Source organism: Pseudomonas sp. SWI44, assembly GCF_002947915.1.
Taxonomy (GTDB): Bacteria; Pseudomonadota; Gammaproteobacteria; order Pseudomonadales; family Pseudomonadaceae; genus Aquipseudomonas; species Aquipseudomonas taiwanensis.
Genome location: NZ_CP026674.1, coordinates 2,916,628 through 3,143,658, shown reverse-complemented (window position 1 = coordinate 3,143,658; position 227,031 = coordinate 2,916,628). Strand labels below are relative to the sequence as shown.

The window sequence follows — 227,031 nt, the reverse complement described above, 5'->3', positions numbered from 1 at the left end:
GAAAAAAGATTTACCGGATATACATCCCTAATATATTCATCAGTTTTACCGGCCCACTGCATCTTGAGCCACATAATAGTTTCGTCACGCCTAGACCACATTAACGGATGTTCTTCATCTGGAACATGTCGCCCAAACGCGTAACCAAAACCAAACGCGTGGCTTTCTGTATAGGCGTATGCATAATCAAAATCGACATACCATTCTGGACAGCTTAGAAAAGACTCAACCAACGATTTCAAACTGAGCTTTTCCGAAAACGCTGTTAGCAAGAGCCCTTCATCCGCAGACAAAACTGACGAAAAATCGCAATTAAGTGTCTCACTCCCCTCCCCTTTCTCCCATATCCTTTCTGAGTAAAGCTCAATTACATCAACCTTCCCCTCATTAAGTTCCTTTAGATACTTCTCCCGACCAAACTTAATTACCCTCCCGTTTTTACCACCACAACGTTCAATTTTTCCACCCACATTTTGCATCCATTGCTCGAACGCAGAGTAGTTCTTAACGAAGTCTAATTTCTCTCCTGCCACCGAATGAGCGACAAGAAAATTATAGTAGTCCACCATCTAAATTCTCCGACGAGTTCTCTCTGTCTCTGTGTAACCACCAGCACGATCACCCAAGCCTTTCAAGGTACTTCTTCCTTTCGACTGCAACTCCTTCAGGTTATCGGTTGGTGAAGGTACTTCAACAATATCTACTTTCCCATCTTTCCTTAGCCCAGTAACATCCGGACGAGTAATCGGGTCTGTAGGTACCCCTGTCACGGTCTTGACTGCTACGTTAACGCCAATTTTTTCATATTGGCCGCTGTTGGCCATCTGCTCCGCCATACCCTCGGATATTTGAGCATGACCATCACCACCAGTCCTCTGCCCAGTACCGATAATTGGACAGCCATTAACGACTCTTACTGGCTGCTTTTTCGCTAATCCAAAAGGATCAATCCAGAATATCGGGTTCGGCGCATAGGCAAACAGGTTTAAACCGCCGCCGTAGCTAATCGGGTCCTGACTCACGAACCGCCCAACCCTCGGATCATAGTACCGATACCGGTTGTAATGCAGCCCGGTCTCATGATCGTGGTACTGCCCCTGGAAGCGAATCGGGTTGCTCATCCCAACCTGCTTGGCCCAGTCCGAACGCTCCTCGCGCACGTCACCCCACGCCTTGTACTGCCCCGCCCACGCCACCTCTCCGTGGTGGTCGGTCAGTTCCATCGGCGTACCGAGGTGATCGCACTGGTACCAGGCAATCGCATCGATCGGCTGCGGTTTCACTTCGTGCTGCCACAGCGGGTCCTGGTCGATGTCGTATTCGCGTCCACGCCAGTCCGGCTGCCGTAACAAGCGAATCGGTGCCTTGCGCAGCGCCTGCGCGACGGGCACGAAGCTGTCCGGTTCGTACAGGTAATGCACCGTCCGCCCGGTCTCGCCTTCGTCCTGCGGCGGCGAGCTTTCCCAGGCGAGGTTGTCGCCATCCCAGCCGTACAGGGTGTAACCGCAACCCAGTTCGCGCTGGCGCCTGGCGCGTTGCATCTGGTTCCAGCCGCTGCCCGCACGGGGATCGTCGTAGTGATGCGCGGTCGAGTGTTTGTGCAGGCGACGGCCCAGCGCGTCGTAGCTGTACGCGACGCTGAGCTTGCCATCGTCGAAGCGGACCAGACGGTCGAACAGGTCCCAGGTCAGCCGGGCTTTGTCGCCGTTGTGCAGGCGGTGGATGAGGTTGCCGCGTTCGTCGTACTGGTAATGCGTGCCGGCGTACTCGCGCAGCAGGTTGTCCATCAGCTTGTTGCGACGCGGGTCGCTTTCCAGCGGGCGGTTGAGTTCCTGGGTCTTCTGGTCCAGCAGGTTGCCAGCCGGGTCGAAGGCGAAGGTCTCGACACCCAGGCGACTGGTGGCTTGCAGCAGGCGGCCCACCGGGTCGTACTGATAGGCCAGGTGACCACGGCGGGTGTCGTGGATGTCGGTCAGCTGGCCGACGGCATCGTATTGATACTGGCGCTTGAGCAACGTGGACTTGCCGTCGTGGCTACCCAGCCATTGCGCCTGCAGGCGACCCGCCGGGTCCCACGCCTGGGTCTGCATCAGCTGGTTGCCCTGATGCCGGACCACCTCACGGTGCAGAGCATCGCGCTCATAGGCCAGCAGCTCATGCTGGTCAAGGGTCATGCCCAGCACATGACCGCTGCCGTAGGTGAGCGTGCTGACCTTATGGCCATCGGGACGAATCGTCGCCGTGCGCAGGTTCAGCGCGTCGTACTCGTGCTTCCACACCGCGACCATCGGCACAGCGGTCTTGAGGTAGTACTGATGCTCGCGAGTGAGGTTGCCCGCTTCGTCATGGAACCATTGCAACTTGCTGTCGGCATTGATGGCCTGGATCAGCTTGCCGTTGCCGTCGTAGGCAAAGGTTTCTTCCTGGCGCTGGTCACCCTGGCGGGCCGTGCGCGAGGCCAGACGCCCCACGGCATCGAAGGTGATGTCGATCCGGCGTTGACCGACCTGGGTGCTGGCCAGTCGACCGCTGTCCGGGTCGTACTGGTAGCGGGTGACCAAACCATCGAAGCCCTTTTCTTCCAGCAGGCGACCGACCGGGTCGTACAGGAACGTGGCCTTGCTGTCGTTCTCGTTCTCCAGCCCGATCAGGCGGCCCAGCTTGTCCCAGCGATAGCGCAAGCTGTGCTCGTTGGCGTCGACCCGTTCGACCAGTTTGCCGGCCGCGTCGTAGGACCAGGTGGTGCAGCGGTCCAGCGCGTCGACGTGGGCCAACAGGCGGCCTTCGGCATCGCGTTCGAATCGCTCTTCGGTGTTGTCGGGGTGGGTGACTTTCGCCAGCTGACCGACCTTGTACGCGTAGGTGGTCTTGTTGCCCGCCGCATCGGTGAACAGCACCAGACGACCGACGTCGTCGTACTCCCATTGACTGGTCTTGCCCGAGCAGTCGGTGTACTCGATCAGCTGGTCCGCCGCGTTGTACGCCAGCTTCTTCTCGTTGCCGCTGGCATCCTTGATCGCCTTCACCAGGCCCGAAGGCGTGTAGGCGAATTCGGTCTTGTTGCCCAGCGGGTCGGTGGTTTCGACCAGGTTGCCTTTCCGGTCGTAATCACGCAGCCACAGGCCGCCTTCTGCGTCGCGGATCTTGATCGGGTGACGACGGTCGTCGTAGGCAAAGTGCGTCTTGCTGTGGTCGGCACGGATATGGCGAATGACGCTGCCTTGATCGTCGTAGTCGTAGCGGTCTTCGCTGCCATCGGCGTGCACGTGGCGCAGGAGCTTCTTGCGCTCATCGCGGAACAGCCACTCGGAGCGTTCGTCCGGGTAGCGGATGCGATACAGGTGGCCCTGGATATCGTAGTAGTACCAGGTCTCCTGGCCGTGAGCGTCGGTGACGTAGGTCAGGCGGATGTTCTCGTCCCACGCCAGACGCGTGTCGTAGCTGCCGTCGTCGGCCCATTCATGGATGGCCTTGGCCTGGGCGCTGCTGCCCTCCCATTCCAGGTTCATGCCGCGCCCGGTGCGGTCGGTGTAGCGGGTAACCAGGTGGTGCTGATACTGGTAATGCCAGGCGGCGCCGTTCTCGTCCTGGGCGGCGATCAGGTCGCCCTGTTCGTCATAGTGATAGGCGCAGAGCTGGCGTAGCGGCTGACCGTCGCGCATTTCCCACAGGCCTTTGATATGGCCGTGATCATCGATCAGGGTGCCGAGGTGACGTAGGACGTTCTTCGCATCACCCTGGAAGGTGATGATGTCGGACAGCACCGGGCGGCCGTCGTGGCGATGCTCGTAATGCAGCATGCAGCCGGCGTCATTCTCCAGCAGGATCTTGCGCAGGTAATAACGTTCGCCCACGCGCAGGTAGTATTCCTTGCGCACGAACCCACGGCAGATCACCAGTTCGCTGTCGGTGCTGCGCACCAGCAGCAAGTCTTCGATGGCGTTGAACAGCGCCTTGCCGACCTTGGGCAGCTCGAATGCGTGGCTGCGGCCGTCGAAGTCGTGGAACAGCACGCCTTTGCCGACGATGTCGATGCGGGTAGTGAACTCGGTTACCCAACGAGCGCCCAGACTGCCCTGGTCGTACTCGGCCAGGCGCGAGTGGTAGATCCGCTCCCACTCGATGGGAAATGGGCCTGGCAAGCTGAAATCGGTGTGCTGAATGAATTCCGAGCCCAGCGAGAAGCTGATGCTGTGGCCGGTACGGGCCTTCGGTTCAGCGGGGCACGGTGGACGCTTGGGGCTTGGGGTCTGCTCGGCTGGGGCCTGTTTACCCACGACAGCAAGCTCACCCTTGCTCTGCTCCCGCTCCACCTTGGTCACGGTATCCGGCTTGGCCACCCCTGGCTGGCCGTTCTTGTTGCGGCTGCGGAAGCCTGCCACCGCCCCACCCAGCACCGTCAGCATCCAGCCGATGCTCATCTGCGTCGCAGGATCGGACAGCTTGTTCAGCTGCGTGGCCATTTCCCCGCCCAGCGCTCGCAGCTGCCCGGTATTGGCCAGCACGCTGTTCTTGATGTCATCGGGCAACAGCTTGCTGGTAGCGCTGTTGGCCATGCCTTTACCAGCCGCCTTGCAGGCGCTGTGCACCGCCCCGAAGAAGTTGCTGATCGCCGCCTTGGGGTCGTTGAGCAACTGGTCGCTGGCGGCCGCCATCTGCTTGCTCGCCGCCGCCTTGTCGCCCTGGGCGTCGAGTTGGCCGAGCACGACTTTCTCCAGGCCCGTGGCAATTTCGCCAGTCACCTTGGTACCCAGATCGCCCGCGTCCTTGAGAATGCCGGCGATCTTTGGCTGTGCCTGGGTCACAAAGTCGTCGAGGGTCCCGGCGATGGTGGCGTTGAGGTGGCCCATCAGCACCGTGATCAGCGAGTCGCCCAGCAGCATCTTGGCGCTGTTGCGCAGCTCCTGGCGGACCAGGAACAAGGTCGGGCGCAAGCTCATGCGGGCGGCTGCCATGGTCGGCGGCGCCGGCAATACGCCGATCAGGTTGATGCCCAGGCTGACCCAATCGAGCACCTGGCGGTGCTTGCTCTTGACCAGGGTGACCACATCGCCCAGGGCGTCGACCAGGGCCATGATGTTGCCCACCACCGGCAAGGCACCGGCCACGGTCTTGATCCGTTCGAGGGTGACGTAGCCGCTGCTGACCGACTGCAACCAGGCGTCGAAGGCGGCGGCGCCGCGGCCCACGTCCTTGGCGTCGATGGTGTTGAGTGGGGCGACCGCGACTTGCGCTTCGCGTTGCTTGGTTTCGCCGCTCATGCCAGCACCTCACTGCCCAGCGGCCGCTTGGCCGGGTTGGCGGGAGGGCTCAGCGTCGGCAGCGCGGGCAGTTGCTTGAGAGTGTCGGCGGCCTTGAGGGCCGAGGCGGCGCCGGGCACCACCGTGCTGGCGAGCTGGGTCATGGCGCTGGTGTCGCCGCCGACGGCGGCCTTGACCTGTTGCACCTGCTGCAACGCGGCCTGGCCACTCTGGGCCAGTTTCATGCCGGTGCTGGCCAGGGACTTGCCCTGCTCCAGCAGGCCGCCGCCGCTCGAACCCAGCATGCCCTGGGCCACGGTTTTTCCTTGTGCCATCGCGTCCTGTACCAATGCCTTGCCTTTGTCCATGCCTTGCTGGGCCAGCGCCAAGCCCTGGCCCAGCAGCCCGTCCGCGCCCTTGGTGCCACTCGCGACTTCGCCGACCACGGCCTGCTGGCCGGGGGCGATGTCGTCGAACTGGCCTTTCACCGGCCAGGCGTTCGCGCCGAAGAAGCTGGCATCGGACCAGGTGTCGGCCGGGTCTAGGCCGAAGTCGACCCACAGCGGGCCAGCGGCAGCGCCGGATGCCTGATTGAAGCCCTTGCCGTCGAGGCTGCCCTTGATCGAGGCGCCCAACGCGTCGATCACCCCGTAGTCGCCGGTCTTCACACCCGCGCTGTTGACGTACTGGTAGAGCAGTTCGAGGTTGCCCTTGCCCGGCTTCGGCGGTTCGGGGAACGTACCCGCCTTGCTCGCGGCGCCGATGTGGGCGAACTGCGCCGCGTGGGCGGTGTAGTTGCCACTGGTGACATGGGTGATACCCGCCGCGTTGTACGTGGTGGCGCTGCCGCCGCCTTGCACGACCAATTCGGTCTTGGCGGTTAGCACGATGCGGTCGGCATTGGCGGTGATGTCGAGCTTGGCCAGCAGGTTGATGTTGTCTTTCAGCGCGCGGATATCGATGTCGCCCGCAGCCGCCACCAGTCTCCAGCCCAGGCTCTGCACGAACAGGCGCATGCCCTGGCTGGCACTGGCCAGCAGGCGTTTGCCGATCGACAGGCTGGTGTGCCCGGTACTGCTCAGGGCCAGGTGCTCACCGGTCGACACGTGCGTCGGCCCTGGCGTGGTCAGGGCGATGCCGGCAGGGCTGGCGAGCACCAGGTGCGGCTGGGTGAGTTCGGGAAACTCATTGGCGCTCTGGTTGGCCGGGCCGCTGCCGAGAATGCCCTGATGCTGCTCGTGCAGTCGCTTGGCCACCTCGTCCTGATCGCCTGGCTCCTGTGCCTGCATCTGCTTGGCCAGTTCAGCCAGGCTGTCCTGCTGCTCGCTGGCGGTGGCCAGGCGCTCGGCCGTCTCGGGCAGGTCCTTGTGGTGCCTGGCTTCGTTCGGCCGGGGCTCGGTGGTGATCAGCAGGCCACCAGCGGCGCGCACGGCGCCGTGGCGGTCGGTGCGCAACTCGAAGCCTTCACCGCGCGGGGCGCCGCCGCTCGGCCGGGGGTGGGTCAGGTAGCCGAGGTTCAGCGCACTGGCGCCGTGGTCGCTGCGCAGGGCGATGCTGATTTCACCGGTGGTGTCGTCGATGCGCAGTTCGTTGCCGCGGCTGCCCTTGTATTCCTTGCTCTTGATCGTGGCCAGGGTCTTGAGGTCGGGCAGCTTGTAGTGCGGCATGTTCACGCCGTGGTACAGGCAGCCGGTCACCAGCGGCTGGTCGGGGTCGCCTTCAAGGAAGCTGACCAGCACTTCCATGCCCACGCGGGGCAACTGCAGGCCGGCGATGCCCTGGCCGGCCCAGCCGGAGGCGACGCGCAGCCACACGCTGGACTTGTCGTCGGCCTGGCCTTCGCGGTCCCAGAAGAACTGCACCTTGATGCGGCCGTATTCGTCGCAGTAGATCTCTTCGCCGGCCGGGCCGCTGACCACGGCGCGCTGGTCGCCCAGCACCCGGGGCTTGGGGTGGCGCAGCGGCGGGCGGTACGGGGCGTCCCACGGCGTGGCGGTGAAGGTGTTGCGGTAACCCTGCTGGAAACCGTCGTACTTCGCGTCGATATCGCTGGTGATGACTTCTTCCAGCACCTGCGGCTGGCGGCCTTGGTGGTGCACGGCGAGCAGCAGCCAGAGGTCGTTCCAGGCCGCGTTGGGGTGGCTGGCCAGGGCCAGGAAGTGCCCGCTGGCCAGCAGCGGTTGGTCACTGCGGCCCTCGGCCTGGCGGAAGTCGCTGCGGTGGCGCTCCAGGGCGCGGGTGGCCAGGTGCTTGCCACGGGCGCGGTCGAGGAAGCGGCCGGGGTAGTCGTAGTCTTCAAGGTCCGGCTCGGCGTGGCTGACGGCCTCGCCTTCGAGCTGGATCAGCGGCTTCTTGAAGTCGTAGTCGCGGCGCGTGACGCTGCTGGTGCGGGTTTCCAGGCGCAGGGCGAAGCCCTTGATCATCGGCGTGTCGGCGACCAGCCCGGCGTCGTGCTGGAAGCTGACCGGGGCCAGTTTGGGAAACACCGTCTGGTCGTCGCCGAACACCAGCAGGTGGCCGTCGGCGCGGTGACGAAAGTGATAGTGGATGCCTTCTTCTTCGCACAAGCGCTGGATGAAGTGCAGGTTGGACTCGTCGTACTGCACGCAGTATTCGCGTTGCGGGTACTGCGCGCCCAACTGGAACTGGTAGGCATTGGCGAGGATGCCATGCTCCTCCAGGACCAGGGCGATGATCTGCGGCACGGTCTTGTGCTGGAACATGCGCTGGTTGATGCGGTGGTCCAGGTACGCCAGCTGCGGGCGCAGGGTGACCTGGTAGCGGGTCAGGCGCTTGCCCGACTCGCCCTGGGCGGCGCGATAGATCAGGCCGTGCAGGCCACGGCCGGCATCGTCGAGCTGGAGGAAGGCGGGTTTGTGCAGCAGGCGTTCCAGGTCCAGCGAAGGGCGTTCGCTGACCAGCTCGAGGTCAATGGCATAGGCGTGGCTGATGGCTTCCCTGCCGTTGAAGGCGAGGACCTGGAAATCGTGCTCCAGGCCGTCGATGTGCAAGCTGAAATGGGTCTGGTTCGCGGCGGCAAACATCCCTGTCCTCCTTTAGGAAAACGTAGTGAAAACGACCGCAGCCCGCCGCGCGAACGCGGCAGGCAGCGGTGTGATCCAGGTTTAGCCTGCGACCGGAACGCGCCAGTCGTCGGAACCGGAAGTCCCGGAGACCTCGTGGGTCCAGGTGATCTTGCGGTAGGTGAAGTACACGTCTTCCAGGTGGGTGAAGTGGGCGTTGGCCGGGTCCTGGCAGTTGTGCATGTAGTCCTTCATGTCGACGATGATCGCGTCTTCCAGGACGGTGGTGTAGTAGTGCTCCTGGGTGCCGGCGGCCGAGGTGCGGTACCACTTGATCTCGACCTTGGTCATGCGCTCACCGGAGGTCAGGGCCGCCAGCAGCAGTGGCGAGGCCTTGTCGAAGACCTTGGTGATCTTCACCGGTTTGTGCACGCGCTGGCCGGTCGGTTGGCCGGACTGCGGATCACGGGGGATGATCACCTGGTGGTCGAAGCCCTGGACCATCACCTGGTCTTCGTGGCCTTCCTGGTAGGTGTTGCCCACCGAATCGGCGGTGAACGCGCCAGCGGTGATCAGGCCTTGTTTTTCGCCGGTGACGGACATGTACGCGGGTGTTGCCATGGTGCTGCTCTCCTTGCTGTGGATAAGTGCCTTTTTCGGCAGCTAATTGCCGGTCAATCGGGTCTTGATGTGACAAAAGTCGTGCCAACTTGAGGAAAAGCCTTATAGATCAAGGCCTGCAGCGACCCACACTGAAAATCGGGGAGCTTTTTCGGAAAAAACCACGGGAAAAGTGCGCAACTTCTTGCGCAGTGGTGTGCAAAAAGTTGCGCAGTTGCCTGTACGCCATATTTCTCAAGGCCTACAGGAATGTATGCACAGGCTTATCCACATTTGAGTGCGCAACTTCTTGCGCAGTTGACTAAAAAGTCAGGAGAGTGCGCCGAAGCTGTAAAAAACATCGCAAAGTGCAGCACGCCGGCCACAAACTTAAGCTCGGGTTGCCATGGACTGGCTGTAGGCAAACACGAGGTAGGCGACCCAGCTACTGCTTGGTGGGGTACTGTCAGGAAGTGCCGGATGATGGCCTTTCCGAACCACCGCTGCGTGCGCTTCAAACTGGCAGCCAAGCCACCCTGCAAAAGCTGACGCAAACGTCATGCGCCACTCAGTTTCCTGACAGGCTCAGGTCCCTAAATTGCCTCTGGACAGAGCGCCGATCGGCGCCAACGAAAAACCAGAGGAAACACCCATGAACAGCGTCAAGGCAGTTGTGATGGCAGCAACCTTCGGCATGGCAAACCTGGCCCATGCAGAAGGCGGTGGGGACCGCACCTTCATGAGGATGGAAGCCGCTCGGCAATCCTCCCAGCAGGCTTATCAGCTTACCCAGGAGAACAATGACCAGACACCCGTCGCCGCTCAGCAAGACCAGCACACAGGGCACAAGCACTGCTGAAGCAAGCTTACAGAAATGTAATCACCCTCGAACCCGAACTATGGCAGTTTCAAGTGACCTCCTCCGGCAAATCGGGTGCTTCGTCGAAAACCTGCGAAGCTTGCGAGGACCGAACTGAAACCGAGGGCTGCGACATTCGGCGGCCTGGATATCAGCTATTTCTCTGACTGGACGCAACGGCATGCAAAGCAAAACCACACGACGATCCTTCGTCAAAGGCCTGGCTGCTACCGGACTACTGGGCGGGTTGGGCATGTGGCGCGCGCCGGTGTGGGCGGTGACCAGCCCTGGCCAGCCCAATGTGCTGACAGGCACAGAATTTGACCTTTACATCGGTGAGCTGCCGGTCAATATCACCGGCGCCCCGCGCACCGCCATGGCAATCAACGGTTCTCTGCCAGGCCCCACGCTCCGTTGGCGCGAAGGCGATACCGTCACGCTTCGGGTGCGCAACCGTTTGAAGCAGGACACGTCCATCCACTGGCACGGCATCATCCTGCCGGCGAACATGGACGGTGTCCCAGGCCTGAGTTTCCATGGCATCGCCCCTGATGGCATGTACGAGTACAGGTTCAAGGTCCATCAGAACGGCACCTACTGGTACCACAGCCATTCTGGCTTCCAGGAGCAGGTCGGGGTGTATGGCGCACTGGTCATCGATGCGAAAGAGCCCGAGCCGTTCAGTTATGACCGGGACTATGTGGTGATGCTCAGCGACTGGACGGACGAAGACCCTGCCCGGGTGCTCTCCAAGCTCAAGAAGCAGTCTGACTACTACAACTTCCACAAGCGAACGGTGGGTGATTTCGTCAACGACGTCGGCGAAATGGGCTGGTCCGCCGCGGTCGCTGACCGCAAGATGTGGGCCGAGATGAAGATGAGCCCCACCGATCTTGCCGACGTCAGCGGGTACACCTACACCTACCTCATGAATGGCCAGGCGCCAGACGGAAACTGGACCGGCGTTTTCAAGCCCGGTGAGAAAATCCGGCTGCGCTTCATCAACGGCTCGGCCATGACGTACTTCGATGTGCGCATTCCTGGCCTGAAGATGACCGTGGTCGCGGCGGATGGGCAACATGTCAATCCCGTTTCGGTCGACGAGTTCCGTATCGCCGTTGCTGAAACCTACGATGTCATCGTTGAGCCACAGGATGAACAGGCATACACCATTTTCGCTCAATCCATGGATCGCTCGGGGTACTCCAGGGGCACCTTGGCTATCCGCGAAGGCTTGCAAGCACCGGTTCCAGCCGTCGACCCTCGCCCCGTCATCTCCATGGGTGACATGGGCATGGACCACGGCAGCATGGCGGGGATGAATCACGGCAGCATGGCCGGCATGGACCACGGCGACATGGCCGGTATGGATCACGGCAACATGGCAGATACCGGTGGGGCCATGCAAAGCCATCCCGCCTCAGAGACCAACAACCCGTTGGTCGACATGCAGACGATGACTCCAACCGCAAAGCTGAGCGACCCGGGGGTTGGGCTGCGCGACAACGGCCGTCGGGTTCTGACCTACTCGGATCTGCGAAGCACCTTCATCGATCCGGACGGTCGGGAACCTGGCCGAACCATCGAACTGCATCTGACCGGCCACATGGAGAAGTTCGCCTGGTCCTTCGACGGCATCAAGTTCTCCGATGCCGCCCCCCTGCGCCTGAAGTACGGCGAGCGCCTTCGCATCACCCTGGTCAACGACACCATGATGACCCACCCCATCCACCTCCATGGCATGTGGAGCGACCTGGAGGATGAGCACGGCAACTTTATGGTTCGAAAACACACGATTGACATGCCCCCCGGCTCGAAACGGAGTTATCGCGTGACCGCAGATGCCCTGGGACGCTGGGCCTATCACTGTCACCTGCTGTTCCACATGGAAATGGGCATGTTCCGAGAAGTCCGCGTGGACGAATGAACTGGAGATCCGAAATGAGCAAACCCCTGAAACGAAACACCTTTGTCCTTTGCGCTGCGATGGCGGGCCTGTTCACCGTTTATGCCCCATCGTCGTGGTCGAGCGACACCCATGAACAACATACCCAGACGTCTGCCGATTCCGCGAAGGCCAAGGGCGCTCAAGGCATGGATCACGGCGCCATGAAAGGTATGGATCATGGCTCGATGCAGGGCATGGATCACGATGCGATGAAAGGCATGGATCATGGCTCGATGCAGGGCATGGATCACAGCAAAATGATGCAATCGCATGGCAGCGACGACGCTAAGGCAGGGAAAGATGACCAGTAGCCTGGCGCGACCCTCGCTGCTGGCCCTGACCGTTTCGCTTGGCGTGCTGGGCGTTGCGCCCAGCTTCGCCGCTGAAGAGGTGGACCACTCGGCGATGGATCATTCGTCCATGGGGCACGACTCGATGCCAGGCATGGACCACAGCCAGATGGGCGCAAGCGAGCCTCGGAAAAAAACCGCGCCCGCCGATCACAGCAAGATGGATCATACGAGCATGCAGGGGATGGACCATGGCGCCATGGATCACTCAACGATGAACCACGGTTCCGCGGCGCCTGCCACTACCAGCCGTACCCCGATTCCCGTACTCACGGATGCAGACCGCCAGGCGGCGTTCCCGCCGTTGGGCGGACATCGGATGCACGACAGCGCAATCAACAGCTTCTTCTTGCTGGACCAACTCGAGTACCAGGATGCTGACGAAGGCAGCGCGCTGGCCTGGGATGCTACTGGATGGATAGGCGGTGATATCAACCGGCTCTGGATACGCTCCGAGGGTGAACGGACCAACGGTGTCACCGAAGATGCCGAACTACAGCTGCTCTACGGCCGCTCGGTCAGCCCTTGGTGGGATGTGGTTGCCGGGGTTCGCCAGGACTTCAAGCCGCAATCTCCTCAGACCTGGGCTGCGTTCGGCATCCAGGGCATGGCACTGTACGGTTTCGAAGCCGAAGCCACTGCATTCCTCGGCGAAAACGGCCAGACCGCCGCCCGCCTGGAGGGCGACTACGACATACTCCTGACCAATCGCCTGATCCTGCAGCCAACCGCTGAAGTCAATTTCTACGGCAAGAACGATCCTGAGCGTGGCGTGGGTTCCGGTCTTGCCAATACCGAAGTCGGCGTGCGGCTGCGGTATGAAATCGTTCGCCAGTTCGCACCTTACATAGGCGTCACCTGGAACCGCTCCTATGGCAAAACCGCCGACTTCATCCGTGATGAAGGTGGGGATGTGGATGAAGCACGTTTCGTCGCCGGCATCCGCATGTGGTTTTGAGAGCCAGACATGAAAAGAACGATAACAACGCTGGTTGCAGCAGGCGCCGTCACCAGCGCGAGCGTTCTGGCAGCCGCGTACTTTGGCGTGGTGAACGTCGCGGCCGATGATCCTCACTTCCCGGCAGTACATGCCTTTCTGGCCATGGTTCGGGATCGTTCCATCGAGGTGCGCGCCAGGGATATCGAGGTACCAGACCTCAAGGACGAAAACCTGATTCGCATGGGCGCTGGTAACTACAACGCCATGTGCATCGGTTGCCATCTTGCCCCCGGCGTTGAGAAGACAGAGCTCAGCCAGGCGCTGTACCCCTCTCCTCCCGACCTGACCAAACTCGGGGTCAGCGGTGATCCCGCTGTCGCGTTCTGGACCATCAAACACGGCATCAAGGCCACAGGCATGCCAGCTTGGGGCAAGAGCATGGGTGACCCGTACATCTGGGGAATTGTCGCCTTCCTCGATCAGCTACCCCGAATGAACGCTCAGCAGTACAACGCGATGGTCGCGATCAGCGGCGGTCACCAGCATGGGGGTGGCGAAAGCGAAATGCACAATCATGAAGGCCAACACGGCGACAACGTGCCAGGTCGCTACGAAGAGGCAGCCTCGGGAAGTGGCCACCATGACAAGGGGCAATCCAAGGCGCATCATCCGGCTTCGCCAAGCGCACCCACCGCGCCTGGCCATCACGGGCATGGCGAGGCCGACAGCGCCCAACACTCGAAGCCCGCTCCGAAGTCGCATCTTCACCGCGATGGAAAGGAGCACACCCATGAGCACTGAAAGTCATCGGCATCGCCATGGCATGCCCAGGGGCTGAGAAAGTTTACCGTGAATATCCCCCTCGACGCGCGCACCTCGAGGGGGAGCTCCATCAACCAGCGACCCCGCTTCCGGAGCTCGTCAGCGGGTTGGCGCCGCCCTGCTCCACACGCCGGCGACGTCGTGTCACCAGCAGGCCCGAGCACACCACCAGTATCGCCAGCGCCATGGTCGATACCACTTCGAGCCGGTGGTCGGGGCGCAGCAACATCAGCACCAGCACGGCGCTGATGAACAAGATCACACCCCATGTCAGCCAAGGGAACAGCCACATCCTGTAGCTCAGGGTCTTACCTTCGGCGATCAGGCGTTTACGCAGGCGCAGCTGGGAAATGGCAATCACCAGATAGACCAGCAGAGCAATCGCACCCGAGCTGGCCATGAGGAAACCGAACACCTTCGAGGGCACCAGGTAGTTGGCGATCACCGTCAGGAACGCGGCACCGGTAGACAGCATTACGGCATAGATCGGCGTACCGCTGCGGGCGGTCACCTGGGCACAAGCGGGCGCATCGCCCCGGCGGCTCAGCGAATAGAGCATGCGCGAAGCGGTGTACAGCGAGGAGTTCAGGCAACTGGTCACCGAGGTCAGCACCACGAAGTCGATGATGGCCTTGGCATGGGGCACGTTGAGAATATTCAGCACCGCCACATAGGACCCTTCGCTCGCCAGCCTTGGATCGTTCCACGGCACCAGCGCCACGACGATGAAGATCGACAGGATGTAGAACAACGTGATCCGCCAGATCACCGAGTTGGTGGCCTTGGAGATCTGCTTGCCAGCGGCATCGGACTCCGCCGCGGCAATGGTCACCACCTCGGCACCGAGGAACGAGAACATAGTGATCAGCATCGCGCTGAGCACTGCGCCAAAGCCGTTGGGCATGAAGCCGCCGTTATCCCACAAGCGTGAAACCCCGCTCACGCCGGTGCTGGGGAACAGGCCAAGGATGGCGCAGGCACCGAGGATGATGAAGCCGACGATAGCGGCCACCTTCACCAACGCCAACCAGAACTCGAACTCGCCGTAGTGCTTGACGCTGAACAGGTTGGTGGCGGTCAGCAGCAAGGTGATGACCAACGACAGCACCCAGATTTCCATCTGCGGCACATACGTGTTGATGATGGTTGCGGCGATATTGGCTTCGATGGGAATGATCAGCACCCAGAACCACCAGTAGAGCCAGCCGATGGTATAGCCCGCCCACTTGCCGATGGCCTGGTCGGCATAGGTGGAGAACGAACCGGTGTCTGGCGACGCGACGGCCATTTCCGCCAGCATGCGCATCACCAGCACGACCAGCACGCCGGCGAAGATGTAAGCAAGGATGGTGGCCGGGCCGGCCTCTGCAATGGCCCGTCCTGAACCTACGAACAAGCCGGCGCCAATGACACCGGCAATGGAAAGCATGGTCACATGACGGGACTTGAGCCCGTGACTGAGATTGTTCTTATCGTTCTGCATGGCATTACCTTTGTTCTTGTACTGCCTCTGAGGGCATTTTCGGTGTCCGCGCTCACCAGCATCGGACGAAAAAGCCCGCCCTGTCCGAGAGGGTGAGTCGGACAGATGCGGGTGAGCACAGACCAGGGTGACGCTGACTCAAGAAAGCGCCGACGGCCGTCGAGCGACCGTCAGGCATGAGTGTCAGGCGAGCTCGTCGAAGCACTCGCCGATCAAGGCCAGACCGCGCTGCAAGTCCGCGTCGCTGACGGTCAGCGGAACCAAAATGCGCAAGACGTTGTAATAGGTGCCGCACGACAGCAGGATCAGCCCTTTGTCACGGGCCTTGGCCACCACCTTGGCGGTCAGATCGGCCGCAGGCTTGCTCAGGTCACCGCCCTCGAACAACTCTACGGCGACCATGGCACCCAGGTTGCGCACATCCACCAGGCTGTTGTGACGCTCGCCGATGGCGCGCAGGCCGCTGGTGAGGATTTCACCGACCGCCTGGGCCCGCTCCAGCAGTTTCTCGTCGTCGAAGGCTTCCAGCACGGCCAGGGCAGCGGCGCAGGAGACTGGGCTACCGGCGTAGGTCCCGCCCAGGCCACCGGGAGCCACCGCATCCATGATCTCGGCACGGCCGCACACACCAGCCAGCGGGAAACCACCGGCGATGGACTTGGCGAAGGTGGTCAGGTCGGCGGCGACGCCCAGTTGCTCCATGGCGAAGAAGGTACCGGTACGACCAGCACCGGTCTGCACTTCGTCGGCGATCAGCACGATGCCGTGCTCGTCACACAGGGCGCGCAGACGGGCCAGGAAGTCTTTCGGCGCGACGTTGAAACCACCTTCGCCCTGGACCGGTTCGAGAATGATCGCGGCGATGTCAGTCGGCGCGGCGTCGTTCTTGAAGATGCGTTCGACGCTGGCGATGGCGTCATCGCTGCTCACGCCATGCACCGCGTTCGGGTACTGGGCACGGTAGATGCCACCTGGCATCAGGCCCATGCCCGCAGAGTACGGCACGACCTTGCCGGTCAGGCTCAGGGTGTAGTGCGTACGCCCATGGTAGGCGCCGGTGAAGGCGATCACACCCTGGCGGCCAGTGGCGGCACGGGCGATCTTGATGGCGTTCTCCACCGCTTCGGCGCCGGTGGTCACCAGCAAGGTCTTTTTCTCGAAGTCGCCCGGCACGCGCTGGTTGATCTTCTCGGCCAGGGCCACGTAGGGCTCGTAGCCAAAGACGTGGAAGCAGGTGTGGGTCAGCTTGGCCAGCTGCGCCTGGACGGCTGCCATGACTTTCGGGTGCAGGTGGCCGGTATTGAGCACCGCGATACCGCCGGCGAAGTCCAGGTACTCTCGGCCCTCGACGTCCCACACGGTGGCGTTCTCGGCACGCTCGGCGTAGATCTGGTGGATTTGCCCGACGCCACGTGGAATGGCGGCCAGGCGGCGTTGTTGCAGGCTCTGGTTGGTGTTCATGTTCGCTCCGTTCAAGACTCGATCAACGACGGTCGTGGTTACACGCCGATGCACAGGTATTTGATTTCCAGGTAGTCATCGATGCCGTACTTGGACCCTTCGCGGCCCAGGCCAGAGGCTTTAACACCGCCGAATGGCGCGACTTCGTTGGAGATGATCCCGGTGTTGATACCGACGATGCCGTACTCCAGCGCCTCACCCACACGGAACACCCGGCTCAGGTCGCGGGCATAGAAATAGGCCGCCAGGCCGTATTCGGTGTCGTTGGACATGGCGATGACTTCGTCTTCGTCCTTGAAGCGGAACAGCGGCGCCAGCGGGCCGAAGGTCTCTTCCTTGGCCACGGCAGCATGCTGGGGCACGTCGACCAGAATGGTCGGCTCGAAGAAGGTGCCGCCCAGCGAATGCGGTTTGCCACCCGCCACCACACGGGCGCCCTTGGCAACGGCATCCTCGATGTGCTCCTGGACCTTGGCCACGGCCTTGGCGTCGATCAGCGGGCCGGTGGTGATGCCGGCTTCCAGGCCGTTGCCGATGTTCAGGCGCGCGACTGCCGCCTTGAGCTTGTCGACGAAGGCGTCGTAGACGCCGTCCTGCACATACAGGCGGTTGGCGCAAACGCAGGTCTGGCCGTTGTTGCGGTACTTGGAAACCAGGGCACCTTCGACGGCTGCATCCAGATCGGCATCGTCGAACACGATGAACGGGGCATTGCCGCCCAGTTCCAGGGACACTTTCTTGATGTCCTTGGCGCATTCGGCCATCAGTTGGCGACCGATTTCGGTAGAGCCGGTGAAGGTCAGCTTGCGTACGATCGGGTTGTGAGTGAGTTCGCCGCCCACTTCACCGGCACTGCCGGTGACCACGCTGAGTACCCCCTTGGGAATGCCGGCACGCTCAGCCAACTCAGCCAGGGCCAGGGCCGAGTACGGCGTCTGCGAAGCAGGCTTGAGCACCATGGTGCAGCCGGCGGCCAACGCCGGCCCGGCCTTGCGGGTGATCATCGCCGAGGGGAAGTTCCACGGGGTGATCGCCGCGGTGACGCCAATCGGCTGCTTGATCACCATCAGGCGCTTGTCTGGCTGGTGGCCGGGGATCATGTCGCCATAGACACGCTTGGCTTCTTCGCCGAACCACTCCAGGAACGAAGCGGCATAGGCGATTTCGCCTCGGGACTCGACCAGCGGCTTGCCCTGCTCGAGGGTCATCAGGCGCGCCAGGTCTTCCTGGTTCTGCATCATCAGTTCGAACCAGCGGCGCAGGCGATTGGCGCGGTCCTTGGCAGTCAGGGCGCGCCAGGCCGGCAAGGCCCGTTCGGCGGCTTCGATGGCGCGGCGGGTCTCGGCAGCGCCCATCTTCGGCACATGGCCGATCAGTTCGCCGGTGGCCGGGTTGTTCACCCTGAGGGTCTGGCCGCTGTCGGCATCGACCCAGGCGCCATCGATGTAGGCCTGCTGGCGGAACAGGCTGGAGTCTTGCAATTGCACGCTAGTCTTCCTCTGCTGGGATGGCGGTGGCGGCACTTCAGCCGGCGGCCCGCTGCGGGTTATCGGGGATACGGGCCGTCAGCCGGGTGCCGGTGGCGGCGAGCTGTTCGCGTACCTTGTCGACGATGTGCGCGCCAATCGGGATCGCCGACGTGGCCGCTGGCGACGGGGCGTTGCACACGTTCACGCTGCGTCGGGTGTTGACGAACAGGAAGTCATCGATGAGCTTGCCGTCGCGGGATACCGCCTGGGCGCGGACACCCGCCGGATAGTCGGTCAGGTCGGCCTTGGTGATGCTTGGGCAGTACTTCTGCACCTGCTTGAGGTAGCCGCCCTTGAACAGCGAGTTCTTCAGCTCGATCAGCCCCGGACGCAGGTTCTTCGCCAGCACCTTGAGAATGCCTGGCGTGGTGAGCGTCTCGAACAGGTCGGGCAGCGAGATATCGGACTTGCGATAGCCCTCGCGCTTGGTGGCCAGCACCGCGTTGGGGCCGACGGTGACGGTGCCGTCGATCATCCGGGTCAGATGGACGCCGAGAAATGGCATCGACGGGTCCGGGATCGGGTAGATCAGGTGGTTGACGATCTGGTTGTGCTGCTTGGGCAGCAGGTAGTACTCGCCACGGAACGGGCAGATGATGAAGCTGGGTTCGATGCCCAGCATGCGCACCACACGGTCGGCCATCAGCCCGGAACAGGTAATGAGGAAGCGCCCACGGAACTCGTCGGCCCCCGCACGCACCACGACCTGGTCGGCATGTTCCTGGAGGCCCTGTACCTGCGCGCTGTAGCGGATCTCGCCGCCTGCCGCCTGGAACTCGCGGGCCATCGCGGCAGTGACTTCGGCATAGCTGACGATGCCGCTGGAGGGCACGAAGATACCGCCGATGCCGACGATATTCGGTTCACGTTCACGCAGTTCGGCCGCCGACAGCCACGAGCGTTCCAGGCCATTGGCAGCGGTACGCTCCCACAATGCCTTCATGCGCTCCATTTCCAGGGCATTGGTGGCCACCAGCAACTTGCCGCACTCGTCGTAGCGGATGGCGTGCTTGTCGCAGAAGGCCTTGGTGGCTTTGTTGCCCTCCAGGCAGAAACGTGCCTTGAGGCTGCCGGGGGTGTAGTACACACCGGCATGGATCACGCCGCTGTTATGGCCAGTCTGGTGACGGGCAGGCCCGGACTCTTTCTCCAGCAGGAGCATCTTGGCGTCCGGGTAGAGCTGAATCAGCTGCATGGCTGTGGACATGCCCACGATACCGCCGCCGATGATGATGAAATCGTACACAGCCATTACCTCTTTACCGGTGGCGCGCGGCGCCAGCCGGTGGTTTTGTTTCGGGCACGACGAAGGGCCGCCCCCTGGGCAGCCCTGCAGCGTTGGAAGGGTTACTGGCCGCGCTGGTACAGCGGCTTTTCGTAGCTGATGTAGCCTCGCTGGCGCATCAGCTCACGGCGCAGGCCGTCATGCGGCGTGAAGCGGTCGCGGCCGTGCAGCCAGAACAGGTTGTTGATCAGCAGGAAGCTGCCGACCGGCACTGGCACCGACAGCTTGCGCTCGCTGCCTTCCAGCGACTCGGAAAGCGCATTCAGCCAGATGCCTTCCTCGAAGTTTTCGGGCTGCACGAACTGGTCGATGTAGCGCATGGTCGGGCGGCCCACGGCGTCGGTGTCGAACACGGCGTGGAACACGTCCTCGCTGACCTTCTTGCTGGGCGGCGCGGTCCAGCGCATTTCGCGGCGAGCCATAGGGTGACGGAAGAACGACTCGCACTGCTCCCAATCATCCAGGTGCAGCAGCAGCGAGTTGCCGCCTTCCATGTTCTTTTCATCGATCTTGAGCATCAGCACGTAATCGGTGATCTGGTTCACGAAGGTGCCGTCGTTGTGCAATTCCATCACCCGGTGCGGCTGGCGCAGGTAGCTGTCGGAGTTGTCCGTGTTGACCACCACGAAGCGGGCATAGAACTGACCGCTCATGGCGTCGTAGTTGGAACGACCCACCAGGTGCGCGCAGGCGGTGGTGAACTTGACCATGTCCTCGGCCTGGCTCACATCGTCCAGCCCCTGCGGTGTGATCAGCATGCCACCGGTGGCACGGTCGAGCAGGCCGTTCAGCAAGACCGGGCGCAGGGTGCCTTCGCACAGCTCATCGAGAATCTGGCCAACGCGAAAACGCAGGAAGGACTTGTACTCCAGCGCCTGCACGGGCCATTCGGCCACGGCCTTGACGAACGCTTCCACCGTTTCGCGGGCAAACACCACTTCCAGCAGGCGTGGCGACTGTTCGGACGGTTTGACGGAGAAGCCCCGGGTTTCCAGAGGCATCGGCAGCACGGGTTCCTCGATCTTGGTGAAGGCGTTCATGGCGGTTTCCTGGCAGAGAGGTTCGAAGGCAGTGCCCGGATCAGGTGGGCACGGCAAAAATATCGCCACAAAAGCAAAATGTCTACATTTTTATAAAACGATAACAAAACGCTCGTTTGTCCATTGTTTCTATCTGAAAAGACGTTTCGGTATGATTTGCAAAACGTTTTGAGGACAGCACCTTGGAAGCACACGCCCCACGGCAGAACTCGGCCTTCAGTGGGTATGAGTGGCTCAAGCAAGACATCATCCGCGGCCTGTTCAAACCGGGCGAAAAGCTGCTGATGAGCACGCTCAAGGAGCGCTACGACCTGGGCGTCGGCCCACTGCGCGAGGCCCTGTCGCAATTGGTGGCGGAAAAGCTGGTGGTTGCCATCAGCCAGAAGGGCTACCGGGTGGCGCCGATGTCGCTGGACGAGATGGAAGATATCTACGATGCCCGCGCCAACCTCGAAGCCATGATCGTTGGGCTGGCCATCGAGCGTGGCGATGACGCCTGGGAGGCTTCGGTGCTGGCGCAGTCGCATACCCTGGCCAAGGTCATGGAAGTGAAGACCCGTGAACAGCGTCTGGACGTCTGGGACCAGCGCCACAAGGCGTTCCATACCGCCATCGCGTCAGGCTGTGGCTCGAAGCACCTGCTGCAGGCGCGCACCTACCTGTTCGACCAGGCCGAACGTTACCGTCATCTGTGGCTGACCCATACGGTGTTTTCCGAGCAGGCTCTGGAAACCAAGCGCCAGGAGCACGCGGCACTGGTCGAGGCGATTCTCGCCCGTGATGCCGCCCGTGCCAGCACGATGATGCATGCGCACTTGATGACCCCGGTGCCAATCATCGCCCAGATCATGCGCGAGCAAGGCTGAGGAAGAAGCGACGCCCGGGCATCGCCCCTAGACGCCGCGTCGGTCCGCAGCGTGGCCTGAAGCTGCGTTTGGGGCCGGTGTCGTCACCCTTTCACGCACACCACCTGACGCAAAGTGTGCACCACCTCCACCAGCTCCCGCTGGGCCAGCATCACCGCGTCGATGTCCTTGTAGGCCATGGGGATCTCATCGATCACCTCCTTGTCCTTGCGGCACTCCACATGCGCGGTCGCTCGCCGCTGGTCTTCGACGCTGAAACGACGCTTGGCCTGGGTGCGGCTCATGACCCGCCCAGCACCGTGGCTACAGGAGCAGAACGACTCCTCATTGCCCAGGCCACGTACGATGAAACTCTTGGCGCCCATCGAGCCGGGGATGATGCCCAACTGCCCCTTCTGCGCCGAAACCGCCCCCTTGCGCGTCACCAGCACCTCGCGGCCGAAATGGTGTTCGCGCTGCACATAGTTGTGGTGACAGTTGACGGCTTCCAGGCGGGCCTCGAAGGGCCGCCCCAATACCTGCCGTGCGGCGGCGACCACTGCGTGCATCATCAATTCGCGATTGCGCCGGGCGTAGTCCTGGGCCCACTCGACCGCCTCGACGTAATCGGCAAAATGCCGGCTCCCCTCCTCGAAGTAGGCCAGGTCCTTGTCCGGCAGATTGGCCAAGTGCTGACGCATGTCGGCCTGGGCCAGTTCGATGAACAGGTTGCCGATGGCATTACCGACGCCGCGTGAACCGCTGTGCAGCATGAACCAGACCTGGTCGGCCTCGTCCAGGCACACCTCGATGAAATGATTGCCGCCGCCCAGCGTCCCCAGGTGATGGCGGTTGTTGGTCTTCTCCAGGCGAGGGTACTTGTCGGTGATCGCCTTGAAGCGACCTGCCAACCCACGCCACTGCTGGTCCGCAGAAGTGGGAACATCATCCCAGGCGCCTTGGTCGCGACGACCGAAGGTCTTGCCGTGGGGCACCGCTTTCTCGATGGCGCTGCGCAGACCGTGCAGGTTGTCCGGCAGGTCCCGGGCGTGCAGCGAGGTACGGGCAGCGATCATGCCGCAGCCGATATCCACACCTACCGCAGCCGGGATGATCGCACCGACGGTAGGAATCACACTGCCAATGGTCGAGCCTTTGCCCAGGTGCACATCGGGCATCACCGCCAGATGCTTGAAAATGAACGGCATCTTCGCCGTGTTCAGCAATTGCTGGCGGGCTTCGTCTTCGACCGGCACGCCGTCGGTCCACACCTTGATCGGCTTGCCGCCAGCGACTTGGAGAATGTCCATGATGTCGTTTTCCAAAAGACCCTGGCCGCATGATACCGCCGAAGGTCGTAGCCTGCCGGGTTGCCAGCGGGGTGGCACGGTGCTGTATGCTTGGGCGGTCTTCAGGGCGGGGTGAAAGTCCCCACCGGCGGTAAATCGAAAGATGAGCCCGCGAGCGCCCCGGCCATGCCGGGGGTCAGCAGATCTGGTGCGACTCCAGAGCCGACGGTCATAGTCCGGATGAAAGAAGGCGTCAGGCAGGGGCCGTTCGGGCGCCCCCGTGCACGCGTTTTGTTCGCCCCGAGACGTTCATCGATCATTCACGAGGAGCGTTTCATGTCCCCTATGCTGCAACAGCAATTCCCCAACGTATCCGCCGCCATCGCTGCCTTCCAGGCCGGTCGCCCCGTTTTGCTGCTTGACGATGACGACCGCGAGGACGAAGCCGACATCGTCGCCGCTGCCGAGAACCTGTCGTTACAGACCATGGCCATGATGATTCGCGACTGCAGCGGCATCGTCTGCCTGTGCCTGGACGAAACTACCGTCGACGCCCTGCAGCTGGCACCGATGGTGCAGAACAACCAGGCACGCCACGGTACCGGTTTCACCGTCAGCATCGAAGCCGCCGAAGGCGTGAGCACCGGGGTTTCGGCCCAGGACCGCATCACCACCATCGAAGCGTGCTTGCGCTCGAGCGCCGAACAGCGCCACATCGTCAGCCCCGGCCATGTGTTCCCGCTGCGCGCACGCAATGGCGGGGTGCTGACCCGCCGTGGGCACACCGAAGGCTCGGTGGACCTTGCGCGTCTGGCCGGGTTGCGCCCGGCAGCAGTGCTGTGCGAGCTGATGAACCCTGATGGCAGCATGGCCAGGGGCGAACAGGTGGCGGTGTATGCGCGGCAATACAATCTACCCGTGCTGACTATTGAAGAGCTGGCGCGGTACCGCGAGGCGATGCTGGTGCGGGAAGCGGAAATGGTGTGATTGCCTGCAGGCGCTCGCCTTGAGCGCAGTGGCGCAGCGGATCGCGAGCTAGGCTCGCTCCTACCGGTTGGGTTACCCCCTCCCTGGACTGAATCGACCGTAGGGGCGAGCCTTGCTCGCGATGCGCCGCGCACGCGGCGCTCGATTTCACAGACACCACAGAAATCATGCCTACCCCAAAGAACCTGGCCCGCCACACAAGTTTGCTCCCCCCGCCCTGCTCTGCTAGTGTCGCGCCGTTCTGAACACCACCGAGACAGTCGCCATGGCCCGCAAAAAAGCCTCCATCGATTTCGAACAATCCCTCGCAGACCTGCAAGCGCTGGTCGAGCGCCTGGAGAACGGCGAATTGTCGCTGGAAGAGTCGCTGGCCGCCTTTGAACAAGGCATTGCCCTGACCCGTGATTGCCAGGGGGCGCTGGCCCAGGCCGAGCAGAAAGTACAGATCCTCCTGGAGCGGGACGGCGAGCTGGCCGCCCAGCCCTTCGATGCGGAGCCAGAAGCATGATCAGCGCTTACCAGGCCAGCAGCCAGGCCCGTGTCGACGCCGCGCTCGAACCCCTGTTCGAGGCCCCGTCCAAAGAGCTCGAACGCCTCTACGCAGCCATGCGCTATAGCGTCATGAACGGCGGCAAGCGGGTACGCCCACTGCTCGCCTATGCTGCCTGCGAAGCCCTGGGTGCCCCGGCCGAACAAGCCAATGGCGCGGCCTGTGCGGTGGAACTGATCCATGCCTATTCGCTGGTGCACGATGACCTGCCGGCGATGGACGACGATGACCTGCGCCGTGGCCAGCCAACTACCCACAAGGCCTTCGACGAAGCCTGCGCCATCCTTGCGGGCGACGGCCTGCAGAGCCTGGCCTTCAGCGCTCTGCTCGACCCGCGTCTGAGCCCCCAGCCAGACAGCATCCGCCTGGCGATGGTGCAAACCCTGGCCAAGGCAGCCGGGCCGGCTGGCATGGTCGGCGGCCAGGCCATCGACCTGGGGTCGGTGGGCCTGAAGCTTGACCAACAGGCGCTCGAATTCATGCACCGGCACAAGACCGGCGCGTTGATCGAAGCCAGCGTACACCTAGGCGCCCTGGCCAGCGCCCGCGCCGAGCAAGCACAGCTCGATGCCTTGAAAACCTATGCACGAGCCATCGGCCTGGCATTCCAGGTGCAGGACGACATCCTCGACGTGGAAAGCGATACCGCCACCCTCGGCAAACGCCAGGGCGCCGACATAGCCCGTGACAAACCGACCTATCCGGCCTTGCTCGGCCTGGACGCGGCCAAGGCCTACGCGCTGGAGCTGCGTGACCAGGCGCTGGCCGCGCTCGATGGTTTTGGCGAGAACGCCGAGCCACTCCGGGCGCTGGCACGCTATATCGTCGAGCGCCGCCATTGATCGGGGCCGCTTCGCGGTCCATCACCGGCACGTTTCACCGCAGCATTCGTAGGCGCCGGCTTGCCGGCGATGGGCTGTAAAGCAGCCCGAAGCGACCCCGACCCAATGGGCAGCTTTTCCCACAATGGGGTAAACTGCCGCGTCTTCACACCTATAACGACTCGCCTGATGCCCACGACGTTTCAAGAGATCCCCCGCGAACGCCCGGTCACGCCGTTGCTCGACCGCGCTGACACGCCTGCTGGCCTGCGCCGGTTGGCCGAAGCCGACCTGGAGACCCTGGCCGACGAGTTGCGCCAGGAGCTTCTGTACACCGTTGGTCAGACCGGTGGGCATTTTGGCGCCGGTCTGGGCGTCATCGAACTGACGATTGCCCTGCACTACGTCTTCGATACCCCGGATGACCGCCTGGTGTGGGACGTCGGCCACCAGGCCTACCCGCACAAGATTCTCACCGGCCGTCGCAACCGCATGCTGACGCTGCGCCAGAAAGATGGCATCGCCGCCTTCCCGCGCCGCAGCGAGAGCGAATACGACACCTTCGGCGTCGGCCACTCCAGCACCTCGATCAGCGCCGCCCTGGGCATGGCCATTGCCGCACGCCTGCAGAACGACCCACGCAAGTCGATCGCGGTGATCGGCGACGGCGCACTGACTGCCGGCATGGCCTTCGAAGCGTTGAACCACGCCCAGGAAGTCGACGCCGACATGCTGGTGATCCTCAACGACAACGACATGTCGATCTCGCGCAATGTCGGCGGCCTGTCCAACTACCTGGCCAAGATCCTCTCCAGCCGCACCTATTCGAGCATGCGCGAAGGCAGCAAGAAGGTGCTGTCGCGCCTCCCAGGCGCCTGGGAAATCGCCCGCCGCACCGAGGAATACGCCAAGGGCATGCTGGCCCCCGGCACCCTCTTCGAGGAATTGGGTTGGAACTACATCGGCCCGATCGACGGCCATGACCTGCCGACCATGATCGCCACCCTGCGCAACATGCGTGACCTCAAGGGTCCACAGTTCCTGCACGTGGTGACCAAGAAAGGCAAAGGCTTCGCCCCTGCCGAAGCCGACCCGATCGGCTACCACGCCATCACCAAGCTGGAACCGGCCGACAAGCCGGCCGCACCGAAGAAAGCCAGCGGCCCGAAATACTCCGCGGTGTTCGGCCAGTGGCTGTGCGACATGGCCGCCGCCGACAATCGCCTGGTAGGCATCACCCCAGCGATGAAGGAAGGCTCGGACCTGGTCGCCTTCAGCGAACGCTACCCGGAGCGCTACTTCGACGTAGCCATCGCCGAGCAGCATGCCGTCACCCTGGCGGCGGGCATGGCCTGCGAAGGCGCCAAACCGGTCGTTGCCATCTACTCGACCTTCCTGCAGCGCGCCTACGACCAGTTGATTCACGATGTCGCCGTGCAGAACCTCGACGTACTGTTCGCCATCGACCGCGCCGGCCTGGTCGGCGAAGACGGCCCCACCCACGCAGGCAGCTACGACCTTTCGTACCTGCGCTGCATCCCCGGCATCGTGGTGATGACCCCAAGCGACGAGAACGAGCTGCGCAAGATGCTCAGCACAGGCCATCACTACAACGGCCCGGCTGCCGTGCGCTACCCGCGTGGCACAGGACCGAACGCACCGATCAGCGGCGATCTCGAGCCCCTGGAAATTGGTAAGGGCGTGGTTCGCCGCCAGGGCGAGAACGTCGCACTGCTGGTATTCGGCGTGCAGTTGGCCGAAGCCCTGCAAGTGGCCGAGCAGATCAACGCGACTGTGGTCGACATGCGCTTCGTCAAACCCCTGGACGAAGCCTTGGTCCGCACGCTGGCTGACAGCCATGAACTGCTGGTGACCATTGAGGAAAACGCCATCATGGGCGGGGCCGGTGCTGCCGTGGGCGAGTTCCTCGCTCGCGAGGGCGTGGTGAAGCCGCTGCTGCACCTTGGCCTGCCCGACCTCTATGTCGAGCACGCCAAGCCCGCCCAAATGCTGGCCGAGTGCGGCTTGGATGCTGCCGGCATCGCAGCGTCGGTCAAAGCGCGGATGAACAAGCTCGGCCTGTAAAGCGCGTCGCTCCGAGCGCCAGGTTTCAATCTGGCGCTCGGGCCTCCAGCAGTGCACACAGACGCTTGGTGGCGTCGATCATCTGCCCGCTGGGCCGCTCCAGGCCCTTGTCCGGCACTACCAGCAAGCGCTTCCCCGCCACGGCACGCAGTCGCGGCCAGGCTTTCCAACGGGCCAATTGTGCCCAATCGCCGGCCAGAATCACCTGAGGATCACGTTGAAGCACCGCTTCCACGCTTATCTGCGGAGCAGGCAGGTTAATATCGTCGAACACGTTCCGGGCCCCGCATACGGCCAATGCGTCACTGATGATCTGCGTTGCACCCACTGTATAGAGCGGCGTGTCCCACACCTGGTAGAACACGCTTACCGGTTGCTCGCGCCGGTAGCGCTGGCGCAACTGCTGTAAACGATCACGAAGCAGCGCCCCATATCGCAGCCCTTGCTCGCCACGGCCAATACGTTCGGCTATCGCCTCGATCTGCTCGATAAGCTGGTCAAGGCTGTGGGGTTCGGCACTGAAGGTCTCGATGCCCAATCGCTTGAGCTGGGCTTGTTGGGCTGGCGACACGCCTGAGGGCCATACCAGCACCAGGTCGGGCCTGAGGCTGAGCAAACGCTCCATGTCCAGTTGCCCGTGGCGCCCCACCGAGGGCAAGGCACGTAGACCCGCTGGCCGCTCGCCGCCATCCAGTACGCCAACCAGCAGGTCATCGGCCTGCAGTTCGAGCATGATGTCGGTCATCGAGGGTGCCAGGCTGATCACCCGCAGCGGTTCCTGCGCCCGGGCACTGCACGCCAGCAGTACCAACAGGCAGAGGAAAATGCGCATCAGCCCAACTGACGCGGAATACGGTAGAGGTAGAGCAGCACCACGGTCGACAGCGCCAGGAGCACCTGCGGCACGGCTTCCAGGCCCACCAGTACCGACAGCGCCGCGACCCAGGCAGGAAAACAGGCGTACAGCATGGCCCACCGTCGCACACGGGCCAGCTCGATCCAGGCCGCAGGCTCTTCAGCCGTGCCCAGCGCCTTGGAAGTGGCGATCAGGGAGCGCTTGTAGGCGCCAAAGCGCGGTAGGCTCAGGAACATGGAAGCAGCACCGGCGATGAACAGCGGCATCGCCAGTACCGGGATCAACGCATCGCCGCCGCCGAAGGCCCAGGCCATGACCGGCAGCGGCACGAGGCCCACCGCCAGGTATTGCCACCAGGCCAACGCCAGACGCCGCTTCACCTCGCCACGTGTCACGCCTGAGGCACCTCACCCTGGTGCTTGTTGCCCATCATGTGGCCGAGTTTATCGGCCTTGGTCGCCAGATAAAGACGGTTGTGCGGGTTGTGGCCGGTGTGCAGCGGCACGCGCTCGGCGACCTTGATGTTCATGTCGGTCAACGCCTTGACCTTGCGCGGGTTGTTGGTCATCAGACGCAGCGATTTCACGCCCAAGTGCTCAAGCATCGGCAGACAGATACCGTAGTCGCGCTGGTCGGCGGCGAAGCCCAGACGCTCGTTGGCCTCAACGGTATCGGCGCCGCCATCTTGCAGCTCATAGGCGCGGATCTTGTTGAGCAGGCCAATGCCACGGCCTTCCTGGCGCAGGTACAGCAGCACCCCGCGCCCCTCACGGGCGATAGCTTGAAGTGCGGCCTCCAGTTGCGAGCCGCAATCACAGCGCTGGCTGAACAGGGCATCACCGGTCAGGCACTCGGAGTGCAAGCGCCCCAGCACCGGCTCGCCATCGGCAATGTCACCCAGGCTGAGCACGACGTGCTCTCGGCCAGTGGCTTCATCGAGGAAGCCATGCATGGTGAAGATTGCAAAAGGAGTCGGGAGTTTCGAGGCGGCAACAAAGACGACGGGCACGTTGTGCTCCTGGATAAGTTTGAAATTTCACGTGAGCCGATTGTATCAGCAGGTTGGCGGCTGTGCGCTGGCTGAATATCGTGGCTTAAGATCGAAAAGTTCGATGCTTGAAATGCTCACGGGCGGGTCGCTCTCCAGTGGCGACAGCCGCGCTATTGCGGCTTGCTGTCCGGGGTGAATGGATACGGCTGCTTCCAGTGCTCGAAGATGGGCTTGAGTTCGCCACTTCGCACCAGCTCCGCCATTCGCCTGTCGAATACCCTGATCAGCGCCTTGGCCTCATCGCTGCGGCCAAAGGCCAGGTACAGCGGCAGTTCGGCCACATGGGTACGGCGGAAGCGCTCAGGCTGCGGCGCCTGCTCCAGCACATAGTCCACTTCGGTCAGGGCATCGATGTAGAAATCCACACGGTCGTGCTCGAGCATGGGCAAAATGCCTTCGCGCCGCTGGATCTCGCGGAATCTGCGCACATTTGGCAGGTAGTTGCCGTAGTCGTAGCCACGGACCCAGGCCAGGCGATACTGGCCGACGGTGTCCAGCGTCGGCGTGGGCTTGCTGGTCAAGCCAAGGGCATAGATATGGTCCATATCAAAATGCCAGCTCGGGTACAGGTTGTCGTCGTTCTCCTGCTTGTAGGAGCCGACCCAGGCGTCGGCTGCGCCGCGCTTGACCAGCCCAACCGCCCGGCTGTAGGGCGCACTTTGCACCTGGACCTTGATGCCGGCGGGCTCGAACACCTTGCGCAGTACATCCCATGCCACGCCGGTGCCGTCGGCATTGGTGTAGTCGAGCCACTGCTCGCTCACCAGCCGGATCTGCCTGGGCAATTGTTCGGCCACCGCGTTGCCCGCCCACGTGGCGAGAGTCAGCATCATTGCCAGCAGCATCGTCCTAATGGCCATTCGCGTACTCCCTGTCAGGCCACCACCCACACCAGAACCTGCATGCCCAGCCAGGCGAATACGCCAGCCAGGATATCGTCGAGCATGATCCCCACACCGCCGTGCACATGACGGTCGATCCAGCGGATCGGCCACGGCTTGAGGATGTCGAAGAAGCGGAACATCAAGAACCCCGCCAGCAGCCACTGCCATCCTTCAGGCACCAGCCACAGGGTGATCCACATGCCGACCATCTCATCCCAAACAATGCCCTCATGGTCATGCACACGCAAGTCATTGGCGACTTTGCCGCACAACCAGAAGCCAAACAGCATGGTAATGCCCAGCAGCAGCCAGTAGCCCCAGTCCGGTAGCATTTGCCACAACGGAATGAACGGCAAGGCCACCAGCGAACCCCAGGTACCCGGTGCCTTGGGCAGCGTGCCGGAACCGAAGCCGAAGGCGATGAAGTGCCACGGGTTGCGCCAGACCGATGGCGGAACGAACTCCGCTGGCACCTGGTTGGGGTGGTCGGTCACGGTGTCTCCCTAAAATGTTGATAACCCCGCTGCACGGGGGTGATGTCTCGGCCCTGCGGATCACGCAGCGTCACGCCTTCGCCCTCGAGCACCCGGCCGATGATGTGCACCGCTACACGGCCCTGCAGGGATGAAAGCGCCTCGGGCGGCAAGGTGAACGCCAGCACATAGTCGTCGCCACCGGTGAGCGCCGCTCGCCGCGCTGCGTCCTGGCCAAGGAAGGCCTGCAAAGCAGAAGACATGGGGACCTGCTCCAGGTTCACCTCGATCGCGACACCGGAGGCCTTGGCGATATGCCCGCAATCGGCGAGCAGGCCATCGGAAATGTCCAATGCCGCCGTCGCGTGCCCCCGCAGCAACTGCCCCAGTTCGAGCTGCGGCATCGGCGACCAGTAATGGCCCAGCAACGGCGCTGCCAGCTCGACCGGCGCCACACGCTCGCCCAGTACCAGCGGCAAGGCACCTGCAGCGTTACCCAACGCTGCGCCGACGCACAGCACATCACCCGGCCTTGCGCCACTGCGGCGCAGGGCCTGGCCAGCAGGCACACTACCAAACACGGTCACGGTGACGCTCAAGGGGCCTCGTGTGGTATCGCCGCCGATCAGGCTCATGCCGCAACGATGGGCCATGCGGCTGAGGCCTTCGGCAAACGCCGCGAGCCAATCAGGGCCTACATCGGGCAAGGTCAGGGCAAGGGTGAAGCCGATCGGCTTTGCCCCCATGGCCGCCAGGTCGCTGGCTGCCACCGCCAGCGAACGCTGGCCGAGCAGGCAAGGATCGCAGACAGCGGGAAAATGCACCCCGGCGACCAGCGTGTCGGTGGACACCGCCATTTGCTCGCCTGGGAAAAGGCTAAGCAGTGCGCAGTCGTCGCCAATGCCCAACACCACACCTTCGCCGCCTTGCGCACAGGACGCAGCAGCGAAGAAGCGGTTGATCAGCTCGAACTCACCCATGGCCCGACAGCGCCAGGATCAGCGCTTGTTCGCCTTGACTTCTGCTTCACGCAGGATCGGAGCGAGCTTGTCCAGCACGCCGTTGACGAACTTGTGGCCGTCAGTGGCGCCAAAGACCTTGGCCAGTTCCACGCCTTCGTTGATCACCACGCGGTACGGTACGTCGACGCGCTTGATGAACTCCCAGGTGGACAGGCGCAGCACGGCCAGCTCGACCGGGTCGAGCTCTTCCAGTGCCAGGTCCAGGCAAGGTGCTAGGGCGTTGTCGATCTCGCCCTTGATCGCCGGAACCCCGTGCAGGATTTCGCGGAAGTAGGCGCCGTCGACATCGGAGAAATCGTTATCGACCCGGAACTGTGCCTCGATCTCGTTCAGCGAATGCTGAGCCATGTGCCACTGGTACAGGGCCTGGGTCGCGAGCTTGCGGGCTTCGCGGCGCTTGGCGCTCTTCGATGGCTTGCCGGCATCCGCAGGTTTTGGATCGCGCGGGTTGAAACGATCGCTTTCGTCGCTAATCACTTGGCCTCCAACTGCGCCAGCAGGCTGACCATTTCCAGTGCGGACAGGGCAGCTTCAGCACCTTTGTTACCGGCCTTGGTGCCGGAACGCTCGATGGCTTGCTCGATGGAATCGACGGTCAGGACGCCGAAGGCGACCGGTACACCGAACTCCATGGACACCTGGGCCAGGCCCTTGGTGCATTCGCCCGCCACGTATTCGAAGTGCGGGGTACCGCCACGGATCACTGCGCCCAGGGCGATGATCGCGTCGTATTCCCCTTGCTGGGCAACTTTCTGAGCCACCAGCGGGATTTCGAACGCGCCCGGGGCACGGATGATGGTGATGTCGCTTTCGCTGACGCCATGGCGAACCAGGGCATCGACTGCACCGCTTACCAGGCTTTCGACGACGAAGCTGTTGAAGCGGCCAACCACCAAAGCATAGCGACCTTTGGGGGCGATGAAGGTACCTTCGATGGTCTTCAGGGTCATTCCGATGTTCTCATCTTCAAGAGCGAGGCCGCGCGCAGGCGGCCTCGGGAGGGTTTGGACTCGAGCAGAAGGGCGTCAATGCCGCTTCAAGTCACTCGGAGGGCACGTATTCTACAACTTCCAGATCGAATCCGGATATCGCATTGAACTTCATCGGCGAACTCATCAGGCGCATCTTGCGCACGCCCAGATCGCGCAGGATCTGCGAACCGGCACCCACGGTGCTGTAGGTGGTCGGCGCCTTGGCCGGCACATCGCCTGCACTTTCGCGGATGTGGGCCAGCAGCACATCGCCGTCCAGCGGGTGGCCCAGCAGCAGCACCACGCCACTGCCCGCCTCGGCCACCGCGGCCATGGCCGCACGCAGGCTCCAGCGGCCCGGCTGCTTGACCATCAGCAGGTCGCGCAGCGGATCCATGTTGTGGACCCGCACCAGGGTCGGCTCTTCGGCGCAGATCTTGCCCAGGGTCAGGGCCATGTGCACGTCACCTTCCACCGCGTCGCGGTAGGTGACCAGGTTGAACTGGCCCAGCTCGCTCTCGATTGGCTGCTCGGACACACGCTGCACGGTGCGTTCATGGATCATGCGGTAGTGGATCAGGTCGGCGATGGTGCCGATCTTCAGGCCGTGCTCGGCGGCGAACACTTCCAGCTCGGCGCGACGCGACATGGTGCCGTCGTCGTTCATCACTTCGCAGATCACACCGCTAGGCTCGAAACCGGCCATGCGCGCCAGGTCGCAGGCCGCTTCAGTGTGGCCAGCACGGGCCAGGGTGCCGCCCGGCTGGGCCATCAGCGGGAAGATGTGGCCAGGGCTGACGATGTCTTCGGCCTTGGCGTCCTTGGCGGCGGCAGCCTGCACGGTACGCGCGCGGTCGGCGGCGGAGATGCCGGTGGTGACACCTTCGGCGGCCTCGATCGACACGGTGAACTTGGTGCCGAAGCCCGAGCCGTTGCGCGGCGCCATCAGCGGCAGCTTGAGCGTTTCGCAGCGCTCGCGGGTCATCGGCATGCAGATCAGGCCACGGGCGTGCTTGGCCATGAAGTTGATGTGCTCGGGTTGGCAGCACTCGGCGGCCATGATGATGTCGCCTTCGTTCTCACGGTCTTCGTCGTCCATGAGGATGACCATTTTTCCCTGGCGGATGTCTTCTACCAGTTCTTCGATGCTGTTGAGCGCCACTCGGCACCCCCTTCTCAATCAGGATTTCAAGAAGCCGTTGGCGGCCAGGAAGCTTTCGGTAATGCCACTGCCCTTGCTCGGCTCGGCAGCCTTGTCACCCAGCAGCAGACGCTCCAGGTAACGGGCCAGCAGGTCGACCTCAAGGTTGACCCGACGACCTGCACGGTAGTCGGCCATGATGGTTTCGGACAGGGTGTGCGGGACGATGGTCAGCTCGAATTCGGCGCCATTGACCTCGTTGACCGTCAGGCTGGTGCCGTCGACGGTGATCGAACCCTTGTGGGCGATGTACTTGGCCAGCTCCTTCGGTGCACGCACGCGGAACTGGATAGCGCGGGCGTTATCGCTGCGCGAAATGATCTCGCCGACGCCGTCGACGTGGCCACTGACCAGGTGCCCGCCTAGGCGGGTGGTCGGGGTCAGGGCTTTCTCCAGGTTGACCTTGCTGCCGCTCTTGAGGTCGATGAACGCGGTGCGCTTGAGCGTCTCGACGCTGACGTCGGCCCAGAAACCGTCGCCCGGAAGCTCGACGGCGGTCAGGCACACGCCGTTGACGGCAATGCTGTCACCGAGCTTGACGTCACCCAGGTCGAGCTTGCCGGTCTCGACGTAGACGCGCACGTCGCCGCCTTTCGGGGTCAAGCTGCGGATGGTGCCGATGGATTCGATGATACCGGTGAACATGGGGTCTTCCTCAGGAACGGGTTGCGCAGGGCAAGCCCGGCATTATACGCCGGGCGGCGGCAAGGGGATGGCCGTGACCCGCCAGTCATCGCCCACAGCACGCATTTCAGTGATCTTCAGTCGTGGCGCCTCGCTCATTTTCGCCAATGGCCAGTCCAGCAGAGGGCGGGCCTGGGAGCCGAGGAAGGTACCGGCGACAAACAATTGGTACTCGTCGATCAGTCGTTGCCGGGCGAAGGCGCCAACCAGGCCGGCGCCCGCCTCCAGCAGGATCTCATTGACGCCGCGGGCAGCCAAGGTGCGCAGCAGTTCGGGCAGGTCGACCTGGCCATTCTCGCCTGGCAGGCACAGCAGCTCATGGCCGGCAGCGGCATAACGCGGGTCTTCAGCGACAGCGGTCACCACCAGCGCGGGGCCGGCCTGGAAGAATGGAGCGCTCAGCGGCAGGCGCAGGCGGCCATCGATGAGTACACGCAGGGGTGGCCGGCTCAGGGCCAGGGCGGTGGTTTCGGCATCCAGTCCCAGCTCTTCGCCGCGCACGGTCATGCGGGCATTGTCGGCCAGCACACTGGCGGCGCTGGTCAACACCACGCTGGAGCGGGCGCGCAGGCGCTGTACCGCCGAGCGGGCGGCCGGGCCAGTGATCCATTGGCTCTCGCCACTGGCCATGGCGGTGCGACCATCCAGGCTCATAGCCAGCTTGACCCTGACGAACGGGAGCCCATGTTCCATGCGCTTGAGAAAACCGGGGTTGAGCGCCCGCGCTTCGCCTTCAAGCACACCGCTGGCGACCTCGATACCCGCCTCGGCCAGACGGCGCAGGCCTTGTCCAGCCACTTGCGGGTTCGGGTCCTGCATGGCCGCCACCACCCGGGCGACGCCTGCATTGACCAAGGCCTCGGCGCACGGCGGGGTGCGGCCATGGTGGCTGCAGGGTTCGAGGGTCACATAGGCACAGGCACCACGGGCACGTTCGCCAGCCTGGCGCAGGGCATGCACCTCGGCATGCGGTTCGCCGGCGCGCACATGCCAGCCCTCACCCACCACCTCGCCGTCACGCACGATGACGCAGCCCACCCGTGGGTTGGGGTGCGTGGTGTAGGCGCCCTTGCGGGCCAGTTCCAGGGCACGGGCCATGTAATGGGCGTCGAGGATCGCGGTCTGGCTGGGCATGCTTACTCTTTAGCTGGCTCGCGGGCCAGTCGGTCGATTTCTTCGCGGAATTCGTCGAGATCCTGGAACCGCCGGTAGACCGAGGCGAAACGGATGTAGGCGACTTCGTCGAGCTTGCGCAGCTCGGCCATCACCAACTCACCCACGACCAGTGACTTGACCTCACGCTCGCCGGTAGCGCGCAAACGGCTCTTGATGTGCGCCAGCGCAGCTTCCAGGCGCTCGACGCTGACCGGACGCTTTTCCAGCGCGCGCTGCATGCCGGCCCGCAGCTTCTCTTCATCGAAGGGCTGGCGCGTGCCATCCTGCTTGATCAGCCGAGGCAGCACGAGTTCGGCGGTTTCGAAGGTGGTGAAACGCTCGCCGCAAGCGACGCATTCGCGCCGGCGACGCACCTGTTCGCCCTCGGCGACCAGGCGCGAGTCGATGACCTTGGTGTCGTTGGCACCGCAAAAGGGACAGTGCATGGTGGCAGGCAACAAAAAAAGGGAGGGCCATGGTAGCGCATTGCACTGGCAAGACAAGCCAAAGGGGTTAACATCCATTCAATTCTGCCCGTGAAGGACGACCCCATGCATCTTCGAGCGCTCGCCGTGCTGTGCTGCGCCGCCCTGCTCGCCGCCTGCAGCAGCGAACGGCCCAAGACCGAACAGCCCCCCGCGCCCACACCGGCCAAGGTGACGAAAAAGGCCGAACCACTGGGTCCGTTGCCGGCCTACCAGCGTGAATTGAGCGGCACCTTGCTGGACATTCCTGCCGGCGCCGACGTCGAACTGGCCTTACTGGTGATCGACGAACGTGACCGTCCACAACAGTTGTTGGCCAGCAGCACCCTGACAGGCACCGGCCAGGCCCTGCCTTATCAACTGCGCTTCAACCCCGAAGTCTTTCCCACCGGCGCGCGGGTCGAGCTGCGCGGTCGAGCCAGTCAGTCCGGGCAACTGATCCTGCACCTGCCGCCGGTGCGCATCACCCAGGCGCAAACCCAGGCCACCGGCCCACTGCGTTTCAAGAAGGCGCCGTAGATGGCGCCGCAACACCTGCAACAGGCCCTGAGCGGCCTGATCGGCGAAGCGCGCCTGATCGTCAGCGAACTGCCGGGTTGCGAGCTCAAGCTCTGGCTGATCGACGAGCAGAACATGGACCGCGCCTTCAGCAGCGAGGAAACCCGGCGGATCCTCGAAGACCCGCCCTATTGGAGCTTCTGCTGGGCCAGCGGCCTGGCCATGGCCCGCTACCTGGCCGAGCGGCCTGAGTGGGTGGCAGGCAAGCGCGTGCTGGACTTCGGCGCAGGTTCAGGCATTGCCGGGATCGCTGCCGCCCGTGCCGGCGCCCTGGAAGTGGTCGCCTGCGACCTCGACCCATTGGCACTGGACGCTTGCCGCGCCAATGCCGCACTCAATGGCGTCGAGCTGGGCTACAGCAGCGATTTCTTCGGCGAAGACGACCGCTTCGACCTGATTCTGGTCGCCGACGTGCTCTACGACCGCGCCAACTTGCCTCTGCTGGACGCCTTTCTGGGGCGGGGCCGACAGGCGCTGGTGGCCGACTCGCGCGTGCGCGACTTCAGCCACCCGCTGTATCGCCAGTTGGGCGTACTCGAAGCCCTGACACTGCCAGACCTGGCCGAGCCGCACGAATTCCGCAGGGTCAGCCTGTACCACGCCAGTCGCGAGCCTTTATAGTGAGCCCATTGACCGATTTGCGAGAGTTACGATGAGCCAGGAAACGCCGTATATCTTCGATGCCACCGATGCCACCTTCCAGCAACTGGTCATCGAAAATTCCTTCCACAAGCCGGTGCTGGTCGATTTCTGGGCTGAATGGTGCGCGCCCTGCAAGGCACTGATGCCGTTGCTGGCGAAGATCGCCGAGGGTTACCAGGGCGAGCTGCTGCTGGCCAAGATCAACTGCGATGTCGAACAGCAGATCGTTGCCCAGTTCGGCATCCGCAGTTTGCCGACCGTGGTGCTGTTCAAGGACGGCCAGCCGGTCGACGGCTTTGCCGGTGCCCAGCCAGAATCGGCGATCCGCGCCATGCTCGAACCGCACGTGCAAATGCCCGCCGCACCGACGGCCTCCCCGCTGGAACTGGCCAAGGCGCTGTTTGCCGAGAGCCGCTTCGCCGAAGCCGAAGCGCAGCTCAAGCAACTGCTGGGTGAAGACAACAGCAATGCCCAAGCGCTGATCCTCTATGCCCGCTGCCTGGCCGAGCGCTGCGAGTTGGGCGAAGCCGAAGTGGTGCTTGACGCGGTCAAGACCGACGAGCACAAGGCCGCACTGGCCGGCGCCAAGGCCCAGCTGACCTTCCTGCGCCAAGCGACCAGCCTGCCAGAAGTCGCCGAGCTCAAGAGCCGACTGGCGCAGAACCCGCAGGATGACGAAGCCGCCTACCAGCTGAGCATTCAGCAACTGGCACGTCAGCAGTACGAAGCCGCCCTGGACGGGCTGTTGAAGCTGTTCCAGCGCAACCGTGGTTACGAGAACGGGTTGCCGCAGAAGGCGATGCTTCAGGTGTTCGAGTTGCTGGGGAGTGACCATCCATTGGTTGGCGTTTATCGTCGCAAGTTGTCGGCGGCGATGTTCTGACCTGCACCGCACCCGAAAGGCAGGGGCAGATAGCGCAGCAGCTACCTGCCCTTCACTTTTTTGACATCAGCCACCATTGCGCATGGCCACGAATTCAGCGGCTGTCAGCATCGGCACGGGAATGATGATCACCGCGAACTGCATGTAGATCGGATCACGGTGAATTGCCTGTACCACGCTAAACCTGTTGATGACGCCAGGCGTGAAAATGCCGTCCGACACTTTCCCGTCCCCTGCCAGCACTTTCCAGTCGGTAAGTTCCGGCGCTACCACGGTTTCTCCGCCCCCCCACGGCTCATAACAGAACGTCATCTGCAGTTTGCCGCCGACAATGGCGAGCTTGAAGTAATGAGTCGGTTTGGCATTGAGCACGACAATGGTCGAGTAATAGGGAAGTAGCGTGAAGCCCGTTATAATTCGGACAATATCAACGGGATTTCTTTTCAACGAAGTATGCAACGCTGCATCCTTACGGGTGAGCGGACTTTCCCCGTAGATCACATCGCCATCGCCCTGCGGGACGTAAGTGCACGTGCGGCCGTCAGGAACAAGCTGCCCTATAGTTTCCGAAGCAAACTGCCAGACCGGTGTGCCAAGGTTGACTGTGTTTAGCACCAATCGCTGGCCGACACTCCCCGCAGGGACGATACGGACCAAAGGATTCACATGCGAAGAATAAGCGGCATTCTCTGTCGCGAATGCATCAGCACCCTTGACCTGCAAGTCAACCAATCTGGCTTCAGCAACCGTATTGCCCGGAGCCCCCCAAATCATCCCGGCAAACTTCACATATCCACGAGGGAATAGTATTTGGGCAAAGTGCTCGAAATCTAGCCCGTAGTAACCTGCCTCGGGAATGTTTCTGACATCCAGGTAGCACTGACCTAATAGACTCTCGTCCGTAACCGATACTTCGTCGCGCCCGGTGTTCCTACTGCCAGGAAATGACCCGTTGGCCTCATCAGAACTGGCGATATACATTACAAGCTGGCCTTCAACGCTTCGCAGATGGAAACGTAGATCCTGCATCAACCATCGCCCGTAGCTAACATCCGCGGTCTTGGGCAGCACAACATTTTTTTCACCCGCAGGAAGGTTGGCGAAACGAATCTTGAATGGCAGGCCCGCCTCTGTGTCGCGCCCTTGCCCTCCCAATAATCCGACAGAAAAGTCGGAACCCTCCGTCAGCGTAAAGACGGCGTTATCGTTGTATTTATAGGTCCCGACGCACTGGTCCAGCTTGAAGGTCTGAAACAGCGCCATGCGCTCATTCCGGCTGCCGGCAACGACCTCAAACAGCTCAGCCTGATTCGCCCCCGACGCTCTCTGAAACTCGTAGCTGGTGTAGGACACAAAACGCCTTGTCACATTGATCGAATCACCATTGCCGGTTGGAAACTCCAGCAGTGGACTGCCCAACACACAGCATATCCTCAGCCAGCCACTGGGGCGCTGATGGACAAAATCCAGGGCGTCATTGTTGGCACTGTCAGGCCGACTCTCGTAGTAGCGCAGCAGGAGGGCGTTTAGTTTTTCAACATTGAAAACAAAGTGCATGCGCCAACCGCGCAAGTCGTAATGTTGTCCCGCTTCGTCGATTCCGGTGTCCATGGCAGGCCCTCCTGTTCGAAGACCTACCCATTCGACACCTTCGGACACTCAACATAAACTGGTAATAATGTCAGTTGATATCAGACCGGATAGTGCTCAAAGCTGCTCGCTTGCATCTTCCTGCCAACAGTACAGTGGCGCATCTTCTCCCGCCAACACGCGTACCTGAGCAGAGTGCCTCAACCGCACCAGCAGCTTCTTGCCTGCTGCGGCACTGCCGGCCAACCCCGTGAGGCTCTCCAACAAATCAGGCCCGGACATCTGCCCAGCCTGGCGCAATACATCAAGCGCCACAGCCCACTGGCCGTCATCCTGACGCGGTGTCGACATTGTCGGCGCAGGCGAGGCTGTGCCCTGTACCTGCGCCTCGACCTGCCCCCCCAACTGCGCCCATTCTGCCGGATCCAACTCGATAGTCAGGTCCACCGGCCAGTCGCCGATCTGTCCGCGAATTCTCATGATGCATTCCTTGAACCCAAGTCAATGCCCCATGCTACCGCAACATGAAACCTGCGCCACGCAGGCTGGCGACTCGCAGAGAACTTGTTATAACATAACTTAAATTTCAACCCGCTCCCGGAGTCGTCCATGCGTCGCCTGCTGCTTGCCCTGCCCTTCGCCCTGCTGCCCCTGGCCGTGGTCCATGCCCACGATGACCATGATCATGACCACGATCACGCCCACGGCACCCTCGGCGCCCACGAGCATGGGGTGGCCAAGCTCAACGCCGTGCTCGACGGCAACACCCTTGAGCTGGAACTGGACAGCCCGGCGATGAACCTGGTCGGCTTCGAGCACACCGCCAACACCGACGCCGACAAAGCCAAGGTCGCCGCCGCTCGCCAGCAGCTCGAACAGCCCCTGAAGCTGTTCGGCCTGGCGCAAGCCGCCGGCTGCAAGGAAGAAGCGCAGGAACTGGAGAGCCCGCTGTTCGGCGATGCCGCCCATGCCGATGACGAGGGCGATGCCCATGAACACGCGCACCAGCACGCCGACGTCAACGCCCACTATCAACTGAGCTGCGCGAACCCCGACAAGCTTTCCCAGATTGACCTGAGCCCTTTGTTCAAGGCCTTCCCGCAAACCCAGAAGATCAGCGTGCAACTGATCGGCCCTGATGGCCAGAAAGGCCTGGAAACCACTCCCGCCAAGGCCGTGGTTGCATTCTGAATGAGCCAGGCGCTGATCGAACTGCATGACCTGGTGTTCGCCTGGCCAGGGCAGCCGCCCTTGCTGGATATCCCGGCATTGCGCCTGGATACCGGCGAGGCGTTGTTCCTCAAAGGCCCCAGCGGCAGTGGCAAGACCACCCTGCTGGGGCTGCTGGGTGGCGTCAACCAACCCGGCCAAGGCAGCATCCGCCTACTCGGGCAAGACCTCTCCGGCCTGGGCCAAGGGGCCCGCGATCGGTTCCGGGTCGACCACACCGGTTATATCTTCCAGCAGTTCAACCTGCTGCCGTTTCTCTCGGTGCGCGAAAACGTCGAACTGCCCTGTCGCTTCTCGCAAAGCCGCGCCAAACGTGCGATGGAGCGCCACGGTAGCGTGAGCCAAGCCGCCGCCTCACTGCTGGCCCACCTGGGCCTGGACGACCCGGCCTTGCTCGCTCGCCGCGCGGGCAGCCTGTCGATCGGCCAGCAACAACGGGTCGCCGCAGCCCGGGCATTGATCGGCCAACCTGAACTGGTGATCGCCGACGAACCCACTTCGGCGCTTGACGCCGATACCCGTGAGGCGTTCATTCGCCTGCTGTTCGACGAATGTCGGGCAGCGGGTTCCAGCCTGCTGTTCGTCAGCCACGACCAAAGCCTGGCCCCCCTGTTCGACCGACACCTGTCGCTGACCGAACTCAACCGCGCCGCCAAGCCCCGGGAGGCCTGATGTACCTGCTTCGCCTTGCCCTGGCCAGCCTGGCCAACCGTCGTTTCACCGCCTTCCTGACGGCCTTTGCCATTGCCCTGTCAGTGTGCCTGTTACTGGCCGTCGAACGAGTGCGCACCGAAGCCCGCGCCAGTTTCGCCAGCACCATAAGCGGCACCGACCTGATCGTCGGTGCCCGTTCGGGCTCGGTGAACCTGTTGCTGTATTCGGTGTTCCGCATTGGCAACGCCACCAACAACATTCGCTGGGACAGCTTCGAGCACTACGCCAAGGACCCTCGGGTGAAATGGGCCATCCCCATCTCACTGGGCGACTCGCACCGAGGCTACCGGGTGATGGGCACCACCGGCGACTACTTCAGCCACTACCAATATGGCCGCCGCCAACATCTGGAACTGAGCCAGGGTCGGGCGTTCGCCGACGACCCGTTCGAAGTGGTGCTCGGAGCCGAAGTCGCCGAGGCCCTGCAGTACAAGCTGGGTGACAAGCTGGTGCTGGCCCACGGGGTGGCCGCGATCAGCCTGGTCAAGCATGACGACAAGCCCTTCACTGTGGTGGGTGTGCTCAAACGCACCGGCACTCCCGTGGACCGAACGCTGCACATCAGCCTCGGCGGCATGGAAGCTATCCACATCGACTGGCACAACGGTGTCCCTGCCAGGGGCGCCGGACGCATCAGCGCCGAGCAGGCACGTGGTATGGACCTGCAGCCCACCGCAATCACCGCCTTCATGCTGGGCCTGAACAACAAGATCGCCACCTTCAGCCTGCAACGCGAAATCAACGAGTACCGCAATGAGCCGCTACTGGCGATTCTGCCTGGGGTGGCGCTGCAAGAGCTGTGGAGCCTCATGGGCACGGCCGAGCAGGCCTTGTTCGTGGTGTCGCTGTTCGTCGTGCTGACCGGGCTGATTGGCATGCTCACCGCCATTCTCACCAGCCTCAACGAACGGCGCCGGGAGATGGCGATTCTGCGCTCGGTTGGCGCGCGCCCTTGGCACATTGCCGGCTTGCTGGTGCTCGAAGCATTCGCCCTCGCCGTGGCGGGCATCGCTGCTGGGCTTGGTCTGCTCTATGCCGGTATAGCCCTGGCCCAGGGTTATGTGCAGGCCAACTACGGCCTCTACCTGCCGCTGGCCTGGCCAAGTGCGCATGAGTGGACGTTGCTGGCTATCATCCTCGTTGCCGCGCTGCTGATGGGCAGTGTGCCCGCCTGGCGCGCCTACCGGCAGTCGCTCGCCGACGGTCTGTCGATTCACCTCTGAGTGCCTACCATGACCAGGAACCTCACCGCCTTCTTCGCGGGTAAACCCGCGAACAGGCCGGCCAGAGCAGCACAACTTCTACTGGTTGTGCTGCTCTGGCTGGCATCGCCTGCCTGGGCCTCGGAACCTCGCGAGCTGGATTGGCCCGCGCTCATCCCCGAGGGCGCACCGGTCATCCCGCCACAACTCGCCCCGCTGCACGACATGTCGCAGCTCAGCGATGCACTGTCCGCCGAATCTGCCCCGGCAGCGCGCCAGCAAGCGCCCAATGCTCCCGTGGTCAAGAAACTGGACGGCCAGTTGATCAAACTGCCCGGCTATATCGTGCCGCTGGAAGTCAGCGAAGAAGGCCGCACCACCGAATTCCTGCTGGTGCCTTACTACGGCGCCTGCATACACGTGCCGCCTCCGCCCTCGAACCAGATCGTGCATATTTTCAGTGAGATGGGCGTACGCGTCGAAGACCTCTACCAGCCCTACTGGATCGAGGGAAAGATGCAAGTTAGAGCCTCCAGCAGCGAGCTGGCCGATGCCGGATACCAGATGGAAGCCGAGAAAATCTACGCTTATGAGCTGAAGTGAGAACTGTTTCGAAGTCGTACACACGCTTCGTTGAGCTGGGTCAAACTTTCTGTTTATGCGTCTTCGTACCATTGGACTTCACAAAATTTTCACGTCCTTTGGGAGCTTCCATGAACAAGTCCTTGCTCGGCGCCGCACTCGTTGCCTTGGCGCTCGCAGCCCCTGTTGCCAACGCCCACCAGGCGGGTGATTTCATCATCCGCGCCGGTGCCGCCACGGTAGATCCGAACGAAGACAGCGGCGCACTCAAGCTCGATGGCGCAAAGGTTTCGGGCACCAAGGCTACCCTGGACAGCGACACCCAGTTGGGCCTGACCTTCGCCTACATGCTCACCGACCACATCGGCGTCGAGCTGCTGGCCGCCACCCCGTTCAACCACACCGTGGCCGTCAAAGGCCTTGGCCCGGGCCTGGACGGCAAACTGGCCGACATCAAGCACCTGCCACCGACCCTGTCGTTGCAGTACTACCCGATGGCGCCTACTTCGAAGTTCCAGCCGTACGCCGGTATCGGTATCAACTACACCATGTTCTTCGACGAAGACCTCAGCGGTGCACGCAAACAGCAGGGCTTCAGCAACCTGAAGCTGCAGGATTCGGTGGGCCTGGCCGGCCAGTTGGGCATGGACTACATGCTGACCGATAACTTGCTGTTCAACGCCTCGGTCTGGTACATCGACCTCGACACCAAGGCGACCGTCGATGGCCCCAACGCCCTGGGCGTTGGCAAGACCAAGGTCGACGTGGACGTAGACCCTTGGGTGTACATGGTCGGTCTCGGCTACAAGTTCTGATTCAGGTCGCGATACTGGCGGGGGCCTTGCGCCCCCGCTGTGCTGTGGGCTTATTGCCGGCAAACCGGCTTTCTGCAGGTGACGGGCGATAACCCTTGGATTATCTCAGCCTTTACCCAGAAGCTGGGCCAAGCCCTCGACCATCGAGGTCGGCTGTGGGAATTGGAACCGCGCCAGCAACCGCTGGTTATCCGCCCGAGAATGGCGAATGTCACCCGACCGCGCCGGCCCGTAACTGATAGCTGGCAAGCTGCCCACCACCGTCTCCAGCGCCTTCAACAGCTGGTTCAGCGAAGTCGCCTGGTTCAGGCCGATATTCACAGCCCCCTCTTCCGCTTGCGGCTTTTCCAGTGCCTGCACCATGACCTGTACCAGGTCCGCCACATAGAGAAAATCGCGAGTCTGCTCACCATCACCGAACACAGTGATCGGCAGGCCCTGGGTCGCTCGTTCGCAGAAAATGCTGATCACACCGGAGTAGGGCGAGGACGGATCCTGCCGTGGCCCGAAAATATTGAAGAAGCGGAACACCACTGGCTCCAGGCCATGCTGACGACGGTAGAAGTCCAGGTACTGCTCACTGGCCAGTTTATCCACGGCGTAGGGCGTCAGCGGCGCCTTGGGCGTGTCTTCGGCGATCGACTCGCCCTCACCGTTGTTGCCATAAACCGCCGCACTGGAAGCGAACAGCACACGACGCACACCTTGCACACGCATCGCCTCGCATACATTGAGGGTGCCAATGAAGTTGCTCTGGTGGGTTTTCACCGGGTCTTCGACCGACGCCTGCACCGAAGCCACCGCCGCCAGGTGCACCACGCCAGCACAGTCGGCAACGGCGCGGTTGACCAGCTCGGCGTCTGCCACGTCGCCTTCGATCAGTTCGAGCTTTGGGTGGCCCAGCTGCAGGTTGTCCCGCTTGCCTGTGGACAGGTCGTCGAGGATACGTACGGCGTAGCCTTTGCCTAGCAAAGCATCACACAGATGGGAGCCAATGAAGCCGGCGCCGCCGGTGATGAGGATGGGGGCATCAGCCATGTCGGTAGAATCGGTCCAGAAGGGGCGGCAAACCGGCGCGCCAGGCACGCGGCTTGATGCCGAAGGTGTGAAGGATTTTCTTACAGGCCAGCACCGCATGCTGGGGTTCCTCGCTGGCATCCGGGCGCGCAGCGTGTGCCTGCGGGGTGGGTGCCTGCACGGCCAGCTTGCGGTACTGCCCGGCCTCGCCGAGGATGGCCTGGCCCAGCGCCAGCGGCGTAGTCGCCTCGTTACCAGCGTAGTGGTAGGTGCCCCACAGCGGCGCGTTGCAGTCGAGCTGCTTGAGCACCGAGAGAATGACCCGGGCCGCATCGTCGACAGGCGTTGGGTTACCACGGCGATCGTCCGCCAGCAGCAACTCCTGTGGCTGCTCGGCGCGGGTCAGGAAGCGCCCCAGGGTGCCGTCGATGCTCTCGTCCAGCAGCCAGCCGAACCGCAGCAGCACATGGTGAGGGCACGCTGCCCGCACGCTCTGCTCGATCCGCCACAGCGCCTGGCCACGCAGGCCGAGCGGCAGCGGCTCGTCCTTTTCGCTGTAGGCCGTGGCCCGCGAGCCGTCGAAAACCCGGTAGCTAGACGGTTGCACCAAGGTGATCTGGTGGTGCTGGCACAGTTCCGCCAGCCGCTCCACCGCCCGCTCCTGCAGGGCCAGACGCTGTTCGCTGACCGACTCGGCCTGGAACCAGTCGAAGTAATAGGCCAGGTTGACCAGGGCGTCGGGGCGATGATCGTCCAGCAACTGGGTGAGACTGGCAGGGGTCCAGCCGTCTTCAGGCGGACGCGGCGCCAGGAATGCGATGTCCTCCTCGGCCCCGAGACGAATCAGCGCTTGCCCGAGGGCATTGCCACCACCCAACAGCATCAGGCGCATACGCATAGAGTCAGCAGATCCGAACAGGTTGATTTGAGGAAAGGAGTCATTTTGCGGTTTCCGGGCGGGGAAGTCCAACTCTAGGCACGGCGTAACTTATTCAACCCAATCACACCCCTACACGAGAAATGCCCGACACGCGGAACGAGCTCGGCCCTGCATCAGACGCGAAAAAAATCTGGCTCAATCGTCAGTGTTTTCCCAAAAACTCCCGCCAAGCCCTACATACAAAGAAAAGAACAATGACAGGACGTTATTGCGAAACACGGTCTACAGCACTTCGCGTTGCAGATAAGGCACGAAAGAGGCTGAGCATCACTCAATCTCGAACAAACTGTTCTTCAGCGGCCCCACGCTCAACCGCTCACGCACATCATCATCGATGCGCGGATCGTCCGGCCGGTACAGTTTGACCTGCCGGTAGGCATTGATGCGGTTGATTTCCTCCCCCAGGTATTCCCAGACCACACGGGTGCAGGCCGGGTTGCGCCGGTCGCCGCTAGAGACGCCGGTCTTGAGCCCATTGAGGCGGGTGATGCGGCTCTTGAAACTGGGGATGAGAATGGTCTGGCTCATTTCGTTGAGGGTCAGCGACTCGTAGTCGATCAGGAACACGCGGTCCTGCAGCTGGAATGCCGCCCCCAGATAACGGCAGCGTACTTCGGCATGCAGGTCGGTCGCAGTGGATCGCTCCTGACGCTCCTGACGCTCGAACAGAAACTGGCCGCGCTCCTCCCGCAAATGCACCAGCGAGACCAGGATCGTGCCGGGCACCGACATGCAGTTGGAATATTCAAAGTAGTACCCGCAATAGCGCGACAGGTTGCCAGCGTGTGCATGCAGCGGCCGGAACAATTCACTGATCGGGTCGCTGGCCTGGTCGGCCACGGTGGAAACCCGGGCGCCTATCAACCGCGCGAACTGTTCGGGTGGCAGGTTCAGCTCGTAATCCTCGACGCCGAAGAAATCGCCGATGCGCTTGAGGTTGTAGGCCGTCGGACGGCTCTGCCCACTCAGGTACTTGTTGAACTGAGCGCGGTTGATCGACAACTGCCGGCAAACTTCGGAAATAGAGCGGTAGTGGCTGCAAGCCAGTTTCAGATTGGTAGCGAAATGATCGCTCATGTGCGGAATCCAAGGTGACGCGAATGGCGCCATTGTAGCATCAAGTCGCATCAACTCAGAGCAACCCGCGAAATTGTAACGACTCTTGTCATAGCCAAACATGCGCCCCAACGCATAGCGGTGCGCCTGCCGCCCGCTGTTCTATTCACACGAACAATAAGAATCGAGGTCATTTTCCAATGCTCGAAGCACTCAACGATTTCCTTTCGGGGAAACTCCTCATCGTGCTGATCGTCGGACTCGGCAGCTACTTCACCATCCGCTCGCGGTTCGTGCAGTTCCGCCATTTCGGCCATATGTTCAGTGTCTTCAAGGAATCCCTTCGCGGCCAGGCAGGCCAACTGAGCTCGTTCCAGGCCTTGATGCTGAGCCTCGCCGGCCGTGTCGGTGCCGGTAACATCGCAGGCGTCGGCATCGCCGTGACCCTGGGCGGCCCAGGTGCCGTGTTCTGGATGTGGGTTACCGCACTGGTGGGCATGTCCAGCAGCTTCTTCGAATGTACCCTGGCCCAGGTCTACAAGCGCGCCGATGGCGATGGCCTGTACCGTGGCGGCCCAGCCTACTACATCCAGCATGGTCTGAAGCTCAAGAGCATGGCCGTGGTGTTCTCGGTCCTGCTGCTGGTCACCTATGGCTTCGCCTTCAACGGGCTGCAGTCGTACACCGTGACCCACTCGCTGCAAAACGCCTTCGGCTTCGACCCACAGCACACCGGTATTGCCCTGGCCGTGCTGCTGGCCATCGTGTTCCTCGGCGGCATCAAGCGCATCGCAGCTGTGTCCGACCTGCTGGTTCCGGTCAAGACCCTGGCCTACATCGGCGTAACCCTGTACGTGATCGGCAGCCAGATCGAGCACGTACCCGCCATGCTGGAAACCATCTTCAAGAGCGCCTTCGGCCTTGACCCAGCGTTCGGCGGCCTGCTCGGCAGTGCCATCGTCATGGGCGTGAAGCGTGGCGTGTTCGCCAACGAAGCCGGCCTGGGCAGCGCGCCTAACGTCGCTGCGGTCGCCGCTGTGAAGCACCCAGGCGCCCAAGGCGTGGTCCAGGCGTTCAGCGTGTTCCTCGACACCTTCGTCATCTGCACCTGCACCGCACTGCTGATTCTGTTGTCGGGCTTCTACACCCCTGGTTTCGAGGGTGACGGTATTGTCCTGACCCAGAACTCCCTGGCTGCCGTGGTCGGTGACTGGGGTCGTCTGTTCGTCAGCGTCGCGCTGTCGCTGTTCGTGTTCACCTGCATCCTCTACAACTACTACCTGGGCGAGAACAGCCTGCAGTTCCTGAGCCGCAATCGTGCTGTGCTGATGGGCTACCGCGCACTGGTCCTGGCGCTGATCGTATGGGGTTCGGTGCAGAACCTGTCGACCGTGTTCGCCTTCGCCGACATCACCATGACCTGCCTGGCGTTCGTCAACCTGATCGCCCTGGCCCTGCTGTTCAAGGTCGGACTGCGTGTGATGCGCGACTACGACGCCCAGCGCAAGGCCGGCGTGAAGCAACCGGTATTCGACTCGTCCAAGTTCACCGACCTGGACCTGGACCGCGATGCCTGGCCTGCCAATCCTCAGGTTGAAACAGCCGCTGACAAGATCACCGGTCACGCTCAACCTCAGCGCTGATATCCTGCCGTACCCAGCCGCCCCTTCCGTGGGCGGCTGTTCTTTCTCCGCTCACCGCTACGGATGCTTTCCATGCGTGCAGTCAAGAATCTCCTCGTCCTCTACACCGGAGGCACCATCGGCATGCTCGAAACCCCAGAAGGCCTGGCCCCGGCCGGTGGTTTCGAGGCGCGGATGCGCGAACACTTTGCCCAGCAGGCCGACGCGCCGCAGGTGCAGTGGTCGCTGATGGAAATGAACCCGCTGCTCGACAGCGCCAACATGCAGCAAGCCAACTGGCTGGCAATGCGTGATGCCATCGTCGAGGCTGTCGAGGTTGGCGGCCACGACGGCGTGTTGCTGCTGCATGGCACCGATACGTTGGCCTACAGCGCCGCCGTGTTGTCGTTCCTGCTGCTGGGCCTGCCAGTGCCGGTGCTGCTGACAGGCTCGATGTTGCCGGCGGGCGCACCGGGCAGCGATGCCTGGGACAACCTCAGCGGCGCGCTGCGTCAGTTCGAGGCAGGCCTTGAAGAGGGCGTGCAGCTGTATTTCCACGGCCAGCTACTGCACGGCTGCCGCGCCTCGAAGCTGCGCAGCGAAGCATTCGACGCATTTGCCGTCCTGCCTCGCCATCGCGAGGGCGAACGTGTCGGTAGCGTGCCTGCCGCGCTGGATTACCGCCAGCCGCGCAAGCTGGTGAACCTTGCGGTGATGCCCGTGTTCCCCGGCCTGCAGGCCGATCACCTGCGCGCCCTGCTCGACAGCGGTGTGCAAGGCTTGCTGCTGGAGTGCTACGGCAGTGGCACCGGCCCTTCGGATGACCACGCATTGCTGGAGGTGCTGCAGGCGGCACGCCAGCGTGGCGTGATGATCGTTGCGATCAGCCAGTGCCCTGAGGGTTCGGTGGTGTTCGATACCTATGCGGCAGGTAACAAGCTGCGAGGTGCGGGGTTGGTCAGCGGTGGCGGCATGACCCGTGAGGCGGCGTTGGGCAAGCTGTTTGCACTGCTGGGAGCAGGGTTGGATGCGGATGCGGCCGAGCGGTGGTTTGCGTTGGATCTGTGTGGGGAGCGGGCCTGACTTGGGCGTTGCGCTCGACCCCATGGGCGCGGCCACCTTGCGCCAAGCTTCCAACAGCCCACACGCCATTCCCACGTACAAAAAAATTGGCGGAAGGCAGCGGGAGTCGAACCTGCCCGGGAACGGCTGCCGTCCCCAACCGGGTTTGAAGCCCGGCCGCGCCACCGGGCGCGATTGCCTTCCTTGAACTCAGGGCCTGCCCTGCTGCTGTGCCAGGGCGCTGTCGGCACGGATGTGACGCTGATCGGCGACCCTGCGGGTCAGACCGATGCGGTCGAAGTACTCGAGAATCTGCACACTGCGCTTGCGACCGATGCCCAACATATCGCGAAACGCCGCAACCTGCACTATCGGGGTTTCATTGGCCTGCGCAAGCAACAGCTCTGCCATGCACTGCAGGGTCGCTTCAGGGTAAAAAAGGTCGCGCACCACCTGGTGCACCAAGCCCAACCGCGCCAACTTGCGTAACAGCAGACGCACATCCGCTTCGGGACATTTTTCCTCGCTGGCCAAGGTCCTCACCCACGGCGGGTCGAACTGCCCCTCCAGCAAGCGAGGCTGCAGACGCGACCACAACGCGCTGTCGGCATCGCTCAGTTGAACCTTGTGACCAGGCAGGTGAAGCCAAGCACCGCTGCTGGCAATCGCGCCTTCATTCAGCAACTCATCCAGCAGGCTGACGAATGCCGGCCGCTCAAGCGGCAAGGCAGCAAAGCGACGCAAGCGATCGCGGTCGGGACCAAGCTGGTCGGGCTCTTGCTCGTGGAATGCCGCCAGTTGCTCCAGCACACGGATCCTGAGTCGTTGCCATTGGCCTTTATCGAACAACAACTGGCCTTGCCGGGTAGCGACCACCCACACATTGGCTGGAAGTTGCCAGGTTTCTCGCAGACGGTTGAACTGGCGCTCAAGGCGCTGCGGATCCACTCCGCCAGGTGCGTTTTCCAGCAACGTCGTCAGAGCATGCTCCAGCCCCTCGGCATCGCGCAGCACTTGCAACTGACGCAGGCGCTCATCACTGCGTCGCTGGCGACTGGGTGCGAACGGATCGAGGACCTTGCCGCCGCCCAAGGTGCGCTGGGCACGCTGGTCGCGCAGCACCAAACGGTCGCCGTGGACGGCTTGTAACGGGGCGTTGAGCAGCAACTGGGCAAACATGCGCTGGCCCGCCGACAATCGCTCGCCCTCCAGCAGCGCGACACGGGCAGTGACGTCCTGGGTGCCCAGGTGTACGTGCACGGCACTGAAATGTTCGAAAGTGCGGGTTTCTCCCGCCAACAGGGTCAGTTCAATATCGACCCGCATGCTCGGAGCATGCAGCCATTCAGGCACCAGCCAATCGCCCCGATGCACCTGCTCGACGGTCAGGCGTTCGGCGGTGACGTTCAACGCCACCCGTTGCCCCGCTTCGGCCACCAGGGCCGCCTGATTCTGCGCATGCAGGCCACGCACCCGCACCGGCTTGCCTGCCTTGCCCAGGCACAACGTGTCGCCTGCACTCACCTGCCCGGCCAACGCCGTCCCCGTGACCACCACACCTGCACCGGTGACGGCAAAGGCACGGTCTACGGCCAGGCGAAAGCCCCCGCGGGCACTACGTTGCTGCACACGCCTTTCGGCCGCCAGCAAGGCCTCACGCAGGGATCCGATGCCTTCACCGGTGATGCTCGACAGCGGAAACTGCGGTGCGCCGGCGTAAGGCCCTGGCGCGAGTAACTCGGTGACCTGCGCCTGCACCTCCAGCAAACGCACGGGTTCCACCCGGTCACATTTGCTGATCGCCACCAGCGCCTGGGGAATGCCCAGCAGTTCGATGATCGCCAAGTGCTCACGGGTCTGTGGCATGACTCCGTCATCGGCGGCCACCACCAGCAGCACCAGGTCGATGCCATGCGCCCCGGCCAGCATGTTGTGGATAAATCGCTCGTGGCCGGGCACATCGATAAAGCCGGTCAACGGCGCCCCTTCGGCGAGGGATGCGTAGCGATAACCGAGGTCGATGGTCATGCCACGGGCACGCTCTTCCTGGCGATGGTCACCCGCTTGGCCCGTCAGTGCCTGCAACAGCGCAGTCTTGCCATGGTCGATGTGGCCAGCGGTTCCTACGATCACTGCACAGGCCCCAACTGCAAGGCAGGGAGTTGCGCCAGCCATTGGGCTTCGTCATCGAGCTGGCGCAGGTCGAGCCACAGTGCATCGTCGTCGATGCGCCCCAGCACCGGCACGGGCAGGCTTCGCAGGGCACGCTCCAGCACATGCAGGCTGCGCCCGCGCAACTTCTTCGACACCTGCGGACGCAGGCACAACGCAGCACTGGGCAAACGCGCCACGGGTTGGCTGCCACTGCCGATCATGCCCAGCGCCGGCTCCACGCTGACCCGCCACTGCTCACCCAGGCGGGCCGTGAGTGCCGGTGCCAGACGCTCGGCCTGGGCCTGGATCTGGGCTTGGCTGCGGGTCAGCAGACGCAGGCTGGGCAGGCGCTCGGCCAGGCGGTCGGGGTTGCGATACAGCGCCAGCACCGCTTCGAGTGCAGCGAGGGTGATCTTGTCGACCCGCAAGGCTCGCTTGAGCGGGTTTTTCTTGATTCTGGCAATCAGCGCCTTGCGCCCGACAATGATGCCCGCCTGAGGGCCGCCGAGCAGTTTGTCGCCACTAAAGGTCACGATGTCGGCACCATCGGCGAGCGCTTGGCGAACCGTGGGTTCGGCCGGCAGGCCCCAGCGCGTCAGGTCGAGCAGACTGCCGCTGCCCAGGTCTTCAAGCAGTGGCAGCTGATGTTGGTGAGCAATGCGCGCCAGTTCTGCGGTGGCCACCTGGGTGGTGAAACCCTGGATGCTGTAGTTACTGCAGTGCACGCGCATCAACAGACCGGTGCGCGGGCCGATGGCCGCTTCGTAGTCGCGGGGATGGGTGCGATTGGTGGTGCCGACTTCATGGAGGCGTACACCGGCACGGGCCATGATGTCGGGAATGCGAAAGGCGCCGCCGATCTCGATCAGTTCCCCGCGCGAGATGACGCCTTCCTTGCGCGCGCCCAGGCTATTGAGCGCCAGCAGCACGGCGGCGGCATTGTTGTTGACCACGGTGACGGCTTCGGCACCAGTCAGCTCGCGGATCAGGCCTTCGATCAAGTCGTCACGGTCACCGCGCTTGCCGGTGGCCAGGTCGAATTCCAGGTTCAGCGGATAGCGGGCAGCGGTCTGCATGGCCTCAATGGCCTCTTCCGGCAACAGTGCCCTGCCGAGATTGGTGTGGAGCACCGTGCCAGTGAGGTTGAAGACGCGGCGCACGTGGCTGCGCTGTTGGATGGCCAGGCGCTCGCCCGCGCGGCCCACTAGCACTTCAGCGGCCAGCTCGGCGGCGCAGAGTTGGCCGGCGCGAGCCGGCTCGCGCAGATCGTCTAGCAGCTGGCGCAGGGTGGCGAGCACGGCATCGCGACCGTGGCGGTCGATCAGCGCAAGACTGGCCGGGTGGCGCAGGAGGGTGTCGATGGAAGGCAGGCGTGGGGTGTCGCTGGCTACGCTGGATGACATGCGGTACTACCTTGGACTGATCCGTTGTCTGTGCTGGCCTCTTCGCGGGTAAACCCGCTCGCGCAGATCCCGCTGCGAAAGCGGGCCTACCCGCGAATCAGGCGACTCGGTATTGCAGTGTAGACACTCCCCACTATCCGGGCGCGAGCATCAGGTTAGGTGCCAGGCGATGAAAGCCCTCCTCGTCCAGGCGGATATCCAGCGCCAGGCTGGCCAGGTCGTCGGCCAGCGGCTCGGCCGCTGCATCGTTTTCCAGGTAATTCTGCTTCAGGTAGCTTTCGCACCCCGGGCAGCATTCGGCACGCAGCGGCGCCTTGCCCGGCGCATGGCGGTCATCCTCCAGATAGGTGTAACGCAAGCCTTTGCTCGACTCGCAGTACACACACTTGACCCGCACCACATGCCATTCACAGGCGCACAATGAACATACCAGGTAACGCAACCCATTGTGCTTGCCGCGATTGCGCACTACGCCGGCCATGGCCGGCGAACCGCAAGCCGGGCACTGGGCCAGGCTAGCGGTGGGCTGGAGTTCGGGCGCGGGCAACGCCAGCAACCAGCTCGACCAGGCCGCTTGCAAAGCCGCGCCAATGAAGGGGACCAGCGCCGCCGGCACTGCGTCGTACTGGCCAGCGAGCAGGGCGATGCCCCAGCCTTTGCGCTGGCCATCGTCGCTGCCACGCAGGGCCTGCAAGGCATCGACCAGCGGGCCATCAGCTTCACTGTCGAAGTGATCGAGCAACGCCTGCAGCCATCCCAGCCACGGGCCTTCGCGAACCAGGCTATCTGCGGCCAGCGGCGGCAACCCATGACTCATACACAAGCGCTGACGGTCTTCTGCCACCGGCAAACCGCTGGGCGGGTTATCCACAAGCTGTTGCTGAATGCGGCACAGCCGGGCGACCAGCCGCAAATAGTCACCCAAGGCATGCCCTGTGGATAATTGTTCGAGGCGCGTGGCGCGCAGCTCGAACAGGTTGGCGGGGGGCAGATGCAGAAACGGCGGCATCACTGCCGAGGCTTCGATCTGCCCTGGCTCGAGTATCGTGCTCAAACGGTCATCCTTCTTTACGTCCGTGAGGGGTCGGCGTCTTGTCGCCAGTCACTTCGCGGTACCACAACGCGTGGTGTTTGCGCGCCCAGGCGCGGCTCACCCAACCATGCAACATGGCGCCTACCGAGCCCTTGATCCAGATCCCGGCATAGATGTGCACGATGATGCTGAGAATCAGCACGAAGGCTGCCAAGGCATGTAGCAAGGAGGCAAGACGAATGGCGCCGATGTCGAAGTAATGGCTGAAGTACGCTCGCCAGATCACCACGCCACTGACCAGCAACACCAGCATGCACACCAACAGGGTCCAGAACAGCAGCTTCTGGCCCGCGTTGTACTTGCCGATCGGCGGTACGCCTTCCTCCTTGTTGAGCATCACCCGGTCGATGCGGCGCAACCACAGGCGGTCATTGGCGGTGATGAAGTTGGCACGCCAGAAGCGCAGCACCAGGCCCAGGAAGAACACGAACATCGCTACCCCGATGAACGGATGCAGGATGCGCGTCCATGGGCCGCCACCGAACAGGTGACTCAGCCAGAACAGCGCTGGGTGGAACAGCGCCAGCCCCGACAGTCCAGCGAGCACGAACAGGATCGCCACGACCCAGTGATTGCTCCGCTCGTTGGCGTTGTAGCGCAGGATAGGCTTGTTGTCGTTCATGGCCGCTGCTCCCCCTGCCCGCCGGGCTGTTTAGGATCATAGACATGGACCGACGGGTCCACCTGATGCACGCCATCACCCGGCGGTGCGGGGTGTTCATCCTCCTCGACACGCTGCGGGCCGACCCGCACATAGTGGAAGAATCCAGCCAGCACCGCCGCGCCCATGGCCAGCAGCGCCAGCGGCTTGGTGAAGCCCTTCCACAACCCGACCAGCGGGCTGATCACCGGCTGGTCCGGCAGGCCGGCGTAAAGCTTGGGCGTGTCGGCATGGTGCAACACGTACATGACGTGAGTGCCACCGACACCATCGGGGTCGTACAACCCGGCGTTGTCGTAGCCTCGCGACTTGAGATCGACGATACGCTCGGCGGCATGAACCTTCATCTCGTCCTTGGTCCCGAACACAATCGCCCCGGTTGGGCACGTCTTCACGCAGGCCGGTTCCAGGCCCACGGTCACGCGGTCGGAACACAAGGTGCACTTGTATGCCTTGTGGTCTTTCTGCGAGATCCGCGGAATGTTGAACGGGCAGCCGGTGATGCAGTAGCCGCAACCGATGCAATGGTCCTGGTTGAAGTCGACGATGCCGTTGGCATGCTTGATGATCGCCCCCGGACTCGGACACGCCTTCAGGCAACCTGGGTCTGCGCAATGCATGCAGCCGTCCTTGCGGATCAGCCACTCCAGGTTACCGTCATCGCGCTCGTGCTCGGTGAAGCGCATCAGGGTCCAGGTTTCAGCGCTCAGGTCCTGAGGATTGTCGTAGGTACCATGGTTGTGGCCGACCTCGTCACGCAACTCGTTCCACTCCGAACACGCCACCTGGCAGGCCTTGCAGCCGATGCACTTGGTGGTGTCGATCAGCTTGGCCACTTCCTGCTGCTGGCGTACCGAAGGCGGTACGGTGGTGGTGGCCGAGCGAGCGATGATGTCTTGGCTGGCCATCAGATTTTCTCCACTTTGACGAGGAACGACTTGGACTCCGGCGTCTGGGTATTGCCGTCACCGAGGAACGGCACCAGCGTGTTGGTCAGGTAGCCGTGCCGAGTAGCCCCGGTGAAGCCCCAGTGCAACGGGATGCCGATCTGGTGCACGGTCTGGTTGTTGACCTTGAGCGGGCGAATCCGCTTGGTCACCACCGCTACCGCTTCGATATGCCCGCGCTTGCTCGACACCCGCACCCGGTCGCCCGCCTTGATGCCCTTCTCATTGGCCAACACCTCGCCGATCTCGACGAACTGCTCGGGCTGGGCAATGGCGTTGAGTCGGCAATGCTTGCTCCAGAAGTGGAAGTGCTCGGTCAGCCGGTAGGTCGTTGCCGCGTAAGGGAACTCGTCGTGCTTGCCCAAGGTGTCCCACACCGAATCGAAGATCCGTCCGGCCGGGTTGCTCGTGGCCTTCTGGTTCTGCGGATGCAGCGGGTTGATGCCAATCGGCGTTTCGAACGGCTCGTAGTGCTCGGGGAACGGCCCCTCGGCCATCTTGTCGATGGCGAAGAACCGCGCCACGCCCTCAGGGTTCATGATGAACGGATTCATCCCCGCCTCCGGTGGCGAGTCGACCTTGAAGTCGGGCACGTCGGTGCCTGTCCAGGCCTTGCCGTTCCACCACACCAGGCGCTTCTTCTCCGGGTCCCACGGTTTGCCTTGTGGGTCGCTGGAGGCCCGGTTGTAGAGGATGCGACGGTTGGCGGGCCAGGCCCATGCCCAGTTCTGTACCTGGTGCATGCCATAGGGGTCGCTGTTGTCGCGGCGGGCCATCTGGTTGCCCTGCTCGGTCCAGCAGCCGGAGAAGATCCAGCAGCCGGAGGCGGTGCTGCCGTCATCCTTGAGCTGACCGAAGCCCGACAGCTGCTGGCCGGCCTTGAGCTGCGCTCCGGTCGGGTCGGTGAGGTCGGTCACTGCCCAGCCGTTCATCTCCTTGGCCAGTTCCTCCGGGGATGGCTCTTCGGGGACCTTGTACGGCCAGTTGATGCTCATCAGCGCGTCCGGGAAAGCACCGCCTTGGGCCTGATACCGCTTGCGCAGGCGCAGGAACAGTTCGCTCATGATGTGCACATCGGTGCGTGTTTCGCCCGGGCCATCGGCGCCTTTCCAGTGCCACTGCAACCAACGACTGCTGTTGACCAGCGAACCATCTTCCTCGGCGAAACAGGTGGTGGGCAGGCGGATGACTTCGGTCTGGATGTTGGCCGTGTCGACATCGTTGAACGGCCCGGCGTTGCGCCAGAACTCCGAGGTTTCGGTGGCCAGCGGGTCCATGATCACCAGCCACTTGAGCTTGGCCAAGGCCGCAGTGACGCGGTTCTTGTCCGGCAACGCGGCAATAGGGTTGAAGCCCTGGCACATGTAGCCGTTGACCTTGCCCTGCCCCATCATCTCGAACATGCGCAGCACGTCGTAGGCTGGTACGTCGAGCTTGGGTAGCCAGTCGTAGCCCCAATTGTTCTGCGCAGTTGCATTGGCGCCGAACCAGGCCTTCATCAAGCTGACATGGAACTTGCCGTAGTTCTGCCAGTATGACAGCTGGCCGGGGCGCAACGGTTTGGAGGCGCGCTTGTCGATGTAGGCGGCGTAGTCCTGCTCGGCGTCACCAGGCAAGGTCAGGTAACCCGGCAGCGAGTTCGACAGCAGGCCAAGGTCGGTCAGACCCTGGATGTTGGAGTGCCCGCGCAGGGCATTGACCCCGCCCCCCGGCATGCCAACGTTGCCCAGCAGCAACTGCACCATCGCGGCGCTGCGGATGATCTGCGCACCGATCGAGTGTTGCGTCCAGCCCAGCGCGTAGAGGATCGTCATGGTCTTGCCCGGTACCGAGCAGGTGGCGATCTCCTCCCAGATTTTCATCATGGCGTCCTGCGGCATGCCACAGGTCATGCTCGCCACTTCCGGTGTGTAGCGGCTGTAGTGCTGCTTCATCAGTTGATAGACACATCGCGGGTGCTGGAGCGTCGGGTCGACCTTGGCGAAGCCATCTTCACCCAGCTCGTATCCCCAGCCGGATTTGTCGGCATACACACGCTTGGCCGCATCGTAGCCGCTGAACAGCCCGTCCTCGAAACCATAGTTTTCTTTGACGATGAACGACACGTCGGTGTAGTTGCGCACGTATTCGTGCTGGATCTTGTCGTTGCTCAGCAGGTAATTGATCAGCCCGCCCATGAAGGCGATATCACTGCCGGTGCGTATCGGCGCGTAGTAGTCCGCCACCGAGGCGGTACGGGTAAACCGCGGGTCGACCACGATCAACCGCGCCTTGTTGTGCGCCTTGGCCTCGGTCACCCACTTGAAGCCGCAAGGATGCGCTTCTGCTGCGTTGCCACCCATCACCAGGACCAGATTCGCGTTGGCGATATCTGACCAATGGTTGGTCATGGCGCCACGGCCGTACGTCGGGGCAAGACTTGCCACCGTCGGGCCATGTCAGACACGCGCCTGGTTATCGAACCCCAGCATGCCTGTTGCGCGGATGACCTTGTGGGTCAGGTAGCCAGCCTCGCTGGAGGCGGCGGATGCAGCGAGAAAACCAGTGGTGAGCCAACGGTTGACCGTCTGACCCTGGGCGTTTTTCTCGATGAAGTTGGCGTCGCGGTCCTGCTTCATCAGGTCGGCGATGCGGTCGAGCGCATCATCCCAACTGACCCGTACCCACTCCTTGCTGCCCGGCTTGCGCACCTCAGGGTACTGCAGGCGACTGGCGCTGTGGATGAAGTCCAGCAGGCCAGCGCCTTTCGGGCATAGGGTGCCGCGGTTGACCGGGTGATCGGCGTCGCCTTCGATATGGATGATGTTCTGTTTGACGTTCTTGCCCGCATCACCCTGGCTGTACATGATCAGGCCGCAGCCGACCGAACAGTAGGGGCAGGTGTTACGCGTCTCGTGGGTGTGCGCCAGCTTGAAGTGGCGCACCTGCTCGGCGAAGGCTGGCGTCGGGGCCATGCCCAACGCCGCCAGGCTCGAGCCTCCAAGGCCGACGGCGGCGACCTTGAAGAACTGCCGACGGTTGAGGTCCATCGTGTACTCCTGATCAGGTGTGAGCGCGCGGGACTTGGCCGGCGCCTCTGGTAGTCACGGTGGTGGCAAATAGATGCCGCCAACCGTTAAGACTAGACAAGATTCATGGAAGTGCGATGACGTGGGTCATGGGGGGAGTCGTTGGGTATGTCTTGGGCTATTCAGTGCACATGAGATCGAGCGCCGACCGCCCGCGCATCGCATCGCATCGCATCGCGAGCAAGGCTCGCTCCTACGTTCGTTTTGGGCCAGTTATGCCAGTGCGATCTGCACGTTACCGCCGTACGCCACAGACGAAATTGGCTGAGAAAAAGGGAGCGAAGCGCCGCGCGGGCGGCGCTCGTTCTGATGGGCGCTGACGATCCGGTGGCAAGCACCATGGAGGTGGGATGCAGGCTTTTCAGCACTCTGGCAGGTTGCGCACCACGTTCAGCGCCGCGCTGCTCTGCGCAACTGGCATCATTTCTACGGTATTGATGTTCACATGGGCCGGTTGCTCGGCGATCCAGGCAACGGTGGCAGCAATGTCTTCGGGCTGAATTGCCTGCACGTCGCGATACAGCGCCTCCACCGCGGCCAAGTCACCGTTCAGGCGCACCACCGAGAAGTCGGTACCCGAACACAGCCCAGGTTCGATGTTGCTGACGCGCACGCGGGTGCCTGCCAGATCGGCGCGCAGGTTCAAGCTGAACTGGCGGACGAAAGCCTTGCTGGCACCGTACACGTTGCCACCGGGGTAGGGATAAGTACCCGCAATCGAGCCGATGTTGATGATCATACCGCTGTCGGCCTTCACCATCTGCGGCAGCACGGCATGGGTAACCATGGCCAACCCGGTGACATTGGTGTCGATCATGCGCTGCCAGTTCTCGGCACTGCTGACCTGGGCACGCTCGATGCCCAGCGCCAGCCCGGCGTTATTGACCAGCACATCGATGCTGGGCGCCGCCTCGTTGATCTGTTCTACCGCAGAAGCAATCGATCGGGCATCGGTGACATCCAACGTCAGCGGGATGAAATTGTCGCCCAGTTCCGCTTCCAGCTCCTGCAGTTTGTCGGTGCGCCGGGCGCCACCGATGACGCGGTAGCCCTTCTTGACCAGGGTTTGGCAGATGGCACGGCCAAACCCAGAGGATGCGCCGGTTACGAATGCTGTTTTCATCAGGGATCTCCAGAAGTCAGGGGGTCAGGCCAGGTATTTCACGCCCAGGCTGGTGAACAGGCACAGCATCGAGAACACGAGGGCCTTGCGTACCACCTCGTTGCCTTTACGGATGGCCAGGGCGCTGCCCATGTGGTTGCCGAGGATGTTGCAGGCCACCAGGGGCACGGCCAGGAGATAGACCACCTTGCCCGCCATCACGAAAGCCACCAGTGCACCGATGTTGGAGGCAAAGTTGAAGGTCTTGGAGTTGGCCGAGCTGGATACCAGGTCCATGCGCAACAGGTAATGGAACGCGATGATGAACATGCTGCCGGTACCTGGTCCGAAGAAGCCGTCGTAGAAGCCGATCACCAGGCAGGTCAGTGGCACCACCGTGTAGAGCATGCGCGTCGACAGCTCGCGTTCTTCGACAGGTCGATCTTTAGGGGTAAGGAAGATCAGGATGCCGAAAGGGATCAGTGCGAGGATGATCTTGCCCACAGTCTCCTGGGAGATCGACACGATCAGGTGGGCCCCTAGATAAGCACCGAGCAGCGAGAACGGTACACCGACCAACGCCACCTGCCAGACCATCTTGCTGTTGGCCAGGAAGTTTCTGATGGCCGCCAGGGTTCCCAGCGTACTCACCAGCTTCTCCTGGCCCAGGGCGACCTGGGGCGGCATGCCGACCAGCAGAAACCCTGGGACCAGAAACAGCCCACCGCCCCCAGCGATGCTATCCACGAAGCCAGCGATGAAGGCGATTGCGCCCAGCAGCAAAATCGCCAACAGCCAATGTTCCGCCCAGAAGGCGCCTAACAGTTCCATAGCAGTGTGTCCGTCGAGTGGTGGAGAGGGTTACGAGAGAACTTCGTAGAGGTGGTCGGCCCGGGCCAGGCGAACCCGGTTCAGGTCATTGACCGCGAACAGTCGCAACAACCAGCGGTCGGCGCCGTCGTTCTGTGGCTCGAAGCCATCACGGGCATGCAGCACGCGCTGGTTCTTGAAGATCATGAAGTCGCCTGGCAGTAACAGGTGCGGCTCATCGAAGCGGCGGGTTTCCAACAGACTGCGCAAACTGGCCAACGCTTGTTCGGCACGCAGGTTCAGGCCATGGGTATTCTCGCTGTCGAAGCGGCACAACCACTCGCCGGATTGACCGCGTACCAGCACCGGCAGCTCGGCCGTGCGACGGCGGTTACCCGTGAAGGAGTCCGGACGGCGAATCTCGAACTGCGGCAGGCACAGTTCTCGCACCGTGGCCATTGGCAGGGCTGCGATCACGGCATCGAGGTTGACCAGGGTGGTGCTGATGCGCGGGTCACAGCGCATACCGAAGAACGACAGGTACTCCGGGCAGCAGGACGCCTCGCCGATGGGCTCGGAGGACAATGGCAGGTCAGGGTTGTCGACGTGATAGGAAAAACGCAGTCGGGAGCCATGCGAGCTCTTGTGACTGGAGGAACTACGCGCCGGGATGACATGGCGGAACAGCCGGCCGTCGTTCTCGCCTTCGTAAACGATCGGGTGGATGCCCATCAGGCTCTGCATGGTCAGGCTGACCAGGCAGGCAACCGGCGTGCTGCGCGGGCTGAGTACGCCGGAGTACGGCGTTGGCGGCACATCGCGGTCACGGGGGCAGTTGCGCACGATCAGGGAGGTCAGGTCAGGGTTTTCGACGAAGTGATGAATCTGCTGACACAGCGCCTTGCCCAGCACTTCCTGCGCCTGGTCCTTGAGTTGTGGATAAAGGTCTTTGCTGGTCTCGAAGTCGAGCGGCGTGTTGTTCAGCAAGGTTTGCCAGGCACTGGAGACGACCCAAGGCAAGCGAATCTCCAGTGAGGCCTGAGTTTCGGCTGCTTGTTGCAGGTGTGCGCTTTCCATTTCGAGTGATATTCCATTGAACTAGCTTGGGGCCATTCGTTGTCGTGCTAAGCCGGGCAGAGGCGGCAGACGTCGTTATTTTTTGAAGCCGTTCACAACAATGCGATGACAGGGCGTACGTCCGAGCGGCGCAGGCACATTGCATCGACTCAATCATTGTAATAACGGAAAATGACTCGATTCAATTAAATTTTTACAATGATTACGCACAAAATTGCACCGACTCAATCAAGCCATTGATTTCAAAAGATTTCAACATGGTCTGGCGAAGAGCCGGCACCCTACCACCCGCCTTGGACCGGCGAGAACGCGCCTTCGTATCGACCGATCACAGAGCAGAACCGATGCAATAGAGGTAATTAACCCGTAGGAAATTGCAATTACCTCTATAAGACCATTCGTGCTAGGCTTCCGCGTTCTCGCAGATTCTGGTGCCATTTCTATGTGGGTTCCTCACTACAGCGACCTGTCGCAACCGGTCTACCTGATGATCGCCGACGCCCTCGAACAGGACATCGGCAGCGGTCGTCTTGCAGCTGGCGATCGCTTGCCAACACTCAAGGACCTGGCCGAGGCGTTGAGCGTGACCCCTGGCACCATCGGCCGGGCTTACGACGAAGCTGCCAAGCGCGGCCTGGTGGTTGGCGAGGTCGGCCGTGGCACCTTCGTGTTGCAGCGACAGTCCGCGACACCCACGCCTGCGCTACAGACGGTGCCTGCAGCGCAGAAAGGCGACAGCAGCCAGGTCGACCTCTCGATCATCAAACCCAACGACGCGCACATGGCCGACTGGCTGCGCGGCGCGATCAATGCGCTGGCCGACGCCCCCGATCTTGCGCAAGTGCTGGACTACGTCACCGAAGGTGGCCATGCGACGCACAAGCAAGCGGGTGCCGCCTGGATCCAGCGCTGGTTGCCCGAGGCCCGCTGGCAGCAGGTGGTGCTGACCTCTGGCGCGCAGCATGGCCTGCTGGTAGCCATCAGCAGCCTGTCGAAAAGCGACGATGTGATTCTGTGCGAGTCGTTCTGCTACCCCGGCATCATTTCGCTTGCGCACAGCATGGGTCGCCGTCTGCGCGGTGTGGCGATGGACGAGCACGGTCTCATTCCGGAGGCGCTTCGTGCGGCCTGTCGCGAGCATCGCCCTGCCCTGCTGGTTTGCGTGGCGACCCACCAGAACCCGACCAACTCGATCATGCCCCGCGAGCGACGCGAAGCTATCGCTCAGATCGCGCGTGAATTCGACCTGTTCATCATCGATGACGACATCTACGGGTTTCTTGAACCGAACCCCGAGTACGAACCAATGGCCGCCTATGCGCCCGAGCGCTCGGTGTACCTGACCAGCCTGTCCAAGAGCGTGCTGCCGGCGCTGCGCATCGGCTACCTGTATGCCCCGCCGCAGACGCTGTCGCGGCTGTCGTCGATGGTGCGCAGCAGCGTCTGGATGCCTTCGCCACTGATGGCCCAGCTGGCCAGCAACCTGATCAACAGCGGCAAGGCCGATCAGTTGATCCAGGTCCAGCAGAGCGAAGCCGCGGCGCGACAGCAGATGGCACGGGAAATCCTCGGCCAGTACAACATTCGCAGCCAGCCCAACAGCTTCCACATCTGGCTGGAATTGCCCGAGCCCTGGACCAGCGACGAGTTCGCCAACCTGGCGCGCAACAATGGGGTGACGGTTGTCAGTGGCAGCCAGTTCCTGCCAGAGCGGACCTCCGCCACCTGCGGCGTGCGCATCGCCTTGATGACACCCAGCCGCCAGGAACTGAGCTTCGCCTTGACCAAGCTGGCCAGCCTGCTGGATTCGCCGGAGCCGCGGCTGTTCTACTGAACCTTCACGGTTCAGGGCGCTCCAGCGTCAGCTCGACCCGTCGATTCTTCGCCCGCCCTTGCGCATCGCTGTTGTCCGCCAGCGGCTGGGTGTCGGCCAGGCCAACAGCGGTGAGCCGGACGCCGGCGATGCCTTGTTGCTGCAGGTAGCGCACGACGCTGCCAGCCCGTGCGCCAGAGAGCTCCCAGTTCGACGGGTAGCGAGCATTGCGGATAGTGCGATTGTCGGTGTGGCCAGCAACGATTATCCGGTGGGGGATACCGCTCAATACCCGCGCCAGACGCTGGAGGGCTTGCAGCCCCCTGGGATCGAGGTCGGTCTGCCCGGAGTGGAACAAAATGCTGCTGTCGATGCGGAAACTGATGCTGCGTTCATTGCGGATCACTTGAATGTCACTGCCCAGCTGCTCCAACGGCAGTCCAACCAGTGGGTTACTTTCGGTTTCCGGGGCCGAAGGAATAGGCTCCTCGGCGATGGGTTCTGCTTCGGCTACAGCTTGCTGCTCTGGCGCAATCTGTGCAACTCGCAGTAGAGCGCCTGGCGGCTCAACGCGGATCAGCTGGGCAACATCAAGCGACTGGGAAAGGCCAGACGGCATTTTCGTCGGCTGGTTGCGGCTGATCATGGCTTGGGCGAGCATGGCCAGGACCATGACCAGCAACAGTGTCATCAGGTCCAGGTAGGTCATCATCCAGCCCTCGGCATCGGTCTGCGCTGCCGTATCGCCCAACCAGGCCGGCGCAATGGCCGAGCGCTTGAGGTTACACTGCCGTTCGCGAGCTTTCATCAGTTCGACTTCAAGCGCGCGCTGATGCGCTAGCCAGTGCCGATTGTCGGCCACACTATTGTGCGAGGCATTGAGCAGGCTCATGGGCGTTTGCGCCAGACCGCGAACAACGTGGGGTCGATACGCCGGGCACTTTCTTCCTGCAACTCGTCCTGCTGTTGATCGACCAGCGTCTTCAGGGTTTCTCGCATCAGCCCTGGGCTGCGCTTTCTGGCCATCATCGAGATGCCTTGCAGAATCATGTTCATCAGCACCACCCGCCGCTCGGTACGCCGCTCGAGCTTGACCGCCACCGGCTTGAACAGCAAGTTGGCGAGCAACACGCCATACAGTGTGGTGGTCAGGCTCATCGCCATCTGCCGGCCGACATTACCCAGGTCCCCATCACCCAGCACGAAGACCATGTTCACTAGGCCGACCAAAGTGCCCAGCATGCCAAAGGCCGGGGCATAACTGGCCATGGCGCGAAACATCTGCGCTTCGGCCTGTTCCTTGGCCCGCAAGCGGGCGAGGCGCCATTGCATGATCTCGAGGATGTCCTCCTCCGCCACCTGGTCGACCAGCAGCTGCACGCCGGAGCACAGGAACGGGTTCTGCACCTGCGCCAGCGCCTTCTCCACCGCGCGGCTGTCGCCATCGACCCAGCGCCGGGCAAGGCTCACCAGATCATCGATATCGTGCAGCGCGCGCTCGCGCTCTATGCGCATGACGGTGACCAGCAGGCGCCCGATGCGGCGAACCTCGGCCAAGGGGTAGCTGATGCAGGTGGCCGCGAAAGTCCCCCCTAGCACGATGGCCAGGCTGGGCAGGTCGATGAGCAGCGAAGGCTGCTGCGCGCCGTACATGATCAGCACAGCTAGCAATAGCAGGCTGGCGAACAGGCCGATCAGGGTCGATGGGTTCATGGACACTCCGTGGACGGCCCCCGGCCGTTGACAATGATGCATCGCTTTATAGCGGCAAGGGCCGCCAGGCAAAGGGGCTAATACAGCCACTTTTAGCGGCGAGTTTGCGTGACGGGACGTGCTGATCGTGGTGAGGAAGCACCAGGGCAAATTTTTTTTGGTGCGGCGCTAAAGGTGCGTTTTTCAAGCGCCGATGTTCGCGCTGTCAGCAAGACCAAGGCGCTGTATGTGTGGAGCGCCAGACCCGTGCTTGTCACAAGTGCCCAACCACGAAAAGGAACCACAAGATGTCTGTCATCAATACCAACATCACATCGCTGATTGCTCAACAGAACCTGAGCGCTTCGGAAAGCAGCCTGAGCACCTCGATCGAGCGCCTGTCCTCTGGCCTGAAGATCAACAGCGCCTCCGACGACGCCGCCGGCCAGGCCATCGCCAACCGCATGAGCTCGCAGATTACCGGCCTGGAGCAGGCGAGCAGCAACGCCAGCGACGGCATCTCCCTGGCACAGACCACCGAAGGCGCGCTGGACCAGGTCAACGACAACCTGCAGCGTATCCGTGAGCTGGCGGTTCAGGCAGCCAACGGCACCAATTCCCAGTCCGACCTGCAGTCGATCCAGGACGAAATTACCCAGCGCCTGGACGAGATCAACCGCATCTCTGAACAGACCTCGTTCAACGGCGTGTCCGTACTGGCCAAAGACCAGACCATCAGCATTCAGGTAGGCGCCAACGACGGTGAAACCATCGAAATCTCGCTGAGCGAGATCAACGCCGAGACGCTGGGCCTGGGCGATTTCAACGTCAACGGCTACGACACCACCCTGACCGCAGTCACCCTGAACGACGCGTCGGGTACCGCGATCACCTCCACCAATACCAGCTACGTTGACAGCTCGGGCACCACCGTCAGCGGCGGCACCCTCTCTCAAGACGCCGACGGCAACTACTTCCTCACTGTGGGTGGCAAGACCTACGCCGCCGAGGTGGACACCACCACCAGCGGCACCACCACTACCGCGACCATCACCATCGACACCGACAACGCGGTCACCAAGAAGTCCACCAACACCCTGACTTCGCTGGATAGCGCACTGAATACCATCGACTCCATGCGCTCGGACCTTGGTGCAATCCAGAACCGTTTCGACTCGGCGATCACCAACATTTCGACCACGGTAACCAACCTGACGTCCGCCCGCTCCGGGATTCAGGATGTGGACTACGCAACTGAAGTGTCGGCCATGACCAGCGCGCAGATCCTGCAGCAAGCCGGTACCTCGGTGCTGTCCCAGGCCAACTCGATGCCGCAGCAGATGCTGTCGCTGCTGCAGTAAGGCTAACGCTCGGCGATCTCTGGTTGCCTGGAAGGCGCGGCGCGAGTCGCGCCTTTCTTGTTTAGGGGGTATTCAGGCCTGAACGATTTGCATACCCCTGCAAACCGCATAATCCCAAGGTCGAGCGGTGCCTTATCGGTGCTTTGCCCAGCCAATGCCAGCGCTAGCATTTGGGCTTGATATCCTAAGCCATAAGACCGTATCCCATGTCCAAGCCCCAGCGCGCTCGACCCCCTAAATCCCGCCAAGCTCCCGCGCCCTTGAACCTGGGCGATGCGCAACGTATTTGCCAGCGCCGCCCCGATGACGCGCGAGCCTGGCAAAGCCTGGGCAGCCTGCAACTGGCCGATGCTCCGGAGCAGGCCCTGGCCAGTTACGAACATGCTCTGGCACTCACGCCAGACGATCCATTGGCACTTGAGCTGGTGGCCAAGGCGGCGCAGAAGCTGGGCGACTTCGACCGTGCCCTGGCCCTCGCCACGCGGGCCATTCAGCTCATGCCTGACTGTTCTGCGGCGCACCATCGCCTGTCCACCCTCTACTTCGAAAAAGGCCAGTTCAAGCCAGCGCTTGATCACATCGAGCACGCCCTCCAGACTCAGTCCAACGACTACCGCTTGTTAGCACGCAAGGGATTGACCCTCAATCGTCTCGACCGATTCGGTGAAGCCATCGAAGTGTTTCGCCTACTCATAGAACGGGAGCCGAAGGACTACAGCCATTGGAACAATCTGGCCAACCTGTACAAGGACATCGGCCAGTTGAAGTTGGCTGACCAGCATTATCGCCGGGCCATCGACTTGGCCGGGCGCAAGGATGTACTACCCTACTCCAACCGTCTGACCAGCCTGCACTACGATCCAACGCGAAGCCGCGAATACATCTTCGAAGCGTGCAAGGAATGGCAGACACGTTTCGGACCGGCCAGCGTCCCTCCTCGCCCGCTTTCCGACAACCTTTCGCCGGACAAACCGCTGCGGATCGGCCTGGTTTCCGATGGCCTGCGCCAACACCCGGTCGGCAACATGATCGTCGGCGTGCTCGAACGTCTACCGCGCCACCAGTTCCAGTTGCTGGCCTACAGCAGCAGCCAGGTCAGCGACCACCTGACCCGACGGATACGCGCGCGTGTTCAGGGTTGGCAGTCGATCAAGCACATGGACGATCAACGCCTGGCGCAACAAATCCGCGACGACCGCATCGATATCCTCATCGACCTCAGCGGCCACAATGCCGGCAACCGCATGGGCACGATGGCCCTGCAGCCTGCACCCTTGCTGGTAAAATGGGTTGGAGGGTTGATCAACACCACCGGCCTGGATGCCATCGATTACCTACTGACCGATGCCCTGGAATCACCGCCGGGCGAAGATGCGTTCTACACCGAGAAGCTAATACGCCTGCCGGACGACTACATCTGCTACGACCCGCCGGTCTACACGCCGGATATCAAACCGCTGCCGGCATTGAGCAACGGTTTCGTCACGTTCGGCTGTTTCAACAACCCCACCAAGATCAACGACCAGCTGCTGACGCACTGGGCAGACCTGCTGCACACCGTTGCCGATTCAAGGCTGCTGCTCAAGGGCGCAGCGTTCGCCAACCCTGAACTGCGCGCGCATGTGCAACGCGTCCTGCAGGAACGCGGCATCGCCCCCGAGCGGGTGCAGGCTGAGGGGCCGGTGGGCCACAAGAGCCTTCTGGAGAACTACAACCGCGTCGATATCGCGCTCGATCCTTGGCCCTATTCAGGCGGGCTGACCACCTGCGAGGCCCTCCTGATGGGGGTTCCGGTGGTGACCTTGCCCGGCCCTACCTTCGCCGGGCGCCACTCCACCACTCATCTGGTCAATGCCGGCCTGCCCGAATTGGTGGTCGACAGCTGGGAGGCTTACGTACAGCGCGCTGCATCGCTTGCCCGCGATCTGCCAAGCCTTGCAACTATCCGTAAGCACCTGCGCGACAAGTTGATGAGCTCGCCGGTCTGCGACAGCCAGCGATTCGCCTCGCATCTGGGTATCGCCTTGCGAGCCATCTGGCAGCGCCACTGTGCCGCCAAGCCCGCAGCCGCCCTGACACTGAACAAGGACGGCAGCGCCTGGTTCGAAGGCGAGCACAACCCCGTGCAGCTTCTGCACCCCGCTGCGCCTGCTGCGCAAAGTGAGTTCAGCTTCAGCTTCCAGGGTCGGATCATCACCCTGGACCATGGTGCATCCCTGCTGGGTTCGCCGCGCTATGTTTCGCTGCAGCGTCTGGGCGTGCTGTCGGCCATCGCCTTCGACCCCACCAGCCGCATCGGCAACGCCGGCCAGCTTAAACAGCTTGGAGAGCTGCATTATTACCCAAGCACCGCCCTGGGCAACGGCCGTCCCACGACACTACGCGCTTGCCTGGACCCGGCGCTGAGCGCCACGCTCGAACCGTTGCCAGCGCCAAGCAGAGGGCCGATGCCGCAGGTGCTGGCCCGCCTGAAAATACCGACCCTTCGACTGGATGCCATCGAAGGGCTCGATGCACTGGACTGGCTGCTACTGGACAACCTCAACGACAGCCTGGCCTCCATCGACCATGGCACAGGCACGCTGGCCAGAACCTTGCTCGTGCAGGCACGCTTCAACTTTTCCCCCACCCATGAAGGCCAGCCGAGTATCACTGACCTGTGTCAGCGGCTCATGCCGCTCGGCTTCAGCTTCTACCGGTTGCACAACCTACAGTATCGAAGCTACGCGACCAACGACCCGGCCAGTACAACCCTGGGCGCGTCGCAGTTGGTGAGCGCCGACGCGTTGTTTCTGCCCAGCAAGGAACGCATGGCCAACCTTGGCGAAAACCCACGGCGCAAGTTGGCGTTTCTGCTGCACACGGTCTACGACGCGAAAGATGCAACGTTGCAATTGCTGCGTGGGCTGGGAGACGACATTGCCGAGCGCTACCTGAAGCACTGCCAACTCAACCTAACCGCGACCGATACCTCTCGCGCTGCGCAGCCGACAGACGCGCCACCCGCGCCCCAGGTACCCTTGCAGGAGCCACAACTGACATTCCCTGCGCAAGTGGCCAAGTATGTCGAGTCGATCTACGCCGAGGCTTCAGTCATTCTCGAATATGGCAGCGGAGGATCCACCCTGCTGGCCGGCCGCACGACAGGCAAGACTGTGTACTCGGTGGAGAACGACCTGCGCTGGGCCGAACAGATGCAGCACCTGATCGACACGGCCAACCTGCCTTCACCACCGCGCATGCACCCGGTCGATGTCGGTGCGACCGGCGCCTGGGCTCGGCCTCGGGACGCCTCGGCTTGGAAGCGCTTTCATCGTTACCCGCTGCAGGTCTGGGACCAGGCAGATTTCCAGGCGCCCGACGTCGTGCTGATCGATGGGCGCTTTCGCGTTGCCTGCTTCGTCACCGCGTGCCTGCGCATCACCAAGCCCACCATCGTGCTGTTCGACGACTATCTTGACCGCCCGCACTATCATGTGGTCGAGCGCCTGGCAACGCCCACGGCGCGGATCGGACGCATGGCTCGTTTCGACTTGCAGCCGATGACCGACATCCCCCGGGAAATGCTGACCTGGATGGTGTCGAGCTATAACGAGGTGGCCTACGCCAGCTAAGCGACGCTGATACGACCGGGGCTGATTCAGCCCCGGCCCATGGCGCGGTAGGTCAGGCCGGCGTCAGCGGCGGCGCGAGGATCGTAGAGATTGCGCCCATCGATGACCACGCCACTGCCGAGTTGCTGCCGTAGCCAGCCGAAGTCGACACTGCGAAAGGCTTTCCACTCTGTACAGATCACCAAGGCATCGGCGCCCTTGACCGCCTGGATCCGGTCCCCCGCCAGCAGCAGGTCGTCACGCTCGCCATACAGACGTCGACACTCCTGCATCGCCTCAGGGTCATACGCCTGTACCCTTGCGCCGCAGGCCCACAGCGCCTCCATCAGCGCACGACTGGGTGCGGCACGCATATCGTTGGTGTTGGGCTTGAACGCCAAGCCCCAGACAGCGATGGTCCTGCCTTCGAGGTTGCCACCCAAGGCGTGCTCCAGTTTCTTGAACAACGCTGTTTTCTGGCGCTGATTGATTGCTTCAACCGCGTGAAGTAACTGGGGTTCGTAACCCACGGCCAGGGCTGCACGGCTCAGGGCCTGAATGTCCTTGGGAAAGCAGGAGCCGCCATAGCCGCAGCCTGGATAGATAAAGTCATAACCGATACGAGGGTCGCTACCAATGCCGTGTCGGACCTCCTCGATGTCCACGTGCAGGTGCTCGGCCAAGTTGGCCATTTCGTTCATGAAGCTTATCTTGGTTGCGAGCATGGCATTGGCGGCGTACTTGGTCAGTTCGGCAGCTCGCAGACTCATGAACATCAGCTTGTCGTGATGACGGTTGTAGGGAGCGTAGCATTCGCGCATCAAGCGCATGACCGTTGGCGACTCGGTACCAACAACGATGCGAGCGCCGCGGGTGAAGTCCTCGACGGCCGCCCCTTCCTTGAGAAACTCCGGGTTCGAGCAGACCTCGAACGGCAGGTGGAGGCCGCGTGTCGCCAGCTCGGCGGCGATGGTAGCCTGCACTTTCTCGCCGGTACCGACCGGCACGGTGGACTTGCCCACGACCACCTTGTAGCCCCCCATGTAGCGACCGATGTCCCTAGCCACCGCCAGCACATACTGAAGGTCGGCCGAGCCATCTTCATCGGGCGGAGTGCCGACGGCGATGAACAGCAGTTGGGCAAATGCAACGGCCTGTTCAGCGTCGCTGCTGAAATGCAGGCGCCCCGCGCGTAGGTTGGTGGCCAGCAGGGTATCCAGTCCGGGTTCATGGATAGGCACCTCGCCCGCCTTCAGGGAGTCGACACGCAGGGGATCTATGTCCATGCACATCACATCATGCCCTGCATCGGCCAGGCATGCGCTCGCCACCAGCCCCACGTACCCAGAACCGAACACGCTGATTTTCATGGTTATCCTAAAGGTCAGTCCGCAAGTTTCGCACGCAGGCGGGCGATGGCCTGGCTGTGCAACTGGCAGACACGGGATTCGCTGATCTTCAGCACATGGCCAATCTCGCGCATGTTGAGCTTTTCCTGGTGATACAGCGCCATCAGTAGCCGTTCGCGCTCGGGCAAGCTCTCGATCGCGCGTATCAACAACGTTCGGTTGCATTCATCGAGCAGCGCATTGATGGGGTTGCGCCCATGGGTTTCGAGGGTTTCCAGGTGGTCTTCGCTGACCTGGTCGATGGGCAGCATGTGGCTGCCATTGGTATCGCACAGCAACTGGTGGTATTCGCCCAAGGACATCCCCATGGCGGAGGCGATCTCGCGCTCGGTGGGCGAGCGCCCAAGGCTCTGCTCCAGCCGATAGAGAGTGTCCGAGAGCAGCCGCGCCTGGCGCCGCACACTGCGAGGCGCCCAGTCCCGGGAGCGCAGCTCATCGATCATGGCCCCGCGAATACGATGCAGGACGAAGGTGCCGAAGGTAGTCCCTCGGGTTTGGTCGTAACGGGTGATCGCATCGAGCAGGCCGATGCTTCCGGCCTGAATGAGATCATCCAGATCAATGCTGGGCGGCAGCTTCGTCTTAAAGTTCAGTGCATGCCGTTTGACCAAGGGCAAGTACTGCTGTAGCAGTTCCTGTTGGTACATCTTGCCTTGTGCCGTATACATCGTGCGCGCCTGTGAAGAACCCATATGGCGATGAGGTATCCGCGCCGATTGCGAACCGAACGCAGCCTCAGGGGTAACACCGGGATTATCAGCGCCGCGTGCTGGCGGCGAAGCCGAGAACAACCCTGTGCTTTCAGGGCTATTCGTCGGTTAGCCGGCGTCAGGCCCCAGGCGCGCCGATGATACTGGTGATCCGTAAGGTGCGGTCTTCGGGTATTTCGCTCAATGCGATCACCGCCAGCTGACGCAGACGCCGGCGCAGAAAACGTGACAGCACCGGGCGCAGGCGATTGGGCACCACCAGTACGGCCGGTTCGCTGTTCATTTCCTGACGCTTGAGAGCCTGGGTGGTTTCTTTCATCAAGGTATCGGCCAGGCTCGGCTCCAGCGATCCGCCATTGCCAACCGCCTGCATCACTACCTGCTCCAGGTTGAAGTCCAGGCCGATGACGCGCAGCTCCGGCTTGTTGGCGTAGTACTGGTTGACGATGGAGCGGCCCAGCGCGATGCGCACCAGCGCCGTCAGTTCGGCGATGTCCGGCGGCGGCTGTCCCCCCCCGTGCTCGGCGAGGGTGTCGAGGATGGTGCGCATGTCACGAATCGGCACGTTCTCTTCCAAAAGGTTCTGCAAGATGCGTTGCAATTGCGTCAGCGTAAGCAACTTGGGCACCACCTCGTCAGCCAACCCTTTGCTATCGTTGCCCAGCTTGTCCAGCAGCTTCTGCACCTCGCCACGCCCCAGCATGTCCTTGGCATGCTGATGCAGCAGATGATTCAGGTGGGTGGCCGCCACGGTACTGGCATCGACCACGGTGTAGCCGTAGATCTGCCCATGTTCGCGCAGGTTCTGGTCGATCCAGATGGCGGGCAGGCCGAACGCCGGGTCCACCGCCTCCTTGCCTTCCAACTGGCCAGTGACCTTGCCGGGGTTGATCGCCAGCCATTTGCCGGGGTAGATCTCGCCGCGCCCCACTTCGACGCCCTTGAGGCTGATGATGTAGGTGTTGGGCGACAGTTCGAGATTGTCACGTACATGAATCACTGGCGGCAGAAAGCCCACATCCTGCGCGAACTTCTTGCGCAGGCTTTTGATGCGCGTGCTCAGTTCACCCTGTTGACGCACATCCACCAATGGAATGAGGCGATGGCCCACGCGTAGGCTAAGGGTGTCCACCAGTTTCACGTCATCCCAACTTGCCTCGCTGCTCTGCACAGCCGCCTTGGGTTGGGCGACCGCCACAGGGGCCTGTTCGGCCAGTTGCTCCTGCCGGGAGAACCACCACCCTAGCCCGCCCAAGAGGGCTGTCAGCAGCAGAAACACCAGATTGGGCATACCTGGCACCAAGCCCAGCAACCCCATCACACCGGCCGTCATCATTAGCATTTTCGGACGGCTGAACAGTTGGCCGATCATCTGCCGGCTGACGTCCTCCTCAGTGTTCACCCGCGAAACCATGACGCCCGCAGCGATGGAAATTACCAGGCCGGGAATCTGCGCCACCAGACCATCGCCAATGGTTAGCATGGTGTAGGTGTGTGCCGCGTCAGCAAAGCTCATGTCGTGCTGCAGCAGGCCGATGGCCAGGCCGCCGATCACGCAAACCGCCATGATGACCAAGCCGGCCACGGCGTCGCCACGGACGAACTTGCTGGCACCGTCCATGGAGCCGAAGAAGTCGGCTTCCTGGGCGACTTCCTTGCGTCGTTTGCGGGCCTCTGGCTCACCGATCAGGCCGGCATTGAGGTCGGCATCGATGGCCATTTGTTTACCGGGCATCGAATCGAGGGTGAAGCGTGCACCCACCTCGGCGATACGGCCCGCCCCCTTGGTGATCACCATGAAGTTGATGGTGACCAGAATCAGAAACAGCGCCAGCCCTACCGCGAAATTGCCGCCGACAAGAAACTCCCCGAAAGCCTCGATCACCTTGCCGGCAGCGTCGGTGCCGGTATGGCCATGCATCAGGATCACCCGCGTCGAAGCCACGTTCAGCGAAAGACGCAATAGCGTGGTAAACAGCAGGACCGATGGGAATGCGGAGAAGTCCAGCGGCTTCTCGGTGAGCATGCTGACGATCAAGACCATGATTGCCAGGGCGATGTTGAAGGTAAACAGCAGGTCAAGAATGAAACTTGGCAACGGCAGGATCATCATCGACAGGATGAGCACGATCAGCACCGGGCCGGTCATGATCTTCAGGTCGACGCCCGCTGGCCAGGCGTCGCGACGTAACAGGTCAGTCAGGCCTTTCATGGGTTCTGTGGGTCCTCGGTTTTCCTGGCGCGTCGTCCGGGCCGGTCCATGCCATCCGGAACGTGCAGATTTAGCGGAGTGGGCGGAATGGGCCCACCTTGTTCGCTGACGCGCTTGAGGCGGATGGCCCAGGCCACCACCTCGGCGACAACGGTATAGAGTTCCATGGGAATCTCCCGGTCGAGGTCCACATGGAAATACAACGCACGCGCCAGCGGTGGCGCCTCCAGAATGGGCAGGTCATGCTCCTGGGCGATCTCGCGGATACGCAGCGCCACGGCATCCGCCCCCTTGGCGAGCACGCGCGGGGCGCCATCCTTGTCCTTGCGGTAACCCAGGGCGACCGCGAAATGGCTGGGGTTGGTCACCACCACATCGGCCTTGGCCACCTTGCTCATCATGCGTCTGCGCGCACGGGCCTGCTGCAGGCGCCGGATGCGCGCCTTCACATGGGGATCACCGTCTGAGTTCTTGTGCTCCTGACGCACCTCTTCCTTTGACATCCGCAGGTTCTTGGCGTAGGTCCACAGTTGGTAGGGCGTGTCCATACCGACCACGACGATCAGGGCGGCCACACAGGTGGCACAGGCCTTGGCCGTCAACGCCATGGTCGTGACCAACGCCTGTTGTGGTGGTAGCTTGGGCAGGCCAAGCAACTGGCCAATATGGGCATCCAGGAACAGGTACAACACCAGGCCGATCAGTGTGGCTTTGGCGATGGCCTTGGCAAGCTCCACCAGCACTTGCATGGAGAACAACCGGGCCAAGCCGCTGATCGGGTTGACACGGGAAAGACGTGGCCGGGCCGCCGCGAGGGTGACGACCAGTCCGCCAAGCAACGTCGGCGCCGCCAAGGCCGCAAACACCATCAAGGCGAAAAAGGGAACAAGGGCCAGCAGTGCCGCCTGACCAAGCGCCCAGCAGGTGGCGAGCATGCGTGCCGAGTCGAACAACTGCACCCGATCGAACAGTAATGCCCGCTCCACGATGCCGCCGATCTGGTCGTAGAGATGCCCGCCCATGACCCACAGCCCACCGATACCGGCCAGCAACATGACGAACGTGGTCAATTCGCGGGAACGCGCAATCTGCCCTTCTTCCCGGGCTTTTTCGATGCGGCGCGGCGTAGCCGCTTCGGTCTGGTCTTCTCTGCTGGTCTCGGCCATGATCATTCAGGCAACAGCGGCCACCCGGGCAGTTCAGGGGCCGCTATTGTGGGCAGGCATCCGGCACGGCGAACCAATGAAAAAACGCCTTTATGCTTCGCTATTGCTGGGTTTGCACTGGTTCGGCGGCAGGCATCTGGATGCCGTATTCATCCTGGGAGAGGATGCGCTGCGCGACCTGGCTGTCGAGGACGATGATCTCGATCCGTCGATTGGCCGCGTCATACGGCCCGGCCCCACGAAAACGAATACGGTCGGACATGCCTGAGACCCGCAACAGTTTGTCGGGATCGAGCCCGCCAGCTACCAGTTCCTGGCGCGAAGCCTTCGCGCGGTCGGCAGACAACTCCCAGTTGCTGTAGGTCGCCTCGCCACCTGGGTAGGGATGGCTGTCGGTATGGCCGCTGATCTGGATCCGGTTGCGCAGTTCATTGAGTACCGGCGCGAACGTGCGCAGCAGTTGGCTCATGTACGGCGCCACTTTGGCGCTGCCTAACTCGAACATCGGGCGTTTGTCGGTATCCAGCAATTGCACACGCAAGCCCTCTGGGCTCAGCTCGATGGCGATCTGCTGTTTCAGTTCGCGCAGCTTTGGATCGCGTTCAACGGCATCCTCCAGTCGTTGCTTGAGGGCTTGCAAATGGCGCCGCTCTTCGCTGGACAACTGATGCGGCCGCAGTTTACGGACCCTTTCGCCCTGCGCCAGAGCGGGGTCGGTTCCCCCTCCGGGAATCGCGCTGGTGCTGGCACTGCTCTTGTCTCCGTTAGCCAATGCCACCAGCAATGGGGTGCTGAAGTACTGAGCAATGGCTTCCTTGTCGCCCTTGCCGGCATTGGACAGCACCCATAGCACCAGAAACAGCGCCATCAGCGCCGTCATGAAATCGGCGAAAGCGATTTTCCAGGCGCCACCGTGGTGGCCTTTGGCAGCCTTCTTCTTGCGTCGAATGATGATCGGCTGGTCACTCATGCTGGCGCCAGGCCCGATTGGCCGGAACCGCCCCGCACATAGCTTTCCAGCTCTTCGGCCGTAGGCCTTTCACTGCTGTGCAGGGTCTTGCGGGCGAACTCCACAGCCAATTGAGGGGGAATGCCCTGCACATGGGCAAGCAAGCTCACACGCAGGCAGTGAAGCATCTTGGTCGACTCGCCGGTCTGTCGCTCGATGCGACTGGCCAAAGGTGCAACGACCCCGTACGCCAGATAGATGCCGAGAAAGGTCCCGACCAATGCGTGGGCAATCATCAGGCCCATCATATCGGGCCCGACGTTGACCGCGCTCAAGGCTTTGACGACCCCCAGCACCGCTGCAACGATACCGAAAGCCGGCAACCCATCACTGATTTTGTACAACGCATCAGCGGGCAGATGTGCCTCGTGCTCGTACTCTTCGATCTCGTGTTGCATTAACTCGTCGAGCTCATGGGCCTGGACAGACAGACTGATGAGCAGACGCAGGTAATCGACGATGAAATTGAGCACCAGTGGGTCGTCGAGCAGCTTGGGGTGCTGGGAAAAAATAGGGCTTTCGCGCGGGTTGTCGATGTCCCGCTCCACGGCCAGCAGGCTTTCCCGCCGGGCCTTGCCCAGCAGGGTGAACATCATGGCCAGAAGGTCCATATAGAAGGACTTGTCGTAGCCGGTACTGCGCCTGAATGTCGAGATAGCGCCAAGTGTCGCGCGAATGGCCTTGCCATTGTTCGCCGCGATGAAGGCGCCGATCGCCGCCCCGCCGATCATCAGCAATTCAGTGGGTTGATACAGCGGCCCCAGGCTGCCACCAGACAGCACGAAACCACCGAATACCGAAGCCAGCGCTACAAACAGTCCCAATACGATAAGCACGTCGCCGCTCCTCAGGTTTCCGTGAAAGACGGCTGAAGATCGGCAACGGCGACTGCCAACTTGAAAAAACTTGCCCTGGCGCGGCCTAAACCCAGCGCCCGTGCTGGCGGGTCATCGCTGAGTCATCGGGCGCAGGCTGTCCAGGGTGTCATTTTCGATATCTCGGCGCTTCAAGGTCTTGCCCGCCCGGGACGGCGGCTGACAAATACCACACACGTAATTCTGAGTCGGCGAGTAGGAGTGGGTGATGAACTTGCCCGAGCAGCACGAACAACGAATCTGCTCAAGCATGCCATTCTCGACGAATCGCACCAGTGTCCAGGCTCGCGTAAGCCCCAGGACTCGCTCACCCTCGGCATCGCTCGCATGCTCCATATACAGGCGATACGCCTTGATGAAGGCGTCGATCCTGTGGCCGCCGATCTCCAGCAGGCTGCAATAGATGCTGTAGAACAGTGAGGAGTGGATGTTCGGCAGCCAAGTCACGAACCAGTCTGTAGAAAACGGCAACATGCCCTTTGGCGGAGGCGCTCCACGTACTTCCTTGTACAGACGTATGAGCCGTCCCCGACTGAGCGATGTCTCGGTTTCCACAACCTGAAGGCGTGCCCCCAACTGAATCAGCTCGATGGCCAGATGCACCTGCTGCATCTCGGTGACCAGACTTTTCTCGGACATGTCTCAGCCGCCGCTGCTGTGCATGCCTTCCGAACGGTCGGCAGCCGCCATCAGCAGAGAAGTGTGAAGTTCAACCATCCCGAGCTCGCGCGAGTTATCCAGAGCCCTTGAAATTCGCTCGGCCTCCTCGAAGATAGGCCGGCAGATGAGTTGGTTGGTCCTGGACAGCTGAGTCATCTGCTTGCTGCTCAGCTGGGTCAGCAAGTCCGCCATGTTGTCGTTAAGTTTCAGCCTGAACATCGCGACTTCCCGATCCTTGCGCAACAAGTTCTGCGCCAGCAGCAAGTAGGACAGGTTCAGCTCCTGGATGTCTGCTAGGTCTTTATTAGTGTTTGGCAACTTTATCCCCTTTTTCGATAGTGACTACCGCCCCGGCACGCCATAAAGATGAAGCCATACACACTCGCCCTGCGTTCGAAATGACCAATGCCTCTACGTGGGCTTTACAGCCTTTCTTGCGGCGTTCCTATGTGTTGAGCATGCGATGCTCCCTTTCGAGGCACCGATAAATTTTTCTCACCGCTCAAGTCTCGAGCCGGCCGCCCGATAACTGATATCGGAAGACCTTTACTAGTATTTACCAAAGAAGTGTTAAGTACGGTTAAGGGTGTGTTTTTTGAACGCCACCCCAGGCGTTCGTTAGCAAGCTAATGATGTCTTATTGATTCTATCGGAACAAGAGATGGCTAAGTGATATTACCTTTGCACCATTCACACGATAGGCATTGTCCAGCTCGCCTTTTTTCCGGCTGACTTGCATTAGTTGACCCAAGTAATTCTGCCGGGCATGCAGGAAGCTACTGACTTTGGCATCCAGCTCCAGAATTTCGGTAACAAGCTCAAGCTTGCGCGCCCTCCCCTGCTCGTCGAGTTCCGCCTGGTTCTCCGCACGCTGCAGACTGGCTGCGTCAATTAGTCCCTGCGACTTCAGGATGAAGATGCCATCCCAGTCACTGTTTTCCGCGCATGCGAGCATGCGGTGTGACTGTTCCAGCAGTCTTTCATAGGCAGCGATCACTTGTGCTTGCAGCATATCTACCGTTAATCCTCCGTTTGCGGGCCAATCGCGTTCCAAGCCGAGGCGATATTGCCCAGAAGCTCCGCGGCGGCGGTTAGGGACTCTTCGTTGTTTTCAAGGTTGGCACGTAGCAGCAGGCGTACGACGAAGTCATAGAGATCGTCCAGTTGACGGGCTATGTCGCCGCCTTGCTCCAGGTTCAGTGATGCCCGCAGCCCCCGACTCACGATATTGATCGCACGGGTGATGGCCTTGCCCTTTTCCGGGATGTTGCCGGCCTGCATGTGCAAACGGGCAAGACGAAGGGAGGCCTGGTAGTGGTCGAACAGCATGGTGATGCGCTGATGCGGTGAAGCAGCAAGAATGCCGCTCTCCAGGGCCACCCGGGCATAAGCACTGGCGTCTTGGGCGCAGATCATCTGGCGGACTCCGCCACACAGGCATTAATCATCACTGTTGAGTGCCTCGAATTGAGTGGTGAGGTAATCGGCGGTGGAGTTCAGGGTGGAGATCAAGGTATCGAGTTCGGTGAACTCTTCACGCCAGCGCTCCATCTCGGAGTCGATCAGCGCCTGCTTTTCGTCGTAGCGATCCTCCAGCTGCTCAAGCTTTGACTCCAAGCTGTCGGTCTTGGCGACGATCAGGCCGCTATCCTCGTCAAGGTAGTTGTCAAGATCCTCGGTCATTCGCGAGATGAAACCGGAGCTGCCATCACTGCCGATGAAGAATTCAGAGACCGCGTCGATGTTGTCCTCAAGCGCGCTTTCCAGGGTGTCCTCATCGATCGACAAGGTGCCATCGGATTCCAGCGCGATGCCTAGCTGAGATAGATAGGTGAAGGTTCCGCTACCGATGGAGCTGTAGATATCGCTGGCCAATTCAGTACTGATGCGCCGGGTCGTGGAGTCGCCCAGCAGCTCTCCGGTGGTTTCCGAATCGGCATCGTAGGCAGTCAGCTCATCGACCGTGCCTACGAAGTCGTTGTAGGCATCGACGAAGTCAGTAATCGCCTGGAGGATCTTGTCGGTGTCGCGTTCGATGGTCAGGGTCTGCGAACTGCCGATGGCACTCAGGTTCAGGGTAACGCCCTGCAAGGCCTCTTCGACGGTGTTGCTCTGGCTGGTGATCGAGATGCCGTTGATGGTGAGCTCGGCATTTTGCGCAGCGACCGTTTCGGTCATGTTGCCCGAACCGTCGGCATAGCCGAATAGCGACGATGCCAGGTCGTTGCTGTCATCGCTGCTGTAGCTGACGGTCATCTGCGCACCGGTGCCAGTGCTACTGGATGTCAGCACCAGGCGATACGGGCTGTCGCTCCCATCGCTGACGATGGTCGCGGTAACGCCTGCATCCGCCGCGTTGATCGCGTCCCGCAACCCGGCCAGGGTGTTGTTGCTGCTGTCCACGGTGATGGAGATCGCTTCGTCGCTGCCGACCTGAAGGGTAAGCGTACCGGTACCCAAGGTGTTGCTGGTATCGCTGATGCCGCCGGTCGCGAGGCTCTGCGCCTGGGCCAGCTGGGTCACTTCGATACTGTAGGTGCCCGCCACCGCTTCGCCACTGGTCTGCACCGAAACACCACTGCCCGAGATGCTCGTACTCAAGGACTCGTACAGACTGGCATCGGACAACGCCTCTGCGGCCGTTTGCAATGCATCGAGCGCACTGGTCAAGGTGCCGTAGGCCGAAATTTCAGCCTCGACAGACTCCTCCTGGGCGGTGATCGGGTCCAGCAAGCTGGCGGTCTTCGATTCTTCCAGGCTTTCCAGAATGCTTTCCAGATCGAGCCCGGAGCCCACGCCCAGGGAAGTGATGGTGGCCGTAGAACTGGTGGTGGTAGTCATGTGAGTGTCCGTCCTGATGTGCGCAGCGCAGTTTCTCGAGCCGCTTACCGCCCATGCGGTTCAGTGGGTGTCTTAGGGCGCAACATCGGCAATCGACTGAGTCGTCTTTAAGGCACTTGCTTACAAATCTGTGAGCGGTGTCTCAAACCTGCATACCCATCACATCTTTATAAGCAGTTAGCAGACGGTTGCGGACCTGCACGCCCATCTGGAACGCAACACTGGCCTTCTGCGAATCGGCCATCACATCACTGAGCGACACCTCGCTGCTGCCCGCTTGGAAGGCATTGGCCCGGGTGCTGGAGGTTTGTTGCAACTGGTTGATGCGCTCCAGCGAAACCTGCAGTTCACCTGCGAAGCTCGTGGCCGCCGGGTTGCCTCGGACTGAAGTGCAGCCCTGTGCCTGTTCGGCAAGACTGCTCAACTGTTGCAAAGCGTCGACAAGGGCTTGGCTGGTCATGGCGCGGGGGCTCGTAGTTGGCGGATGCGCGGCAGATTAACAAGTCGGTGCAAATGCGAATTCGCCCAATTGGCAGCAAAACATCTGGCTTTTCTGCCCTTTGCCCGCCTCCGGCTTCGCCAGAATGACGCTGAGCCAATCCCGACTGGACCACCGCCCCAACCGGCCGGCGGACCGCGGGTCGATTACCATTGCCAGCGGACTCTGTGATGCCCTTCTTCCCGGCCACAACCTCAGCTTCGAGGTGCTCGTGACTACTGCTGCCCAGGCCAAGGGCACAAAAAAGAATCTGCCGATTGCCAGCCCGCCTCGCGCCCTGGACGCGCTTTCAGGGTTCCTGCGTGGCCGGCCGATGCTGCCATTGCTACTGGCCGGCGCCGCGGCGGTAGCCGTATTGGTGGCGCTGCTACTATGGGCGCGCGAGCCGGAGTACCGCGTACTGTTCTCCAACCTGAGCGAAGCCGATGGTGGCCAGGTCATTGGTGAACTGGACAAACGCGGCGTACCTTATCGGTTGGGAGAAGGCGGTCACACCATCATGGTACCCGCCGAACGGATGAATGCCTTACGCCTGCAATTGGCCGAACAAGGACTGCCCAAGGGCGGCAGCATCGGCTTCGAGTTGCTGGACAAGCAGGCCTTCGGTATCAGCCAGTTTGCCGAGCACCTCAACTACCAGCGCGGCCTGGAGGGCGAACTGGCGCGCACCATCGAAACCCTGGGTCCGGTAGCCCACGCACGGGTGCATCTGGTGATGGCGAAAGACTCGGTGTTCGCCCGTGATCGCGAGGCCGCCCGGGCCTCGGTCACCCTCGCTCTGCAGCCTGGCCGAGAGCTTGGCCAGAGCCAGGTCAGCGCGATCATTCACCTGGTCACCTCCAGCGTGCCTGCGCTGGCGGTGGACGGCGTCACCGTGGTCGACCAGAACGGCCGGCTGCTCTCGAGCAGCCATGCCAGCGACGGGCTCGACGACGCCAAGCTCGATTACATCAGTGAGATCGAGCGCACCTACCAACGGCGCATCGAGGACATTCTGTCGCCACTGCTGGGCAGCAACAATGTTCATGCCCGGGTGGTAGCTCAAGTGGATTTCTCGGTACGCGAAAGCACCGCCGAGCGCTATGCCCCCAACCAGGATGCCAACTCGGCTGCGGTGCGTAGCCAGCAGACCTCCGAGCGCCTGAGCCAAGCCGGTGATAACGCACGCGGAGTACCCGGTGCACTGACCAACTCACCTCCGAACACTCCAGCACCGACCCGTGCCAATGCACCTACACCCGCACCGGGCAGTGCAAATGCCAATACCGGTACTCCCAACTCAGCCAACGAGCCCGGCAAGGCGTTGCAGAGCGAGCGTATGGTCAACTACGAGGTGGATCGCGATGTCGAGCATGTCAAAACCAGCTTGGGCAATATTCAGCGTCTGGCTGCCGCGGTGGTGGTGAACTACCGGACCGTAATGAAGGATGGCGCTCCATCCAGCGAGCCGCTGAGCAAGGACGAGCTGACGGGCATCAACGACCTAGTGCGTCAAGCCATGGGTTTCACCGAGAGCCGCGGCGACACCCTGCAAGTGATCAACAGCCCGTTCGTCGAAGAACAGGCAGCACTGGCCGAGCTGCCTTGGTGGCGAACGCCGGATGCCTACAACCTGGCAACGAGTGCTCTGCGCTATCTGCTGGTGGGCCTTGCCGCCTTCATGCTGTGGCGACGCGTACTCAAACCGATGCAACAACGCGCGACCGAGTCAGGGCGCCGCGAGCTGATGGCATTGGCGGACCAGGACCTTGAGCTGACACAAGACAACCTTGCCACCGGCGAAATGGTCGCCAACCCAGGCACTGCGGCACGACCGGCATTGCCTCGCAAGTCGGCACTGTACGAACAGAACATGGAAAGTCTGAAACGCTTGGCCACCGAGGACCCGCGACTGGTCGCGATGATCGTGCGTGGCTGGATGAAGAAAAATGACTAACAAGATCAGTGGGCCACGTCGCAGCGCCATCCTGTTGCTGTCGCTCGACGCCGACAGCGCTGCCGAAGTGTTCAAGTTCCTGCCCAGCCAGGATGTCGAAACCATCAGCCTGGAAATGGCGCGGCTTAGCCAGGTTTCCCATGAGGAAATGCGTCAGGTGCTAGCCGAGTTCATGGACGAGACCGAGCAGTACGCAGCGATCAACATTCAAAGCAGCGACCACATCCGCGCAGTGCTGACCAAAGCGCTGGGCAGCGAGCGCGCCGCCAGCCTGATCGACGACATCCTGGAAACCACCAATACCGTTTCTGGCATCGACAAGCTCAACCTGATGGAAGCGCCGATGGTGGCGGAGATGATTCGCGACGAACACCCGCAGATCGTCGCCACCATCCTCGTGCACCTGGAGCGCAACCAGGCTTCGGCGATTCTGCAACTTCTGCCCGAGCGCTTGCGCAACGACATCATCCTGCGCATCGCCACCTTCAGCGGCGTACAACCGGTGGCACTGCACGAACTCACCGAAGTGCTGGGTGTGATGCTCGATGGCCAGAGCCTCAAGCGCAGCAAGATGGGCGGCGTCAGGGCCGCAGCGGAAATCCTCAACCTCATGGCGTCGGCCCAGGAGTCCTCGGCCATCGACAACCTACGCAACCACAGCGCAGACCTGGCCCAGAAAATTCTCGACGAGATGTTCCTGTTCGAGAACCTGGCCGATGTAGACGACCGGAGTATCCAAACCCTCCTGCAGAACATCGACAGCAACTCCCTGGCGATCGCGCTCAAGGGGGCGTCGGCTCCGCTGCTCGACCGTTTCATGCGCAATATGTCGCAGCGAGCCTCGACGCTGTTCCGCGAGGATATGGAGGCCCGCGGTCCGATTCGCATGTCGCAGATCGAAGCCGAACAGAAGTCGATCCTGCAGGTAGTTCGACGCCTGTCCGAAACCGGCGACATGGTTACAACGCGAGGCGACGATGCCTATGTCTGACCAGTTGTCGCATGGGAGCTGGCAAGCCTGGCAGATGGACCCGCTGGGCACCCAGGAGCCCATTTGCGCCGATCCGGATACCGCACACCGCGAACAACAGCGCAAGCACGCGCTAGCCCAGCGTCTGGCCTTGCAGCGTCTACGCGATCAGGCGCAGTCCGAGGCCGAGCGGCTAGGCCATGCCCAAGGCAAGCAATTGGGCTATGCCCAAGGGCTGGCCGAAGGGCGCGAAGCGGCGGCTGAAGAACTGCGCCAGCAGGTCAGCCAAACCCTCGAACCGTTGCGGGCCCTGTGCCTGAGTTTCGATGAAGCGTTGCGCGAGGTCGATAGTCTGGTGGCGCGGCAGGTGGGCCAGGTTGCCCTGGAACTGGCCAGCCGCCTGGCCGGTATGGCCTTGGCGATCCAGCCTGAACAGGTGGAACAACTGGCTCGGCGCATGCTCGCCTGCGAACCGGCACTTACCGGCAGGCCGAGCCTCAACCTGAATCCTGATGACCTGCCGTGGGTACAGGGCAGTCTGGGCGATGAGCTGGCGGCGGCAGGCTGGACCCTGCATGCCGACCCGTCGGTCGCGCCGGGAGGTTGCCGTGCACTGAGCGCAACCGCTGAGCTGGATGCCACGCGTCTGACGCGTCAGACCCTGTTCGAGCGTAACGGCCAGTGGCTGCTCGATGAAATGGTCCCGTCCCAATGACCACGGCCAACCCGCACCTGCAACGCTGGAGCCGCGGGCTCGACATCCTGGCAAGCGCCGCGCTGCAGGCCACCGACTACCAGCGTAGCGGCCGCATCACCCGCGCCACCGGCATCGTACTGGAGGCTGTTGGCCTCCGCCTGCCGTTGGGCGCCGGATGCCGTATCGAGCTGCTGCCCGCCAGTGATACACAACCGGGAATCTTCGCTGAAGCGCAAGTAATCGGCTTCTCTGGCGACGTGTTGTACCTGATGCCATTGGAAGAAATCCACGGCTTGCAATCGGGTGCCAGAGTATTTGCCCTGGCCGATGAGCCGGGTGCCAGCGATGGTATTCGCCCCGTTCCGCTGGGCATTTCGCTGCTCGGGCGGGTGCTGGACAGCAGTGGCAACCCTTTCGACGGAAAAGGGCCGCTGCTGGCTACGCACCGCGCCAGCCTGCATGGCCAGCCGATCAATCCGCTGCAACGGGCGCCCATCGACCGGCAGATCGACGTAGGCATCCGAGCCATCAACGCCCTGCTCAGCGTAGGACGCGGGCAGCGGCTGGGCCTGTTCGCCGGCTCCGGCGTGGGCAAGTCAGTGTTGCTGGGGATGATGGCACGCTACACCCGTGCCGATGTAGTGGTGGTTGGTCTGATCGGCGAACGTGGCCGCGAGGTGCAGGACTTCATCGACAACATTCTCGGCGAGGAAGGCCTGCGTCGCTCGGTGGTGGTGGCCGCGCCGGCCGATGCCTCACCGCTCCAACGGTTGCAGGGTGCGCTTTACGCCACGCGCTTGGCGGAAGATTTTCGCGACCAAGGCAAGGATGTGCTGCTGATCATGGACTCGCTGACCCGCTACGCCATGGCCCAGCGCGAGATCGCCCTGGCCCTGGGCGAGCCGCCAGCGACCAAAGGCTACCCGCCGTCGGTGTTCGCCAAGCTACCGAAACTGGTCGAGCGCGCGGGCAACGGCCCGCGGGGTGGTGGCTCAATCACCGGCTTCTATACCGTGCTCAGCGAAGGCGACGATCAGCAGGACCCGATCGCCGATTCAGCACGTGCCATTCTCGATGGCCACTTCGTGCTGTCACGCCAGCTGGCCGAAAGCGGGCACTACCCCGCCATTGATATCGAGGCCTCGATCAGCCGGGCGATGACCGCGATCGTCAGCGAGTCGCAACAGCGCAAGACCCAGAGGCTCAAGCAGGCGCTGTCACGCTATCAGCGCAACCGCGACCTGATCGGCGTAGGTGCCTACGTGCCAGGGCACGATGCCCAGCTCGACCGCGCCGTGAACCTGTACCCGCATATCGAACGTTTCCTTCAACAGCGCATAAACGAACGCTCGTCGATGGAAGACAGCCTGGCCGGGCTCAATCTGCTGTTCCCAGGCAAATGACCACTGAGCAGGCAGGTACTCCATGGCCCAAGAATCGCTCCAGCTGCTGATCGAACTGACCGCCCGCGCCCGGGAAGAGGCCGCCAATGCACTGTCACAAAGCCGACGCGCCGAGCAGCGGCTGGAAGCACAGCTGCGCACCCTCGACCAGTACCAGCGCGAGTACCGCCAGACCCTGCAGCAGCAGTTGGCTGGGGCCGGTATGAGTCCGGCCACGCTGGCCAACTACCGAGGCTTTCTCAAGTCGCTGGAAGGAGCGATGGAGCGCGCCGAAAGAAACTTGGCGCACCATCGGACACAAGTCGCCGAGCACCAGGAAACCTGGCGCAAGGCATGGCGCAAGGTCAACGCCATCGAGACGCTACTGGCCCGGCGCGAGGAGCAGGAACGGTTGCGCGTCGGGCGCGCCGAACAACGACAAACCGACGAACAGGCGAGCCGTGCACGGCGCGCGCCCATGGGCAGCGAATTCTGAGAACAGCCATGAACATCATCACCAACCTCGCAGCCCAGCCCCTGGTCGCAACCCAGGATGTGACCGACAACAGCAGTGCGGACAATCAGACGAGCGCCTTCTCGACCGTGCTGCAACAGGCCCAAACCGCAAGCGCTGATACACCCGCCACCAGCGTTGCCAACGCGGCGGCGCCCGCACGTCCTAAGCCCATTGCGCCGTCGCCGACCGATCGCCACTCCGAGCCAGTCAGCCAAGTACCCCAGACCTTGGTGCAAGCCGAAGCAGACGAACAACAGCAAGACCTGCTCCCGGCTGCCACCGTCCAGCCACCGGCTCCGGCGGCCGATCTACCTTTCGCCGAACTGGACACCAGCGCAGAAGAATCGGTGACCACAGACAAATTTGTCCCGATGCTGGAGAACGCTGACTCGGCTGAGGGCAGCACTGATGCAAATGACGGCACAGAACCGTCACAGGATTCGCTGGAAGCGATTCGCCAACGCCTGGACCTGATCGACAATGCCGGCGTCATCGCCATCGCTGTACCTGTGACCGGGGCTCAAGCGCCTGCGGCAAGCCCCGACCCGACCCTCGCCGCCGAACCCACCTACGAGAGCAAGGCCACGGCAGGCGTGGAGTGGAAGGCGCCCGCGGAAGAGCCTTTTGCGGTGGAACCAGACTTGGTCATCGATATACCCGCAGAGGTCGTGTCGGTAGCCACACACGCCTCATTGGAAACGACCAACGGCAATACCGTCGACAGCCTGCCAACTGACAGCCTGGACGCTACTCCAACCCTGCCCACGGCCATCTCAGGTCTGAGCTCGCTCCCAACCACCAGCAGCAGCGCAGTCAGCGATGCGGCCTCCACCGCTGCCACTCCAACCCTTGGGAGCACGACTTGGCAGAATGACCTGGGCCAGCAAGTGATCGCCCTGATTCGTCGCGGCGAACAGCAAATGGACATGCAGTTGAACCCGGCCGACCTTGGCCCGCTGTCGATCAGTTTGAATGTCAGCGACGGTGGCATTCAAGCGCAGTTCCAGTCGGCTCACGCCTCGGTGCGCTCGGCGGTAGAGCAAGCGCTGCCACAATTGCAGGTGGCGCTTGCCGCGCAGGGGCTGACACTGGGTGAAGCGTCGATCAATGACGGTGCCTCCCGCCAGGCCATGGGCGAACAGTCGCGACAGGAGTCGTCCGGTGCCGATGACAGGTCGCGCCCGGAATCGTCCGCGGAACCTGCTGCCGTGCCCAAGGCACAGCCGATTGTCAGCTTGGGCGCCGGGGTCGACCTGTACCTGTAACCGGCCAGGCAAAGCCGCAAGTTAAAGCCCTAAACCCCCGCTAATCCGCCCATCGAACGGCCCGTCCGCTGGGCATACTTGCGCCCTTTCGAACTGTTTCCCCAATCCCAAGGCCGCTATCCATGCCCACTACCACCAAGAAGATCTGGCTCTGGTTCATACCGCTGGCCTTGGTCACCGCGGCGGCCAGTTCCGCGGGTGTGTACGTTTACATCGTGCGTGAACGGGCCCAGGCGCATGTGAGCAAAACGATCCCAACGGCACCACTGTTGGTCAGTATTGCGCCCATGACAGTAAACCTGCACAGCGAGCGAGACGACCAAAGCGTGCTCTACGTGGGATTCAACCTGGAAGCCGGCAACGAAAGAACGCGCAAGCTGCTGGAATTGTATATGCCGAAGATCCGCAGCCAGTTGCTCACCGCGTTGAGCGGCCAAGACAGCGCTCAACTGGCAACGCCTGAAGGCAAGCAGGCACTGGCCGCCCAGATTCTCGAGTTGCTGCGCAAGAACCTGGCGACCGAGCAGCCGGATTTCGCGCTGCTTGGCGTTCTCTACACCGACTTCATCGTGCAATAAGCCATGTCCACCAACGACATGCTCTCGCAAGACGAGATCGACATGCTGCTGCGCGGCAACGACGATATCGATACCTCCGGGCTCACCGATGACACGGCAATGGAGTTCCCCGGTGAAGCGTACCTTGACGCGCACGAGCGGGTCCGCCCCTACGATCCTGCCACTCAGCACCGGGTGATCCACGAACGCCTGCATGCCCTGGATATCATCAATGGACGGTTCGCGCGCTACTTCCGCATGAGCCTGTTCAACCTGATCCGGCGCAACGTCGACATCACCTTCAAGAGCATTGGCTACCAGAGCTTCAGCGAGTTCTCCCTGCACTTGCCGATGCCCACCAACATCAACTTGCTGTCGATGAAGCCCCTGCGCGGTACCGCACTGGTGGTGTTCCCACCCAGCGTGGTGTTCATGGTGGTGGACAACCTGTTCGGCGGAGATGGCCGCTTCGTGACAAAGTCCGAAGGCCGCGAATTCACCCACACCGAGATGCGCATCATCCGCCGCGTGCTGGGGCTGACAGTGGACGCCTACCGTGATGCCTGGAAGTCGGTGTACCCACTCGAGATCGAATACCTGCGCTCGGAGATGCAGGCCAAGTTCGCCAACATCACCGGCTCGCCCAACGAAGTGGTGGTCAACGCCACCTTCCACCTCGAAGTCGGCAATCTGTCCAGCGACTTCAACATCGTCATCCCCTACCTGATGATCGAGCCGATGCGCCAACTGCTCAACGGGCCTCTGACTGACATCAACCCGGAGGAAGAGCGGCAGTGGAACCGGCGTATGGCGGACGAAATCACCCAGTCCCAGGTAGACCTGATCGCGGATTTCGTCGAGATCGAATCGCGCCTGGGCCAGGTCATGGCGCTGAAGAAGGGTGACGTGCTGCCCATTGACCTGCCGGACAGCGTCAAGGTTCGGGTCGACGGCGTGCCAGTGATGACCTGCGAGTTCGGCAGCTACAACGGTGCACGTGCACTGCTGGTGAAGGAGTTGATCGACCACTCCATCGGCAAGCCCTCTTCCTCCAGCCGATTCGTCAAGGGCCACCTGCCCATAGCCAAGGAACCCGACCATGAGTGACCCTAACCTTCCCGAACCACGTGAAGACGATGAGTGGGCCGACGCCCTGGCCGAACAGGGTGCGGCTGACCCTGCTGAAGACCCTTGGGGCGCAGCCCTGGCCGAACAGAACGGAGCCGTTCCGACCGCGGTAGAGAGTGGCGCCAGCAGCGGAGTGTTCAAGCCTTTCGCCACTGTTCAGCCGCAGGCTTCGCCGCGCGAACTGGAAATGATCATGGACATTCCGGTGAAGCTCAGCGTAGAGCTGGGACGCACCCGGATCACCATCAAGCAGCTGCTGGAGCTGGCACAAGGCTCGGTACTGGCACTCGATGGCCTGGCGGGCGAGCCCATGGACATCCTGATCAACAGCTACCTCATCGCCCAGGGTGAAGTGGTGGTGGTGGATGACCGCTACGGCATTCGCATCACCGAAATCATCACGCCTTCAGAGCGTGTGCAGAAGCTCAATCGATGACCGCCTCCTCTCCCCTTCTCCCACCCGCCAGCCTCGGTGTTGCGGCGGACGACCTGACTGGGCTGGCCCTGCTAGGCAAGACCGCACTGGCCCTCGGGCTGGTGGCGGCAAGCATCCTGCTGTGTGGTTGGCTGGTGTCACGTTTCGGTGCCCGCCCCTCGTCCGCGAGCAGCGTCGTTCGCGTTATTGGCAGCACCCGGCTGGGCCAGCGGGAGAAGGTGGTCGTGATCGACGTAAGCGGCCGTCGGCTGGTACTGGGGGTCACGGCCCAGCAGGTTGCCTGCCTGTCGGAAATGGAAGCACCCGCCGCCGACGTCGAAGAGACGCAACCTGTGCGTGGCTTTGCCCTGCGTCTGGCGGACGCGCTGAAGCGCGGCGGCATACGCGCACCGGAGAACCCCACATGAATGCCCGCCGCCTGATGTTGCTCGTGCTGCTGATGCCGGCATTGTTTCCGGTAGCCGAAGCGGCGCCCGCACTCCAAGGGCTGTCAGGTTTCACCGGCCAGGCCGGTGGCGAGAAATGGTCGCTGAGCCTGCAGACCTTGATGCTGCTGAGCGCAATGGCTTTCTTGCCGGCGGCGCTGCTGATGATGACCGGTTTCACTCGCATCATCATCGTGCTGAGCTTGCTGCGCACGGCAATTGGCACGACTACCGCACCGCCCAATCAGGTGCTGCTGGGACTGGCTCTGTTCCTGACCTTCTTCGTCATGTCGCCAACCCTGGAGCAGGCCTACCAAAAGGCCTGGGTGCCGTTTTCACAGGATGAAATGAACGTCGAGCAGTTTCTCGACCAAGGCAGCAAGCCGTTTCGTACCTTCATGCTGGCGCAGACACGCCAGCCCGACCTTGCGCTTTATGCACGTCTGGCGCAGGTCAAGGACCTGCAGGGGCCGGAAGATGTGCCTATGCGCGTGCTACTTCCAGCATTCGTCACCAGCGAACTGAAGACTGCGTTTCAAGCAGGCTTCACCATATTCATCCCGTTCCTGATCATCGACTTGCTGGTCGCCAGTGTACTGATGGCCCTGGGCATGATGATGGTGCCGCCGTCGACGATCTCCCTGCCCTTCAAGCTGATGCTGTTCGTGCTGGTGGATGGCTGGCAGTTGCTGCTTGGTTCTCTGGCGCAGAGTTTCTACCCCACATGACGCACAGAGGAGCACGCCGATGACCCCGGAAATGGTAATGGACTTGGCCTACAAAGGCATGCGCATGACCATGACACTGGCCTCGCCGCTGCTGTTGGTAACCCTTTGTGTCGGCTTGCTGGTCAGCCTGTTCCAGGCTGCGACGCAGATCAACGAATCGACGCTTTCATTCATACCCAAGATTGTCGGAGTTTGCCTGGTGTTGATCCTGGCAGGCCCACTGCTCATGGAGATGCTGGTGGACTACACGCGGTCGTTGTTCAGTAGCCTGCCAACGCTGCTTGGATGAGCACCCTTGATCGAGGTCGGCTGGACGCAATTACAGCTCTGGGTCAGCGCCTTCTTCTGGCCGTTCTGCCGGTTGCTGGCCTTTTTCATGAGTGATCCGATTCTTGGGCACAAGAGTATCTCCAGCCAGGTGAAGGTCGGTCTGGCCTTGTTGCTGGCGTTGTTGCTGGTGCCCAACCTCCCGCCCATGCCAGATATCGTCTTGTTCTCGTGGGCGGGCCTCGGTGTGGTGGTGGAGCAGGTGTTGATCGGTATGTCACTGGGCATGGTCATGCGCATCACCCTGGCAGTGGTGGAGATGGCTGGGGACATCTGTGGCATGCAGATGGGTTTGGCCTTCGCCTCGTTCTTTTCCGCCGATACCAGCACCAACAGCCAGGTGCTGTCGCGCTTTCTGAGCTTGGTGACGATCCTCATGTTTCTTGCCCTGGACGGTCACCTGATGGTGCTGGAGCTTCTGGCCTCAACCTTCGTGCGCCTACCGATCGGTCAGTTCAGCTTCGATGCCCAGGCATGGTATGCCCTGGCGCGACACGGCAGCAGCATTTTCCTCACTGGCCTATTGCTGGCGTTGCCGATGGTGGGGGCCTTGCTGATCATCAACCTGGCGATGGGCATTCTCAACCGGGTCGCACCGCAGCTGACGGTATTTTCGGTGGGTTTCCCGGCCACTCTGTTTGTCGGCATGTTGCTTCTAACAGTACTGGTGGGCGACCTGGGGCAGTTTCTTGCTGGGCTTTTGTACCAGGAACTGCACTTCATGCAGAGGCTTATCGAGATGGTTTCGGCTTGAGACCGGCTGGGGGCGCTAAGCGCCCCATCGCAGGCTGGCACCAGCTCCAGAGGGTTGCTTTGGAAAGATGAAGTTCCTTGCGGGAACTGGCGCAGCCTCTCTTTAAATGTATTCGAACAAGGACAACTGCTGAACACTGGCAAAGGTTTGCTGCGCAGCCTGCATCGACACCTGCAAGGTCACGTAGCGCGAAATGGACTCGGTGTAGTCAGCATCCACCAGGCCGGACAAACGCTCGGTGTAGCTGAGCGCCAGGTCGTCGCCGATGGTGTCCAGCACTTCAACCTGGCTGAGACGCGCGCCGACCGACGTGATCACGGTAAGCACATTGTCCTGAGCATTGCTCAGTTCTCGGCTGGCAGTGGACAAGGTGTTGCTCAGCGCTGCCTGATCTACGTTGTCCTCCACAGGCGTCTGCAAGGCCGAAATCAGATTCTGCAGGGTGGCGAACAGGTCGGGGTCGGCATCAGCAGCAGCACTGACCGTAAGGCTGTCGCCATCGGCGGGGGTGCCGCTTAGCGTCAGGCTGAGCCCGTTGATCTCCAGCGTTTCACCGTCGGTATAGGCAACCGGGTCCTGGCCATCGATGCTGTACTGGGTGGTGCCGTCAGTAGCAACGCTAAAGGTCAAGGTGAAACCGCTGCCGTAGCTCGTAGCGCTGGTGTCGGCAATATCCGGGCCGTCGAAAGTCAGGGTGCCGCTGTTGTCGCCAGCCTCGGCAACGAAGCCAGCAGTACTGCTGACCGAGAGAAAGATGCTGGCGCCGTTGTCGCCACTGGCCATGGTCTGGGTGGCGCTGACCTGTTGCGTCACCACATTGTCATCACCCTGATAGACCAGTTCGCCATCGGCATTCTCGGCAAACGCCAGCGTCTGGCTCTGGTAACCGGAGAACAGGTAGTTGCCGTTGCTGTCGGTGCTGTTGGCCAAGGTCACCAGGGTGTCGTAAACCCCCTGCAAAGATGTGGCCAGGGACTCGCGGTCGGCGTCGCTCAGCGTGCCGTTGCCCGCCTGAACCACCAGGCTCATGGCGCTGGTAATGGCATCGTTGATGCTGTCCAGGGTGCTTTCTTCCTGAGACAGCGCCGTGGTGATGCTGGCACGCGAATCGGCGTACTGCTCGTTCGCCGCGATCGCCTGGCGCACCGTCACAGCTTGCGCAGCTGCCAGCGAGTCATCGGACGGTTTGCTCACCCGTGTGCCGCTGGACACCTCCAGTGCCGCATCCTGATAGTCGCTTTGCTGGGCGAGCATGGAGTTGAGGTTCTGATTATAGATGGTCGCACTGCTCAGGCGCATGACAGACGCTCCTTGGGCTGAAATCAACTGATGTCGATAATGGTGTCGAGGACGGTTGTGCCCACTTCGACGATCTTGGCGCAGGCCTGGTAGTACTGCTGGTAGACAATGAGGTTGGCGGCCTCCTCGTCGAGGTTCACCCCCGACTCCGACTGCTGCAGAGTGCTAAGTTGCTCGGTCAGGGCCGACTGGGTTTCCAGTTGCGCCGCCACTCGGGTCGCAGTGCTGCCCACATCACTCACCAGCGCGGCATACGACTCGCTCAGGGTGGCACTACCGCCAACGATATCGCTGGTCTGCAGGTCGAGCATGGCCAAGGCATTGGTGTTGTCGCTGCTGCCACTGGTGGTGCCCGCGGCGATCTGTTCACCCTCGCTGATCAGGGTGGTGAAGCTGCTGGCGGCATTGCGGGTTGGCTGGACCAGGAAACTGTCGCCATCGTTGGCGCTGCCGCTGATCGTCAGTTCCATGCCTGCAAAACTGAGGGTGCCGCTGCTGCTGTCGTAAGCCGCGGCGACGCTGGCGCCGGTGTCGTTGCGGGTGACGGTGAAGCCATCCGTGTCCGAGTAGCTCACGGTGTAGTCGCTGGCACTGAGTTCACTGGCACTGGCGCTGGCGCTGAATGAGGCACTGATGGCCGCGTCCCCGGTGTTGCCGGTGTTGCCGTAGACCACGGGGTCGGCCACCGAGAAGAAATCGGTACCTGTATTGCCGTTGAGGTCGATTCCCTGGGCCTGGAGGGTGTTGAACGCCTGAGCCAGCGATACCGCCATCAGGCCTAATTGGTTCTGGGTTTCGGCCAGGGTGGTGTCGCGAAACTCCAACAAGCCTCCGAGGGCGCCGCTGTCGAGTGTGTCCTCGTCCAACGTCACGCTGTTGCCAGCGGCATCCACGTAGCTGATCGACAACTCGCTTGGATCGCTCGATGAGGGCTGGGTGGCCAGTTCGAAGCTGTCACCACCGGAGACCAACGCCATACCGTTGCTGAGCGATACGGTGTAGCTACCATTGTCCTGGACGGTGATGTCCACCGCCACCAGCTCACTGAGCTGACTTACCAGCAGATCACGCTGGTCCAACAAGTCGTTGGAGGCGCTGCCCAGCGACTCGGACAAGCTGATCTGCCCGTTCAGCGTGGCGATCTGGGCACTCAGGCCGTTGATCTGGGTGACTTGATCATCGATCTGGTTGTTCACATCGTCGGCCATCTCGGCCAGGTAGCTGCCCAGCTGATTGAACTGGCTGGCGAGGGTTTCCGCGCTGCCGACCACTTCCTCCCGCGCGGCGGTATCACTGGCGTCCGAAGTGAGCGTCTGGATGGCCGAGAAGAAGCTCTGTAGCAGCGAATCCAGGCTGGCGCCGCTGTCGGAGAGCAGACTGTCGATCTGGTCGACCTCGGTCTGGTAGGTGGACAGTGCACTTTGAGCACTGATCGCCCCATTGAGCTGGGCAGTGACGAACTGATTGTATTGGCGTGACACGCTGGATACCTGCACGCCGCTGCCGGAGGTGGCTTCGCTGAAGTTGGCGACCTGCCGGGTGTAGCCGTCGGTGTAGGCGTTGGTGGTGTTGTTGCTGCTGGTGGTGAGGGCGATCTGCGCCGCCGTGAGGCCGCTGACGCCAATGGAGATGATGTTCATCGAAAAACTCCTGGGCTACATGCTGCGCAACATCGGCTCCGCGCCCAGGCATCTTGACCCCAGGGCACGAATTGTTTGCATAAATACCGTCGCGACGCCGAGACACATCGCACCAATACCGTTACTGCCCGTCAGCCAGCACTTCGGCACCAGCGGCAGGTAGCGGGCCAATGGTGGCCATGACCGCAACCAGCTTCTGCGCATAACGCGGATCGGTGGCATACCCGCCTTCTTGCAGAGCGATAGCGGCTTGTGTGTTATTGGCGGCATTGCGGGCCGCGGCATAACCGGGACGGCTGCGGATCAACCGGGCATAGTCGTCGAAGGCAGCTTCCGCGTTTGGGTACACACGGAAACTTTCCTTCTGTTGTTGGGCCTCACCGGCAACGTACTCGGTAGTCGTCACTCGGGCGATCTCACCCTGCCAGCGCCCGCCTGCCTTAATGCCGAACAGGTTGTAGCTGTCCGCGCCATCGGCGGTGGTGATGCGCCGACGCCCCCAGTCGGTTTCCAGGGCCGCCTGGGCGAGAATCAGCTCGGCCGGCACCCCGCTGCTGCGTTCGGCCTTGCGAGCAGGGCCAGCCAGTCGCGCGACAAATGCCTCGACATGGTCCGCACGGTCGGTATCGTCGGCACTGACGGCGTGGCGCTTCCACGACTCGTATGCCACTGAGTGACGGGTCATGCCAACGAAGGGTGACTCACCACTTGCAGGCGCCACGCTCATAGGAAGTTGGGTTTCGCCGATGCCAACACCTGGAGCAAGCGCTCGGCCAGACAAACTGCGGGTCAGTTGCTCGGCCAGGCCCATGCCCCGCCCGGCCAGGGTCTGGGCCCATTGCTGGTCCAGCAGTTCGGTGTACAACTCCGTCTGTGAGTTGCTGGACAGCTCCGACTTGGGTATCGCGGCGCGCATGCTTTTCAGCATGTTCTGCAGAAACAGTGCCTCGAACTGCCGGGCAGCCTCCTTCAGGCCGGCCTCGCCGTTACGACTGGCCTGGCTACGCAGCCGCTGCAGGCCTTGGACATCCAGTGCGAACCCTGCGGCCCCTTCGGCAATGCTCATCAGATGATCTCCAGTTCCGCGCGCAGGGAGCCGGCCGCCTTGAGTGCCTGCAGTATCACCATCAGGTCCTGTGGTGTTGCACCCAGGGCATTCAGGCCCTTGACCACATCCATCAGGTCGGCGCTACCCTCCACCACGTGCAAGGCACGCGCCTGGGTCTCTATGGAAATATTGCTGTTGGCGGTGGCGGCGGTCTGACCACCACTGAGCGCGCCTGGCTGGCTGATGCTGTTGGTGGTGCCGATGGTCACCGACAGGTCGCCATGTGCCACGGCGGCACGGAACAGCTTCACAGAGCCATTGAGCACCACCGAGCCAGTGCGGGAGTCGAGAATGACCTTCGGTCGCGCTTGCATCGGCATGACTTCGATGCTGTCGATACGGGCCATGAAATTCACCCGCTCGTTGGCCGACAACGGCCCCTGGACCTGTACCAGGCCGCCATCCACCGCCGAGGCGACCGTGTTGCGCATTTCACTGTTGATGGCAAATACCACCCTCTGCGCCGTGGCCGGGTCCGGCTCGCGCAATTGCAGTTCAAGGATGCCATGCTCGGCGCCCAGGTCGAGCGGCACGCTGTGCTCCACCACGGCACCTCGGCTGATACGGCCGCCAGCAAGCTGGTTGATCTGCACGCTGCTGCCATTGGCGGCAGCGCCAGCACCGCCGACCAGCAGGTTGCCCTGGGCCATCGCGTATACATCGCCATCGGCACCTTTGAGCGGAGTCATCAACAGGGTCCCGCCCCGCAGACTGCGAGCATTGCCGATTGAAGACACCACCACATCGATCTGCTGACCGGGACGGGTCAGCGGCGGGAGATTAGCGGTCACGATCACAGCGGCAATGTTGCGCATCTGCATATTGGCGTCCGCCGGAAGGGTGACGCCCAGCTGCGACAGCATGTTGGTCAGGCCCTGCTCGGTGAAGGGGCTCTGGGTGGTCTGGTCACCCGTGCCATCAAGCCCGACCACCAGGCCATAACCCACCAAGCTGTTGGTGCGTATCCCGGCGAAGTCGGCGATGTCACGCACCTGCTCTGCCTGGGAGGGGCTGGCCAGTAGCAACGCAACCATCAGGATGTGAAGGTGGCGGGCAGCGCGGTGCAGCCGATGGTTCCACCCGGACGTGGACGGGGACTCAGCCATGTTTCACTCGCTAGAAAGGTGAAAGATTGAGAAGCACGCGATGGAGCCAGCCCATGCGTTGCGCTTCGTTGATGTAGCCTTCCCCCACGTACTCGATGCGCGCCCTGGAAACCTGTGTGGACAGCACGGTGTTCTCGCCAGTGATGGTGCGGGGGTTGACCACCCCGGAAAAACGGATGAATTCGGTGCCCTGGTTGATGGCGATCTGCTTGTCGCCGCGTACCCGCAAGTTGCCGTTGGGCAGCACTTCCATGACCGTGACCGAGATGGTTCCGGTGAAGGAGTTATTGGCCCGAGAGCCTCCACTGCCGCTGAACTCATGGTTGGTCGAGGCATTCAGTCCGTAATTGCCAACCTTGGATTCGCGGTCGGAACTGGTGGAGAACGCCAGGCCCAGGCTGCCACTGCGATCAGCGCTGGATGACGAGGTCTTGCTGGCACTGACCTGTTCGTTAAGTTCAACGGTGAGCGTATCCCCAACCATGCGGGGGCGTCGGTCCTCGAACAGTGGTTGCGAGCCCCGCCGTCCCTGGTAGATCGAGCCATTGGCCAGACGCTCGGGGGCAATCGGTACGTCCATGGACTCATCGGGTACCACAGGCTGGCGTACCAGTTGCCCACAGCCTGCTGCTGAAAGCGCACCAGCCAGCAGTACAGCGAGCGCGATGGTTGAGCGCAGATGCGATGAGAATCTGCTGGGTAGGAACATGGCCATCAGAGCTGCGTCAGGCGTTGAAGCATTTCGTCGGAGGTCTCGACGGATTTGCTATTGATCTCATAGGCACGCTGGGTCTGGATCATGCCGACCATTTCCTCCACCACGTTGACGTTGGAAGTCTCGACATAACCCTGGCTAAGGGTGCCACCGCCGTTAAGGCCGGGGGTGGTCTCGGTTGCCGTGCCCGATGCGTCGGTTTCCAGGTAAAGGTTCTGGCCGATACTCTGCAGCCCCGCGTTGTTGACGAACAGCGCCAGGTTCAACTGCCCGACCTGGGTCGAAGCGCTGCTGTTTGGCGTGGTCACTGACACGATGCCGTCGGAGCTGATGCTGATGGAGGTGGCATTGGCCGGAATGGTGATGCCGGCGGTCAGCTTGTAGCCGTTGGAACTGACCATCTCGCCGTTGGCATCGAGCTGGAAGCTGCCATCCCGGGTATAAGCTGTGGAACCGTCGGGCATGTCCACTTCAAAGAAGCCCAAGCCATTGATGGCCAGGTCCTTGGAGCTGCTTGTCTGTTCCAGGTTGCCCTGGGTGTGCAGGCGCTCGGTGGCCACCTGACGCACCCCGGTACCGACTTGCAACCCCGAAGGCAAGCGAGTATCGGTGCTGCTCTGGGCCCCGGGCTGACGCACGTTCTGGTACACGAGGTCTTCGAACACAGCCCGCGAGCGCTTGAAACCGTTGGTACTGACGTTGGCCAGGTTGTTGGCAATGACGTCAAGCTGCCCTTGCTGAGCTTCAAGCCCGGTCTTGGCCGTCCACAGTGATCTGATCATCGATCGGTTACCTCTTCATTCAGCGCCAACTCAACCCTGCAGGGAGAGGAGCTGGTTGGCTGTCTTGGCATTTTCATCGGCGGCACTGATGGCCTTCATCTGCATCTCGTAGCGGCGGGCGTTATCGATCATCGCGACCATTGCGCCGGTAGGGCTGACGTTGCTGCCCTCCAGCGCCGCCGGTGTCAGGCGCAGGCTCTCGTCACCCGGCAAAGGCTGACTGACGCCATTGGCATTGGCGGGCTGGCGGAACAATCCGTCGATACCCACCTCCAGGGTTCCCGGAGGGGCTGACACCAACTTCAGGCGGCCGACCGGACTCAGGCCTCGTGGCTCCATGCCCAGCTCGCGCACGCTGATGGTGCCGTCGCTGCCCACGCTGATCTCACTGCCCTGCGGAACGCTCAGGGGGCCGCCATCGCCAATGACCGGCAAGCCGGCCACGGTGATAGCGCCTTCGCCGTCGACTTGCAGGTCGCCACGACGGGTGTAGGCCTCTTCGCCGTCGGCGGTCTGCACCGCCAGCAGCGTGTCCTCGCCCAAGGCCACGTCCAGGTTGCGGTCGGTATGGGTGATGGGGCCCTCGGTCCAGTCCACGCCCACACCATGGGCACTCACCGAGACCCTTGTCGGCAGGCCCTCCCCCGCCACTGGCGAGGACTGCATTTCCACCAGTTGTGCACGGAAACCCGGAGTCACGATATTGGCGAGGTTGTTGGCCACCACCGCCTGCTGTTCGAGGGCCTGGTTCGCACCGCTCATGGCGGTGAAAAGCATCCGGTCCATGACGTCAGCTTCCGATGTTCACGGCTTGCTGCAGCACTTCGCTCTGGGCGGTTACCGACTTGGCGTTGGCCTGGAAGTTGCGCTGCGCGATGATCAAGTTCACCAACTCGGCGGTGAGGTCGACGTTGGAGTCTTCGGTGGTGCCGCTGAGAATCGAGCCGAGCGAGCCACTGCCGGCAACGCCCAGCAACGCCTGGCCAGAAGCGGTAGTGGCGAGCCAGGTGTTGTCGCCATTGGACTGCAAGCCATTCTCGTTAGCGAACGTCGCCAGCTGGATCTGGTCGATGTTCTGGGTTTGGTCGTTGGAATAGGTGGCGATGACCGTACCGGTGTCATCGATGGTGAAGCTCACCAGACTGCCGGAGGTGTAGCCGTTCTGGGAAATGCTCGACACCTCGGAGTCATTGCCGAACTGCGTGGTGCCGGTCAGGTCCAGCTGGATGGACATTTCGGCGGCGCCGTTGGACGGGTCGTAGGTGTAGGTGCCAGACGCGCCGCTGGTAATCAGTCCGCTGGAACTGAAGGTGACCGTCTGGCTTTCGCTCAACAGGTTGCCGTCGATGGCCGAGTGTACCTCCCAAGTGTTCTCGGCGGTCTTGCTGAAGTACAGCGTCGAGATGTGGCTGTTGCCCAGCGAATCGTAGACCGTGGCGGTGGTCGAGTATGAGTAGGTGGACGAATCGGTGGCGTCGAAGGTTTCGGTGATGATGTCTTCGCTGGAGTCTAGGTTCAGCTCTGCATCCAGTTCGGTACTGGCGCTGGCCTGCATGCCGGTGGTCGGGATCTGGATTACGCCATTGACGCCAAGCAACTGGTTGCCCGCTGCGTTTACCAGGTAGCCATCTGCGGTCAAGGTCAGCTGGCCATTGCGCGAGTACACCGTCTGCGTGCCATCGGTGAAGGTGAAGAAACCTTCGCCGTTGATGGCAAGGTCCAGGCTATTGTCGGTGGTGGTGAGGCTACCGGACTCAAAGTTCTGCACTACACCGGACACCGTGGTGCCCAGGCCCACATCGGCTCCCGAGTAGACGTCGGCGAACTGCACGGTCGAGCTCTTGAAGCCCACGGTTTGCGAGTTGGAGATGTTGTTGCTGACGACGTTCAGGTCGGTGGAAGCGGCCGACAGGCCACTCAGCGCTTGGGAAAAGCCCATGATTGTTCTCCTGATGAGCGAGCTTGGGTAGGGTTCAAAGCACCAGCTTGATATCGCTGAGTCCGACGTTGTCGTTGACGCCGCCCAGGTCGAGCGCCACCTCGTTGCTGCTGTCGGTGGTCACGCCGGTGACCAACGCGTATTTCAGCGTCGTGGCGCTGACGGCCACGTCGTCGCTGCTGGCGCTGACGCTGAAGGTGTAGCTGCCATCGACCGCGGTACTACCGTCGTCTTGGACGCCATCCCAATACAGGGTCTGGGTGCCGGCGCTCATGTCTCCGCCATCGAGGGTCGCGACGACATTTCCGCTGCTGTCCTTGATGGTGATGGTGACGCTGTCCGCATCGCTGCCCAGGGTGACGCCAAAGGCTGTGGCGGTGCCGCTCGCGACCTGAATGGAGTTGCCTTCGATGAGCACGCCGTTACCTACCAACGCCGAGGCTTGCAGGGTTTCCGAGGCACTGATCTGGCTGGAGATGCCTTCCAGAGTACTGGTCACCTCTTCGATGCTGCTGATGGTGCTGATCTGCGCCAGCTGAGTGACCATCTCGCTGTTGTCCAACGGATCGGTAGGGTCCTGGTTCTGCAACTGGGTGGTCAACAGTGTCAGGAACTGGTCCTGAAGCTCTTGCGAACTGGTGCTCGAACTCTCGCTGGTACTGCTGGAACTGTTCATGGTCGCAAGGACCGAACTGGCAATCGTGCTGGTCATGTTTAGGCCTCGCCAAGGGTCAGGGTCTTGAGCATCAGTTCTTTGCTGGTGGCCATGACTTCGACATTGGCCTGGTAGGAGCGCGAGGCGGCGATCATGTTCACCATCTCGCCCACCGGTTCGACGTTGGGCATGGTCACGTAGCCCGATTCATCGGCCAGTGGGTCGCCGGGGCGGTATTCCTGGCGCATCGGCGAGCCGTCCTCGACCACCTGGCTGACCCGCACACCACCGACCTCGCTGCCATCCTGGTACTGGGTTTCGAACACCACCTGACGGGCACGGTAGGCCTCGCTGTCGGGACCGCTGGTGGTATCGGCGTTGGCCAGGTTGCTGGCGGTCACGTTCATGCGCTCGGACTGGGCGCTAAGCGCAGAGCCGGCGATATCGAAAATGCTGAACATCGGCATGCTGTGTCCCCCGGTTATTCGGATTGCATCGCAGTCTTGAGTGACTGCAGGCGGTTGTTCAGAAAGGTCAGGCTCGCTTGGTAACGAACACTGTTGTCGGCGAACTGCGCCCGCTCGCGGTCCATGTCCACCGTGTTGCCGTCGAGGCTCGGCTGGTCCGGCACGCGATAAAGCAACTCACGGTTCGAAGTTGTGCTGAAGGAGGCGCGCAGATGCCGCTGTGAGGTGGTGACCAGGGCCATACCGCCATTGCCAAGTCGCCCTTCACTGAGAGAACTGGCCAGCTCGGCGGCGAAATCGAAGTCGCGCGCGCGGTAGTTAGGCGTGTCAGCGTTGGCGATGTTGTTGGCCAACACTTGCTGGCGCTCCGCTCGCAAGCTCATCGCGTCTTGCTGAAAGCGCAGCTCGTTGTCGAGTTTGTCGATCATGCCTGCAGTCCATGCCATCTATTGAACGGCCAGCAGATTAGAGGTCGAAGGCACGCGGCAAAGTGCTGAACAGGCCGCTATTTGGCGAGCAATTCGAGCTTTGCCTGTTCGAAGGCCTATCTAGAATGCGCCGCATGAAACACTGTTGGAGGCATCTCCCTGATGAAAGGGTTTCCCTCGTTTCACGCCCTGCTGGCACTGGCCTGCCTGGCCCATGCCAGCGCTTCCCTGGCCCAGACCGAAGTGCTGCAAGCGCGCATGCAGCGGCTGGTGGAGCAGAACCTGCCCGCCGGCAGCCGCCTGACGTCGCTGGATATAGGCCAGGTCTCTTCACGTATAGCTGCCTGTGACGACCCCCACCCCTATCTGGTGCACCCGCGCCGCTTACCTATCGGACGCGTGGCCGCCGGAGTGCGCTGCGGGACATTGGAAGGTGTCGCTGGCTATGTGCAAGTGATGGTTGGCGCGCTGGGCGCCTATGTGGTTACCGCCCGCAAGATAGACGCTGGGGAAGTGATCCAGGCGCAGATGCTGATCAGCCAACGCGGCCCCTTGGAAGAGCTGCCCAAAGGCAGCGCGCTGAGTTCCAGCGAGTTGGTCGGTCGGCAGGCCGCCCGCGGTGTCGCCAAAGGTTCGGTGGTGGCGCTCAAAGCCGTGCGAGAGCGATGGCTGGTCGAACGCGAGAAGCGCGTTTCTTTGAGAGCACTGGGAGCCGGATTCAGCCTGACCCGTGACGGCAAGGCCCTGGATAACGGCAGCCTGGGAAATACGGTGCGATTCAAGAGCAGCGACGGCCGAATGCTCAACGCTCAGGTCGTCGGCAAGAATCAACTGCTGCTGCAAAACTGATTTTTTCCTTCGAAACCCTACCGCTGGCCAAAGTTGCCCCATGCGGATGCCGATAGTGTTGCAACCACAGCCAACGAAGCCCTTATCGTGAAAATAACGAATTCCCAGCCTCCTAGCCTTCCTCTCCCGTCTGACAGCGGCCTTAACAGCGCCAGCCCGACCCAAGTTACGCCTCAGGACTTGGAAATGCTTCAGGAGGATGCCGTACAGCTCTCGCAGGTGAGCAGCCTCGGCGAGACCCATGGCATGGCTGATGTCGATCTGGAGAAAGTTGCGGCGCTGACCCATGCCATCGCCGAGGGCAGTTTCGAAATCGATTCGCAAAGCATCTACACGAGCCTGGTGTCTGAAGCCAGGGAACTACAGGGCAGTGAGCCGGCCTGAACGCCAGCCATGCTGGTTCAGCCTGAACGAGGAGTGATCATGAGCCTGGAAAAGCATCTGGACCTGCAACGCCAGGTGATCGAACAATTGCTGCAACTGCTGGACCAGGAACGCCTTATCCTTGCTCAGGCCAAGGTGGATGCCGAGCGCCTGCGTGAGTTGGTCGCTGGAAAACAGGCAGCCTTGTTGCGTCTGGAGCAACTGGAGGCGGTGCGCGTCGGCGCACAATTGAAGCTCGGCTTCGGACCAGGGCGCGAAGGCGCATTGCGGGCGGCACGAGAGGCCAATTGCCTGGCCGCCTGGCGCCGGCTGAGGCAGTCGGCTTTGCGGGCTCGAGCGCTCAACCGGAGTAATGGCGAGGCTCTGGATATTCGGCTCAAGGGCAACCAGCAAATTCTGGACTTCCTTGATCGAATCACTGCCGACAGGTTGTATGGGCCGAACGGGCGGCCAGTGCCTGGGTTATTGTGAGAAACTGCTGTGGCCTGCCGGGTGAAGTACCAGTGGGCGTTGTTTTTTCCTCAACCGCGCCTGAGAATCGACTCGATCTCTACATTGCACTTCAGCAATGCACTAATGATCGGGTCGACCTCTCGATCGAAACGCAACTGGGGAACGGCTACGTCGACGCATAGTAGTCGCTGAGGCCTGTCCGCAAGAAAGCCCCAATTCCGTAACACCCTCGGCATGTCCCTGAGCGTCTATCGCATATCCCCTTTCCCGAATGATGGCCAGTTCAGGCGGCAATCGTTCTTTCTGACTGATCGTGTTGCCGGTTCTTTTTTCAAGCCGGTGGTCCAGCAAATCGCCAGGCAGCTCAGCCAGCATTGCTTTCTCATGTGCCGTGCAGTTGATTTGGAAATGCGGTGCCAACAGACGAGACGACGCGCAGTTTCCAATCACATGGGTATTGATCTACCAAAAACAGAGTGATGCCCCCGATAGACACCGCTGGTGAGCCACAGGACCGTCGAGCAGAGCCATGCCCAAGTGCGTGGCCGGAATCTGGCTTACCTATCGATGGCGATCTTCTCGGGACAATTCTTGCGCTCCTCGATCGAGCTCATACCGAGTGGTAACTACACCCTCATCTTCGGTTGCAGCTGCGCATTAGCATGCGCTGATGCCATCCGGCTCAGTTGCAGAAGCGCAAACCGCCGGCAGCATCATTGCGCTTCATAATGAACACGAAGCTCAGAAAACCCACCAGCCCCTGCCTCGGAAAAGTCTGTAGTCAATAAAAAAGCGAAGCCAAATGAATGGCTTCGCTTCAGTTATTGTCGCTTACTAGATAGCTGTTTCTAGAACGGAATATCGTCGTCGAAGCTATCGAAGTCGGCGGCTGGCTGTGGAGCTGGCTGCTGCGGCGCGGGACGCTGTGGTGCCTGTTGCGGACGTGGGGCCTGCTGGCGCGGTGCCTGGTTGTACTGCTGCTGGCCACCGTAGTTGCCGCCACCCTGGTTGTAGGGGTCGCCGCCCTGCTGCTGGTTCTGCGGACGGCCGCCGAGCAGCTGCATGGTGCCCTGCATGTCGACGATGATTTCGGTGGTGTAGCGCTTGATGCCGTCTTTTTCCCACTCGCGAGTCTGCAGCTTGCCCTCGATGTAGACTTGGGAACCCTTGCGCAGGTATTCACCAGCAATTTCGGCAACCTTGCCGAACAGCGACACACGGTGCCACTCGGTACGCTCGACCTTCTGACCGGACTGCTTGTCGGTCCACTGCTCACTGGTAGCCAGGCTCAGGTTGGTCACGGCGTTACCGTTGGGCAGGTAGCGGACTTCGGGATCCTGACCGCAGGTGCCGACCAGAATGACTTTGTTAACCCCACGGGCCATAACGTTCTCCTAGGCTTCGCACGCCGAAGAGGCTGGATTCACCAGACGCTCCAGGGTCGCACGGTCCAAAATTTTCGTATCCAGTTTGATATAGATGGCGGCCTCGTCTGCCACCACCACGGCGTCGGTTACACCCGGCACGGCCATCAGACGCTCGGTCAGTCCGGCTTCACGGACGGCCTCGGGCGACAGCGGCATGCGCAGGCTGGTCACATAGGGCGGCTCGTTCATACGCAAGGCAACGACCAACCAAATGGCGCAGAGCCCTGCACAACCGAGGAACACCATGCTCAGCCCACCGTGCTGGAACAACCAGCCACCGATGATTCCTCCCAGAGCAGCGCCGAGGAACTGGCTGGTGGAATATACCCCCATCGCCGTCCCTTTGCCGCCAGCGGGCGACACCTTGCTCACCAACGAAGGCAACGACGCCTCCAGCAAGTTGAATGCGGTAAAGAATACCACGGTGCCGATCACCAGTCCGCGCAAGTTGTCAGCCCATTCCCAGAAGAACACCTCGACTAGCAGCAGCACAGCGACCGCACCAACCAAAACGCGCTTCATCTTGCGCTTCTTTTCGCCGTAGATGATGAACGGGACCATTGCAAAAAATGAGATGAACAACGCGGTCAGGTACACCCACCAGTGCTCTTCCTTGGGCAGCCCGCCACGCTCGACGAACGCCAACGGCAGCGCCACGAAGCTGGCCATGAGGATGGCATGAAGGATGAAAATGCCCGCGTCCAGGCGCAGAAGGTCCGGATGGCGCAGGGTCGGGCCGAGGGCCTGGCGCGCCACACCTGACTCTCGGTGCTGCAAGGTGCTGTGGGTATTAGGCACCAGGAAGGCGATCAGCGCGATACCGACCAGCGCCAACGCTGCGGTGGCGAGGAATAGTCCTGACAAGCCGAAGGCACGTGTCAGCAAGGGGCCGACGACCATGGCTACAGCGAACGACAGGCCGATGCTCATGCCGATCATGGCCATGGCCTTGGTACGGTGCTGCTCGCGTGTCAGGTCTGACAGCAACGCCATGACCGCTGCGGAAATCGCCCCTGCGCCTTGCAGGATGCGACCGGCGATCACGCCCCAGATCGAGTCGGCCTGGGCCGCCAGCACACTGCCCAGGGCGAAGATGACCAAGCCCAGGTAGATCACCGGGCGACGGCCGATGCGGTCGGAAATCACCCCGAACGGGATCTGCAGCACCGCTTGGGTCAATCCATAGGCACCGATGGCCAGGCCAATCAGCGCGGGGGTAGCGCCGGCAAGGTCCATGCCGTAGGTGGCCAGCACGGGCAAGACCATGAACATGCCCAGCATACGAAAGGCAAAGACCAGAGCCAGGCCGCCTGCGGCGCGGGTTTCGCTGCCACTCATGCGTTCGTTGTGGGTGTCGTGCATGGTTTAACCTCGTATGAACCGGCGGCGATTCTACCAGTCCGACAGCTTGACGGCATCTACGCGACGCTTTGCCGCGTACTGGCAGCGCGCCGTATACTTCCTTGTTTATGCCCGCAGAGCGAGGCCGCAGTGGACAAGATCCTGATTCGTGGGGCACGTACCCACAACCTGAAGAACATCGACCTGACCCTGCCCCGGGACAAGCTGATCGTGATCACCGGCCTGTCCGGCTCCGGTAAGTCATCCCTGGCGTTCGACACCCTGTACGCCGAAGGCCAGCGCCGCTACGTCGAGTCGCTCTCGGCCTATGCCCGACAGTTCCTGTCGATGATGGAAAAACCCGACGTCGACACCATCGAGGGGCTGTCGCCGGCCATTTCCATCGAACAGAAATCGACGTCGCACAACCCACGCTCGACCGTCGGCACCATTACCGAGATCTACGACTACCTGCGCCTGCTCTATGCCCGTGTCGGTACGCCGCGTTGCCCTGACCACGACATTCCGCTGGAAGCGCAGACCATCAGCCAAATGGTCGACCTGGTGCTTGCCCAACCCGAGGGCAGCAAACTCATGCTGCTGGCCCCGGTGATCCGCGAGCGCAAGGGCGAGCACCTGGCTGTGTTCGACGAACTTCGCGCCCAGGGCTTCGTCCGTGCACGGGTCAATGGCAAGCTCTACGAGCTCGACGAACTGCCCAAGCTGGACAAGCAGAAGAAGCACAGCATCGATGTAGTGGTAGACCGTTTCAAAGTGCGTGCCGATTTGCAGCAGCGCCTGGCCGAGTCGTTCGAGACAGCCCTGAAACTGGCGGACGGCATTGCCCTGGTGGCGCCGATGGACGACGAGGCCGGCGAAGAGATGATCTTCTCCGCACGCTTCGCCTGCCCTATCTGCGGTCATGCGATCAGCGAGCTGGAACCGAAGCTGTTCTCCTTCAACAATCCCGCTGGCGCCTGCCCGACGTGCGACGGTCTGGGCGTAAAGCAGTTCTTCGACACCAAGCGCCTTGTCAATGCCGAGCTGACGCTGGCCGAAGGGGCGATCCGCGGCTGGGACCGGCGCAACGTCTATTACTTCCAGATGCTCGGCTCGCTGGCCGCGCACTATGGCTTCAGCCTCGAAGCGCCTTTCGAGCAGCTCTCTGCGGAACACCAGAAGGTCATTCTTCAGGGCAGTGGCAAGCAGAGCGTCGACTTCAAGTACCTCAACGACCGCGGGGACATCGTCAAGCGTTCGCACCCGTTCGAGGGCATCGTGCCGAACCTGGAGCGGCGCTACCGTGAGACCGAGTCGGCCACCGTGCGCGAAGAACTGGCCAAATTCCTCGGCACGCAGCCCTGCCCGGACTGCCGTGGTACGCGTTTGCGCCGTGAAGCCCGCCATGTTTGGGTCGGGGAGAAGACCCTACCAGCAGTGACCAACCTGCCGATCGGCGAAGCCAGCGATTACTTCGGCGCATTGACCCTGACCGGTCGGCGCGGTGAAATCGCCGCGAAAATCCTCAAGGAAATCTGTGAACGCCTGCAGTTTCTGGTCAACGTCGGCCTCGACTACCTGACACTGGACCGCAGCGCCGAGACCTTGTCCGGCGGCGAAGCCCAGCGTATCCGCCTGGCAAGCCAGATCGGCGCAGGCTTGGTGGGGGTGATGTACATCCTCGATGAACCGTCCATCGGACTTCATCAACGCGACAACGATCGCTTGCTGGCCACCCTCAACCACCTGCGGGACCTGGGCAATACGGTGATCGTCGTCGAACACGACGAGGATGCCATTCGCCTGGCCGACTATGTCGTCGACATCGGCCCCGGGGCGGGCGTGCATGGCGGCCGGATCGTCGCCGAGGGTACACCACAGGAAGTGATGGCTCACCCTGACTCGCTCACCGGCAAGTACCTGTCCGGTCGCAAGAAGATCGTGGTGCCGGCCAAACGCACGCCGCGCAACAAGAAGCTGCAACTCAAACTCAAGGGTGCGCGAGGCAATAACCTGCAGAACGTCGATCTGGAGGTGCCGATCGGTCTGCTGACCTGCGTGACCGGTGTCTCCGGCTCGGGCAAGTCGACCCTGATCAACAACACCCTGTTCCCCCTGGCCGCCACCGCCCTCAATGGCGCAAGCAGCCTGGAGGCTGCCGCCCACACCAGCATCGATGGCCTGCAGCACCTGGATAAAGTGGTCGATATCGACCAGAGCCCGATTGGCCGTACACCACGCTCGAACCCAGCCACCTATACCGGCATCTTCACTCCGATCCGCGAGCTGTTCGCGGGCGTGCCGGAATCGCGATCCCGCGGTTACGGACCGGGGCGCTTCTCGTTCAACGTCAAAGGTGGCCGTTGCGAAGCGTGCCAGGGCGATGGCCTGATCAAGGTCGAAATGCACTTCCTGCCGGATATCTACGTACCGTGCGATGTCTGCAAGAGCAAGCGCTATAACCGTGAGACGCTTGAGATCAAGTACAAGGGCAAGAACATCCACGAAGTACTGGAAATGACCATCGAGGATGCCCGCGAGTTCTTCGACGCCGTCCCCGCGCTGGCGCGCAAGCTTCAGACCCTGATGGATGTCGGGCTTTCGTACATCAAGCTGGGGCAGTCGGCTACCACGTTGTCCGGTGGTGAGGCGCAACGGGTGAAGCTGTCGCGCGAGCTGTCCAAGCGCGACACGGGCAAAACGCTGTATATCCTCGATGAGCCGACCACCGGCCTGCACTTCGCCGACATCCAGCAGCTGCTGGACGTACTGCATCGCCTGCGCGACCACGGCAACACCGTAGTGGTGATCGAGCACAACCTGGACGTGATCAAGACAGCCGACTGGCTGGTGGATCTGGGGCCTGAGGGTGGCTCCAAGGGTGGCCAGATCATCGCCTGTGGTACACCGGAAGAACTGAGCAACACCAAACAGTCCTATACCGGGCATTACCTCAAACCGTTGCTGGAGCGGGACCGGGCATAAACAAAAAGCCCCTGGCAGTTGATTGCCAGGGGCTTTGGGTATCAGGGTGGCCGGCGTTACATCTGCGACTGCAGGTAGTTCTCCAGGCCTATGGCCTTGATCAGGCCCTGCTGCTTCTCCAGCCAGTAGGTGTGATCTTCCTCGGTGTCGGCCAACTGCGCACGCAGGATATCGCGGCTGACGTAATCCTTGTGCAGCTCGCAAAGCTCGATGCCTTTGCACAGTGCAGCCCGTACCTTGTACTCGAGCTTCAGATCCGCTTCGATCATCTCCGGCACGGTTGTACCCACTTCGAGGTCATCCGCGCGCATGTCTGGCGTACCTTCGAGCATGAGAATTCGACGCATCAGGGCATCGGCGTGCTGCGTCTCTTCTTCCATCTCATGGTTGATTCGCTCGTAGAGCTTGGACAGGCCCCAGTCTTCGTACATACGCGAGTGGATGAAGTACTGGTCGCGCGCCGCCAGTTCGCCCTTCAGCAATGTAACGAGGTAGTTGATAACATCCGGGTGACCTTGCATCGCCCTGTTTCTCCATGTGAAAACGTCTATGCCACATAGTGTGAACCAGCTTTCGCGCGCGGTCACTGAAAAACGCGCAATTAGAAGTAAAAAATCGGCTAAACAGTAGTGATATTCATTGAAAAACCGCCCAATTGAGGGCGGTTCTCCTTATCACTTCGACTTAGGCGAGGTTTACGCCCAACGCCTTGGCTATCCCTTCTGCGTAGGCCGGGTCAGCCTTGAAGAAGTGCTGCAGCTGCCGCTGAACCACCTCTTCGCTGACACCGGCCATGGCGCCGGCGATGTTGCGGAAAAGAAGTGCCTTTTGCTGCTCACTCATCAAGCGGAACAACGCACCGGCATGACTGTAGTAGTCATTGTCCTCACGGTGATCGTAACGATCCGCGGCACCACTCAAGGGCAACGCGGGCTCGGCGTGACGTGCCGACTGCTTGGGCGCGTCCGCGTAGCTGTTCGGCTCATAGTTCGGCGCACTGCCATAGCTACCGTTAGCCATCGAGCCATCGCGCTGGTAGCTGTGCATCGGACAGCGCGGCGCGTTAACCGGCAACTGCTGATGGTTGGTCCCGACGCGGTAGCGGTGGGCGTCTGCATAGGCGAACACGCGGCCTTGCAGCATGCGGTCGGGCGAGAGGCCAACGCCAGGCACCATGTTGCTCGGGCCGAACGTGGCTTGCTCGACTTCGGCAAAGTAGTTCAACGGGTTACGGTTGAGCTCCAGAACGCCCACCTCGATCAGCGGAAAATCTTTCTGCGACCAGGTTTTCGTGACATCGAACGGATTCTCGCCACGTCCGGCTGCCTCGGCTTCGCTCATCACCTGGATGCAAACAGTCCAGCGCGGGTAATCGCCGCGTGCAATGGCCTCGAACAGGTCACGCTGCGCGTAATCCGGATCAGTACCTGCCAAACGCGCGGCTTCGGAAGGTTCCAGATTCTTGATGCCCTGCTGGGTCTTGAAGTGCCATTTGACCCAGGTGCGCTCACCTTGGGCATTGACCAAGCTGTAGGTGTGGCTGCCGAACCCGTGCATGTGGCGATAGCCATCCGGAATTCCGCGGTCAGAGAACAGAATGGTGACCTGGTGCAGCGCTTCGGGCGAGTGCGACCAGAAATCCCACATCATCTGGGCATTTTTCAGGTTGGTCTGCGGATGGCGCTTCTGGGTGTGGATAAAGTCAGGGAACTTCAACGGATCGCGGATGAAGAATACCGGCGTGTTGTTGCCAACGATGTCCCAGTTGCCTTCTTCGGTATAGAACTTGACGGCAAAACCGCGCGGGTCGCGCTCGGTGTCGGCCGAGCCACGCTCACCCCCTACAGTAGAGAAGCGCAGGAAGGTCTCCGTTTGCTTGCCGACCTCCGAGAACAGTTTCGCATGGGTGTAATGGGTGATGTCGCGGGTCACCGTGAAGGTACCGTAAGCACCCGAGCCCTTGGCGTGTACACGACGCTCGGGGATGTTCTCACGGTTGAAATGGGCGAGTTTCTCCACCAGGTGGAAATCATCGAGCAACAGCGGGCCGCGCGGGCCTGCAGAACGGGAATTCTGGTTATCGGCTACGGGTGCACCGCTGGCGGTGGTGAGAATCTTGCTCATGGGCTCTCCTTATGGGGTCTTGATGTGCCGACCAAACGGCTTGAGGAGAGTATTGGCGAACGAGGTTACAAGAACAAATTCATTGAATGACTAACATCAATAGATAATTACAATACATGTAAAGACAAAAAACCGGGCACTAGGCCCGGTTCTTTGTAGCAGACAGAACGTCTTACTCAGCAGCTTCTACAGCACCGCCGACCGGACGATCAACCAGCTCGACGTACGCCATAGGGGCGTTGTCGCCAGCGCGGAAACCGCACTTCAGGATGCGCAGGTAGCCGCCCTGACGGGTGGCGTAACGCTTGCCCAGGTCGTTGAACAGTTTGCCAACAGCGGACTTCGAACGGGTACGGTCGAAGGCCAGACGACGGTTAGCAACGCTGTCTTCCTTGGCCAGGGTGATCAGCGGCTCGGCAACGCGGCGCAGTTCCTTGGCTTTCGGCAGGGTGGTTTTGATCAGCTCGTGCTCGATCAGCGACACAGCCATGTTCTGGAACATAGCTTTGCGGTGAGAGCTGGTACGGCTCAGGTGACGTCCACTTTTACGATGACGCATGATTCATTCCTTACCAAACACTACGTTCGGTGATTACGACGATCAGGCGGTCGCCTTGTCGTCTTTCTTAAGACTTGCAGGCGGCCAGTTGTCGAGGCGCATGCCGAGAGACAGACCACGAGAGGCCAGCACGTCCTTGATTTCAGTCAGGGACTTCTTGCCCAGGTTAGGAGTCTTCAACAGCTCTACTTCGGTACGCTGAATCAGGTCGCCGATGTAGTAGATGTTCTCCGCCTTGAGGCAGTTGGCCGAACGTACAGTCAGTTCCAGGTCGTCAACCGGACGCAGCAGGATCGGATCGATCTCGTCTTCCTGCTCGACTACGACAGGCTCGCTGTCACCTTTGAGGTCGACGAACGCGGCCAGCTGCTGTTGCAGGATGGTCGCAGCGCGGCGGATAGCCTCTTCAGGATCCAGGGTGCCGTTGGTTTCCAGATCAATGACCAGCTTGTCCAGGTTGGTACGCTGTTCAACACGGGCGTTCTCGACCACGTAGGCGATACGACGCACCGGGCTGAACGAAGCGTCCAGCTGGAGACGGCCAATGCTGCGGCTTTCGTCTTCGTCAGTTTGACGAGAGTCGGCCGGCTCGTAACCGCGACCACGAGCTACAGTGAGCTTCATGTTCAGGGCGCCGTTGGACGCCAGGTTCGCGATTACGTGATCGGGGTTGACGATCTCGACATCGTGATCCAGCTGAATATCGGCAGCGGTAACCACCCCCGAACCCTTTTTCGACAAGGTCAGCGTAACTTCGTCACGACCGTGCAGCTTGATAGCCAGACCTTTCAGGTTCAACAGGATTTCAATTACGTCTTCCTGTACACCTTCGATCGCGGAGTACTCGTGGAGTACGCCATCGATCTCGGCCTCGACTACTGCACAGCCAGGCATGGAGGACAACAGGATGCGGCGCAGCGCGTTGCCCAGGGTATGGCCGAAACCACGCTCGAGAGGCTCGAGCGTAATCTTGGCGCGGGTTGGACTGACTACCTGCACGTCAATGTGACGGGGAGTCAGGAACTCATTTACCGAAATCTGCATGGATGCACCTATTTTCTAGCCCTTACTTGGAGTAGAGCTCGACAATCAGGTTTTCGTTGATGTCGGCAGACAGGTCGCTGCGAGCAGGAACGTTCTTGAAAACGCCCGACTTTTTAGCAGCATCTACGTCTACCCACTCAACGCGGCCACGCTGGGCGCACAGTTCAAGGGCTTGAACAATGCGCAGCTGGTTCGACGACTTCTCGCGAACCGCGACCACGTCACCCGGACGAACTTGGTAGGATGGAATGTTTACAGTCTTACCGTTGACGCTGATCGCTTTGTGCGAAACCAGCTGACGGGACTCGGAACGAGTCGAGCCGAAGCCCATACGGTAGACGACGTTATCCAGACGGCACTCGAGCAGTTGCAGCAGGTTCTCACCAGTTGCGCCTTTTTTCGAGGCAGCAGCTTGGTAGTAACCGCGGAACTGACGCTCCAGAACACCGTAGATACGACGGACTTTTTGTTTCTCGCGCAGCTGGGTACCGTAGTCGGACTGACGGCCACGGCGCTGGCCGTGGATACCTGGGGCTGCTTCGATGTTGCACTTCGATTCCAGAGCGCGAACGCCGCTCTTCAGGAACAGGTCAGTGCCTTCACGGCGAGACAGTTTGCATTTTGGACCAATGTAACGTGCCATTTATCTGTCTCCTGATTACACGCGACGCTTCTTCGGCGGACGGCACCCGTTGTGCGGGATAGGCGTCACGTCGGTGATGCTGGCGATCTTGTAGCCGCAGCTGTTCAGTGCACGAACGGCGGACTCACGACCTGGACCTGGACCCTTGACGTTAACGTCGAGGTTCTTCAGACCATATTCCAGCGCAGCTTGACCAGCACGTTCAGCAGCGATCTGAGCTGCGAACGGGGTGGATTTGCGCGAACCACGGAAACCCGAACCACCGGAGGTAGCCCAGGACAACGCGTTGCCCTGACGGTCGGTGATGGTCACGATGGTGTTGTTGAAAGACGCATGGATGTGGGCGATGCCATCAACCACTGTCTTTTTGACTTTCTTACGAGGACGAGCAGCAGGTTTTGCCATGTCTATATTCCTGGGCGATTACTTGCGGATCGGCTTACGCGGGCCCTTACGGGTGCGTGCGTTGGTCTTGGTGCGCTGACCGCGAACCGGCAGACCTTTACGATGACGCAGGCCGCGGTAGCAACCCAGGTCCATCAAGCGTTTGATCTTCATGTTGATGTCACGACGCAGGTCACCTTCAGTGGTGAACTTCGCGACTTCGCCACGCAGGATTTCGATTTGCTCGTCGCTCAGATCCTTGATCTTAGCGGCTGGGTTGACACCAGCGTCTGCACAGATCTTCTGTGCAGTAGTGCGACCGACACCATAGATGTAGGTCAGCGAGATAACAGTATGCTTGTTATCTGGAATGTTGACGCCTGCAATACGGGCCATTCAGTGGGACTCCAATTGACAGCTACCTACGCCCCGGAAGCCAAGAAATAGGGCGCGAGATAATATCGCTGTAGAAACGAATAATCAACCCAGCAGCACACTAGCTGCTGGGTTTGAAGCGCAGATCACACTCAGCCTTGGCGCTGTTTGTGACGCGGTTCCGCGCTGCAGATCACTCGTACGACGCCTTCGCGACGAATGATTTTGCAGTTGCGGCACAGCTTTTTCACCGATGCACGAACTTTCATTACCGACTCCTCGAACCTTAGGGGCGTATCAGCGCAGCAGACCGCTGCCACCGTAGCCTTTCAGGTTGGCTTTCTTCATCAGGGATTCGTACTGGTGCGAAACGAGGTGCGATTGTACTTGGGACATGAAGTCCATCACAACCACTACCACAATCAGCAACGAGGTCCCGCCAAGGTAGAACGGCACATTTGCTGCCACCACCAGGAACTGGGGCAGAAGGCAGACGGCCATCATGTAAAGAGCACCGAACATGGTCAGACGAGTCAGAACGCCATCAATGTAGCGTGCCGACTGCTCACCAGGACGGATACCCGGAATAAAGGCACCGGACTTCTTCAGGTTTTCCGCTACGTCTTTCGGGTTGAACATCAGCGCTGTGTAGAAGAAGCAGAAGAAAATGATCCCTGCACTAAACAGCAGAATGTTCAACGGCTGACCAGGAGCGATCGACTGCGAGATGTCCTGCAGCCAGCCCATACCTTCGGACTGACCGAACCAGGCACCCAGCGAAGCCGGGAACAGCAGAATGCTGCTCGCGAAGATGGCCGGGATAACCCCTGCCATGTTCACTTTCAACGGCAAGTGGCTGGTCTGCGCAGCGAAGACCTTACGGCCCTGCTGACGCTTGGCGTAGTGAACGGCGATACGACGCTGACCACGCTCGATGAACACCACGAAACCGATAATCGCTACTGCCAGCAAACCGATAGCGACCAGGGCGAAGATGTTGATATCGCCTGTGCGTGCAGACTCGAAAGACTGCCCGATTGCTCTCGGAAGACCGGCAACGATACCTGCGAAGATCAACATCGAGATACCGTTGCCCACACCGCGCTCGGTGATCTGCTCGCCCAGCCACATCATGAACATCGCGCCAGCCACGAACGTGGAGACGGCAACGACATGGAAGCCCAGGCCTACAGAAAACGCCACGCCCTGGTTGGCCAGGCCAATGGACATGCCAATGGCTTGAACCAGTGCCAGGATAACGGTGCCGTAGCGGGTGTACTGGCTGATCTTGCGACGGCCAGCTTCACCTTCCTTCTTCAACTGCTCCAGTTGCGGGCTGACCGCAGTCATCAGCTGCATGATGATCGATGCCGAGATATACGGCATGATCCCCAGTGCAAAGATGCTCATGCGCTCGAGCGCGCCACCGGAAAACATGTTGAACAAGCTAAGAATGGTCCCCTCATTCTGCCGAAACAGATCCGCCAGACGGTCTGGATTGATGCCAGGAACCGGGATATGCGCACCTATCCGATAGACGATGATCGCCATGAACAGAAAGCGCAGACGAGCCCAGAGTTCCGACATCCCGCCCTTACCGAGCGAAGAGAGAGCACCTTGCTTAGCCATTTATTCCTCGAACTTGCCGCCAGCTGCTTCGATAGCCGCACGCGCACCCTTGGTGGCTGCGATACCCTTGATGGTGACTGCGCGAGTGACTTCGCCAGACAGCATGATTTTCACACGCTGGACGTTCTGGCCGATCACGTTGGCATCCTTCAGGGATTGCACGGAGACCACGTCGCCTTCCACCTTGGCCAGCTCGGACAGACGCACTTCTGCGCGGTCCATGGCTTTCAGGGAAACGAAGCCGAACTTCGGCAGGCGACGGTGCAGCGGCTGTTGACCGCCTTCGAAGCCCGGAGCGATCGAACCACCCGAACGGGAAGTCTGACCTTTGTGGCCACGGCCGCCAGTCTTACCCAGACCGCTACCGATACCACGACCCGGACGATGCTTTTCGCGACGGGAACCCGGCGCTGGACTCAGATCATTGAGTTTCATCGATTAACCCTCGACGCGCAGCATGTAGTAAGCCTTGTTGATCATCCCGCGGTTCTCGGGAGTATCCTGGACTTCTACAGTGTGACCGATGCGACGCAGACCCAGGCCTTTAACGCACAGTTTGTGGTTAGGCAGACGGCCGGCGGTGCTTTTGATCAGCGTTACTTTTACGGTTGCCATGATCAGATGATCTCCTCAACGCTCTTGCCGCGCTTGGCAGCAATGGACTCAGGAGATTGCATGGCTTTCAGACCCTTGAAGGTGGCGTAAACCACGTTCACTGGGTTGGTCGAACCGTAGCACTTGGCCAGGACGTTCTGAACGCCAGCAACTTCCAGGACGGCACGCATGGCGCCGCCGGCGATGATACCGGTACCTTCCGAGGCAGGCTGCATGTAAACCTTCGAGGCGCCGTGGGCGGCCTTGGTGGCGTACTGCAGGGTGGTGCCTTTCAGGTCAACCTGAATCATGTTGCGACGAGCAGCTTCCATGGCTTTCTGGATCGCGGCAGGTACTTCGCGCGATTTGCCACGGCCGAAACCAACACGACCCTTGCCATCACCAACCACGGTCAGCGCGGTGAAGGTGAAGATACGGCCGCCTTTAACGGTTTTAGCTACGCGGTTAACTTGAACCAGCTTCTCGATGTAGCCTTCGTCGCGCTTTTGATCGTTATTTGCCATAACTTAGAACTCCAGCCCGCCTTCACGAGCAGCATCAGCCAGCGCTTTGACGCGGCCGTGGTACTTGAAGCCGGAACGGTCAAAGGCAACTTGAGATACACCGGCGGCTTTCGCACGCTCAGCTACCAGCTTGCCAACCTTAGTGGCCGCGTCGATGTTGCCGGTGGCGCCATCACGCAGTTCTTTGTCCAAGGTCGAGGCGCTTGCCAGAACCTTGCTGCCGTCGGCCGAAATGACCTGGGCATAGATGTGCTGCGAGGAGCGGAACACGCAGAGACGCACGACTTCGAGTTCGTGCATTTTCAGGCGTGCTTTGCGAGCGCGACGCAGTCGAGTAACTTTTTTGTCGGTCATTTGCTAGGCCCTACTTCTTCTTGGCTTCTTTACGACGGACTACTTCGTCCGCGTAACGCACACCCTTGCCTTTGTAAGGCTCTGGCGGACGGAAGTCGCGGATTTCAGCGGCCACCTGACCCACCAGCTGCTTATCGATACCCTTGATCAGGATGTCGGTCTGGCTTGGGGTTTCAGCGGTGATACCGGCTGGCAGTTCGTAGTCCACTGGGTGCGAGAAGCCCAGAGCCAGGTTCAGAACGGTGCCTTTAGCCTGTGCCTTGTAACCAACACCGACCAGCTGGAGCTTACGCTCGAAGCCTTGGCTTACGCCTTGGACCATGTTGTTGACCAGAGCACGGGTAGTACCGGCCATGGCGCGAGCTTGCTGGTCACCATTGCGAGCGACGAAACGCAGCTCGCCAGACTCTTCGGTAACTTCAACAGACGAGTGAACATTCAGTTCGAGAGTGCCTTTGGCACCCTTAACCGAAAGCTGTTGGCCGGCGAATTTGACTTCGACACCAGCTGGCAGCTTAACGGGGTTCTTAGCGACGCGAGACATGCCTATCTCCCCTTAGAACACTGTGCACAGAACTTCGCCGCCGACACCGGCAGCGCGCGCAGCGCGATCAGTCATCACACCTTTGTTGGTGGAGACGATAGACACGCCCAGACCGCCACGTACTTTCGGCAGGTCAGAGACGGACTTGTACTGGCGCAGGCCTGGACGGCTGGAGCGCTTCAGCTCCTCGATGACCGGACGGCCTTCGAAGTACTTCAGTTCGATCGACAGGGAAGGCTTGGCTTCGCCACTGACCTGGTAGCCAGCGATGTAACCTTCGTCCTTCAGAACTTTGGCAACCGCGACCTTCAGGGTGGAGGAAGGCATGCTTACGACGGACTTTTCAGCCATCTGGGCATTACGGATGCGAGTTAGCATGTCCGCTAACGGGTCCTGCATACTCATGGGCTAGATGCTCCTGATACAAGAATTATTAGCCTTGCGGCTATCACAACCACCCGAGCAGGCAGGGCAAAAAACCCAGGCTCAGGTGAGCCGGTCATTCTAGACACAAGACAGAAACGAAACAAGCCCCGTATAGGGGCTTGTTTGTTGGCGAGGTCACCGACGGTCGGAAGATTGCTCCCCTTCCGCCGGGATCACACCTGCAGCGATTACCAGGAGGCTTTGACCAGGCCTGGTACGTCGCCGCGCATTGCAGCTTGACGCAGCATGTTACGGCCCAGGCCGAACTTACGGTATACACCGTGAGGACGACCGGTCAGGCGGCAACGGTTGCGCAGGCGCGAAGCGCTGGCGTCACGTGGCTGTTTCTGCAGAGCGACTACGGCAGCGAAACGCTCTTCTGGAGAGGCGTTCAGGTTGACGATGGTCGCTTTCAGCTCGGCACGCTTCTTAGCGTACTTGGCTACCGTGAGCTGACGCTTCAGCTCGCGGTTCTTCATGCTCTTCTTGGCCATTTTCCTACTCCAATCAGTTGCGGAACGGGAATTTGAAAGCACGCAGCAGTGCGCGGCCTTCATCATCCGTACGAGCAGTGGTGGTCAGGGTAATGTCCAGACCGCGCAGAGCATCGATCTTGTCGTAATCGATTTCCGGGAAGATGATCTGCTCTTTCACGCCCATGCTGTAGTTGCCACGACCGTCGAAGGACTTGGCGTTCAGGCCGCGGAAGTCGCGAACCCGAGGCAGGGAGATCGCCAGCAGGCGGTCCAGGAACTCGTACATCTTGTCGCGACGCAGGGTCACCTTGACACCGATCGGCCAACCTTCACGGACTTTGAAGCCCGCGATGGATTTACGAGCGAAAGTCACAACTGGCTTTTGACCAGTGATCTTTTCCAGGTCGGCAACAGCGTGCTCGATGACTTTCTTGTCACCGATCGCTTCGCCCAGGCCCATGTTCAGGGTGATCTTGGTTACGCGCGGAACTTCCATCACGTTCGAAAGCTTAAGTTCTTCCTTAAGCTTGGGAGCGATTTCGTTCCGGTAAATCTCTTTCAGTCGTGCCATTGTCTTCTACCTAGCAGTGTTCAAGCATCAACCGCTTTCTGGGTCGACTTGAAGACACGAATTTTCTTGCCGTCTTCAACTTTGAAGCCAACGCGGTCTGCCTTGTTGGTTTCGCTGTTGAAAATGGCAACGTTGGAAGCGTGCAGAGGCGCTTCTTTTTCGACGATACCGCCCTGTACGCCCGCCATCGGGTTAGGCTTGGTATGACGCTTGACCAGGTTGACACCGCCAACGACCAGACGGTCGTCAGCGAGAACCTTCAGCACCTTACCGCGCTTACCTTTGTCTTTGCCGGCGATCACGATGATCTCGTCATCACGACGAATCTTTTGCATGTCGGATCTCCTTACAGCACTTCAGGGGCGAGCGAGACGATCTTCATGAACTTCTCAGTACGAAGTTCACGGGTCACTGGCCCGAAGATGCGAGTGCCGATCGGCTCTTGCTTGTTGTTCAGCAGAACAGCAGCGTTGCCGTCGAAACGAATGATGGAACCGTCAGCGCGACGTACACCGTGACGGGTACGGACGACAACAGCAGTCATCACCTGGCCTTTTTTGACCTTACCGCGCGGAATTGCTTCCTTGACGGTTACCTTGATGATGTCACCGATACCGGCGTAACGACGGTGCGAACCGCCGAGCACCTTGATGCACATGACGCGACGAGCGCCGCTGTTATCGGCCACATCGAGCATGGATTGAGTCTGAATCATAAAATTTCTCCGACCCTTAGCCCTTAGACTTCAACAGCGCGTTCGAGGACTTCAACCAGTGCCCAGGACTTGGTCTTGGCCAGCGGACGGGTTTCACGGATGGAAACCTTGTCGCCGATCTTGCACTGGTTGGCTTCGTCGTGCGCGTGCAGCTTAGTCGAACGCTTAACGTATTTACCGTAGATCGGGTGCTTAACGCGACGCTCGATCAGAACGGTGATGGTCTTGTCCATTTTGTCGCTGACGACACGGCCAGTCAGCGTACGGACGGTTTTTTCAGCTTCAGCCATGATCACTTACCTGCCTGCTGGTTGAGCACAGTTTTCACGCGAGCGATGTCACGCTTAACTTGCGAGAGCAGGTGCGACTGCCCCAACTGGCCAGTTGCTTTCTGCATACGCAGATTGAACTGGTCGCGCAGCAAGCCGAGCAGTTGCTCATTCAGTTGCTGTGCCGATTTTTCACGAAGTTCATTCGCTTTCATCACATCACCGTCCGCTTAACAAAGGAGGTGGCGAGAGGCAGCTTTGCAGCGGCCAGAGCGAAAGCTTCGCGCGCCAGCTCTTCAGAAACACCCTCGATTTCGTACAGGACTTTGCCTGGCTGAATCTGGGCAACCCAGTATTCCACGGAACCCTTACCTTTACCCATACGAACCTCGAGAGGTTTCTTGGAGATCGGCTTGTCCGGGAACACACGGATCCAGATCTTACCGCCACGTTTTACGTGACGGGTCAGCGCACGACGTGCGGACTCGATCTGGCGAGCGGTGAGGCGACCGCGAGCAACAGCCTTCAGGGCGAATTCGCCGAAGCTGACTTTGCTACCGCGCAGTGCCAGACCACGGTTGTGGCCGGTCATCTGCTTGCGGAATTTTGTACGCTTTGGTTGCAACATTTGGCGTACCCCTTACTTAGCAGCTTTTTTACGAGGCGCTGGTGCTTGTGGTTTCAGTTCTTCTTGGCGACCACCAATAACTTCGCCTTTGAAGATCCAAACCTTCACACCGATCACACCGTAGGTGGTGTGAGCTTCGTAGGTGTTGTAGTCGATATCGGCACGCAGGGTGTGCAGAGGCACACGACCTTCGCGATACCACTCGGTACGAGCAATCTCAGCACCGCCGAGACGACCGCTCACCTGGATCTTGATGCCCTTGGCACCAATACGCATGGCGTTCTGAACGGCGCGCTTCATGGCGCGACGGAACATTACGCGGCGCTCCAGCTGCTGAGCTACGCTCTGCGCAACCAGCATAGCGTCGAGTTCCGGCTTGCGGATCTCTTCGATGTTGATGTGCACAGGCACACCCATCTGCTTGGTCAGGTCCTGACGCAGCTTCTCGACATCTTCACCTTTCTTACCGATAACGATACCGGGACGAGCGGTGTGGATGGTGATGCGTGCAGTTTGAGCCGGACGATGAATATCGATACGGCTTACGGACGCGCTTTTTAGTTTGTCCTGGAGGTACTCACGCGTTTTCAGATCCTTCAACAGGTAATCTGCGTAAGTAGCACCGTCTGCGTACCAGACGGAGGTGTGCTCCTTGACGATTCCCAGGCGAATGCCAGTGGGATGTACTTTCTGACCCATCTGATCGACTCCGTTACTTGTCCGCAACCTTGACAGTGATATGGCAAGACCGCTTGACGATGCGATCAGCACGGCCTTTGGCACGTGGCATGATGCGCTTCAGCGAACGCCCTTCGTTGACGAAGACGGTGGAGACCTTCAGGTCATCAACGTCTGCGCCTTCGTTGTGTTCGGCGTTGGCAACGGCCGACTCGAGGACTTTCTTCATGATTTCAGCGGCTTTTTTGCTGCTGAAGGCCAACAGGTTGAGCGCTTCGCCCACCTTCTTCCCGCGGATCTGGTCGGCGACCAAGCGGGCTTTCTGGGCGGAGATGCGAGCGCCCGACAACTTAGCGGCTACTTCCATTTCCTTACCCCTTAACGCTTGGCTTTCTTGTCAGCCACGTGCCCGCGATAGGTGCGGGTACCGGCGAACTCGCCCAGTTTGTGGCCGACCATGTCTTCGTTCACCAGAACTGGGACGTGTTGACGACCGTTGTGTACCGCGATGGTCAGACCGACCATTTGTGGCAGGATCATCGAACGGCGCGACCAGGTTTTAACTGGCTTGCGATCGTTCTTCTCCACCGCCACTTCGATCTTCTTCAGAAGGTGAAGATCGATAAAAGGACCTTTTTTCAGAGAACGTGGCACTGTCGTATCCCTCTAGTTACTTGCGACGACGGACGATCATGTTGTCGGTACGCTTATTACCACGAGTCTTAGCACCCTTGGTTGGGAAGCCCCATGGCGATACCGGATGACGACCACCGGAGGTACGACCTTCACCACCACCATGTGGGTGGTCAACCGGGTTCATGGCAACACCACGAACGGTTGGGCGAACGCCGCGCCAGCGTTTGGCACCAGCTTTACCCAGCGAGCGCAGGCTGTGCTCGGAGTTCGAGACTTCGCCCAGGGTCGCACGGCACTCAGCCAGTACTTTGCGCATCTCACCGGAGCGCAGGCGCAGAGTCACGTAGACGCCTTCACGAGCGATCAGCTGAGCCGAAGCACCAGCGGAACGAGCGATCTGAGCACCTTTACCCGGCTTCAGTTCGACGCCGTGAACGGTGCTACCTACTGGGATGTTGCGCAGTTGCAGGGAGTTACCGGCCTTGATTGGGGCCAGGGCACCTGCGATCAGCTGGTCGCCAGCGCTCACGCCTTTAGGGGCGATGATGTAGCGACGCTCGCCGTCTGCGTAGCACAGCAGGGCGATGTGAGCAGTACGGTTCGGATCGTATTCGATACGCTCGACAGTGGCTGGAATGCCATCTTTGTCGTTGCGACGGAAGTCGACCAGACGGTAATGCTGCTTGTGACCACCACCAACGTGACGAGTGGTGATGCGGCCATTGTTGTTACGACCACCAGACTTCGATTTTTTCTCGATCAGCGGTGCGTGAGGAGCGCCTTTGTGCAGCTCCTGGTTGACCACCTTGACCACGAAACGGCGGCCAGGGGAAGTCGGTTTGCATTTAACGATTGCCATGATGCACCCCTTCCTTACTCAGCACTGCTGCTGAAATCGAGATCTTGGCCTGGCTGAAGGGAGACGATCGCCTTCTTCCAGTCATTACGCTTGCCCAGACCACGTGCGGTACGCTTGGTTTTACCCAGAACGTTAACGGTCGACACGTTTTCAACTTTTACGTTGAACAGGCCTTCGACAGCTTTCTTGATTTCCAGCTTGGTTGCATCGGTAGCAACCTTGAATACGAACTGGCCTTTTTTCTCAGCCAGAACGGTAGCCTTCTCGGAAACGTGCGGGCCAAGGAGGACTTTAAATACGCGTTCCTGGTTCATCCCAGCAGCTCCTCGAATTTCTTCACGGCCGAGACAGTGATCAACACTTTCTCGTATGCGATCAGACTGACCGGGTCGGAACCTTGAACGTCACGTACATCTACGTGCGGCAGGTTGCGAGCAGCCAGGTACAGGTTCTGATCAACAGCGTCCGAAACGATCAGTACGTCGTTCAGACCCATGCCGTTCAGCTTGTTCAGCAGGTCTTTGGTTTTCGGGGCTTCAACAGCGAAGTCCTGAACCACGACCAGACGGTCGCTACGCACCAGCTCAGCAAGGATGGAGCGCAGAGCTGCGCGATACATCTTCTTGTTGAGCTTCTGCGAGTGATCCTGAGGACGAGCTGCGAAGGTAACACCACCGCCACGCCAGATCGGACCACGAGTGGTACCAGCACGAGCACGGCCAGTACCCTTCTGACGCCATGGGCGCTTACCGCCACCAGCCACGTCGGAACGGGTCTTCTGCTGCTTGGTGCCCTGACGGCCGCCGGCCATGTAGGCCACGACTGCTTGGTGTACCAGCGTCTCGTTGAATTCGCCACCGAAGGTCAGTTCGGAAACTTCGATCGCCTGAGCGTCATTTACATTGAGTTGCATGTCAGTTTCCCCTTAACCGCGAGCCTTGACAGCTGGACGAACAATCACGTCGCCGCCAGTAGCGCCCGGAACGGCACCCTTGACCAGCAGCAGATTGCGCTCAGCGTCTACACGCACTACTTCCAGGGACTGAACAGTCACGCGCTCGGCGCCCATGTGACCGGACATTTTCTTGCCCTTGAACACACGACCAGGAGTCTGGCACTGGCCGATGGAGCCTGGGACACGGTGCGACACGGAGTTACCGTGGGTGTTGTCCTGACCACGGAAGTTCCAGCGCTTGATGGTACCGGCGAAGCCTTTACCTTTGGACTGACCAGTAACGTCTACCAGCTGGCCTGCAGCGAAGAGTTCAGCTTTGATCGAGTCGCCAGCCTGGAACTCGCCTTCTTCAAGACGGAACTCCCAGACACCGCGACCAGCGGCAACGTTCGCTTTAGCGAAGTGACCTGCCTGAGCGGCAGTCACGCGCGAAGCACGACGCTCGCCGACAGTGACTTGCACTGCACGGTAGCCATCGGTTTCTTCAGTTTTGAACTGGGTGACGCGATTCGGCTCGATCTCAATGACCGTGACCGGAATGGAGACACCTTCTTCGGTGAAAATGCGGGTCATACCGCACTTGCGACCGACTACACCAATAGTCATGTTGTAAACCTCATGAGTGTACGGGGCTTTCACCCGCTATGGCCGCCCATTTCAGAGCGTTACACGACCAGACCGAAGTCTTAGCCGAGGCTGATCTGCACTTCCACGCCTGCCGCGAGATCAAGCTTCATCAGCGCATCAACGGTTTTATCCGTTGGCTGGACGATGTCCAGAACACGCTTATGAGTGCGAATCTCGTACTGATCACGCGCGTCTTTGTTGACGTGCGGGGAGACCAGAACGGTGAAACGCTCTTTGCGGGTAGGCAGTGGAATTGGACCACGCACTTGTGCACCAGTACGTTTCGCGGTTTCCACGATTTCCTGGGTGGATTGGTCGATCAGGCGATGGTCGAAAGCCTTCAACCTGATACGGATTTGCTGATTTTGCATTGGATTTCAGACTCCAGGCTGTTCCCATCGGGCGCACTACGCCCGTTAAAAGGAGGCGTGATTCTATAGACGCCCCCATTTAGTGTCAACCCAATAAAAAAAGCCCCCGCTGAGCGGGGGCTTTTTCAATCGACCGAGTGATTACTCGATGATTTTGGCTACGACGCCGGCGCCGACGGTACGACCGCCTTCACGGATAGCGAAGCGCAGACCGTCTTCCATTGCGATGGTCTTGATCAGGGTGACAGTCATCTGAATGTTGTCACCTGGCATTACCATTTCAACGCCTTCCGGCAGTTCGCAGTTACCGGTCACGTCAGTGGTACGGAAGTAGAACTGAGGACGGTAGCCTTTGAAGAACGGAGTGTGACGACCGCCTTCTTCCTTCGACAGAACGTAGACTTCTGCGGTGAACTTGGTGTGCGGCTTGACCGAACCTGGCTTGACCAGAACCTGGCCACGCTCAACGTCGTCACGCTTGGTACCACGCAGCAGAACGCCGCAGTTCTCGCCAGCACGACCTTCGTCCAGCAGCTTGCGGAACATCTCGACACCGGTGCAGGTGGTGGTCGAAGTTTCACGCAGACCAACGATTTCCAGCGGGTCTTGAACGCGAACGATACCACGCTCGATACGACCGGTAACAACGGTACCACGACCCGAGATCGAGAATACGTCTTCGATCGGCATCAGGAACGGCTGGTCAACGGCACGAACTGGCTCAGGAATGTAGGCATCCAGAGTTTCTACCAGCTTCTTGACAGCGGTAGTGCCCATTTCGTTGTCGTCTTTGCCTTCCAGCGCCATACGAGCCGAACCGATGATGATCGGAGTGTCGTCGCCTGGGAAGTCGTAGGTGGACAGCAGGTCGCGAACTTCCATCTCGACCAGTTCCAGCAGCTCAGCGTCGTCTACCAGGTCAGCCTTGTTCAGGAAGACCACGATGTACGGAACGCCAACCTGACGGGACAGCAGGATGTGCTCACGGGTTTGTGGCATCGGACCATCGGCGGCCGAGCAAACCAGGATCGCGCCGTCCATCTGGGCAGCACCGGTGATCATGTTCTTCACGTAGTCAGCGTGACCTGGGCAGTCAACGTGAGCGTAGTGACGAATGTTCGAGTTGTACTCGACGTGAGCGGTGTTGATGGTGATACCGCGCGCTTTTTCTTCCGGAGCCGAGTCGATCTTGTCGAACTCAACGACTGCCGAACCGAAAACTTCGGAGCAGACGCGAGTCAGAGCTGCGGTCAGAGTGGTCTTACCGTGGTCAACGTGGCCGATGGTGCCGACGTTAACGTGGGGAAGGGAACGATCAAATTTTTCTTTAGCCACGACAGTGAACCTCTTGCCTAAAGGGCTGGATTAGCCTTGTTTTTTAACGAGTGCTTCGACGATGTTCGACGGAGCTTCGGAGTACTTGGAGAATTCCATGGAGTAGCTTGCGCGACCCTGAGACATGGAACGAACGTCGGTCGCATAACCGAACATCTCTCCCAGTGGGACTTCTGCACGGATAACCTTGCCGGAGACCGAGTCATCCATACCCTGGATCAGACCACGACGACGGTTCAGGTCACCCATCACGTCACCCATGTAATCCTCAGGGGTTACTACCTCAACCTTCATGATCGGCTCAAGCACAACACCGCCACCCTTCTGGGCCAGCTGCTTGGTCGCCATGGAGGCCGCGATCTTGAACGCCATCTCGTTGGAGTCGACGTCGTGGTACGAACCGTCGAACACGGTAGCCTTCAGGCCGATCAGAGGATAGCCGGCGACAACGCCGTTCTTCATCTGCTCTTCGATACCCTTCTGGATCGCCGGGATGTATTCCTTCGGAACCACACCGCCAACGACTTCGTTGGTGAAGACCAGGCCTTCGGTGATGTTGCCCTTTTCGTCCTGATCCGGCTCGGAGAAGCGGATCCAGCAGTGACCGAACTGACCACGACCGCCGGACTGACGAACGAACTTGCCTTCGATCTCGACGCCGGACTTGGTGATCTTCTCGCGGTACGAAACCTGAGGCTTACCAATGTTGGCTTCAACGTTGAATTCGCGCTTCATGCGGTCAACGATGATGTCCAGGTGCAGCTCACCCATACCGGAGATGATGGTCTGGCCAGTCTCTTCGTCGGTCTTGACACGGAACGACGGGTCTTCCTGAGCCAGCTTGCCCAGTGCGATACCCATTTTTTCCTGGTCTTGCTTGGTCTTCGGCTCAACAGACAGCGAAATCACTGGCTCTGGGAAGTCCATGCGCTCAAGGATGATTGGCTTGTCAGCGTCGCACAGGGTTTCACCAGTGGTAACGTCTTTCATGCCGATCAGGGCCGCGATGTCGCCAGCGCGAACTTCCTTGATCTCTTCACGCTGGTTGGCGTGCATCTGCACCATACGACCAACGCGCTCTTTCTTGCCTTTGACCGAGTTGATGACCGAGTCACCGGAGTTCAGAACGCCCGAGTAGACGCGAACGAAGGTCAGAGTACCTACGAACGGGTCGGTAGCGATCTTGAACGCCAGAGCCGAGAACGGCTCGTTGTCGTCAGCGTGACGCTCGTCATGACGAACAGCCGGGTCGTCTTTGGCCAGGTCGGCGTCGTCCGGGTTGATACCCTGGATAGCAGGGATCTCGGTCGGAGCCGGCAGGAAGTCGATAACGGCGTCGAGAACCAGAGGAACACCCTTGTTCTTGAACGAAGAACCGCAGACCGCAGGCACGATCTCGCTCGCCAGAGTACGGGCGCGCAGACCAGCCTTGATCTCTTCGACGGACAGGTCACCTTCTTCGAGGTACTTGTTCATCAGCTCTTCGTTGGCTTCAGCAGCGGACTCGACCATGTTGGCGCGCCACTCTTCAGCCAGCTCCAGCATATCGGCAGGAATCTCTTCCTCGCGATAGGTGGTGCCCTTGTCGTCTTCGTTCCAGTAGATGGCTTTCATCTTGATCAGGTCAACCTGACCCTGGAAGTTGTCTTCAGCACCGATAGCCAGCTGGATTGGAACCGGGGTGTGACCCAGGCGGTTCTTGATCTGGCCGACAACGCGCAGGAAGTTGGCACCAGCACGGTCCATCTTGTTCACGTAGACAACACGTGGAACGCCGTACTTGTTGGCCTGACGCCATACGGTTTCGGACTGCGGCTCAACGCCGGAGGTACCGCAGAACACGACGACCGCGCCGTCGAGTACGCGCAGCGAACGCTCTACTTCAATGGTGAAGTCTACGTGGCCGGGGGTATCGATGACGTTTACGCGGTAGTTGTCGTACTGACCACGGGAGCCTTTCCAGAAAGTGGTAACAGCAGCGGAGGTAATGGTGATACCGCGCTCCTGCTCCTGAACCATCCAGTCGGTGGTCGCGGCGCCATCATGCACCTCGCCCATCTTGTGGCTCAGGCCTGTGTAGAACAGGATCCGCTCGGTAGTGGTAGTCTTGCCCGCGTCAACGTGCGCGCAGATACCGATGTTACGGTAGCGGTTAATTGCTGTAGTACGAGCCATAAAGCCCTCGCAAAAAGATTGATGCTTGAATTAGAAGCGGTAGTGCGAGAACGCCTTGTTGGCTTCAGCCATACGGTGCACGTCTTCACGCTTCTTGACTGCAGCACCCTTGCCTTCAGCAGCATCCAGCAGCTCGCCAGCCAGGCGCAGAGCCATCGACTTCTCGCCGCGCTTGCGGGCGTAGTCTACGAGCCAGCGCATTGCCAGAGCGTTACGACGGGACGGACGAACTTCAACCGGAACCTGGTAAGTGGCACCGCCGACACGGCGGGACTTTACTTCGACCAGCGGAGCGATGGCGTCGAGAGCTTTCTCGAAGATTTCCAGGGGATCGCTGTTCTTGCGTGCTTTGACGGTATCCAGAGCACCGTAAACGATGCGCTCGGCTACGGCCTTCTTGCCGCTTTCCATCACGTGGTTCATGAACTTGGCGAGGATCTGGGATCCGTACTTCGGATCGTCCAGGATCTCACGTTTTGCTGCTACACGACGTCTTGGCATGATAAGCCCTCAAACGGTCTTCAGGTTAGCCCGGGACGTGGGTCTTCGACCCCTGCCCGACCTTACTCTTATCGACTCAAAAAATTGGATGTCTGCAAACGGCCGATTACTTCGGACGCTTGGTACCGTACTTCGAACGACCCTGGTTACGGCCTTTGACGCCCGAAGTATCCAGAGAGCCGCGAACGGTGTGGTAACGAACACCTGGCAAGTCTTTTACACGGCCGCCACGGATCAGGACGACGCTGTGCTCTTGCAGGTTGTGGCCTTCACCACCGATGTACGAGGAAACCTCGAAACCGTTGGTCAGACGCACACGGCATACTTTACGCAGTGCCGAGTTAGGTTTTTTCGGCGTGGTGGTGTACACGCGGGTGCACACGCCACGACGTTGCGGGCAGTTCTGCAGCGCAGGAACGTCGGATTTCTCGACGATACGCTTACGCGGCTGACGTACCAGCTGGTTGATAGTTGCCATCTACTAGCTCCACTGATTGTCTTGCGACGCTATTGTCTTGCAAGAAAAGCCAAAAATTGGCGAGACGGAGCCTCACCAAATTTAAGGGTACAAAAGTCTAAAGAGGATCTTGCACCCAGTCAAGACGAGGCCCCGGCCCTCCCCGCCCGGTCATCGGTAACAAATCCTGTCACCGATGACCTTCAGGAACTGCCGGGGCCCTGCCCTGTACTTAGTTACCGCTGGAGTTCAGCGCTTCGGTCAGTGCGGCTTCCACCTCACTGGCGCTTACACGCAGCGGCTTGTCGGCATCACGGCGACGCTTACGCTCGCTGTGGTACGCCAGACCGGTACCAGCCGGGATCAGACGACCCACGACCACGTTCTCTTTGAGGCCGCGCAGGTAATCGCGCTTGCCGGTTACCGCCGCTTCGGTCAGTACGCGGGTAGTTTCCTGGAAGGAAGCCGCGGAGATGAACGACTCGGTCGACAGCGACGCCTTGGTGATACCCAGCAGCACGCGGGTGAACTTCGAGATGAACTTGTCCTCGCTGGCGAGACGCTCGTTCTCGACCAGTACCTGGGTCAGTTCCATCTGGTCGCCCTTGATGAAGCTGGAATCGCCCGACTCGGAGATCTCGACCTTGCGCAGCATCTGACGCAGGATGGTCTCGATGTGCTTGTCGTTGATCTTCACGCCCTGCAGACGGTAAACGTCCTGAATCTCGTTGACGATGTACTTCGCCAGCGCGCTCACACCCAGCAGACGCAGGATGTCGTGCGGATCGCTCGGACCGTCGGAGATAACTTCGCCGCGGTTTACCTGTTCGCCTTCGAAGACGTTCAGGTGGCGCCACTTCGGAATCAGCTCTTCGTACGGCTCGCTACCGTCGGTCGGGGTAATGACCAGACGACGCTTGCCCTTGGTCTCTTTACCGAAGGCGATGGTGCCGCTGACTTCTGCCAGAATCGAGGCTTCTTTCGGACGGCGCGCTTCGAACAGGTCGGCAACGCGCGGCAGACCACCGGTGATGTCACGGGTCTTGGACGTTTCTTGCGGGATACGCGCGATAACGTCACCAACACCGATCTGGGCGCCGTCAGCCACACCAACCAAGGCGTTGGCCGGCAGGAAGTACTGAGCAGGTACGTCGGTACCTGGCAGGTACAGATCCTTGCCAGAGGCGTCGACCATCTTGATGGCCGGACGGATTTCCTTGCCTGCGGCAGGGCGATCCTTGACGTCCATGACTTCGATGTTGGTCAGGCCGGTCAATTCGTCAGTCTGACGCTTGATGGTGATGCCTTCCTCCATGCCTACGAAGGTCACGGTACCTTTCAGCTCGGTGACGATCGGGTGGGTGTGCGGGTCCCACTTGGCGACGATGGCGCCAGCTTCGACCTTGTCACCTTCCTTGACCGAAATCACAGCACCGTAAGGCAGCTTGTAGCGCTCACGCTCACGACCGAACTCGTCGGCAATGGCCAGCTCGCCGGAACGCGATACCGCGACCAGGTTGCCATCGGCACGCTCAACCTGCTTCAGGTTGTGCAGACGCACCATACCACCGTTCTTCACCTGTACGCTGTCGGCAGCCGAAGTACGGCTTGCAGCACCACCGATGTGGAACGTACGCATGGTCAGCTGGGTACCCGGCTCACCGATCGACTGAGCGGCGATAACGCCGACAGCTTCACCGATGTTGACCAGGTGACCACGCGCCAGGTCGCGACCGTAGCACTTGGCACAGATGCCGTAGCGGGTTTCACAGTTGATCGGCGAACGAACGACGACTTCGTCGATGCTGTTCAGCTCGATGAACTCGACCCACTTCTCGTCGACCAGGGTACCGGCCGGAACGATGACGTCCTCGGTGCCTGGCTTGAACACGTCACGGGCAATCACACGACCCAATACGCGCTCGCCCAGCGGCTCTACAACGTCGCCGCCTTCGATGTGCGGAGTCATCAGCAGGCCCTGGTCGGTGCCGCAGTCGATCTCGGTCACAACCAGATCCTGGGCAACGTCTACCAGACGACGAGTCAGGTAACCGGAGTTCGCGGTCTTCAGTGCAGTATCCGCCAGACCCTTACGAGCACCGTGGGTCGAGATGAAGTACTGCAGAACGCTCAGACCTTCACGGAAGTTCGCGGTGATCGGCGTCTCGATGATGGAGCCGTCCGGCTTGGCCATCAGACCACGCATACCGGCCAGCTGACGGATCTGGGCGGCCGAACCACGCGCACCGGAGTCTGCCATCATGTACATCGAGTTGAAGGACTCTTGCTCGACTTCCTTGCCCTCGCGGTCGATGACCTTCTCTTTCGAGAGGTTGGCCATCATCGCCTTGGACACTTCGTCGTTCGCCTTCGACCACAAGTCGATGACCTTGTTGTACTTCTCGCCCTGGGTTACCAGGCCGGACGCGTACTGGCTCTCGATCTCCTTCACTTCGTCGGTAGCGGTACCGATGATGCGGGCTTTTTCGTCCGGGATAACGAAGTCGTTAACACCGATGGAAACGCCGGAGATGGTCGAGTAGGCGAAACCGGTGTACATCAGTTGGTCAGCGAAGATCACGGTCTCTTTCAGACCAACCACGCGATAGCACTGGTTGATCAGCTTGGAGATCGCCTTTTTCTTCATCGGCTGGTTGACCACGTCGTACGGCAGACCTGCCGGTACAACCTGGAACAGCAGCGCACGGCCGACAGTGGTGTCGACGATGCGGGTGTTCTTGACCACCGAGCCATCACGCTCTTTCACGGTTTCGTTGATACGAACCTTGATTTTCGCGTGCAGGGCAGCTTCGCCGGCGCGGAATACGCGGTCGACTTCCTGCAGGTCAGCGAACACGCGACCTTCGCCCTTGGCGTTGATGGCTTCACGGGTCATGTAGTACAGACCCAGTACAACGTCCTGCGACGGAACGATGATCGGCTCACCGTTGGCTGGCGACAGGATGTTGTTGGTCGACATCATCAGTGCGCGCGCTTCGAGCTGGGCTTCCAGGGTCAGCGGCACGTGAACGGCCATCTGGTCACCGTCGAAGTCGGCGTTGTACGCGGCGCAGACCAGCGGGTGCAGCTGGATAGCCTTACCTTCGATCAGAACCGGTTCGAAGGCCTGGATACCCAGACGGTGCAGGGTCGGTGCGCGGTTGAGCAGGACGGGGTGTTCGCGAATCACTTCGGCGAGAACGTCCCACACCTCTGGCAGTTCGCGCTCGACCATCTTCTTGGCAGCCTTGATGGTGGTCGCCAGACCACGCATTTCCAGCTTGCCGAAAATGAACGGTTTGAACAGCTCCAGAGCCATCTTCTTCGGCAGACCGCACTGGTGCAGACGCAGGGTCGGACCTACGGTAATTACCGAACGGCCAGAGTAGTCCACACGCTTACCGAGCAGGTTCTGACGGAAGCGACCTTGCTTACCTTTGATCATGTCGGCCAGCGACTTCAGCGGACGCTTGTTCGAGCCAGTGATGGCGCGACCGCGACGGCCGTTGTCCAGCAGGGCGTCGACCGCTTCCTGCAGCATGCGCTTCTCGTTGCGCACGATGATGTCCGGCGCCGACAGATCGAGCAGGCGCTTCAGACGGTTGTTACGGTTGATCACCCGACGATACAGGTCGTTCAGGTCGGAGGTCGCGAAGCGGCCGCCATCCAGCGGAACCAGCGGGCGCAGGTCCGGCGGCAGCACTGGCAGGACGGTCAAGACCATCCACTCAGGCAGGTTGCCCGAACCCTGGAAAGCTTCCATCAGCTTCAGGCGCTTGGACAGCTTCTTGATCTTGGTTTCCGAGTTGGTCTGCGGAATCTCTTCGCGCAGGCGGCCGATCTCGTGCTCCAGGTCGATAGCGTGCAGCAGTTCGCGGACAGCCTCGGCACCCATGCGGGCATCGAAGTCATCGCCGAACTCTTCCAGCGCTTCGAAATACTGCTCGTCGTTCAGCAGTTGGCCTTTTTCAAGGGTGGTCATGCCTGGGTCGATAACGACATAGCTCTCGAAGTAGAGAACACGCTCGATATCACGCAGGGTCATGTCCATCAGCAGGCCGATCCGGGACGGCAGCGACTTCAGGAACCAGATGTGGGCAACCGGCGAAGCCAGTTCGATGTGGGCCATGCGCTCACGACGAACCTTGGCCAGGGCGACTTCAACGCCGCACTTCTCGCAGATGACACCGCGGTGCTTCAGGCGCTTGTACTTACCGCACAGGCACTCGTAGTCCTTGACTGGGCCAAAGATCTTGGCGCAGAACAGGCCGTCACGCTCAGGCTTGAACGTACGGTAGTTGATGGTTTCCGGCTTCTTAACTTCACCGAACGACCACGAACGGATCATTTCAGGCGACGCCAGACCGATGCGGATGGCGTCGAACTCTTCGACTTGACCCTGGTTTTTCAGCAAATTCAGTAGGTCTTTCAAGGCCTTTCCTCCTGGCGGAGCAGGGAGCGGGCATTAGCTGCCCACTCCCCTTCGCGTCACGTGTTATTCGGTTTCCAGATCGATATCGATACCGAGCGAACGGATCTCTTTGATCAACACGTTGAAGGACTCGGGCATGCCCGGCTCCATACGGTGATCGCCATCCACGATGTTCTTGTACATCTTGGTACGGCCGTTCACGTCGTCCGACTTCACTGTGAGCATTTCTTGCAGGGTGTATGCCGCGCCGTATGCTTCCAGCGCCCACACTTCCATCTCCCCGAAACGCTGACCACCGAACTGCGCCTTACCACCCAGCGGCTGCTGGGTAACCAGGCTGTACGAACCAGTGGAACGCGCGTGCATCTTGTCGTCCACCAAGTGGTTCAGCTTGAGCATGTACATGTAACCAACGGTCACTGGACGCTCGAACTTGTTGCCGGTACGGCCATCGAACAGCACCATCTGGCCGCTCTCTGGCAGGTCGGCCAGTTTCAGCATGGCCTTGATCTCATGCTCCTTGGCACCGTCGAAGACTGGAGTGGCCATGGGCACGCCCTTCTTCAGGTTGTTCGCCAGGGTAAGGATCTCTTCGTCAGAGAACTCGTCCAGGTTTTCCTGACGACCGCCAATCTCGTTGTAGATCTCGGTCAGGAAGGTACGCAGTTCAGCGGCCTTGCGCTGTTCTTCGATCATGCGGTCGATCTTCTCGCCCAGACCTTTGGCCGCGAGGCCCAGGTGGGTTTCAAGGATCTGACCGACGTTCATACGCGAAGGTACACCCAGCGGGTTCAGTACGACGTCGACCGGAGTACCGTTGGCGTCGTGCGGCATGTCTTCGACCGGCATGATCACCGAGACAACACCCTTGTTACCGTGACGACCGGCCATCTTGTCACCCGGCTGGATGCGACGGCGGATTGCCAGGTAGACCTTGACGATCTTCAGAACGCCCGGAGCCAGGTCATCGCCCTGCTGCAGCTTGCGCTTCTTGTCTTCGAACTTGTCGTCCAGCAGACGACGGCGATCGACGATGTACTGCTGAGCTTTTTCCAGCTGCTCGTTCAGTGCATCTTCAGCCATGCGCAGCTTGAACCACTGCCCATGCTCCAGACCGTCCAGCACTTCGTCAGTGATCACGGTGCCTTTCTTCAGGCCCGCGCCACCGTCGACCACCTGGCCGTTCAGGGCAGCACGCAGACGCTCGAAGGTTGCGCCTTCGACGATGCGGAACTCTTCGTTGAGGTCCTTGCGGATCTCGTCCAGTTGCATCTTCTCGATGGCCAGGGCACGGCTGTCGCGCTCTACGCCATCACGGGTGAAGACCTGAACGTCGATGACGGTACCCTTGGTGCCGGTCGGCACGCGCAGGGAGGTGTCTTTGACGTCGCTGGCTTTCTCACCGAAGATCGCGCGCAGCAGCTTCTCTTCCGGAGTCAGCTGGGTCTCGCCTTTCGGAGTGACCTTGCCGACCAGGATGTCACCAGCGCCGACTTCGGCACCGACGTAGACAATACCGGCTTCGTCCAGTTTGTTCAGGGCGGCTTCACCGACGTTCGGGATGTCCGCGGTGATTTCCTCTGGGCCAAGCTTGGTGTCACGCGCCACACAGGTCAGTTCCTGGATGTGGATGGTGGTGAAACGGTCTTCCTGAACAACACGCTCGGACAGGCAGATGGAGTCTTCGAAGTTGAAGCCGTTCCACGCCATGAACGCGATGCGCATGTTCTGACCCAGTGCCAGTTCACCCATGTCGGTGGACGGGCCGTCGGCCATGATGTCACCACGCGCAACCACATCACCCTTGCTGACCAGCGGACGCTGGTTGATGCAGGTGTTCTGGTTGGAACGGGTGTATTTGGTCAGGTTGTAGATATCCACACCTGCTTCGCCGGTTTCGACTTCGTCGTCGGCTACGCGAACGACGATACGGCTGGCGTCGACCGAGTCGATCACACCACCACGGCGAGCTACCACGCAGACACCGGAGTCACGGGCGACGTTGCGCTCCATGCCGGTACCTACCAGCGGCTTGTCGGCACGCAGGGTCGGTACAGCCTGACGCTGCATGTTCGAACCCATCAGTGCACGGTTGGCGTCGTCGTGCTCGAGGAACGGAATCAGCGAGGCAGCGACGGAAACAACCTGCTTCGGCGAAACGTCCATCAGGGTGACGTCTTCCGGCGCCTTGACGGTGAATTCGTTCAGGTGACGGACCGCTACAAGCTCGTCGATCAGCTGCTTCTTCTCGTTCATTGCGGCCGAAGCCTGTGCAATGACGTGATCCGCTTCTTCGATCGCCGACAGGAACACGATGTCATCGCTGACCACGCCTTCCTTCACCACGCGGTACGGGCTTTCCAGGAAACCGTACTGGTTGGTGCGGGCATAGGCTGCCAGGGAGTTGATCAGACCGATGTTCGGACCTTCAGGAGTCTCGATCGGGCACACACGGCCGTAGTGGGTCGGGTGTACGTCACGGACTTCGAAGCCAGCGCGCTCACGGGTCAGACCGCCTGGGCCGAGTGCAGAGACACGACGCTTGTGGGTGATCTCGGAGAGCGGGTTGTTCTGGTCCATGAACTGCGACAGCTGGCTGGAACCGAAGAACTCTTTCACCGCCGCCGCTACCGGCTTGGCGTTGATCAGGTCTTGCGGCATCAGGCCTTCGCTTTCAGCCATCGACAGACGTTCCTTGACCGCGCGCTCCACGCGCACCAGGCCAACACGGAACTGGTTCTCGGCCATCTCGCCGACGCAGCGAACGCGACGGTTACCCAGGTGGTCGATGTCGTCGACGATGCCTTTGCCGTTACGGATGTCGACCAGGGTCTTGAGGACCTCGACGATGTCTTCCTTGCTCAGCACGCCCGAACCTTCGATCTCGGTGCGACCGATACGACGGTTGAACTTCATGCGGCCTACGGCGGACAGGTCGTAACGCTCGGCGCTGAAGAACAGGTTGTTGAACAGGGTCTCGGCAGCATCCTTGGTTGGCGGCTCGCCTGGGCGCATCATGCGGTAGATCTCCACCAGAGCTTCCAGCTGGTTGCTGGTGGTGTCGATCTTCAGGGTGTCGGAGATGAACGGACCGCAGTCGATGTCGTTGGTATACAGCGTTTCGATGCGGACGACCTGAGCCTTGGCGATCTTGATCATCAGCTCGGTGGTCAGCTCGGTGTTGCACTCGGCGAGGATTTCACCGGTTGCCGGGTGCACGATGGCCTTGGCGGTAGTACGGCCCAGGACATATTCCAGCGGTACGTCCAGCTGGTTGACCCCAGCCTTCTCGAGCTGGTTGATGTGGCGCGCAGTGATACGACGGCCCTGCTCGACGATGACCTTGCCGCTACCGTCGTGGATATCCATCACCGCGACTTCACCACGCAGACGCTGCGGTACCAGTTCCAGGCTCAGCTTCTCGCCGGATACGTGGAATACGTTGGTGGTGTAGAAGGTGTTCAGAACCTCTTCGGTGCTGTAACCCAGGGCGCGCAGCAGTACCGAGGCCGGCAGTTTGCGGCGACGGTCGATACGGACGAACACGCAGTCTTTCGGGTCGAACTCGAAGTCCAGCCACGAACCACGGTAAGGGATGATGCGAGCGGAGTACAGCAGCTTGCCGGAGCTGTGCGTCTTGCCACGGTCGTGGTCGAAGAACACACCAGGCGAACGGTGCAGCTGGGAAACGATCACACGCTCGGTACCGTTGATAACGAAGGTACCGTTCTCAGTCATCAGGGGGATTTCACCCATGTAGACTTCTTGCTCTTTGATGTCCTTGATCGCTTTGTTCGACGATTCCTTGTCGAAGATGATCAGGCGCACCTTGACCCGCAGTGGGACCGCGAAGGTCACGCCACGCAGGACACATTCCTTCACATCGAAGGCTGGTTCGCCCAGGCGATAGCCTACGTACTCCAGGGCAGCATTGCCGGAGTAGCTGATGATCGGGAATACCGATTTGAAGGCCGCGTGCAGGCCGACGTCGCGGAACTGATCCTTGGATGCTCCCGCTTGCAGGAATTCGCGATACGAATCCAGCTGGATGGCCAGGAGGTAAGGCACATCCATGACGTCCGGCAACTTGCTAAAGTCCTTGCGGATACGTTTTTTCTCAGTGTATGAGTAAGCCATCAGCGTTCCCCAGCTTGGTCACCTGCTTGTTTGGCTTCTCCCGGCGGGAGCAGCCAGAAAATCGTGCAAACCTCTTGGTTTGCGCCACCCACATGGGTGTCTTGCAGCCAGTTATCGGGGCCGACCTGATCGGCCACCAATAACGGAAAAAGGCCGGTGGCATAAGCCACCAGCCATCAGCCTTCGCTCAACGCTCCGGCTGGAGTCGCAAGGTCGAGATTACTTCAGCTCGACTTTAGCGCCAGCTTCTTCCAGCTTCTTCTTCGCGTCTTCAGCGGCTTCTTTCGAAACGCCTTCAGCGATAACCTGAGGAGCGCCGTCGACTTTCTCTTTGGCTTCTTTCAGGCCCAGACCGGTCAGTTCACGAACGGCCTTGATCACGTTTACTTTCTTGTCGCCAGCTTCGGTCAGAACGACGTTGAACTCGGTCTGCTCTTCAGCAGCAGCGGCAGCAACAGCTGGGCCAGCGGCAACAGCGGCAGCAGCGGTAACGCCGAAGGTTTCTTCCATCGCTTTGATCAGTTCAACAATTTCCAGAACAGTTTTCTGGCCGATCGCTTCGATGATTTGTTCGTTAGTCAGAGACATGACTTAAATCCTGTATTGGGGTGACAGCCTACGCAGCCATCAAATTAAACGTATGATTTTGAAAGAGTTGCGCGTGCCTTAGGCAGCAGCAGCTTCTTTCTGGTCGCGCAGAGCTGCCAGGGTACGAGCCAGCTTGCTGGTTGCACCTTGGATTACGCTCATCAGCTGTGCGATAGCCTCGTCGCGAGTTGGCAGGGTTGCCAGCACGTCGATCTGGTTAGCGGCAAGGAACTTGCCGTCAAACGCAGCTGCCTTGATCTCGAACTTGTCCTGACCCTTGGCGAACTCTTTGAACAGACGAGCAGCAGCGCCCGGGTGTTCGTTGGAGAAAGCAATCAGGGTCGGGCCTTTGAACGCGTCGTTGAGGATCGAGAATTCGGTGCCTTCAACAGCGCGCTTGAGCAGGGTGTTACGTACGACACGTACGTAAACGCCAGCTTCGCGGGCCTCTTTACGGAGTCCGGTCATTGCGCCTACAGTCACACCACGGGCATCAGCCACGACAGCGGACAGAGCGACTTTGGCAGCCTCGTTGACTTCAGCGACGATGGCCTTCTTGTCTTCGAGTTTAATTGCCACGGGTTTACTCCTGGTTTTTACCGTTTCATCTGGCCGAAGCCGGATGTCGTTTTGGTGTCTGATTCGGTAACGAATCGGGAGCACCATCTGCGTAGGCTTGTGGTTTAAGGCTTGCGCCGCCTACGGTCTTGGATAGCCCCCGCCAGGCAGGGACCCCAATTTTTTGCTGGTGGCGCGACGAATCGCGCCACCATCGGTCTTACGCGTTCAGCGAGCTCTGGTCGATGACCAGGCCTGGGCCCATGGTGGTGCTCAGGGTAACGCGTTTGACGTAGATACCTTTCGAAGAAGCAGGCTTGATACGCTTCAGATCAGCGATCAGTGCCTCAACGTTTTCCTTCAGCTTGCCAGCTTCGAAGCCGACCTTGCCAACGGAGGTGTGGATGATACCGTTTTTGTCGGTACGGTAGCGAACCTGACCAGCCTTGGCGTTTTTGACAGCCGAAGCGACGTCTGGCGTCACGGTACCAACTTTCGGGTTAGGCATCAGGCCGCGCGGACCCAGAACCTGACCCAGCTGACCTACAACGCGCATTGCATCAGGCGATGCGATGACGACGTCATAGTTCAGGTCGCCGCCTTTCATTTCGGCAGCCAGATCGTCCATACCTACGCGGTCAGCGCCAGCAGCCAGAGCGGCTTCAGCAGCAGGACCCTGGGTGAAGACGGCAACACGTACGGTCTTGCCAGTGCCGTGTGGCAGCACGGTAGCGCTACGAACGACCTGGTCGGATTTACGCGGGTCAACGCCGAGGTTGACGGCAACGTCGAAGGACTCGCTGAACTTCACGGTGGACAGTTCGGCCAGCAGCACTGCTGCTTCTTCGAAGTTGTAAACTTTGCCAGCTTCGACTTTCGAAGCAATGGCCTTTTGGCGCTTGGTCAGCTTAGCCATTACACACCCTCCACGTTCAGACCCATGCTGCGGGCAGAGCCAGCGATGGTGCGTACAGCTGCGTCCAGGTCAGCAGCGGTCAGATCAGCCTGCTTGGTCTTGGCGATCTCTTCCAGCTGAGCACGGTTGACGGTACCAACCTTGACAGTGTTCGGACGAGCCGAACCGCTGGTCAGGCCAGCAGCCTTCTTCAGCAGAACCGAAGCAGGGGTGCTCTTGGTTTCGAAAGTGAAGCTACGGTCACTGTAAACAGTGATGATCACTGGAGTCGGCAGACCTGGCTCTTGACCCTGAGTACGGGCGTTGAAGGCCTTGCAGAATTCCATGATGTTCACACCGTGTTGACCCAGTGCTGGACCAACGGGTGGGCTTGGGTTGGCCTGGCCGGCCTTAACTTGCAGCTTGATGTAAGCCTGAATCTTCTTAGCCATGAGCTACTCCAATATCGGGTACGAACGCCAGATGGCTCCCCGGATGACTTGCGTTTTATCCCAGTGACGACAAAACCCCGCAGCACACAGGGCTGCGGGGTATGGGATGCGTTGTCCGCCTAGACCTTTTCGACCTGGCTGAACTCGAGCTCCACCGGAGTAGAGCGACCGAAAATGAGCACCGCCACCTGGAGGCGACTCTTTTCGTAGTTAACCTCTTCGACGCTACCATTGAAGTCAGCAAACGGACCATCAATGACTCGAACCACTTCACCCGGCTCGAAGAGCGTCTTCGGCTTCGGCTTATCACTACCGTCAGCCACGCGACGCAGGATAGCTTCAGCTTCTTTATCAGTGATCGGCGCAGGCTTATCTGCGGTACCACCGATAAAGCCCATCACACGAGGGGTGTCCTTGACCAAGTGCCAAGTCCCTTCGTTCATCTCCATCTGGACCAGAACGTAGCCAGGGAAGAATTTGCGCTCACTTTTGCGCTTCTGGCCGTTGCGCATCTCAACGACTTCTTCGGTCGGGACCAGGATCTCGCCGAACTCGTCTTCCATGCCAGCCAGCTTGACGCGCTCGATCAGCGACCGCATCACATGCTTCTCGTAACCCGAGTAAGCATGCACAACATACCAACGCTTAGCCACGGGACACCTTTAGCCAACGATCAAGGAGACCGCCCAGCCGAGCAGGGAATCAAGACCCCACAGCAGCAGTGCCATAACCAACACGACAGCCACGACAATCAGAGTGGTCTGGGTGGTTTCCTGGCGGGTCGGCCACACGACTTTACGAATCTCGGTACGAGCTTCCTTCGCCAGCGCAAAGAACGACTTACCCTTCGCAGTCTGCAGAGCAACGAAGCCTGCGACAGCAGCCAGGGCGAGAAGTGCAAGGACGCGATACAGGATTGGAGAGGCGGAGTAATACTGATTACCCACAACGCCAACGACTACCAAAGCCACTACAGCCAGCCACTTGAACAGATCAAAACGCGATTCTTGGGCTTCAGTCTTGGGCGTCATCGGGGAGGATCCTGTGAGAAGAAAGCCAATCACACCGAGGTGAATGGCAGGTCAGGAGGGAATCGAACCCCCAACCTACGGTTTTGGAGACCGTCGCTCTGCCAATTGAGCTACTGACCTATAACGCTGTATCAGGCCGGCCATTATACCGGCCCGATCAAGTAAATCAACTACTTATTCAATAATTTTTGCTACGACGCCGGCGCCGACGGTACGACCGCCTTCACGGATAGCGAAGCGCAGACCGTCTTCCATTGCGATGGTCTTGATCAGGGTGACAGTCATCTGAATGTTGTCACCTGGCATTACCATTTCAACGCCTTCCGGCAGTTCGCAGTTACCGGTCACGTCAGTGGTACGGAAGTAGAACTGAGGACGGTAGCCTTTGAAGAACGGAGTGTGACGACCGCCTTCTTCCTTCGACAGAACGTAGACTTCTGCGGTGAACTTGGTGTGCGGCTTGACCGAACCTGGCTTGACCAGAACCTGGCCACGCTCAACGTCGTCACGCTTGGTACCACGCAGCAGAACGCCGCAGTTCTCGCCAGCACGACCTTCGTCCAGCAGCTTGCGGAACATCTCGACACCGGTGCAGGTGGTGGTCGAAGTTTCACGCAGACCAACGATTTCCAGCGGGTCTTGAACGCGAACGATACCACGCTCGATACGACCGGTAACAACGGTACCACGACCCGAGATCGAGAATACGTCTTCGATCGGCATCAGGAACGGCTGGTCAACGGCACGAACTGGCTCAGGAATGTAGGCATCCAGAGTTTCTACCAGCTTCTTGACAGCGGTAGTGCCCATTTCGTTGTCGTCTTTGCCTTCCAGCGCCATACGAGCCGAACCGATGATGATCGGAGTGTCGTCGCCTGGGAAGTCGTAGGTGGACAGCAGGTCGCGAACTTCCATCTCGACCAGTTCCAGCAGCTCAGCGTCGTCTACCAGGTCAGCCTTGTTCAGGAAGACCACGATGTACGGAACGCCAACCTGACGGGACAGCAGGATGTGCTCACGGGTTTGTGGCATCGGACCATCGGCGGCCGAGCAAACCAGGATCGCGCCGTCCATCTGGGCAGCACCGGTGATCATGTTCTTCACGTAGTCAGCGTGACCTGGGCAGTCAACGTGAGCGTAGTGACGAATGTTCGAGTTGTACTCGACGTGAGCGGTGTTGATGGTGATACCGCGCGCTTTTTCTTCCGGAGCCGAGTCGATCTTGTCGAACTCAACGACTGCCGAACCGAAAACTTCGGAGCAGACGCGAGTCAGAGCTGCGGTCAGAGTGGTTTTACCATGGTCAACGTGGCCGATAGTGCCAACGTTCACGTGTGGTAGGGAACGATCAAACTTTTCCTTAGCCATCGATACAATCCTCCGCAGAAGAAAATAGTCACACCGCTGATAAAACAAAGGCAGATATTTTCATATCTGCCTTGTTTATATGGAGCTCTTGAGCGGACTTGAACCGCTGACCTCACCCTTACCAAGGGTGTGCTCTACCAACTGAGCTACAAGAGCGAAACACTTTGTGCAAAACCAGCAAACTTGGAGCGGGTAGCGGGAATCGAACCCGCATCATCAGCTTGGAAGGCTGAGGTTCTACCACTAAACTATACCCGCGGAGCTTGCAGCTCTCGCTAAAACTGGTGGAGGGAGAAGGATTCGAACCTTCGAAGCTCTCGCAACGGATTTACAGTCCGTCCCCTTTGACCGCTCGGGAATCCCTCCAGATGTGGCCGGCATTCTATTTGTCTGCCGTCCTAGTGTCAAGCGTTTTTTCAAATTTTTTCAATCAAATCCGAAACTTAGCTGCTTTGACACTGCTTCCAGTTCCGCCACCTTGGTGGTGTTCCCTGTGAAGCGGGCGCCATTCTATCAAGCTATTCGCCAGTTGCAATACCCTGGCAGAAAATAATTTTATGTTTTAAGTCTTTGAAATCGTTGGAAAGTGTCGAGAGGACCACAGGGTCCAGCAAACGCTCGCTTTGCGGACTGACCTTGAGCCAACGACCCTCCGCGCCAGCCAGCTGCCCAGACACCGGCACGGCGCTGATATCAAGACTCAACAGACGCTGGCGCAGCTCATCAAGCTCCTCTTGAGTCGCCAGGCCTCCCACCACAAGACACTCATCTCGCCGCTTGGCCGGTGCATTGATCCCCGCCTCCCGCAGTAGACGGATCTCTTGCTGATTTCCCTTGTACAGCGACAGGGGGGCGACTTCCTTGACCTTCAGCGGGGCTTCCTGCTGGTGCCATACGTAATAGACGACGTTAAGCACCACCAACAACAGAAACAACCAACGCATAGGCACCTCAATCCAATGGGCAGGCCATGGCCAGACCGACGAACACCAGGTCAGGCACGACTCGCGCCTGAGGCACGGCATCTCTTACCAGCGGGGCATCCCCGCCTGTGAGAAATACCGCGAAATCATCCCCCCACAAACTACGCGCCTGCTCGAGCTGGGTGCGCGCAAAACCCTGGAGCATGAGCACGCAACCGCGCTCGACCGCTTCAACGGTGGAGCGCCCTGGCGCCAGACTGGTCAGCGCCCGCTCTGCCGATGCATCGTCGTATCGAATGCGACGGGTATGGGTGCGCAGTTGACTGCGCATCAGTGGCATACCGGGGCAGATGTAGCCGCCAAGATGCTCACCATCAGCAGCGACGAAGTCGGCTTTCGCTGCGGTACCAAGGTCGATGACCAAGCAGGCCCCCTTGGCCAGGTGAAAAGCACCCAGTGCAGCCAGCCAGCGATCCATGCCCAAGCGCTGGTAATCTTCGTAGCCATTACGCACACCGGACATTTCCTGCGCTGGCTGGGCGACCTGCACTTCAACCGAAAACGCCTGGGCAAGAAGGACGCAAAGCGCTTCAGTTTCGTCCTCACTGCGCACACTGACCATGCGACAGCCAGACAAATGAGCAGATGCCAACGCCGCCACTTGCTCAACCAGGGCCTGGTCGGAGTCGACGATGCCACCCCCTACGATAGTGGCGTCAGTCGTGTGTATGACCCGCCACTTTATGAAACTGTTTCCGCAATCGAGCTCAAGAATCATCACGCAACCTCAAACTGAGCTCTCCGCCACTGAAGCTCTTTTCCACACCATCGACTTCAAGGCGCAAACCGCCCTGCCCGTCCACGCCTAACACCACGCCATCGATCCGGGTGGTGCCAGCAATCAACGATACATTATGCCCTTGCCATAGATGTGCCTGCTCCCACTCTTCCTGGAATGCTGCAAAACCGTATCGACGGTGGCGCGACAACTCATGCTGTAGTTGCTGGGTAAGGGCCGACACCAGGCGATTTCGGTCAATACTTGCACCAAGCTCCCGCCGCATCGAGGTCCAGGCCTGGTCAACCTGTTCGTTGACCTGCATGTTCACATTGATACCAACTCCAAGCACCACGTGGCAGACATCAGCGGGATCGCCGACCAACTCAAGCAGGATGCCAGTAATCTTCTGCCCCCTGACCAGCACGTCATTAGGCCATTTCAGCCCCACCTCTTTCACGCCGAATGCCTGCAGTGTCCGCATGACCGCCAAGCCGACGACCAGACTCAACCCTTCAAGTTGCCGCATCCCACCATCGATACGCAGCACCAGGCTGTAGTAAAGGTTTTCGGCAAACGGACTTACCCACTGGCGCCCACGCCGCCCTCGGCCAGCACTTTGGCGCTCAGCGAGCACCACGAAGGGGGCAACCTGCCCCTGTGTGGCGAGCCTCAAGCCTTCGGCATTGGTGGAGTCGATGGTGTCATGGATGAATACCGGCCATTGTTCCCCCTGGGAAAACTCGGCGATCGCTTGCTCCTCGAGCAACGCCAAGGGCGCGGCGAGTTGATAGCCGCGTCCACGAACCTTGTGGATAGTGAGGTTCAGTTCACTTTCGAGGTGCTGTAGCTGTTTCCAGACGGCACTACGACTCACCCCGAGGGCTGCACCCAAGGCTTCTCCGGAATGGAACCGGCCATCCTTGAGGAGATTCAACAACTTCAGCATGCCAGTCTCGACTTGGAATAAGGCTGGCATGATAGCTATGGGTAATAGGCTTGCATAGGAAAAGGGCCCCGATATAGCGGCCATACGCTCATGAATGGGGCATGAAGGGGGCTGCGCGGCTGATACGCTAAGACGAACTGCGGCCCATGGCACGGCTAGCCTGCGCCAGAAAGACAAAACCCCTACCTGCTCGCGCAGATAGGGGTTTTGCGAAATGAATCTTGACGATGACCTACTCTCACATGGGGAAACCCCACACTACCATCGGCGATGCATCGTTTCACTGCTGAGTTCGGGATGGGATCAGGTGGTTCCAATGCTCTATGGTCGTCAAGAAATTCTGTTGCCAGAATGTCGTGTAAACACTCTTGGCCAATTCGGATATGTGAATTTGTGGTCTTGCGAACTTTCGGTCGTTTCGTCTTCACCACCGCAATCTGCGTCAGCAAATTGCTTGGGTGTTATATGGTCAAGCCTCACGGGCAATTAGTATTGGTTAGCTCAACGCCTCACAGCGCTTACACACCCAACCTATCAACGTCGTAGTCTTCGACGGCCCTTTAGGGAACTCAAGGTTCCAGTGAGATCTCATCTTGAGGCAAGTTTCCCGCTTAGATGCTTTCAGCGGTTATCTCTTCCGAACATAGCTACCCGGCAATGCCACTGGCGTGACAACCGGAACACCAGAGGTTCGTCCACTCCGGTCCTCTCGTACTAGGAGCAGCCCCTCTCAAATCTCAAACGTCCACGGCAGATAGGGACCGAACTGTCTCACGACGTTCTAAACCCAGCTCGCGTACCACTTTAAATGGCGAACAGCCATACCCTTGGGACCGGCTTCAGCCCCAGGATGTGATGAGCCGACATCGAGGTGCCAAACACCGCCGTCGATATGAACTCTTGGGCGGTATCAGCCTGTTATCCCCGGAGTACCTTTTATCCGTTGAGCGATGGCCCTTCCATACAGAACCACCGGATCACTAAGACCTACTTTCGTACCTGCTCGACGTGTTTGTCTCGCAGTCAAGCGCGCTTTTGCCTTTATACTCTGCGACCGATTTCCGACCGGTCTGAGCGCACCTTCGTACTCCTCCGTTACTCTTTGGGAGGAGACCGCCCCAGTCAAACTACCCACCATACACTGTCCTCGATCCGGATAACGGACCTGAGTTAGAACCTCAAAGTTGCCAGGGTGGTATTTCAAGAATGGCTCCATGAGAACTGGCGTCCCCACTTCAAAGCCTCCCACCTATCCTACACAAGCAAATTCAAAGTCCAGTGCAAAGCTATAGTAAAGGTTCACGGGGTCTTTCCGTCTAGCCGCGGATACACTGCATCTTCACAGCGATTTCAATTTCACTGAGTCTCGGGTGGAGACAGCGCCGCCATCGTTACGCCATTCGTGCAGGTCGGAACTTACCCGACAAGGAATTTCGCTACCTTAGGACCGTTATAGTTACGGCCGCCGTTTACCGGGGCTTCGATCAAGAGCTTCGCTTGCGCTAACCCCATCAATTAACCTTCCGGCACCGGGCAGGCGTCACACCCTATACGTCCACTTTCGTGTTTGCAGAGTGCTGTGTTTTTAATAAACAGTCGCAGCGGCCTGGTATCTTCGACCGACATGGGCTTACGGAGCAAGTCCTTCACCCTCGTCGGCGCACCTTCTCCCGAAGTTACGGTGCCATTTTGCCTAGTTCCTTCACCCGAGTTCTCTCAAGCGCCTTGGTATTCTCTACCCGACCACCTGTGTCGGTTTGGGGTACGGTTCCCAGTTATCTGAAGCTTAGGAGCTTTTCTTGGAAGCATGGCATCAACCACTTCGTCGCCTAAAGGCAACTCGTCATCAGCTCTCGGCCTTGAGATCCCGGATTTGCCTAAGATCTCAGCCTACCACCTTAAACTTGGACAACCAACGCCAAGCTGGCCTAGCCTTCTCCGTCCCTCCATCGCAATAACTGGAAGTACAGGAATATTAACCTGTTTTCCATCGACTACGCTTTTCAGCCTCGCCTTAGGGACCGACTAACCCTGCGTCGATTAACGTTGCGCAGGAAACCTTGGTCTTTCGGCGTGGGAGTTTTTCACTCCCATTGTCGTTACTCATGTCAGCATTCGCACTTCTGATACCTCCAGCAAGCTTCTCAACTCACCTTCACAGGCTTACAGAACGCTCCTCTACCGCGTCATCAAAGATGACACCCGTAGCTTCGGTGCATGGTTTGAGCCCCGTTACATCTTCCGCGCAGGCCGACTCGACTAGTGAGCTATTACGCTTTCTTTAAAGGATGGCTGCTTCTAAGCCAACCTCCTAGCTGTCTAAGCCTTCCCACATCGTTTCCCACTTAACCATGACTTTGGGACCTTAGCTGACGGTCTGGGTTGTTTCCCTTTTCACGACGGACGTTAGCACCCGCCGTGTGTCTCCCATGCTCGGCACTTCCAGGTATTCGGAGTTTGCATCGGTTTGGTAAGTCGGGATGACCCCCTAGCCGAAACAGTGCTCTACCCCCTGGAGTGATACATGAGGCGCTACCTAAATAGCTTTCGAGGAGAACCAGCTATCTCCGAGCTTGATTAGCCTTTCACTCCGATCCACAGGTCATCCGCTAACTTTTCAACGGTAGTCGGTTCGGTCCTCCAGTCAGTGTTACCTAACCTTCAACCTGCCCATGGATAGATCGCCCGGTTTCGGGTCTATACCCAGCGACTAAACGCCCTATTAAGACTCGCTTTCGCTACGCCTCCCCTATTCGGTTAAGCTCGCCACTGAATATAAGTCGCTGACCCATTATACAAAAGGTACGCAGTCACCTAACAAAGTAGGCTCCCACTGCTTGTACGCATACGGTTTCAGGTTCTATTTCACTCCCCTCTCCGGGGTTCTTTTCGCCTTTCCCTCACGGTACTGGTTCACTATCGGTCAGTCAGTAGTATTTAGCCTTGGAGGATGGTCCCCCCATGTTCAGACAAAGTTTCTCGTGCTCCGTCCTACTCGATTTCATTGATAAGAGATTTTCGTGTACGGGGCTATCACCCACTATGGCCGCACTTTCCAGAGCGTTCCACTAATCTCAAATCAACTTAAGGGCTGGTCCCCGTTCGCTCGCCACTACTAAGGGAATCTCGGTTGATTTCTTTTCCTCAGGGTACTTAGATGTTTCAGTTCCCCTGGTTCGCCTCTTGCACCTATGTATTCAGTACAAGATAACCAGCTTATGCTGGCTGGGTTCCCCCATTCAGAGATCTCTGGATCACAGTCTGTTTGCCGACTCCCCAAAGCTTATCGCAGGCTACCACGTCTTTCATCGCCTCTGACTGCCAAGGCATCCACCGTATGCGCTTCTTCACTTGACCATATAACCCCAAGCAATCTGGTTATACTGTGAAGACGACATTCGCCGAAAATTCGCATGTTGCTCAATTAAGAGCAGAACTCACAAATTTTACCTTAGCCTGACATCACACCAGTGAAAGTGCGTGTCAGTCTATCTATCACATATCCGAATTTTTAAAGAACGATCTGACAAAAGTCAGAAATCAACATTCGATCTGAATGCTCATTTCTAAGTTCTGAGCAGCTGTACAACCTGAAAGAGTGGTGGAGCCAAGCGGGATCGAACCGCTGACCTCCTGCGTGCAAGGCAGGCGCTCTCCCAGCTGAGCTATGGCCCCGTGTGTTCTAGGCCGCACCAAGTAATTGGTAGGTCTGGGCAGATTTGAACTGCCGACCTCACCCTTATCAGGGGTGCGCTCTAACCAACTGAGCTACAGACCTATAACAGGGTCGCGTTACAGCATCGTCTTTATACAAAGAATCAAGCAATTCGTGTGGGAGCTCATCAGCAGGCTGATGTCGTCGATTAAGGAGGTGATCCAGCCGCAGGTTCCCCTACGGCTACCTTGTTACGACTTCACCCCAGTCATGAATCACACCGTGGTAACCGTCCTCCCGAAGGTTAGACTAGCTACTTCTGGTGCAACCCACTCCCATGGTGTGACGGGCGGTGTGTACAAGGCCCGGGAACGTATTCACCGCGACATTCTGATTCGCGATTACTAGCGATTCCGACTTCACGCAGTCGAGTTGCAGACTGCGATCCGGACTACGATCGGTTTTGTGAGATTAGCTCCACCTCGCGGCTTGGCAACCCTCTGTACCGACCATTGTAGCACGTGTGTAGCCCAGGCCGTAAGGGCCATGATGACTTGACGTCATCCCCACCTTCCTCCGGTTTGTCACCGGCAGTCTCCTTAGAGTGCCCACCATAACGTGCTGGTAACTAAGGACAAGGGTTGCGCTCGTTACGGGACTTAACCCAACATCTCACGACACGAGCTGACGACAGCCATGCAGCACCTGTGTCAGAGTTCCCGAAGGCACCAATCCATCTCTGGAAAGTTCTCTGCATGTCAAGGCCTGGTAAGGTTCTTCGCGTTGCTTCGAATTAAACCACATGCTCCACCGCTTGTGCGGGCCCCCGTCAATTCATTTGAGTTTTAACCTTGCGGCCGTACTCCCCAGGCGGTCAACTTAATGCGTTAGCTGCGCCACTAAAATCTCAAGGATTCCAACGGCTAGTTGACATCGTTTACGGCGTGGACTACCAGGGTATCTAATCCTGTTTGCTCCCCACGCTTTCGCACCTCAGTGTCAGTATCAGTCCAGGTGGTCGCCTTCGCCACTGGTGTTCCTTCCTATATCTACGCATTTCACCGCTACACAGGAAATTCCACCACCCTCTACCGTACTCTAGCTCGCCAGTTTTGGATGCAGTTCCCAGGTTGAGCCCGGGGCTTTCACATCCAACTTAACGAACCACCTACGCGCGCTTTACGCCCAGTAATTCCGATTAACGCTTGCACCCTCTGTATTACCGCGGCTGCTGGCACAGAGTTAGCCGGTGCTTATTCTGTCGGTAACGTCAAAACAGCAAGGTATTAGCTTACTGCCCTTCCTCCCAACTTAAAGTGCTTTACAATCCGAAGACCTTCTTCACACACGCGGCATGGCTGGATCAGGCTTTCGCCCATTGTCCAATATTCCCCACTGCTGCCTCCCGTAGGAGTCTGGACCGTGTCTCAGTTCCAGTGTGACTGATCATCCTCTCAGACCAGTTACGGATCGTCGCCTTGGTGAGCCATTACCTCACCAACTAGCTAATCCGACCTAGGCTCATCTGATAGCGCAAGGCCCGAAGGTCCCCTGCTTTCTCCCGTAGGACGTATGCGGTATTAGCGTTCCTTTCGAAACGTTGTCCCCCACTACCAGGCAGATTCCTAGGCATTACTCACCCGTCCGCCGCTGAATCAAGGAGCAAGCTCCTGTCATCCGCTCGACTTGCATGTGTTAGGCCTGCCGCCAGCGTTCAATCTGAGCCATGATCAAACTCTTCAGTTCAATACTGCTTGGGTTTTTAAGAAACCCTAAACTTGGCTCAGCAATCTCAAATGACTATGTGATTTCTCGCATGGCCACTTGTGATGCTGATAATCTTTGTGACTATCAGTCCGTACTCACAAGCACCCACACGAATTGCTTGATTCGATTTGTTAAAGAGCGTTTGGCTAAGAGCGTTTCGTCTCAACCGAGGCGCGCATTCTACGCTTTCCTCATTTGCTGTCAAGCGTTTATTTTGAAGTTTTTTGCGAGAAACTCGTTTAGCTTCAAACACTTGACTCGCTGCGATCTCTCGTAGCGGGAGGCGAATAATACAGCGTTTTAAAACGCTGTCAACCACCTCTTTCAGCGCTTCCGATTGCTTTCTAAACGCTCAACTTGTTGATTAACAAGGAGTTTTTCGTTTCGACTGCGTCGGAAGTGGGGCGCATTATAAGGGGATTCGAGAAGTGGTCAACCCCTAAATTCCATTAAACAGAAATAATTGTGAAACGGGGCCGCACGCCGTTGGCCGCTCGGTGTTGAGGCGGCCGGCCGTTAGGGACGCCGCCATAAAAAAGCGGGGAGGCCTGTTGGCCCCCCCGCTTCTATATAGCTGCAACACCTGCAAGCGATCACTCAGCCTTGAGGGTAACCCGCGCAAATGCCTTCTTGCCGGCCTGGCACACATGAGTCGCGCCAATTGCAAACATGAAATCTCGCTCAACCACCGCGCCATCGACCTTCACTGCTCCGGCACCGAGCAGATCCCGCGCCTGAGCCGAGTTCTTGACCAGACCAGCCCGGTTCAGCACCGCGGCAATCGGCAGGTCTTCAGTTGCACTCACCTCGACCTCCGGTAGATCTTCCGGCAGCTCACCTTCCTTCATGCGGTTACCCGCCGCACGGTGAGCATTGGCAGCCGCCTCTTCACCATGGAAACGCGCAACGATTTCTTCCGCCAGCTTGATCTTGATGTCCCGCGGGTTCGCACCATTGGCAACATCAGTCCGGAACTGATCGATTTCTTCCATCGAACGGAAGCTCAGCAGCTCGAAGTAACGCCACATCAACGTATCCGGAATCGATACCAGCTTGCTGTACATCACACCCGGCGCTTCCTGGATGCCCACGTAGTTGCCCAGCGACTTGGACATCTTCTTCACGCCATCGAGCCCTTCGAGCAACGGCATGGTCACGATGTTCTGCGCTTCCTGGCCATAGGCCCGCTGCAGCTCACGCCCCATCAGCAGGTTGAACTTCTGGTCGGTACCACCCAGCTCGACGTCAGCCCTCAACGCCACTGAGTCATAGCCCTGCACCAGTGGGTAGAGGAACTCGTGGATGGCAATCGGCTGGTTGGTGGTGTAGCGCTTGTCGAAGTCGTCGCGCTCGAGCATGCGCGCAACGGTGTACTGCGAGGCCAGGCGAATGAAGTCTGCCGGCGTCAGCTTGTCCATCCAGGTGGAGTTGAATGCGACTTCGGTCTTGGCCGGGTCGAGGATCTTGAACACCTGCTGCTTGTAGGTCTCAGCGTTTTCCAGTACTTGCTCGCGCGTCAGCGGTGGACGAGTCGCGCTCTTGCCGCTCGGATCGCCGATCATCCCGGTGAAATCACCGATCAGGAAGATGACCTGGTGCCCAAGGTCCTGGAACTGGCGCAGCTTGTTGATCAGCACCGTGTGCCCCAAATGCAGGTCCGGGGCAGTCGGATCGAAGCCTGCCTTGATACGCAGAGGCTGGCCGCGCTTGAGCTTCTCCACCAGTTCCGACTCGACCAACACTTCTTCCGCACCGCGCTTGATAAGCGCCAGCTGCTCTTCAACCGACTTCATAGACAGACCCGCAAGGCTCAGATTCAAGGGGAGCCAACCATACAAGATCGGCCATCAAATACAAGTTTCGCAAAGGAATGTGACCCGGGTGAAGCCTTCCGGCGTCTATGCGCCCTTGCGCGAAAATGGATTTGGTTATATTTTATACAGTTATTTCATCTTCATCATGTCATTCATCTTTTCCATATTCATTTTTCTTCAAAGCCACCTTACCTATGACCAACAAAACGCCTAAAGCGCCTCCGCTTTATCCGAAAAGCCATCTGTTGGCCGCCAGCGGCATTGCCGCCCTGCTCAGCCTGGCCTTGCTGGTGTTCCCCTCCAGTGAGGTCGAAGCCAAGAAGACCACGCTCTCCCTCGAACTGGAGAGCCCTGCCGAGCAATTGAAGGACGAAACCAGCAGCGCACCGCTGGTCCAGTCCGAAGGCGATCAAGGCTCCCCCTTCGCCCAGATCGAAAACGCCGAGCCGAGCACCGAACAGACAGCCTCCCAGCAAGCCCCGGAGGGCCAGCCGGAAACCGCAGCCAAGGACCCTGCCCACCGCGAAGTCACCGTGGCCCGTGGCGATACCCTGTCCACCCTGTTCGCCAAGGTCGGCCTGCCGGCGAACGCGGTCCATGACCTGCTGGCCAGCAACAAGCAAGCCAAGCAGTTCACGCAACTCAAGCATGGCCAGGTCCTGCAGTTCGAACTGGACAAGGATGGCCAACTGGCCAGCCTGCACAGCAAGGTCAGCAACCTGGAAACCATTCGCCTGAGCAAGACCGCCAAGGGCTATACCTTCGACCGCGAGATCAGTAAACCGATCGTGCGCACCGCCTACGCCCATGGCGTGATCAAGAGCTCGCTCTCTGCTTCCGCCCAGCGCGCCGGCCTGTCCCACAGCATGGCCATGGACATGGCGCGAGTACTTGGCTACGACATCGACTTCGCCCAGGACATCCGTCCAGGTGACGAATTCGACGTGGTCTACGAACAGAAGGTCATGGATGGCAAGGTCATCGGCACCGGCAACATCCTGTCCGCTCGCTTCACCAACCGCGGCAAGACCTACACCGCCGTGCGCTACACCAACAAGCAGGGCAATACCAGCTACTACACCGCCGACGGCAACAGCCTGCGCAAGGCGTTCATCCGTACCCCAGTTGACTTCGCCCGCATCAGCTCGCGCTTTTCCGCCGGGCGCAAGCACCCGATCCTGAACAAGATCCGTGCGCACAAAGGCGTCGACTACGCAGCCCCTCGCGGCACGCCGATCAAGGCTGCCGGTGACGGTCGCATCGAGCTGGCCGGGCGTCGTGGCGGTTACGGCAACACCGTGATCATCGCCCACGGCAACCGCTACAAAACCCTCTACGGCCATATGCAAGGCTTCGCCAAGGGCATCAAGACCGGCAGCCAGGTCAAACAGGGCCAGATCATCGGCTACATCGGTACCACCGGCCTGTCGACCGGACCGCACCTGCATTACGAGTTCCAGGTCAATGGCGTGCACGTCGACCCATTGAGCCAGAAAGTGCCAATGGCTGACCCGATCGCCAAAGCCGAGCGCCAGCGCTTCCTGCAGCAAAGCCAACCCCTGATCGCACGCATGGATCAGGAAAAGGCCACGCTGCTCGCAGCCAACAAGCGCTGAGCCCATGGCGCTTTATCTGGGGGTAATGTCCGGCACCAGTCTCGATGGCCTGGACATCGCCCTGATCGAACAACGCGAGCAGCCCCGCCTGCTCGCTACCCACTACCTTCCGATGCCCTCAGACCTGCGCCAGGAGCTGCTGAGCCTCTGTGCCAGCGGCCCTGACGAGATCGCACGCGCTGCCCTCGCAGAAAACCGCTGGGCCAGCCTCGCCGCACAGGGCATCCGTCATGTACTGGCCCAGCAAGGGCTCGAGGCTGCTGCAATCCGCGCCATCGGCAGCCACGGCCAGACCATTCGCCATGAACCCTCTCGTGGCTTCACGGTACAAATCGGCAACCCAGCCCTACTCGCCGAACTGACCGGTATCAGCGTGGTAGGTGACTTTCGCCGTCGTGACGTCGCTGCCGGCGGTCAAGGCGCCCCGCTGGTGCCTGCATTCCATGAAACCTTGTTCGGCCACCTCGGCCAGCGCTTGGCAGTGCTCAACGTGGGCGGTTTCAGCAACCTCAGCCTGATCGAGGTCGACAGCCCGGTGCACGGTTTCGACTGTGGCCCAGGCAACGTGTTGATGGACGCCTGGATCGAGCGCAAGCGCGGGCCTTCCTATGATGCCGATGGCGCTTGGGCTGCGAGCGGACAGGTGCAGGTTGACCTGCTCAGCGCACTGCTCAGCGATCCGTTCTTCGCCGGCAGCGGCCCGAAAAGCACTGGCCGTGAGGTGTTCAACCTGCAGTGGCTCGATGGCCACCTGACTCGCCTGCCCCAGTACCGCGATGAAGATGTGCAAGCCACGCTACTGGAACTGACCTGCCGCAGCATCATCGAGTCGCTTCGCAATGCCCAACAGAGCACAGAAGCCCTGCTGGTTTGCGGCGGCGGGGCCCACAACAGAGCACTGATGGCGCGACTGGCTACCTTGCTGCCCGACGCCAAGGTCAGCAGCACAGCCGCCCATGGTGTGGACCCGGACTGGGTCGAAGCGATGGCCTTCGCCTGGCTCGCCCATTGTTGCCTGGAGGGTATTCCTGCCAACCGCCCCAGCGTCACGGCGGCACAAGGGCTGCGCATATTGGGTGCGATCTACCCGGCTTAGTCCCCTGCAGAAAGCAAAACGCCGCGCAATTGCGCGGCGTTTTCGTATGGCCGAAGCTCAGATCGAGAACGAGGAGCCACAGCCACAGGTGGTAGTAGCGTTGGGGTTCTTGATCACGAAGCGCGAGCCTTCCAGGCCTTCCTGGTAGTCCACCTCGGCACCCGCCAGGTACTGGAAGCTCATTGGGTCGACGACCAGGGAAACGCCTTCGCGCTCGACGATGGTGTCATCCTCGGCCACATCTTCATCGAAGGTGAAACCGTACTGGAAGCCCGAGCAGCCGCCACCCGTCACGAATACACGCAACTTCAGGCGATCGTTGCCTTCCTCGGAAACCAGGGTCTTCACCTTTTGCGCAGCCCCGTGAGTGAACTCCAACGCGGTGGGGGTGAAGGTTTCGACGCTCATGTTGATTCTCCCGGCGCACTGCCGCCATAAAACTCGATGGTGCGCATTATCCGCTTCTCCGAGAAAATCGGTCAAGAATTGTGCTGCTTTAGTCGCGCCCAACAAAAAGGCCCGCACAAGGCGGGCCTCAGGAACGAGCTTGCGCTTACGGCAGCAGGCCGGCGTGGGACAGCCCCATGCGCTCGTCCAGGCCGAACAGGATGTTCAGGTTCTGGACAGCCTGGCCGGATGCGCCCTTGACCAGGTTGTCGATGACCGACAGCACCACCACCAGGTCGCCGCCCTGCGGACGGTGAACCGCAATACGGCAGACGTTGGCGCCTCGCACGCTGCGGGTTTCCGGGTGGCTGCCGGCTGGCATCACGTCGACGAACGGTTCATCGGCATAACGCTTCTCGAACAACGCTTGCAGGTCGACCGAGGTGTCGACGACGTTCGCGTACAGGGTTGCGTGAATGCCGCGGATCATTGGCGTCAGGTGCGGCACGAAGGTCAGGCCGATGTCTTTCCCGGCCGCCAGGCGCAGGCCCTGGCTGATTTCCGGCAGGTGACGGTGCCCCTTGACCGCATAGGCCTTCATGCTCTCACCAGCCTCGCAGAACAGTGAGCCTACGGCAGCGCCACGGCCGGCACCGCTAACGCCCGATTTGCAGTCGGCGATCAATCGCGACGGATCGGCCAGCCCAGCTTCGAGCAGCGGCAGGAAGCCCAGTTGGGTAGCGGTCGGGTAGCAGCCCGGCACTGCAATCAGACGCGCCTGGCGAATCTTCTCACGGTTGACTTCAGGCAAGCCGTATACCGCATCCTTGAGCAGCTCGGGTGCACCATGCGGCTGGCCATACCACTTGCCCCATTCCACGGCATCCTGCAGGCGGAAGTCGGCGGACAGGTCGATCACCTTGGTGCCGGCAGCCAGCAACTCGCCGGCCAGGGCGTGTGCAACGCCATGGGGGGTGGCGAAGAACACGACGTCGCAGGCACCCAGCGTCTTGCTGTCCGGCACACTGAAGGACAGGCCATCGTAGTGGCCACGCAGGTTCGGATACATGTCGGCAACCGCCACGCCCGCCTCGGAGCGCGAAGTGATGACCGCCACCTCGGCCTGTGGATGCTGTGCCAGCAGACGCAACAGTTCGACGCCGGTGTAACCCGTGCCGCCGACGATACCGACCTTGATCATAACGCTTGCCCCTTATCAACGAGCCGACTGGAAAGCGCACGATGATAGGGGGGCACGCCGCCTGTAACAACTCTTGGGGTGCCCCTTTGGGCGCTTGAGCTCTACTATCTGACGACCGTGAAAACCTGAAGGAACTCCCTCCATGCTTTATCTATGGATCAAGGCACTGCACATCATCAGCGTGGTCTGCTGGTTTGCCGGCCTGTTCTACCTGCCAAGATTGTTCGTCTACCACGCCCAGAGCCAGGACAGCATCAGCCAGGAACGCTTCATCACCATGGAGCGCAAGCTGTATCGGGGCATCATGAACCCGGCGATGATCGCCACGTACGTGTTCGGCGCCTGGATGCTCTACCTCACTCCGGGCTGGCTCAGCCAAGGCTGGCTGCACGCCAAGCTCACCCTGGTGATCCTGCTGACCGGCTACCATCATATCTGCGGCGCCCAGCGCAAACGCTTCGCCAGCGGCAGCAATACCCGCAGCCATGTTTACTATCGCTGGTTCAACGAGGTCCCTGTGTTGTTCCTGTTAGGCATCGTGATTCTCGTGGTGGTCAAACCGTTCTGACGACAAACCTGCCCGCAGGAGCCCTCCATGCCTTTGCCTGCCTCGCTTGAGCAACGCCTGCGCCTCCCGGTGGTCGCAGCGCCGATGTTCCTGATCTCCAACCCGCGCCTGGTCCTGGCTTGCTGTGCCAATGGCGTGGTGGGTAGCTTCCCAGCCCTGAACCAGCGCGACAGTGCCGGATTCAAGCGCTGGCTCGAAGAGATCGAGCAGGCTTTGCAAGCAATGGCCGCGCCAGCGCCCTACGCCGTCAACCTTATCGTCCACCCTACCAACCCTCGCTTGCAGGCTGACCTGGCTTTGTGCGTCGAGCACCGAGTGCCGATCGTCATCACGAGTCTTGGTGCGGTGAAGGAGGTGGTGGATGCCGTGCACGGCTATGGCGGCGTGGTGTTCCATGACGTCACCACACGGCGCCATGCCGAAAAGGCCGCCGAGGCTGGCGTCGATGGCCTGATCGCGGTAGCCGCCGGGGCTGGCGGTCATGCCGGCACCTGGAGCCCCTTCGCGCTGGTCGCGGAGATCCGCCAATTCTTCGACAAGACCGTGCTGCTGGCAGGCTGCATCAATCATGGCCATCAGATCCTCGCCGCCCAGCTATTGGGGGCAGACCTTGCCTACATGGGCACCCGCTTCATCGCCACGGCCGAAAGCCAGGCGCAGCCACTATACAAACAGATGCTGCTCGATGCCCGTGCCGCGGATATCGTGCACACCCCAGCGGTGTCCGGCATTCCTGCCAGCTTCCTGCGCCAAAGCCTGCAGCAGGCGGGGTACGACATGGCCACCCTCGAGCGCGGCCACGAACAAGGCAAGCTCAAGCCGATCGACGACGAAGCCAAGGCATGGAAGACGGTATGGTCTGCTGGCCAGGGCGTGGGTGATATTCAGGACGTGCCTGGTGCAGCGGCACTGATCGAGCGCCTGCACGGCGAGTACCGGGCGGCTCTGGACCACAGCCTGGCGCTGCGTGACAAGGCCCTGTAGCAAAAGGCAACACCTTGCCTGACCAAGCTGTACACTAGGCGCCCTCTTCAGCCCCCAGGAGCCTTGCATGACCCGTTACGCCATGATTACTGGTGCTTCCAGCGGCCTGGGCCTGGCCCTGGCGGAAGCCCTGGCGCGGCGCGGTCGCAATTTGATCCTGGTAGCGCGCCAGCGCGAGACCCTTGAGCCGGTCGCCATCGAGCTCACCCAGCGCTTCGGCGTCGAGGTGCTGTTCCGCGCCTGCGACCTCAGCCAACCCTTGCGACTGTCAGGTTTCGTATTAGAGCTTGAGGAAGGCGAGCGGCGCATCGACCTGCTGGTGAACTGCGCCGGGCTGCGCAGCTATGGGCCATTTCTCGCCCATGAATGGGCCGACGAGCAAGATCTGCTGGAGGTCAACATCCTGGCCATGAGTCGCTTGTGCCACGCGATTGGCAACCTGATGGCGGTGCAAGGTGGCGGGCAGATTCTCAACGTCGCGGGACTGGCCAGCGCGGCCCCCGGCCCTTGGATGGCGACTTATGCCGCCAGCAAGGCCTATGTACTGAGTTTTTCCGAGGCACTGCGCGAAGAGCTCAGGCGCACGGGCATCAAGGTCTCGGTACTCAATCCTGGTCCCGTGCGTTCGTCCAGGCGCCCCATCCCGAGGCTCGAAGGCAAATCCCGTTGCCTGACGCCCGAAGAAGTTGCGCTTTACACCGTAAGAGCCCTCGACAAGAACCGCGCGCTGATCACCCCTGGCCGACGCAACCGCTGGCTGGCCTTCGTCCCACGCCTGCTGCCGCGCTGGCTGGTACGCAAGCTCGCAGGAGTGCTGCATCGGCGCTACTGCCCGATCGGCATGGAATAGCCACTGGGCGAGCGGCGCCCGGCTGAGTAAACTCGGCCCGGAACCTCACCATGGAGCAAGAGCTGTGGACGACTTATTCACCAGAATCATCAACCGGGAGATCCCGGCGAAGATCATCTATGAGGACGACCAGGTTCTGGCGTTCCACGATATCGCCCCCCAGGCGCCAGTGCATTTTCTGGTTATCCCGAAGAAACACATCCGCACCCTGAACGACCTGACCGAAGACGACAAGGGCCTGGCCGGCCACATCCTGTTCACCGCCCAGCGCCTGGCCAAGGAACTTGGCTGTGAAGACGGCTTCCGCGTGGTCATGAACTGCAACGAACTGGGTGGACAGACCGTCTACCACATCCACATGCATGTGCTTGGCCAACGCCAGATGCACTGGCCTCCGGGCTGATCCAGGGCAAGCGACCCTGATCCGATTGCGGTAAACTGTCGGGCACACTCTAGCGGAGGTGCCCGATGGCTACCGAACGTCACTACTCGCCGCTCGACCGCTTGTTGCTGCAGGCCGATACCGCCATGCGCACCTTGCTGCCTTTCAGCGGCCAACCTTCCCGACCCTCCCCGGCCATCGTCCAGCCAGATGTCGAACTGGATGAAAGCCAGGCTCGTCACATCGCCGGCCTGATGCGGGTCAACCATACCGGTGAGGTGTGCGCCCAGGCGCTGTACCAGGGCCAGGCCCTGACGGCCAAGCTGCCGCAGGTACGCAAGGCCATGGAGCATGCCGCCGAGGAAGAAGTCGACCACCTGGCCTGGTGCGAACAGCGCATCCGCCAACTGGGCAGCCACCCGAGCGTGCTCAACCCATTGTTCTATGGCATGTCGTTCGGCATTGGCGCACTCGCCGGCCTGGTCAGCGACAAGGTCAGCCTGGGCTTCGTAGCTGCCACCGAGCATCAGGTGTGCAAGCATCTGGACGAGCATCTGGAACAGATCCCGCAAGAGGACGAGAAATCGCGCGCCATTCTCGAACAGATGCGCGTCGACGAAGAGCAACATGCCGAATCGGCCCTCGAAGCCGGTGGTTACCGTTTCCCCGCACCTGTGCGCTTTGGCATGAGCCTGCTGGCCAAAGTCATGACCAAGAGCACCTATCGCATCTAGGGCCAATACCATGACGGACCGCATCGACGCCAAGGACCTGGCGCGCGCCGTGCAAGCCGGCATCCTCCAGCCGGGCCAGGACCAGGCCCTGCTGGCATTCCTGCAACAGCCTCCGGTCCCACGCGGCACGCTGCAACTGGCCCACGTGGCGTTCTATTTCGGCGCCCTGCTGATCATGGGTGCCATGGGCTGGTTGCTGACCGAAGCCTGGATGCGTATTGGCGACGGCGCCCTGCTGGCCATCGCCATGCTGTACATCGTGCTAATGACCCTCTTCGCGCTCGGCCTGCAACGACGCCATCAACCCATCGCTGCCGGGGTGCTGGCCGCGGTCGCGGTAAGCATCGTGCCGCTGGCCGTCTTCGCCATCGAGCGTATGGCGGGGTGGTGGCCCATGGGCGACACGCAAACGGATTACCACCAGTACTACCGCTATGTGCAAGGCGGTTGGCTGTTGATGGAGGCCGCCACGGTGCTGGCAGGGCTGCTCATGCTGCGCCTGATCCCCTACCCGTTCATCGTCATGCCGATCGCCTTGGCCTTGTGGTTCATGTCGATGGACCTGAGCGAATGGTTCTACGGCTCGCCTTTGAGCTGGGAGCAACGCCGCACGGTATCACTGTGGTTTGGCCTTGGGCTGCTGCTGGCGGTGTTGATTCTGGACGGACGCACCCGCCAGGATTATGCCCACTGGGGTTATCTGGCCGGGCTGGCGGCATTCTGGGGCGGGCTGACATTGCTGGACAGCGGGAGCGAACTGGGCAGGGCGATGTACTGTGTGATCAACCTTGGGCTGATGGGCATGGCGGTGCTGCTGCGCCGACCGGTCTTCATGGTGTTCGGCGCGCTTGGCGTGGCGGCATACCTGGGTTACTTGTCGTACGACGTGTTTGCCGAATCCCTGTTATTCCCGGTAGTACTGACCTTGATCGGGCTGGGAGTGATCGGCCTGGGTCTGGCGTATCAGAAACGGCGAGAACAACTGAGCCAGGCCGTCCGGGGGCGCTTGCCGCAATGGTTGCTGACTGCCCTGCCAGCACTGCGAAATTGACGACTGCCGGCAAGCCCGCCCTTACAGGCTTGCACCCTCCTTGCCGGCGATGGGCTGCAAAGCAGCCCAAAGGGTGAAAATCAACCCAGCTCTACGATCTCGTAACCATGGGTGATCTCAACGCCTGCACGCTCCAGCATGATCGATGCCGAGCAGTATTTCTCCGCCGACAGTTCGACAGCCCGTTTTACCTGGGCTTCTTTCAGACCACGCCCCTTCACCACGAAGTTCATGTGGATCTTGGTGAACACTTTCGGGTCTTCACTGGCGCGCTCTGCCTCCAGGAACGCTTCGCAGCTTTCCACTGCCTGGCGCGACTTTTTCAGAATGCTCACTACGTCGAAGCTGCTGCAGCCACCGAGGCCCAGCAGGAGCATTTCCATCGGGCGCACGCCCAGATTGCGACCACCCGCTTCGGGCGGACCGTCCATCACCACGACATGGCCGCTCCCGGACTCGCCGAGGAACATCGCTTCACCGGCCCACTGGATGCGTGCCTTCATCTATCCGGACTCCTAAATATCGGAAAAGGGTGTCAGCTTAGACCTTGTGTGGCTGTCGGAAAAGATCAAGACGTGTCGCAATTGTGCCGAAACATCCCACAGTGTCTGATAAGCTGGCGCCAAATGACTGGCGTCAACCGTCAGGCATCCTAGAAAAAGCTCATACCTCACATCGAACAGGATTTCGTGATGGTTGCCTCAGCCCTACCCGCCAAGATCAAGAACATCGATAAACTGCTGGTCCACTGCCAACGCCGCCGTTATGTCGCCAAGAGCAACATCATTTGCGCGGGTGATCGGGCCGAGACGCTGTCGTTCATCATCAAAGGGTCGGTCACCATCCTGATCGAAGACGACGAAGGTCACGAGATGATCATCGCGTACCTCAACAGTGGCGACTTCTTTGGCGAGTTGGGCCTGTTCGAGCCCGTGGGTAGCGATCAGCAGCGCAGCGCCTGGGTTCGCGCCAAGACCGAATGCGAGGTGGCGGAGATCAGCTACGACAAGTTCCGCGAACTGTCGCGCCACGACCCGGACATCCTCTATGCCCTGGGCAGCCAGATGGCCCAACGCCTGCGCAACACCACGCGCAAGGTTGGCGACCTGGCCTTCTTCGATGTGACAGGCCGAGTGGCGCGCTGCCTGCTTGACCTGTGCAAGCAACCCGACGCCATGACCCATCCGGATGGCATGCAGATCAAGATCACCCGTCAGGAGATCGGTCGCATCGTCGGCTGTTCGCGGGAGATGGTCGGCCGCGTCCTGAAGGACCTCGAGGAACGCAGCCTGGTGCAGGTCAAGGGCAAGACCATGGTGGTCTACGGAACACGCTAGTCCCTGGGCAGTTTCGCCAGCTCATCAGCATAGGCTTGCGACAAGCGCTCGAACCAGGGCGCTTCGGGCACCACTTCATGCAGAGCGATATGGCTGTCGGCGCGGCAGCGCTGCTCCAGGTCGCAACATTCGTTGAAACGGTTGACGGCCGCGACCATCGACTCCCGCTCGTTGTCCAGCAGCAGGGCTCCATGGACCAGCACCACGGCCCGCTTGCCACCCAGTCCCTGGCGCCAGCGCTGAGCGGTGCCGACCAGTTTGCGGCCGTTGAGGTTGACGTTGAAACGCCCGTCGCAGAAAGCACCGTCGATTTCGCCCACCGAAGCCACGCCACCCCATTCGCGCAGCACATCGCACAAAGGCAGGCACAGGCGCTCGTAGGCATGCTCGATTCGCCCATGGTCGCCTTCGCTGCGCGGCGCGACGTAGACCAGCGCGACATTCACCGTCGCGTGGGACTGTGGCACCGGCTCACCACCGGTTTCCCGCAGCAGCACAGGCCATCCGGCAATCGCCAACTCGGCGCATGCAGCCTCGAAGTTTTCCAGCCGGCTCATGCGCCGTGGCATCACCAGGGCATGATCGGTGGGGCGCCAGAACAGCACGCCAGCGTCACGCTCGCCGCGGCAGACGGCCGCCAGCAGTTCCTGCTCGGCGTGCAGGCCTTGTTCGACAGTCAGTGCCAGGGGTTGATCGGTCATCCTTTCACCTTTGTTAGCAGCCATGGCAGGCCTACAAAAAAGCCGGCAATACGCCGGCTTCGTTTCGATCAGTCCAGTTGCTGAACAGTCTTCTTGACCTGATCAGGGAAGAACAACCGCTGCAGCTCCAACCCTGGTTGCTCGGCACGCATGAACGCCTCCCCCACCAGGAAGGTGTAGACCTCGTTGATTTCCATCAGCTCGACGTCAGCACGGTTGAGAATGCCGCTTTCGGTAATGGCCAGGCGATCACGTGGGATGCGCGGCAACAAGTCGAGGGTGGTCTCCAGGCTCACCTCGAAGGTGTGCAGGTTACGGTTGTTGACCCCCACCAACGGCGTATCGAGCGTCTTCAGTGCACGCTCCAGCTCGTCGCCGTCATGCACTTCGACCAGGACATCCAGGCCGACCTCCTTGGCCGTGGCGGCCAGCTCAGCCATCTTCACGTCGTCCAGCGCCGACACGATCAGCAGCACGCAGTCGGCGCCCAAGGCACGAGCCTCGACGATCTGGTACGGGTCGACCATGAAGTCCTTGCGGATCACCGGCAGCGAAACGGCGGCGCGAGCTTGCTGCAGGTATTCGTCGGCGCCTTGGAAGTAGTCCACATCGGTCAGCACCGACAGGCAGGTCGCCCCACCCTTTTCGTAGCTGACGGCAATGTCCGCCGGCACGAAGTCCTCGCGGATCACACCCTTGCTCGGCGAGGCCTTCTTGATTTCGGCAATGACCGCCGCCTGCTTGCGCTTGGCCTGCTCGATCAGGGCATTGGCAAAACCTCGGGGCGCATCGGCCGACTTGGCCAGACGCTCCAGTTCGGCAAAGCTTACGCGCGCGCTGCGCTCGGCCACTTCCTGGAATTTGCGGGCGATGATCCTTTCCAGCACCGTCGGCACACTCATGCTTCGTTCTCCACCTTGAATACCGCCGTAAAGGCACCCAGCTCCTGCAGCTTCTCCCAGGCCAGCCCGGTGTGCAGCACGTCATGGGCCAGTTCCACACCCGACTTGAGGCTCATTGCATGGTCTGCGGCATACAACGCCGCGCCCGCATTGAGCACGATCATTTCGGCGGCTTTCTGCCCGTTCTCAGTCTTGCGACGACCCAAGGCATCGCGTATCAGCGCCAACGAGGCCTCCGGGCCTTCGACAGCCAGGCCATGCAGGCTCTGGCTCTTCATGCCGAGGTCCTCCGGTTCGACCCAGTACTCGGTGATCTGGTCATTCTTCAGTTCGGCCACGAAGGTCGGCGCGGCCAGGCTGAACTCGTCCAGACCGTCCTTCGAATGCACCACCAGCACATGCTTGCTGCCCAGGCGTTGCAGCACTTCGGCCAACGGACGGCACAGGGCCTGGGTAAACACGCCGACCACCTGGTGCTTCACACCGGCCGGATTCGTAAGCGGGCCGAGCATATTGAACAGGGTACGCAGCCCCAGGTCACGGCGTGGGCCAGCCGCGAACTTCATTGCCTTGTGGTGGCTCTGAGCGAACATGAAGCCGATCCCCAGGCTGTCGATGCAACGGGCGACCTGGGTTGGATTCAGATCCAGGTAGACTCCGGCGGCCTCCAGCAGGTCCGCGCTGCCGCTCTTGCCGGAGACAGCACGGTTGCCGTGCTTGGCCACAGGGCACCCCGCCGCCGCGAGGACGAAGGAGGATGCGGTGGAAACGTTGAAGATGTTGGCGCCATCACCGCCGGTACCGACGATATCGACCACGCCATCGAGGCTTTGCAGCTCGACCTTGTCAGCCAGTTCGCGCATCACCGAGACCGCACCGACAATCTCGTCGATGCTCTCGCTCTTCATGCGCATGCCCATCAGGAAGGCGCCGATCTGCGCTTCGCTGCATTGGCCGGTCATGATCTGGCGCATGACATCGCGCATTTCTTCGGTGCTGAGGTCAAGGTGGCCGACGATACGGCTCAACGCGCTCTTGATATCCATGTTCGGTCCTTAGCGGCGGCCGCCGGTCTGCTTGAGGAAGTTGGCGAACAGCTCGTGGCCCTGCTCGGTCAGGATCGATTCAGGGTGGAACTGCACCCCTTCGATGTTAAGCGTCTTGTGGCGCAAGCCCATGATCTCGTCGACCGCGCCATCTGCGTGGGCGGTCCAGGCGGTCACTTCCAGGCAGTCAGGCAAGGTTTCGCGCTTCACCACCAGGGAATGGTAGCGGGTCACGGTGAGCGGATTGTTCAGGCCGGCGAACACACCCAGGTCGCGGTGCAACACCGGGCTGGTCTTGCCATGCATCACCTGACGCGCCCGCACCACATCGCCGCCGAAGGCCTGGCCGATGGACTGGTGCCCCAGGCAGACGCCAAGGATTGGCAGCTTGCCGGCGAAATGCAGGATGGCCTCGATGGACACACCCGCTTCGCTCGGTGTGCATGGACCAGGCGAGACGACGATGCGTTCCGGATTGAGGGCTTCGATCTCGGCGATGGTCATTTCGTCGTTGCGAATGACCTTTACCTCGGCACCCAGCTCGCCAAGGTACTGAACAACGTTGTAAGTGAATGAGTCGTAATTGTCGATCATCAGTAACATCGGGATGAACCTCTTGAATCTACTGACTTTTGAATTCGAATCTTCCTACACGCCAGAACAAGCGCAAATGCAGCCGCATCGTGCGGTGGCGGGTGTTACAAAGAGGAAGACAAACGGGGGCGGGCCGGACTTGCCGGCAGGAGATAAAGTCAGGCGCGCCAACGCCAACGGGCGTGGGCCTTGATTACGCGCATCAAGAGTTTGCTGACGATCAACACAGGATAGGTCTCGCTCATACGTCCCGGCACAGTAGCTTACCGGGGCGCCTGGCGCAATATGCCCGTAAACACGGGGTAACGAATGGACTTGTGAGAAAAGACCTTTGCTTTGTTAAGGTCAATCGGGCTGTTCCGATAAAAACAATGAGAAGGATATCTACCCATGCAACGTTCGCATTTCCTGCGCTTCACCCTCTGTACGCTCGCGCTGGCCTGCAGCCAAGCCCTGGCAGCTCCTTCGCCATATTCCACCATGATCGTGTTCGGCGACAGCTTGAGCGATGCCGGCCAGTTTCCCGATCTACTGGGAGGCACTGATGGCATGCGCTTCACCAACCGTGACAGCGACGGCAACTTCGCCCCCGTCTCGCCGATGATCCTCGGAGGACAACTGGGGGTAGCGCCAGCAGACCTCAACCCTTCCACCTCCTTCGGAATTCGCCCGGATGGTAACAACTGGGCGGTTGGCGGCTACACGACCCAGCAAATACTGGATTCGATCACCGGCACCTCTCAATTGATCATTCCCCCTGGCAACCTGGGAGCGGGCACCGTGATTCGTCAGCGACCTGGCTACCTGGCCAATGGCCTGCGCGCAGACCCCAACGCGCTCTACTACCTGACCGGTGGCGGCAATGACTTCCTCCAAGGCCTGGTGAACACCCCCGCGGACGCGGCGGCAGCCGGCGCACGCCTGGCCGCCAGCGCCCAGGCGCTACAGCAAGGAGGGGCACGCTACATCATGGTCTGGCTACTGCCAGACCTCGGCCAGACCCCGAACTTCAGCGGATCGCCCTTGCAAGGCGCCCTGTCACAGCTGTCGAGCGTGTTCAACCAATCGCTGGTCGGCCAGCTCGGGCAGATCGACGCCGAGATCATCCCACTGAATGTTCCCGTGCTACTGCAAGAAGCCGTCACCGACCCGAGCCAATTCGGCCTGGCCACAGGACAGAACCTGATCGGCACCTGCTACAGCGGCAACAATTGCGTTGCAAACCCCGTGTATGGCGCCAACGGCACAGCGCCCGACCCAACCAAGCTTCTTTTCAACGACTCAGTCCATCCGACCATTGCGGGCCAGCTACTGATCGCCGACTACGCCTACTCGATTCTCTCCGCCCCATGGGAACTGACACTGCTGCCAGAAATGGCTCACTCCAGCCTCCGAGCACACCAGGACGAGCTGCGCAACCAGTGGCAGACGCCTTGGCAAGGCGTAGGGCAATGGCAACCGTTCGTTGCAACCGGTGCCCAGGACCTGGACTTCGACGAGCAAGGCAGCGCTGCCAGCGGTAACGGCCATGGCTATAACCTGACGCTGGGCGGCAGCTACCGGTTGAATGACGCTTGGCGACTGGGGCTGGCGGGCGGTGTGTATCGGCAAAAGCTGGAAGCAGGTGCACAGGACTCCAATTACAAGCTCGACAGCTACCTGGCCACTGCCTTCGCCCAGTTCAGACAGGACCGCTGGTGGGCCGATACCGCCTTGAGCGCGGGGCACCTGGACTACCGCGACCTCAAGCGTACCTTTGCCCTGGGGGTGAACGCCCGTAGCGAGAAAGCCGACACCGATGGCGAGGCCTGGGCAGTCACCGGCCGCCTGGGCTACAACCTGGCAGCAGCCAGCAGCACCTGGCAACTGTCACCCTTCCTCAGCGCCGACTATGCGCGGGTGAAGGTGGACGGCTACGACGAGAAGAGCGGACGTTCGACGGCGCTTGGCTTCGATGACCAGGAACGTACTTCACGACGCTTGGGGCTGGGGTTGTTGGGCAGTGTGCAGGTATCGCCGAGCACCCGGCTGTTCGCCGAGGTGGCGCGCGAGCATGAGTTCGAGGATGACCAGCAAGAGGTGACGATGCACCTGACCAGCTTGCCGGCGAACGAGTTCACACTGACCGGGTATACGCCGAACAGTAACCTCACCCGGGCCAGTGTGGGACTGACCCATGAGTTGACGGCCGGGGTGCATCTGCGAGGGAACTACACCTGGCGCAAGAGCGATGAGTTAACGCAACAAGGGATGAGCCTGGGGATCAGCGTCGACTTCTAGGACGGTGGGGGCCGCTTAGCGGCCCTTTTGCGACATCAGGCCGCTTCAACTGCTTGGAGACTGCGAAAGGGCTGCAAAGCAGCCCCAGATGCCGACGAACTACTTGGCAGAGGTCTGCTCAGCCAGCGCCACTGCCCGGAACATCGCCCGGCGCTTGTTGATGGTTTCTTCCCACTCCAGTGCCGGTACCGAGTCGGCAACGATGCCCCCGCCAGCCTGCACATGCAACTCGCCGTCCTTTATCACCGCCGTGCGAATGGCGATGGCTGTGTCCATATTGCCGTTCCAGGCAAAGTAGCCCACCGCCCCTCCGTACACACCCCGCTTGACCGGCTCGAGTTCGTCGATGATCTCCATCGCACGAATTTTCGGCGCCCCCGACAAGGTGCCCGCCGGCAGGATCGCCCGCAGCGCATCCATGGCGGTCAGGCCTTGGCGCAGTTGGCCAGTGACATTGGACACGATGTGCATCACGTTCGAGTAGCGTTCGATCACCATCTTCTCGGTCAGGCGAACGCTACCGGTCGAGGACACGCGCCCCACATCGTTGCGACCCAGGTCGATCAGCATCAGGTGCTCGGCGATCTCTTTCTCGTCCGACAGCAGGTCGTCTTCCAGCGCCCGGTCGGCTTCTTCGGTAGCGCCGCGCGGGCGAGTGCCGGCAATCGGGCGCACGGTGACCAGGTTGTCTTCTACCCGCACCAGCACTTCGGGCGAGCTGCCAACGACATGGAAGTCACCAAAGTTGAAGAAGTACATGTAGGGCGTCGGGTTGAAGCAACGCAGCGCACGGTAAAGGTCGATCGGCGCGGCCTTGAAGTCGATGGACATCCGCTGCGACGGCACCACCTGCATGCAGTCGCCCGCCAGGATGTATTCCTTGATCCGCCCAACCGCGTTCTCGTAGTCATCACGGGTATAGCTGGAGCGGAATTCCGGCTCGGCTGCCAGCGGGCCGCTCAAGTCCAGGCCACGGCGTGGCGTGATCGGTTGACGCAGGGTTTCCAGCAAACCCTGCAGGCGCGCCTGGCCCTGCTCGAAAGCCTGCTCCTCGGTCGGGTCGACCAGCACGATCGCATGCATCTTGCCCGCCAGGTTGTCGAACACCACCACGGCGTCGGACACCATCAGCAGAATGTCCGGCACGCCCAGCGGATCCGGGTTTGGGCAAGCGCCCAGACGCTTCTCGACATAGCGCACGCAGTCATAGCCGAAGTAACCGACCAGGCCGCCATTGAAGCGCGGCAGGCCAGGGATGTCGGCGACCTTGTAGCGGTCCTTGAAGGTTTCGACGAACGCCAGCGGGTCTTCCACATCGTGGTTTTCCACTTCGACGCCGTCTTGCAGGATGCTCACATGGTAGCCATGTACACGCATCACGGTGCGCGACGGCAGACCGATCATCGAGTAACGGCCCCACTTCTCGCCGCCCTGCACCGATTCGAGCAGGTAGGAATTGGGTTGGTCAGCCAGTTTCAGGTAGATCGACAGCGGCGTATCGAAGTCGGCCAGGGTTTCACAGGCCAAGGGGATGCGGTTGTAGCCGGCAGCGGCCAAGCGCAGGAATTCTTCGCGGGTCATGGGTAGCCTCGTGGCAAGCAGCAATGGGTTCGGGCAAGCGGACGGACCGGCAGGCGCCGGTGGGCAGAAGTCAGGCGCGCCAGCGCCAACGGGCCAGGGCCTTGATGACTTTCATCCAGAATTTGCCAGTAACCGCCACGGTGGACTCTCTGTCTTGTGAGGCTTGAAGGTCCGCCAACGTTATCCCAGTGGCCGGGTCTACGCAACCAGGCAGCAGGGCGCGCAGGTCGTCGACCACCAGATTGGGTGATTCGTCGTGAATCGGCCGACCGTGGTTGTAGCCATAGGTCAGGCCGACACACTTCACCCCTGCCGCCTTGGCCGCCAACACATCGCTGCGCGAGTCGCCGACGAACAATGACTGCTCGGGGGCAACGCCGGCCATTTTCATGACGAACAACAGCGCGGCTGGGTCTGGCTTCTTCTGGGGCAAGGTGTCGCCGCCGATGATCCAGCGGAAATATCGACCGATTTTCATCTGGTCCAGCAGAGGGCCGACGAAACGCTCGGGCTTGTTGGTGATCAACGCCATCTCCACGCCCTGCTTGCGCAGCCAGCGCAGGGTGTCCTTCACACCGGGGTAGATTTCCGTCAGCTCATGGCTTTGGGCATAGGCGTCCATGAACAGCGCCAGCCCTTGCTCGGCCAGTGCCTCATCCACACCCTCATGCTCGATATCGCCGGCCAGCGCACGGCGCACCAGGACCTGGGCACCATTGCCCACCCATTGGCGCACCGCATCGAGGCCAGCCGGCGGTCGCCCGAGTTCGAGCAGCATACGATCCACAGCGGCGGCCAGGTCGGGGACGGAGTCGATCAAGGTACCGTCCAGATCGAACATCACCAGCCTGGGCAGCGCCCCTGGGAACAGCTGCTCGAAGCCGCTCATGGGCGTGCCTGGGCCAGTTCGGCGCGCATCGTGGCGATGACTTGCTCATAGTCCGGGGCGTTGAAGATCGCCGAGCCGGCAACGAAGGTATCGGCACCAGCAGCGGCGATTTCACGGATGTTGTTGACGTTGACGCCACCGTCGATTTCCAGACGGATATCACGCCCACTGGCGTCGATCAGGGCACGGGCCTCGCGCAGTTTGTCGAGGGTGCCTGGGATGAACTTCTGCCCGCCGAAGCCTGGGTTGACGCTCATCAGCAGGACCATGTCGATCTTGTCCATCACGTACTTCAGGGCGTCCAGGCTGGTGGCCGGGTTGAACACCAGTCCAGCCTTGCAGCCGCCGTCCTTGATCAGTTGCAGCGAACGGTCGATGTGCTGGGAAGCTTCCGGGTGGAAGGTGATGTAGGTAGCGCCGGCCTCGATGAAATCGCCGATGATGCGGTCGACCGGGCTGACCATCAGGTGCACGTCGATCGGCGCGGTCACACCGTACTTGCGCAGCGCGCTGCAGACCATCGGGCCGATGGTCAGGTTGGGGACGTAGTGGTTGTCCATGACATCGAAGTGAACGATGTCGGCCCCAGCGGCCAATACCTTGTCGACGTCCTCGCCCAGACGGGCGAAATCGGCGGAAAGAATGGAGGGGGCAATAGCGTAGGGCTGCATGGCGCACCTGTTGGCAGAATCACGGTGGTGCGCATTGTAACTCAGGGAAACGGATCGGGGCTGATTAGCATCAACCTGTACCGACCTCTTAACAACTAACGCCGCGAAGAGGTCGGTACCGCCACCCCATGATCAGGCGGGTTGTTGGGTTCTGAGCTTCTCGCTACGCCCACGCAACCACTCCAGGGTCAGCAACAACACTACCGAGAAGGCAATCAGCAAGGTCGCCGCCGCGGCAATGGTCGGGCTCAGGTTCTCGCGGATCCCGCTGAACATCTGCCGCGGCAGGGTCGCCTGCTCGGGGCCCGCCAGGAACAGCGTCACCACCACCTCATCGAACGAGGTGGCGAACGCGAACAGCGCCCCCGAGATCACGCCCGGCGCAATCAGTGGCAGCGTCACACGACGGAACGTCAGCAGCGGCGAGGCGCCAAGGCTGGCTGCCGCCCGGACCAGGTTGTAATTGAAGCCCTGCAGGGTGGCCGATACCGTGATGATCACGAACGGCACACCCAGCACCGCATGCACCAGGATCAACGACACGAAGCTGTTGCCCATCCCCAGCGGTGCGAAGAACAGGTAACTGGCCACACCGATGATCACCACCGGCACCACCATCGGCGAAATCACCAGTGCCATCACCAGCGACTTGCCGGGGAAGTCGCCACGCGTCAGGCCGATGGATGCCAAGGTGCCGAACACCATGGCCAGCACGGTAGCCGCCGGGGCGACGATGATGCTGTTCTTCAGCGCGCGCATCCATTCGGCCGAGGCGAAGAAGTCGTGATACCACTGCAGCGAGAAGCCTTGCAGCGGGTAGACCAGGAAACTGCCGCTGTTGAACGACAACGGCACGATCACCAGCACCGGCAATACCAAAAACAGCAGGATCAGGCCGCAAAGAATGCGCAGGCTGTAGAACCAGACCCGCTCCACGGGCGACATGTAAGGGCTCAGCATGACAAGGCTCCTCAGCTCAGGCGCAGACGGCTGGCGCCGACCAGCCAGCTATAGATCAGGTACAACAGCACGGTCGCTAGCAGCAACAGCCCGCCCAGTGCGGTGGCCATGCCCCAGTTGATGCTGGTGTTGGTATAGAAGGCCACGAAGTAGCTGACCATCTGGTCGTTCGGGCTGCCCAGCAGCGCCGGGGTGATGTAGTAGCCGATCGCCAGGATGAACACCAACAGGCAGCCGGCGCCCACACCCGCGTAGGTCTGCGGGAAGTACACACGCCAGAAGCTGGCGAACGGGTGACAACCCAGCGAGATCGCCGCGCGCATGTAGCTCGGCGAAATGCCCTTCATCACGCTGTACAACGGCAGGATCATGAACGGCAGCAGGATGTGAACCATCGAGATGTATACACCGGTACGGTTGAACACCAGCTCCAACGGCTCATCGATGATGCCCATCGCCATCAACGCGCTGTTGATCAGGCCGCCCGATTGCAGCAGTACGATCCACGCCGCTACCCGCACCAGGATCGAGGTCCAGAACGGCAGCAGCACCAGGATCATCAGCAGGTTGCTTTGCCGGGTCGGCAGGTTGGCCAGCAGGTAGGCCAGCGGGTAGGCCAGCACCAGGCAGATGGCGGTGATCACCACACCCATCCACAGGGTGCGGGCGAAAATATCCAGGTAGATGGCTTGATCGGGGGTGGCCTTGGCCAGTTCACCGAGGTCATCGATACGGTGATCGAGCGAAGCCAGCAGGTAGAACGAGGTGACCGAACTGGTGTTGCGACGGATCGCCTGCCAGTAGGCCGGGTCGCCCCAACGCTCGTCGAGGGCCTGCAAGGCATCTTTATAGGAAGCAGGCTCGGCCTTGAACGGCAGTGCCCGTGCAGTCTTGGCCAACAGGCTGCGGTAGCCGGCCAGCTCCATGTTCAGGCGCTTGGAGAGGTCGCCCAATGTCTGGTTCTTGCGCGATTCGGCCAGGTCCTGACTCAGCGCCTTATAGACGTCCTCGCCAGGCAGGCTCTTGCCGTCCCACTGGCTGATCACCTCGACCGTACGCGGCAGGCCGCCCACCACTTCCGGGTTGCCGACGCTCTTGTACAGCAGCGCCGCAATCGGCACCAGAAACACCAGCAGGAGAAACAGCGCCAGCGGCGCGATCAACGCCTGCGCCTTCCAGCGGTTGACCCGCTCGGCGTGCTTGAGGCGCTGCTTGAGACTTGGACCTGCGCCTTCGTTTAGGGGCACTGCAATGGCCATGGCGAACTCCGCGAAACAGAAAAACGGGGGGCGCTGTCGCCGCCGGGTAACGGCGACAGGTTGAGGCTGTGGTGCAGCCCATCGCCGGCAAGCCGGCTCCTACGGACCTGTAGGAGCCGCGCAGCGGCTCCAAGTCGATTACTTCTTCGCCGCCCAGGCGTTGAAGCGTTGCTCCAGCTGCTCGCTGTTGTCAGCCCAGAAGGCCACGTCGATCTGCACCTGGTTGGCGATGTTTTCAGGTGTGGTCGGCATGTCTTTCTTCACCGCATCGGCCAGCAGCGGTACCGCCTTGGAGTTGGCAGGGCCGTAGGCGATGTTCTCGGAGTAGGTTTTCTGCTGCTCGGGCTGGACGCTGAAGGCGATGAATTTCTTCGCTTCTTCGACGCTCTTGGCGCCCTTCGGAATGGCCCAGGCGTCGAAGTCGTAGATACCGCCGTTCCACACCACCTTCAGGTTGCTTTCCTTCTGCACCGCGGCGATACGGCCGTTGTAGGCCGAGCTCATGACCACGTCACCCGAAGCCAGGTACTGCGGCGGCTGGGCGCCGGCTTCCCACCACTGGATGCTTGGCTTGAGCTGGTCGAGTTTCTTGAAGGCACGGTCCACGCCCTCTTTGGTACCGAGCACCTGATAGACGTCCTTCGGCGCAACACCGTCGGCCATCAGGGCGAACTCGAGGGTGTACTTGGCGCCCTTGCGCAGGCCGCGCTTGCCTGGGAATTTCTTGGTGTCCCAGAAATCAGCCCAGCTGGTCGGCGCGGTCTTGAGTTTGTCGGCGTTGTAGGCCAGTACCGTGGACCACACGAAGAAACCGACACCGCAAGGCTGGATGGCACCCTTGACGTAGTCGCTTTCGTTGCCGAACAGCGCAGGGTCGAGCTCCTCGAACATCCCCTCGTCGCAGCCACGGGCCAGCTCTGGCGACTCCACCTCCACCAGGTTCCAGGACACGCTGTTGGTGTCGACCATGGCTTTGACCTTGGCCATTTCACCGTTGTACTCACCCGCAACGATCTTGCCGTTGCCAGCCTTTTCCCACGGCTCGTAGAACGCTTTGACCTGGGCCGCCTTGTTGGCACCACCGAACGACACCACGGTCAGGTCCGCCGCCATGGCCTGGCCGGCGGCGAACAGCCCCAGGGCCAGGGCGGTCAGTTTCAACTGCTTGCGCATTCTTATTCTCTCCACAGTACAGGGTTGGTGAAACACTCCATCAATGGGCTTCGGCAATCGGATCGAGCGCGCGGGCGTGCTCCACCTCCCAGCCCAGCGGTACCACATCGCCCACGGCCAGCGCCGGGTCGAGTTCGGCAATCGGCTGTTTGACGAAAAAGTCAGCCTTGCCGCAAACCTCAAGGCGCACACGCACGTGGTCGCCCAGATAGATGAATTCGGCCACCCGGCCAGAGAAGCGGTTGACACAGCGTTCGCTGTGGCCGTTCAGGCGCACGCGTTCAGGACGGATAGACAGCGTGACCGGCTCGCCGGCCTGGCCGACATTCACCGCCAGCGCCTCGACCCGCTCGCCACGCCCGAGCTGCACCTGGCAACGCTTGCCATCGCTGCCCAGTAACGTGCCGTTGATGCGGTTGTTTTCGCCGATGAAGTTGGCGACGAAGGTATTGCAGGGTTCTTCATACAGGGTGCGAGGGTCGGCGATCTGCTGGATCTCGCCCTGATGGAACACCGCTACCCGGTCAGACATGGTCAGCGCCTCGCCCTGATCGTGAGTCACGTAGACCACGGTCACACCCAGCCGCTGGTGGATGTGCTTGATTTCCATCTGCATGTGTTCGCGCAGCTGTTTGTCCAGCGCCCCGAGCGGTTCGTCCATCAATACCAACTGCGGTTCGAACACCAGTGCCCGGGCCAATGCCACGCGCTGCTGCTGGCCGCCGGACAACTGCCCGGGGTAGCGCTTGGCGAAGGCATCGAGCTGGACCATGTTCAGCACGCGCTTGACCCGCTCGCTGATGTCAGTCTTGCTCAGGTTGCGCACGGTCAGGGGGAAGGCCAGGTTCTCGGCCACGGTCATGTGCGGGAACAGCGCGTAGTTCTGGAACACCATGCCAATGTCGCGCTTGTGTGGCGGCACGTTGTTGATCGAGCGACCGGCCAGCTGGATCTCGCCTGCGGTAGGGGTTTCGAAGCCGGCCAGCATCATCAGGCTGGTGGTCTTGCCCGAACCGGAAGGGCCCAGCAGGGTCAGGAACTCACCCTTGCGGATGTCCAGGTTGAGGTCTTTGACGATCAGCGACTCGCCGTCGTAGCTCTTTTGCACACCACGGAAGCTGACCAGCGTCTCGCTGGTGGCCGCGTTCGAATTCGCCTCGCTCATGCCTGCACCTTCTTGTTGGATGACTGCGTGGATACAGACTAGACAAGGTGCAAGCCCCCGAAAATCGGGGGCACTGAGAGAATGCCATCATCCGGATGGAAGACTTCTTGTAGGGATTGCCCTACAAAGATGGCGGGATTGAGATAGCCCGAAGGCCAAATGCCACCGCTGTGTGGCAGCGAGTCCACCCGCGAAGACGCCAGCCCAAGCGCTACAACACGGCAGGCCAGGCGCTTTTCGCCGGTAAAACCGCTCCTGCAGCGTGCACAGCCGTACCTCGGATCGTTGCTGTCGCAACCAGAACAGTCACAACAGCTTGTGCTCCATGGCGTACTTCACCAGCTCTGCCAGCGAGTTGACCTTGAGCTTCTGCATCAGCCGCGCTTTATGGGTACTGATGGTCTTGCTCGAAAGCGCCAGCTGCTGCGCGATGTCATTGACGTTGGCCCCCTGAGCCAGGCGCTCGAACACGGAAAACTCACGCTCGGAGAGCAACGTGTGCAACGGCCGAGTCTCGGTCAGGCCAACCTCGAACACCATGCGGTCGGCCAGGGCCGGGTCGATGTAGCGCCCACCTCCAGCCACCCGGCGTATGGCAGTCAGCAGCAAGGCCGGGTCACTGTCCTTGGTGGCATAGCCCGCCGCACCGGCCTTGAGCGCGCGCGCCGCCATCTGGGCTTCGTCGTGCATCGACAGCATGAGAATCGCTGGGGCGTCGTTGAGCGCGCGTATCCGCGGGATGGCTTCCAGGCCATTCACACCGGGCATGGAGATATCCAGCAAGACCACCTCGCAGGGGGTATGGCGCAGGGTTTCCAGCAATTGCTCGCCGTTACTGGCCTCCCCCGCCACCTGCATGTCCTTGGCCAGGCCAATGAGCTGCTTGATGCCTTCACGGACAATGGTGTGGTCTTCGGCCACCAACACTCGAATCACGATCGTTCTCCTACTCCAACGGAATGGCCACGCTCAGGCTGGTGCCCTCGCCCCGTTCACTGTCCAGGGTCATGCTGCCACCGAGCATCAGCACCCGCTCGCGCACACCCACCAGACCGAACGAGGTCGGTCGGGCCTGGTCGCGACAAAAGCCCACGCCATCGTCACTGACCGTCATGCGCAACTGCCCTGCTTCGCGCACCAGTTCGATTTCCACGCTGTGCGCCTGGGCATGACGCATGACGTTGGTCAGGGCTTCCTGGAGGATGCGGAACAGCCCGGTGGCTTTGGCATCGCTCAATGCTGGCAGATTATCCGGCACTTGCACCAGGCAAGGTATCTGCGTGCGCGCTTCGAAGCGACGGGCCTGCCACTCGATGGCCGAGGCGATACCGGCATCGAGAATGGGCGGCCGCAAGGCAGTGGCGACATCACGCACCAACTGGAACAACTGGGCAATCAGGCGCTTCATGCTGGCAAGGCGCTCGTTCAGGCCGGGGTCCAGTTCGGCATAGGCCAGTTCGCACATCGACAACTCCAGCTTGAGCACGGTGAGCATCTGCCCCAGTTCGTCGTGCACTTCCCGGGCGATACGCGCCTTTTCTTCCTCACGCACGCTCTCCAGGTGCGCCGACAACTCACGCAGTTGCTCCTGGGACCGCGCCAGGGCCAGTTGGGCCTGCTTGCTCTGGGAAATGTCCCAGACGATGCCGTCCCAGACCACCCGACCACTGGCCAGGCGCCGGGCACTGGCCTTGATGTCAGCCCAACGCTCTTCGCCCTCACGGGTCAGGATGCGCCCTTGCCAGGACCAGTCCTGCCCTGAGGCGATGGCCAGGTCCTGCACCTGATGATAATTCGCCCGGTCTTCTGGATGGACCAGGTTACGCAAGCCCATTTGCGGATGCTGGATCTGCGCGGGCGTATAACCCACCAGCGCCTCGCTGCCCTCGCTGATGTAGGGAAACTCCAGGTCGCCCTCGGCAGGGTCCGGTTCCAGTCGGAACACCAGCCCTGGGACGTTGCCCGCGATACCCTTGAGCCGCGCATCGCTTTCACGCAGCGCCGCCAAGGCGCGATGGCGTTCGGTGACGTCAGCCAGGTACACGACCAAGTACTCGGCATCGCGAAAGCGCAGGAAACTCAGCGACAACTCGACCGGAATCAGGCTGCCGTCGGCATGCAGGCAACGCGTCTCGAACTGCCTGACGCCGCCATCGCCAGCACGCGCCGCCCGCCACAAGTCCAGCCAGCGGTCCATGTTCAGGCTCGGCTCGAAGTCGATCAGCGGACGGTCCAACAACTGTGCCTCGCCATACCCGAGCATGCGCTCGACAGCATGGTTGGCATAGCGGATGTGACTGTCCCAGTTAACCCACAGGATCCCCACCGTGCTTTGGTCGATGGCGAATTGGCTCAGGCGCAGGGCTTCTTCGCGGGTCTGGCGTTGCGCCAGGGTTTCGCGGGTGGCCAGGAGGCTGCGCTCGACCTGGCGCTGCTGGCGACGCTGCCAGGCCAAGGTAGCCAGGGCACACAGCAGCAACAGGCCCAACAGTAATGTCAGGTTCTGCCAGAAGCCGGCCGACTCGCTGAAGCGGGGATACTTGGGCTGCAGCCAGCGCTGGTGCAACTGCTCCAGCTCCTTGGCCGGCATGGCCTGCACGCCGCGTTCGAGCACATCGGCCAGCAGTGGCCAGTCGCGGCGCGAACCGATGCGCAGCAGTTGCGGAAGACCGATATCGCCGACCACCGCCAGCTCGCCGAACTCAGTTTCGCGAGACAGCCGACTGAGCTGGGCTTCATCCACCACTGCATAGCTGGCCTGGCCGCCGACCACCAATTGCAGCGCCTCGCGCTCGTTGGGCACCCCTTGCAGGTTAAGGTTGGTGTAGTTGCCACGCAGATAATCAGCCAGTGCGCTCGGCATGCGTACCGCTACACGCTCATGAGCCCCGAGCTTCTCCAGCTCGACAGCCACTGCGCCGGTACGTGTCCCTACCACCAGTTGCGGCACACGCATGTAGGGGTCGCTGAACAGCCACAAGCGCAGGCTTGCCGGCGTCTGGGTCAGGCCGGGGGCGAAATCCACCTCGCCGGCCTGCAGGGCATGCTCGAGACTGGACTGGTCGGGGAAGTTGCGCCAGGTCAGATCCAGGCGCAGCGCTTGCGCCAACCCGTTCACCAGTTCGACGTTGGCCCCATACAGTTGCTGCAGGCGCCGGTCGAACTGGGCATAGGGCGCCTGCAGCACAATGCCGACCCGCAGACTGCGATGGGCCTCGAGCCATTGCTGCTGGGCCGGTTCCAGTGCCACCGGCGCAGGCGCCTGTGACCCAGCAAAGGCGATCAAGGGCAGCCATAACCAGCCGATAACCAACAGGCGACGCACTCGCTTCATCTACACGCTCGTCTTGGCAAGGGCGGCCATGCAGCATGGCCGTCGCGGGCAAATACTATTAGGCTGCCGGGATCATTCTGGCCTTGGGTTGATTCATGTCCACACTTTATCGCACGACGCTGGCAATGTGCTGCCTGGCCTCGCTTCTACCGTTCGGCGCCATGGCAGCCGACGCCGAACAACCGCAGGCCGCAACCGAAACGCCGGCCACCGCCGCCTCGCGCGCCCCCTTGCTCGAACGCAGCCAGGAAGATGCCCTGGCCCTGGAGCGCCTGGTGCCCAAAGCCGAACAACGCACCTTGCAAGCGGGTGCGGACAGTTTTCTGGCCCTTTGGAAACCGGCTAACGACGGTGACCCACAAGGCGCGGTAATCATCGTACCCGGTGCCGGCGAAACGGCCGACTGGCCCAACGCAGTGGGGCCGTTACGGCGCAAGTTCCCGGATGTCGGCTGGCACAGCCTGAGCATTACCCTGCCAGACCTGCTCGCCGACAGCCCGTTGGCACGGGTCGAAGAAAAGCCGGCCACCCCCGCTGAACAAGCCAAGGGCGAAAGCGCACCGGCCAAGGCCACACCAGACGATGCCAATGCCAACGTCGCCCAGGCCACCGCAGCCGACGCCGACACCGCTGAAAGCACCAATGCCGAAGAGGCCGACCAGCAGGCCGATGTGGCTGACGCCGAGCGCATCTTCGCCCGCCTCGACGCTGCGGTGGCTTATGCACAGCAGCAAAATGCCCGCAGTATCGTACTGATCGGCCATGGCAGCGGGGCATATTGGGCGGCGCGCTACCTGAGTGAAAAACAACCACCCCAGGTGCAGAAGCTTGTAATGGTTACGCCGCAGACACCGGCGCGAGTCGAGCACAGCCTGGACAGCCTGGCACCGAGCCTGAAAGTACCGACCGCCGACCTTTATTACGCTACCCGAGCCGGCGACAGTCGGGCCGCCGCACAGCGTCTGCAGGCGAGCAAGCGGCAGAAGGACAGCCAGTACCGACAGTTGACGCTGACGGCGATTCCGGGCAACCAGGCAGCCGAACAGGAGCAACTGTTCCGACGGGTGCGCGGGTGGATCAGCCCACAGGAGTGATCAGCCCAGGCCATTCTGCCCTATCGCCGGCAAGCCGGCGCGGGGTCTTTGCAGGATTGGGCGTCAAAGCCCGCGGCGCTTGCGAATCAACGCATAGGCCAGGTGCAGCTCGCGAGTTCGCTCGGTCGCTTCACGCACCTGGGCCGGGCTGGCTCCGCTGCCTGCCAGTTTGTCCGGATGATGCCGGCTTACCAACCGACGGTACGCCTGCTTGACCTGCGCGCCTTCGGTGTCGGCCTCGACCCCCAATAGGCGCAGGGCCGCCGCATACGTCATGGCGCCACCCTGGACACTGGATTTACGCGGCTCGTACTCCAGCGACATCGCCTGTACCTGACGCCGGCTAAGCCCCAGCTTCTGGCCCCAGTCCAACAACAAGTCACGCTCGCGCTGACCGGCCTTGCCATCGGCCCAGACCATTCGCCAGCAGGCGCGCAACGTACCTTCCGCCGCATGCGGCTGCTCGCGAATACGGCGCAGGTGCCCCGCTAGCCGGTCTTTGCCGGACTTACCCCGGTTGAACGCAGCGATGGCGCGCAATCTGGCGGGTTCAGCCAAGTCCAAACGCACCATTTCTTGTCGCGCTTGCTGAATGTGCTGCTCCGCCACCCGGCCATCGCTCTTGGCCAGACGCCCAAGCAGAACGAACAACAACTCCTCATCACGCAAGGCCGGGCGGCCACCCAGGCGCTCGCGCATGTCCTCCCAACCTTGCAAACGCAGGCGCCGGTCCATGGCCTGGCCCAGCAAAGCCCCCAGCAAGGCACCGGGAATGCTGGCCACCGCAAACCCGGCCCCAGCCCCTATCACCGTGCTCGGCCACCACATGTCAGGTGCGCTCGAGGATCAGACGCTCGGCCTCGGCAAGGCGCTCGCGGGTGCCCACATCGACCCAATGGCCAGGGTGATGCTCACCACTGACCTTGCCCTGGCCCATGGCCTGGCGCAACAGCGGGGCGAGCTTGAACGCGCCCGGCTCGCAACCGTCGAACAGTGCCGGTGCCAGTACCGAGATGCCGCTGAAGGTCAGCGTTCCGGGCGCGTCGTCGCCATCGACCACCTGCTCGCCTACCAGGCGGAAGTCGCCGCGCCCGTGATGGCCAGGGTTGTCGACCAGCACCAGATGCGCCAGGCCCTGCAGCGGCGCTCGCAAGCGCGCGAAGTCGTAATCGGTCCACACATCGCCGTTGACCAGCAGGAACGGCGCTTCGCCCAACAGCGGCAAGGCCTTGAAGATACCGCCCCCAGTCTCCAACGGCTCGCCCTCGGGCGAATAACGGATACTCAGGCCAAATTGACGGCCATCACCCAAATGGTTTTCGATTTGCTGGCCGAGCCAGGCGTGATTGATCACCACCTCGGTGAAGCCGGCGGTCGCCAGGGCGCGCAGGTGGTACTCGATCAGAGGCTGGCCGGCGACCGGCAACAGGGGCTTTGGCGTATGCAAGGTCAGCGGACGCATCCGCTCACCCTTGCCAGCCGCCAGGATCATTGCCTTCATGCACGCGCTCCGGCTTTCAGTTCGGCGATCAGCTCACCCAGTTCCGCCAATTCGGGCCGGCGACCAATCACTTCCTCTATATAGGCGAAGAAACGCGGAACGTCGGCCAGGTAGCGTGGTTTCCCGTCACGATGGCAAATCCGCGCGAAGATACCGATCACCTTGAGGTGGCGCTGCACGCCCATCAGGTCACTGGCGCGCTGGAACGCCTCGAACGAATCCTGCACCGCAATACCCGCGGCCCGCGCTTTCTGCCAGTAGTCGCGCAGCCAGCCCTCTACCCGGGCCTGCGGCCAGCTGAGGAAGGCATCCTTGAACAGACAGGTGATGTCATAGGTCACCGGACCGTAGACCGCGTCCTGGAAATCCAGCACACCAGGGTTCGGCTCGCTCTGCATCAGGTTGCGTGGCATGAAGTCGCGGTGCACCAGCACCTTTGGCTGGGCCAGGGCACTGTCGATCAGCATCTGGCTGACGCGCTTCCAGGTAGCTTGTTGGGTTTCATTGAAGGCAAGCCCCAGCTCACGCCCCACGTACCACTGCGGGAACAGTTCGACTTCACGGCGCAGCAAGGCATCGTCATAGCTCGGCAGCGGTGCATCCATTGGTAGGCGCTGGAAGGCCAGCAACGCGTCGATGGCGTCGTGGAACAAGCTGTCGGCGTTATCGGCGTCGATGACGTCCAGGTACGTCTGACGGCCCAGATCGCCCAGCAGCAGGAAGCCACGCTCCAGGTCTTCGGCGTGAATCACCGGCACATGGACATTGGCGCTGGCCAGCAAGTGGTCGATGGCAACGAAGGGCCGGCAATTTTCCTGCGGCGGTGGCGCATCCATGATCACGAAGCTCTGGCCCGCGCCCTGCCAGCGGAAGTAGCGGCGGAAGCTGGCGTCGCTGCTGGCGGCGGTCAGGCTGCCCTCAGCGGCGTTGATATGGAAAAGTTGTTCGAGCTGCTCGGCGAGCCAGACAGTCAGTTGTTGCAGGCGTACATCGTGATCAGGCATTACAAGGGTCTCCGACGGCCCTAGCCGTCAAGCGGGTCATGCTTTATTATCCAGCATCTTTTTCAGACCATCGAGAGGCGTGCGGCCCCACACGCGGGCAGATGGCACGCAGGAAGCCCGGACTAATAAGATGGCATTGAAATCCCCCGCGTTTCGTAGAAAGTTTCCGTTGCTGGTGACCGGCGGTCTGCTGGCCCTGCAACCTCTGGCCACGTCGTACGTGGTGGCAGCCGAGCAGTTTGACTGCCAAGTGTCCGCCTCCGGTGGTTGGGACTGCAAGCCCAAAACCCCTGTCAGCAACCTTCCGCCGCGCCCGGTGCACGAAGGTGCTGCCGTCAGTTCCGGTACCGAGGCCGAAGCCGCCGATGCCGGCGACAAGCCTGTGCTGGTCACCGAGAGCAAGGGCCGCGGCCTGAAGTCGCGTAGCGAAGACTACAGTCACCTGGACTGGGTTCCGCGCGAAAAGCTCACCGCAGCCCAGCTGGCCGAAACCGGCCCGTATTGCGGTGGCGCCTATATCGAACCGACCCGTCCTGGCATGGCCGACACCACGCCCAAGGACGAGTCGCCGACCTACATCAACGCCAAGGTCTCCAAGTACCAGCAGGAGCAGCAGATCGCGACGCTCGCCGGTGATGTGGTCATGCGCCAGGGCAGCATGCAGGTCGAAGCCGACGAAGCCAACCTGTATCAGGCCGAGAACCGTGGCGAGCTCAAGGGCAACGTCAAGATTCGCGACAATGGCTCGTTGGTGGTTGGCGACGAAGCCCAGATCCAGCTCGACACCGGCGAGGCCCAGGTCGATAACGCCGAATACGTGATGCACAAGTCGCATATCCGCGGCAACGCCCTGTACGCCAAGCGTGGCGAAAACGCCATCATCCGCCTCAAGGATGGTACGTACACCACGTGCGAACCGGGCAGCAATGCCTGGCAGCTGAAGGGCAACAACATCACCCTGAACCCGGCCACCGGCTTCGGTACCGCGACCAACGTCACCCTGCGGGTCAAGGATTTCCCGGTGTTCTACACACCGTACATCTACTTCCCGATCGACGACCGTCGCCAGTCCGGCTTCCTGCCGCCGTCGTTCAGCTCGACCAGTGACAGCGGCTTCACGCTGGTCACGCCGTACTACTTCAACCTGGCCCCGAACTACGACGCCACGTTGTACCCACGCTACATGACCAAGCGTGGCCTGCTGATGGAAGGTGAGTTCCGCTACCTGACCAAGTCCAGCGAAGGCCAGTTCGGCGGTGCGTACCTGAACGACAAGAACGACGATCGCAAGGACCAGACTGATTACAAGGATCAGCGCTGGATGATCAACTGGCAGCACAAAGGTGGCCTGGACGAGCGCCTGATGACTGAGGTTGATTACACCGACATCAGCGATCCGTTCTACTTCCAGGACCTGGAAACCGACCAGATCGGTGTTGAAAGCCGTGACGTGGTGAACCAGCAGGGGGCACTGACCTACCGTGGCGACACCTACCGCGCGCGCCTGAATGTGCATGCCTACGAGATGGCGACCATCTCCCGGATCACGCCGTATGATCGTCTGCCGCAGATCACCTTCGACGGCAAGTTGCCGTACAACCCGGGTGGCCTGGATTTCACTTACAAGACCGAGGCGGTTCGCTTCGATCGTGATCTGAAAACCGGTCCGGTGTTCAATGAAGATGGCGTGCTCGATACCACTGCTGGCGCAGATGGCCGCAGGCTCGACGAGAACATCTTCGGCCTGGCTCGTGCCAACGGCACCCGTCTGAACCTGGCGCCTGCCGTCAGCTTGCCGATGGAAGCCAGCTATGGCTTCTTCAAGCCGACGCTGAAGTACGTCTACACCCATTACGACCTGGACCTGGACAGCAAGGGCAAGACCGACCTGGCCAACGCCAGCGCCACTACTCGTGACCTGCGCGGCGACTTCTCCAGCAGCCAGGAACGTAGCGTTCCGGTATTCAGTGTCGACAGCGGCCTGTACTTCGACCGCGACACCCAGTACTTCAGCAAGAACTACCGCCAGACCCTCGAACCGCGTCTGTTCTACCTCTACGTGCCGTATGAGGACCAGAAAGACATCCCGGTCTTCGACACCAGCGAAACCTACTTCAACTACAGCTCGCTGTTCCGCGACAACCGCTTCAGCGGTGGCGACCGCATCGGCGACGAGAACAAGCTGTCGTTGGGCGTGACCTCGCGCTGGATCGAAGAAAACGGCTTCGAGCGCCAGCGCGTCAGCGTCGGCCAGGCCCTGTACTTCCAGGACCGCAAGGTGCAGATGCCAGGCATCGACTGGCGTACCCGTTCGGACTCGCAGACCGATGTCTCGCCGTACGCACTTGAGTACATGTTCGCCTTCAACCGCGATTGGCGCCTGAACGCCGACTACAACTGGGACCCGGACACCCACAGCCCTCGCTCGGGTAGCGCGGTGTTCCACTACCAGCCGGAAGACAACCCGAACAAGATCGTCAACCTGGGCTATCGCTACCGCAACGACCTGGTCCGCTATGACCAGCTGACCGGTACCTGGCAGGTCGGCGGTGGCGACTACGGCACTCCGGGCAGCCCGAACTACATCAAGGACTACTACAAGATCGAGCAGCATGACTTCTCCGTCATTTGGCCGATCGTCCCGCAGTGGAGCGTCATCGCTCGCTGGCAGCACGACTACAACCGCAACCGCACCCTGGAAGCCATGGGCGGTTTCGAGTATGACAACTGCTGCTGGAAGCTGCGCCTGATCAACCGTTACTGGATCGACTACGACGACTTCAGCCAGGCCGTTCCGGACAACGAAAAAGGCGACCATGGCATCTTCCTGCAAATCGTGCTGAAAGGCCTCGGTGGCGTGGTAGGCAACAAGGTCGAGTCGTTCCTCGATGAAGGCATTCAAGGTTACCGTACACGTGAAGACCAAGCTTATTGATCGTCTGCGCCCGCTGCTGGTGGGCGCTGCACTGCTGAGCAGCGCGGTTCACGCCGCGGTGCAACCTCTGGACCGTGTGGTGGCCATCGTCGACAACGACGTGGTCATGCAAAGCCAACTGGACCAACGTGTCCACGAAGTCCAACAAACCATCGCTAAGCGCGGCGGCGGCGTGCCGCCGACCGGCGCCCTGGAGCAGCAGGTACTGGAACGCCTGATCGTCGAGAACCTGCAACTGCAGATCGGCGAACGTTCCGGCATCCGCATCACCGATGAAGAACTGAACCAGGCCATCGGCACCATTGCCCAGCGCAACGGCATGTCCCTGGACCAGTTCCGCGCCGCCCTGGCCCACGACGGCCTGTCGTTCGATGACGCCCGCGAGCAGGTCAAGCGCGAGATGATCATCAGCCGTGTGCGCCAGCGCCGTGTGGCCGAGCGCATCCAGGTGTCCGAGCAGGAAGTGAAGAACTTCCTTGCCTCGGACCTGGGCAAGATGCAGATGTCGGAAGAGTATCGCCTGGCCAACATCCTCATCCCGACCCCGGAAGGCGCCAATTCGCAAGACATCCAGAACGCTGCCCGCAAGGTTGGCGACGTGTACCAGCAACTGCGCCAAGGCGCGGACTTCGGCCAGATGGCGATTGCCAACTCAGCCAGCGAAAACGCCCTGGAAGGCGGCGAGATGGGCTGGCGTAAAGCGGGCCAACTGCCGCCGGAATTCGCCAAGCTGCTGAGCACCATGTCCACTGGCGACATCACCCAGCCACTTCGCATTCCCAGCGGCTTCATCATCATCAAGCTCGAAGAGAAGCGCGGTGGTAGCGAGAACGTGCTGCGTGACGAAGTCCACGTGCGCCATATCCTGATCAAGCCGAGCGAAATCCGCAGCGAAGCGGCGACCGAACAACTGGCGGAGCGCCTCTACGAGCGCATCAAGAATGGCGAAGACTTTGGCGAGCTGGCCAAGAGCTTCTCGGAAGATCCGGGTTCGGCGCTCAACGGCGGCGACCTCAACTGGGTCGACCCGAACAGCCTGGTTCCCGAGTTCCGCGAGCAGATGGCCAACGCCCAGCAAGGCGTAGTGACCAAGCCGTTCAAGACCCAGTATGGCTGGCACGTTCTGGAAGTGCTGGGCCGTCGCGCCACCGACAGCACCGAGCAAGCTCGCGAAATGCAGGCGATGAACGTTCTGCGTAACCGCAAGTACGACGAAGAGCTGCAGACCTGGCTACGCCAGATCCGCGACGAAGCCTACGTTGAAATCAAGCTGCCTGGCGCCGACCAGGCCACCCAGTGAAGCCGCTGCGCTTCGCCGTCACCCCCGGTGAACCAGCCGGCATAGGCCCGGACCTGTGCCTGCTGCTCGCCGCCGACGCCCAGCCCCATCCCCTGATTGCCATCACCAGCCGTGACCTGCTCGCCGAGCGGGCCACGCAGCTGGGGTTGGCGGTCGATCTGCTGCCGGTTGCGCCGGGCCAGTGGCCCGACCAGCCCGCACCTGCCGGTAGCCTGTACGTATGGGATACCCCCCTGGCAGCGCCCGTGATACCAGGCCAGCTCGACAAGGCCAATGCCGCCTTCGTCCTGCAAACCCTGACGCGCGCTGGCCAAGGCTGCCTCGACGGGCATTTTGCCGGGATGATTACAGCCCCCGTGCACAAGGGTGTGATCAACGAAAGCGGTATCGCCTTTTCCGGCCATACCGAGTTTCTCGCCGAACTGACGCATACCGCCCAAGTGGTGATGATGCTGGCCACACACGGGCTGCGCGTGGCCCTGGTGACCACGCACCTGCCACTTCGCGATATCGCCGATGCCGTCACCGCCGAGCGCGTGGAGCGGGTCATCCGCATTCTCCACGCTGACATGCGCGACAAGTTCGGCATCGCCCAGCCACGCATCCTGGTATGCGGGCTCAACCCCCATGCGGGTGAAGGCGGCCATCTGGGCCGCGAAGAAATCGACATCATCGAACCAACCCTGGCACGCCTGCGCACCGAAGGCATGGACCTGCGTGGCCCGCTGCCAGCCGATACCCTGTTTACCCCCAAATATCTGGAGCACTGCGACGCGGTGCTGGCGATGTACCACGACCAAGGCTTGCCCGTACTCAAGTACAAAGGCTTCGGCGCCGCGGTCAACGTGACGCTGGGCCTGCCGATCATCCGCACCTCGGTCGATCACGGCACCGCCCTGGACCTCGCCGGTACCGGCAAGGTCGACACCGGCAGCCTGCGGGTCGCGCTGGAAACCGCCTACCAGATGGCCGAGAACCGACCATGAACGAGCACTACCAACACCGCGCGCGCAAGCGCTTCGGCCAGAACTTCCTGCACGACGCCGGCATCATCGACCGCATCCTGCGCGCCATCAACGCCAAGGCGGGTGAACACCTGCTGGAAATCGGCCCGGGCCAAGGCGCACTCACCGAGGGCCTTTTGGGCAGCGGCGCACAACTGGATGTGGTCGAACTGGACAAGGACCTGGTGCCGATCCTGCAGCACAAGTTCGCCGGTCGCGATAATTTCCGCCTGCACCAGGGCGATGCCCTGAAGTTCGACTTCAATCAGCTGGGCGTACCGCCCCGCAGCCTTAAGGTAGTCGGCAACCTGCCCTACAACATCTCAACCCCGCTGATCTTCCACTTGCTCAGCCATGCCGGGCTGATTCGCGACATGCACTTCATGCTGCAGAAAGAAGTGGTCGAGCGCATGGCCGCTGGCCCCGGCGGTGGCGATTGGGGCCGTCTGTCGATCATGGTGCAGTACCACTGCCGCGTGGAGCACCTGTTCAATGTCGGCCCGGGCGCGTTCAACCCGCCACCGAAGGTGGATTCGGCCATCGTCCGCCTGGTCCCCCATGAAGTGCTGCCGCACCCGGCCAAGGATGCGCAACTGCTCGAAAGCGTGGTGCGCGAAGCCTTCAACCAGCGCCGCAAGACCCTACGCAACACCCTCAAAGGCCTGCTCGACAGCGCGGCCATCGAAGCTGCGGGTGTGGACGGCAGCCTGCGCCCTGAACAACTGGACCTGGCGGCCTTCGTGCGCCTGGCTGACCAGTTGGCGGATCAGCAAGCCTGATATCGCTTGTACCTCCCCTATCGCCGGCAAGCCGGCGATAGGGGCGGCCCTGACAACACCGATCCCCGAGCCCTTCTACCGCTGGCCCTCCCCCCGCTCAATGGCCTAGACTGCATTATTGCGTCAGTTCTCCCAAGGCCTTTGCATGTCCGATCCCCGCTACAAGATCGACGTCAGCGTCGTGACCCGTTATCTCAAAGACCAATCCGACCCCGAAAACAGTCGCTTTGCCTTCGCCTATACCATCACCGTGCAGAACAACGGCCTGGTCAAAGCCAAGCTGATGTCTCGTCACTGGCTGATCACCAACGGTGACGGCGAGGTAGAGGAGGTTCGCGGCGCAGGCGTGGTTGGTCAGCAACCGACCATCGAACCCGGCCAGAGCCATACCTACAGCAGCGGCGCGGTGATCAGCACCCGTGTCGGCACCATGCAGGGCAGCTACCAGATGTTCGCCGAAGACGGCAAGCGCTTCGACGCCCAGATCGCCCCCTTCCGTCTGGCGGTGCCAGGGGCGCTGCACTGATGGCCACCTACGCTGTCGGTGACCTGCAAGGCTGCCTGCAACCGCTCAAGTGCCTGCTGCAACGGGTGAACTTCAACCCAGACGTCGATCGCCTGTGGCTAGTCGGCGACCTGGTAAACCGTGGGCCGGAATCACTGGAAACCCTGCGTTTTCTCTACTCGATCCGCCACGCGCTGGTCTGCGTGCTGGGCAATCACGACTTGCACCTGCTCGCTGTCTGGCACAACGTCGAGCGCCTGAAGAAAAGCGACACCCTGCGTGAAATCATCGAAGCACCAGACGCCGACCAACTGTTCGACTGGTTGCGTCGGCAAAAGCTGCTGCATTACGACGAGCCACGCGGCATCGCTCTGGTCCACGCAGGCATTCCCCCCCAATGGACACTCGGCAAGGCCCTTGAACTGGCGGGCGAAGTCGAGGAAGTGTTGCGTGACGATGAGCGCCTGAAGCTGTACCTCGATGGCATGTATGGCAACGAACCGAACAAGTGGAGCAAGAGCCTGGCCGGCGTCGAGCGCCTGCGCGTCATCACCAACTACCTGACGCGGATGCGCTTCTGCACCGCCGATGGCAAGCTCGACCTCAAGAGCAAGGAAGGCCTTGGCACGGCGCCAAAGGGCTACAAGCCCTGGTACGCGCACAAGGACCGCCGCTCACGCCACGTGAAGATCATCTTCGGCCACTGGGCAGCCCTGGAAGGACGTGTCGACGAACCCGGCGTGATTGCCCTGGACACCGGTTGCGTGTGGGGCGGCGCCATGACCCTGTACAACCTCGACAGTGGCGAATACCACCGCTGCGACTGCGCCGACGACGGCACCGTACGCCAAGCGGCACAACCCACTAGAATGAACGACCAACCCTGAAGGAAACCGTACCCATGAGCGAATTCAAGCGCATCCCCCCAGAGCAGGCCTTGGAGCTTCGCAAAAAGGAAGGTGCGGTCGTCGTCGACATTCGCGACCCACAAGCCTTTGCCGCAGGCCACATCACCGGCGCCAAGCATCTGGACAACCATTCGGTCGCTGACTTCATCCGCAACGCCGACCTGGACGCCCCGACCCTGGTGGTCTGTTACCACGGCAACTCCAGCCAGAGCGCTGCCGCCTATCTGGTAGGCCAGGGCTTCTCGGACGTCTACAGCGTCGATGGCGGCTTTGAGCTGTGGCGCGCCACCTACCCGGCCGAGACTGCCCAAGGCTCCGCCGAATAATTTTTTCATTTTTGCTGCAGCCCGCGCCCCATGCGGGCTTGCGCCTTTTCTGACGAACGGTCGAAAGCAACTTCTCGGCCCCGCGCCCTTGACCTTGCGTATTACCAACTATCCTTAAGCGCAGGCCATCCAAAAAAGGGGAGAGCCGGTACACCGGCGTGCGGGTCATCGGTAGCGTTACAAGGTGTTCTGGGGGGTATACAGCAATCGGCCCAGCCGCTTGCATGCCAGCATCAGCTGACTGATCCGGCGTCGTCTCCACGTATCGAGCGAGGTGACGTCATGAGCATTTTTAGCCACTTCCAACAACGTTTCGAGTCAACACGCCAGGAAGAACTCTCGCTACAGGAGTACCTCGAGCTGTGCAAAGAGGATCGTAGCGCCTACGCTTCGGCGGCCGAACGGCTGTTGCTGGCCATCGGTGAGCCCGAGCTGATCGACACCTCAACCAACTCCAGACTGTCGCGGATCTTCTCAAACAAGGTAATTCGCCGCTATCCAGCCTTTGCCGACTTCCATGGGATGGAAGAGTGCATCGACCAGATCGTGTCGTATTTCCGCCATGCCGCTCAGGGCCTGGAAGAGAAGAAACAGATCCTCTACCTGCTGGGTCCGGTGGGCGGCGGCAAGTCGTCGCTGGCCGAAAAACTCAAGCAGTTGATGGAGAAAGTGCCGTTCTACGCCATCAAGGGCTCGCCGGTCTTCGAGTCACCCCTGGGCTTGTTCAATCCCGCCGAGGACGGCGCCATTCTCGAAGAGGAATACGGCATTCCGCGCCGCTACCTGAACAGCATCATGTCGCCTTGGGCTACCAAGCGCCTGCAGGAATTCGGCGGCGACATCAGCAAGTTCAAGGTGGTCAAGCTGTACCCGTCGATCCTCAACCAGATCGCCATCGCCAAGACCGAGCCGGGTGACGAGAACAACCAGGATATCTCCGCACTGGTGGGCAAGGTGGATATCCGTAAGCTTGAGGAATTCCCGCAGAACGACGCCGATGCCTATAGCTACTCGGGCGCGCTGTGCCGGGCCAACCAGGGCCTGATGGAATTCGTCGAGATGTTCAAGGCGCCGATCAAGGTCCTGCACCCGCTGCTGACTGCCACCCAGGAAGGTAACTACAACAGCACCGAAGGCCTCGGCGCGATCCCCTACTCCGGGATTCTGCTGGCCCACTCCAACGAATCGGAATGGCACACCTTCCGCAACAACAAGAACAACGAAGCGTTCATCGACCGTATCTACATCGTCAAGGTGCCGTACTGCCTGCGCGTCAGCGACGAGATCAAGATCTACGACAAGCTGTTGGTCAACAGCTCGCTGGCCAAGGCCCACTGCGCGCCGGATACGCTCAAGATGCTCGCCCAGTTCACGGTGCTCTCGCGACTCAAGGAGCCGGAAAACTCCAACATCTACTCCAAGATGCGCGTCTATGACGGCGAAAATCTCAAGGACACCGACCCGAAAGCCAAGTCTATTCAGGAGTACCGCGATGCCGCGGGCGTCGATGAGGGCATGAACGGCCTGTCGACCCGCTTCGCCTTCAAGATCCTGTCCAAGGTGTTCAACTTCGACCCCCATGAAGTGGCCGCCAACCCGGTGCACTTGCTGTATGTGCTGGAACAGCAGATCGAACAGGAACAGTTCCCGGCCGAAGTGCGCGAACGCTACCTGCGCTACCTGAAGGAATACCTGGCGCCGCGCTACATCGAATTCATCGGCAAGGAAATCCAGACCGCCTACCTGGAGTCCTACAGCGAATACGGCCAGAACATCTTCGACCGCTACGTGCTGTACGCCGACTTCTGGATTCAGGACCAGGAATACCGCGACCCGGAAACTGGCGAGATCCTCAACCGTATCGCCCTCAACGAGGAACTGGAGAAAATCGAGAAGCCGGCCGGCATCAGCAATCCGAAGGATTTCCGCAACGAAATCGTCAATTTCGTGTTGCGCGCCCGGGCCAACAACAATGGCAAGAACCCGAGCTGGCTGAGCTACGAGAAGCTGCGGGTGGTCATCGAGAAGAAAATGTTCTCCAACACCGAGGATCTGTTGCCCGTCATCAGCTTCAACGCCAAGGCCAGCAAGGAGGACCAACAGAAACACAACGACTTCGTCACCCGAATGGTGGAACGTGGTTACACCGACAAGCAGGTGCGCTTGCTGTCGGAATGGTATCTGCGGGTCAGGAAATCGCAATAAAGCGGCAAGCTACACGCCGCGCGCCCTTGGCTGCCCAGTCAGCCTCGGGCGGCGGCGGCTGCTTTTACGTGCAGCTCGTAGCTTGAAGCGTGCAGCTGTTCCCAGCTACCGGAGGGACCATGAGCTACGTTATCGACCGACGCCTGAACGGCAAGAACAAGAGCACGGTCAACCGCCAGCGCTTCTTGCGGCGTTACCGTGAACACATCAAGAAAGCCGTCGAAGAGGCCGTGAGCCGCCGCTCCATCATGGACATGGAACATGGCGAGCAGATCAGCATTCCGGGACGGGACATCGACGAGCCGGTGCTGCACCACGGTCGTGGCGGCAAGCAGACCATCGTGCACCCAGGCAACAAGGAATTCACTGCCGGCGAACACATACCACGGCCCCAGGGTGGCGGCGGTGGTGGCGGTCGCGGCAAGGCTGGCAACTCTGGCGAGGGCATGGACGACTTCGTCTTCCAGATCACCCAAGAGGAATTCCTCGAATTCATGTTCGAGGACCTGGAGCTGCCCAACCTGGTCAAGCGTCACCTGACGGGCGCCGACACCTTCAAGACCGTACGTGCGGGTATCGCCAACGAGGGCAACCCCTCGCGCATCAACATCGTGCGCACCCTGCGCTCGGCCCACGCCCGCCGCATCGCCCTGACCGGCAGCAGCCGCGCCCTGCTGCGCGAAGCCCAGGCGGAACTGGCACGGCTGAAAGTCGAAGAGCCTGACAATTTCACCGATATCCAGGAAACCGAAGCCGAGATCGAACGCCTCAAGGCACGCATCAACCGCCTGCCGTTCCTCGATACCTTCGACCTCAAGTACAACCTGCTGGTCAAGCAACCCAACCCCAGCTCCAAGGCCGTGATGTTCTGCCTGATGGACGTCTCCGGCTCGATGACCCAGGCCACCAAGGACATCGCCAAGCGCTTCTTCATCCTGCTGTACCTGTTCCTGAAGCGGAACTACGACCGCATCGAGGTGGTGTTCATCCGTCACCACACCAGTGCCCGCGAAGTCGACGAGGAAGAATTCTTCTACTCTCGGGAAACCGGCGGCACCATCGTCTCCAGCGCGCTCAAGTTGATGCAGGAGATCATGGCCGAACGCTATCCGGCCAGCGACTGGAACATCTATGCCGCCCAGGCCTCCGACGGAGACAACTGGAACGACGACTCGCCGATCTGCCGCGAGATTCTCTCCAAGCAGATCATGCCGCACGTGCAGTACTACACTTACGTCGAAATCACCCCGCGTGAGCATCAGGCGTTGTGGTACGAGTACGAGCGAATCGGCGAGGCCTTCCCCGACACATTCGCCCAGCAGCAGTTGGTTTCGGCCGGCGATATCTACCCGGTCTTCCGTGAACTCTTCCAGCGCAGGTTAGCCACATGACCGCCAGAGCACAGAGACGCCAACCCATTTCCACCGGGTCCGAGTGGACGTTCGAGCTGATCCAGACCTACGATCGGGAAATCAGCCGGCTGGCCGAGCGTTACGCCCTGGACACCTATCCCAACCAGATCGAGGTGATCACCGCCGAGCAGATGATGGACGCCTACGCGTCCGTCGGCATGCCGCTGGGTTATCACCACTGGAGCTACGGCAAGCAGTTCCTCAGCACTGAGAAGTCTTATAGCCGCGGCCAGATGGGCCTGGCCTACGAGATCGTGATCAACTCGGATCCCTGCATCGCCTACCTCATGGAAGAGAACACCATGTGCATGCAGGCCTTGGTGATCGCCCACGCCTGCTATGGTCACAACAGTTTCTTCAAGGGCAACTACCTGTTCCGCACCTGGACCGACGCCAGCTCGATCATCGATTACCTGGTATTCGCCAAGCAGTACATCGCCCAGTGCGAAGAGCGCCATGGCATCGATGCGGTCGAAGACCTGATCGACTCTTGCCACGCCCTGATGAACTACGGTGTCGACCGCTATAAACGCCCCTACCCCATCTCCGCCGAAGAGGAGCGTCGGCGGCAGAAAGAGCGCGAAGAGCACCTGCAACGGCAGATCAACGACCTCTGGCGCACCATTCCCAAGAGCGCAGAGAAAGGCAATGAGCGCGATGATGCGCGCTTCCCCGCCGAACCTCAGGAAAATATTCTCTATTTCATCGAGAAGAACGCGCCACTGCTCGAGCCCTGGCAGCGCGAAGTGGTGCGCATCGTGCGCAAGATAGCCCAGTACTTCTACCCGCAACGCCAGACCCAAGTGATGAACGAAGGCTGGGCGACGTTCTGGCACTACACGCTGATGAACGACCTGTACGACGAAGGCCTGATCACCGAAGGCTTCATGATGGAGTTTCTGCAGTCGCACACCAGCGTGGTGTTCCAGCCCGGCTTCGACAGCCCGTACTACAGTGGCATCAACCCTTACGCACTGGGCTTTGCGATGTATACCGACATCCGGCGCATGTGCGAGAACCCGACCGAGGAAGATCGCCGCTGGTTCCCAGACATCGCTGGCAGCGACTGGTTGTCGACCATCAAGTTCGCCATGAGTAGCTTCAAGGACGAGAGCTTCATCCTACAGTACCTGTCGCCCAAGGTGATCCGCGACCTCAAGCTGTTCAGCATCCTCGATGACGACCAGCGCGACGACCTGCTGGTGCCTGCTATCCATGACGAAGCGGGCTACCGGATCATCCGTGAGCAACTGGCCGCCCAGTACAACCTGGGCAACCGCGAGCCCAACGTGCAGATCTGGAGCATCGACCGCCGTGGCGATCGCTCACTGACCCTGCGCCACCAGCAACACAACCGCAAGCCACTGGGCGACTCCACCGATGAAGTGCTCAAGCACCTGCACCGGCTGTGGGGCTTCGATATCCACCTGGAAACCGTGCAAGGCGACCAGGTCATGAAAACCCACCACATGCCGCCACGCGGCGAGCACAGTGACAGCGGCGATTATGGCCGCATGGACCTGGCCGTGGTTCATCACCTTTAAGCTCGACGCACCGCCATAACTGCCAACAGGGTATCCTGTGGGCAGTTATGGAGGCTGCACATGCAAATTTACAAAGTCGGTGGCGCGGTGCGTGATCGTCTGCTCGGGCGCGCGGTCAGCGATATCGACTGGCTGGTGGTGGGCGCGACGGTCGAGGAAATGCAGGCCAAGGGTTTTCGCCCGGTCGGCGCGGATTTTCCGGTGTTCCTGCACCCGCAGACGGGCGAGGAATACGCGCTGGCACGCACCGAGCGCAAGAGTGGACGCGGCTATGGCGGCTTCACCTTTCATGCCAGTCCAGAGGTCACGCTCGAAGAGGACCTCATACGCCGTGACTTGACCATCAATGCAATGGCGGAGGATGACCAGGGCAACGTACTGGATCCCTACCACGGCCAGGAAGACCTTGAACACCGCCTTTTACGCCATGTTTCCCCCGCGTTCGCCGAAGATCCTTTGCGTGTGCTGCGCGTCGCCCGCTTCGCCGCACGGTATGCGCCATTGGGCTTCCAGGTAGCTGACGATACCCTTGAGTTGATGCGCCAGATCGCCGCGTCCGGCGAACTGCAAGCGTTGACTGCCGAGCGCAGCTGGAAAGAGATCGAGCGAGCATTGATGGAGGAACAGCCACAGGTGTTCATCCAGGTGCTGAACGACTGCTCGGCACTTCAGGAGTTGATGCCCGAGCTCCACTGTGACGCGGATTCGCTGGCAGCGCTGGTACAGGCAGCCAAGCATCGACAACCTCTGCACGTGCGTTGGGCGTGCCTGTTGGATAGGGTGCAGCCGGCAGCCATCAAGGCACTCAACCAGCGATTCAAAGCCCCGCGTGAATGCCAGGAACTGGCCGTGTTGACCGGTAAGTTTTCCGGTCGTGCCGATGCAGGAATGGCGCTTGAGCCTTCAGGCTTGCTGGAGATGCTGCAGAAATTCGACGTCTATCGGCGGCCACAGCGCTTCGAGGACTTCATAGTCACGTGCGAAATGAGGGCGCTTGGGCGCGGGGAGCAAACGTATCCACAGGCCGAGTACCTGCGTGGAGCGGCGGCAACGGCCAGGGCAGTTAATGTGAAGCCGTTGGTGGACGCAGGCCTGGCCGGACAGGCGCTGGGAGAGGCCCTCAAGAACGAGCGACTGAAAGCGATCGAGGCGTACAAACGCCGCTGACCACGCGGCCCGCCCGCTCCAGGCGCGGCCTCGTGTCGCGCCTACGACGATCGCGAAAAAGCTCAAGCCGGGGTCAACTGCACACCCCGCCACTCGAACGCCACCGGTGCCAGCACCTGGTCGATGTTCGCCTCCTCCCACAACTGCGCCATGCGCTTTCCAGCCCCTGGGTGCACCAGCTCAGGCGCTAGCAACGACAGTGGCCACAGCACGAACGCGTTCTTCAGAATTTCCGCCCTGGGCAGCACCAGCCCATCGAAGGTACCGTACAGATCGTCATACATCAGCACATCGATATCCAGCGGCAAGCCCTTGCGATCCGGTGCGTAACGGCCGTTGTCCGCCTCAATGAACTTGAGCCGGCGATCCAGCTCCATCAGCGGAAGATCTGTCTTGCCGGTGACCACGAAATTGATGAAGGGGCCACTCTTGATCCCCACGGCCTGGCTCTCGAACGCCGGAGAACAACGCATGTCCTTGAGGATGCCAGCCAAGGCGTCGAGCCCAGCGCACAGGTGCGCCTGGCGGTCGATATTGCTACCCAGGCCCAGGTAAACCGTGCTCAGAGACATCCGCGCTCGATCTCCACGCCAACACCGCCACGGGCTGCCGGGACAGCTCCTGGCTTGGTCAGTTTCAGGCGTACCCAAGGAATGTGGAACTCTTCCATCAACGCTGCCACCAAGCGCTCGGCAAAGGTTTCCACCAGCTCGAAGCGCGCCTGCTCGGCGAAAGCCTGGATGCGTGCCGATACGCTGGCATAGTCCAGCGCCAGGCTCAGATCGTCACCGGCCGCCGCTGGGCGGTTGTCCCAGGCGAAACTCAGGTCAAGGCGCAGGCACTGGCGAATATCCCGCTCCCAGTCATAGGCACCGATGACGGTATCGACTTCCAGGCCTTCGATGAACACTCTGTCCAAGCACTTCTCTCCACAGCACGACAAGGGCGACTGGCGCCGTTAGAATCAGGGCGTCCTCGCCCGGAATAGTTAGCATGTTTTGGTTATTGGCGCTGCTCGCCTACCTGCTCGGCTCGCTGTCCTTCGCCATCGTCCTCAGCCGCCTTTCAGGCAGCCCGGACCCGCGTTCCAGCGGTTCAGGCAATGCCGGCGCCACCAACATGCTACGCCTGGCAGGCCGTAAACTGGCGATCCTGACCCTGCTTGGCGACCTGTGCAAGGGACTTTTGCCCGTCTTGCTGGCCCGTCTCGCTGGCCTGGACCTGCAGGAGCAGGGCTGGGTCGGCGTCTGCGCGGTGCTCGGCCACCTGTTCCCACTGTACTTCAACTTCAAGGGTGGCAAAGGTGTCGCCACCGCGGCCGGCATGCTCATGGGCCTGTACTTTCCTGCCGCATTGCTGGCCATCGGCGCCTGGCTGCTGACCTTCTACCTGACTCGAACCAGCTCGCTGGCCGCGCTCATCGCCACTCCACTTACCCTACCGCTGCTGGCCTGGCGCGAGCCCGAAGCGCTGCTGCCGATCAGCGTCCTGACCGTGCTGATCGTCTGGCGCCACCGTAACAACCTGCGGGATTTGTTCGCCGGGCGCGAAAGGCATTTCTAACGCACCCATCGACCTTCACACCGGCGGCAACTGCTCCATCGGCCAGCGCGCCTGCACGCTGATCGCCAGGTCCTGCTGCTGCCCGGCCAGCAAGCGCTGACAACCGGCGTAGGCGATCATGGCGCCGTTGTCGGTACAGAACCGCGGGCGGGCGTAGTAAACATTGCCTTTGATACCGGCCAGCATCTCTTCCAGCGACGCCCGCAGCGCCTTGTTGGCACTCACGCCACCGGCGATGACCAAGCGCTTGAGCCCGGTCTGCTTGAGGGCTCGCTTGCATTTGATGGTCAGAGTCTCCACCACCGCCTGCTGGAACGCCAGGGACACGTCGCAACGGGTTTGCTCACTGTCGTCACCAGCATCGCGGCATTGCTGCCAGGTGTTGAGCGCGAAGGTCTTGAGGCCGCTGAAGCTAAACTGCAGGCCTGGGCGATCGGTCATCGGTCGCGGGAATACGAAACGCCCGGGCACGCCGTGTTCGGCCAGACGGGCAATTTCCGGCCCACCCGGATAGTTGAGGCCGATCAGCTTGGCGGTCTTGTCGAACGCCTCGCCGGCCGCATCGTCCAGGCTCTCGCCCAACAGTTCGTAACGCCCGATGCCATCGACGCGCACCAGCTGAGTGTGCCCGCCGGACACCAACAAGGCGACGAACGGAAACTCAGGAGGCTGCTCCTCGAGCATGGGTGCGAGCAAGTGGCCTTCCATATGATGAACGCCGATCGCTGGAATATCCCAGGCGAACGCCAGGGCCTGGGCGCACGAGGCACCCACCAGCAGCGCCCCGACCAGGCCAGGGCCTGCGGTATAGGCAATGGCGTCGATCTCGGTGGCCACGCAGCCGGCCTCGTCCAGCACCTGGCGGATGAGCGGCAGCATGCGCTTGACGTGGTCACGCGAAGCAAGCTCCGGCACCACCCCGCCAAACACGCGGTGCAGGTCGATCTGACTGAACAGCGCGTCGGCCAACAAACCGCGCTCGCTGTCGTATAATGCGACGCCGGTTTCGTCGCAGGATGTTTCCAATCCCAGTACTAGCATGGGTTCGTCCCTTGTGGGGGCTGAATTCGAAGCCGCGCATGATAGTCCCCGTGCCGGGTGCCGACCAGCGGTTTTCGATCAGAGGCTTTGCATTCCGGCCAGCTAAGGGTTAACATCCGCAACCCTTGAAAACCGACGTTCTCCAGCACACCTTTTGTTTTGCCAGGAGCACGTCTACCCCGGTAATGAATTAAGGTAGCCCTGGATGCCAGCCGTCAAAGTTAAAGAGAACGAACCCTTCGACGTAGCTCTGCGTCGTTTCAAGCGCTCCTGCGAAAAAGCCGGTGTACTGGCTGAAGTTCGTAGCCGCGAGTTTTACGAGAAGCCGACCGCCGAGCGTAAGCGCAAAGCAGCTGCTGCTGTTAAGCGTCACGCCAAGAAAGTTCAGCGCGAACAGCGCCGCGCCGTTCGTCTGTACTAATACAGACGTTCTACGCAGAGCTTCTGCCCAGCCCGGCACCATGCCGGGCTAATGGCAGCAGTTGCTTTACCCCTTGAGCTCTCGCTTGAGGCGCCCAAATGCAGTGTCCTTGCATAGCGGCAACCTGCCTTAACACGTCAGAGCTGGTCTACGACCAGTCGTGCACGTCCTGACTGACGAGCCCTCACCGGCTGGCGACGAGCACACATTCCCTCGCATTTCCCCAAGCAGCAACCACTCCGATGTGGCGCGTTAGCGATTAGACTTGCCAATTGCCAGATGACGAGACTGCCATGGCCGGGCTGATTCCCCAGAGTTTCATTGACGACCTTATCAACCGCCTCGACATCGTCGACGTGGTGAGTTCGCGCGTCCAGCTGAAAAAGACCGGCAAGAATTACTCCGCCTGCTGCCCGTTCCACAAGGAAAAAACGCCGTCCTTCACGGTAAGCCCCGACAAGCAGTTCTACTACTGCTTCGGCTGCGGGGCCGGCGGCAACGCCCTGGGCTTCGTCATGGACCACGACAACCTGGATTTTCCCCAGGCCGTGGAGGAACTGGCCCGCGCCGCCGGCATGGAAGTACCCCGCGAGGAAGGCCGGCGCTCGCAAAAAACCCGCCAGCCGACCGACTCACCGCTGTATCCGCTGCTGGAGGCGGCCGCCGGCTTCTATCGCCAGGCCCTGCGCAGCCACCCGACCCGCAAGGCCGCGGTGGATTACCTCAAAGGCCGAGGCCTGTCTGGCGAAATAGCCCGCGACTTTGGCCTGGGCTTCGCCCCACCCGGCTGGGACAACCTGCTCAAGCACCTGGGTGCCGACAGCCTGCAACAGAAGGTGATGATCGACGCCGGCCTGCTGATCGAGAACGCCGAAAGCGGCAAACGTTACGACCGCTTCCGCGACCGGGTGATGTTCCCGATCCGCGACAGCCGTGGCCGAATCATCGCCTTCGGCGGTCGGGTGCTGGGCGACGACAAGCCCAAGTACCTCAACTCCCCGGAAACCCCTGTCTTCCACAAGGGCCAGGAGTTGTACGGGCTGTACGAGGCACGCAAGCACAACCGCAACCTCGACGAGATCATCGTCGTCGAAGGTTACATGGACGTCATCGCCCTGGCCCAACAAGGCCTGCGCAATGCCGTGGCGACACTTGGCACCGCCACCAGTGAAGAACATCTCAAGCGCCTGTTCCGCGTGGTGCCAAGCGTACTGTTCTGCTTCGACGGCGACCAAGCTGGGCGCAAGGCCGCCTGGCGCGCCCTGGAGTCGACCCTGTCGGCCCTGCAGGATGGCCGTCGGGCACGCTTTCTGTTCCTGCCCGAAGGCGAAGATCCGGACAGCCTGGTCCGCGCCGAAGGCACCGATGCCTTCATGGCACGCATCAACCAGCACGCCCAGCCGCTGGCAGATTACTTCTTCGAGCAACTGAGCAACGAGGCCGACCCGCGCTCACTGGAAGGCAAGGCCCATATGGCCACCCTGGCCGCACCGTTGATCGAAAAGATTCCGGGTGCCAACCTGCGTCAGCTGATGCGCAATCGCCTGAAGGAAATCACCGGCCTCGATCCGCAGCAGGTCGAGCAACTGGCCCAGCATGCCCCGGCGCCGAACAGTGTGCCGGACTACGACCCTGGCTACGACTACGACGCCATGGCCAGCTTCACCCCCGACTACGGCGACCTGGCGCAGCACGACTACGCCCCTGCCCATCAGGCGCACGAGTGGAAGTCCAACAAGGGGGGCGGTAAGAAGCCGTGGAGCGACAAGCCCTGGGACAAGAACCGCAAGGGCGGCAAGCCATGGCAGCAGCGTGACGAAGCCCCGCCCCGGGTGCCGGCGCCGGTGGAACCGCCTACCCTGGCGGCCCTGCGCACCCTGCTGCACCACCCGCTGTTGGCCGGAAAGGTCGAGGACGCCAGTCATTTCGCCGACGAAGAGCATCTTTACAGCCAGCTGCTGGTCGCATTGATCGAAGCCGCACAGAAAAATCCTGGGCTAAGCTCAATGCAGTTGATCGCACGCTGGCACGGCACCGAACAAGGCCGCCTGCTGCGGGCCTTGGCGGAAAAGGAATGGCTTATCGTAGCCGACAACCTTGAACAACAGTTTTTCGACACTATAACTAGCTTGTCCGCCCGCCAACGCGAGCGCAGCCTGGAACAACTGCTCAGGAAATCACGTCAAAGCGAATTGACCAGCGAGGAAAAATCTCAGCTCCTCGCCCTGCTGAGCCGGAATGTTCCCGCACAAACGCCGACCTCATCTGGCGCGTGAGGCCCATGCTCGGGTATAATCCTCGGCTTGTTTTTTGCCCGCCAAGACCTTCAGTGGATAGGGTGTTATGTCCGGAAAAGCGCAACAGCAGTCTCGTATCAAAGAGTTGATCACCCGCGGTCGTGAGCAGGGCTACCTGACTTACGCGGAGGTCAACGACCACCTGCCTGAGGATATTTCAGATCCGGAACAGGTGGAAGACATCATCCGCATGATCAACGACATGGGGATCAACGTATTCGAGAGTGCTCCGGATGCGGATGCCCTTCTGTTGGCGGAAGCCGACACCGACGAAGCCGCGGCCGAAGAAGCCGCCGCTGCGTTGGCGGCCGTTGAAACCGATATCGGCCGCACGACCGACCCGGTGCGCATGTACATGCGCGAAATGGGTACCGTCGAGCTGCTGACTCGCGAAGGCGAGATCGAAATCGCCAAGCGTATCGAGGAAGGCATCCGTGAAGTCATGGGTGCTATCGCCCACTTCCCGGGCACTGTCGACTACATTCTCGGCGAATATGACCGCGTCACCAGCGAAGGTGGCCGTCTGTCGGATGTTCTCAGCGGTTACATCGACCCTGACGACAACATCGCCGCACCGACCGAAGAAGTGCCGATTCCTGGCGCCAAGACCGCTGCCGCGAAAGAAGAGTCCGAAGACGAGGACGAAGAAAGCGACGACAGCGGTGACGACGAAGAGCAGGAAAGCGGTCCGGATCCGGAAGTCGCTCGCCAGCGTTTCGGCGCCGTCGCCGACCAGCTCGCCATCACCCTCAAGGTGCTGAAGAAGCATGGTCGTGATCATGCCGACAGCATCGCTGCGATGCAGGCCCTGGCCGATCTGTTCATGCCGATCAAGCTGGTGCCCAAGCAGTTTGACGCATTGGTCGAGCGTGTACGCGATTCGCTGAACCGCCTGCGTCAGCAAGAGCGCGCCATCATGCAGCTGTGCGTACGTGATGCGCGCATGCCGCGTGCCGACTTCCTGCGCCTGTTCCCGAGCAACGAAACCGACCAGACCTGGTCCGGTGATCTGGCCAAGCGCAACACCAAATGGGCTGCCGCCCTGGGTGAAAAGGACGCCGCCATCGTCGCCTGCCAGCAAAAGCTGATCGACCTCGAGAACGAGACCGGCCTGACCGTCGCCGAAATCAAGGAAATCAACCGTCGCATGTCCATCGGCGAGGCCAAGGCCCGTCGCGCCAAGAAAGAAATGGTCGAGGCGAACCTGCGTCTGGTGATCTCCATCGCCAAGAAATACACCAACCGTGGCCTGCAATTCCTCGACCTGATCCAGGAAGGCAACATCGGCTTGATGAAGGCGGTGGACAAGTTCGAATACCGTCGTGGTTACAAGTTCTCGACCTACGCCACCTGGTGGATCCGCCAGGCGATCACCCGCTCGATCGCCGACCAGGCGCGCACCATCCGTATTCCGGTGCACATGATCGAGACGATCAACAAGCTCAACCGTATTTCCCGGCAGATGCTGCAGGAAATGGGCCGCGAACCGACTCCGGAAGAGCTTGGCGAGCGCATGGAAATGCCTGAGGACAAGATCCGCAAGGTATTGAAGATCGCCAAAGAGCCGATCTCCATGGAAACCCCGATCGGTGACGACGAAGACTCGCATCTGGGCGACTTCATCGAGGACTCGACCATGCAGTCCCCGATTGACGTGGCCACGGTCGAAAGCCTCAAGGAAGCGACCCGCGACGTACTCTCGGGCCTGACCGCACGCGAAGCCAAGGTGCTGCGCATGCGTTTCGGCATCGACATGAACACCGACCACACCCTCGAAGAGGTGGGCAAGCAGTTCGACGTGACCCGCGAGCGGATCCGTCAGATCGAAGCGAAGGCGTTGCGCAAACTGCGCCACCCGACCCGCAGCGAGCACTTGCGCTCCTTCCTCGACGAGTGATGACGAACCCCGGCCCAGGCCGGGGTTTTTCTTGTGCAAAAAAAGGTTGTGGTACACAGCTGCCCCAGACGAAATGCCCGTCTACACTCGACTTCAGATCACCTGAATGCGAGGCCGCTATGCCCCTTATGCCGGCCATTCTGTTGCTGCTCCTTATCCTTTGGAACACAACGGCCGGCGCCCTGACCCTGACTGACGAGGAAAAGACCTGGCTTGCTGCCCACCCGCAGCTGAGGCTGGGTGTCGATGCTTCCTGGCCACCTTTCGAGTTCCGCGACCAGGAGGGCAGATACCAGGGATTGGCCGCCGATTACATCGCCATGATTCAGGAGCGCCTCGCAGTGGCGCTCAAGCCCATCGAGCCCAGCAGTTGGACCGAAGTACTGGAGCAAGCGCGTACCAGTCGCATCGACCTGCTACCCGGCATCATGTCGACGCCTGAGCGTCAGGACTACCTGGCTTTCACCCGCCCCTACCTGGATTTCCCCATCGTCATTCTTGCCCATGAAGGCGGGCCGCAACCTCGCACCCTAAAGGACCTGTACGGCCTGAAGATTGCCGTAGTGGAAAACTACGCGCCCCACGAGCTGCTGCGCACCCACCACCCAGACCTCAACCTGGTGGCCATGCCCAATGTCAGCTCGACATTGCAGGCCCTGGCCACCGACGAAGTGGACGCAGTGGTCGGCGACCTGGCCTCAAGCATCTGGAGCTTGCGCCAGCTGAAGCTCGACGGCCTGTACGTCAGCGGCGAAACCCCCTATCGCTACCAGCTGGCAATGGCAGCCCCCAAGGACAAGAAGATCCTGGTGGGCATTCTCGACAAGGTCATGGCCGACATGTCCAGCGGCGAGGTCAGTCAAATCCAGCAGCGCTGGGTTGGCAATGTGGTCGACCAGCGTACCTTCTGGCACGACATGCTGCTCTATGGCCTGCCAGGTGTGCTGATCCTGGTGGCCATACTCGCTGCGATGATTCGTGTAAATCGCCGGCTCAGTTCGGAGATCTCCCGTCGCATTGCACTGGAGCAGGAGCTGCGCAGCAGTGAGTACCACTATCGCGGGCTGGTCGAGAGCCTGTCGGCGATTGCCTGGGAAGCCGACGCGAACGATTTCACCTACAGCTACGTTTCACCCCATGCCGAGAACCTGCTCGGCTACCCTCTGCACGACTGGCTCAAACCCGGGTTCTGGCGCAGCATCCTGCATCCTGAAGACGCACTGTGGGCCCAGGCCTTCAGCGAAAGCGAAACTGCCGCAGGCCGCGACCACAGCCTGGACTACCGGGTGATGCGAGCCGACGGGCAACCGGTATGGATTCGCAACATCGTCAGTATGATCGAGCACGGCCACCGGCCACTGATGCGTGGGCTGATGATCGACATCAGCGAAACCAAGCGCACCGAAGATGCCCTGCGCCTGTCCGAGCAGAAGTTCGCCTCGGTCTTCCAGCAGTGCCCCGACATCCTGCTCATCGCCCGCCACAGTGACGGCTGCCTGTTGGAAGTCAACGAAGCCTTCGAGGAACAGATAGGCCTGCCACCCGGCCAGGTGATCGGCCGCACCGCCACCGAATTGAACCTGTGGGGCGTCGACGGAACCGGCCCGTTGCTGCTCGAGCGCCTGCATCGAGGCGGCATCCGCAACCTTGAAATGAGCTTCAGGCGAAGCAATGGCCAGCTGTTCACAGGCCTGACATCGGCCGAAACCTTCGACCTGGACGGCACCCAGGCATTGGTCGTGGCCGTGCGCGACATCAGCCAACTCAAGGAAACCCAGCAACAACTGCAAACCTCGGAAGAAAAGTTCGCCAAAGCGTTCCACGCATCGCCTGACGGCCTGCTGCTGTCGCGCCAGAGCGATGGCCTGCTGATCGAGGTCAACGAGGGCTTCTGCCGCCTGACCGGCTATGACTTTACCCCCAGCATCGATCAGACCTCCCTGGACTTAGGCATCTGGGTCGACCTCAACGAGCGCAAGCGCTTGATCGAGCTGCTCAACCGCGATGGTTTCGTCCGCGACTTCAGCTGCCTGATCCGCCGAAGCGATGGGCAGATTCGCCTGTGCGAGCTCTCTGCGCGTCCGCTGCCGATCGCTGGCGTCGATTGCATGCTGACCATTGCCCGTGACATCACCGAACGCCACCTGATGCAGGAAAAGCTGCAACTGGCCGCAACCGTGTTCGAGAACACCGCAGAGGGCGTGCTGATCACCGACACCGACCAGCACATCAGCGCGGTCAACCGCGCGTTCAGCGAGATTACCGGCTACAGCGAAGTCGAAGCCCTCGGCCAGACCCCACGCCTGCTCGCTTCAGGCCAGCACGACAGCGCCTTCTACGCAGCCATGTGGCACCAGCTGACCGCAGAGGGACATTGGCAAGGCGAGATCTACAACAAGCGTAAGAACGGCGAGCTGTACCCAGGCTGGCTGACTATCAGCAGCGTGCGCAACAGCGATGGCGAGATCACTCACTTTGTCGCGGTGTTCGCCGATATTTCCAGCCTCAAGCACGCCCAGGCCAAGCTTGATTACCAGGCGCACCACGACCCACTCACCGGCCTGCCCAACCGCGCCCTGTTCGAGAACCGCCTGCAAGCCGTGTTGAGCTGCGCGCAAGTCTCCAACCGGCAGGGTGCGGTGCTGTTCCTCGACCTCGACCGCTTCAAACACATCAACGACAGCCTTGGCCACCCAGTCGGCGACTTACTGCTCAAGGGCATCGCACAACGCCTGAAGGAGCAAGTTCGCGATGTCGACACCGTAGCGCGGCTGGGCGGCGATGAGTTCATCATTCTCCTGCCAGGCTTGCACAAACCCAGCGACGCCAGCGCCATCGCCAACAAACTGCTGGCCTGCTTTAGCGCGCCGTTCCAGGCAGGCGAACATGAGTTCTTCACCAGTGCCAGCATCGGCATCAGCCTGTATCCGCAGGACGGCACCGACGTCGCCACGTTGATCCGCAATGCCGACGCGGCCATGTACCGTTCCAAGGCCAAAGGCCGCAACCGCGTCGAGGCCTACACCCGCGACCTGACTATCCAGGCCAGCGAGCGCATCGCCCTGGAGCACGAACTGCGGCGCGCCATCGAACGCAACGAAATGAGCCTGAGCTTCCAGCCCAAGTTCAGCTTAAAGACCCAGAGCCTGGTAGGCGCCGAAGCCTTGCTGCGCTGGAGCCACCCCACCTTCGGTGAAGTTCCGCCGGAGCACTTCATCCACCTGGCCGAAGAAAACGGCACCATCCTGCAACTGGGCGACTGGGTGCTGGAGCAAGCCTGCCGGCAGATGCATGCGTGGAAGAAGCGCTACAGCGCCTTCGGCCCACTGTCGATCAACCTGGCTGGCGCCCAGCTCCGCCACCCCGGCCTGGCCAAACGCATCGAAAGCCTGCTCAAGACCTACCAGCTCAAGGCCGGCGACCTGCAACTGGAGATTACCGAGAACTTCATCATGAGCCAGGCTGAAGAAGCCCTGGCCGTGCTGCATCAGCTCAAGCAACTGGGCGTACAGTTGGCCATCGATGACTTCGGCACCGGCTACTCCTCGCTCAGTTACCTCAAGCGCCTGCCGCTGGACATCCTCAAGATCGACAAGTCATTCATCCGCGGCCTGCCCGACGACCCGCACGACGCGGCCATCGCCCGCGCCATCATTGCCCTGGGCCGCAGCATGCAACTGACCATCATTGCCGAGGGTGTGGAAAGCCAGGCTCAGCAACGTTTCCTGGCCAGCGAAGGCTGCGAACAGATCCAGGGCTACATCGTCAGCCTGCCGCTGTCCCCGGAAGAGTTCGCTGCTACGTTTCTTCGCATAGCACTGTCCGATCTTTCGGATGGCACGCTTTCAAAACCCTCGTTATAATCCGCCCACCTTCTGAGGGCCTATAGCTCAGTCGGTTAGAGCAGAGGACTCATAATCCTTTGGTCCACGGTTCGAGTCCGTGTGGGCCCACCAAGTACCAGAAAGCCGCGCATCAGCGCGGCTTTTTCGTATCCATTGCCCATCAGTGGATGGCGGCACTACTTCGGCTCAGGTTCAATGCCCATCCCGGACATGTCGCCAGCCTTGCCCTTGCCACCTCTGGCTGGCTAGGCTAACGCGCCCACCACAGAGACTCACCATGTCGGACTCCCGCGCCATTACCCTGGACGAAATCGACCGCCAACTGATCGCGCTTCTGCAGATCAACGCACGCGAAAGCGTCGCCACCCTCGCCCGTCAGCTCGGCATCGCCCGCACCACGGTCAACTCACGGCTGGAGCGGCTGGAGAAGAACAAGGTCATCACCGGCTATGGCGTGCGCCTCGGCCAGCGCTTGGTCGGCGGTGGTCTGCAGGCCTATGTGGGCATCAAGGTCCAGCCACGGTCCGGCAAAGAGGTGGTGCGGCGTTTGGGGGCCATGGGGCAAGTTCAGCAGCTGTGCGCGGTGAGTGGCGAGTTCGACTATGTGGCCTGGCTGCGCAGCGATTCGCCAGAACAGCTCGACCAACTGCTCGATCAAATTGGCAGCGTGGAGGGCGTGGAGAAGACCACAACATCGATCATCCTCAGCAGCAAGGTCGATCGTGGGCAGCCCGTCTGACACGACTGGCCTGCCCGCTTGCCCGCGAACCTGGGCTCAGCCGGTGCCCAACACCGTGGTGCATGCTTCGTGGAGGAACGCACCCCTATCGGTTCGCTGCACCTGGTTATCGCCATCCTCGTCATAAGTAGAAGAACTCCCGTCACTTAGACGAACATAACTACATACCGCCACCACTCTGCATCTTAATTACGAACACCCCTCGCCATAAAATGACCTCCAGCCATCTCCTATACTCAGGCTCCGCCCTCGCGCAGCCCTCTGGCAAGGTCATTTATGAACAAGAAAAACCGCCACCCCGCCGACGGCAAGCAACCGATCACCATCTTCGGCCCAGACTTCCCTTTCGCCTTCGACAACTGGCTGGAACACCCCGCCGGCCTGGGCAGCATTCCGCCTGAGCGCCATGGCGAGGAAGTCGCCATCGTCGGTGCCGGCATCGCTGGCTTGGTGGCGGCGTACGAGCTGATGAAGCTGGGTCTCAAGCCTGTGGTGTACGAAGCCGCGAAGCTGGGTGGACGGTTGCGTTCCCAGCCGTTCAACGGCACCGATGGGATCATCGCTGAGCTGGGCGGTATGCGCTTTCCGGTGTCGTCCACGGCCTTCTACCATTATGTGGACAAGCTTGGCCTTGAGACCAAACCCTTCCCCAACCCGCTGACTCCCGCCTCAGGCAGCACGGTGATCGACCTCGAAGGCCAGACCTACTACGCCGAAAAGCCAGCCGACCTGCCCGCGTTGTTCCATGAGGTGGCCGACGCCTGGGCCGATGCGCTTGAAAGCGGTGCCCAATTCGCCGATATCCAGCAAGCGATCCGCGACCGCGACGTACCTCGCCTGAAAGAACTGTGGAACAAACTGGTGCCCCTGTGGGACGACCGCACCTTCTACGATTTCGTCGCCACCTCGCGCTCGTTCGCCAAGCTGAGCTTCCAGCACCGTGAAGTGTTCGGTCAGGTTGGCTTCGGCACCGGCGGCTGGGACTCGGACTTCCCCAACTCGATGCTGGAAATCTTCCGCGTGGTGATGACCAACTGCGACGACCACCAGCACCTGATCGTCGGTGGTGTCGAACAAGTGCCCCAAGGCATCTGGCGTCATGTACCTGAGCGCTGCGCCCACTGGCCAGAGGGCACCAGCCTGAGTACCTTGCATGGCGGCGCGCCGCGTACGGGGGTCAAGCGCATAGCCCGCGCCGCCGATGGCCGCCTGGCCGTGACCGACAACTGGGGCGATACCCGCCACTACAGCGCCGTGCTCGCCACCTGCCAGAGCTGGCTGCTGACCACCCAGATCGACTGCGAAGAGTCGCTGTTCTCGCAGAAGATGTGGATGGCCCTGGATCGCACCCGCTACATGCAGTCGTCGAAAACCTTCGTCATGGTCGACCGTCCTTTCTGGAAGGACAAAGATCCGGAAACTGGCCGCGACCTCATGAGCATGACCCTCACCGATCGTCTGACCCGGGGCACCTACCTGTTCGACAATGGAGACGACAAACCCGGGGTGATCTGCCTGTCGTACGCCTGGATGAGCGACGCGCTGAAGATGCTGCCACACCCCGTGGAAAAGCGCGTGCAACTGGCCCTCGATGCACTCAGGAAAATCTACCCCAAGACCGACATCGCCGGGCACATCATCGGCGACCCGATCACCATTTCCTGGGAAGCCGACCCGCACTTCCTCGGGGCGTTCAAGGGCGCGCTGCCAGGACACTACCGCTACAACCAGCGCATGTACGCGCATTTCATGCAGCAGGACATGCCGGCCGAACAGCGCGGTATATTCATCGCAGGAGACGACGTGTCATGGACCCCAGCTTGGGTCGAGGGCGCGGTACAGACGTCGCTGAATGCCGTGTGGGGTATCATGAACCACTTCGGTGGCAGCACCCACCCCGACAACCCAGGCCCTGGCGATGTGTTCGCCGAAATCGGCCCCATCGCCCTGCCCGACTGAGACCAGGAGACGCCATGCGCATTGCTCTGTTCCAAGGCATCCCCAAGCCACTGGACGTGCCTGGAAACCTGCAACGATTGCAGCACCAGGCGCAACTGGCCGCCGAGCGCGGGGTGCAACTGCTGGTGTGCCCAGAGATGTTTCTGACCGGCTACAACATTGGGCTGGAGCAGGTGGTGAACCTGGCCGAAGCCAATGACGGGCCGTCGGCCATGCGCGTGGTGGAGATTGCCCAGGCACACCGCATCGCCATCGTGTACGGCTATCCAGAGCGTGACGACGACGGTGCCCTCTACAACAGCGTGCAGTTGATCGATGCCCATGGCAGCAGCCTGGGCAACTACCGCAAGACACACTTGTTCGGCGAGTTGGACCGTTCCATGTTCAGCGCGGGCCACGACCACTTCCCAGTGGTCGAGCTCGATGGCTGGAAGGTCGGTATGCTGATCTGCTACGACATCGAGTTTCCGGAGAATGCGCGGCGCCTGGCCTTGGCAGGCGCCGAGCTGATTCTGGTACCCACGGCGAACATGGAACCCTACGATTTCGTTTGCCAGGTGACCGTGCGAGCGCGGGCGCAGGAGAACCAGTGCTATCTGGTGTATGCAAATTATTGTGGCGCCGAGGGCGAGATCCACTACTGCGGGCAAAGCAGCATTGTCGGGCCGGACGGCAGCCTGCTGGCCATGGCGGGTCACGATGAGTGTCAATTGATGGCCGATCTTGCGCATGAACGAATCAAGCAAGGGCGGGAGGCATTTCCCTACCTGGCCGACCTGCGCCAAGACCTGCACCGACAAGACGCCGGCCCTCTGTAGGCGCCGGCTTGCTGGCGATTCGGCCCGGCCAGGCAACACAAATGGGTTAGCATGAACACCTGCCCCGGAGTTCCCATGCCTGACGCCATCCGCCACCTGACCCTCACCAATGGCCTGCAGCTCACCCTGCGCCATGCCCCGCGCCTGAAACGCTCGGCAGCCGCGGTACGGGTCCACGCGGGCAGCCATGACGCTTCGCCTCGCTGGCCGGGCCTTGCCCACTTCCTTGAGCATCTGTTCTTTCTCGGCACCGCGCGTTTTCCACTGGACGATGGCCTGATGCGCTATGTTCAGACGCTCGGCGGACAGGTCAACGCCAGCACGCGGGAACGCACCACCGACTTCTTCTTCGAGGTGCCGTCCCCTGCTCTGGCAGGCGGGCTGGAGCGTCTGTGCCAGATGCTTGCCGAGCCTGACCTTGGCATCGAGCGCCAGCGCCGCGAACGTGAAGTCATCCATGCTGAATTCATCGCCTGGTCGCGCGACCCTGAAGCCCAACGGCAATTCACGCTGTTGCAGTCGGTGTCGCCACGCCACCCGCTCAGCGGCTTTCATGCTGGTAACCGCCACACACTCGCGCTGCAATGCCCTGACTTCCAGCACGCGCTGAGCGGATTCCACCAGCGCTTCTACCGGGGCGGTCAGATCGTCCTGAGCCTGTGCGGCCCGCAGACGCTGGATGAGCTTGAGCAATTGGGCACACGATTCGGCAGCCTGTTCGCTTCGGGACAACGCGTGCCGCAAGAGCCACCACCCGCGTTGTCGGGCACCGTGCAGCCCATGACCTTCGCCCACGAAGCCTTGGGCGATGCAGCTGAACACGCACTCGACCTGCTGGTTACCTGCCTGAGCGATACCCGCCCCGGCAGCTGGCTCGGGACCCTGCGTCAGCGCGGCTGGTTACAAGGGTTCAAAGCCCAGACGCTGTACGCCTACGCAGGCCAATTGCTTTGGCATATCGAGTTGCAGCTCGCCGCCTCGGCCTGTGCAGAACAAGCCGAAGCCTTGCTACACGGCTGGTTCGGTTTCATTCGTCAGACCGATCCAGGGCACCTCAACGTCGAGTATGGCCTCCTGCAGAAGATCCGTGAGTCGCTCGCCAGTGCGCTGGACCTGGCGCGTCGGGACAGTGCAGGCAAGCCGTTCAGTGCGTTGGATGAGAATGGCCTGCTGGCGCTACGTGCGCTGCTCGACGACCTCCCCCGATGCCGACGGGGTCACTGGCATCTGCCAGAAACCGACCCGTTGGCGACTGCCGAATTACCGGCTGGCCGAGGACCATTGCCAATAGCACTGGCCGTCAGTCATGAACTACCGGCCGCACGCCAATTCGCCGCCCTTTTCCTACGCTGGCGTATCGAATCGCCACTGCGTCAGCGCTTGTACAGCCTGTTGGCCCACGCCCTTCGGCCCTTGCAAGAACGGGCGCAGCGGGTGGGCGTGCAACTGCAGTTCGATGCCGCAGGCCAGTGCTGGGAACTGCGCGCCAGTGGGCTGCCTGCAGCGGTGATTCGTACCGTCGAACAAGCACTGGCAGAGCTGCGAGTACCCGACAGTTGGCAGGACACGCCGCAACCAGAGCCTGCATTGATTCCAATCCGGGCATTGCTCAAGCAACTGCCCGACGCCCTGCAGCCAGCGAAAGCCGAGCCAATGCCCTCGGGCACGGCCAATCAAGCACAGCTCGATGACGTGTGGCAGCAGGCACGGTGGCACGGCTTGGCGGTGGGCTTCGATGAAGATGGGGTGCACGCCTTGGGCGACACCCTGCAAGCGTGCCCTGGCATCGGCTCGGCACCCGTCGCGCCCACCCTGTGGCCCCGCCGCCGCTGGCATCACGCCGATATAGCAGGCAGTGAACATGCCTTGCTGTTGTTCTGCCCTCTTCACGCTACTGATGAAGCTGCCGGCCGCTTGCTTGCCCAGTCGCTGCAAGGGCCGGTATACCAGCGCCTACGTGTAGAACTGCAACTGGGCTACGCGGTGTTCAGCGCCTTCCGTCAGCTCGAAGGCATCAACGGTCTGCTGTTCGGCGTGCAGTCGCCACACGCGTCCCCTGTCGAGATCCTGCAACACCTGACGCGCGTCCTGGGCGAAGGTGTACAGCTTGACCCCAGCGCCCGCCAAGCGTTGGCCGAGCAGTTCAGCGAACCGCAGAGGGTCAACTCGGAAATCGCCGAATGGGCGTGGCAGGCACATCTGGCTACACATTCAGGGAAACTCTCCGACCTGCGGTGGTCTATCCTCCAAACACAGCAATGCGACCTGGACGATCTCCTGCGAGCATGCTCAAACCCTGGTGCGGCGTGGCTTTGCCTGGCCAATGCGGCTGCCCCGGACGGGACTTGGCAGTGAGCAAAAGGTGGATTGTTACGCAGGCTGCAAGGGCGCTTTTCGAAGAATTAACCTTTCGGTACAAATTTTTCTTGTAAGATAGCGCAATCTCAGTTTATGCAGCCGCCCAGCCAAGCGGCCGCCAACCTGCCAACTGACAACCCCAACCCACCCGGAAGGAGCAACTCTATGTGGACCAAGCCTGCTTACACTGACCTGCGCATCGGCTTCGAAGTCACCATGTACTTCGCCAGCCGCTAAGCCCAGTCGCGGTTCGACGCCTCGGCCCGCCGGGGCGTTTTCGTTTTTCGGATACGGTTTTTCGGACAGAGAGTAGTCATGTACATCCAGATCCTCGGCTCCGCCGCCGGTGGCGGGTTCCCCCAGTGGAACTGCAACTGCGCCAACTGCAAGGGCTACCGCGATGGCAGCCTGCGCGCCACGGCACGCACCCAGTCGTCCATCGCCCTGTCCGATGACGGCGAACACTGGATCCTGTGCAACGCCTCACCGGACATCCGTGCCCAGCTCCAGGCCTTTGCGCCCATGCAGCCGGCCCGCGCCCTGCGCGATACCGGCATCAATGCAATCGTCCTGCTCGACAGCCAGATCGACCACACTACCGGCCTGCTCAGCCTGCGCGAAGGCTGCCCACACCAGGTCTGGTGCACCGACATGGTCCACCAGGACCTCACAACCGGTTTCCCGCTGTTCAACATGCTCAGCCACTGGAACGGCGGACTGGTATGGAACCGCATCGAGCTCGAAGGCAGTTTCGTGATCGAAGCCTGCCCGAACCTGAAGTTCACCCCCTTCCCCCTGCGCAGCGCCGCACCGCCCTACTCGCCGCACCGCTTCGACCCACACCCAGGCGACAATCTCGGCCTGATGGTCGAAGACACCCGCACCGGCGGCAAGCTGTTCTACGCCCCAGGGCTTGGCCAGGTGGACGACAAGCTGCTGGCGATGATGCACGGCGCCGATTGCCTGCTGGTCGACGGTACGCTGTGGGAGGATGATGAAATGCAGCGGCGCGGCGTCGGTACCCGCACCGGCCGCGAGATGGGCCACCTGGCACAGAACGGCCCCGGGGGCATGCTCGAGGTGCTGGACGGCTTCCCCCGTCAGCGTAAGGTGCTCATCCACATCAACAACACCAACCCGATCCTGGATGAAGACTCTGCAGAACGGGCCGAGGTGGAGCGTCGGGGCGTTGAAGTCGCCTACGATGGCATGAGCATCGAACTGTGAGGCAAACGGCCCATGCAGCCGCCGGCTCTCCGGCGGTGCAGGCCCCGCGGGAAAAGCCGGCTCTCAGGAGAGCCCCCGCTGTTACAGGAGTCCGCTGAATGAGCGACACAACCCCGATGTCCCCTGCCGAGTTCGAGCAGGCCCTGCGCGCCAAGGGCGCCTATTACCACATCCACCACCCCTATCACGTGGCGATGTACGAAGGCCGCGCCACCCGCGAACAGATCCAGGGCTGGGTGGCCAACCGTTTCTACTATCAGGTCAACATCCCGATGAAGGATGCCGCGATCCTGGCCAACTGCCCGGACCGCGAAGTACGCCGCGAGTGGATCCAGCGCCTGCTCGACCACGATGGCGCCCCCGGCGAAGACGGCGGCATCGAGGCCTGGCTGCGCCTGGGCCAGGCCGTAGGGCTGGACCCTGACCAACTGCGCTCCCAAGAGCTGGTACTGCCAGGTGTGCGCTTTGCCGTGGACGCGTACGTCAACTTCGCCCGCCGCGCCAGTTGGCAGGAGGCCGCCAGCAGCTCGCTGACCGAGCTGTTCGCCCCGCAGATCCACCAGTCGCGCCTGGACAGCTGGCCGCAGCACTACCCTTGGATAGACCCGGCCGGCTATGAATACTTCCGCACGCGCCTGGGCCAGGCCCGACGTGATGTCGAGCATGGTCTGGCGATCACCCTGCAGCACTACACCACTCGCGCCGGCCAGGAGCGTATGCTGGAGATCCTGCAGTTCAAGCTGGATATCCTCTGGAGCATGCTCGACGCCATGAGCATGGCCTACGAACTGAACCGCCCGCCCTATCATTCCGTCACCCGCGAGCGGGTCTGGCACAAGGGAATCGCCCTATGAGTTTCGATCGCAAGCTAGTGCCGAACTGGCGCCCCGGCTACCGCTTCCAGTACGAGCCCGCACAGAAGGGGCACGTGTTGCTGTACCCCGAAGGCATGATCAAACTTAACGAAAGCGCAGGGCTGATCGGTGGCCTGATCGACGGCCAGCGCGACGTGGCGGCGATCATCGCCGAGCTTGAGCAGCAGTTCCCCGATGTTCCGGAAGTCGCCGACGACATCGAGCAGTTCATGGAGGTGGCCCGTGCCGAACACTGGATCGTCCTCGCCTGAGTTGCCGCCCACGCCCGCGGTCGGCCTGCCGCTGTGGCTGCTGGCCGAACTGACCTACCGCTGCCCGCTGCAATGCCCGTACTGTTCCAACCCGCTGGACTTTGCCGCCCAGGGCCAGGAACTGACCACCGCGCAGTGGTTCAAGGTAATGGCCGAGGCCCGCGAAATGGGGGCCGCGCAGATCGGCTTCTCCGGTGGTGAGCCTTTGGTACGTCAGGACCTTGCCGAACTGATCGGCGAGGCTCGTCGGCTCGGCTACTACACCAACCTGATCACCTCAGGCATCGGCTTGACCGAAGCGCGCATCGCCGACTTCAAGAAAGCCGGGCTGGACCACATCCAGATCAGCTTCCAGGCCAGTGACGAGCAGGTGAACAACCTGCTGGCCGGCTCCAAAAAGGCCTTCGCCCAAAAATTGGAGATGGCCCGGGCGGTCAAGGCCCACGGCTACCCGATGGTGCTCAATTTCGTCACCCACCGGCACAACATCGACAAGATCGACCGCATCATCGAGCTGTGCATCGCGCTGGAGGCCGACTTCGTCGAACTCGCCACCTGCCAGTTCTATGGTTGGGCCCACCTCAACCGCCTGGGCCTGCTACCGACCCGCGCCCAGCTCGAACGTGCCGAGCGCATCACCAACGAATACCGGGAAAAGCTCAAGGCGCAGGGCAGCCCCTGCAAGCTGATCTTCGTCACCCCGGACTACTACGAAGAACGTCCCAAGGCCTGCATGAACGGCTGGGGCAGCCTGTTCCTGACCATCACCCCGGACGGCACCGCGCTGCCGTGCCACGGTGCTCGCCAGTTGCCGGTGCAATTTCCCAACGTGCGTGACCATGACCTGCACCACATCTGGTACGACTCGTTCGGCTTCAACCGCTTCCGTGGCTACGCGTGGATGCCAGAACCCTGCCGCTCCTGCGACGAGAAGGAAAAGGACTTCGGCGGCTGTCGCTGCCAGGCCTTCATGCTGACTGGCGATGCCAGCAATGCCGACCCTGTGTGTGCCAAGTCAGCTGACCACGGCATCATTCTCAAGGCCCGCGAAGAGGCGGAGACCGCCCAGCTGGAAATCGAGCAAATGACCTTCCGCAACGAGCGCAACTCCCGTGTCATCGCCCGTGGATGAATTCAGCGCCGCACAGGCGGTGGCTGCCAGCACCGACTTTGCCGAGCTCAAGGTCGGCGAAGCCGGGCTGTTCTGGAACGAATTCCGCCCGGCCGACGGCGCCTGCCGTATCTGGCACTGGCGCGACCAGCAGGCCCGGTGCCTTACCCCCGATGGCTTCAGCGTGCGCAGCCGAGTCTATGAGTACGGTGGCGGCAGTTTCTGCCTGGGTGGCGACGGGGTGCTGTTCGTCAACGAGCAGGACCAGCAGGTCTATACCCAGGCGCTGAATAGCGTGACACCTCGCCCGCTCACCCACCGCCCGGAATGCCGCTACGGCGACCTGCAATGGCACACCGGCCAGGTCCTCGCCGTCGAGGAGCGCAGTGGCAAGCCCGTCGAGCATCGCCTGGTCATACTTGGCGAAAGCACCCGCGAAGTCCTCGCCGAAGGTGCTGATTTCTATGCGTCCCCCACCCTGTCCAACGATGGTACGCGCCTGGCTTGGGTCGAATGGGACCGCCCAGCGCAACCCTGGACCCGTACCCGCCTGATGCAGCGCCAACGGGACAGTAGCGGCGCCTGGGGCCCGGCGCGTTGTGTCACCGGGACCGATGAATCCCTGCAACAACCGCGCTTCGACGCCCAAGGCCGGCTGTATTGCCTCTCGGACAGAAACGGCTTCTGGCAGCCCTGGGGCGAGGTCGATGGCCAGTGGCAGGCTCTGCCAGCAGAACCCGCCGACCACGCTGGCGCCCCTTGGCAACTGGGGGCCAGCAGTTGGCTTGCAATAGGTCCGCAAAGCTACCTGGCCAGTTGGTTCGAAGACGGCTTTGCCAAGCTGGGGCTGCGTACGCCGGGTAATCCTGTCGAACATTTCGCCAGCGCCTATACGCGTTTTCGTAGCCTGGCGATGGATGCCGAGCATCTCTACGCCATCGCCGCATCGCCGATCAGCCCGCCTGCGGTCGTCGCCATCGACCGCAACAGCCACCAGGTACGGGTAGTGGCCGGTGGCGCCGAAGTGCTGCCAGCCCAACGCATCAGCCTGCCCCAGCCGATCCGCTACAGCAGCGCAGGCGAAACTGCCCATGGTTTCTTCTATAAGGCCGTTGATGGGCAAGGCCCGGCCCCACTGGTGGTGTTCATCCACGGCGGCCCGACTTCGGCCTGCTACCCGGTGCTCGACCCGCGTATCCAGTATTGGACCCAGCGTGGTTTTGCCGTCGCCGACCTCAACTATCGCGGCAGCAGTGGCTACGGCCGGGCCTATCGCCAGGCTCTGCACCTGCGGTGGGGCGAATGCGATGTGCAAGATGCCTGTGCGGCCGTCGAGCACTTGGCCGGAAAAGGGCTGATCGATGCGCGCAAAGCGTTCATTCGCGGCGGCAGCGCAGGCGGGTACACCACGTTGTGCGCCCTCGCCTTCCACGATGTGTTCCGCGCAGGTGCCAGCCTGTATGGCGTCAGTGACCCGGTCGCATTGGGCCGTGCCACGCACAAGTTCGAAGGCGATTACCTGGACTGGCTGATCGGCGACCCGCAACAGGATGCCGAGCGCTACCGACAACGCACGCCGCTGCTGCATGCCTCGGCTATCAAGGTGCCGGTGATTTTCTTCCAGGGCGAGCTGGATGCAGTGGTAGTGCCTGAGCAGACCCGCTCGATGCTGGCGGCCCTGAAAGCCAATGGCATCGAGGCCGAAGGGCATTTCTACCCAGGGGAACGCCATGGGTTGCGCAATGCGCAGAACCTGGCGCATGCGCTCGAGGAAGAATGGAAGTTCTATTGCCGGGTGTTGGGGCTATAAGCCCCAACCACCCTGCAGGCTCTGCTTGCCGGCGAGAGCGCCAAGAACGCCTCAGCGCTTGGCGATGATGTAGACCGCATGCACGATCCCCGGAATGTACCCCAGCAAGGTCAGCAGGATATTCAGCCAGAACGCCCCACCAAACCCCACCTGCAGGAATACACCCAGGGGCGGCAGAATGATCGCGATGATGATGCGGATGAAGTCCATGTGAATCTCTCCTGAAGGGGTTTCAACAGAGACTAGCCGCGCCAGCCAGAGGTTCCACAGTAACGCCAGGCAAAAAAAACGCCCCGAGCCAAATGAAGCTGGCCAAGGGCGATGCGCAGAAACGCGAGACGGTTCGTTGAAAATCTGTGGCTCGCCGCTACGGGTCAGGCCGGTACCTCGCGGCGGCTTTGCTGTTGCGCGTGCAGCCTGGCAAAGGCCCGGGCAAGGCGTAGGAGCATCTCGTCGATGTTGCCCTTGCTGACCGTCAGCGCGGGCGAAAAACGCACCACGTCAGCCTGGGGCGCATTCAGCAGCAGGCCCTCCTGCAAGGCTGCCTGCACCAGGTCTTGGGCCAGGTCTTCGTGCAGTTGCAATGCCCACAAGAGGCCCTGGCCACGCACCTCGCCCTGGCCGTAGCGACCGGCCAGGCGGCTCAGGCCATCGCGCAAGTGGCGACCACTGTCCTGAACGTGCTCGAAGAAGCCCGGCTCCAGCACGGTATCCAGCACGGCAAGGCCTGCCGCGCTCATCAGCGCGTTGCCGTGGTGGCTGCCTTCGAGCTCACCGGGTTCAGCGCAGCAAGCGGTCCCCCGCGCCAACAGTGCCGCCAACGGCACACCGCCGCCCAAGCCTTTGCCGAGGGTGACGATATCGGCACGTACGCCATAGGTCTCCTCGGCCAGCAACGCGCCACAACGGCCAATGCCCGTCTGCACCTCATCGAGAATCAGCAGGATGCCGAGCTCGCGGCAGAGTTTTTCCACACCCTGCAGGTATTGGCGCGTTGCCGGGATCACACCCGCCTCGCCCTGGATGGGCTCGAGCATGATCGCCACGGTGCGCGAGTCCACCTCGGCATGCAGCGCATCGAGGTCGTTGAACGGCACCTTGCTGAAACCTGGCAAGCCCGGCTCGCAACGGTTGCACGGCAGCGGGTCGGACGCCGACAGCGCCCCCAGGCTGCGACCGTGACAGCCTTGCGTGGCCGTGATGATGTGGTAGGCGCCGTTGCGATGCTTCTGACCCCATTTGCGCGCCAGCTTGATCGCCCCTTCGCAAGCTTCGGCGCCGCTGTTGAGCAGGTAGGCCTGATCGCTGCCGGTGCTCTGGCACAGGCGATTGACCAAGGCCAGCAAACCACGGCTGTGGAACCCCGAACCTGGATTGATCAGCGCCTGGGCCTGGTTGCCCAAGGCCTTGACCAGCACGCTGGGGCTGTGGCCGAGGCTGTTGACCGCACCGCCTTGGGTGAAGTCCAGGTAGGCATGCCCTTCGTTGTCCCACAACCAGGAGCCTTGGCCTCGGACGAACACCTGCGTGGCACGTTCGGTGCTGGGCATCAGACGCTCGCGGGACAACTGCGGCGCATCCGGCACGATCACCGGCGCACGCTTGGGCTCGGCGACTGCGGTAGGGGCCGAACGGCGCAGGTTGAACAGGTTCATCAGGGCTCCAACCAATCACGGCAAAGGGCGGCAGGTCCGGTCGGTATGCCGGCGCTCGATATTTTGCCTTTCCTATCAAAAGTGTTTTTCATCCAAGGTAACAATCGACTGAATCAGCGCTGTAACCTACTGGAATACGGCGATAGACTAGGGCTCACGGGCTGCTGAGGCCATTCCGTTTTTCCAGCTTTTTCGATAAATAATACTTATGGATTTTCGCCAACTGCGTTATTTCGTCGCGGTGTATGAAGAAGGCCACGTCGGCCGGGCCGCCGAGCGCCTGTCCTTGTCACAGCCGGCGTTGTCGCAGCAGATCAGGCAGCTGGAACACAGCCTCGACCTGAGCCTGTTCGAACGTAGTAACAAGCGGCTGTTGCCGACGCTCGCCGCCCATACCCTGTACAACCATGCCCTGCCGCTGCTCGACGGCCTGCAGCGGGCCCATGAGGCCATGCGCAACTTCAAGGGTCAGTCCCTGCGAACACTGGCCATTGGTGTGTTGCAGACGGTTCGCCCAAGCATGGTGCCGCGCCTGCTGGAACGGGTGCGCAGGGCGCAACCCCACCTGGTGGTGCAGATCTACGAACTGTCGGGGCTGGAAATCGAACGGCGCTTGCTCAGCGGCAGCCTGGATATTGGCATCAGCTACCTGCCACCGCGCCAGCCGGGGCTTCATGGCTTGCTGTTGTACGAAGATGAACTGCAGCTAGTCATCCCCGCCACCCACCCCTTGAAGGACTTCAAGAAGGTGTCCATCCGCCAGGCCGCTGAGTTGCCAATGCTCATGCTCGGGGAAGAGTTCCAGATCCGCCAGATCTGGAAGGAACAGCTGGCCAGCCAGGGCCGCCGACCGCAGGTTCAGGCCGAGATGAACAACATGGCGGGAATTCTCGACAGCCTGTCGCACACGGCCTTGGCGACCATTCTGCCGGGCCGGGCCAAGGAGGCCGCCGAGGATGACCAAGGCCTGCTGTGGAAGCCGTTGAGCGAACCGCGCGTACCGCTCAAGGTGGGCTTGGTGTTTCGCGACGCACAGCGTCAGCAGGCGTCAGTGGAGATGCTGCGCACATTGCTGGAAGAAGAGACCGATGCGCGCCAGCTGGGGGCCTCGCCCCTGGATGTGCTCGGGTAAAAACACGCGCACAAAGAAAACCCCGCCGAAGCGGGGTTTTCCAGACTGTTTCCCTTTGACATCCCTATCGCCCCACCATCCTGGCAGGTATTCCTTCGTTGTCCCTGTTCTGTCCTTTGCGCTTCCTGCGCAACGTCCATGTGGGAAATATTAGCTATGGATCCAATCTTAGGCCAGTGGCGAAAAGTCACCACGTCATGTAGGAGAAAGCTTACAAGCGGCGCCATTTCCAAACGCTGGTCATGTGCCAGTCGCCGGCAAGCCGGCGACCAGGCTGACACGCCATGCCTCAGAACTGCTCGGCATCGAGCAGGTACAGCGACTCGCTGCCCGCCTTGACCGAGGCCACCAGCGAATCCAGCCGCGGTAGCAGCCGCGCGAAGTAGAACCGAGCGGTCCCCAGCTTGGCCGAATAGAACGCCTCATCCCCTTCACCCGCCTTGGCGGCACGGGCCATCAATGCCCACATGTAGGCATAGGCCACATAGCCAAAGGCATGCAGGTACTCGACCGACGCCGCACCGATTTCATTCGGGTTGCCCTTGGCCTGTTCCAACACCCACTCCGTCAGCCCGTCGAGCTTGTCGAGGCCGGCAGCGAGCGGCGTGGTGAACTCGCTCAGATCGTCCTTGGCACTGGCGATGAACTGGCGAATCTCGTCGGAGAACAGCCGGTAGTAGGCACCACCACTGGCGACGACCTTGCGCCCCATCAGGTCCAGCGCCTGGATGCCATTGGTACCTTCGTAGATCTGTGTGATACGCACATCGCGCACCAACTGCTCCTGGCCCCACTCGCGGATGTAGCCATGGCCGCCGAACACCTGCTGGCCGTGCACGGTGCACTCCAGGCCCAGATCCGTGAGGAAGGCCTTGGCGACCGGCGTCAGCAGCGCTACCAGCTCCTCGCTGCGCTTGCGGGTAGCCGCATCCTCGCTGTACTTGGCACTGTCCAGTTGCATGGCCACATAGGTGGAGAAGGCGCGGCCACCTTCGATCAGCGCCTTCATGGTCAACAGCATGCGGCGCACATCGGGGTGCACGATGATCGGGTCCGCGGCTTTTTCCTTGGCCTGCGGACCCGTTGGCGCGCGGCTCTGAAGGCGGTCGCGGGCGTACTCAACGGCGTTCTGATAAGAGCGCTCGGCCGATGCCAGGCCCTGGATACCGACGCCGAGGCGCTCGTAGTTCATCATGGTGAACATGGCCGCCAGGCCCTTGTTCGGTTCGCCCACGATGTAGCCGACCGCCTCGTCGAAGTTCATCACGCACGTGGCCGAGGCCTGGATGCCCATCTTGTGCTCGATCGAGCCGCAGGTGGCTGGGTTGCGCGCCCCTAGGCTGCCGTCCTCATTGACCAGGAACTTAGGCACCAGGAACAGCGAGATACCCTTTGGCCCGGCCGGGGCATCAGGCAACTTGGCCAGCACCAGGTGGATGATGTTTTCGGTCAGGTCATGCTCGCCACCGGTGATGAAGATCTTGGTGCCACTGACCTTGTAGCTGCCGTCGGCCTGCGGCTCGGCCTTGGTGCGGATGATGCCCAGGTCGGTACCGGCATGGGGCTCGGTCAGGCACATGGAGCCTGCCCATACACCCGCGTACATGTTGGGCAGGTACTTTTCCTTAAGCGCTTCGCTGGCGTGGGCGTTGATCGACAGGCAGGCGCCGGCGGTCAGCATCGGGTACAGGCCAAAGGCCAGGCTGGATGCGTTGACCATTTCCTCGACCTGGGCCGAAATGGCCTTGGGCATGCCCATCCCGCCGAACAGCGGGTCGCCGCCAACGCCCACCCAGCCGCCTTCGGCGTAGGTGTGGTAGGCATCGATGAAACCGGCTGGTGTGCGCACCGCGCCGTTGTCCCAGTGGCAACCCTCTTCGTCCGCCGCGCGGCTGAGCGGAGCAATGGTCTTGCCGGTAACCTTGCCGGCCTCTTCCAGCACCGCCATGGCAGTGTCCGCGTCCACCGCTTCGGCCAAGGCCGGCAGTTGAGCCCAGAGCTCGGCCACGTTGAAGACTTCATTCAGAACGAAACGCATGTCGCGCAGGGGCGCTTTATATTCAGCCATGACTACCTCTCGCTAACAGGGTCGGGGCGGTCTCAGGGAACCGCGGCACTGGATTGAAGGCAGTGTAACCGAACAACTTTTGCGAGACATAGGGTCATCAAGCGACCGAATAGTCAGCTCTGGTCACGCCATCCGAACAGCCCCGCGTCGCGATTGTTGCCCGTAGACCATGACGCAGTTACGCCCCGCGCCTTTGGCGCTGTACAGCGCCTGGTCAGCGGCCTTGAGCACTTCCTCTGGGTTACGGTGCTCCACCAGCCGCTCGGCCACACCGATGCTGATGGTCACCGATACCGTGGTGGCCGCATTGCCTGCGCGCCGCTGCCGACCGGCAGAATCGTCCTGGGGGCGGCTGCTCTGATCACGTAGTTGCATAGCATAGTTGGCGATCATTTCACGCACGGCCTCAAGGTGCGGCTGGCACTCTTCGGCCGTCTTGCCCGCGAACACCAAGGCGAACTCCTCGCCGCCGTAGCGATAGGCTCGTCCCCCGCCGGTCACCTTGGACAAACGGCTGGCGACCAGTCGCAGCACCTGGTCGCCGACGTCGTGGCCGTGGGTGTCGTTGAACTTCTTGAAGTGGTCCACGTCGGTCATGGCGATCACGTAGTTGCGACCCAGCCGCTGCATGCGTTCGTTCAACGCACGGCGCCCCGGCAACCCGGTCAACTCATCCCGGAAGGCCATCTGATAGGCCTCATGGGACACTGCCGCGGCAATCATCAGCATCACCTGACTGCACATGATGTTCAGGGTGAACGGCAGGATGAAGGTCTTGGGCAGCATCCAGAAGATGCCGATCAGGCCGATGATCTGCGCGGCATGCAACGGCCTGGGTTCACGCAGGTACTGCACGACCAACAGGACGAATACCCCTACGAACAGTGGGTAGACCATCTGGATCAGGCTCATCCACTGGCCATGCAGCGCCGGCCAGCGAATTTCGGCGAGCCAGGCGAGCAGCGCCTTGGGGAAGCTCTGCTCAAGCGCCACCGCGACGCTGCCGACGGCG

The 227,031-nt window shown here is 61.1% G+C and carries 216 protein-coding genes, 8 tRNA genes, 3 rRNA genes and 1 riboswitch (2 of these 228 cut by a window edge); of the genes, 79 read left to right on the top strand and 148 right to left on the bottom strand.

Features of this window, described 5'->3' with window-relative positions; all coding sequences use genetic code 11:
- The 4 genes from C4Q26_RS14845 to C4Q26_RS14830 all read right to left on the bottom strand — a co-directional run.
- A protein-coding gene (locus C4Q26_RS14845) for a hypothetical protein (RefSeq protein WP_104883247.1) crosses the window boundary here: on the bottom strand, positions 1–569 show its 5' portion. 181 nt of this gene lie to the left of the window's left edge; only the first 569 of its 750 coding nucleotides appear in the window; it begins with the start codon at positions 567–569; its stop codon lies beyond the left edge, outside the window.
- The gene (locus C4Q26_RS14840) at positions 570–5,261 is read right to left on the bottom strand and encodes an RHS repeat-associated core domain-containing protein (RefSeq protein WP_256583267.1); all 4,692 of its coding nucleotides are present in this window, start codon (positions 5,259–5,261) and stop codon (positions 570–572) included.
- On the bottom strand, positions 5,258–8,284 hold the full coding sequence (locus C4Q26_RS14835) for a type VI secretion system tip protein VgrG (RefSeq protein ID WP_104883246.1): 3,027 nt from the start codon (positions 8,282–8,284) through the stop codon (positions 5,258–5,260). Before C4Q26_RS14835 ends, C4Q26_RS14840 begins: the two co-directional genes overlap by 4 nt.
- 81 nt (positions 8,285–8,365) lie before the next feature.
- Entirely contained in the window at positions 8,366–8,884 is a 519-nt protein-coding gene (locus C4Q26_RS14830) for an Hcp family type VI secretion system effector (protein ID WP_023381485.1), read from the bottom strand.
- Between the two features lie 631 nt (positions 8,885–9,515).
- On the opposite strand from C4Q26_RS14830, the gene C4Q26_RS14825 reads away from it, so the two are divergent.
- The 5 genes from C4Q26_RS14825 to C4Q26_RS14805 all read left to right on the top strand — a co-directional run bounded on the left by C4Q26_RS14825 (position 9,516) and on the right by C4Q26_RS14805 (position 13,761).
- Positions 9,516–9,722 carry a co-regulatory protein PtrA N-terminal domain-containing protein gene (locus tag C4Q26_RS14825; protein WP_023382568.1) on the top strand — a complete coding sequence of 69 codons (207 nt, stop codon included), beginning with the start codon at positions 9,516–9,518 and terminating at the stop codon, positions 9,720–9,722.
- Positions 9,723–9,903: 181 nt separating this feature from the next.
- Positions 9,904–11,649 carry a copper resistance system multicopper oxidase gene (locus tag C4Q26_RS14820; RefSeq protein ID WP_104881197.1) on the top strand — a complete coding sequence of 582 codons (1,746 nt, stop codon included), beginning with the start codon at positions 9,904–9,906 and terminating at the stop codon, positions 11,647–11,649.
- A gap of 14 nt (positions 11,650–11,663) precedes the next feature.
- Positions 11,664–11,981, top strand: a complete 318-nt coding sequence (locus C4Q26_RS14815; RefSeq protein WP_023382570.1) for a hypothetical protein — start codon at positions 11,664–11,666, stop codon at positions 11,979–11,981.
- Positions 11,971–12,978, top strand: a complete 1,008-nt coding sequence (locus C4Q26_RS14810) for a copper resistance protein B (protein ID WP_023382571.1) — start codon at positions 11,971–11,973, stop codon at positions 12,976–12,978. Before C4Q26_RS14815 ends, C4Q26_RS14810 begins: the two co-directional genes overlap by 11 nt.
- 9 nt (positions 12,979–12,987) lie before the next feature.
- Complete coding sequence (locus C4Q26_RS14805) at positions 12,988–13,761, top strand: cytochrome c (protein ID WP_104881196.1); 774 nt, start codon at positions 12,988–12,990, stop codon at positions 13,759–13,761.
- 91 nt (positions 13,762–13,852) lie between these two features.
- On the opposite strand, the gene gabP is transcribed toward C4Q26_RS14805, so the two are convergent.
- The 5 genes from gabP to glaH form a co-directional block, all read right to left on the bottom strand.
- On the bottom strand, positions 13,853–15,265 hold the full coding sequence (gene gabP, locus C4Q26_RS14800; RefSeq protein WP_023382573.1) for a GABA permease: 1,413 nt from the start codon (positions 15,263–15,265) through the stop codon (positions 13,853–13,855).
- Positions 15,266–15,448: 183 nt separating this feature from the next.
- Positions 15,449–16,726: a 4-aminobutyrate--2-oxoglutarate transaminase gene (gabT, locus tag C4Q26_RS14795; protein ID WP_023382574.1), complete on the bottom strand. Its 1,278-nt coding sequence runs from the start codon at positions 16,724–16,726 to the stop codon at positions 15,449–15,451.
- Positions 16,727–16,764: 38 nt separating this feature from the next.
- Positions 16,765–18,213: an NADP-dependent succinate-semialdehyde dehydrogenase gene (gene gabD, locus C4Q26_RS14790; protein ID WP_104883245.1), complete on the bottom strand. Its 1,449-nt coding sequence runs from the start codon at positions 18,211–18,213 to the stop codon at positions 16,765–16,767.
- A gap of 37 nt (positions 18,214–18,250) precedes the next feature.
- Positions 18,251–19,501 (bottom strand): L-2-hydroxyglutarate oxidase, encoded by a 1,251-nt coding sequence (gene lhgO, locus C4Q26_RS14785; protein WP_041925759.1) that lies wholly within the window; start codon positions 19,499–19,501, stop codon positions 18,251–18,253.
- Between the two features lie 101 nt (positions 19,502–19,602).
- Complete coding sequence (glaH, locus tag C4Q26_RS14780; RefSeq protein ID WP_027907548.1) at positions 19,603–20,580, bottom strand: glutarate dioxygenase GlaH; 978 nt, start codon at positions 20,578–20,580, stop codon at positions 19,603–19,605.
- Between the two features lie 182 nt (positions 20,581–20,762).
- Here glaH and csiR point away from each other — a divergent pair, with 182 nt between their 5' ends.
- Positions 20,763–21,446, top strand: coding sequence for a DNA-binding transcriptional regulator CsiR (gene csiR, locus C4Q26_RS14775; protein WP_023382578.1), 684 nt, complete (start codon positions 20,763–20,765; stop codon positions 21,444–21,446).
- An 83-nt stretch (positions 21,447–21,529) separates the two neighbouring features.
- Here csiR and C4Q26_RS14770 read toward each other — a convergent pair whose 3' ends face one another.
- A complete protein-coding gene (locus C4Q26_RS14770) occupies positions 21,530–22,735 on the bottom strand; it encodes an RtcB family protein (RefSeq protein WP_104883244.1) in 1,206 nt (401 codons plus the stop codon).
- A 93-nt stretch (positions 22,736–22,828) separates the two neighbouring features.
- Positions 22,829–22,970: riboswitch (FMN riboswitch) on the top strand.
- Between the two features lie 80 nt (positions 22,971–23,050).
- Here C4Q26_RS14770 and ribB point away from each other — a divergent pair.
- The 4 genes from ribB to dxs all read left to right on the top strand — a co-directional run bounded on the left by ribB (position 23,051) and on the right by dxs (position 27,157).
- Entirely contained in the window at positions 23,051–23,701 is a 651-nt protein-coding gene (ribB, locus tag C4Q26_RS14765) for a 3,4-dihydroxy-2-butanone-4-phosphate synthase (RefSeq protein ID WP_104883243.1), read from the top strand.
- Between the two features lie 265 nt (positions 23,702–23,966).
- Positions 23,967–24,209 carry an exodeoxyribonuclease VII small subunit gene (locus C4Q26_RS14760; RefSeq protein ID WP_011531978.1) on the top strand — a complete coding sequence of 81 codons (243 nt, stop codon included), beginning with the start codon at positions 23,967–23,969 and terminating at the stop codon, positions 24,207–24,209.
- Positions 24,206–25,093, top strand: a complete 888-nt coding sequence (ispA, locus tag C4Q26_RS14755; RefSeq protein WP_023382581.1) for a (2E,6E)-farnesyl diphosphate synthase — start codon at positions 24,206–24,208, stop codon at positions 25,091–25,093. Before C4Q26_RS14760 ends, ispA begins: the two co-directional genes overlap by 4 nt.
- A gap of 168 nt (positions 25,094–25,261) precedes the next feature.
- Entirely contained in the window at positions 25,262–27,157 is a 1,896-nt protein-coding gene (dxs, locus tag C4Q26_RS14750) for a 1-deoxy-D-xylulose-5-phosphate synthase (RefSeq protein WP_023382582.1), read from the top strand.
- Positions 27,158–27,182: 25 nt separating this feature from the next.
- Here dxs and C4Q26_RS14745 read toward each other — a convergent pair whose 3' ends face one another.
- The 12 genes from C4Q26_RS14745 to nrdR form a co-directional block, all read right to left on the bottom strand.
- On the bottom strand, positions 27,183–27,989 hold the full coding sequence (locus C4Q26_RS14745; protein WP_104881192.1) for a cobalamin-binding protein: 807 nt from the start codon (positions 27,987–27,989) through the stop codon (positions 27,183–27,185).
- Positions 27,989–28,408 carry an MFS transporter gene (locus C4Q26_RS14740; protein WP_104883242.1) on the bottom strand — a complete coding sequence of 140 codons (420 nt, stop codon included), beginning with the start codon at positions 28,406–28,408 and terminating at the stop codon, positions 27,989–27,991. The genes C4Q26_RS14745 and C4Q26_RS14740 overlap by 1 nt, the downstream gene beginning before the upstream one ends.
- Entirely contained in the window at positions 28,405–29,022 is a 618-nt protein-coding gene (gene ribA / locus C4Q26_RS14735) for a GTP cyclohydrolase II (protein ID WP_023382585.1), read from the bottom strand. Before ribA ends, C4Q26_RS14740 begins: the two co-directional genes overlap by 4 nt.
- Before the next feature lie 152 nt (positions 29,023–29,174).
- Entirely contained in the window at positions 29,175–29,924 is a 750-nt protein-coding gene (locus tag C4Q26_RS14730) for an ABC transporter substrate-binding protein (protein WP_023382586.1), read from the bottom strand.
- Between the two features lie 14 nt (positions 29,925–29,938).
- Entirely contained in the window at positions 29,939–30,442 is a 504-nt protein-coding gene (locus tag C4Q26_RS14725) for a phosphatidylglycerophosphatase A (RefSeq protein ID WP_023382587.1), read from the bottom strand.
- Positions 30,439–31,401: a thiamine-phosphate kinase gene (gene thiL, locus C4Q26_RS14720; RefSeq protein ID WP_104883241.1), complete on the bottom strand. Its 963-nt coding sequence runs from the start codon at positions 31,399–31,401 to the stop codon at positions 30,439–30,441. The genes C4Q26_RS14725 and thiL overlap by 4 nt, the downstream gene beginning before the upstream one ends.
- A gap of 18 nt (positions 31,402–31,419) precedes the next feature.
- On the bottom strand, positions 31,420–31,920 hold the full coding sequence (gene nusB / locus C4Q26_RS14715; protein ID WP_023382589.1) for a transcription antitermination factor NusB: 501 nt from the start codon (positions 31,918–31,920) through the stop codon (positions 31,420–31,422).
- Positions 31,917–32,393, bottom strand: a complete 477-nt coding sequence (ribE, locus tag C4Q26_RS14710; RefSeq protein WP_008092356.1) for a 6,7-dimethyl-8-ribityllumazine synthase — start codon at positions 32,391–32,393, stop codon at positions 31,917–31,919. Before ribE ends, nusB begins: the two co-directional genes overlap by 4 nt.
- 91 nt (positions 32,394–32,484) lie before the next feature.
- Positions 32,485–33,576 carry a bifunctional 3,4-dihydroxy-2-butanone-4-phosphate synthase/GTP cyclohydrolase II gene (ribBA, locus tag C4Q26_RS14705; RefSeq protein ID WP_023382590.1) on the bottom strand — a complete coding sequence of 364 codons (1,092 nt, stop codon included), beginning with the start codon at positions 33,574–33,576 and terminating at the stop codon, positions 32,485–32,487.
- A gap of 18 nt (positions 33,577–33,594) precedes the next feature.
- Positions 33,595–34,260: a riboflavin synthase gene (locus tag C4Q26_RS14700; RefSeq protein ID WP_003255399.1), complete on the bottom strand. Its 666-nt coding sequence runs from the start codon at positions 34,258–34,260 to the stop codon at positions 33,595–33,597.
- Between the two features lie 42 nt (positions 34,261–34,302).
- Positions 34,303–35,433, bottom strand: a complete 1,131-nt coding sequence (gene ribD, locus C4Q26_RS14695; protein ID WP_104883240.1) for a bifunctional diaminohydroxyphosphoribosylaminopyrimidine deaminase/5-amino-6-(5-phosphoribosylamino)uracil reductase RibD — start codon at positions 35,431–35,433, stop codon at positions 34,303–34,305.
- Between the two features lie 2 nt (positions 35,434–35,435).
- Positions 35,436–35,900 (bottom strand): transcriptional regulator NrdR, encoded by a 465-nt coding sequence (nrdR, locus tag C4Q26_RS14690; RefSeq protein ID WP_008092351.1) that lies wholly within the window; start codon positions 35,898–35,900, stop codon positions 35,436–35,438.
- Between the two features lie 105 nt (positions 35,901–36,005).
- Between nrdR and C4Q26_RS14685 the strand changes: the two genes are divergently transcribed.
- Genes C4Q26_RS14685 through trxA form a run of 3 tightly spaced genes read left to right on the top strand, consistent with a single transcriptional unit; the run spans position 36,006 to position 38,022 of the window.
- On the top strand, positions 36,006–36,458 hold the full coding sequence (locus C4Q26_RS14685; RefSeq protein WP_023382592.1) for a YbaY family lipoprotein: 453 nt from the start codon (positions 36,006–36,008) through the stop codon (positions 36,456–36,458).
- Complete coding sequence (locus C4Q26_RS14680; protein WP_027907541.1) at positions 36,459–37,118, top strand: methyltransferase; 660 nt, start codon at positions 36,459–36,461, stop codon at positions 37,116–37,118. It begins immediately after the preceding gene.
- Between the two features lie 31 nt (positions 37,119–37,149).
- Complete coding sequence (gene trxA, locus C4Q26_RS14675; protein ID WP_104883239.1) at positions 37,150–38,022, top strand: thioredoxin; 873 nt, start codon at positions 37,150–37,152, stop codon at positions 38,020–38,022.
- 66 nt (positions 38,023–38,088) lie between these two features.
- Here the strand turns inward: trxA and C4Q26_RS14670 are convergent, their stop codons facing one another.
- Together C4Q26_RS14670 and C4Q26_RS14665 are read right to left on the bottom strand one after the other, a co-directional pair.
- On the bottom strand, positions 38,089–39,633 hold the full coding sequence (locus C4Q26_RS14670) for a hypothetical protein (protein WP_023382595.1): 1,545 nt from the start codon (positions 39,631–39,633) through the stop codon (positions 38,089–38,091).
- Between the two features lie 96 nt (positions 39,634–39,729).
- On the bottom strand, positions 39,730–40,092 hold the full coding sequence (locus C4Q26_RS14665) for a hypothetical protein (protein WP_023382596.1): 363 nt from the start codon (positions 40,090–40,092) through the stop codon (positions 39,730–39,732).
- Between the two features lie 129 nt (positions 40,093–40,221).
- On the opposite strand from C4Q26_RS14665, the gene C4Q26_RS14660 reads away from it, so the two are divergent.
- The 5 genes from C4Q26_RS14660 to C4Q26_RS14640 all read left to right on the top strand — a co-directional run bounded on the left by C4Q26_RS14660 (position 40,222) and on the right by C4Q26_RS14640 (position 44,155).
- Entirely contained in the window at positions 40,222–40,803 is a 582-nt protein-coding gene (locus C4Q26_RS14660; protein ID WP_023382597.1) for a DUF2796 domain-containing protein, read from the top strand.
- Positions 40,804–41,514, top strand: a complete 711-nt coding sequence (locus C4Q26_RS14655) for an ABC transporter ATP-binding protein (protein WP_023382598.1) — start codon at positions 40,804–40,806, stop codon at positions 41,512–41,514.
- A complete protein-coding gene (locus C4Q26_RS14650; RefSeq protein ID WP_023382599.1) occupies positions 41,514–42,779 on the top strand; it encodes an ABC transporter permease in 1,266 nt (421 codons plus the stop codon). The genes C4Q26_RS14655 and C4Q26_RS14650 overlap by 1 nt, the downstream gene beginning before the upstream one ends.
- Before the next feature lie 9 nt (positions 42,780–42,788).
- Positions 42,789–43,361 (top strand): DUF3299 domain-containing protein, encoded by a 573-nt coding sequence (locus C4Q26_RS14645; RefSeq protein ID WP_049818789.1) that lies wholly within the window; start codon positions 42,789–42,791, stop codon positions 43,359–43,361.
- Between the two features lie 110 nt (positions 43,362–43,471).
- Complete coding sequence (locus C4Q26_RS14640; protein WP_023382601.1) at positions 43,472–44,155, top strand: OmpW family protein; 684 nt, start codon at positions 43,472–43,474, stop codon at positions 44,153–44,155.
- A gap of 105 nt (positions 44,156–44,260) precedes the next feature.
- On the opposite strand, the gene C4Q26_RS14635 is transcribed toward C4Q26_RS14640, so the two are convergent.
- The 3 genes from C4Q26_RS14635 to C4Q26_RS14625 all read right to left on the bottom strand — a co-directional run bounded on the left by C4Q26_RS14635 (position 44,261) and on the right by C4Q26_RS14625 (position 47,189).
- Positions 44,261–45,193 (bottom strand): NAD-dependent epimerase/dehydratase family protein, encoded by a 933-nt coding sequence (locus C4Q26_RS14635; RefSeq protein WP_027907538.1) that lies wholly within the window; start codon positions 45,191–45,193, stop codon positions 44,261–44,263.
- Positions 45,186–46,070, bottom strand: a complete 885-nt coding sequence (locus tag C4Q26_RS14630; RefSeq protein WP_023382603.1) for a sugar nucleotide-binding protein — start codon at positions 46,068–46,070, stop codon at positions 45,186–45,188. The genes C4Q26_RS14635 and C4Q26_RS14630 overlap by 8 nt, the downstream gene beginning before the upstream one ends.
- A 309-nt stretch (positions 46,071–46,379) precedes the next feature.
- Complete coding sequence (locus C4Q26_RS14625) at positions 46,380–47,189, bottom strand: helix-turn-helix transcriptional regulator (protein ID WP_023382604.1); 810 nt, start codon at positions 47,187–47,189, stop codon at positions 46,380–46,382.
- A 179-nt stretch (positions 47,190–47,368) separates the two neighbouring features.
- Between C4Q26_RS14625 and C4Q26_RS14620 the strand changes: the two genes are divergently transcribed.
- Positions 47,369–48,811 carry a sodium:alanine symporter family protein gene (locus C4Q26_RS14620; RefSeq protein ID WP_023382605.1) on the top strand — a complete coding sequence of 481 codons (1,443 nt, stop codon included), beginning with the start codon at positions 47,369–47,371 and terminating at the stop codon, positions 48,809–48,811.
- A gap of 72 nt (positions 48,812–48,883) precedes the next feature.
- Positions 48,884–49,873, top strand: a complete 990-nt coding sequence (locus C4Q26_RS14615; RefSeq protein WP_023382606.1) for an asparaginase — start codon at positions 48,884–48,886, stop codon at positions 49,871–49,873.
- Between the two features lie 87 nt (positions 49,874–49,960).
- Here C4Q26_RS14615 and C4Q26_RS14610 read toward each other — a convergent pair.
- From C4Q26_RS14610 to C4Q26_RS14560, 10 genes are all read right to left on the bottom strand, one after another.
- Positions 49,961–50,056 (bottom strand) — tRNA-Sec (locus C4Q26_RS14610).
- Positions 50,057–50,062: 6 nt separating this feature from the next.
- Positions 50,063–51,985, bottom strand: a complete 1,923-nt coding sequence (selB, locus tag C4Q26_RS14605) for a selenocysteine-specific translation elongation factor (protein ID WP_104881186.1) — start codon at positions 51,983–51,985, stop codon at positions 50,063–50,065.
- Complete coding sequence (gene selA / locus C4Q26_RS14600; RefSeq protein ID WP_023382608.1) at positions 51,982–53,409, bottom strand: L-seryl-tRNA(Sec) selenium transferase; 1,428 nt, start codon at positions 53,407–53,409, stop codon at positions 51,982–51,984. The genes selB and selA overlap by 4 nt, the downstream gene beginning before the upstream one ends.
- Before the next feature lie 133 nt (positions 53,410–53,542).
- A complete protein-coding gene (fdhE, locus tag C4Q26_RS14595; protein ID WP_104883238.1) occupies positions 53,543–54,463 on the bottom strand; it encodes a formate dehydrogenase accessory protein FdhE in 921 nt (306 codons plus the stop codon).
- A gap of 4 nt (positions 54,464–54,467) precedes the next feature.
- Positions 54,468–55,124 carry a formate dehydrogenase subunit gamma gene (locus C4Q26_RS14590; protein ID WP_023382610.1) on the bottom strand — a complete coding sequence of 219 codons (657 nt, stop codon included), beginning with the start codon at positions 55,122–55,124 and terminating at the stop codon, positions 54,468–54,470.
- Positions 55,121–56,071 (bottom strand): formate dehydrogenase subunit beta, encoded by a 951-nt coding sequence (gene fdxH, locus C4Q26_RS14585; RefSeq protein ID WP_104883237.1) that lies wholly within the window; start codon positions 56,069–56,071, stop codon positions 55,121–55,123. Before fdxH ends, C4Q26_RS14590 begins: the two co-directional genes overlap by 4 nt.
- Positions 56,071–59,139, bottom strand: coding sequence for a formate dehydrogenase-N subunit alpha (gene fdnG / locus C4Q26_RS14580; RefSeq protein ID WP_148299938.1), 3,069 nt, complete (start codon positions 59,137–59,139; stop codon positions 56,071–56,073). The genes fdxH and fdnG overlap by 1 nt, the downstream gene beginning before the upstream one ends.
- 400 nt (positions 59,140–59,539) lie before the next feature.
- Positions 59,540–60,301 carry an SDR family NAD(P)-dependent oxidoreductase gene (locus tag C4Q26_RS14570; RefSeq protein ID WP_027907535.1) on the bottom strand — a complete coding sequence of 254 codons (762 nt, stop codon included), beginning with the start codon at positions 60,299–60,301 and terminating at the stop codon, positions 59,540–59,542.
- 24 nt (positions 60,302–60,325) lie between these two features.
- Positions 60,326–61,111 carry a TSUP family transporter gene (locus tag C4Q26_RS14565; protein ID WP_023382615.1) on the bottom strand — a complete coding sequence of 262 codons (786 nt, stop codon included), beginning with the start codon at positions 61,109–61,111 and terminating at the stop codon, positions 60,326–60,328.
- A gap of 30 nt (positions 61,112–61,141) precedes the next feature.
- Positions 61,142–62,167, bottom strand: a complete 1,026-nt coding sequence (locus tag C4Q26_RS14560) for a TauD/TfdA family dioxygenase (protein WP_023382616.1) — start codon at positions 62,165–62,167, stop codon at positions 61,142–61,144.
- A gap of 442 nt (positions 62,168–62,609) precedes the next feature.
- Here C4Q26_RS14560 and C4Q26_RS14555 point away from each other — a divergent pair, with 442 nt between their 5' ends.
- Positions 62,610–64,001, top strand: a complete 1,392-nt coding sequence (locus C4Q26_RS14555; protein WP_104883236.1) for a PLP-dependent aminotransferase family protein — start codon at positions 62,610–62,612, stop codon at positions 63,999–64,001.
- Between the two features lie 4 nt (positions 64,002–64,005).
- On the opposite strand, the gene C4Q26_RS14550 is transcribed toward C4Q26_RS14555, so the two are convergent.
- Complete coding sequence (locus C4Q26_RS14550) at positions 64,006–64,872, bottom strand: OmpA family protein (RefSeq protein WP_104883235.1); 867 nt, start codon at positions 64,870–64,872, stop codon at positions 64,006–64,008.
- On the bottom strand, positions 64,869–65,693 hold the full coding sequence (locus C4Q26_RS14545; RefSeq protein WP_104883234.1) for a motility protein A: 825 nt from the start codon (positions 65,691–65,693) through the stop codon (positions 64,869–64,871). Before C4Q26_RS14545 ends, C4Q26_RS14550 begins: the two co-directional genes overlap by 4 nt.
- Before the next feature lie 287 nt (positions 65,694–65,980).
- On the opposite strand from C4Q26_RS14545, the gene C4Q26_RS14540 reads away from it, so the two are divergent.
- Both C4Q26_RS14540 and C4Q26_RS14535 read left to right on the top strand, forming a co-directional pair.
- Complete coding sequence (locus C4Q26_RS14540; RefSeq protein WP_104883233.1) at positions 65,981–67,033, top strand: FliC/FljB family flagellin; 1,053 nt, start codon at positions 65,981–65,983, stop codon at positions 67,031–67,033.
- A gap of 206 nt (positions 67,034–67,239) precedes the next feature.
- Entirely contained in the window at positions 67,240–70,647 is a 3,408-nt protein-coding gene (locus C4Q26_RS14535; RefSeq protein WP_104883232.1) for a tetratricopeptide repeat protein, read from the top strand.
- A 26-nt stretch (positions 70,648–70,673) separates the two neighbouring features.
- Here C4Q26_RS14535 and C4Q26_RS14530 read toward each other — a convergent pair whose 3' ends face one another.
- The 12 genes from C4Q26_RS14530 to fliE form a co-directional block, all read right to left on the bottom strand.
- Positions 70,674–71,996 carry a UDP-glucose/GDP-mannose dehydrogenase family protein gene (locus C4Q26_RS14530; protein WP_104883231.1) on the bottom strand — a complete coding sequence of 441 codons (1,323 nt, stop codon included), beginning with the start codon at positions 71,994–71,996 and terminating at the stop codon, positions 70,674–70,676.
- 14 nt (positions 71,997–72,010) lie between these two features.
- Positions 72,011–72,703 carry an RNA polymerase sigma factor FliA gene (locus tag C4Q26_RS14525; RefSeq protein WP_104883230.1) on the bottom strand — a complete coding sequence of 231 codons (693 nt, stop codon included), beginning with the start codon at positions 72,701–72,703 and terminating at the stop codon, positions 72,011–72,013.
- A 160-nt stretch (positions 72,704–72,863) separates the two neighbouring features.
- Positions 72,864–74,957 carry a flagellar biosynthesis protein FlhA gene (flhA, locus tag C4Q26_RS14520; protein WP_104883229.1) on the bottom strand — a complete coding sequence of 698 codons (2,094 nt, stop codon included), beginning with the start codon at positions 74,955–74,957 and terminating at the stop codon, positions 72,864–72,866.
- A complete protein-coding gene (gene flhB, locus C4Q26_RS14515; RefSeq protein WP_104884049.1) occupies positions 74,954–76,123 on the bottom strand; it encodes a flagellar biosynthesis protein FlhB in 1,170 nt (389 codons plus the stop codon). Before flhB ends, flhA begins: the two co-directional genes overlap by 4 nt.
- A 100-nt stretch (positions 76,124–76,223) precedes the next feature.
- Complete coding sequence (gene motB, locus C4Q26_RS14510; protein ID WP_104883228.1) at positions 76,224–77,093, bottom strand: flagellar motor protein MotB; 870 nt, start codon at positions 77,091–77,093, stop codon at positions 76,224–76,226.
- Positions 77,090–77,968 (bottom strand): flagellar motor stator protein MotA, encoded by an 879-nt coding sequence (gene motA / locus C4Q26_RS14505; protein WP_104883227.1) that lies wholly within the window; start codon positions 77,966–77,968, stop codon positions 77,090–77,092. Before motA ends, motB begins: the two co-directional genes overlap by 4 nt.
- 111 nt (positions 77,969–78,079) lie before the next feature.
- Positions 78,080–78,646: a flagellar transcriptional regulator FlhC gene (gene flhC, locus C4Q26_RS14500; protein ID WP_104883226.1), complete on the bottom strand. Its 567-nt coding sequence runs from the start codon at positions 78,644–78,646 to the stop codon at positions 78,080–78,082.
- Positions 78,647–78,649: 3 nt separating this feature from the next.
- The gene (flhD, locus tag C4Q26_RS14495) at positions 78,650–78,985 is read right to left on the bottom strand and encodes a flagellar transcriptional regulator FlhD (protein ID WP_104883225.1); all 336 of its coding nucleotides are present in this window, start codon (positions 78,983–78,985) and stop codon (positions 78,650–78,652) included.
- Positions 78,986–79,313: 328 nt separating this feature from the next.
- Positions 79,314–79,679 carry a flagellar protein FliT gene (locus C4Q26_RS14490; RefSeq protein ID WP_104883224.1) on the bottom strand — a complete coding sequence of 122 codons (366 nt, stop codon included), beginning with the start codon at positions 79,677–79,679 and terminating at the stop codon, positions 79,314–79,316.
- Positions 79,680–79,687: 8 nt separating this feature from the next.
- Positions 79,688–80,083, bottom strand: a complete 396-nt coding sequence (gene fliS, locus C4Q26_RS14485) for a flagellar export chaperone FliS (RefSeq protein ID WP_104883223.1) — start codon at positions 80,081–80,083, stop codon at positions 79,688–79,690.
- Positions 80,084–80,107: 24 nt separating this feature from the next.
- A complete protein-coding gene (gene fliD, locus C4Q26_RS14480; RefSeq protein WP_104883222.1) occupies positions 80,108–81,508 on the bottom strand; it encodes a flagellar filament capping protein FliD in 1,401 nt (466 codons plus the stop codon).
- A gap of 142 nt (positions 81,509–81,650) precedes the next feature.
- Positions 81,651–81,968 carry a flagellar hook-basal body complex protein FliE gene (gene fliE, locus C4Q26_RS14475; protein ID WP_104883221.1) on the bottom strand — a complete coding sequence of 106 codons (318 nt, stop codon included), beginning with the start codon at positions 81,966–81,968 and terminating at the stop codon, positions 81,651–81,653.
- Positions 81,969–82,218: 250 nt separating this feature from the next.
- Here fliE and fliF point away from each other — a divergent pair, with 250 nt between their 5' ends.
- The 13 genes from fliF to fliR all read left to right on the top strand — a co-directional run bounded on the left by fliF (position 82,219) and on the right by fliR (position 93,129).
- On the top strand, positions 82,219–83,943 hold the full coding sequence (gene fliF / locus C4Q26_RS14470; RefSeq protein WP_177429832.1) for a flagellar basal-body MS-ring/collar protein FliF: 1,725 nt from the start codon (positions 82,219–82,221) through the stop codon (positions 83,941–83,943).
- On the top strand, positions 83,936–84,934 hold the full coding sequence (gene fliG, locus C4Q26_RS14465; RefSeq protein WP_104883219.1) for a flagellar motor switch protein FliG: 999 nt from the start codon (positions 83,936–83,938) through the stop codon (positions 84,932–84,934). Before fliF ends, fliG begins: the two co-directional genes overlap by 8 nt.
- Complete coding sequence (locus tag C4Q26_RS14460; RefSeq protein ID WP_256583266.1) at positions 84,921–85,628, top strand: FliH/SctL family protein; 708 nt, start codon at positions 84,921–84,923, stop codon at positions 85,626–85,628. Before fliG ends, C4Q26_RS14460 begins: the two co-directional genes overlap by 14 nt.
- A complete protein-coding gene (fliI, locus tag C4Q26_RS14455) occupies positions 85,625–87,013 on the top strand; it encodes a flagellar protein export ATPase FliI (RefSeq protein ID WP_104883218.1) in 1,389 nt (462 codons plus the stop codon). Before C4Q26_RS14460 ends, fliI begins: the two co-directional genes overlap by 4 nt.
- A 22-nt stretch (positions 87,014–87,035) precedes the next feature.
- On the top strand, positions 87,036–87,488 hold the full coding sequence (gene fliJ / locus C4Q26_RS14450) for a flagellar export protein FliJ (RefSeq protein ID WP_104883217.1): 453 nt from the start codon (positions 87,036–87,038) through the stop codon (positions 87,486–87,488).
- Between the two features lie 8 nt (positions 87,489–87,496).
- The gene (locus C4Q26_RS14445; RefSeq protein WP_104883216.1) at positions 87,497–88,774 is read left to right on the top strand and encodes a flagellar hook-length control protein FliK; all 1,278 of its coding nucleotides are present in this window, start codon (positions 87,497–87,499) and stop codon (positions 88,772–88,774) included.
- A 122-nt stretch (positions 88,775–88,896) separates the two neighbouring features.
- Entirely contained in the window at positions 88,897–89,352 is a 456-nt protein-coding gene (locus C4Q26_RS14440) for a flagellar basal body-associated FliL family protein (RefSeq protein ID WP_104883215.1), read from the top strand.
- A gap of 3 nt (positions 89,353–89,355) precedes the next feature.
- The gene (gene fliM / locus C4Q26_RS14435) at positions 89,356–90,438 is read left to right on the top strand and encodes a flagellar motor switch protein FliM (RefSeq protein WP_104883214.1); all 1,083 of its coding nucleotides are present in this window, start codon (positions 89,356–89,358) and stop codon (positions 90,436–90,438) included.
- Positions 90,431–90,895 (top strand): flagellar motor switch protein FliN, encoded by a 465-nt coding sequence (gene fliN / locus C4Q26_RS14430; protein ID WP_104883213.1) that lies wholly within the window; start codon positions 90,431–90,433, stop codon positions 90,893–90,895. Before fliM ends, fliN begins: the two co-directional genes overlap by 8 nt.
- Positions 90,892–91,302 carry a flagellar biosynthetic protein FliO gene (fliO, locus tag C4Q26_RS14425; RefSeq protein ID WP_104883212.1) on the top strand — a complete coding sequence of 137 codons (411 nt, stop codon included), beginning with the start codon at positions 90,892–90,894 and terminating at the stop codon, positions 91,300–91,302. Before fliN ends, fliO begins: the two co-directional genes overlap by 4 nt.
- The gene (gene fliP, locus C4Q26_RS14420) at positions 91,299–92,048 is read left to right on the top strand and encodes a flagellar type III secretion system pore protein FliP (protein WP_371919542.1); all 750 of its coding nucleotides are present in this window, start codon (positions 91,299–91,301) and stop codon (positions 92,046–92,048) included. The genes fliO and fliP overlap by 4 nt, the downstream gene beginning before the upstream one ends.
- Before the next feature lie 19 nt (positions 92,049–92,067).
- Positions 92,068–92,337, top strand: coding sequence for a flagellar biosynthesis protein FliQ (fliQ, locus tag C4Q26_RS14415; protein WP_104883211.1), 270 nt, complete (start codon positions 92,068–92,070; stop codon positions 92,335–92,337).
- A 6-nt stretch (positions 92,338–92,343) separates the two neighbouring features.
- On the top strand, positions 92,344–93,129 hold the full coding sequence (gene fliR / locus C4Q26_RS14410) for a flagellar biosynthetic protein FliR (protein ID WP_104883210.1): 786 nt from the start codon (positions 92,344–92,346) through the stop codon (positions 93,127–93,129).
- Between the two features lie 102 nt (positions 93,130–93,231).
- Here the strand turns inward: fliR and flgL are convergent, their stop codons facing one another.
- The 11 genes from flgL to flgB all read right to left on the bottom strand — a co-directional run bounded on the left by flgL (position 93,232) and on the right by flgB (position 103,268).
- Positions 93,232–94,428: a flagellar hook-associated protein FlgL gene (gene flgL, locus C4Q26_RS14405; RefSeq protein ID WP_104883209.1), complete on the bottom strand. Its 1,197-nt coding sequence runs from the start codon at positions 94,426–94,428 to the stop codon at positions 93,232–93,234.
- 23 nt (positions 94,429–94,451) lie between these two features.
- Positions 94,452–96,068 carry a flagellar hook-associated protein FlgK gene (gene flgK, locus C4Q26_RS14400; protein WP_104883208.1) on the bottom strand — a complete coding sequence of 539 codons (1,617 nt, stop codon included), beginning with the start codon at positions 96,066–96,068 and terminating at the stop codon, positions 94,452–94,454.
- A gap of 121 nt (positions 96,069–96,189) precedes the next feature.
- On the bottom strand, positions 96,190–97,134 hold the full coding sequence (gene flgJ / locus C4Q26_RS14395) for a flagellar assembly peptidoglycan hydrolase FlgJ (protein WP_104883207.1): 945 nt from the start codon (positions 97,132–97,134) through the stop codon (positions 96,190–96,192).
- Complete coding sequence (locus C4Q26_RS14390) at positions 97,134–98,282, bottom strand: flagellar basal body P-ring protein FlgI (protein ID WP_104883206.1); 1,149 nt, start codon at positions 98,280–98,282, stop codon at positions 97,134–97,136. Before C4Q26_RS14390 ends, flgJ begins: the two co-directional genes overlap by 1 nt.
- 10 nt (positions 98,283–98,292) lie before the next feature.
- The gene (locus tag C4Q26_RS14385) at positions 98,293–98,862 is read right to left on the bottom strand and encodes a flagellar basal body L-ring protein FlgH (RefSeq protein WP_256583265.1); all 570 of its coding nucleotides are present in this window, start codon (positions 98,860–98,862) and stop codon (positions 98,293–98,295) included.
- A 134-nt stretch (positions 98,863–98,996) separates the two neighbouring features.
- Entirely contained in the window at positions 98,997–99,779 is a 783-nt protein-coding gene (gene flgG / locus C4Q26_RS14380; protein ID WP_104883205.1) for a flagellar basal-body rod protein FlgG, read from the bottom strand.
- Between the two features lie 30 nt (positions 99,780–99,809).
- Entirely contained in the window at positions 99,810–100,565 is a 756-nt protein-coding gene (locus C4Q26_RS14375) for a flagellar basal body rod protein FlgF (RefSeq protein WP_104883204.1), read from the bottom strand.
- Positions 100,566–100,569: 4 nt separating this feature from the next.
- The gene (gene flgE, locus C4Q26_RS14370) at positions 100,570–101,718 is read right to left on the bottom strand and encodes a flagellar hook protein FlgE (RefSeq protein WP_104883203.1); all 1,149 of its coding nucleotides are present in this window, start codon (positions 101,716–101,718) and stop codon (positions 100,570–100,572) included.
- 34 nt (positions 101,719–101,752) lie between these two features.
- Positions 101,753–102,430: a flagellar hook assembly protein FlgD gene (locus tag C4Q26_RS14365; protein WP_104883202.1), complete on the bottom strand. Its 678-nt coding sequence runs from the start codon at positions 102,428–102,430 to the stop codon at positions 101,753–101,755.
- Between the two features lie 2 nt (positions 102,431–102,432).
- Positions 102,433–102,840 carry a flagellar basal body rod protein FlgC gene (flgC, locus tag C4Q26_RS14360; protein ID WP_104883201.1) on the bottom strand — a complete coding sequence of 136 codons (408 nt, stop codon included), beginning with the start codon at positions 102,838–102,840 and terminating at the stop codon, positions 102,433–102,435.
- A gap of 14 nt (positions 102,841–102,854) precedes the next feature.
- Positions 102,855–103,268, bottom strand: coding sequence for a flagellar basal body rod protein FlgB (gene flgB / locus C4Q26_RS14355; RefSeq protein ID WP_104883200.1), 414 nt, complete (start codon positions 103,266–103,268; stop codon positions 102,855–102,857).
- 162 nt (positions 103,269–103,430) lie between these two features.
- Here flgB and flgA point away from each other — a divergent pair, with 162 nt between their 5' ends.
- The 3 genes from flgA to C4Q26_RS14340 all read left to right on the top strand — a co-directional run bounded on the left by flgA (position 103,431) and on the right by C4Q26_RS14340 (position 104,972).
- Positions 103,431–104,117, top strand: coding sequence for a flagellar basal body P-ring formation chaperone FlgA (flgA, locus tag C4Q26_RS14350; RefSeq protein ID WP_104883199.1), 687 nt, complete (start codon positions 103,431–103,433; stop codon positions 104,115–104,117).
- Between the two features lie 186 nt (positions 104,118–104,303).
- Positions 104,304–104,501, top strand: a complete 198-nt coding sequence (locus tag C4Q26_RS14345; RefSeq protein WP_104883198.1) for a flagellar biosynthesis anti-sigma factor FlgM — start codon at positions 104,304–104,306, stop codon at positions 104,499–104,501.
- A 39-nt stretch (positions 104,502–104,540) separates the two neighbouring features.
- Positions 104,541–104,972: a flagella synthesis protein FlgN gene (locus C4Q26_RS14340; RefSeq protein ID WP_104883197.1), complete on the top strand. Its 432-nt coding sequence runs from the start codon at positions 104,541–104,543 to the stop codon at positions 104,970–104,972.
- Positions 104,973–105,074: 102 nt separating this feature from the next.
- Here the strand turns inward: C4Q26_RS14340 and C4Q26_RS28800 are convergent, their stop codons facing one another.
- The 3 genes from C4Q26_RS28800 to C4Q26_RS14320 form a co-directional block, all read right to left on the bottom strand.
- Entirely contained in the window at positions 105,075–105,329 is a 255-nt protein-coding gene (locus C4Q26_RS28800; protein ID WP_104883196.1) for an IclR family transcriptional regulator C-terminal domain-containing protein, read from the bottom strand.
- Positions 105,330–105,802: 473 nt separating this feature from the next.
- The gene (locus C4Q26_RS14325; RefSeq protein WP_023382618.1) at positions 105,803–106,339 is read right to left on the bottom strand and encodes a single-stranded DNA-binding protein; all 537 of its coding nucleotides are present in this window, start codon (positions 106,337–106,339) and stop codon (positions 105,803–105,805) included.
- A 9-nt stretch (positions 106,340–106,348) separates the two neighbouring features.
- Entirely contained in the window at positions 106,349–107,743 is a 1,395-nt protein-coding gene (locus C4Q26_RS14320) for an MFS transporter (protein ID WP_023382619.1), read from the bottom strand.
- A gap of 129 nt (positions 107,744–107,872) precedes the next feature.
- Between C4Q26_RS14320 and uvrA the strand changes: the two genes are divergently transcribed.
- Positions 107,873–110,707, top strand: coding sequence for an excinuclease ABC subunit UvrA (gene uvrA / locus C4Q26_RS14315; protein WP_023382620.1), 2,835 nt, complete (start codon positions 107,873–107,875; stop codon positions 110,705–110,707).
- Positions 110,708–110,763: 56 nt separating this feature from the next.
- On the opposite strand, the gene bfr is transcribed toward uvrA, so the two are convergent.
- From bfr to tyrS, 57 genes are all read right to left on the bottom strand, one after another.
- Complete coding sequence (bfr, locus tag C4Q26_RS14310) at positions 110,764–111,228, bottom strand: bacterioferritin (RefSeq protein WP_023382621.1); 465 nt, start codon at positions 111,226–111,228, stop codon at positions 110,764–110,766.
- A 163-nt stretch (positions 111,229–111,391) separates the two neighbouring features.
- Positions 111,392–112,831, bottom strand: a complete 1,440-nt coding sequence (locus tag C4Q26_RS14305; protein ID WP_104881181.1) for a catalase — start codon at positions 112,829–112,831, stop codon at positions 111,392–111,394.
- A gap of 172 nt (positions 112,832–113,003) precedes the next feature.
- Positions 113,004–113,390, bottom strand: a complete 387-nt coding sequence (gene rplQ / locus C4Q26_RS14300; protein ID WP_003255451.1) for a 50S ribosomal protein L17 — start codon at positions 113,388–113,390, stop codon at positions 113,004–113,006.
- A gap of 42 nt (positions 113,391–113,432) precedes the next feature.
- Complete coding sequence (gene rpoA, locus C4Q26_RS14295) at positions 113,433–114,434, bottom strand: DNA-directed RNA polymerase subunit alpha (RefSeq protein WP_003255452.1); 1,002 nt, start codon at positions 114,432–114,434, stop codon at positions 113,433–113,435.
- 22 nt (positions 114,435–114,456) lie between these two features.
- Complete coding sequence (gene rpsD / locus C4Q26_RS14290) at positions 114,457–115,077, bottom strand: 30S ribosomal protein S4 (protein ID WP_023382623.1); 621 nt, start codon at positions 115,075–115,077, stop codon at positions 114,457–114,459.
- A 15-nt stretch (positions 115,078–115,092) separates the two neighbouring features.
- Positions 115,093–115,482, bottom strand: coding sequence for a 30S ribosomal protein S11 (gene rpsK, locus C4Q26_RS14285; RefSeq protein ID WP_003255454.1), 390 nt, complete (start codon positions 115,480–115,482; stop codon positions 115,093–115,095).
- An 18-nt stretch (positions 115,483–115,500) separates the two neighbouring features.
- Positions 115,501–115,857 (bottom strand): 30S ribosomal protein S13, encoded by a 357-nt coding sequence (gene rpsM / locus C4Q26_RS14280; RefSeq protein ID WP_023382624.1) that lies wholly within the window; start codon positions 115,855–115,857, stop codon positions 115,501–115,503.
- A 131-nt stretch (positions 115,858–115,988) separates the two neighbouring features.
- Positions 115,989–116,105: a 50S ribosomal protein L36 gene (gene rpmJ / locus C4Q26_RS14275; RefSeq protein ID WP_002555468.1), complete on the bottom strand. Its 117-nt coding sequence runs from the start codon at positions 116,103–116,105 to the stop codon at positions 115,989–115,991.
- A 28-nt stretch (positions 116,106–116,133) separates the two neighbouring features.
- Entirely contained in the window at positions 116,134–117,465 is a 1,332-nt protein-coding gene (gene secY / locus C4Q26_RS14270) for a preprotein translocase subunit SecY (protein ID WP_003257108.1), read from the bottom strand.
- Entirely contained in the window at positions 117,466–117,900 is a 435-nt protein-coding gene (gene rplO / locus C4Q26_RS14265; RefSeq protein ID WP_023382625.1) for a 50S ribosomal protein L15, read from the bottom strand.
- Positions 117,901–117,903: 3 nt separating this feature from the next.
- Positions 117,904–118,080, bottom strand: a complete 177-nt coding sequence (rpmD, locus tag C4Q26_RS14260) for a 50S ribosomal protein L30 (RefSeq protein WP_009397493.1) — start codon at positions 118,078–118,080, stop codon at positions 117,904–117,906.
- A gap of 2 nt (positions 118,081–118,082) precedes the next feature.
- Entirely contained in the window at positions 118,083–118,583 is a 501-nt protein-coding gene (gene rpsE / locus C4Q26_RS14255; protein ID WP_023382626.1) for a 30S ribosomal protein S5, read from the bottom strand.
- A 3-nt stretch (positions 118,584–118,586) separates the two neighbouring features.
- Positions 118,587–118,937 carry a 50S ribosomal protein L18 gene (gene rplR / locus C4Q26_RS14250; RefSeq protein ID WP_009397496.1) on the bottom strand — a complete coding sequence of 117 codons (351 nt, stop codon included), beginning with the start codon at positions 118,935–118,937 and terminating at the stop codon, positions 118,587–118,589.
- Positions 118,938–118,947: 10 nt separating this feature from the next.
- Positions 118,948–119,481 carry a 50S ribosomal protein L6 gene (gene rplF / locus C4Q26_RS14245; RefSeq protein ID WP_009681972.1) on the bottom strand — a complete coding sequence of 178 codons (534 nt, stop codon included), beginning with the start codon at positions 119,479–119,481 and terminating at the stop codon, positions 118,948–118,950.
- Between the two features lie 12 nt (positions 119,482–119,493).
- The gene (gene rpsH / locus C4Q26_RS14240; protein WP_023382627.1) at positions 119,494–119,886 is read right to left on the bottom strand and encodes a 30S ribosomal protein S8; all 393 of its coding nucleotides are present in this window, start codon (positions 119,884–119,886) and stop codon (positions 119,494–119,496) included.
- 209 nt (positions 119,887–120,095) lie between these two features.
- The gene (rpsN, locus tag C4Q26_RS14235; RefSeq protein WP_013970638.1) at positions 120,096–120,401 is read right to left on the bottom strand and encodes a 30S ribosomal protein S14; all 306 of its coding nucleotides are present in this window, start codon (positions 120,399–120,401) and stop codon (positions 120,096–120,098) included.
- A 13-nt stretch (positions 120,402–120,414) separates the two neighbouring features.
- A complete protein-coding gene (gene rplE, locus C4Q26_RS14230) occupies positions 120,415–120,954 on the bottom strand; it encodes a 50S ribosomal protein L5 (protein ID WP_023382628.1) in 540 nt (179 codons plus the stop codon).
- Positions 120,955–120,974: 20 nt separating this feature from the next.
- Positions 120,975–121,289 (bottom strand): 50S ribosomal protein L24, encoded by a 315-nt coding sequence (gene rplX / locus C4Q26_RS14225; protein WP_023382629.1) that lies wholly within the window; start codon positions 121,287–121,289, stop codon positions 120,975–120,977.
- 11 nt (positions 121,290–121,300) lie between these two features.
- Entirely contained in the window at positions 121,301–121,669 is a 369-nt protein-coding gene (rplN, locus tag C4Q26_RS14220; RefSeq protein WP_002555479.1) for a 50S ribosomal protein L14, read from the bottom strand.
- A 23-nt stretch (positions 121,670–121,692) separates the two neighbouring features.
- On the bottom strand, positions 121,693–121,959 hold the full coding sequence (rpsQ, locus tag C4Q26_RS14215; protein ID WP_003255478.1) for a 30S ribosomal protein S17: 267 nt from the start codon (positions 121,957–121,959) through the stop codon (positions 121,693–121,695).
- A 2-nt stretch (positions 121,960–121,961) separates the two neighbouring features.
- On the bottom strand, positions 121,962–122,153 hold the full coding sequence (rpmC, locus tag C4Q26_RS14210; RefSeq protein WP_002555481.1) for a 50S ribosomal protein L29: 192 nt from the start codon (positions 122,151–122,153) through the stop codon (positions 121,962–121,964).
- Entirely contained in the window at positions 122,153–122,566 is a 414-nt protein-coding gene (rplP, locus tag C4Q26_RS14205; protein WP_003255479.1) for a 50S ribosomal protein L16, read from the bottom strand. Before rplP ends, rpmC begins: the two co-directional genes overlap by 1 nt.
- A gap of 12 nt (positions 122,567–122,578) precedes the next feature.
- Positions 122,579–123,265 (bottom strand): 30S ribosomal protein S3, encoded by a 687-nt coding sequence (gene rpsC, locus C4Q26_RS14200; RefSeq protein WP_003255481.1) that lies wholly within the window; start codon positions 123,263–123,265, stop codon positions 122,579–122,581.
- A 13-nt stretch (positions 123,266–123,278) separates the two neighbouring features.
- Positions 123,279–123,611, bottom strand: coding sequence for a 50S ribosomal protein L22 (gene rplV / locus C4Q26_RS14195; protein ID WP_003103908.1), 333 nt, complete (start codon positions 123,609–123,611; stop codon positions 123,279–123,281).
- A gap of 11 nt (positions 123,612–123,622) precedes the next feature.
- Complete coding sequence (rpsS, locus tag C4Q26_RS14190; RefSeq protein WP_010486981.1) at positions 123,623–123,898, bottom strand: 30S ribosomal protein S19; 276 nt, start codon at positions 123,896–123,898, stop codon at positions 123,623–123,625.
- Between the two features lie 16 nt (positions 123,899–123,914).
- The gene (gene rplB / locus C4Q26_RS14185; RefSeq protein ID WP_023382630.1) at positions 123,915–124,739 is read right to left on the bottom strand and encodes a 50S ribosomal protein L2; all 825 of its coding nucleotides are present in this window, start codon (positions 124,737–124,739) and stop codon (positions 123,915–123,917) included.
- 14 nt (positions 124,740–124,753) lie between these two features.
- On the bottom strand, positions 124,754–125,053 hold the full coding sequence (gene rplW / locus C4Q26_RS14180) for a 50S ribosomal protein L23 (protein ID WP_003255484.1): 300 nt from the start codon (positions 125,051–125,053) through the stop codon (positions 124,754–124,756).
- The gene (gene rplD, locus C4Q26_RS14175) at positions 125,050–125,652 is read right to left on the bottom strand and encodes a 50S ribosomal protein L4 (RefSeq protein ID WP_008089819.1); all 603 of its coding nucleotides are present in this window, start codon (positions 125,650–125,652) and stop codon (positions 125,050–125,052) included. The genes rplW and rplD overlap by 4 nt, the downstream gene beginning before the upstream one ends.
- Before the next feature lie 12 nt (positions 125,653–125,664).
- Positions 125,665–126,300, bottom strand: a complete 636-nt coding sequence (gene rplC / locus C4Q26_RS14170) for a 50S ribosomal protein L3 (RefSeq protein ID WP_023382631.1) — start codon at positions 126,298–126,300, stop codon at positions 125,665–125,667.
- Between the two features lie 80 nt (positions 126,301–126,380).
- A complete protein-coding gene (gene rpsJ, locus C4Q26_RS14165) occupies positions 126,381–126,692 on the bottom strand; it encodes a 30S ribosomal protein S10 (RefSeq protein WP_003186070.1) in 312 nt (103 codons plus the stop codon).
- A 141-nt stretch (positions 126,693–126,833) separates the two neighbouring features.
- Entirely contained in the window at positions 126,834–128,027 is a 1,194-nt protein-coding gene (gene tuf, locus C4Q26_RS14160) for an elongation factor Tu (protein ID WP_023382632.1), read from the bottom strand.
- Positions 128,028–128,057: 30 nt separating this feature from the next.
- Complete coding sequence (gene fusA, locus C4Q26_RS14155) at positions 128,058–130,202, bottom strand: elongation factor G (protein ID WP_023382633.1); 2,145 nt, start codon at positions 130,200–130,202, stop codon at positions 128,058–128,060.
- A gap of 30 nt (positions 130,203–130,232) precedes the next feature.
- On the bottom strand, positions 130,233–130,703 hold the full coding sequence (gene rpsG / locus C4Q26_RS14150; RefSeq protein ID WP_003246741.1) for a 30S ribosomal protein S7: 471 nt from the start codon (positions 130,701–130,703) through the stop codon (positions 130,233–130,235).
- A gap of 106 nt (positions 130,704–130,809) precedes the next feature.
- Positions 130,810–131,181 (bottom strand): 30S ribosomal protein S12, encoded by a 372-nt coding sequence (gene rpsL, locus C4Q26_RS14145; protein ID WP_003186084.1) that lies wholly within the window; start codon positions 131,179–131,181, stop codon positions 130,810–130,812.
- Between the two features lie 211 nt (positions 131,182–131,392).
- Positions 131,393–135,592: a DNA-directed RNA polymerase subunit beta' gene (gene rpoC / locus C4Q26_RS14140; protein WP_023382634.1), complete on the bottom strand. Its 4,200-nt coding sequence runs from the start codon at positions 135,590–135,592 to the stop codon at positions 131,393–131,395.
- A gap of 63 nt (positions 135,593–135,655) precedes the next feature.
- Positions 135,656–139,729, bottom strand: a complete 4,074-nt coding sequence (gene rpoB / locus C4Q26_RS14135) for a DNA-directed RNA polymerase subunit beta (RefSeq protein WP_023382635.1) — start codon at positions 139,727–139,729, stop codon at positions 135,656–135,658.
- Positions 139,729–139,899 carry a hypothetical protein gene (locus C4Q26_RS27865; RefSeq protein WP_023382636.1) on the bottom strand — a complete coding sequence of 57 codons (171 nt, stop codon included), beginning with the start codon at positions 139,897–139,899 and terminating at the stop codon, positions 139,729–139,731. The genes rpoB and C4Q26_RS27865 overlap by 1 nt, the downstream gene beginning before the upstream one ends.
- A gap of 49 nt (positions 139,900–139,948) precedes the next feature.
- The gene (gene rplL, locus C4Q26_RS14130) at positions 139,949–140,317 is read right to left on the bottom strand and encodes a 50S ribosomal protein L7/L12 (RefSeq protein WP_011531883.1); all 369 of its coding nucleotides are present in this window, start codon (positions 140,315–140,317) and stop codon (positions 139,949–139,951) included.
- Positions 140,318–140,395: 78 nt separating this feature from the next.
- Positions 140,396–140,896, bottom strand: a complete 501-nt coding sequence (gene rplJ, locus C4Q26_RS14125; protein ID WP_003257082.1) for a 50S ribosomal protein L10 — start codon at positions 140,894–140,896, stop codon at positions 140,396–140,398.
- 199 nt (positions 140,897–141,095) lie between these two features.
- Entirely contained in the window at positions 141,096–141,791 is a 696-nt protein-coding gene (gene rplA / locus C4Q26_RS14120; protein WP_023382637.1) for a 50S ribosomal protein L1, read from the bottom strand.
- Positions 141,791–142,222 (bottom strand): 50S ribosomal protein L11, encoded by a 432-nt coding sequence (rplK, locus tag C4Q26_RS14115; protein WP_023382638.1) that lies wholly within the window; start codon positions 142,220–142,222, stop codon positions 141,791–141,793. Before rplK ends, rplA begins: the two co-directional genes overlap by 1 nt.
- Positions 142,223–142,341: 119 nt before the next feature.
- A complete protein-coding gene (nusG, locus tag C4Q26_RS14110) occupies positions 142,342–142,875 on the bottom strand; it encodes a transcription termination/antitermination protein NusG (RefSeq protein WP_011531880.1) in 534 nt (177 codons plus the stop codon).
- Positions 142,876–142,884: 9 nt separating this feature from the next.
- Complete coding sequence (gene secE, locus C4Q26_RS14105) at positions 142,885–143,253, bottom strand: preprotein translocase subunit SecE (protein ID WP_008089117.1); 369 nt, start codon at positions 143,251–143,253, stop codon at positions 142,885–142,887.
- A gap of 44 nt (positions 143,254–143,297) precedes the next feature.
- Positions 143,298–143,373: transfer RNA gene (locus C4Q26_RS14100), tRNA-Trp, on the bottom strand.
- Between the two features lie 54 nt (positions 143,374–143,427).
- Complete coding sequence (gene tuf / locus C4Q26_RS14095; protein ID WP_023382632.1) at positions 143,428–144,621, bottom strand: elongation factor Tu; 1,194 nt, start codon at positions 144,619–144,621, stop codon at positions 143,428–143,430.
- A gap of 80 nt (positions 144,622–144,701) precedes the next feature.
- Positions 144,702–144,777: transfer RNA gene (locus tag C4Q26_RS14090), tRNA-Thr, on the bottom strand.
- Between the two features lie 28 nt (positions 144,778–144,805).
- Positions 144,806–144,879: transfer RNA gene (locus C4Q26_RS14085), tRNA-Gly, on the bottom strand.
- A gap of 24 nt (positions 144,880–144,903) precedes the next feature.
- Positions 144,904–144,987 (bottom strand) — tRNA-Tyr (locus tag C4Q26_RS14080).
- A gap of 152 nt (positions 144,988–145,139) precedes the next feature.
- A complete protein-coding gene (locus C4Q26_RS14075; RefSeq protein WP_023382639.1) occupies positions 145,140–145,565 on the bottom strand; it encodes a hypothetical protein in 426 nt (141 codons plus the stop codon).
- 7 nt (positions 145,566–145,572) lie between these two features.
- Positions 145,573–146,322 carry a pantothenate kinase gene (locus C4Q26_RS14070; RefSeq protein ID WP_023382640.1) on the bottom strand — a complete coding sequence of 250 codons (750 nt, stop codon included), beginning with the start codon at positions 146,320–146,322 and terminating at the stop codon, positions 145,573–145,575.
- A complete protein-coding gene (birA, locus tag C4Q26_RS14065) occupies positions 146,312–147,271 on the bottom strand; it encodes a bifunctional biotin--[acetyl-CoA-carboxylase] ligase/biotin operon repressor BirA (protein ID WP_023382641.1) in 960 nt (319 codons plus the stop codon). The genes C4Q26_RS14070 and birA overlap by 11 nt, the downstream gene beginning before the upstream one ends.
- Positions 147,272–147,490: 219 nt before the next feature.
- Positions 147,491–147,606, bottom strand: a 5S ribosomal RNA gene (rrf, locus tag C4Q26_RS14060).
- Between the two features lie 130 nt (positions 147,607–147,736).
- Positions 147,737–150,628: ribosomal RNA gene (locus tag C4Q26_RS14055) — 23S ribosomal RNA — on the bottom strand.
- A gap of 242 nt (positions 150,629–150,870) precedes the next feature.
- Positions 150,871–150,946 (bottom strand) — tRNA-Ala (locus C4Q26_RS14050).
- Between the two features lie 26 nt (positions 150,947–150,972).
- Positions 150,973–151,049, bottom strand: a tRNA-Ile gene (locus C4Q26_RS14045).
- Between the two features lie 86 nt (positions 151,050–151,135).
- A 16S ribosomal RNA gene (locus C4Q26_RS14040) occupies positions 151,136–152,672 on the bottom strand.
- The 16S, 23S and 5S rRNA genes sit together here with 2 tRNA genes alongside, the layout of an rRNA operon.
- Before the next feature lie 614 nt (positions 152,673–153,286).
- Positions 153,287–154,486, bottom strand: coding sequence for a tyrosine--tRNA ligase (gene tyrS, locus C4Q26_RS14035; RefSeq protein ID WP_023382642.1), 1,200 nt, complete (start codon positions 154,484–154,486; stop codon positions 153,287–153,289).
- 215 nt (positions 154,487–154,701) lie between these two features.
- Here tyrS and C4Q26_RS14030 point away from each other — a divergent pair, with 215 nt between their 5' ends.
- Together C4Q26_RS14030 and C4Q26_RS14025 are read left to right on the top strand one after the other, a co-directional pair.
- Positions 154,702–156,123 (top strand): peptidoglycan DD-metalloendopeptidase family protein, encoded by a 1,422-nt coding sequence (locus tag C4Q26_RS14030; RefSeq protein WP_104883194.1) that lies wholly within the window; start codon positions 154,702–154,704, stop codon positions 156,121–156,123.
- 4 nt (positions 156,124–156,127) lie between these two features.
- Entirely contained in the window at positions 156,128–157,219 is a 1,092-nt protein-coding gene (locus C4Q26_RS14025; protein WP_023382644.1) for an anhydro-N-acetylmuramic acid kinase, read from the top strand.
- A gap of 57 nt (positions 157,220–157,276) precedes the next feature.
- Here the strand turns inward: C4Q26_RS14025 and erpA are convergent, their stop codons facing one another.
- Together erpA and argC are read right to left on the bottom strand one after the other, a co-directional pair.
- Positions 157,277–157,627: an iron-sulfur cluster insertion protein ErpA gene (gene erpA / locus C4Q26_RS14020; protein WP_023382645.1), complete on the bottom strand. Its 351-nt coding sequence runs from the start codon at positions 157,625–157,627 to the stop codon at positions 157,277–157,279.
- Positions 157,628–157,772: 145 nt separating this feature from the next.
- Positions 157,773–158,807 carry an N-acetyl-gamma-glutamyl-phosphate reductase gene (gene argC, locus C4Q26_RS14015; RefSeq protein WP_023382646.1) on the bottom strand — a complete coding sequence of 345 codons (1,035 nt, stop codon included), beginning with the start codon at positions 158,805–158,807 and terminating at the stop codon, positions 157,773–157,775.
- A 142-nt stretch (positions 158,808–158,949) separates the two neighbouring features.
- Here argC and hemJ point away from each other — a divergent pair, with 142 nt between their 5' ends.
- From hemJ to C4Q26_RS13985, 6 genes are all read left to right on the top strand, one after another.
- The gene (hemJ, locus tag C4Q26_RS14010; protein ID WP_023382647.1) at positions 158,950–159,375 is read left to right on the top strand and encodes a protoporphyrinogen oxidase HemJ; all 426 of its coding nucleotides are present in this window, start codon (positions 158,950–158,952) and stop codon (positions 159,373–159,375) included.
- 27 nt (positions 159,376–159,402) lie between these two features.
- Positions 159,403–160,359 carry a nitronate monooxygenase family protein gene (locus C4Q26_RS14005; protein ID WP_104883193.1) on the top strand — a complete coding sequence of 319 codons (957 nt, stop codon included), beginning with the start codon at positions 159,403–159,405 and terminating at the stop codon, positions 160,357–160,359.
- Between the two features lie 67 nt (positions 160,360–160,426).
- Positions 160,427–161,209 (top strand): SDR family oxidoreductase, encoded by a 783-nt coding sequence (locus tag C4Q26_RS14000; RefSeq protein ID WP_027907295.1) that lies wholly within the window; start codon positions 160,427–160,429, stop codon positions 161,207–161,209.
- A 64-nt stretch (positions 161,210–161,273) separates the two neighbouring features.
- Positions 161,274–161,612 carry a histidine triad nucleotide-binding protein gene (locus tag C4Q26_RS13995; RefSeq protein ID WP_104881176.1) on the top strand — a complete coding sequence of 113 codons (339 nt, stop codon included), beginning with the start codon at positions 161,274–161,276 and terminating at the stop codon, positions 161,610–161,612.
- Positions 161,613–161,677: 65 nt separating this feature from the next.
- A complete protein-coding gene (coq7, locus tag C4Q26_RS13990; protein ID WP_023382651.1) occupies positions 161,678–162,325 on the top strand; it encodes a 2-polyprenyl-3-methyl-6-methoxy-1,4-benzoquinone monooxygenase in 648 nt (215 codons plus the stop codon).
- A 10-nt stretch (positions 162,326–162,335) separates the two neighbouring features.
- Complete coding sequence (locus tag C4Q26_RS13985; RefSeq protein ID WP_027907296.1) at positions 162,336–163,376, top strand: hypothetical protein; 1,041 nt, start codon at positions 162,336–162,338, stop codon at positions 163,374–163,376.
- Positions 163,377–163,456: 80 nt separating this feature from the next.
- On the opposite strand, the gene C4Q26_RS13980 is transcribed toward C4Q26_RS13985, so the two are convergent.
- Positions 163,457–163,879: an OsmC family protein gene (locus tag C4Q26_RS13980; protein WP_004376171.1), complete on the bottom strand. Its 423-nt coding sequence runs from the start codon at positions 163,877–163,879 to the stop codon at positions 163,457–163,459.
- Between the two features lie 189 nt (positions 163,880–164,068).
- On the opposite strand from C4Q26_RS13980, the gene crp reads away from it, so the two are divergent.
- The gene (crp, locus tag C4Q26_RS13975; RefSeq protein WP_023382653.1) at positions 164,069–164,713 is read left to right on the top strand and encodes a cAMP-activated global transcriptional regulator CRP; all 645 of its coding nucleotides are present in this window, start codon (positions 164,069–164,071) and stop codon (positions 164,711–164,713) included.
- Here crp and C4Q26_RS13970 read toward each other — a convergent pair.
- The 4 genes from C4Q26_RS13970 to C4Q26_RS13955 form a co-directional block, all read right to left on the bottom strand.
- The gene (locus C4Q26_RS13970; protein WP_027907297.1) at positions 164,710–165,414 is read right to left on the bottom strand and encodes a lipoate--protein ligase family protein; all 705 of its coding nucleotides are present in this window, start codon (positions 165,412–165,414) and stop codon (positions 164,710–164,712) included. The two genes, crp and C4Q26_RS13970, sit on opposite strands and share 4 nt — an antisense overlap.
- Positions 165,415–165,482: 68 nt before the next feature.
- A complete protein-coding gene (gene trpC, locus C4Q26_RS13965; protein WP_023382655.1) occupies positions 165,483–166,316 on the bottom strand; it encodes an indole-3-glycerol phosphate synthase TrpC in 834 nt (277 codons plus the stop codon).
- Complete coding sequence (gene trpD, locus C4Q26_RS13960) at positions 166,313–167,362, bottom strand: anthranilate phosphoribosyltransferase (RefSeq protein WP_023382656.1); 1,050 nt, start codon at positions 167,360–167,362, stop codon at positions 166,313–166,315. The genes trpC and trpD overlap by 4 nt, the downstream gene beginning before the upstream one ends.
- 9 nt (positions 167,363–167,371) lie before the next feature.
- On the bottom strand, positions 167,372–167,965 hold the full coding sequence (locus tag C4Q26_RS13955) for an aminodeoxychorismate/anthranilate synthase component II (RefSeq protein ID WP_027907298.1): 594 nt from the start codon (positions 167,963–167,965) through the stop codon (positions 167,372–167,374).
- A gap of 381 nt (positions 167,966–168,346) precedes the next feature.
- On the opposite strand from C4Q26_RS13955, the gene estP reads away from it, so the two are divergent.
- Positions 168,347–170,236 carry an esterase EstP gene (gene estP / locus C4Q26_RS13950; RefSeq protein ID WP_104883192.1) on the top strand — a complete coding sequence of 630 codons (1,890 nt, stop codon included), beginning with the start codon at positions 168,347–168,349 and terminating at the stop codon, positions 170,234–170,236.
- 99 nt (positions 170,237–170,335) lie between these two features.
- Here estP and trpE read toward each other — a convergent pair whose 3' ends face one another.
- The 9 genes from trpE to C4Q26_RS13905 all read right to left on the bottom strand — a co-directional run bounded on the left by trpE (position 170,336) and on the right by C4Q26_RS13905 (position 181,268).
- Positions 170,336–171,817, bottom strand: a complete 1,482-nt coding sequence (gene trpE / locus C4Q26_RS13945) for an anthranilate synthase component I (protein WP_023382659.1) — start codon at positions 171,815–171,817, stop codon at positions 170,336–170,338.
- Between the two features lie 70 nt (positions 171,818–171,887).
- The gene (locus C4Q26_RS13940) at positions 171,888–172,706 is read right to left on the bottom strand and encodes a phosphoglycolate phosphatase (protein WP_104883191.1); all 819 of its coding nucleotides are present in this window, start codon (positions 172,704–172,706) and stop codon (positions 171,888–171,890) included.
- Positions 172,703–173,377 (bottom strand): ribulose-phosphate 3-epimerase, encoded by a 675-nt coding sequence (gene rpe, locus C4Q26_RS13935; RefSeq protein ID WP_023382661.1) that lies wholly within the window; start codon positions 173,375–173,377, stop codon positions 172,703–172,705. The genes C4Q26_RS13940 and rpe overlap by 4 nt, the downstream gene beginning before the upstream one ends.
- A gap of 132 nt (positions 173,378–173,509) precedes the next feature.
- On the bottom strand, positions 173,510–174,337 hold the full coding sequence (locus tag C4Q26_RS13930; RefSeq protein WP_023382662.1) for an ABC transporter permease: 828 nt from the start codon (positions 174,335–174,337) through the stop codon (positions 173,510–173,512).
- 11 nt (positions 174,338–174,348) lie between these two features.
- Positions 174,349–175,596 carry an ABC transporter permease gene (locus C4Q26_RS13925; RefSeq protein WP_023382663.1) on the bottom strand — a complete coding sequence of 416 codons (1,248 nt, stop codon included), beginning with the start codon at positions 175,594–175,596 and terminating at the stop codon, positions 174,349–174,351.
- Between the two features lie 138 nt (positions 175,597–175,734).
- Complete coding sequence (locus tag C4Q26_RS13920) at positions 175,735–176,769, bottom strand: ABC transporter substrate-binding protein (protein WP_104883190.1); 1,035 nt, start codon at positions 176,767–176,769, stop codon at positions 175,735–175,737.
- 40 nt (positions 176,770–176,809) lie between these two features.
- Complete coding sequence (locus C4Q26_RS13915; protein ID WP_023382665.1) at positions 176,810–177,934, bottom strand: ABC transporter ATP-binding protein; 1,125 nt, start codon at positions 177,932–177,934, stop codon at positions 176,810–176,812.
- Positions 177,935–178,240: 306 nt separating this feature from the next.
- A complete protein-coding gene (locus C4Q26_RS13910) occupies positions 178,241–178,873 on the bottom strand; it encodes a response regulator transcription factor (RefSeq protein ID WP_177325270.1) in 633 nt (210 codons plus the stop codon).
- 7 nt (positions 178,874–178,880) lie between these two features.
- Positions 178,881–181,268 carry a PAS domain S-box protein gene (locus C4Q26_RS13905; protein ID WP_104883189.1) on the bottom strand — a complete coding sequence of 796 codons (2,388 nt, stop codon included), beginning with the start codon at positions 181,266–181,268 and terminating at the stop codon, positions 178,881–178,883.
- A 95-nt stretch (positions 181,269–181,363) separates the two neighbouring features.
- Here C4Q26_RS13905 and C4Q26_RS13900 point away from each other — a divergent pair, with 95 nt between their 5' ends.
- Positions 181,364–182,362: an alpha/beta hydrolase family protein gene (locus tag C4Q26_RS13900; RefSeq protein WP_023382668.1), complete on the top strand. Its 999-nt coding sequence runs from the start codon at positions 181,364–181,366 to the stop codon at positions 182,360–182,362.
- A 63-nt stretch (positions 182,363–182,425) separates the two neighbouring features.
- Here C4Q26_RS13900 and C4Q26_RS13895 read toward each other — a convergent pair whose 3' ends face one another.
- The 3 genes from C4Q26_RS13895 to C4Q26_RS13885 are packed head-to-tail and all read right to left on the bottom strand — an operon-like array spanning position 182,426 to position 184,867.
- Entirely contained in the window at positions 182,426–183,190 is a 765-nt protein-coding gene (locus C4Q26_RS13895) for a TerB family tellurite resistance protein (protein WP_023382669.1), read from the bottom strand.
- Position 183,191: 1 nt separating this feature from the next.
- Positions 183,192–183,863, bottom strand: a complete 672-nt coding sequence (murU, locus tag C4Q26_RS13890) for an N-acetylmuramate alpha-1-phosphate uridylyltransferase MurU (protein WP_027907301.1) — start codon at positions 183,861–183,863, stop codon at positions 183,192–183,194.
- A complete protein-coding gene (locus C4Q26_RS13885; RefSeq protein WP_104883188.1) occupies positions 183,860–184,867 on the bottom strand; it encodes an aminoglycoside phosphotransferase family protein in 1,008 nt (335 codons plus the stop codon). The genes murU and C4Q26_RS13885 overlap by 4 nt, the downstream gene beginning before the upstream one ends.
- Before the next feature lie 130 nt (positions 184,868–184,997).
- On the opposite strand from C4Q26_RS13885, the gene C4Q26_RS13880 reads away from it, so the two are divergent.
- The 11 genes from C4Q26_RS13880 (at position 184,998) to C4Q26_RS13830 (ending at position 198,952) form a co-directional block, all read left to right on the top strand.
- On the top strand, positions 184,998–187,802 hold the full coding sequence (locus C4Q26_RS13880) for an LPS-assembly protein LptD (RefSeq protein WP_023382672.1): 2,805 nt from the start codon (positions 184,998–185,000) through the stop codon (positions 187,800–187,802).
- On the top strand, positions 187,783–189,102 hold the full coding sequence (surA, locus tag C4Q26_RS13875) for a peptidylprolyl isomerase SurA (protein WP_023382673.1): 1,320 nt from the start codon (positions 187,783–187,785) through the stop codon (positions 189,100–189,102). The genes C4Q26_RS13880 and surA overlap by 20 nt, the downstream gene beginning before the upstream one ends.
- Positions 189,099–190,088, top strand: a complete 990-nt coding sequence (gene pdxA / locus C4Q26_RS13870; protein ID WP_104883187.1) for a 4-hydroxythreonine-4-phosphate dehydrogenase PdxA — start codon at positions 189,099–189,101, stop codon at positions 190,086–190,088. Before surA ends, pdxA begins: the two co-directional genes overlap by 4 nt.
- A complete protein-coding gene (gene rsmA, locus C4Q26_RS13865) occupies positions 190,085–190,885 on the top strand; it encodes a 16S rRNA (adenine(1518)-N(6)/adenine(1519)-N(6))-dimethyltransferase RsmA (protein ID WP_104883186.1) in 801 nt (266 codons plus the stop codon). The genes pdxA and rsmA overlap by 4 nt, the downstream gene beginning before the upstream one ends.
- A gap of 145 nt (positions 190,886–191,030) precedes the next feature.
- Positions 191,031–191,411 (top strand): Co2+/Mg2+ efflux protein ApaG, encoded by a 381-nt coding sequence (gene apaG / locus C4Q26_RS13860; protein ID WP_023382676.1) that lies wholly within the window; start codon positions 191,031–191,033, stop codon positions 191,409–191,411.
- Positions 191,411–192,277, top strand: a complete 867-nt coding sequence (locus C4Q26_RS13855; protein WP_027907303.1) for a symmetrical bis(5'-nucleosyl)-tetraphosphatase — start codon at positions 191,411–191,413, stop codon at positions 192,275–192,277. The genes apaG and C4Q26_RS13855 overlap by 1 nt, the downstream gene beginning before the upstream one ends.
- A 14-nt stretch (positions 192,278–192,291) precedes the next feature.
- Positions 192,292–192,624, top strand: coding sequence for a thiosulfate sulfurtransferase GlpE (gene glpE / locus C4Q26_RS13850; protein WP_023382678.1), 333 nt, complete (start codon positions 192,292–192,294; stop codon positions 192,622–192,624).
- 282 nt (positions 192,625–192,906) lie between these two features.
- Entirely contained in the window at positions 192,907–194,829 is a 1,923-nt protein-coding gene (locus C4Q26_RS13845) for a PrkA family serine protein kinase (protein WP_023382679.1), read from the top strand.
- 119 nt (positions 194,830–194,948) lie between these two features.
- Entirely contained in the window at positions 194,949–196,220 is a 1,272-nt protein-coding gene (locus C4Q26_RS13840; protein WP_023382680.1) for a YeaH/YhbH family protein, read from the top strand.
- Complete coding sequence (locus tag C4Q26_RS13835) at positions 196,217–197,785, top strand: SpoVR family protein (protein ID WP_023382681.1); 1,569 nt, start codon at positions 196,217–196,219, stop codon at positions 197,783–197,785. Before C4Q26_RS13840 ends, C4Q26_RS13835 begins: the two co-directional genes overlap by 4 nt.
- A gap of 60 nt (positions 197,786–197,845) precedes the next feature.
- Positions 197,846–198,952, top strand: a complete 1,107-nt coding sequence (locus tag C4Q26_RS13830) for a multifunctional CCA tRNA nucleotidyl transferase/2'3'-cyclic phosphodiesterase/2'nucleotidase/phosphatase (RefSeq protein ID WP_104883185.1) — start codon at positions 197,846–197,848, stop codon at positions 198,950–198,952.
- Positions 198,953–199,014: 62 nt separating this feature from the next.
- On the opposite strand, the gene folK is transcribed toward C4Q26_RS13830, so the two are convergent.
- The gene (gene folK, locus C4Q26_RS13825) at positions 199,015–199,524 is read right to left on the bottom strand and encodes a 2-amino-4-hydroxy-6-hydroxymethyldihydropteridine diphosphokinase (RefSeq protein ID WP_023382683.1); all 510 of its coding nucleotides are present in this window, start codon (positions 199,522–199,524) and stop codon (positions 199,015–199,017) included.
- Complete coding sequence (gene folB / locus C4Q26_RS13820) at positions 199,515–199,871, bottom strand: dihydroneopterin aldolase (protein ID WP_027907305.1); 357 nt, start codon at positions 199,869–199,871, stop codon at positions 199,515–199,517. Before folB ends, folK begins: the two co-directional genes overlap by 10 nt.
- Positions 199,872–199,945: 74 nt before the next feature.
- On the opposite strand from folB, the gene plsY reads away from it, so the two are divergent.
- Positions 199,946–200,515, top strand: a complete 570-nt coding sequence (gene plsY / locus C4Q26_RS13815) for a glycerol-3-phosphate 1-O-acyltransferase PlsY (RefSeq protein WP_023382685.1) — start codon at positions 199,946–199,948, stop codon at positions 200,513–200,515.
- 15 nt (positions 200,516–200,530) lie between these two features.
- On the opposite strand, the gene tsaD is transcribed toward plsY, so the two are convergent.
- On the bottom strand, positions 200,531–201,556 hold the full coding sequence (tsaD, locus tag C4Q26_RS13810; RefSeq protein ID WP_023382686.1) for a tRNA (adenosine(37)-N6)-threonylcarbamoyltransferase complex transferase subunit TsaD: 1,026 nt from the start codon (positions 201,554–201,556) through the stop codon (positions 200,531–200,533).
- A gap of 205 nt (positions 201,557–201,761) precedes the next feature.
- On the opposite strand from tsaD, the gene rpsU reads away from it, so the two are divergent.
- From rpsU to C4Q26_RS13735, 15 genes are all read left to right on the top strand, one after another.
- Positions 201,762–201,977, top strand: a complete 216-nt coding sequence (gene rpsU / locus C4Q26_RS13805) for a 30S ribosomal protein S21 (protein WP_003255575.1) — start codon at positions 201,762–201,764, stop codon at positions 201,975–201,977.
- Between the two features lie 293 nt (positions 201,978–202,270).
- A complete protein-coding gene (gene dnaG / locus C4Q26_RS13800; protein ID WP_023382687.1) occupies positions 202,271–204,253 on the top strand; it encodes a DNA primase in 1,983 nt (660 codons plus the stop codon).
- Positions 204,254–204,320: 67 nt separating this feature from the next.
- Entirely contained in the window at positions 204,321–206,171 is a 1,851-nt protein-coding gene (gene rpoD, locus C4Q26_RS13795; protein ID WP_023382688.1) for an RNA polymerase sigma factor RpoD, read from the top strand.
- A 119-nt stretch (positions 206,172–206,290) separates the two neighbouring features.
- Entirely contained in the window at positions 206,291–210,034 is a 3,744-nt protein-coding gene (locus C4Q26_RS13790; protein ID WP_023382689.1) for a bifunctional diguanylate cyclase/phosphodiesterase, read from the top strand.
- Positions 210,035–210,050: 16 nt separating this feature from the next.
- A tRNA-Ile gene (locus C4Q26_RS13785) sits at positions 210,051–210,127 on the top strand.
- Positions 210,128–210,293: 166 nt separating this feature from the next.
- Positions 210,294–210,755: an Lrp/AsnC family transcriptional regulator gene (locus C4Q26_RS13780; RefSeq protein ID WP_023382698.1), complete on the top strand. Its 462-nt coding sequence runs from the start codon at positions 210,294–210,296 to the stop codon at positions 210,753–210,755.
- Positions 210,756–211,031: 276 nt separating this feature from the next.
- A complete protein-coding gene (locus C4Q26_RS13775) occupies positions 211,032–212,714 on the top strand; it encodes an NAD(P)/FAD-dependent oxidoreductase (RefSeq protein WP_023382699.1) in 1,683 nt (560 codons plus the stop codon).
- A gap of 14 nt (positions 212,715–212,728) precedes the next feature.
- The gene (locus tag C4Q26_RS13770) at positions 212,729–213,532 is read left to right on the top strand and encodes a carbon-nitrogen hydrolase family protein (RefSeq protein ID WP_104883184.1); all 804 of its coding nucleotides are present in this window, start codon (positions 212,729–212,731) and stop codon (positions 213,530–213,532) included.
- Positions 213,533–213,607: 75 nt separating this feature from the next.
- Positions 213,608–215,887, top strand: coding sequence for a pyrroloquinoline quinone biosynthesis protein PqqF (gene pqqF, locus C4Q26_RS13765; RefSeq protein WP_023382701.1), 2,280 nt, complete (start codon positions 213,608–213,610; stop codon positions 215,885–215,887).
- Between the two features lie 168 nt (positions 215,888–216,055).
- Entirely contained in the window at positions 216,056–216,127 is a 72-nt protein-coding gene (gene pqqA / locus C4Q26_RS13760; RefSeq protein WP_008365141.1) for a pyrroloquinoline quinone precursor peptide PqqA, read from the top strand.
- A 78-nt stretch (positions 216,128–216,205) separates the two neighbouring features.
- Complete coding sequence (gene pqqB, locus C4Q26_RS13755; RefSeq protein WP_023382702.1) at positions 216,206–217,117, top strand: pyrroloquinoline quinone biosynthesis protein PqqB; 912 nt, start codon at positions 216,206–216,208, stop codon at positions 217,115–217,117.
- Positions 217,118–217,215: 98 nt separating this feature from the next.
- Positions 217,216–217,971, top strand: coding sequence for a pyrroloquinoline-quinone synthase PqqC (pqqC, locus tag C4Q26_RS13750; RefSeq protein ID WP_023382703.1), 756 nt, complete (start codon positions 217,216–217,218; stop codon positions 217,969–217,971).
- Entirely contained in the window at positions 217,968–218,243 is a 276-nt protein-coding gene (pqqD, locus tag C4Q26_RS13745; protein WP_023382704.1) for a pyrroloquinoline quinone biosynthesis peptide chaperone PqqD, read from the top strand. The genes pqqC and pqqD overlap by 4 nt, the downstream gene beginning before the upstream one ends.
- Positions 218,215–219,375 (top strand): pyrroloquinoline quinone biosynthesis protein PqqE, encoded by a 1,161-nt coding sequence (gene pqqE, locus C4Q26_RS13740; RefSeq protein ID WP_041925560.1) that lies wholly within the window; start codon positions 218,215–218,217, stop codon positions 219,373–219,375. The genes pqqD and pqqE overlap by 29 nt, the downstream gene beginning before the upstream one ends.
- Positions 219,356–221,164, top strand: a complete 1,809-nt coding sequence (locus C4Q26_RS13735) for a S9 family peptidase (RefSeq protein ID WP_027907310.1) — start codon at positions 219,356–219,358, stop codon at positions 221,162–221,164. The genes pqqE and C4Q26_RS13735 overlap by 20 nt, the downstream gene beginning before the upstream one ends.
- A gap of 51 nt (positions 221,165–221,215) precedes the next feature.
- Here the strand turns inward: C4Q26_RS13735 and C4Q26_RS13730 are convergent, their stop codons facing one another.
- Together C4Q26_RS13730 and C4Q26_RS13725 are read right to left on the bottom strand one after the other, a co-directional pair.
- Entirely contained in the window at positions 221,216–221,374 is a 159-nt protein-coding gene (locus tag C4Q26_RS13730; RefSeq protein WP_009681539.1) for a YqaE/Pmp3 family membrane protein, read from the bottom strand.
- A gap of 164 nt (positions 221,375–221,538) precedes the next feature.
- Positions 221,539–222,819: an aspartate aminotransferase family protein gene (locus C4Q26_RS13725; protein WP_023382707.1), complete on the bottom strand. Its 1,281-nt coding sequence runs from the start codon at positions 222,817–222,819 to the stop codon at positions 221,539–221,541.
- Between the two features lie 208 nt (positions 222,820–223,027).
- Between C4Q26_RS13725 and C4Q26_RS13720 the strand changes: the two genes are divergently transcribed.
- Positions 223,028–223,951 carry a LysR family transcriptional regulator gene (locus tag C4Q26_RS13720; RefSeq protein WP_023382708.1) on the top strand — a complete coding sequence of 308 codons (924 nt, stop codon included), beginning with the start codon at positions 223,028–223,030 and terminating at the stop codon, positions 223,949–223,951.
- Positions 223,952–224,240: 289 nt separating this feature from the next.
- Here the strand turns inward: C4Q26_RS13720 and C4Q26_RS13715 are convergent, their stop codons facing one another.
- On the bottom strand, positions 224,241–226,019 hold the full coding sequence (locus C4Q26_RS13715) for an acyl-CoA dehydrogenase C-terminal domain-containing protein (protein ID WP_104883183.1): 1,779 nt from the start codon (positions 226,017–226,019) through the stop codon (positions 224,241–224,243).
- A 123-nt stretch (positions 226,020–226,142) separates the two neighbouring features.
- Positions 226,143–227,031 carry the 3' portion of a diguanylate cyclase gene (locus C4Q26_RS13710; protein ID WP_027907312.1) on the bottom strand. The gene runs 395 nt beyond the window's last position, so 889 of the gene's 1,284 nt are visible here — the last part of the coding sequence; its start codon lies off the right edge, out of view; the stop codon is at positions 226,143–226,145.

Bases quoted from the DNA above. Each gene is read 5' to 3' on its own strand.
- flgA (WP_104883199.1), top strand. From the start codon at position 103,431: ATGAAAGGGTTTCCCTCGTTTCACGCCCTGCTGGCACTGGCCTGCCTG.
- pqqF (WP_023382701.1), top strand. From the start codon at position 213,608: ATGCCTGACGCCATCCGCCACCTGACCCTCACCAATGGCCTGCAGCTC.
- rplO (WP_023382625.1), bottom strand. From the start codon at position 117,900: ATGAAACTCAATGATCTGAGTCCAGCGCCGGGTTCCCGTCGCGAAAAG.
- dxs (WP_023382582.1), top strand. From the start codon at position 25,262: ATGCCCACGACGTTTCAAGAGATCCCCCGCGAACGCCCGGTCACGCCG.
- tsaD (WP_023382686.1), bottom strand. From the start codon at position 201,556: ATGCTAGTACTGGGATTGGAAACATCCTGCGACGAAACCGGCGTCGCA.
- C4Q26_RS14555 (WP_104883236.1), top strand. From the start codon at position 62,610: ATGTGGGTTCCTCACTACAGCGACCTGTCGCAACCGGTCTACCTGATG.
- rplA (WP_023382637.1), bottom strand. From the start codon at position 141,791: ATGGCTAAGCTGACCAAGCGCCAAAAGGCCATTGCTTCGAAAGTCGAA.
- C4Q26_RS13895 (WP_023382669.1), bottom strand. From the start codon at position 183,190: ATGTGGTGGCCGAGCACGGTGATAGGGGCTGGGGCCGGGTTTGCGGTG.
- trpE (WP_023382659.1), bottom strand. From the start codon at position 171,817: ATGACCCGCGAAGAATTCCTGCGCTTGGCCGCTGCCGGCTACAACCGC.
- secY (WP_003257108.1), bottom strand. From the start codon at position 117,465: ATGGCTAAGCAAGGTGCTCTCTCTTCGCTCGGTAAGGGCGGGATGTCG.
- rplP (WP_003255479.1), bottom strand. From the start codon at position 122,566: ATGTTGCAACCAAAGCGTACAAAATTCCGCAAGCAGATGACCGGCCAC.
- rplN (WP_002555479.1), bottom strand. From the start codon at position 121,669: ATGATTCAGACTCAATCCATGCTCGATGTGGCCGATAACAGCGGCGCT.
- flgL (WP_104883209.1), bottom strand. From the start codon at position 94,428: ATGCGCCTGAGCAGTGCGACCATCTATAATCAGAACCTCAACTCCATG.
- C4Q26_RS14650 (WP_023382599.1), top strand. From the start codon at position 41,514: ATGTACCTGCTTCGCCTTGCCCTGGCCAGCCTGGCCAACCGTCGTTTC.
- C4Q26_RS13885 (WP_104883188.1), bottom strand. From the start codon at position 184,867: ATGCCTGATCACGATGTACGCCTGCAACAACTGACTGTCTGGCTCGCC.
- dnaG (WP_023382687.1), top strand. From the start codon at position 202,271: ATGGCCGGGCTGATTCCCCAGAGTTTCATTGACGACCTTATCAACCGC.
- rplX (WP_023382629.1), bottom strand. From the start codon at position 121,289: ATGCAAAAGATTCGTCGTGATGACGAGATCATCGTGATCGCCGGCAAA.
- secE (WP_008089117.1), bottom strand. From the start codon at position 143,253: ATGACGCCCAAGACTGAAGCCCAAGAATCGCGTTTTGATCTGTTCAAG.
- rpsE (WP_023382626.1), bottom strand. From the start codon at position 118,583: ATGGCAAATAACGATCAAAAGCGCGACGAAGGCTACATCGAGAAGCTG.
- C4Q26_RS14385 (WP_256583265.1), bottom strand. From the start codon at position 98,862: ATGGACGTACCGATTGCCCCCGAGCGTCTGGCCAATGGCTCGATCTAC.
- C4Q26_RS13940 (WP_104883191.1), bottom strand. From the start codon at position 172,706: ATGAGCGGCTTCGAGCAGCTGTTCCCAGGGGCGCTGCCCAGGCTGGTG.
- selA (WP_023382608.1), bottom strand. From the start codon at position 53,409: ATGTCATCCAGCGTAGCCAGCGACACCCCACGCCTGCCTTCCATCGAC.
- motB (WP_104883228.1), bottom strand. From the start codon at position 77,093: ATGAGTGACCAGCCGATCATCATTCGACGCAAGAAGAAGGCTGCCAAA.
- C4Q26_RS13780 (WP_023382698.1), top strand. From the start codon at position 210,294: ATGTCGGACTCCCGCGCCATTACCCTGGACGAAATCGACCGCCAACTG.
- ispA (WP_023382581.1), top strand. From the start codon at position 24,206: ATGATCAGCGCTTACCAGGCCAGCAGCCAGGCCCGTGTCGACGCCGCG.
- murU (WP_027907301.1), bottom strand. From the start codon at position 183,863: ATGAAGGCAATGATCCTGGCGGCTGGCAAGGGTGAGCGGATGCGTCCG.
- C4Q26_RS14000 (WP_027907295.1), top strand. From the start codon at position 160,427: ATGACCCGTTACGCCATGATTACTGGTGCTTCCAGCGGCCTGGGCCTG.
- C4Q26_RS14840 (WP_256583267.1), bottom strand. From the start codon at position 5,261: ATGAGCGGCGAAACCAAGCAACGCGAAGCGCAAGTCGCGGTCGCCCCA.
- C4Q26_RS13970 (WP_027907297.1), bottom strand. From the start codon at position 165,414: ATGACCGATCAACCCCTGGCACTGACTGTCGAACAAGGCCTGCACGCC.
- glaH (WP_027907548.1), bottom strand. From the start codon at position 20,580: ATGAACGCCTTCACCAAGATCGAGGAACCCGTGCTGCCGATGCCTCTG.
- rplB (WP_023382630.1), bottom strand. From the start codon at position 124,739: ATGGCAATCGTTAAATGCAAACCGACTTCCCCTGGCCGCCGTTTCGTG.
- rpoB (WP_023382635.1), bottom strand. From the start codon at position 139,729: ATGGCTTACTCATACACTGAGAAAAAACGTATCCGCAAGGACTTTAGC.
- rplV (WP_003103908.1), bottom strand. From the start codon at position 123,611: ATGGAAGTAGCCGCTAAGTTGTCGGGCGCTCGCATCTCCGCCCAGAAA.
- fdxH (WP_104883237.1), bottom strand. From the start codon at position 56,071: ATGGCCAGCCAAGACATCATCGCTCGCTCGGCCACCACCACCGTACCG.
- flgE (WP_104883203.1), bottom strand. From the start codon at position 101,718: ATGGGCTTTTCCCAAGCGCTGAGTGGCCTGTCGGCCGCTTCCACCGAC.
- C4Q26_RS14680 (WP_027907541.1), top strand. From the start codon at position 36,459: ATGGCGCCGCAACACCTGCAACAGGCCCTGAGCGGCCTGATCGGCGAA.
- thiL (WP_104883241.1), bottom strand. From the start codon at position 31,401: ATGGGTGAGTTCGAGCTGATCAACCGCTTCTTCGCTGCTGCGTCCTGT.
- C4Q26_RS14030 (WP_104883194.1), top strand. From the start codon at position 154,702: ATGACCAACAAAACGCCTAAAGCGCCTCCGCTTTATCCGAAAAGCCAT.
- rplK (WP_023382638.1), bottom strand. From the start codon at position 142,222: ATGGCTAAGAAGATTCAGGCTTACATCAAGCTGCAAGTTAAGGCCGGC.
- birA (WP_023382641.1), bottom strand. From the start codon at position 147,271: ATGCTGAAGTTGTTGAATCTCCTCAAGGATGGCCGGTTCCATTCCGGA.
- C4Q26_RS14670 (WP_023382595.1), bottom strand. From the start codon at position 39,633: ATGGACACCGGAATCGACGAAGCGGGACAACATTACGACTTGCGCGGT.
- C4Q26_RS14685 (WP_023382592.1), top strand. From the start codon at position 36,006: ATGCATCTTCGAGCGCTCGCCGTGCTGTGCTGCGCCGCCCTGCTCGCC.
- C4Q26_RS13725 (WP_023382707.1), bottom strand. From the start codon at position 222,819: ATGAACCTGTTCAACCTGCGCCGTTCGGCCCCTACCGCAGTCGCCGAG.
- C4Q26_RS14560 (WP_023382616.1), bottom strand. From the start codon at position 62,167: ATGGAAAGCGCACACCTGCAACAAGCAGCCGAAACTCAGGCCTCACTG.
- flhA (WP_104883229.1), bottom strand. From the start codon at position 74,957: ATGAAAGGCCTGACTGACCTGTTACGTCGCGACGCCTGGCCAGCGGGC.
- C4Q26_RS14635 (WP_027907538.1), bottom strand. From the start codon at position 45,193: ATGGCTGATGCCCCCATCCTCATCACCGGCGGCGCCGGCTTCATTGGC.
- C4Q26_RS14640 (WP_023382601.1), top strand. From the start codon at position 43,472: ATGAACAAGTCCTTGCTCGGCGCCGCACTCGTTGCCTTGGCGCTCGCA.
- C4Q26_RS13730 (WP_009681539.1), bottom strand. From the start codon at position 221,374: ATGGACTTCATCCGCATCATCATCGCGATCATTCTGCCGCCCCTGGGT.
- C4Q26_RS14375 (WP_104883204.1), bottom strand. From the start codon at position 100,565: ATGGACCGGATGCTTTTCACCGCCATGAGCGGTGCGAACCAGGCCCTC.
- pqqC (WP_023382703.1), top strand. From the start codon at position 217,216: ATGAGCGACACAACCCCGATGTCCCCTGCCGAGTTCGAGCAGGCCCTG.
- C4Q26_RS14630 (WP_023382603.1), bottom strand. From the start codon at position 46,070: ATGCGTATGCGCCTGATGCTGTTGGGTGGTGGCAATGCCCTCGGGCAA.
- C4Q26_RS14535 (WP_104883232.1), top strand. From the start codon at position 67,240: ATGTCCAAGCCCCAGCGCGCTCGACCCCCTAAATCCCGCCAAGCTCCC.
- C4Q26_RS14820 (WP_104881197.1), top strand. From the start codon at position 9,904: ATGCAAAGCAAAACCACACGACGATCCTTCGTCAAAGGCCTGGCTGCT.
- flgB (WP_104883200.1), bottom strand. From the start codon at position 103,268: ATGATCGACAAACTCGACAACGAGCTGCGCTTTCAGCAAGACGCGATG.
- C4Q26_RS14660 (WP_023382597.1), top strand. From the start codon at position 40,222: ATGCGTCGCCTGCTGCTTGCCCTGCCCTTCGCCCTGCTGCCCCTGGCC.
- tuf (WP_023382632.1), bottom strand. From the start codon at position 144,621: ATGGCTAAGGAAAAGTTTGATCGTTCCCTACCACACGTGAACGTTGGC.
- rplR (WP_009397496.1), bottom strand. From the start codon at position 118,937: ATGACCGACAAAAAAGTTACTCGACTGCGTCGCGCTCGCAAAGCACGC.
- rpoD (WP_023382688.1), top strand. From the start codon at position 204,321: ATGTCCGGAAAAGCGCAACAGCAGTCTCGTATCAAAGAGTTGATCACC.
- fliN (WP_104883213.1), top strand. From the start codon at position 90,431: ATGAGTGACCCTAACCTTCCCGAACCACGTGAAGACGATGAGTGGGCC.
- C4Q26_RS13905 (WP_104883189.1), bottom strand. From the start codon at position 181,268: ATGAAGCGAGTGCGTCGCCTGTTGGTTATCGGCTGGTTATGGCTGCCC.
- C4Q26_RS14445 (WP_104883216.1), top strand. From the start codon at position 87,497: ATGAACATCATCACCAACCTCGCAGCCCAGCCCCTGGTCGCAACCCAG.
- C4Q26_RS13955 (WP_027907298.1), bottom strand. From the start codon at position 167,965: ATGTTACTGATGATCGACAATTACGACTCATTCACTTACAACGTTGTT.
- C4Q26_RS13775 (WP_023382699.1), top strand. From the start codon at position 211,032: ATGAACAAGAAAAACCGCCACCCCGCCGACGGCAAGCAACCGATCACC.
- fliS (WP_104883223.1), bottom strand. From the start codon at position 80,083: ATGATCTGCGCCCAAGACGCCAGTGCTTATGCCCGGGTGGCCCTGGAG.
- C4Q26_RS13925 (WP_023382663.1), bottom strand. From the start codon at position 175,596: ATGGCCATTGCAGTGCCCCTAAACGAAGGCGCAGGTCCAAGTCTCAAG.
- C4Q26_RS14810 (WP_023382571.1), top strand. From the start codon at position 11,971: ATGACCAGTAGCCTGGCGCGACCCTCGCTGCTGGCCCTGACCGTTTCG.
- C4Q26_RS13900 (WP_023382668.1), top strand. From the start codon at position 181,364: ATGTCCACACTTTATCGCACGACGCTGGCAATGTGCTGCCTGGCCTCG.
- C4Q26_RS14700 (WP_003255399.1), bottom strand. From the start codon at position 34,260: ATGTTCACCGGTATCATCGAATCCATCGGCACCATCCGCAGCTTGACC.
- C4Q26_RS14620 (WP_023382605.1), top strand. From the start codon at position 47,369: ATGCTCGAAGCACTCAACGATTTCCTTTCGGGGAAACTCCTCATCGTG.
- C4Q26_RS14545 (WP_104883234.1), bottom strand. From the start codon at position 65,693: ATGAACCCATCGACCCTGATCGGCCTGTTCGCCAGCCTGCTATTGCTA.
- fliE (WP_104883221.1), bottom strand. From the start codon at position 81,968: ATGACCAGCCAAGCCCTTGTCGACGCTTTGCAACAGTTGAGCAGTCTT.
- fliP (WP_371919542.1), top strand. From the start codon at position 91,299: ATGAATGCCCGCCGCCTGATGTTGCTCGTGCTGCTGATGCCGGCATTG.
- gabT (WP_023382574.1), bottom strand. From the start codon at position 16,726: ATGAACACCAACCAGAGCCTGCAACAACGCCGCCTGGCCGCCATTCCA.
- flgJ (WP_104883207.1), bottom strand. From the start codon at position 97,134: ATGAGCATTGCCGAAGGGGCCGCAGGGTTCGCACTGGATGTCCAAGGC.
- C4Q26_RS14570 (WP_027907535.1), bottom strand. From the start codon at position 60,301: ATGAAAACAGCATTCGTAACCGGCGCATCCTCTGGGTTTGGCCGTGCC.
- C4Q26_RS13985 (WP_027907296.1), top strand. From the start codon at position 162,336: ATGACGGACCGCATCGACGCCAAGGACCTGGCGCGCGCCGTGCAAGCC.
- C4Q26_RS14830 (WP_023381485.1), bottom strand. From the start codon at position 8,884: ATGGCAACACCCGCGTACATGTCCGTCACCGGCGAAAAACAAGGCCTG.
- C4Q26_RS14825 (WP_023382568.1), top strand. From the start codon at position 9,516: ATGAACAGCGTCAAGGCAGTTGTGATGGCAGCAACCTTCGGCATGGCA.
- folK (WP_023382683.1), bottom strand. From the start codon at position 199,524: ATGTCTCTGAGCACGGTTTACCTGGGCCTGGGTAGCAATATCGACCGC.
- rplC (WP_023382631.1), bottom strand. From the start codon at position 126,300: ATGACTATTGGTGTAGTCGGTCGCAAGTGCGGTATGACCCGCATTTTC.
- nrdR (WP_008092351.1), bottom strand. From the start codon at position 35,900: ATGCACTGTCCCTTTTGCGGTGCCAACGACACCAAGGTCATCGACTCG.
- flgG (WP_104883205.1), bottom strand. From the start codon at position 99,779: ATGATCAGATCACTGTGGACGGCCAAGACCGGGCTTGAAGCTCAGCAA.
- C4Q26_RS14760 (WP_011531978.1), top strand. From the start codon at position 23,967: ATGGCCCGCAAAAAAGCCTCCATCGATTTCGAACAATCCCTCGCAGAC.
- rpsU (WP_003255575.1), top strand. From the start codon at position 201,762: ATGCCAGCCGTCAAAGTTAAAGAGAACGAACCCTTCGACGTAGCTCTG.
- C4Q26_RS14320 (WP_023382619.1), bottom strand. From the start codon at position 107,743: ATGCACGACACCCACAACGAACGCATGAGTGGCAGCGAAACCCGCGCC.
- C4Q26_RS14365 (WP_104883202.1), bottom strand. From the start codon at position 102,430: ATGACCAGCACGATTGCCAGTTCGGTCCTTGCGACCATGAACAGTTCC.
- rplQ (WP_003255451.1), bottom strand. From the start codon at position 113,390: ATGCGTCATCGTAAAAGTGGACGTCACCTGAGCCGTACCAGCTCTCAC.
- rplF (WP_009681972.1), bottom strand. From the start codon at position 119,481: ATGTCTCGCGTCGCTAAGAACCCCGTTAAGCTGCCAGCTGGTGTCGAA.
- flgK (WP_104883208.1), bottom strand. From the start codon at position 96,068: ATGAACATCATCTCCATTGGCGTCAGCGGCCTCACGGCGGCGCAGATC.
- rpsD (WP_023382623.1), bottom strand. From the start codon at position 115,077: ATGGCACGTTACATTGGTCCAAAATGCAAACTGTCTCGCCGTGAAGGC.
- C4Q26_RS14655 (WP_023382598.1), top strand. From the start codon at position 40,804: ATGAGCCAGGCGCTGATCGAACTGCATGACCTGGTGTTCGCCTGGCCA.
- trpC (WP_023382655.1), bottom strand. From the start codon at position 166,316: ATGAGTGTGCCGACGGTGCTGGAAAGGATCATCGCCCGCAAATTCCAG.
- C4Q26_RS14345 (WP_104883198.1), top strand. From the start codon at position 104,304: ATGCTTCAGGAGGATGCCGTACAGCTCTCGCAGGTGAGCAGCCTCGGC.
- C4Q26_RS28800 (WP_104883196.1), bottom strand. From the start codon at position 105,329: ATGCTGGCTGAGCTGCCTGGCGATTTGCTGGACCACCGGCTTGAAAAA.
- plsY (WP_023382685.1), top strand. From the start codon at position 199,946: ATGTTTTGGTTATTGGCGCTGCTCGCCTACCTGCTCGGCTCGCTGTCC.
- C4Q26_RS14565 (WP_023382615.1), bottom strand. From the start codon at position 61,111: ATGGAACTGTTAGGCGCCTTCTGGGCGGAACATTGGCTGTTGGCGATT.
- C4Q26_RS14490 (WP_104883224.1), bottom strand. From the start codon at position 79,679: ATGCTGCAAGCACAAGTGATCGCTGCCTATGAAAGACTGCTGGAACAG.
- rplD (WP_008089819.1), bottom strand. From the start codon at position 125,652: ATGCAACTCAATGTAAATGACGCTCAGGCGATCGAAGTTTCCGAACTG.
- C4Q26_RS14730 (WP_023382586.1), bottom strand. From the start codon at position 29,924: ATGGCCATTAGGACGATGCTGCTGGCAATGATGCTGACTCTCGCCACG.
- C4Q26_RS13715 (WP_104883183.1), bottom strand. From the start codon at position 226,019: ATGGCTGAATATAAAGCGCCCCTGCGCGACATGCGTTTCGTTCTGAAT.
- pqqB (WP_023382702.1), top strand. From the start codon at position 216,206: ATGTACATCCAGATCCTCGGCTCCGCCGCCGGTGGCGGGTTCCCCCAG.
- rplL (WP_011531883.1), bottom strand. From the start codon at position 140,317: ATGTCTCTGACTAACGAACAAATCATCGAAGCGATCGGCCAGAAAACT.
- C4Q26_RS13830 (WP_104883185.1), top strand. From the start codon at position 197,846: ATGCAAATTTACAAAGTCGGTGGCGCGGTGCGTGATCGTCTGCTCGGG.
- flhC (WP_104883226.1), bottom strand. From the start codon at position 78,646: ATGTCCGAGAAAAGTCTGGTCACCGAGATGCAGCAGGTGCATCTGGCC.
- rplW (WP_003255484.1), bottom strand. From the start codon at position 125,053: ATGAACCAGGAACGCGTATTTAAAGTCCTCCTTGGCCCGCACGTTTCC.
- C4Q26_RS13835 (WP_023382681.1), top strand. From the start codon at position 196,217: ATGACCGCCAGAGCACAGAGACGCCAACCCATTTCCACCGGGTCCGAG.
- C4Q26_RS14340 (WP_104883197.1), top strand. From the start codon at position 104,541: ATGAGCCTGGAAAAGCATCTGGACCTGCAACGCCAGGTGATCGAACAA.
- C4Q26_RS14075 (WP_023382639.1), bottom strand. From the start codon at position 145,565: ATGCGTTGGTTGTTTCTGTTGTTGGTGGTGCTTAACGTCGTCTATTAC.
- tyrS (WP_023382642.1), bottom strand. From the start codon at position 154,486: ATGAAGTCGGTTGAAGAGCAGCTGGCGCTTATCAAGCGCGGTGCGGAA.
- C4Q26_RS13720 (WP_023382708.1), top strand. From the start codon at position 223,028: ATGGATTTTCGCCAACTGCGTTATTTCGTCGCGGTGTATGAAGAAGGC.
- trxA (WP_104883239.1), top strand. From the start codon at position 37,150: ATGAGCCAGGAAACGCCGTATATCTTCGATGCCACCGATGCCACCTTC.
- C4Q26_RS14625 (WP_023382604.1), bottom strand. From the start codon at position 47,189: ATGAGCGATCATTTCGCTACCAATCTGAAACTGGCTTGCAGCCACTAC.
- erpA (WP_023382645.1), bottom strand. From the start codon at position 157,627: ATGAGCGTCGAAACCTTCACCCCCACCGCGTTGGAGTTCACTCACGGG.
- fliI (WP_104883218.1), top strand. From the start codon at position 85,625: ATGACCACGGCCAACCCGCACCTGCAACGCTGGAGCCGCGGGCTCGAC.
- C4Q26_RS13770 (WP_104883184.1), top strand. From the start codon at position 212,729: ATGCGCATTGCTCTGTTCCAAGGCATCCCCAAGCCACTGGACGTGCCT.
- fliO (WP_104883212.1), top strand. From the start codon at position 90,892: ATGACCGCCTCCTCTCCCCTTCTCCCACCCGCCAGCCTCGGTGTTGCG.
- rpsK (WP_003255454.1), bottom strand. From the start codon at position 115,482: ATGGCAAAACCTGCTGCTCGTCCTCGTAAGAAAGTCAAAAAGACAGTG.
- C4Q26_RS14390 (WP_104883206.1), bottom strand. From the start codon at position 98,282: ATGGCTGAGTCCCCGTCCACGTCCGGGTGGAACCATCGGCTGCACCGC.
- C4Q26_RS13845 (WP_023382679.1), top strand. From the start codon at position 192,907: ATGAGCATTTTTAGCCACTTCCAACAACGTTTCGAGTCAACACGCCAG.
- fliM (WP_104883214.1), top strand. From the start codon at position 89,356: ATGTCCACCAACGACATGCTCTCGCAAGACGAGATCGACATGCTGCTG.
- C4Q26_RS14745 (WP_104881192.1), bottom strand. From the start codon at position 27,989: ATGCGCATTTTCCTCTGCCTGTTGGTACTGCTGGCGTGCAGTGCCCGG.
- rpmC (WP_002555481.1), bottom strand. From the start codon at position 122,153: ATGAAAGCGAATGAACTTCGTGAAAAATCGGCACAGCAACTGAATGAG.
- C4Q26_RS14440 (WP_104883215.1), top strand. From the start codon at position 88,897: ATGCCCACTACCACCAAGAAGATCTGGCTCTGGTTCATACCGCTGGCC.
- C4Q26_RS13980 (WP_004376171.1), bottom strand. From the start codon at position 163,879: ATGAAGGCACGCATCCAGTGGGCCGGTGAAGCGATGTTCCTCGGCGAG.
- rpoA (WP_003255452.1), bottom strand. From the start codon at position 114,434: ATGCAGATTTCGGTAAATGAGTTCCTGACTCCCCGTCACATTGACGTG.
- crp (WP_023382653.1), top strand. From the start codon at position 164,069: ATGGTTGCCTCAGCCCTACCCGCCAAGATCAAGAACATCGATAAACTG.
- gabP (WP_023382573.1), bottom strand. From the start codon at position 15,265: ATGCAGAACGATAAGAACAATCTCAGTCACGGGCTCAAGTCCCGTCAT.
- pqqD (WP_023382704.1), top strand. From the start codon at position 217,968: ATGAGTTTCGATCGCAAGCTAGTGCCGAACTGGCGCCCCGGCTACCGC.
- C4Q26_RS14460 (WP_256583266.1), top strand. From the start codon at position 84,921: ATGCCTATGTCTGACCAGTTGTCGCATGGGAGCTGGCAAGCCTGGCAG.
- ribB (WP_104883243.1), top strand. From the start codon at position 23,051: ATGTCCCCTATGCTGCAACAGCAATTCCCCAACGTATCCGCCGCCATC.
- C4Q26_RS14540 (WP_104883233.1), top strand. From the start codon at position 65,981: ATGTCTGTCATCAATACCAACATCACATCGCTGATTGCTCAACAGAAC.
- rpsL (WP_003186084.1), bottom strand. From the start codon at position 131,181: ATGGCAACTATCAACCAGCTGGTACGTCAGCCGCGTAAGCGTATCGTC.
- rpsN (WP_013970638.1), bottom strand. From the start codon at position 120,401: ATGGCCAAGAAGAGCATGAAGAACCGCGAGCTGAAGCGTCAGCTCACG.
- rpsH (WP_023382627.1), bottom strand. From the start codon at position 119,886: ATGAGTATGCAGGACCCGTTAGCGGACATGCTAACTCGCATCCGTAAT.
- C4Q26_RS14835 (WP_104883246.1), bottom strand. From the start codon at position 8,284: ATGTTTGCCGCCGCGAACCAGACCCATTTCAGCTTGCACATCGACGGC.
- C4Q26_RS14665 (WP_023382596.1), bottom strand. From the start codon at position 40,092: ATGAGAATTCGCGGACAGATCGGCGACTGGCCGGTGGACCTGACTATC.
- C4Q26_RS14530 (WP_104883231.1), bottom strand. From the start codon at position 71,996: ATGAAAATCAGCGTGTTCGGTTCTGGGTACGTGGGGCTGGTGGCGAGC.
- flgC (WP_104883201.1), bottom strand. From the start codon at position 102,840: ATGCCGATGTTCAGCATTTTCGATATCGCCGGCTCTGCGCTTAGCGCC.
- rsmA (WP_104883186.1), top strand. From the start codon at position 190,085: ATGAACGAGCACTACCAACACCGCGCGCGCAAGCGCTTCGGCCAGAAC.
- coq7 (WP_023382651.1), top strand. From the start codon at position 161,678: ATGGCTACCGAACGTCACTACTCGCCGCTCGACCGCTTGTTGCTGCAG.
- rpsQ (WP_003255478.1), bottom strand. From the start codon at position 121,959: ATGGCTGAAGCTGAAAAAACCGTCCGTACGCTGACTGGCCGTGTCGTC.
- C4Q26_RS14070 (WP_023382640.1), bottom strand. From the start codon at position 146,322: ATGATTCTTGAGCTCGATTGCGGAAACAGTTTCATAAAGTGGCGGGTC.
- C4Q26_RS14590 (WP_023382610.1), bottom strand. From the start codon at position 55,124: ATGAACGACAACAAGCCTATCCTGCGCTACAACGCCAACGAGCGGAGC.
- C4Q26_RS14005 (WP_104883193.1), top strand. From the start codon at position 159,403: ATGCCTTTGCCTGCCTCGCTTGAGCAACGCCTGCGCCTCCCGGTGGTC.
- fliG (WP_104883219.1), top strand. From the start codon at position 83,936: ATGACTAACAAGATCAGTGGGCCACGTCGCAGCGCCATCCTGTTGCTG.
- rpe (WP_023382661.1), bottom strand. From the start codon at position 173,377: ATGCAGCCCTACGCTATTGCCCCCTCCATTCTTTCCGCCGATTTCGCC.
- ribD (WP_104883240.1), bottom strand. From the start codon at position 35,433: ATGCCCAGCCAGACCGCGATCCTCGACGCCCATTACATGGCCCGTGCC.
- C4Q26_RS14550 (WP_104883235.1), bottom strand. From the start codon at position 64,872: ATGAGCCTGCTCAATGCCTCGCACAATAGTGTGGCCGACAATCGGCAC.
- C4Q26_RS14025 (WP_023382644.1), top strand. From the start codon at position 156,128: ATGGCGCTTTATCTGGGGGTAATGTCCGGCACCAGTCTCGATGGCCTG.
- C4Q26_RS14805 (WP_104881196.1), top strand. From the start codon at position 12,988: ATGAAAAGAACGATAACAACGCTGGTTGCAGCAGGCGCCGTCACCAGC.
- C4Q26_RS14305 (WP_104881181.1), bottom strand. From the start codon at position 112,831: ATGAGCAAGATTCTCACCACCGCCAGCGGTGCACCCGTAGCCGATAAC.
- C4Q26_RS13930 (WP_023382662.1), bottom strand. From the start codon at position 174,337: ATGCTGAGCCCTTACATGTCGCCCGTGGAGCGGGTCTGGTTCTACAGC.
- C4Q26_RS14645 (WP_049818789.1), top strand. From the start codon at position 42,789: ATGACCAGGAACCTCACCGCCTTCTTCGCGGGTAAACCCGCGAACAGG.
- apaG (WP_023382676.1), top strand. From the start codon at position 191,031: ATGTCCGATCCCCGCTACAAGATCGACGTCAGCGTCGTGACCCGTTAT.
- rpsG (WP_003246741.1), bottom strand. From the start codon at position 130,703: ATGCCAAGACGTCGTGTAGCAGCAAAACGTGAGATCCTGGACGATCCG.
- trpD (WP_023382656.1), bottom strand. From the start codon at position 167,362: ATGGATATCAAGAGCGCGTTGAGCCGTATCGTCGGCCACCTTGACCTC.
- fliJ (WP_104883217.1), top strand. From the start codon at position 87,036: ATGGCCCAAGAATCGCTCCAGCTGCTGATCGAACTGACCGCCCGCGCC.
- C4Q26_RS14325 (WP_023382618.1), bottom strand. From the start codon at position 106,339: ATGGCCCGTGGGGTTAACAAAGTCATTCTGGTCGGCACCTGCGGTCAG.
- rpsM (WP_023382624.1), bottom strand. From the start codon at position 115,857: ATGGCCCGTATTGCAGGCGTCAACATTCCAGATAACAAGCATACTGTT.
- C4Q26_RS14815 (WP_023382570.1), top strand. From the start codon at position 11,664: ATGAGCAAACCCCTGAAACGAAACACCTTTGTCCTTTGCGCTGCGATG.
- C4Q26_RS14525 (WP_104883230.1), bottom strand. From the start codon at position 72,703: ATGTATACGGCACAAGGCAAGATGTACCAACAGGAACTGCTACAGCAG.
- C4Q26_RS13920 (WP_104883190.1), bottom strand. From the start codon at position 176,769: ATGCGCAAGCAGTTGAAACTGACCGCCCTGGCCCTGGGGCTGTTCGCC.
- estP (WP_104883192.1), top strand. From the start codon at position 168,347: ATGCAACGTTCGCATTTCCTGCGCTTCACCCTCTGTACGCTCGCGCTG.
- bfr (WP_023382621.1), bottom strand. From the start codon at position 111,228: ATGCAAGGTCACCCGGATGTTATCAACTACCTCGTTACATTGCTGAAG.
- C4Q26_RS13790 (WP_023382689.1), top strand. From the start codon at position 206,291: ATGCCCCTTATGCCGGCCATTCTGTTGCTGCTCCTTATCCTTTGGAAC.
- C4Q26_RS13880 (WP_023382672.1), top strand. From the start codon at position 184,998: ATGGCATTGAAATCCCCCGCGTTTCGTAGAAAGTTTCCGTTGCTGGTG.
- rplE (WP_023382628.1), bottom strand. From the start codon at position 120,954: ATGGCACGACTGAAAGAGATTTACCGGAACGAAATCGCTCCCAAGCTT.
- rpmD (WP_009397493.1), bottom strand. From the start codon at position 118,080: ATGGCAACCGTAAAAGTAACGCTGATCAAAAGCACCGCCGGCCGTCTG.
- rpmJ (WP_002555468.1), bottom strand. From the start codon at position 116,105: ATGAAAGTTCGTGCATCGGTGAAAAAGCTGTGCCGCAACTGCAAAATC.
- flhB (WP_104884049.1), bottom strand. From the start codon at position 76,123: ATGGCCGAGACCAGCAGAGAAGACCAGACCGAAGCGGCTACGCCGCGC.
- glpE (WP_023382678.1), top strand. From the start codon at position 192,292: ATGAGCGAATTCAAGCGCATCCCCCCAGAGCAGGCCTTGGAGCTTCGC.
- fusA (WP_023382633.1), bottom strand. From the start codon at position 130,202: ATGGCTCGTACTACAGCAATTAACCGCTACCGTAACATCGGTATCTGC.
- C4Q26_RS14615 (WP_023382606.1), top strand. From the start codon at position 48,884: ATGCGTGCAGTCAAGAATCTCCTCGTCCTCTACACCGGAGGCACCATC.
- rpsJ (WP_003186070.1), bottom strand. From the start codon at position 126,692: ATGCAAAATCAGCAAATCCGTATCAGGTTGAAGGCTTTCGACCATCGC.
- C4Q26_RS13840 (WP_023382680.1), top strand. From the start codon at position 194,949: ATGAGCTACGTTATCGACCGACGCCTGAACGGCAAGAACAAGAGCACG.
- rpsC (WP_003255481.1), bottom strand. From the start codon at position 123,265: ATGGGTCAGAAAGTACATCCCACTGGCATTCGCCTGGGAATCGTCAAG.
- argC (WP_023382646.1), bottom strand. From the start codon at position 158,807: ATGATCAAGGTCGGTATCGTCGGCGGCACGGGTTACACCGGCGTCGAA.
- fliQ (WP_104883211.1), top strand. From the start codon at position 92,068: ATGACCCCGGAAATGGTAATGGACTTGGCCTACAAAGGCATGCGCATG.
- fliD (WP_104883222.1), bottom strand. From the start codon at position 81,508: ATGACTACCACCACCAGTTCTACGGCCACCATCACTTCCCTGGGCGTG.
- C4Q26_RS13915 (WP_023382665.1), bottom strand. From the start codon at position 177,934: ATGAGCGAGGCGAATTCGAACGCGGCCACCAGCGAGACGCTGGTCAGC.
- ribE (WP_008092356.1), bottom strand. From the start codon at position 32,393: ATGACCCTGAAGACCATCGAAGGTACCTTCATCGCCCCCAAAGGTCGC.
- hemJ (WP_023382647.1), top strand. From the start codon at position 158,950: ATGCTTTATCTATGGATCAAGGCACTGCACATCATCAGCGTGGTCTGC.
- C4Q26_RS14770 (WP_104883244.1), bottom strand. From the start codon at position 22,735: ATGGACATTCTCCAAGTCGCTGGCGGCAAGCCGATCAAGGTGTGGACC.
- C4Q26_RS13855 (WP_027907303.1), top strand. From the start codon at position 191,411: ATGGCCACCTACGCTGTCGGTGACCTGCAAGGCTGCCTGCAACCGCTC.